Genomic DNA, 227,161 nt, shown 5'->3' on the forward strand with positions numbered 1-227,161 from the left:
TCGGGCATCGGTTTCACCGTGTCGCTGCTGGTCATCAGCCTCGCTTTCGACTCCTCCTCGGATCTGGGGCGCCAGGCGACGCTGGGTGTGCTCGTGGCGATGGTGCTCGCCACTGTTCTGGGCTGGTCGATCTTCAAGGTCGCGGCCCGTCGGTGGGGAGAGGAGACGGCGGATCTCCCGATGACGCTCGACTCTCCGGTGGACCCCGAGGTGGACCACATCCGCGGACCGGAGGACGCCCGGCTCACCCTCGTGGAGTTCGTGGACTTCGAGTGCGAGTACTGCGCGCACGCCACTGGCTCATGGGAAGACCTGCACGGGCGCTTCGGTGACGATCTGCGCTACGTCGTGCGGCATCTGCCTCACCATCCTCACGGCCCCCTCGCCGCACGGGCCGCCGAGGCGGCCGCGAAGCAGGGGATGTTCTGGCCGTGGCTCGACTTCGTCTTCACTCGGCAGCACGCGCTGGAGAGGGAGGATCTCATCGGCTACGCGGCTGAGCTGGGCCTCGATGTCGAGGCGTTCATCGAGGATCTCGACAGCGACGAGGTTGCTGCGAGGGTGCAGCGGGACATCGCGAGCGCGGAGGCGAGCGGCGCCAAGATGACCCCGACGTTCTTCGTCGATGGTTGTCGGATGGTGGGCAGCTATGACGCGCGCCCACTGACCGAGATGCTGGAATCCAGCCGTCGCGGGGGCCGCACCCAGGCGGCGAAGGCCTGAGGCCGATCCGCGAACCCGGAACACGGTGGGACGCGGGCCGTGCCGGCGCGTATCAGTCACAGCTGTGCGTTCACCGGTTTCGCGTCGGGCTGGTCCTGGACGGCGTGGGGCGTCGCCTTCACCGACGGCCACCAGCTCTTCGAGGTCACGGCCATGAGGCTCGCAGCGCAGTGGGTGCGACACCGCTGCCGACGTCCGGACCGAGGCCCGCTATCGAGTCTGGGCGCTCGGAGAGTGCGCATCATGGGAGTGAGCGATGCTTGCGAGCTCGGCGCGCGTGCGGGCGCCGTATTTCCGCAGCAAGTTGGCCACGTGGTACTTCACGGTGTTGCCCGTGATCCCGAGCTGGTCGCCGATGCGCTGGTTCGAGATCCCGGTCGCGACCAGGCGCAGCACCTGCTTCTCGCGGTCGGTGAGTTCCTCGGCGCCCTCCACGGTGAGCGCTGCGCTGGGTGGGTCCAGCGGGATCTCGATCCGCAGCGTCGTCCCCCAGCCCGGGGTCGTCTCCACGTCCATGGTTCCGTCGAGCGCCGCCACTCGCTCCACGATCGGACGCAGTGTGTCGTCGTGCGCTGTCACCGCGATTCCCCCGTCGTCACGGACCTCCATCAGCAGGTTGCGGCCATCGCAGTCCCAGCCGATCCGGGCGCGTGCAGCGTCCGCGCGGTCCATGAGCGAGAGCACTGCTGTGCGGGAGATGGCGCGGGCTTCCCGAGCGACCGGGCCCGGCAGCGCCCGTCCTCGCGCAGGAGGCTCTGCGAACTGGACCTGCAGCGGCCCGGAGCGGGTCAGAGGACGCAGTTCGGTGCGCAGGCGCGAGAATGCCTCGGCTACCGGCTCGAGCACGCTCTCCTGCTGCTCATGGATCGAACGAGCACGGATGAGTGCGGAGGAGGCGATCTCCGTGGCCTCCCTGCGCGCGGCCGCATCCGCGAGTCGGCCGGAGCGGAGCACGGCAAGGATCGATTCGAGGGTGATCGCATGTTGATCAGCCTGCTCGGTCAGGGCACGGTCCCTCGACACGGAGCGGGCACGTTCCAGCGGGGTCGGGAGGTCGCTCACTCCGCTACTCTAGCCCGACCTGGGAGGCCCACCCGATCGAACGGGGCACCCCGCTCATCGGGCAGCAGTGGACCGCCGCGGACCGGCCCAAGATGGTCGGCATGGAAGAACCAGGCATCCAGGATTCGCTGACGCGGATCGTCAACGAGATCGAGGGGGCAGCTGCCCTTCCCGACGCGCCCGCGCTCGCGGCCGCCGTCGAACTGACAGCGGACGCCCGGCGGGTCTTCGTCCACGGCGCCGGACGCTCCGGGCTCGCGCTGCGGATGACGGCCATGCGCCTCATGCACCTCGGGCTGCAGGTCCACGTCGTCGGTGAGACGACGACCCCGGCGATCGGAGAGGGCGACCTGCTCCTGACCGCCAGCGGTTCCGGCACGACCTCGGGAGTGGTGAGCGCGGCTGAGACGGCGCGATCCGTCGGCGCCCGCGTCATCGGGATCACGACCGACCCCGAGTCACCGCTTGCTCAGCTGTCCCACGCCGTCCTGGTCATCCGTGCGGCGACGAAGACAGACCGATCCGAGCAGCAGTCGGCCCAGTACGCCGGCAGCCTCTTCGAGCAGCTCCTCGTCCTCGTCGGCGACGCTCTCTTCGACGTCCTGTGGCAGAAGAGCGGTCAGAGTGCGGATGCGCTCTGGCCCCGTCATGCCAACCTCGAATGACCTTTCTTCCCCGTTCCATCATCGACACCACCACGAGAAAGAGACACCCTGATATGCGACTGCAATTCGCCATGGACACCCTGACCACCGAGTCCGCCCTCGACCTCGCCGCGAAGGCCGCCCCCTACGTCGACATCCTCGAGCTCGGCACCCCTCTGATCAAGAGCGAGGGCCTCGCGGCGATCACGGCGGTCAAGGCCGCCCACCCCGACAAGACCGTCTTCGCCGATCTCAAGACCATGGATGCCGGCGAGCTGGAAGCTGACATCGCCTTCTCTGCCGGAGCGGATCTGGTCACCGTGCTCGGCGTCGCCGGTGACAGCACGATCGCCGGCGCGGTCGCCGCGGCGACCAAGCACGGCAAGGGCGTCGTCGTCGATCTGATCGGTGTGGCCGACAAGGCCGCACGGGCCCGAGAGGTCGTCGCCCTCGGCGCCGTGTTCGTGGAGATGCACGCCGGCCTCGACGAGCAGGCGGAGGACGGCTACAGCCTTGACGCCCTGCTCGCCGCCGGCGAGGCCGCCGAGGTCCCGTTCTCCGTCGCCGGCGGCGTCAGTGCGGACTCTGTCGAGGCCGCCCAGCGGGCGGGAGCAGACGTGGCCGTCGCGGGCAGCGCCATCTACAGCGCATCGGACGTCGCCGGCGCGGCCGCCGCCATCCGCTCCGCCATCAGGTGACCACCGCCCACCGCATCCCGTGGAGAGGGGGCAGGTGACGGCACGCCCGGACCCTGTCCCCTCCCACCGGGTGCGGTGGACTGATGCCGCAGTCGATCCCCGCGTGGCGCAGAGCGCCCCGTGATCCTCCTCCCCGCAGGGCGTGCCGGGGCGTGCCCGGCGTCGGCGTCGGTCGGAGCACTCATCCCTGCCGCTGGGCGCCGGCATGCCGGCCCCACCTGCCCCAGGCCCGCCCCGGGCATCGTCCAGGACGGGATCGGCGACGGATCCGTGCACAGAGCCGGCCCGCGACCGCCGCTGGAGCGACGATCGCGGGCCGGGTGCATGACGGCCCGGGATCAGGCGGGGATCATGCCGTGGGGATCGATGATGAACTTCTCCGAGACACCGGCATCGAACTTCGCGTAGGCGTCGGGGGCCTCGTCGAGGCTGATGACCTGGGTGTTGAGCATGTCGCTGAGGTAGGGCATGCGGTCCCACAGGATCGACATCATCAGCTCACGGTTGTAGTGCATGATCGGGGCCTGGCCGCCGGAGATCCGAGGCGACTTGATCCACGCCTTGCCGAAGTCGAGCGGGTAGGTGCCCTCCTGCTCGGCCTTGGAGGAGGCCAGCGGGTCGGGACCGTAGACGCCGACGATGCCGGTGGCGCCGCCTGCGCGGGTGGCGTCCATGACCTGGTTGATGGCGTGGGCCGGGCTCATGTCCTCGGCCTCGCGGCCGATCCCGTGGGCTTCATTGCCGACGTAGTCGACGGCGCAGTCCACCATGGGTTCGCCGAGGATGGCCTCGATCTGATCGGTCAGCGGCACGTCCTGGTTGAGGTCGATGGTCTCGCAGCCGTTGTTCTTCACCAGGTCCAGCCGGTCCTGATGGTAGTCACCGACGATGATGCAGGAAGCGCCCAGGAGCCGGGCTGCTGCGGCGCCGCAGCGACCGACGGGACCGGCGCCGGCGATGTAGACGGTCGAGCCGGGCTTGGCCCCGGCCTCCATGAGGCCGTGGAACGCGGTGGGCAGGATGTCCGAGAGCAGGGCGAGGTCACGGATCTTCTCCATGGCCTGGTCCTTGTCCGGGAAGCGGAGCAGCTGGAAGTCGGCGTAGGGGACGAACAGGTACTCCGCCTGCCCACCCTGGAAGTCGCCCAGGTTGAACCCGTAGGCGCCGCAGGCCGCGTCGGGGTTCACGGTCTCGCACGCCTCGGTGTGGCGGGCGCGGCAGTTGCGGCAGCGTCCGCAGGCGACGTTGAAGGGGACCGAGACCAGGTCGCCTTCGGAGAGGAACTCGACGTCGGGGCCGACCTCGAGGACTTCTCCGGTCATCTCGTGGCCCACGACCATGCCCTGGGGGACAGGGAAGGACCCGCGGTAGATGTGCAGGTCGGAACCGCAGATGTTGGTGGCGACGATCTTGAGGATGACTCCGTGCGGGGCGCTCTTACCGTTCGGCATCTCGAGCTTCGGGAAGTCGAGGGTCTCGACGCGCATGTCCTTGACGTTCTGGAACACGACGGCGCGGTTGCTGCTTGCCATGACGTTCTCCTCCAGTTGGGGATGGCCCGGTCGCGGAAGTGCCACGGTCATATGGATGCCCGTCGCCCGTGACCTCGGCTCTCTTCGAGCATAGGGCAGAAGGAACCTCGCCCTCCATCGAGGTGCCCGCCGCGGCTGCGGCGACAGGCGCCACGGGCGGGTGGACCGTGGAGGACTGGGGCATGCACCGACCGATCGGTGGAACGCGTTGCTAGTCTCGCCGGCATGGTCGAAGCACGCAGATCCGCATCGTCGGACTCTTCACCCGTTCAGCCCGACGTGCAGGTTCTCGGCGCGCGCGAGCACAACCTCCAGGACATCGACCTGACGGTGCCCCGCGACGCGCTGGTGGTGTTCACCGGGGTCTCGGGATCGGGGAAGTCCTCCCTGGCCTTCGGAACCCTGTTCGCGGAGTCCCAGCGCCGTTACCTCGAGTCCGTTGCTCCCTACGCTCGTCGCCTGATCGACCAGGCCGGTGTCCCGGACGTCGACTCCATCACGGGCATGCCGCCGGCCGTCGCTCTCCAGCAGCAGCGTGGCGGCCGCAGCGCGCGCTCGTCGGTGGGCAGCATCACCACGCTCTCCTCGCTGGTGCGCATGCTCTACTCCCGGGCCGGCCACTACCCCGATGATCAGCCGATGCTCTACGCCGAGGACTTCTCTGCCAACACCGTGCAGGGCGCATGTCCGGAGTGCCACGGCATCGGCCGGGTGTACGAGGTCACCGAGGACATGATGGTGCCGGACCCTTCATTGACGATCCGCGAGCGGGCCATCGCCTCGTGGCCGACGGCCTGGCACGGCCATCAGCTGCGCGATGTGCTCGTCGCCCTCGGCTACGACGTCGATGTGCCCTGGAAGGATCTGCCGAAGGAGGAGCGTGAATGGATCCTCTACACCGAGGAGACGCCGTACGTCCCGGTCCATTCGCGGCTGACTCTCGCCGAGGCTCGGGCCGCGACCGAGGCGGGCGTCGAACCGAGCTACTCGGGCACCTTCGTCGGCGCGCGTCGGTACGTGCTCGACACCTTCGCGAACACCAAGAGCGAGTCGATGAAGCGACGCGTGGCGGAGTTCCTCTCGGTCGCTCCCTGCCCTGCCTGCCAGGGGAAGCGGTTGACGCCGGAGGCCCTGTCCGTGACGTTCGAGGGTCTCGACGTCGCAGATCTCTCCGCGCTGCCGCTCGCGGAGCTCTCCACGCTGATCGAGCAGGCGGTCGAACGGGCCACCGGCGCTCTCGACGGGGCCGAGTCGGCGGGCCGCACAGGTGGCCAGGCTGTCCGACGCGACGCCGGGCAGCGGATCGACGCCGGAGGATCCGCACCCGCGGCCGTCGAGGACGCGCGCATGTCGCCTGATCGCTCGGTCGAGAAGCTGGCCGCGACAGCGCGATTGGGCGCGGAGCTCGTCAACAGACTGCGGCCGATCATCGATCTGGGTCTGGGGTACCTCTCCCTGGGCCGCACCACCCCCACCCTCTCCGGCGGGGAGCTGCAGCGGCTGCGGCTCGCCACCCAGCTGACCTCCGAACTGTTCGGCGTGGTCTATGTGCTCGATGAGCCTTCCGCGGGGCTCCATCCGCAGGACGTCAGCGCCCTGCTCGGCATCCTCGACGGGCTCAAGCACCGGGGCAACAGCCTGTTCGTGGTGGAGCATTCGGTGGACGTGATGCGGCACGCCGACTGGCTGGTCGACATCGGGCCCGGCGCGGGTGAGCGCGGCGGACGCGTCGTCTACAGCGGGCCCTTCGAAGGGCTCGCCGAGGTGGAGGAGTCCGTGACCCGCGGCTATGTCTTCGGGGGCAGCGGCCTGCCCCGGCGGACGCCCCGGGAGCCGCAGGGATGGCTGCAGCTCGAGAACGTCACGCGCAACAACCTGCGCGACGTGTCGATCTCCTTCCCGCTCGGGGTGTTCACCGCCGTCACCGGAGTCTCGGGATCAGGCAAGTCCAGCCTGGTCAGCCAGGCACTGCCCGCGCTGCTCGGCGAACGGCAGGGACGAGCCGACCAGGCGGAAGATGCCGCCGCCCCCGAAGGGGACGAGCTCCTGCTGTCGGACGAGCCCGACGAGCTCGAGGGTGAGATCCGCGGCGACGTCGACGGGGTGCGCCGCGTCGTGAGCATCGACCAGAAGCCCATCGGTCGCACCCCACGCTCGAACGTCGCCACCTATACGGGCCTGTTCGACCACGTGAGGAGAAGGTTCGCGGAGACGCCCGAGGCTCGCGCTCGCGGGTACAAGGCGGGCAGATTCTCCTTCAACGTCACCGGCGGTCGCTGCCCTACCTGCAAGGGCGAAGGATCCGTCATGGTGGAGCTGCTCTTCCTCCCCTCGGTCTATACCGAGTGCCCTGACTGCCACGGCACCCGCTACCAGTCCAGCACGTTGGAGATCGCCTGGCGCGGCCGCAACATCGCGGAGATCCTCGCCATGAGCGTCGAGGAGGCCCACGACTTCTTCCACGGCGAGTTCGACATCATGCGGTCGCTCGCGGCACTGATCGATGTGGGCCTCGGATATCTCCGTCTCGGACAGCCGGCCACCGAGTTGTCCGGAGGTGAGGCGCAGCGGGTGAAGCTCGCCTCCGAGCTCCAACGATCCCAGCGCGGGGACACCCTCTACGTCCTGGACGAGCCGACGTCCGGGCTGCACAGCGCCGATTCCGACCGGCTCGTGACGCATCTCCAGACCCTCGTGGACGCAGGCAACACCGTCGTCGCGGTCGAGCTCGACATGCGCATCGTCGCCGTGGCCGACCACGTCATCGACCTCGGGCCCGGCGCGGGAGACGATGGCGGCACGGTGGTCGCCTCGGGCACGCCCGCGCAGGTCGCCTCGTCCGGAGCCGGTGCGTCGGCACCGTACCTCGAGGCCGCGCTCCAGGAGGCCACCTCCCGGATGTGAGAGTCGGAAGGCTGCGAGCTCCCTCCGGCGGCCAGGACTGCCTGCGGGCCCGCGAGGCCTGGGTCGAGATGGAGAACGATGACGTCGAGCTCGTCGACAAGGGGTCGCCATAGCCGTCGACGACTCCACGGCCGATCCCGTGCGTCGTGCCCGACCGGAGATCCGGGGACGGGCCCGAATCGCCGGATGCGATCGGCGCGGTCCCCCGGCGGCATCGGAGTCGTCGACGTCTTCGTGCTCCGGCGTCCAGGCGTCCAGAACGAGATGGCCACGTGCGGCCCGTCCCTGACCAACGAGATCTAGACTGGAAACCGGGCCCGGCGCTCACATCCGACCAGGCCCCGGTGAAGAACGACAACCGTCGATGGCGGCAGGTCATCGTCGACCACAGGGCCGAAGCTTCTTCACCGTCTCCCAGGATCCGGCCCGAGAATCGGCAGCCAACACCTGCCGGCACTCCGATGAGCGCAACGGCGACTGCACGAGAGTCGTCCTGCACCCGAACCACGTTGCCCGGTACGGACAGCGTGCGGCTCGCCCGCACGGGCAGGCCGTCACCTCCCACAGAACGGAGCAGAACATGGCAGACGAATTACGAGGGAAACGGATCGCGATCCTGGCCGCGGACGGCGTCGAGCGCGTGGAGCTCGAGCAGCCGCGACAGGCTCTGCAGGACGCCGGGGCCACGACCGTGCTGCTCTCGCTGCACGAGGGCGAGATCAAGGCCCGCGAGAACGACCTGGACGAGGCCGGGACATTCCCGGTCGATGCCCTGGTGAAGTCCGCCTCGGCCGACGAGTACGACGCCCTGCTGCTTCCCGGCGGCACGGTCAACCCCGATCAGCTGCGCGTGGACACCGACGCAGTCGGATTCGTGCGCGACGTCATGGCCGCCGACAAGCCGGTCGCCGCGATCTGCCACGGACCGTGGACGCTGATCGAGGCCGGTGTCGCGAAGGGTCGGACGCTGACCTCGTACCCGAGCATCCGCACCGACCTGCGCAATGCCGGAGCGAACGTCGTCGACGAAGAGGTGGCGCGCGACGGGAACCTGATCACCAGCCGCTCGCCCGAGGATCTCCCGGCCTTCAACGCCGCGATGATCGAGCTGTTCAGCCAGGACAAGTGAGGAAAACATGATCAACGTTGCATTGTCGGTCGTCGTGCACGCCAAGCCCGGGAAGGAGCAGGACGTCGCGGACTTCCTCCGCAGCGCCCGACCCATCGTCGAGCAGGAGGAGGGTACGCAGGCCTGGTTCGCCCTGCAGTTCGACGAATCGACCTTCGGGATCTTCGACGTGTTCCCCGACGACGAGGCCCGCCAGACCCACCTCTCCGGTGGCGTCGGTCAGGCACTCGCTGCACAGGGAGCTGATCTGTTCAGCACCGAGCCGAGCATCCAGAACGTCGACGTGATCGCGTACAAGCTGCCCGGCGAGACCTCCTAGAGAAAAAGCGTCGATTGACCTCGGGGTGCGCCCCCGATCGGCTCCACAGCCGTGGCCACGGCTGTGGAGCCGATACCCGGGGCGTCCCGATCCAGGACCGTACGAGTTGCGCTGCCCGCTGGCGGCCGATGGTCCCCTCAGCGGGGCACCCAGACCGCCATGCCGCCCCGTTGACGCATCAGCCCCTCCTCGATGGTCGGCAGGACAGTGCTGCCTCCGTGGCCCTGCGCGCCCTCGGTGGGCCGTCGCCGAGGCCAACGACGGTCCCGGCGCGGACCTGCGGGCGCTCGAGGCGTCCCCGGGTGAGCTCGGGGTCGACGCACTCCCGTTCCCGTCGGATCCCTTAGCCTCGCTGCATGTCTCCGACCACCGACCCGTCGGCCCCCGCGCCCCGCCCTGAGGACCACTCCGACGAGCCGCCCTCCTCGAGCCGCTTCCAGCGCCTGGACGGGCAGGCGGTGCGCCGCTCGGCCGCGGCGCTCGAACACCGGATCATGACCCGCTTCCCCGATCGCACTCTGTGGGAGGTGTGCCGGGAGGTGGTGGGGCTCGTGGACGAGATCAACGCCGGCACCGGCATCAGCCGCCGACGGGTGCGGCTCGCCCGACTGCTCTCACGGCTCGCGATGCTCGCGGTCACGCTGTTCCTCGGCGGGGCTGTCGCGCTCGCGGCGGTGGACCTGTTCGCGGAGCGTGACGTGCTGGGCCCGCTGGACGTGCTCCCGCTGCTCGAGACGATCATCAACGACCTCGTCTTCGGCGGGATCGCGGTGTTCTTCCTGCTGCGGATCCCCGAGCGGATGGAGCGGGCGCGCGTGCTGCGGATCCTGCACCGTCTGCGCTCCCTGGCCCACGTGATCGACATGCACCAGCTGACCAAGGTGCCCGAGCGGCTCGATCGCGGCTCCCGTGCGGACGGCGGGCTGGACCTGGACCGCGCGGAGCTGACCCGCTATCTCGACTTCTGCACGGAGATGCTCTCGCTGGTGGGCAAGAGCGCGGCGCTCTTCGCGGAGCACACCACGGACGGGGACGTGCTGGATGCGGTCGAGGGCATCGAGGCGCTCACCTCGGACATGGCCCGCAAGGTGTGGCAGAAGATCGGCATCATCCAGCAGCAGGGATGAGAGGAGTGGCGATGGACGGGACCGCGCTGCAGCAGGTGGCTCGAGCACAGGCCGAGGAGCTTCCGGCCGCGAAGATGACGCTTCCGTTCGGCCCGGACTATGACGTCGCGAAGGTGCTCGGGAAGATGTTCTTGCTGCTCACCGAGGTGAAGGGGACGCCCGTCGCGGTGGTGAAGGCCGAGCCGCGCGACGCCGAGGCGCTGCGCGGGGCGCACCCGGAGATCACGCCCGGCTATCACATGAACAAGCGGCACTGGATCACGCTGAGCCCCGGCGGGCTCGAGGCCGAATTCGTGCGCGAGCTCGTCACGGACTCCTACCTGCTGGTCGTCGAGACGCTGCCGCGGGCGCGGCGGCCCGTGGATCCACAGACCTTCCTTGCCGCCGAGGGCGGCACCGGCACCTCCTCGACCGACGGGCCGGCGACATGATCGGCCGCGCGCTCCGCGGCACGGGCTGGGTGCTGCTGGTCCTGGGCGTGCTCGGCACCGCGGCGCTGCTCGTGCTGCGGCAGGTCACCGTGATCCACACCTGGCACGAGTACCTCACCGCCGCCGCGTCGTTCATCCCATTGCTCTGGCTGCCGCTGCTGGTCGCGGCGCTAGGACTCGTGCTGCTCCTGCGCGCCCGGTGGCGACTGCTCGCCGCGGCGCTCACCCTCGTGCTCGCAGCGGTGACGGCCTGGCCGATGCTCCCCGCCCCGGAGCGGTCGGACACCCCGCAGGTCGCCCCCGAGGGCACGCTCACCGTGCTCTCGTCGAACATCGAGTACGGCGGCGCCGACATCGACGAGATCACCCGTCTCGCCGAGCAGGGGGTGGACGCGATCGCGCTGCAGGAGGTGACGCCGGAGTTCGAGGAGGCTCTCGAGACGTCGGGCCTGCTGGAGGCCTTCCCGCATCATGTCGGCACCGCCCGCGACGATGCGGGCGGGACGATGCTGCTCTCCCGCACCCCTGTCGAGCTGGTCGACTCCACGGAGGGCACCGTCTTCGACAACCTCCTCGCCACCACGACGGTCGACGGCACGCTCTGGCACCTCGGCGTGATCCACACGGCGCCGCCGCAGATGGGCGCGGAGTCATGGACCGCCGATGCCGCTGCGGTCGGCGAGATGGTCGCGCCGTACGCCGAGGAGAACCTGCTGCTGGTCGGGGACTTCAACGCGATCGCGCAGCATCGCACGATGCGCGAGCTTACGGCCGACGGCTCCCTGCGCTCCCTCGCCGCCCCCGGGCGGGGCCGCGGAGAGGGGCTGTGGGAGCCGACCTGGCCCGTCGGCCGCAGCGTGCCGCCCTTCGCCCGGATCGACCATGCGCTCGTCGGCGCCGGTGTCGAGGGCCCCGTGCCGAGCTATCTGACGATCCCGGGCACCGACCACAAGGCGCTGCGGGTGCAGGTCTCCCCCGCCGTCACGGACGGGGACTGAGCCCTCGCCCGGTCGCCGCGGCGGAGGTCAGCCGCCTGCCAGCAGCCGCTCGGGGACCAGCTCGGCACCCTCGACGTCGGCGAGGAGCGCGGGCGCGATCCGCTCCCCACGGCGGACGATCGTCAGGCCGCCGCGCTCCTCGAGGATGACGAGCTCCACCTCGGCGGGGTCGAGCACTCCCCCGATGCGCAGCCGGTCGTGCAGCCCGGCCTCCGTCAGCCGGCGTCGGCGCAGCGACTCGGCGCGACTGCGGCCCTCGAGCATCACGACGCTCGGGCGGCGGCGCATGGCCGCCGGCAGGACCGGTGCGAGGCGGCGGAACGTCCCCATCAGCGCCTCCATCACCATGAGCGTGTTCAGCACGAGCAGGGCGCCGATCATCGTCGGCGACTCCCCGAGCATCGAGCGGGCGCTGACCCCGCCGACCACGGCGAGCACCACGAAGCTCGCGGTGCTCATCGTCGCCATCAGCCGGGTGCCGGAGAGGTGCACCAGCAGCGAGAAGAACAGGTACAGCACGATCGTGGAGAGCACCACGCCCGCTGCGCCGGTCCAGCTGATACCGAGATAGTCGTGCCAGAGCAGGTCCAGTTCGATCATGCCCACCATCATGGCAAGCGCCTGCCTCCGCCCCTGCGACTCCCCGGCCCTCAGTTCCTCGCGAGGTCGCGCACCGCGCGCTCGAGCACGGGCCGGACCTCGAGGGACGGGTCGACGGTGAGCCGGTGCAGCAGCAGTCCGTCGCACAGTGCCATCAGCGCCCGCGCGGCGGGGACGGGGTCCGGGATGCCGACGTCGGCCGTGATCCGCTCGGTCCAGGTCTCGAAGGCCGCGCGCTGTCTGCGCAGGGGCGCGGCCAGCTCCTCGTCGGCGCCGATCTCGAGGAAGAGCGCGTAGCGGGCGCGGGTGCAGGCGGCGAGGGGGCCGCTCTGCGCCTCGAGCATGCGCGCGAGCAGGTCCGCGAGCTGCGCCGGGGCGGTGAGGTCGGGGAGCGCCGAGGGGTCGGCGTCGGCCCGCTCGCGCTCGGCGATGTGGTCCACGACCCCGGCGAGGAGGGCGCGGCGGGTGCGGAACCAGTTCGAGGTCGAGCCGGCGGGCAGCTCAGCGCGGGCGTCGATCCGGGCGTGGGTGAGCGCGCGGATCCCCTCCTCGCCCAGCAGCGCGACGGCCGCCTCGAGGCTCCGCTCCTTCGTCGTGGCCGCCATGGGCTCCCCTCTTCCTCTGCGCCCGCACTCGATCTACTATGCCCATAGTAGTCCTCGTCCCGAGGACTCCCCCTCGAGGAGCGTCGTCATGAGCGCATCCGAGTCCCTCCCCCTGGCCTCCCCCAAGGACCGCGCCTGGTCCCCGCCGCTCCCTCCGGCCGACGGCATCACCCATCGCAGGATCGCCGCGCCCGGCCTGCGCACCCATCTGGCGGAGTGCGGGCAGGGCGAGCCGGTGCTGCTCCTGCACGGGTTCCCCGAGCACTGGTGGCAGTGGCGGGACGTGGCGACGGGTCTGGCCGCCGCCGGGTACCGCGCCCTGATCCCGGATCTGCGCGGAGCGGGGTGGACGGAGGCGGACTCCCCCGCGCTCGACCGCACCTCCCGACTGCGAGACGTGCTCGCGCTGCTGGACGCCCTGGGGCTGGAGAGCGTGCGGCTGCTCAGCCACGACATGGGGGCGCTCACCGCGATGCAGCTGAGCTACGGGCATCCCGAGCGGGTGCTCTCCGCGGTGCAGCTCTCGGTGCCGCCGGCGTTCTTCGCCTTCTCCCCGCGGATCGTGCCGGGCTTCCGGCACCTGCCGCAGTTCCTGCTCCACCGGCGCGGGACCTCGCTGCGCAGGATCTTCTCCCCCGCCTATGTCGCACGCGGCATGACGGAGGAGGTGAAGGACCGCCACCGCGCGCCGCAGCGGCGCGCGGAGGTCGAGGCCGCCGTCCGCACGCTGCCCTGGCGGCAGATCCTGCCCGAGGCGCTCCGGATGAGCGCCGGGGTCTATCGTCGGCGCCGCCTCGCGGTGCCGACGATGGTGGTCTTCGACCACCAGGACCGCCCCTGGACGGAGCCGGTGGTGCGCCGCATCAGCCGGCATGCACCGCGCTGCGCGGACCGCGTCGAACTCGCCTTCGTCGAGGACGCCGCGCACTTCCTCACCGACGACGCGCCGGAGGAGGTCACCGCGCTCGCGCTGGAGTGGTTCGCACGGACCCGCTGATACCGCGCGCGGCGCGGCGCCGCCGGTCTCAGCGCTGCTCGGCGCGGCGCACCATCTCGTCGATCCAGAGCGGGGCGAAGGGCGAGGTGCATTTCGGCGGGGTCGGGTAGTCCTTCAGCACCTCGAGCCGCTCGCCGATCGCGATGGCGCGCTCGCGCCTGGCCTGGTCGTGGATGCCGATCTCGGCGAGGCACTGGTTCATCGCCCACTGCAGGCGCTCGGGGGCGTCCTTCATCTCCGCCTCGATCTGGTCGAGGAGCGCATCGAGATCGATCCCCTCGGGCGCCTCACCCGCCGGGGTCTTCGCGATCCGGTCGCTGGTGAGCGCCCATCCGGCGCTCGCGACGACGGGGTCGGCGTCGGCGAACCAGGCCTCGCGCAGCGCCTCGCGGTGCGGGCTCTTCTTGACCATGTAGCTGACCAGCCACTCGTGGACCTTCGGCGTCGGCGCCTCGCGCAGCATCGCATCGAGCTCCTCCTCGCCGTACTGCTTCGGTCGGGAGATCAGCAGCGCCAGCAGCTTCGGGGTGGAGTCCTCGGCAGGCGTCTCCCACAGGGCGCGGGCGAGGTCGGACCGGGTCCTCAGCCGCTTCGCGACCGCGCGGAGCTTGGTGAGGTTCACGGCGTGGTCGTCGCCGTGCTTCTCGTTCACCGCGCGCATCCGGTCGTCGGCGAGCGCGGCGAGCTCCTCGTGCAGGGCGGCGACCTCGGCCTCGAGCTCGCCGTCGGTGCGCTGGGTGGCGGCGGCAGTCATGGGCGGTGCTCCTTGCTCGCGGGAGCATCCAGGATACGGCCGAGCGCACACGCCAGCTCCTCGCGAGGCAGGCGGGCATCGAGCCGGTGGACGTGCGGCCGCCCCTCCAGCAGGGCATCGAGCGCGGCGAGGTGCGCCGCGGCGTCGGCAGGGCCGACGTGGCGACCGTTCGCCGCCTGCTCGGGCCGGTCGGGCGCGGCACGGCGGGAGGCGAGGCGCGCGGCGAGGGTCGCCTCGTCGGCCACGAGCGCGGCCTCGACGAAGCGTGCCCCGGCCTCGGCGGCGAGCTGCGCGAGCTGGTCGGGGAAGGCCGGGTGGGCGAGGTACTGGCCGATCAGCACGTCGTGCCCGTCGGCCAGATGCCTGCCCGCGAGCGCGAGGGCGAGGCGCCGTGCCTGGAGCCCGGAGCGGTGCAGGTCCTCCTCCCAGCCGCCGAGGGAGTGCTTCAGCTGGTCGACGTCGAGGGCGAGCGCGAGCGGGCGCCGGGCCGCGAGCAGCGCGGCGAGGGTGGACTTGCCGCTGCCGGGCGCGCCGTTGAGCAGCAGGAGGGCGGGGGCGGTCATCCCGGCAGTCTCTCGCGGATGCCGCGCCGGCGGGCCCGGGACGCGCCTCGGACCCGCCGCCGTCGACCGTCGGCCGGCGCTCTGCCCGCCGCTGCCGGCCGGGTCCTCGGGATCAGCCGACGCTCGCGCGCGGCGCGCCGATGCCCGGATCGATCCTCGGCACCTCGCCCGACCCGGGGCGGATGTCGATGTCGAAGATGTCCAGCGGCAGGTAGACCGTCGCGCAGGCGTTGGGGATGTCGACCACGCCGGAGAACCGGCCCTCGATCGGCGCGGCACCGAGCAGCAGGTAGGCCTGCTCGGCGGACCAGCCGAAGGTGGTCAGGTACTCGATCGCGTGCAGGCACGCCCGCTGGTAGGCGAGGTGCGAGTCGAGATAGCGCTGCTCGCCGTCGAGGGTGACGGAGGTGCCGGAGAAGCTCAGCCACTGCGAGTGCTGCGGGGCGGTGTTCCCGGGCATGAAGATCGCGTTCTCGGCGACGTTGTACTTCTCCATCCCGCCGGGGATCACGTCGACGTGCAGGTCGATGAACCCGCCCATCTCGATGCCGCCGCAGAAGGTGATCTCGCCGTCACCCTGGCTGAAGTGCAGGTCGCCGACGGAGAAGTTCGCCCCGTCCACGAACACCGGGTAGAAGATCCTGGTGCCGCGGGTGAGGTTCTTGATGTCCTGGTTGCCGCCGTTCTCGCGCGGCGGCGCGGTGCGGGCGCCCTCCCCCGCGACCCGGTCGAACTCGCCGTCGGGGACCCCGCCGAGGATCGCGCCGTCCGGCTCGGGCGGCAGGGCGAGTGCCGGCACGCGGTCCGGGTCGGTCGCGATCAGCGCCGCCTCGCGGGAGTTCCACCTCCCCAGCAGCTCCGGCGAGGGGGCGGTGCCCATGAGGCCGGGGTGGATCATGCCGGTGAACTCGACGCCGGGGACGTGGCGGGAGGTCGCCCTCTCGCCGCGGAAGTCCCACACGGCCTTGTAGGCGTCGGGGAACTGGTCGGTGAGGAAGCTGCCGCCGTTGCGCTTGGCGAAGATGCCGGTGTAGCCCCAGCCCTGCCCCGCGAGCGGGCCGTCGTCCTCCTGCGGGATCGGGCCGACGTCGAGGATGTCCACGATCAGCAGGTCGCCGGGCTTCGCCCCCTCGATGCGGAAGGGGCCGGAGAGGGTGTGGACGGTGTGCAGGGGCGCGGTGGCGATGTCCTCGGCGGAGTCGTCGTTCTTGATGTAGCCGTCGAACCACTCGCGGCAGTCCACGCGGAAGGTGTCGCCGGGCTTGACGCTGACGGCCGGCGGGATGTCCGGGTGCCAGCGGTTGTGACCGAGGATCTTCTGCTCGGTGAAGGGCTTCGCGGAGTCGAGGGGGAACACGTTCTGGGGCATGCTTCTCCTTCCACAGCGACGGGTCCGCGGATCGGCCCCGCCGGGTCCTGGGCCGGTCTCAGGGACGCGGCAGCCGCGCGTGGCGCGGGTCCGTCGAGGTGCGGGTCGCGGCGGGGCGGGCCCCGGGGACGCGGTCGACGACGGCGGGTTCGTGGGCGCTGCTCGCGGCGCGGTCCAGCAGCTGTCCGGCGGTCGAGCCGAGCCGGCCGAGGCGCGGGGCGCTCATCCGCCGACGGGCCGGCGCACCGCAGTCGGGGCAGAGGAGGTCCTCGTCGCGGGCGCTGATGGGCACCGAGCGCTCGTACTCGTGCGCGCTCTGGCAGCGGAACTCGTAGATCGGCATCGGACCCTCCTGTCGCCTGCGTCACATCTCCGGGATGGGCCCACCATAGGCAACTCGCGGCGGTTCCGCGACGACTTCGACGACCGGGCGGTCGCCGGGCGGGAGCGCGGCGGGAGCGCGGCGGGAGTCGGGTGGGAGCGGGGCCGGTGCCGGGCTCGGAGCAGGGACCGGGCGGGAGCCGGCTCAGAGCGGGAGCTTGAACCCGAGGTGGCTCGGGGCGTACCCGAGCCGGGTGTAGAAGCGGTGGGCGTCCGTGCGAGCCGCATCGGTGGTGAGCTGGGCGAGCGCGGCGCCGCGCTCGCGCCCCCAGCCATGGACCCACTGCATCAGCGCGGACCCGAGGCCGCTCCCCCGCGCGTCGGCGGCCACGCGCACCGACTCGATCTGCAGGCGCAGCGACCCTCCGCGGGAGAGGGACGGCAGCAGGGTGAGCTGCAGCGTGGCGAGCAGCGCGCCCGCCTCGTCGCGCGCCGCGAGCAGGAGATGCGCGGGATCCTGGTCGATCGCCGCGAAGGCCCGGCGATAGGGGCCGAGCTCCGGGGCCTCCCGCTCCCGGCCCAGCACGTCGTCGGCGAGCAGGGCGACGAGCTCGGGCAGGTCCGCCTCGCGCGCGCGGTGCAGGGCGACGGGGCCGGTGGGGAGGTCCAGGATGTCCAGAGCGGTCATGACGCCATTGTGCGTGTGCCCATCAGGAGGTGGGCACACGCTCCGGGTACCCGTCCTCGGCACAATGGCCCCATGAACGCGTCTCCGTCCTCCGCCACGCCCTTCTCCCCCGGCGCGCCCCGCAGCGCGCAGCTGTCCTTCTCGGACCAGCCGGCCTGGATCGTCGCCGACGAGGTGGTGGGCGGCTGGACCCTCCTGATCGGCGGCGTGGAGCAGTCCCACGTGGACCTCGAGGATCCGACGCGGCTCGTCCACGAATACCTGCACCGGATGGGCAACGTACTGGACCTGGTGCGGCCGGCCGGGGCGCCGCTGCGCATCGCGCACCTCGGCGGCGGGGCGCTGACCCTGGTCCGCTACGTGCAGGCGACCAGGCCCGGCTCCGCGCAGCTGGTGATCGAGATCGAGCGGGAGCTGCCCACCCTCGTCACCACCGCGCTGCCGCTGCCGGAGGGCACGGAGCTCGAGGTGGTCATCGGGGACGCGCGCGAGGAGCTCGCCGCGCTCGGGGAGCGGGAGTTCGACGTGATCGTGCTCGACGTCTTCTCCGGCCGGGACTCCCCCGCGCATCTCGCCGAGGCCGCGTTCCACCGCGAGGCCCTCTCCCGCCTGGGGGCCGACGGGCTGCTGATGGTGAACGTCGGCGACGACGCGGGGCAGCTCTTCCTCGCCGCGCAGGTGCGGGAGCTCGAGGCCGCCGCGGCGGTGGTGGGCGTGCCGGGGGTGTGGACGCTCACCGATGCGCAGCTGCTGACCCGCCCGGCCGACGGGAACATGGTGCTTCTGGCCGGCGGCGCGCTCGCCTCCCCGGCGGTCGAGGACTGGCGCGCAGCCTGGCTCGCGGCCGGGCCGCACCCGGCCGCGGTGCTCGACCCGACCGAGACCGACCGGGCCTTCGGCGCCTCGCGCCCCCGCTCCTGACGGGACGGGACCACCCGGCCCGGGACGACGACGGCCGCCGCCCCGGTGACGGGGCGACGGCCGTCGTGGCGAGGGCGGCTCAGACCAGCTCGATGCGGGCGCCGGGGTCGTTCATCACGATCACCGGGGTCACGGTCGGGTGCCCGGCCGCACGGATCGCGGCGAGGTCGGCGCGCAGCAGCGGCGTGCCGGCGACGACGCGATCACCGGTCGCGACGAGGGTCTCGAAGCCGTGCCCCTTCATCTCCACAGTGTCCAGGCCCACGTGGATCAGCACCTCGACGCCGTCCTCGAGGGTCAGCGCGACGGCGTGACCGGTGGGGAACACGTGGGCGACGGTGCCCTCGGCCGGGGCGAGCACGAGCCCGTCGCTCGGCTCGATCGCGATGCCGGGACCCATGACCCCCTGGGCGAAGGTCGGGTCCGGCACCTGGTCGAGCGGCACCGAGGTGCCCTCGACGGGCCGGCGCAGGCGCACGAGGGAGGAGGCCCGCAGCGCCGTGGCGCTCCCGCCTCCCGCCTCGTCGGCGTCCTGCTCCTCGAGGGCGCGGACGTCCTCCTCGGCGACGGGCCGGTCCGTGCCGCTCATGATCCGCTCCATCGCGTCCTTCACGAACTGGACGGAGGTCCCGTAGATCACCTGGACGGAGTGCCCGCCGGGCTTCATGGTCCCGGCGGCGCCCGCGCGCTTCAGCGCCGCCTCGTCGACCTTGGAGACGTCCGCGAGCTCCATCCGCAGGCGCGTCGCGCAGTTCTCGAGGTCGGTGATGTTCGAGGCGCCGCCGAGGGCGGCGAGGAAGGCGGTCGCGGTCGCGGCGTACCTGCCGTCGCTCGCGGCGTCCTCCCCCTCGACCCGGCCGTCGAAGGAGTCGTCGCGGCCGGGGGTCTTCAGGTCGAACCTGAGGATGATCCAGCGGAAGGCGAGGAAGTAGACGGCGAACCAGAAGATTCCCATCAGCGGGATCGCCCACGGGTTCTGCGCCATGGGGTTCACCCAGCCGAGGACCAGGTCGATGAACCCGCCGGAGAAGCCGAAGCCCATCCGCACCGGCAGCAGCGCGCTGATCGCCATGGAGATGCCGGTGAACAGCGCGTGGAGCACGTACAGGCCGGGGGCGAGGAACATGAACGCGAACTCGAGCGGCTCGGTCACGCCCACGAAGAACGCGGCGACGGCGCTGGAGAAGAGCACGCCCGCGGCGACCTTGCGCCGCGAGGTCCTCGCGGTGACGTACATGGCCAGGGCCGCACCGGGCAGTCCGAACATCATGATCGGGAAGAAGCCGGTCATGTACTGGCCGGTGACGCCGTAGGTGCCGGAGCCGTCCAGGAAGTTGCCCAGGTCGTTGATGCCGGCCACGTCGAACCAGAACACGGAGTTCAGCGCGTGGTGCAGTCCCAGCGGGATCAGCAGGCGGTTCAGGAAGCCGTAGAGGCCCACGCCCACCGGCCCGAGCGTCAGGATGAACTCGCCGAAGGCGACCAGCCCGCCGAAGGCCAGCGGCCAGACGAAGAACAGCACGAGCGCGAGCACGAGCGAGAGGCCCGCGGAGACGATCGCGACGGAGCGGCGACCGGAGAAGAAGGCGAGGGCGTCCGGCAGCTCGGTCTCCTTGAAGCGGTCGTAGGACCAGGCGCCGATGAGGCCGCACAGGATGCCCACGAAGACGTTCTCGAGGTTCGAGAAGGCGAGGTCCACCTCCGCCTCGTCGATGCCCTGGAACAGGGCGACGTTCTCAGCGGACAGGAGCGTGGTCACCACCAGCCAGGAGACGAGGCCGGCGAGGGCGGAGGTGCCGTCGGGCTTGGTGGCCATGCCGAGCGAGACGCCGATCGCGAACAGCAGCGGCAGGTTGTCCAGGAGCGCGCCGCCGGCGGTCTGGAAGAACACGCCGACGAGGTTCGCGTCGTTCCCGGTGGCGGTGAGGATCCAGTAGCCGATGCCGCTGAGGATCGCGGCGACGGGGAGGACGGCCACGGGCAGCATCAGCGATCTGCCCAGGCGCTGGAAGAACTTCATCGTTGCCTCTCGGAGGTGGGGCACGACGGAGCCCGCGGCGGGGCCGCGGGGCGGGGCGCGCCCGGTGTTGTCAGGGTCGGTGCGGGGCGCGGTGGGTCCCGCTCCCGGGTCCGGGATCGCGCCGACGTGCGATGGCGGCGCGGCAGGACCTGCCAGGTGCCCGTCGGACCGGCGGCGTCGCCGAGCAGGGTCCCGGTGCGGGGGCCGACGGCATTCTCGGGCCGCGTGGACGCTATCACGCCGGCGTCCCCGGCCCCGACGGCCGGCTCCGGGGCCGGCACGCACTCGCCGGCTCCCTCTCTTGATGTGCATACAACTGCAGTCCGTCAGCACGGAGATCCTCGCGACCCTCGCCGGAACGCCCCCTCTCTGCATACACTCATGCCATGCGGGCCAGTGACCGCGCCTACACGGCGCTGCGCGAGGAGATCATCGACGGCTCCCTCGCGCCCGGCGCCGTGCTGGGCGAGGTCGAGCAGTCCCGGCGCCTGGGCCTGTCCCGCACCCCGCTGCGCGAGGCCCTGGCCCGGCTGGTCTCCGACGGGCTCGCCGAGCCCGCCGCGGGCCGGGGGATCGTCGTCACCGCCGTCTCCCTCGAGGAGGCCGCTCCGCTGTTCGACCTCCGCATCGCGCTGGAGACCCTCGCCGCCCGTCGAACGGCGGAGCGCATAGCACGGTCCGACGGGACGTCCGGTGCGCGGGGCGGGGCCGACGCCTTCGCCGCTCTCGCCGACCGCTTCGCGCAGGCGCGCGGCCTCCTCGCCGCCGGCACCGACCCCACGGCCTACTACGCCCTGACCCGCGAGCTCGACGCCGCGCTGGACACCGCCTGCGGGAACGCCTATCTCGCCGAGTCCCTGCGCGGTCTCCGCCTGCACCTGGGCCGGCTGCGACGGCTGGCGCGCAACTCCCCGGACCGCCTCGCCGACTCCGCCCGCGAGCACGCCGACATCGCCCGCGCGATCGCCTCGGGGGATCCCGAGCTCGCCGCGGCGAGCACCCTCGTCCACCTCCGCCGCGCCCTCGCCCACCTGCAGGGCGCCGGCATCCCCACCGACTCCACCGCACTCGCCGCATCCGCCGAACCCGCCCACCAGGAGGCCACCGCATGATCGACCACGACGTCCGCGTCCACCGCTCCGAGGAGAACCTCGCCCACGAGGACCAGCTGGCCTGGAAGATGGCGCAGGTCGCCGTCGACCCGGCCGAGGTCGAGCCCGAGGTCGCCGAGATGGTGATCAACCGCGTCATCGACAACGCCGCCGTCGCCGTCGCCTCCCTCGCCCGCGCCCCGATCGTCTCCGCCCGCGCCCAGGCGCTCAGCCATCCCGTCCCCGCCGGCGGCACCGGCTCGAGCGTCTTCGGCCTCGAGACGCGCACCTCCCCCGAATGGGCCGCCTGGGCCAACGGCGTCGCCGTGCGCGAGCTCGACTACCACGACACCTTCCTGGCCGCGGACTACTCCCACCCCGGCGACAACATCCCGCCGCTGCTGGCCGTCGCCGAGCACGCCGGCCGCACCGGCGCCGAGCTGCTGCGCGGCATCGCCACCGGCTACGAGCTGCAGGTGGACCTGGTGCGCGCGATCTGCCTGCACGAGCACAAGATCGATCACGTCGCCCACCTCGGCCCGTCGGCCGCCGCCGGGATCGGCACGCTGCTGGGCCTTCCCGCGGAGACGATCTTCCAGGCGATCGGGCAGGCGCTGCACACCACCACTGCCACCCGCCAGTCCCGCAAGGGCGAGATCTCCACCTGGAAGGCGCACGCCCCCGCCTTCGCCGGGAAGATGGCCGTGGAGGCGGTGGACCGCGCGATGCGCGGCCAGACCTCCCCGGTCCCGATCTACGAGGGCGAGGACGGGGTGATCGCCTGGCTGCTGGGCGGCCCGGACGCCCGCTACATGGTGCCGCTGCCCGGGCCCGGCGAGGCCAAGCGCTCGATCCTGGACACCTACACCAAGGAGCACTCGGCCGAGTACCAGGCGCAGGCCTGGATCGACCTGGCACGGCGCCTGCATGCCGAGCACCCCGAGCTCGCCGACCCCGCGAACGTCGACTCGATCCTGCTGCGCACCTCTCACCACACCCACTTCGTGATCGGCTCGGGCGCGAACGACCCACAGAAGTACGACCCGACCGCATCCCGCGAGACGCTCGACCACTCGATCCCGTACATCTTCACGGTCGCCCTGCAGGACGGGACCTGGCACCACGTCGATTCCTACGCCCCCGAGCGCGCCGCCCGCGAGGACACCGTCGCGCTGTGGCAGAAGGTCACCACCGAGGAGGACGCGGAGTGGACCCGCCGCTACCACTCCCTGGACCTCACCGAGAAGGCCTTCGGCGGCGAGGTCGTGATCACACTGGCCGACGGCACGACGCTGCGCGACGAGATCGCGGTGGCCGATGCGCACCCCCAGGGCGCCCGCCCCTTCGCCCGCGCGCAGTACGTCGACAAGTTCCGCAGCCTCGCCGACGGCGTGCTCGAGGAGCGCGAGATCGCCCGCTTCCTCGACGCCGCGGAGAACCTCGCCGAGCTGCCCGCCGGGGAGCTGCACCGCCTGAACGTCCTGGCCGCGCCCGGCGTGCTCGACCCGTCGGCCGCCCCGAAGGGACTGTTCTGATGCTGTCCTCGACCCGCACCCCCGCCCAGAAGCGCCAGGACTTGCGCTCCCTGCTCACCCCCGGTGCGGCCGCCCCGTTCCCCGGCGCGTTCACGCCGTTGTCCGCGAAGCTCATCGAGGAGAAGGGCTTCCCAGGCGCATACATCTCAGGAGCCGTGATCGCGAACGAGCTGGGCCTGCCGGACACCGGCCTGACCACCCTCAGCGAGGTCGCCGCGCGCGGCGCCCAGATCGCCCGCGCCACCGACCTTCCCTGCCTGATCGACGCCGACACCGGCTTCGGCGAGCCGATGAACGTGGCCCGCACGAGCCAGGAGCTCGAGGACGCGGGGCTCGCGGGCTGCCACATCGAGGACCAGGTCAACCCCAAGCGCTGCGGGCACCTGGACGGCAAGACCATGGTCGACCTCGACACGGCGACCAAGCGGATCCGCGCCGCCGCCGACGGCAGGCGCGACCCCGGCTTCCTGGTCATGGCCCGCACCGATCTGCGTGCGACCGACGGCCTGCCCGCCGCGATCGACCGGATGAAGGCGCTGGTGGACGCGGGAGCCGAGGCGATCTTCCCCGAGGCGCTGGCGGACCTCGGCGAGTTCGAGCAGGTCTGCGCGGCGCTGGACGTCCCGGTGCTGGCGAACATGACCGAGTTCGGGAAGTCCCAGCTGCTCACCCGCGAGCAGCTCGCCGAGGCGGGCGTCGCGATGGTGATCTATCCGGTCACCCTGCTGCGCGCCGCGATGGGCGCGGCCGAGCGGGTGCTGGAGACGATCCTGGAGACCGGCACGCAGGAATCCCGTGTCCCGGAGATGCTCACGCGTGCGCGGCTGTACGAACTGGTGGACTATGAGTCCTACAGCCGCTTCGACGCCTCGGTCTTCAACTTCGAGGTCCCCGCCGCGCACGGCACCGACCCGCACGCCCCCGACCGGACACCGCCGTCGACGAAGGAGTGAGCCCCATGAACCACGCCACCGACACCTCCGAGATCAGGAAGGGCCTGAACGGCGTCGTCGCCGACGTCTCCGCGATCTCGAAGGTGAACCCCGAGACCAACTCGCTGCTCTACCGCGGCTATCCCGTCCCGCAGCTCGCCGCGACGCAGTCCTTCGAGGCGGTCGCCCATCTGCTGTGGACCGGGGAGCTGCCCGACGCGGACGAGCTCACCGCGCTGCAGGGACGTTTCCGCGCCCACCGCGACCTCGACCCGACGGTCAAGCAGGCCCTCGATGCGCTGCCGACGACCTGCCACCCGATGGACTCGGTGCGCACGGCCGTCTCGGTCCTCGGGGCACGAGATCCCGAGGCCGACGACTCCTCTCCCGGGAGCGAGCTCGCCAAGGCCGAACGGCTCACTGCGCAGCTGCCGGCCGTGATCGCCTACGAGCAGCGTCGGCGCCGCGCCGGCGGACCGACCGAGCCGGTCCCGGCCCGCGAGGACCTCGACCACTCCCGGAACTTCCTGTGGATGACCTTCGGCGAGGAGGCGGCGCCGGAGGTGGTCGACGCCTTCCGCGTCTCGCTGATCCTCTACGCCGAGCACTCCTTCAATGCCTCGACCTTCACCGCGCGCGTGATCACCTCGACCCTCGCCGACCTCCACTCGGCCGTGACCGGGGCGATCGGCGCGCTCAAGGGCCCGCTGCACGGCGGGGCGAACGAGGCGGTCATGCACACCTTCGACGAGATCGGGATCCGGCCCGAGGAGTCCGGCGCCGAAGCGAAGGAGCGGGCGAAGGCCTGGATGGAGGACGCGCTCGCGCAGAAGAAGAAGGTGATGGGCTTCGGCCACCGCGTCTACAAGCACGGCGACTCGCGCGTGCCCACCATGAAGCAGGCGCTGGACGCGATGATCGCCCACACCGGCCGCGACGAGATCCTGGGCCTGTACGACGGGCTCGAGCAGGCGATGGACGAGGCCAAGGGCATCAAGCCGAACCTCGACTATCCCGCCGGTCCCGTCTACCACCTGATGGGCTTCGACACCGAGCTGTTCACGCCGCTGTTCATCGCGGCGCGGGTGACCGGGTGGACGGCCCATGTGATGGAGCAGCGGGCGTCGAACGCGCTGATCCGTCCGCTGTCGCAGTACGACGGGGTGGATGAGCGGCCGGTCCCCGGCGCCTGATCCGGCCTGCGCCGCGAGGCGTGGCGCTCAGGCGCCGGGGAGGTCGGGCAGGGCCGCGGCGGCTGCGCGGATGTGCTCCGCCGTCAGTCTCGCGGCCTCCTCCGACTCCCCCGCCCGGAGCGCGTCGAGGATCTGCCGGTGCTGGGCGCGGAGCATGCCGGCCATCGCGTCCCAGTCCTCGACCTTGGTGAAGGCCTCGAGGATCGGCGCGCGCAGCGAGGCGCGGATCGCCCCGGTCATCTCCGCGAACAGCGCATTGCCCCCGGCGCGGGCGATCGCGACGTGGAACTCGGTGTCCGCGTCGTTGAAGTCCTCTCGGCTCGCACCGGGGCGGTCCATCCTCGCCAGGAGCTGCTCGAGCTCCGCGAGCGCCTCCGCGTCCGCGCGCTCCGCGGCGAGCGCGGCGCTGGCCCGTTCGAGCAGGACCCTCGTCTCGACCACGTCGTGAACGGGGAAGTTCGCGAGGGCGACGTGCAGTCGCAGGAAGCGCTCGAGGGCGGCGCGGGGCAGCGCGGCGACGAAGGTGCCGGCCCCGCGTCCGGAGCCGACCTCGGAGCGGAGCACCCCGTGGGCCTCGAGCACCCGGATCGCCTCGCGCACCCCGGTGCGGCTCACCTGCAGCCGGGAGGCGAGCTCCCGCTCGGGCGGGAGCAGGTCCCCGACGGCCAGCGCACCGCTCATGATCTGGTCCTCGATCGCGTCGATCACCAGCTCGTGGGTGCTGCGACGGGACACGGGTCCCCAGGCCGCGCCGCCGGCTCCGGCCGTGCTCCGATGCGGTCCGACCTCCGAGTGGTGCGCGTTCTCGACCATGGGCCCGTTCTAGCACAGCCGGCTCTGCGCGCGCACGGCCCCTCTCTCCGACGGCCCGCGCTCGACGAGTCCCGCCCCGAGCCCGTCCCGTCCGGGACTCCCCGGGGCTTGCCTCGCCGCCGCCCTGGCCCTACCATCGCAGTGTGGTCGGACCACACCGTGGTCCCCCGCTCCCACTCCCCTCACGACTCACCAGGCACGACATCGACGACGATGCAGTGCAGCACCGCCGCTGACGTGCCTCGGAGGTTCCCATGTACACCCCAGACCTCGCACCGCTGGCCGGCAGCCTGATGCTGTCCTCGCTCGTCGCGATCCTCCCCCTGCTGACGATCTTCGTGACCCTCGGCGTGCTGCGCTGGAAGGCCCACTGGGCGGGCCTGTCCGCGCTCGCCGTCGCCGGCCTCGTCGCCGCGCTCGTCTACGGCATGCCCCTGGACCTCGTCGCCCTCTCCGCCTCTCAGGGCTTCGCCTTCGGCCTCTTCCCGATCATGTGGATCGTGCTCAACGCGATCTGGCTGTACGAGCTCACCGTCCGCAGCGGACGCTTCGAGGACCTCCGCCTGGTCATCGACAAGATCTCCGACGACCCCCGGGTCCAGGCCATCATCATCGCCTTCTGCTTCGGCGGCCTGCTCGAGGCCCTCGCCGGCTTCGGCGCCCCCGTCGCGATCACCGGCGTGATGCTGATGGCCGTCGGCTTCACGGCGATGCGCGCCGCGACCGTGGTGCTCATCGCCAACACCGCCCCGGTCGCCTTCGGCGCGATCGCGATCCCGATCATCACCGCCGGCAACCTCACCGGCATCCCCTACCAGCACATCGGCGCGATCATCGGACACCAGGCGCCGTTCCTCGCCGCCGTGGTGCCGCTGTTCCTGGTGCTGCTGGTCGACGGCCGACGCGGGGTGCGCCAGCTGTGGCCGCTCGCGCTCGTGGTCGGCCTCGTCTTCGCGATCAGCCAGTACCTCTCCTCGAACTTCATCTCCGTCGAGCTCACCGACATCATCGCCTCCCTCGCCGGGCTCGGCGCCGCGGTGCTCATGCTGCGCGTGTGGACGCCCGTCGGCGGCGCGGATGCGCTGGCGAACATGCACCGCGAGCGCGAGACCGAGCAGGCCGACGCCCCGCAGGACGCGACCGGCGGCGGCGCGGTCGCCACCCGCACCCGACCCGACACCGCCCTGACCCCGGGCCGCGTGCTGATGGCCCTGTTCCCCTACCTGCTGGTGATCCTGGTCTTCTCCGCCTCGAAGCTGGTGCCCGCGCTGAACGCCTTCCTCGCCTCGACGGATCTGAAGATCCACTGGCCCGGCTTGGACGGCCGGGTGCTCACCGCCGCCGGGGAGGTCTCCACCAGCACCGTGTACACCCTCCAGTGGCTCTCCTCGCCGGGCACCCTGCTGCTGCTCACCGGGATCGTGGTGGCGCTCGTCTACCGACTCAGCGCGCGGGACGCCGTCGACGTGTACGCCACCAACCTCGTGAAGATGCGCTGGTCGATCCTCACCGTCGCCGCGGTGCTCGCGCTCGCCTACGTCATGAACCAGTCGGGCCAGACGATCACCATCGGCACATGGATCGCCGGCACCGGCGCCGCCTTCGCCTTCCTCTCCCCGATCCTGGGCTGGCTCGGCACCGCGGTCACCGGCTCGGACACGAGCGCCAACGCCCTGTTCGCGACGCTCCAGCAGACCGCCGCCGAGAAGGCCGGCCTCGATCCGGCGCTGCTGGTGGCCGCGAACACCTCCGGCGGCGTGGTCGGCAAGATGATCAGCCCCCAGAACCTCACCATCGCGGCCACGGCCGTGGGCCTGGTCGGTCAGGAGTCCGCGATCTTCCGCCGTGTGATCTGGTGGAGCCTCGGCATGCTCGTCGCGCTGTGCCTGCTGGTCGGGCTGCAGTCGAACGTGCTGTCCTGGATGATCCCCGCCCCCTGACCCGCTCCCGCACGCCCGATACGACCGTCCGACACGAAGGAGGACCCATGGTCCAGCGTCAGATCCCCCGCCCCTCCGAGCTCCTCGAGCTCATGAAGTTCAAGAAGATCGACCTCGACCCCAAGCGGCGACGGCTCTCCTCGGCGCTCACGATCGAGGACCTGCGCACGATCGCGAAGCGTCGCACTCCCGCCGCGGCCTTCGACTACACCGACGGCGCCGCCGAGCGGGAGATCTCGATGCGCCGTTCCGTCGAGGCCTTCGAGGACATCGAGTTCCACCCCTCGATCCTGAACGACGTCTCCTCGGTGGACACCACCACCCAGATCCTCGGCGGAAGCTCCGCGCAGCCCTTCGGCATCGCCCCCACCGGCTTCACCCGCCTGATGCAGACCGAGGGCGAGATCGCAGGTGCCTCGGCGGCCGGCGAGGCCGGTATCCCCTTCACCCTCTCGACGCTGGGCACGACTTCGATCGAGCACGTCAAGGAGGCGAACCCGCTGGGTCGCAACTGGTTCCAGCTCTACGTGATGCGCCAGCGGGAGATCTCCTACGGCCTGGTCGAGCGCGCGGCCGAGGCGGGCTTCGACACCCTCTTCTTCACGGTGGACACCCCCGTGGCCGGTGCGCGGCTGCGCGACTCCCGCAACGGGTTCTCGATCCCGCCGCAGCTCAGCCTCGGCACCGTCGTCAACGCGATCCCGCGCCCCTGGTGGTGGTGGGACTTCCTGACCACGGCGAAGCTCGAGTTCGCCTCCCTCTCGGAGACCGGCGGCACCGTCGGGGAGCTGCTGAACTCCGCGATGGATCCCTCGATCGACTTCGAGGACCTCGCCGAGATCCGGAAGATGTGGCCCGGGAAGTTCGCGGTCAAGGGGGTCCAGACCCTCGAGGACGCGAAGAAGCTCGCCGACCTCGGCGTCGACGCGGTCGTGCTCTCCAACCACGGCGGCCGCCAGCTGGACCGCGCCCCCGTGCCCTTCCATCTTCTGCCCGAGGTGTCCCGCGAGATCGGCAAGGACGTCGAGATCATCCTGGACACCGGCATCCGCAGCGGTGCCGACATCGTCGCCGCGATCGCGCTCGGCGCCGACTTCACGATGATCGGCCGCGCCTACCTCTACGGGCTCATGGCCGGCGGCAAGGAGGGCGTGGACCGCACCATCGAGATCCTCGCGAGCCAGGTCGAGCAGACCATGAAGCTGCTGCAGGTCCCCACCCTCGCCGATCTCGGCCCCCAGCACGTCACGCAGCTCAGCCGTCTCACCCGCCTGGGCGAGGAGGAGAGCCGCCCCCGGGTGCTCTGACCGCCCCGCCGCCCGTGTACATCTGCGGCGCGGAGTCCTAGGGTCGGGCCATGACCGACGACGCCGCCCCTGCCGCTCCCTCCCCCGCCGACCAGCACGCCCCGGACATCAAGCCGCGCAGCCGCACGGTCACCGACGGCCTCTCCGCCACCACCTCCCGCGGCATGCTGCGCGCGGTGGGGATGGGCGATGCGGACTGGGACAAGCCCCAGATCGGCATCGCGAGCTCCTGGAACGAGATCACCCCCTGCAACCTGTCGCTGGACCGGCTGGCCCGGGCCGCGAAGGAGGGCGTGCACTCCGGCGGCGGGTACCCGCTCCAGTTCGGCACCATCTCGGTCTCCGACGGGATCTCGATGGGGCACGAGGGCATGCACTATTCCCTCGTCTCCCGCGACATCATCGCCGACAGCGTCGAGACCGTGATGCTCGCCGAGCGGCTCGACGGCTCGGTGCTGCTGGCCGGCTGCGACAAGTCCCTGCCGGGGATGCTGATGGCCGCGGCGCGGCTCGACCTCGCGAGCGTCTTCGTCTACGCGGGCACGATCATGCCCGGGCGTGCCTCGCTCTCCGACGGCACCGAGAAGGACGTGACGATCATCGACGGCTTCGAGGCCGTCGGCGCCTGCGCCCGCGGGCTGATGAGCAGGGAGGACGTCGGCCGGATCGAGCGCTCCATCTGCCCGGGCGAGGGCGCCTGCGGCGGCTTCTACACCGCGAACACCATGGCGACTGTCGCGGAGTCGATCGGCATGTCGATCCCCGGCTCGGCCACTCCCCCGTCGGCCGATCGTCGCCGCGACGCCGACGCGCGCCGGGCGGGCGAGGCCGTGGTGGGGATGCTGAGGCAGGGCATCACGACCTCCGACATCATGACCAAGGCCGCCTTCGAGAACGCGATCAGCGTGGTGCAGGCCTTCGGCGGCTCGACCAACGCGGTGCTGCACCTTCTCGCGATCGCGCACGAGGCGGGCGTGGACCTCACCCTCGAGGACTTCGCCCGGATCGGCGCGAAGGTGCCGCACCTCGCGGACCTCAAGCCCTACGGCCGCTACGTCATGAACGACGTCGACCACGTGGGCGGCATCCAGGTCGTGATGAAGACGCTGCTGGACGAGGGCCTGCTTGACGGGGACTGCCTGACCGTCACCGGCCGCACGATCGGCGAGAACCTCGAGGTCCTCTCGCCCCGCCCGGCCGACGGGACCGTGCTGCGCCCGGCGTCCGCGCCGATCGCCCCGACCGGCGGGATCACGATCCTGCACGGCTCGCTCGCCCCGGAGGGCGCGGTGGTGAAGTCCGCCGGCTTCGAGGAGGACGTCTTCGAGGGGACCGCGCGCGTGTTCGAGCGGGAGCAGCAGGCGCTGGACGCGCTGAACGACGGCACGATCGACCACGGCGACGTGGTGGTGATCCGCTACGAGGGCCCCAAGGGCGGGCCGGGCATGCGCGAGATGCTCGCGATCACCGGCGCGATCAAGGGCGCCGGGCTCGGCAAGGACGTGCTGCTGATGACCGACGGCCGCTTCTCCGGCGGGACGACGGGCCTGTGCGTCGGCCACATCGCCCCGGAGGCGGTGGACGGCGGCCCGATCGCCTTCGTGCGCGACGGGGACCGGATCCGTCTGGACGTCGGCGCGGGCACCCTCGACCTGCTGGTCGACGAGGCGGAGCTCGCCGCGCGCCGGGAGGGCTGGGAGCCGCTGCCGCCTAAGTTCACCAAGGGCGTGCTGGGCAAGTACGTGAAGCTCGTGAAGTCCGCCTCCCGCGGCGCGATCCTCGGGGACTGAGCGGGGCGAGGACGGCTCAGGGCTCGGCGACGAGCAGCACGAGGGACCCCTCGTAGCGCGGCAGGGTGCGCAGCGCGCCATGACGGGCGTCCCAGGTCCCGTCGAGCAGGTCCCCGGCGAGCTCCCGGGTGAAGCGGTCGATCACCGCGGGCTCGACGAGGCTCCAGGCCGAGCAGGCGCGCTGCGCCTCGGCATCGAGCAGGTGCTCGGGCCGTCCGAAGTAGGCCTCGGTGAACCCGTCGGTGCAGCCCTGCGGGATGAGCACGGTGCTGACCGAGATGCTGCCGCCGAGCCCGTCGGCGAGCGCGTCCGGCGACGGGTAGCGGCGCGCCTCGACCTCGAGCACCTCCGGCGCGTACTCCCGCACCCAGAACTCCTCGACGCGGGTCGGGTCACAGGTGAGGATCACGACCGGGCCGCGCGTCACGCGGCGCAGCTCGGCGAGGCCCGCAGGAAGGTCCCGCCACTGGTGGACGCTGAAGGTGGTCATGGCGGCGTCGAAGGAGTCGTCGGCGAAGGGCAGCTGCTCGGCGGTCGCGTCCACGGCCGGGGACAGGTGGGCGGGGCGCTGGGCGCGCATCATCGCGGAGGGCTCGACGGCGGTGACCTCTCGGTCCGTCGGCTCGTAGGAGCCCGCCCCGGCGCCGACGTTCAGCACGGTGCGCGCCTCGCCGAGCGCCTGGGTGATCACGGACGCGAGCCGCGGGTCGGGGCGTCGGTAGCGGGAGTAGGTGGACCCGAGGGCGCCGTAGTCCGCGTCTCCCGCGCTGCCGTCCTGCATGCGCTGCGTCATGGGTGTCAGCCTAGTGAGGGGAGCGGGCGTGCACGGCGGCATGGGGTCGCGCGCCCGGGTCCGTGCGCGTCTCGACGTCGAGGACCTCGAGCCCTGCCTCCTCCACGAGCTCGGTCATCCGGCCGGCGGGCCAGTGCTGCGCCGGCGCGACGGCGTGGTCGAAGGGCTCCTGCCGCGCCCCGTCGAAGAACCCCAGCAGCAGGGTCCCGCCGGGACGCAGGGCCCGGTGCAGCGCACCGAGGGCGCCGGGCATCTCCGCGGGCTCGAGATGGATCAGCGAGTACCAGGCGAGGATCCCGCCCCAGGCGCCCGGATGCCCATCGAGGTCGGCGAGCGCGGCGCGGCGGAAGACGGTGCCTGGATGGCGGTCCCGGGCGCTCCGCACGAACTCCGCCACCGGGTCCCAGCCCTCGACCTCGAGGCCGAGCGCCGCGAGGTGCGCGGTCCAGTGTCCGGGGCCGCAGCCGAGATCGAGCAGCGGCCCACAGGCCGTGCGGGCCCAGGTCTCGATCCGTCGGACGTCCGCAGGGGCCATCGCCTCGACGCTGCCGAGCAGCGCGGTGTACTCCTCGGCGCGGCGGGCGTAGGCCTCGAGCACTGTCATCCCGACGAGCGTAGGTGAGGCGCGGCCCCTCACCTCGGCGCCACGACGGTGATGGTCCCGCGCTCCCCGTCGACGCGCACCTCGGCACCCTCCTCGAGCCGCTCCATCGCCTCCGGCACGGCGAGCACGGCGGGGATGCCGACCTCCCGGGCCACGATCGCCGCGTGGGAGAGCATCCCTCCGGTCTCGGTGATCACGGCGGCGATCAGCGGGAAGAGCGGGGTCCAGGCCGGATCGGTGCTGCGGGCGAGCAGCACGTCGCCGGGACGGACCCGGGAGAGCTCCGCGACGGAGCGCAGCAGTCGCACCGTGCCGGTCGCCGACCCGCCGCTCGCCCCGACCCCGCGGAGCACGGTGCCCGTCCCGTCGCCGCGCGGCCGCTCGTCCGTCGGCTCGGGGAGGGCGGCGGTGAGCGGACGGGCCTGGAGCAGGTGCACGCCCGCTGCGTCGACGGCCCATTCGAGGTCGACGGGGCCGCCCAGGTGCTCCTCGACGCGTCGGCCGAGCGCGTCGATCTCGAGCACGCGGTCCTCGCCGAGCGGTGCCCGGTCCCGGAGCGCGGCGGGCAGCGGCTCGCGGAGCACCCGGGCCTCTCGCCGCACCGCGAGGAGGTCGCGTGATCCCGGGCGGTGGGTGCGGGACCCGTCGTCGCGGAGCTCCCACCTGTCCGGGGTGACGGCGCCGCCGACGAGGCTATCCCCGAGTCCGTGGACGGCCTCGAGCACGCGGCGCTCCCCGGTGAACAGCACGCCGGCGGCGTCGGCGTCGACGAGCACCTGGACGAGCACGGCCATGCCGTCGGCGTCGTCCTCTCCGGTGTCGGGACGTGGGTCGAGACGTCGTGGCGACCACCAGGACGCCCAGCAGCGCACCACCGCCTCCGCCACCGCCTCGGGACCGCGGACGCCCAGGACGGTCTCGTGCAGGCCGGCGCCGGCGGTCTCGGGCGAGTCCTCGGTCGTGGCGGAGGAGCGCACGGCGACCGGGGTGTCGCGTCCGCCCGGGAGCGCGTCCAGCGCATCGGCGAGCTCGGCGCGCAGCACGGCGTCCGCGCCCTGGGCGACGAGTCGATCGCGGATCTCCGTCCCGCTCGCACCGGGTGCTCCGCAGACCGCGAGGTGGCGCTCGACCTCGGACAGCGTCACCACGAATCCCGCGGGCACCGGGAATCCGGCCCGACGGAGCCCTGCGAGCGGCGCGGCCTTGCCGCCGAGCTCCGCCCGTGTCTCCTCCCCGAGCATCGGCAGCCTCATGCGGTGTCGTCCTCGAGATGGGAGCGGTCGTTGACGCAGAGGAGCATGGGCAGCTCGTCCTGCTCGAGCACGATCGTGGTCAGCGCGGTGTTCTCGATCCTCCCCAGCGACATCCAGCTCACCGGGGGCGCCCCGAGGGCCTCGCGCACCAGCCACGAGACCTGGAACGCGTGCGTGACCAGGAGCTCCTCGGTGGAGCGTGCCCCGGGCGGGTGAGGGCGCAGGAAGCGGTCCGCGAGCTGTCCGGCGAGCTCGTGCCCGGCCGCTGCCTCCTCCTCGTCGATGCCGTCGAAGAAGGCCGCGCGGCGCGGGCTCAGCGAGTCGAGGTCGGGCACGAAGGGCACCGCGTCGACGAGCTCGGGGGCCTCGTCGACCAGCAGACCTCGGCGCCCCTCGGCGAGCACGGCGGCGCTGTCGACGGCGCGCGGCAGCGGCGAGTGCCAGATGACGTCGAGCGGGACGTCGGCGAGCCGCCGACCGAGGGCGCGGCACTGGGAGCGTCCCTCCTCGGTCAGCGCTCCGAGGGCGTCGGCCCGGCCGTGGCGGACGATGTGCAGGGTGCGGGTGGGCATCTCAGCGCTCCTCGGGACGGGATTCGGGCAGTCGCTCGCGGCCGAGGGTGGACAGCAGGTCCTGATGCAGCTCCGCCCAGACCGTGTGGCACGAGAGGATCCCGATGCCGGCGATCCAGCGGAGGTCCCCGTCGCGGGCACGGCGCAGAGCGAGGCCGTACTGCGCGGGGAAGCGTCCGAATCGCGGCAGCCTCGCGGCGAGCGGCGCGATGACCTCCTGCAGCGCGGAGCCGAGGCGCTCCAGCGTGTCCAGCAGCTCCTGCGGCGGGGCCGTCGACGGTGCGGCGCGCTGCCAGTCGGAGACGACGCGGACCATCTCGTCGTTGATGCCCTGCTCGAAGTCCTCCAGCACGGTGCGGAGCGTCTCCTGAGCGTCCGCGGCTTCGAGGTCGTCGGCGAGGAGCTCGCGGAGGCGGGCGTGCCCCGCGGCGGTCAGCACCAGGGATCGGCTCGACCCGAACTCGACGGTCTCCACCTGCCCGGAGGCCTGCGCGGTGCGCACCAGGTCCTCGATGAGGTCGGTCGGGAGGAGGATCCTCTCGGCGTCGGCGGTGCCTGCCAGGCGCAGGGACTGCAGCGTGAGCAGCTCGGGCACGGAGCGGTGCCGGGTCATGCTCGCCTCTCCTCGAGCCGCCGGCTGCGCTGCTGCGCCGCCTGGGCGGAGCGCAGCCCGAGATCCTCCGCGATCTCCGTCCAGGTCATGCCCTCGGCACGGGCGCTGAGCAGGAGGGCGGTCTCGAGCGTGTCGAGGTCGGAGCGTGCGGCGTCCAGCAGCCGGAGCGCGGCGCGCAGCTCGTCGGTGCGGTCGCTGCCGGCCCGGCCGCCCGCTCGATGCAGCGCGTGCCGCAGGAGCAGCGCATCCTCGGCAGGGGCCGACGAGTGCTGCCAGGGCATACGAGGCAGGTCGGCGCCGCCGGCGTCGAGCAGGGCGCGGCGGGCCTCGCCCTCGGGATCAGGTGACTGTCGCATGGTGCCATGCTCGGAGTTCAACACTTCGTTGTCAACCATCTGTTGATGCGCGGCATCCCCGAGCGGCGGCGAGGACGAGCAGCGCGGCAGGGACCAGGACGAACAGGAACCCGCTGGGTCCGAGGATCCACACGCAGCCCAGGGCCCAGAGCCCGAGCACGGGCCCGAACGCGGCGGGCGCTCGCCCTCCCTGCCTCCCCAGACGGATCAGCAGCAGGGCGAGCAGGACGCCGGGGAGGACGAACCCGCCGGGCAGCCCCCAGAACTGGGCCGCTTCGTCGAGACTCGCCTCGGTGGTGCGCAGCGGTCCGGCGAGCCAGTCGGCCCAGTACGGATGGAGCGAGAAGGCGAGCGTGTGCAGGGCGCAGATCGCGAGGAGGCTCCAGCCGGCGGCCGTCGTGAGGCGGTCGGGACGGGGGCGGGTGCGGAGTGCGGGGGTGTCGGTGGTGGTGCTCATGGGACGAGCCTCGCCCTCGCCCGTCCCGCCCGCCTCCCTCCCGCGAGCGACTGCGCTCCCCCGTGAGGGGGAGATGCCGCTACGGTGTCACGATGGTGCACGAGGAGCCGCTGGAGGGCGGGAACGCGACCGCCGGCGTGGTGCGCGTCGGCGACACGGTGCGCAAGCCCTGGGAGCGAGCCACTCCCGCGGTGCACGAGCTCATGCGCACCGTCTCCGCGGCCGGGATCGACGTCCCCAGCCCGCTCGGACGGGACGAGCAGGGCAGGCAGATCCTGGAGTTCGTCCCCGGGACGCTCGCCCTGGAGGCGCCGAGGCTCTCCGTCGACGAGCTCGCACGCGTCGGGGCGATGATCCGCGCCGTCCATGACGCCTGCGAGTCGTTCCGCCCCACGGAGGAGCCGGGCTGGGTCCCGCTGATCCCGTCACCGGGAGCCGAGGCGGACCTGATCTGCCACGGGGACCTCACCCCGTGGAACCTGCTGATCGGCGAACGATGGGTGTTCATCGACTGGGACGGTGCGGCGCCGAGCACCCGGCTGTGGGACCTCGCGTACTCCGCCCAGGCCTTCACCCTGAACGACGTCCGGGAGGATCCGGCCTCCGCGGCGCCGCGCCTGGCCGCCCTGGTCGACGGCTACGGGGCGGGCCCCGAGCTGCGCGGCGACCTCCCGGAGGCGATGGCGGAGCGCACCGAGGCGATGCACGCGCTGCTGCGCCGGTCCCATGCCGAGGGCCGCGAGCCGTGGGGGACGATGTTCGTCTCGGGGCACGGCGCGCACTGGCGTGCCGCGGCCGATCATGTCGCCCGGCATCGCGAGGTCTGGGCCCGGGCGCTGCGACGCTGAGCGAACGGCCCGCGTCGCTCCGCTCCTCTGTCGCACCCCGCTCCTAGGCTCGTGAGCATGTCGCCGTCGGGCCGCCCCGCTGCGCACTCCGTCCCCGCCGATGCGGTGCGGGCCGAGCGCGAGCGGATCCGTGCGCTCCTGCTCGCGCAGCGTCCCGAGCTGGGCGCTCGCCTCGCCGTCGGCCCGAGCGGTGCGCTCGTGATCCCGCTGCGCAGGGGCGGGAGCGTCGAGATCGGCAGGATGCGCCGACGAGGCACGCCCCGCTGGGTCGTGGTCGCACCGTCGGCGGCGGGCGCGCGGGTGCGAGAGCCCGCGACGCCGAGCGCGATCGTCCGGGTCGTCCTGGCCGCGCTCGACGAGGACGCGACGGGCAGGTCGCTCAGCGCGGTGCGATGAGGTCCGCGAGGATCTCGATCTGGGGGCGGAGGATGTCCTCGCCGAGGGCGACCGCATCGGGGCCGAGCTGGCCGAACAGGTGGGCGCTGATCACGCCGACGAGTCCCGACCAGGCCGTGACGGCGCGGGCGGCGGTCGCGGCGTCCGCCTCGATCGCGAACTCCGTCAGATGCCGGTCCAGCAGCTCCGAGACCGCAGGGGCGAGCGCCGACGACTCGCCGAGCGGTCGATCCCCCCGGGCCGCGTCGGCCGCGATCGCGAGCACCTCGCGGGTCACCTGCGTGCCGGGCGCGTTCGTGGTCTCCGACGGCGCCGCGTAGCCCGGGACCGGGGTGCCGTACAGCAGCGACCAGCGCTCCGGGGCGGCGAGCGCCCAGCTCGACATCGCCCCTCCGAGGGCGAGGAAGCGCTCGCGCGGCTCGTCGCCGGCGCCCGCGAGACGCTCCTCGACCGCGGCGGCGAGGTCCTCGTAGGCGTCGACGATCAGCAGCGTCAGCAGCTCGTCGCGGCTGGCCACGTAGCGGTAGACCGCCGAGGAGACCATGCCGAGGCCGCGGGCGATCTCGCGGACGCTGAGGCCGGCGACGCCGCTCTCGGCGAGCTGGGCGTTCCCGAGCTCGACGATGCGGGCCATGGTGCGCTCCCGGGCGAGGGCGCGGGATGTCGGTGCGGCGTTCATGCTCCGCATCCTCCCACACTCCGAGAGCACTGCTCTTGACGTCGGACCGAGAGCGGTGTTCACTGCTCTCGACAGATCAGAGAGCAGTGCTCACATTCGGGAGGCAGTCATGCATCACCTCGTCATCGGAGAAGGACAGATCGGCCGCGCGATCATCGAGCGGGCGCTCGCGGACGGCGACACCGTCACCGTGCTGCGCCGCACCGCGAAGGACCCCTCCCCCGGGATCCGGCGCATCGCCGGGGACGTGCTCGACCCGGCGGCGCTCGGGGCCGCGATCGACGGCGCCGACGCCGTCATGGCCACCTTCCACGCCCCCTACGACGCCCGGCTCTGGCGCGAGCAGCTCCCGCCCCGCGAGCTCGCCGTGCTCGACGCGGCCGCCGAGCGCGGGATCCCGGTGACCTTCCCGGAGTCCTTCTACGGCTTCCAGGGCGGTGCCGCCTCCCTCACGGAGGACGCCCCGCCCAGTCCGCAGGACGAGAAGGGACGGGTGCGGCTGGAGCTGCTGGCCGCACGCCGCGCGCACCGGGCCCGCACCCTCAGCGTCATCGCCTCGGACCTGATCGGGCCGAGCACCGTCGGCACCGGGGCGGCGGTCGCGACCGCGATGGTGATCGAGCCTGCGCTCGCCGGGCGTCGCGCGATCCTGTTCGGCCGGGCCGACGCACCGCACACCCTCACCCACGTGCCGGATCTCGCGGCGGCGATGCTCCACGCCGCCCGTCGCGCCGAGCACCTGACCGGGGCCGCGGGCGATGCGGTGCTGAACGCCCCTGCCGCCCCCGCCCGCACCCAGCGGGAGCTGATCGCGGAGGTGTCCCGGCTCGTGGGCGCGCCCGCCCGTCGGCCGATCCCGATCCCTCGGGCGGCACTGACCCTGCTCGCGCCGTTCAACACCTTCGCCCGTGAGCTCCACGGGATCTCCGGGCTCTGGTACGGGCCGTGCGTGCAGGTGCCGGGGCGTCTCGAGCGGGAGGAGGGGCTCGTCGCGACGAGCTGGGAGGACGCGGTCGGCGCGACGGTCAGGGCGGCGCAGGGCGCTCGCGACACGGGGGCTGTTAGCGTCGCCCCATGAGCGACTCCGCTGCCCCCGTCGGCCCCTCCCTCCATCTCTCCGTCGTGATCGACCGCCCCTGGCGTCGCGTGTACGAGTACGTGAGCGATCCGCGGAACCTGCCTCGCTGGGCGGCGGGGCTCGCCGGCAGCGAGGTGCAGCGCGAGGTCTCCCAGTGGTCGATGAGCTCGCCGATGGGGCGGGTGCTGGTCAGCTTCGTCCCCGAGAACGATCTGGGCGTGGTGGACCACACCGTCACCCTGCCCACCGGCGAGTCCGTGCTGAACCCGCTGCGGGTGCTGCCGCTGACGGAGGAGAGCTGCGAGGTGGTGTTCACCCTGCGCCGCGGCGCGATGAGCGAGGCGGAGTTCGCGGAGGACGCCGAGGCCGTCGGCGCGGACCTGGCAACGCTGAAGGAGATCTGCGAGCAGGGCTGAGGCTCGGGCAGGAACGCATGGATGCCCAGCGGTGTCGGGCCAGCCCGACACCGACCGTCCCGGTGACAGGATGGGCCTTCCGGCGATCCGGCCCGAGAGTGGAGGCATGACCACGATGACCCTGCCCCGCACGGCCGACGAGACCCCCGCCCAGGCCCGGGGCGTCGGCGCCTGGGCGTCCCGGATCGGCCGCTTCCTCGGCTACTCGTTCCTCGCCCTGGTGCTCGGCGCGATCGGCTTCTCCCTCGTCATCGCCCTGCTCTCGGCGGGCGCGGCGACGGTGGTGGTGTGGGTCGGGCTGCCGATCCTGGTGGGCGGGGTGCTCGTCGCCCACGGCTTCGCCGCCGCGGAGCGGGCCCTGCAGTCCGCGATCCTCGGCACGCACCTGCCCACGCCGCTGCCGAAGCAGCCGCGCGCCGGCGCGGGGTGGGTGCGGCGGATGCTCACCCCGCTCACCGATCCGCAGCGCTGGCTGGACTCGCTGTGGGTGCTGGTGAACTTCCTGCTCGCCCTGATCACCTTCCCGCTCGCGATCACCTGGACGCTCGGAGCGATCGGGACCGTCGGCGGACCGCTCGCCACGCTCATCCTGGAGAACGTGCTGCCGGACGCGGACCGCAGCGCATTCGCGGACCTGCTGGGCTTCACCGGGCCGACGGCCCTGGCCATCGACATCGCGCTCCAGGTCGCCGTGGGGCTGCTGTTCCTGCTCACCGTCGGCCCCGTGGTGCGGGGGCTGACCGCCCTGCACCGCGGGGTCGGGCGGGGTCTGCTCAGCTCTCGGTACGAGGAGCAGCAGCGCCTGGCGCGCACCGAGGAGTCCCGTGCTGCGGGCCGCTCCGCGGAGTCCGCGGCGCTGCGCCGCCTCGAGCGGGACCTGCACGACGGTCCGCAGCAGCGGCTCGTGCGCGCCTCGATGGACCTCGCCCGGATCGAGTCGCTCACCGAGAAGGATCCCGAGCGGGCACAGGCCGTGCTGCGCGAGGCGCGGGAGCAGCTGGGTCTCACCCTCGACGAGCTGCGTCGGCTCTCGCGCGGGATCGCCCCGCCGATCCTGGTGGACCGCGGCCTGCCGGCGGCGCTCGCCGAGCTCGCGGCGATCTCCCCGCTGCCCACGACGGTGGAGGCCCCGGAGCTGGACCTGCCCGAGCATGTCGAGATCGGCGTCTACTACGTCGTCTCGGAGGCGCTGACCAATGCCGCGAAGCACTCCGGGGCGGGGTCCGTCGTGGTGGAGGTGGCACGGATCGGCGAGGATGTGCGGGTGAGGATCGAGGACGACGGACGCGGCGGCGCCGAGATGCGGACCGGCGGCGGGCTCGCCGGGCTCGCGGGACGGGTCGCCTCTCTCGAGGGCCGGCTGAGCGTGCACTCCCCCGAGGGCGACGGCACCCGGGTGGAGGCGGTGATCCCGTGCGCGTCCTGATCGCCGACGACTCGGCGCTGCTGCGCGAGGGGCTGCGCCTACTGCTGGAGGATGCGGAGCACGAGGTGGTGGGCACCGCCGCGACGGGCACGGAGCTCGTGGCCCGGGCGCTCGAGCTGCGGCCCGACCTGGTGATCTCGGACATCCGCATGCCTCCCTCCCACAGCGACGAGGGACTGCGGGCCGCGAAGGAGATCCGGGTGGCGTGGCCCCAGGCGCCGATCGTCCTGCTGAGCCAGTACGTGGTGGTGGGCTACGCGACCGAGCTCATCGAGTCCGGGGCGGAGGCGACGGGCTATCTGCTCAAGGACCGGGTGTTCGACATCCGCTCCTTCCTCGAGTCGATCGAGCGGGTCGCCGCGGGCGGGGTCGCGATCGATCCTGATGTGGTCGCTCAGGTGATCGCCTCCCGGCGTCGCTCGCCGCTGGACGACCTCACCCCGCGCGAGCGGGAGGTGCTCGAGCTGATGGGCGAGGGACTGACGAACGCCGCAATCTCCGAGCGGCTGTTCCTCAGCACCGGAGCGATCGAGAAGCACACCCAGCGGCTCTTCGCGAAGCTCGGGCTGAGCGACGACGCGAGCGTGCACCGGCGGGTGACGGCGGTGCTGACGCTGCTGGGGAAATAGTCGATCCGTCGCGTCCCAAGTCGAATCATTCCTCCACAGTCGGCGGTCGTGCACAATTCCGTTCACGACATTGACGCAGGAGCCATCTCGCTATTCCGGGGGATCGACTTCTCGGAGACGCATCACGGGCGACACCTCCGCACCGGCATCGCAGAAACCGCGCCGACCATTCCTCCACACACCCACCTTTTCCACACTTTTATCCACATATCTCAGCGCGTCGACCGCGTCATCCACAGAATCCTTCCTGGCCTGTCGCCAGGAATCGACGCTCATTACGCTGGAGGAATGGAGAACACGACACCGCAGGATGACGGGGACCGCCCCGGTGGGGACGCTCCCCACCCCGGCGCGGCACCCTCGTCGGCCGACGTGTCAGGGCCGCCAGGCGCGTCCGGGGCTGCCGGCGCGTCCGGGGCGTCCGGCGCGTCCGGCCCTGCCGACCGTGCTGCGGCGGCCGGCAGCTCCGGAACGGCCGACAGCAGTGGAACGGTCGATGCGCTGGACCAGGCCGCCGCGCAGCTCGCAGACCTCGTCGCCGCCCCGTCGGCCCGCGCGGTCCTCGCCGAGATCGTCACCTCCACCCTCCACGCTTTCACCCGCACGCGCTCCACGCGCGACCCCTTGCCGGACACCGCTCCGGGCAGTGGGGAGGAGGCCCTGGCCGTGCTCGCCGGACTCGACCACCTGCGCTCCGCGCTCGCCGCCATCGACTCGACCTGGCAGGTGCGGGCCGAGCAGCGGATCGCACGCGATGACGAGGCCCGCGACGTCCCCGCCTCCCGACGCGGCAAGGGCGCGTCCCACGAAATCTCGCTCGCCCGTCGCGTCTCGCCCTCCTCCGGCTCCTACTCCCTCGCCGCGGCGCGGAGACTCGTCCAGCAACTGCCCGGCACTGCCTCGGTGCTGCGCCGCGGACGACTCACCGCGGAGCAGGCCTCGACCGTCGCGACCACGCTCGACGGCGCGTCCCCGGAGACCTGTGCACAGATCGACCGGCTGATCGCCGAGGACCCTGACGCGCTGCAGGGACGCGGGCGCAGGCGCCTGGCCTCCGACCTGCGCGGCATGATCCAGCAGCTCGAACCCGAGGGCTCACGGGACCGGGCCGAGCGCGCCGCGAGGGCCCGGCACCTGACGATGACACCGCTGGCCGACGGGATGGCGCGGATCAGCGCGGTGCTGCCGGGGCTCGACGCGACCTCCGTGATGCAGACCCTCCACGCCCGCTCCGAGTCGCTCCGCGCCGGCGGCGCCCGTACATCTGCACGCGCCCTCGAGGCGGACCTGCTGGTGGACGCCGTGCTGCGCGCCGCCCCCATGAGCGGCGCCCTCGCACCCACCGCCTCCCGACCGCGACTGGACCTCGGCGTCGTGATCACGGACCGGGCTCTGCTCGGGCGGGGCGACGAGGACGAGTGCGCGCTGCTCGAGGGCTACGGCACGATCCCCGCTCACGTCATCACCGACACCCTGCAGGGGTGTCCGCCGGGGCGCATCCGCGAGGCGGGGCCTGATGGCCCGCAGGACGACGTCGGCCCTCCTCCGGCCGCCGATCGGATCGGGGACGCGGAGCCGGCCTGCCCGATCGAGGGCGCGGAGCCGGTCGACGCGGTCCACGACGGGCAGGTCGAGCCGCCCGCACCGGAGCCACCGCCGCCCGGGCCGCCCGCCCCGCTCGAGCATCCCGACCACGAGGCCGCCGCCGTCTTCCGTCGGCTGTACGCGAGCCCGCGCCCCGGGGAGCTGGTGGCGATGGAGTCACGGGCGCGCGCCTTCCCCGTCGGCCTCTCCCGGCTGATCCGTCTGCGGGACGTCACCTGCCGCACGCCCTGGTGCAATGCGGTGATCCGCCACATCGACCACGTCCTGCCGCACCACCGCGGCGGGCCGACCAGCTACGAGAACGGTCAGGGGCTGTGCGTGCGCTGCAACCTGGCCAAGGAGCACGGGACGTGGGAGGTCACGGCGGTCGGCGGCGACGGGCGCGATGCCGGGAGTGCTCCTGCGACCGACACAGGGAGCGATCCCACGACCGACACCGCGACCAGCGGCTCGACCCGTCACCGCTGGACCAGCCCGCACGGCGCGGTCGGCTACTCGTCACCGCCGAGAGTGATCCCTCCGCCCCTCCGCCCCGCAGATGCCTCCCGCCCCTCCGAGAGCGAATCATCCGGGGCAGAGGACGGGATCGCACCGCCCGGGGACGGCGCGGATTCCCCGTGACTCCCACCGCTCGCGCCGCCTACGCTCGCACTGACCGGTCGGCGCTCCGCGTCGGCCCCGCCCCGGCGTGACGGGCGCGCCGCGGACCCCGCCGGACAGCCCGCGAGGACGATGCGATGCACGGATCTCCCCCGCCCACGACCACCCGCCCGCTGCGCCTCACGATCCTCGGCGCCGGCGTCGCCGGGCTCGCCGCCGCGACCCTGCTCTCCCGCGACGGCCACCACGTCGAGCTGCTCGACGAGGGCTTCTCGATCCCCGCCGTCGGGACCTCGCTCGGACTGTTCGGCCCGGCGCAGCGGGTGCTGGACAGGATCGGGGTGCTCGAGGCGGTGCGCGAGCTCTCCGCCGCCCCGGAGCGGGGCACCCTGCGCGCCGCCGACGGGCGGGTGCTCGCCGAGGTCCCCGCGGGCGGCGCCCTGCTGCTCCCGCGCTCCGCGCTCGTCCGTCTGCTGCAGGAGGCGCTGCCCGCCGAGGTCCGCACCGTCAGGCGGCGGGTCGAGGACGTCCGCCCGCTGCGCACCCGCGCCGACCTGCTGATCGGCGCCGACGGCGTCCACTCGCTCGTGCGGCGCTCGGGCTGGCCGGGCCGGCCCGCCGCCCGCTCCCACGGCATGACGGTGCTGCGCGGCACCGCCGAGGGGACGCCGCCGGAGATCTCCGAGACCTGGGGCGGGAGCTGGCTGTTCGGGATCACCCCGCTGGCCGGAGAGGGCACGAACTGGTTCGCATGCCTGCCCGAGCACCGTGCTCCGAGCACTCGCGCGAGCCTCGAGCACCTGCGCTCCGTGGTGGGCGGCCGGCGTGCCGCGATCGACGAGGTGCTCGCCGCGGCCGCTCCCGAGCGGACCCTCGTCCACGGCATCCGCACCGTCCCCGCCCTGGTGCCGGTGCGGGACCGGGCCGTGCTCCTCGGGGACGCCGCCCACGCGATGGCGCCCAACCTGGGCCACGGGGCGAACACCGCCCTCGCCGACGCCGCCGCGCTCGCGGACGTGCTGGCACAGGACCGGACGGAGGGAACCGGGCGGGGGCGCGACGGGCTCGGCGAGCCGGGGCGGGATCTCACCGCCGCTCTGAGGGCCTACGCCCTGCGCCGCACGCTGCCGGGCCAGGCCTGGCGGATCGGGTCGGGGATGATGCTGCGCCTGGCGATGATGGACGGCGCCGCTCCCCTGCGGGACCGCCTGCTCGGCGGGGCGCCGCTCACGACGCCTCCGGCGCCGCTCGCAGGATGACCGGCAGGATCCCGGCTCAGCGCACCTTCCGGGCCAGCGTCGTGATGACGTGCCAGTGCTTCTTCTCCGCGAGGAAGCGGCCGTCCTCGTCGCGCACCGAGCGGTCGATCACGTGGAAGTCGCGGAACATCGCGTCGATCTCGTGGAGCGGGAGCGTGGCGACATCGCGCAGCTCCGCCCAGGAGTCGTTGGGGCCGAAGAAGTCCACCGCCATCACGCCGCCGCGCGGGAGGGCGCCGACGAGCTTCGCCCACACCTCCGGCAGCGCCTCCGGGCCGAGCAGGCCCAGGGTGTAGGTCGAGTAGACGATCTGCGCGGACGGGAACTCCGCCACGTCCTGGATATCGGTGTGGTGGAAGGTCACCGAGCCGCTCATGCGCTCGTTCTCCACCAGGCGGGCAGCGAGGGTGTCGTCGCTGTCGTAGGCATGGACCTGCCAGCCGCGCCGGGCGAACTGGAGGGAGTCGGCACCGGCGCCGGCCCCCAGATCGAGCACGACCCCGGGACGGCGGTCACCTCCGGCCGCAGAGATCGCCTTCCCCACGAGCCGACGGGCGGGACGGCCCGCGGCGTGGGCGTTCAGCGCCGCCCAATCAACCTTCTCCGCCGTGTCCATGCCTGTCAGGCTCCACCATGCTCATTCCCAGTTCAACTTCCCGTGACCCAGGCCGCGTCCTATTTCGTCACGGGCGAACAGCGGCCCCTCGGAGCGCCGCCGCGCGGCCCCTCTAGGATGGCGGGATGACGGCCACCTCCCTGCGGATCGCCGCGGTCTGCCTGCACACCTCACCGCTCACCGAGCCCGGAGGCGCGGACGCGGGCGGCATGAACGTCGTGGTGCTCGAGCAGTCCCTCGCCCTCGCCCGGCTGGGCCACCGCGTCGACCTCTTCACCCGACGCTCCGACCCCGACGCCCCGGCCGTGGTCGAGGTCGCCGACGGGGTGCGCCTGCTGCACCTCGACGCCGGGCCCGCCGTCCACGTCGCCAAGGGCGACATGGACGCGATGATCCGGCCCTTCCGCGAGCAGCTGCGGCCGCACCTCGCCGACGGCGACTACGACCTCGTCCACTCCCACCACTGGTTCAGCGGCGTCTCCGCCCTGCCCCTCGCCCGGGAGCTGGGCCTCCCCCACCTGCAGTCCTTCCACTCGGTCGCGGCGCCCGAGGGCTCCTCGACGCTCGAGGCCGGGGAGCCGGCCGAGTCCGAGGGCCGCATCCCCGGCGAGCAGTTCGCCGCGACCGGCTCCGACCTGGTCATCGCCGTCTCCGACGCGGAGGCGCGCACCGTCGTGGAGCGCTACGGCGTTCCCGGCGAGCGCCTCGCCGTGGTCCGCCCCGGCGTGGACGTGGACCGCTTCCACCCCTGCGAGGACGTGCAGGCCCGGCGCCACCGCCCCACCCTCCTGTTCACCGCGCGGATCGAGCCGCTGAAGGGTCCCGACCTGGCGCTCGAGGTCCTCGCTCAGCTCGACCCCGCACGGGGCGCACGGCTCGTGCTGGCCGGCTCCGCCGCCCCCGCCTTCGCCGAGTACCTCGAGTCGCTGCGGGCCCTCGCGAAGGAGCTCGGCGTCGAGGACCGGGTCGAGATGGTCGGCACCCTGGACCGCGATCAGCTCGCCGAGGCGATGCGCTGCGCCGGCGCGCTGCTGCTGACCAGCTGGTCGGAGACCTTCGGCCTCGTCGCCCTCGAGGCGCAGGCCAGCGGCACCCCCGTCCTCGCCTGGCGCGCGGCCGGCGGGGTGCGGGAGGCCGTCGCGCCCGACGGCCTGGTGCAGAGCAGCCGCGACCCCGACGTCTGGGCCGAGACCCTCGAGGCGCTCCTCGACGACGAGGACCGCTACGCGGCGGCGGTCCGCGCCGCCCGCGAGTTCGCCGCCTCCCGCACCTGGGAGGCGACCGCCGAGGCGCTCGCCTCCCAGTACACCCGTCTCGTGGAGGAGCGCGCATGAGCACCGACCCCTGGCAGCTGCTCGGGACCGCACGCACCGTGCTCGCCGTCCACGCCCATCCCGACGACGAGTCGCTCTCCACCGGCGCGCTGCTCGCCGCGCTCACCGCCGACGGCACCCGCGTCGTGCTCGTGACCGCGACCCGCGGCGAGGAGGGCGAGATCGTCCCCGGCGCGATCGCCGACGGGGACGAGCGCCCCCTCGAGGAGATCCGGGAGCAGGAGATCGATGCCGCGACCGCCGCGCTCGGGATCGCCGAACGGCACTGGCTGGGCACCGCTCCTGCTCTCGCGGCCGGCGCCGCCCCGCGCCGCTACCGCGACTCCGGCATGGCCTGGGTGCGCGAGGGGCTCGCCGGCCCCTCCCCCGACGCCGGCCCCGACAGCTTCTCCCTCGCCCCGCTCGAGCAGGCCACGGACGACCTCGTCGCCCTGGTGGAGCAGTCCCGCCCGGACGTGCTGATCGGCTACGACGACGAGGGCACCTACGGGCATCCCGACCATGTGCGCGCCCACCACCTCGCCGTCGCGGCGGCCGAGCGGACCGGGGTGCCGCTGGTGCAGATCGCGAGCGACGCCGCGGCACCGGGCACCGTGGTGCGCGAGCTCCCGCAGGTTGCGGACGCGGTGGAGCGGGCGGTGGACTCCTACCGGACCCAGCTCACGCTGCGCGGACCGGTCGAGGGCGGGTTCGCGATCCGTCACGTCGGCGGGCAGGACGACACGGTCGCCCTGCGCGCCGGGCTCCGGGGCTGAGCACCCCGCTCCGGGGCGTCAGAGGCTGACGTCCAGCAGCGTCGGCAGGTGATCGCTGGCGCCCGAGAGCCGCTCCTCGCCGACCCGCGCGGTGGAGCGGACGGCCCGTGCGTCGCGCACCTGCACGCCCTCGCCGGCGAGGATCGCGTCGATCCGGCGCACCGGTCCGGCCGCCGGGAAGGTGTGCTCGGACTGTGCGGCCGGGTCCCGCATCAGCGGATCGAGCAGACGCCGCGCCGCGCCGTCGGCGGTCTCGTTGAGGTCGCCGCCGACGATCACCGGCACCCCCGCCCCGCGCACCAGCGCCGCGACGTGCTCGGCATGGCGCCGACGGTTGTCCTCCTGCAGCGCGAAGTGGAGCGAGGAGACGACGACCTCGCCGCCGCCGGGCACCGACAGCCGTACCGCGGCGACCCCGCGCGGGTAGGTCGAGTTCAGGTCCGTGACGCTCTGCGCGACCGGGTGCATGCCGCGGCGGATCACCTGCGCGGCGACGTCCTCGGTCGCGAGGATCGCGAGGCCCCGCCCGCCGAGCCCGCCGACCAGGACCCGTCGGCCGATGCGCCGGGCGAACCAGGCCAGCCGCGTCGTGGGCAGCACGAAGCGGGGCGCCTCCTGGACCAGCAGCAGGTCGGGGTCGAGATCCTCGACCGCCTCGATCAGCGCGTGCAGGTCGCCGCGCAGCTCCCACAGGTTCCAGGACAGGATCCGCAGGTCCCGGCCGCCGCGCCCCGCACCGACCCGGGCGGCGCTCACGGGCACGGCTCCTCGGCCACCTGCGGGGCGATCACCCGCTCGACGAGGTTCGTGAGCTCCTCGACCTCGTAGCCGGGCCAGCCGAACAGGACCCGTCGCCACTCGGGCGGGACGGCTTTGTGGCCGAGCGCCGCCCCCATCAGGGAGCCGGTGATGCAGGCGACGGTGTCGGTGTCGTAGCCGGCCCGGGCCGCGGCCTCGAGCGCCGCGACCAGTGCGTCGCGCTGGGCGAACTTCCCCTCGGGGATCGGGCCGACGCCGGCGATCGCCGCCCATGCCGCCTGGAAGGCGCCGACGACCCAGCCGTTGCGGCGGAACATGACCGGGGTCGACTCCTCCGCCTCCTCGATCCGGTCCTGCCAGACCGTGCGGCGCTCGGGCTCGAGCTGGTCGAGGCCGACGCGCACGTCGAGCTCGCCGGTGAGGATCGCGTGGCGCACGGCGAAGCCCCACAGGATGCAGGCCTCGATCGTGTCCGGATGCACGTGTGTCAAGCGGCACACCGAGGCGATCGCCTCGGCCGCGTCCGCGTCCGGGGAGAGCAGATAGGGCAGCACCGAGGCGTGGGCGCGCATCAGGGAGCCGTTGCCCGCGGAGGTCGGGTGGTCCTCGTGCGCCTTCGCGGCCGCGGCCCGGAAGTCGACCGCGCGGGGCGCGTAGTGGCCGGCCTCGCGGCCGATGTCCGCCGCGGAGCGCAGCACGTGGGAGGTGAGGTTCCCGATGTCCGGGGTGCCCAGCGACCACGAGTACCACTCGCGGGCGATGTGGTCCTGGGCCGACTCGAGCCGCAGGTCATGGTGGTCGGAGGCGGCTAGAGCGGCTTCGAGCACGACGATCGCCATCGAGGTGTCGTCGGTCCACTCCCCCGGCTGCCAGCCGAGCACGCCGCCGCCGATCATGGCGATCTCCTCGGAGTCGACGACGGGGGCCTGGAACTCGTAGGGCGCTCCGAGCGCGTCCCCGGTCGCCGCGGCCACGACGGCGCCGACCGCCCGCTGCCGCTGTGCCGCGGTCAGCCCGGGGGCCTGGGAAAGCTTCTCGTGGGTCCTCACGAGCCCATGGTTCCACAGGTCAGGCCCGGGCCGGGCCCCGTTACCCTGGTGGGGACCGAGAAGGAGCCCCATGACCGACACCCCCGCGGAGCCCCGCCCGCACTGCGACGACCCCGACGATCCCCATGACCACACCGGTCATGACCATCCCCCCACCGGGGCGGATCTCGTCCGGGACCTCGTCAAGGGCCTGTCGATCCAGGCCCTGCTGATCCCCGCCCTCGCGATCGTCATGCTGGTGGCGATCCTGCCCTTCGCCCCCACCACGCCGGTGCCGCTGCTGCTGGGCATCGGACTGGGCGCCCTGCAGCTCGTCTCCCTCGTCGCGACGAGCCTCTTCGTCGCCCGCACCCGCCGCCAGCTCGCCGTGAACCCAGGGCTGGTCGCGGTGCGCAGCGTGCTCGAGGAGGTGCTGCGCATCGCCGCGGTGCTGCTCGCTCTCGTGCTGTGGCCGGCCGACATCCGCTCCGAGCTCGGAGTGTGGGTGGGCGCCGGCTGCGCGCTGGTGTGGATCGTGCTGGCGACCGCGCAGACCGTCGCGACCCGGCGCCGCATCGCCGAGCCCGGCGACTGGTCCGAGGAGGCGATCTCGACCCTGCTCTCCCAGCGCGTCGGCGCCCGTGAGGCCGTCGTGATGCGCCTGCTGGACGTGCTCGGCACCGTGATGTTCCAGCTCGGCGCGACCGTGCTCGTGATCCTCTCGCCCGTGCTCGCCGTCGGCACCGCCGTGCTCTCGATCGGCACCGGGCTGTCGACCCTCGTCCTCCAGCGCAGGCCGCCGGCGGAGCGCTCCCGCACCCCCTGGGCGTACATGCCCGTCGCCCTCGGTGCGCTGACCCTCGCCCTGGCCGTGCTCGGACTGCTGAGCCTCTGACCGACCGACCCCACCACCCCCGCAGGAGCCGATGATGACCGCTGCCCTCCCCTCCGGACTCGACCTCGATCAGGTCGACGCCGCCGCCCGCCCCCAGGACGACCTCTTCGGCCACGTCAACGGCCGCTGGCTCGCCGAGCACGTGATGCCCGCCGACCGGTCCAGCGACGGCGCCTTCCACGCGTTGCGCGACCTGTCCGAGGAGCGGGTGCGGGAGATCGTCGAGGAGGCGGCCGACGACGTCGCGCGCACCGCGGACGAGGCGGGGAGCCTGCCGGTCCCGACCACCGACCATGCCCGGATCGGCACGCTGTACCGCATGTTCATGGACACCGAGGCGATCGAGGCCGCGGGCCTGTCCGGCCTCGCCGACCTGCTCGATGAGATCGGGGCGACCCGGGACCTCGAGGGCCTCGTGCGCCGGATGGCGGCGCCCGACTCGGGGGCCTCGGCGGTGCTCGCCTATGTGTGGACCGACGACCACGACTCCTCCCAGTACCAGGTCAAGATCCATCAGGGGGGCCTCGGCCTGCCCGACGAGTCCTACTACCGCGAGGAGCACCACGCCGAGACCCGCGAGGCCTATGCCGCGCACCTGGCGAACCTCGCCCGCCTCGCCGAGCTGCCCGGCCGTGCGGGGCTCGCCGCCGGCGGCCCGGAGGAGCTCGCCCGCGCCGTGCTCGACTTCGAGACCCGCCTCGCCGCCTGCCACGTCGACGTGGTCCGCCTGCGCGACCGGGAGAAGTCCGACAACCCCATGGACGCCGCGCAGCGCCGCGAGCTCGCCCCCGCCTTCCCCTGGGACGCGTACATCGAGGGCACCGGCGCGCCGGCCGCGGCCTTCGACGTGGTCTCCGTCGGCCAGCCCGAGTTCGTCTCCGCCGCCGCCGAGCTGCTGGCCGGGGAGGACCTCGCCGTGCTGCGCACGTGGCTCGCGATGCACACCGTCTCCTCCTACGCGCCCTATCTCCCCGCCGCGCTGGTCGAGGAGGACTTCGACTTCTCCGGCCGCGTCCTCTCCGGTGCGGAGGAGCTGAAGGAGCGGTGGAAGCGGGGCGTGGCCCTGGTCGAGGGCGCGGTCGGCTTCGCCGTCGGCCGTGAGTACGTCGCCCGCCACTTCCCCGCCGCCCACAAGGAGCGCATGACCGCGCTGGTCGACGCCCTGATGGACGCCTACCGCGACTCGATCAGCTCGTTGGACTGGATGACCCCGGCCACCCGCGAGAAGGCGCTCGCGAAGCTCGAGAGGTTCACCCCGAAGATCGGGTACCCCGAGAAGTGGCGCGACTACGACGGCCTCGAGCTCGTCCCCGGCGACCTCGTCGCGTCCGTCCGCGCCTCCCGTCGCTTCGAGGCGGACTTCGAGTTCTCGAAGGTCGGCGGGCCGATGGACGAGACCGAGTGGCACATGACCCCGCAGACGGTCAACGCCTACTACAACCCCGGCCGGAACGAGATCGTCTTCCCCGCCGCGATCCTCCAGCCCCCGTTCTTCGACGCGGAGGCCGACGACGCCGTGAATTTCGGCGGGATCGGCGCGGTGATCGGCCACGAGGTCGGCCACGGCTTCGACGACCAGGGCTCGAAGTACGACGGGGACGGCAACCTCGTCTCCTGGTGGACGGCGGAGGATCGCGAGGCCTTCGACGCCCGCGCCGCCCGTCTCATCGCGCAGTACTCGGAGCTCTCCCCGCGCGAGCTCGACGACTCCCACCGCGTCAACGGCGCCCTGACCATCGGCGAGAACATCGGCGACCTCGGCGGGCTCTCCATCGCGGTGAAGGCCTATCTCGCCAGCCGCTCCGAGGAGCAGGCCGCGGCCGAGCTCGACGGGCTCACCGGCCTGCAGCGCGTGTTCTGGTCCTGGGCGACCGTGTGGCGGGGCCGGAACCGGCCCCAGGAGGCGATCCGCCGCCTGGCCGTGGACCCCCACGCGCCGATGGAGTTCCGCTGCAACACGGTCGCCGGGCACCTCGACGAGTTCCACGAGGCCTTCGACGTGCGCGAGGGCGACGGCATGTACCGCGCTCCCGAGGAGCGGGTGAGCATCTGGTGAGGCCCGATGCGCCCTTCCACGTCGGGCGGACGGTGCCCTCCTCCGTGGGCTGGACCCGCGTCGTCGTCACCGTGGTGGCGGGCCTGATCGTGTCGGGCCTGCTGCTGCAGCGCGGCTCGGCTCCGGGTGCGATCGCGGTGCTCGCCGCCTTCGCGCTGCTGGCGCTGTGGACGTGGATGGGCCAGGCCACCCGCTTCGTGGTCGACGAGCACGGGGTCACCGTCAGCCTCGGCGGCTTCCTCCCCCGCCGGGTCTGGCCGATCGAGGACTTCCGCACCGTGCAGCTGCGGGAGATTCCCACCGGCACCGTGGGCGTCGCCCTCGGCGGCTACGGCTGGCGGCGCGGGAGGGCGATGACCCCGAAGCCCGAGGAGCTCACCCCCGTCGGCCGGCGGAAGATCTTCACCCTCGCCGAGCAGCAGCGGCCCTACCGGATGCTGGTCACCCGGCCGGGCACGAGCGTGGAGATCATCGGGACGAAGGACACCTGCTACATCCTCTCCCCCGTCGACCCCCAGGCGGCCGCCGATGCGATCGACCAGGCCATCCGTGCCCGCCGCTGAGGGTGCTCCTGGGCTAGACTGTCTGCTCGTCATCCACTGACAGGGGAGCACCGTCCGGTGCTGAGAGTGCGCCGACGGCGCAGACCCTCGAACCTGATCCGGCTCGCACCGGCGTAGGGAGTCGGGATTTCCGTGGAGCACCGCCGGTGCTCCGCGCCCCTTCCAGGACCTGGGAGGAGACGTGATGACCCGTTATCGCACCGTCGATCTGCTGGTGACCGTGCTGATCGGGGCGGCCTTCGGGGTCGCCTTCCTCGGCTACGGCCAGCTCTACACCCTGATCGGCCCGCTGACCGCGGCGTTCAAGCCTGCCGAGGGGCTGCTGGCGGGGATCTGGTTCCTGCCGGCCGTGCTCGCCGCGCTGCTGGTGCGCAAGCCCGGCGCCGCCCTGCTCGCGGAGATGGTCGCCGCCGTGCTCTCGATGCTGCTGGGCAGCCAGTGGGGCTGGGGCACCGCCGTGTCCGGTCTCATGCAGGGCGGTGGGGTCGAGCTCGCCTTCCTGCTCACCCGCTACCGGCGCTTCACCCTGCCCGTGGCGGTGCTCGGCGGCGTGCTCTCTGCCTTGCTCGAATGGGGATGGGAGAAGGTCGCCTACTACCAGGAGATGAGCTGGGCCTTCTCCGGCACGATGCTCGCCTTCTTCCTGCTCTCGGGGGCGCTGCTGTGCGGGGTGCTGGGCTGGGCGGCGAGCCGGGCGCTGATCGCGACCGGCGCGGTGGACTCCCTGGCCTCCGGCCGGGAGGCGGCCCGCGCGGTGGAGGCCTGAGCACCGGGACCGTCCCGGCGGCGCCCGTGCACGTCGACGGGCTGCGCTGGCGGCCGCTCAGCCGGCGCGAGCCGACCATCGAGGGGCTCGACCTCGCGATCCCGCCCGGGCAGCGAGTGCTGCTGGCCGGGGCGAGCGGCAGCGGGAAGTCCACGGTGCTGCGGGCGCTGGCCGGGCTGCTGGACCCCGAGGACGGGGACGGCGAGGGGCTCGTCCCCGCGCCCAGCCGGCCCGGGGAGCGGGGCCTGCTGCTGCAGAACCCGGTGCACGCCCTCGTCGGCGCGACCGTCGCCCGCGACGCCGCCTTCGGACCGGAGAACGCGGGACTGCCCCGGCCGGAGCTCACCGAGCGCGCCGCCCGGGCGCTCGAGGCAGCGCGAGTCGACCTCGACCCCGAGCGGGCGCCGCTGGACGCCTCGGGCGGCCAGCAGCAGCGGATCGCGCTGGCCGGCGCACTGGCCCTGCGCCCCGACCTGCTGCTCCTGGACGAGCCGACCTCCATGCTCGATGCCCCGACAGCCGAGGGGGTGCGCCGGGCGATCCTCGCGGTCACGGGCCGCCGCACCCTCGTCGTCGCCGAGCACCGGATCGGGCCCTGGCTGCCGCACGTGGACCGGCTGATCGTGCTCGGCCCTCGCGCCCGGGTGCTCGCCGACGGGCATCCGGACCAGCTCTTCTCCCACCGTCGCGAAGTGCTGATCGAGGCGGGAGTGCTCGAGGAGGAGGCCGCCGCCGAGGAGGCACCGGGCCCCGTCGGGCCCAGCGAGACCGTCGCCGCGCTGCGCGGCGTCACCGTGCCCGCCCGGGGACTCACCGCGCCGCAGGACCTCGAGCTGCGCGCTGGGCGGCTGACCGCGCTGACCGGCCCGTCCGGTGCGGGCAAGACCTCCCTGCTGCGCGTCCTCGTCGGCGCGACGGAGCCGGGCGCGGGCGCCGTGTCCCGCCCCGAACCCTCCCAAATCGCCCTCGTCCCCCAGGACCCCGAGCACTCCTTCGTCGCGACGACCGTGCGGGAGGAGGTCCTCGCCTCCCCCTGGGCCACGGACGAGGACCTCGCCGACGAGCTCCTTCAGCGGGCGGGCCTCGCCCCGCTCGCCGGCGCCCATCCCCACCGCCTCTCCGGCGGCGAGCAGCGCCGTCTCGCGATCGTCGCGGCCCTCGCCCAGCGCCCCGACCTGCTCGTCCTGGACGAGCCGACCGTGGGCCTGGACGCCCGGCGGCGCCGCGAGGTGCTGGAGCTGCTGCGCGAGGCGACGGCCCGCGGCACGGCGGTGCTCGCCGCGAGCCACGACGAGCTCCTCGTCGCCGCGGCCGACGCGCGCCACGACCTGCCTGCCCCGGCGCCGGGCGCGGTCCCCACGCCCGCGCCCCGCCGGGTCCCGGCCGACGCGCTGAACCCGCTGACGCTGAGCCTGATCGGGATTCTCGCCGCGATCGGCTCCTTCGCCGTGCAGAGCTGGCAGGGCGGGCTGCTCGCCCTCGCCCCGACCGTGCTGCTCGCCCCGCTGGCGGTGCGGAGCCTGCGCGGCGCGGCCCTGCGCCTGCTCCCGATCCTGCTCTCCGCGGCGGGGCTCGCCTGGACCACGGCGCTGCTGGGCGAGGCGCCTGCGCTGTCCGGGGAGGCATGGCTCGTCGGCCTGAAGGAGGCCGCGCGGATCACCGCCTTCGTCGCCCCCGGGGTGCTGGCCCTCGCCTCCGTGCGCCCCACCCCGCTCGGGGACGCGCTCGGCCAGCGCCTGCACCTGCCCGGACGGCCCGTCGCCGCCTCCGTGATCGCGCTGGTGCGGGTAGGGCATCTGGGCCGGCAGTGGGCGGCGATCCTCGAGGCCCGCACTCGCCGCGGCCTCGGCGGTCCCCGCTCCCCCCGGGTGCTCGCGGGCGCAACCCTCGCCCTGCTCGTGGACACGCTGCGCGGCGCCGAGCAGCAGGCCCTGGCGATGGACTCCCGCGGCTTCGCGACCGCGACCCGTCGCACCTGGGCGGCGCCGAGCCCCGTCGGCCCCGCGGACCTGCTGGGGGTCGGGATCGCGGCGGGGCTGCTGGTGTGGCCGCTGCTCGCGGAGATGCTCGTCGGTGCTGCGTAATACGCTGGGGCGATGACCGACGACTCCCTGGATCCCGAGCTCATCGAGCTCGCCAATGCCCTGCTGGACGCCGCCCGGACGGGCGACGCCGAGACCGTGCGCGCCTTCCTCGACAACGGCGCGCCGGCGAACCTGCGCGACGCCTCCGGGAACTCCCCGCTCATGCTCGCCGCCTATCACGGGCACGCCGCGCTGGTGACCGAGCTCGCCGCCCGCGGCGCCGACGTGGACCTGCTCAACGACCGCGGCCAGTCCCCGCTCGCGGGCGCCGCCTTCAAGGGCTTCACCGAGGTGGCGACGGCGCTGCTCGAGGCCGGGGCGGACCCGGACCTCGGCGAGCCGAGCGGCCTGGCGACGGCGCGCTACTTCGAGCGGGCCGAGATCGTGGAGCTGATCGAGGCGCGCCGGGCCTGAGCCGACGGGGACGGGCTCAGGCGCTCGCGGGACGCAGCACCATCGCGACGTGCTCGATCCCGGCCTCGAGGAACACGTCGCTCACCGTCTCGAAGCCCATCGAGGCGTACCACGTCTCGAGATACGCCTGGGCGTCGAGGTGCACCTCGGCGCTCGGGGCGAGCTCCCCGGCCCGCTCGAGCGCGGCGACCATGAGGCGCCTGCCGTGGCCGCCGCGGCGGCGGTCCGCGCGCACCGCGACGCGGCCGATGCGGAGCGTGCCGTCGGCCTCCCGCAGCAGGCGCAGGTGCGCGATCGGCGCGCCCTCCTCCTCGAGCCACAGCAGCTCCGTGGTGGGCTCGAGCTCGCGCCCGTCGAGGTCCGCGTCGGTCGCGCCCTGCTCCATCGTGAACACGTCCTGGCGGAGCGTCGCCAGGAGGTAGAGGGTGCGGGCGGAGAGGTCGTCGAGGACGGCGCGGTGCAGGTCGGGCGCGGCGGCGGGCTGGTCGGGCATGGGCGTCAGGTTACTGCCGGACGGGCGCGGCGCGCGCCGCCGACCAGCCTCTCCATGGCCTCGCGCCAGTGCTCCACCATGATCGGCCCGCCGTGCCCCTCCTCCTCGACGACGATCAGCTCGCTGCCGGGCCAGGCGCGGTGCAGCTCCCAGGCGGTCAGCGCAGGTCCCGAGACGTCGCGGCGGCCGTGAATCAGCACGCCCGGAATGCCCTGCAGGCGGTGCATCCCTCCGAGCAGCCCCGAGCCCGGTGCCGCACCGAAGGGCACCGCCCAGTCGGCGACGAAGCCGTCGTGCGCCCAGACGTGGGTGACCTGCCGGGCGAAGCCGCGCTCGTACTCCGTGATCGGGGCGTCGCTCGGGGGCGCGGAGGGCTCGGACGGGCCGCCTCCGCCGATCGCGATGTGCGTGTCCTCCCAGGTCGTCCAGGCACGCACGGCGGCGTCGACGAGGTGGGGGTCCTCGGCGACGAGCATCCGCCGGTAGGCCTCGACCAGTCGCAGCCGCTGCGGGGAGCGGTCGCAGCGGTCGAAGCCTGCCCTCTCCTCGGCGAACGTGGCGAAGGCGTCCCATGCCTCAGGGTAGAGCGCGCCGACGCCCTCGGTGATCCAGTCGACCTCACGCCGGGAGGTGCTCGTGACCGCGAACAGGACGACGCCGAGGACCCGCTCGGGATGCGCCTGGGCGTAGGCGAGCGCGAGGGTGCTGCCCCAGGAGACGCCCTGCACGATCCAGGCGTCCACTCCGAGATGCTCGCGCAGCGCCTCGAGGTCGGCGACCAGGTGCGCGGTGGTCAGCGCGGAGAGGTCGACCGGGCCCGGAGCCCCGGCCGACGGGGTCGAGCGCCCCGACCCGCGCTGCGACAGGGCGATGATCCGGGCGCGATCCTCGGGCACGTTCCGGCGGTGTCCCGGCGTGAGCCGTCCCCCCGGTCCGCCGTGCAGGTAGAGGGTGGGCACACCGTCCGCGGTCCCTGCCTCGTCCCAGAAGATCCTGCTCCCGTCCTCCCGCTCGAGCATCCCTTCGGCAATCGTCAGAGGGAGCGGAGGAAGCGCGCAGCGGCTCATGGGGCCGATCCTAGTTCAGCTCGTCCCGCAGTCCCTGCAGAGCGATCTCGTCGTCCTCGGTGCCCATGTGCGGGGCGCTGAACCAGCGCATGTACTCCTCGACCTCGCTGAGCGTCCACTCGAGATCGAACAGCTCGCTCATCGCGGGGTCCGCTCCCCGCGCGTCGCGGAGCTTCGAGGACAGGGCGGCGAGGTCGCGCTCCAGGGGTGCCAGGGCGAGGGTCTCCCAGTCGACGAGGAGCAGCTCGTCGTCCGCCGTGAGCAGCTGATTGGCGTGATGGGGCTCCCCGTGGGTGGGAACCCTGCGGTGGGCGCGGGTGCTCTCGAGGGCGACGAGCTCGCGGTAGCGCACCTCGATCTCACGGATCCGCGGCGCCGCGCCGCGGAGCAGCGCGCGGGCCGTCTCCCCCATCGGTCCCGTGGTCCAGGCCGAGCCGGTCCGCTCCTCGAGCCGGGCGGCGAGACCGGGGCTTACGCGCGCGGCCCACGGACGGAGCACCTCCGGTGCCCGGGCCTCGTGGAGGCCGTCGAGCAGCGCGGAGACGCGCTGCGCATGCCCGGCGCCGCCGGCCTCGGCCTCCGTCGGCGTGCGGCCCTCGCGCCAGGGCGTGACGCTGAGCAGGGCTCCGTCGAGGCGGATCGTCACGCGTCCCTCCGCTCCGGCGCACGGAGCGAGCACCCCGGGCAGTCCTCCCGCCCGGAGCTCACGTGCGCCGAGATACGCGGCGGTGAAGCTGCCTGCCGAGCGTGTGGGGGATGGACGGTCGAGCGTCGCGAACAGCGTCGGTCCCTCGGGGCCGTCGATCCTCCAGTGGTGCGCCCCGAACCCGAGGGGCAGGTGGATCGCCTGCTCGGCCTCCGGCAGCCAGGTCCGACGCACGGCCTCCAGCACCTGGGCGGCGGTCGGACTCGCGGGGGCGGTGCGCATCGCGGTCCGCCTCAGACCGCGAGCGCCCAGGGCGCGGCGGGGTGCTCGCGGGTCCAGCCCGCGCGGCGGCTGCGGACCCGCTGGCAGCGCGGGCACCAGAACACCGTGCGCGCGGCGATCTCGCCCGAGCGCACCGTCGTCCCGCACAGCCGACAGGGCAGGGTCTGGCGGTGGTAGACGTAGAAGGACTCCTCGCGCGGCACGACGTCCGGGTCCTCGTCCCCGTTCTGGCGGGTGCCGCGGGAGCGCTCGACGATCCGCGCCTCGATCTGCCGGTGCTCGGGCTGGGTGGTGACGATCCGCCCCGTCCGCGCGCCGTAGGCCATCAGCGCGACCAGGTCCTCCCACATCTCCTCGCACATCCCGGCGGTGAGATCGCGGCCGGGCACGAAGGGATCCAGCCTCGCCCGGAACAGCAGCTCGGCGCGGTAGATGTTCCCGATCCCGGCGACGACCTTCTGGTCCATCAGCAGAGCGCCGATCGTGGTGCGGGAGCGCCGGATCCCCTCGACGAAGCGGCGTCGCGCGGAGCCGTCGGGGTCCGGGCGCAGCGGGTCCGGGCCGAGCCGGTCCAGCACCCGCTGCCGGCCCTCGGCGTCCAGCACCTCGCAGGCGGTGGGGCCGGTGAGGTCGGCGAGGCCGCGGGGGCCGGCGATCCGCAGCCGCACCGTCTCCCGCGGCACGATCCGCCGCCAGTCGACGGTGCCCTCGCTCTCCTCCTCCCGCTCGCCGACGCGCAGGCGCGGGGCGCCGATCGCGTGGGCGCCTGCGAAGCCGGGGTCGCCCGCGAAAGTCCAGGACCCGTACAGGCCCAGGTGCACGTGGACGTGCCGCACCGAGGGGTCCGCCGGGTCGACCTCGGCCGACGGCGCGAAGGGCAGGAAGAGGTGCTTGCCCACCGCCTCGGCGCCGAGCAGCACCTGGCCGTCGAGCCGTGCGGCGTCGGAGAAGCGTCCCTGGGGGCTGGAGGTGCGCACCCGCTGCCCGCCGAAGCCGCGCGCGAAGACGGCGGCGAGCCGATGGACGGTATGGCCCTCCGGCATCAGCGCGCGTCGGCGCCGGCGCCCTGATCCTCGCTGTAGCCGCCGGTGGTCTCGTAGCGGGCCACCAGGTCGATCCGGCGCTGGTGGCGCTCCTCGCCGGAGAACGGCTCGGCCAGGAACAGGTCGATCAGCGCCTCGAGCTCCTCCTCGGAGTGCTGGCGCGCGCCGACGGAGATCACGTTCGCATCGTTGTGCTCGCGGGCCAGGCGCGCGGTCTCCTCGTTCCACACCAGCGCGGCGCGGACGCCCTCGACCTTGTTCGCGGCGATCTGCTCGCCGTTGCCGGAGCCGCCGATGACGATGCCGAGGGAGCCGGGCTGCGCGACGACGGCCTCGCCCACGTCGGTGCAGAAGGGCGGGTAGTCGTCCAGGGCGTCGTACTCGTGGGCGCCATGGTCGGTGACCTCGTGCCCCTTCTTCTCCAGCTGGGCCACCAGACGGTTCTTCAGCTCGAAGCCGGCGTGGTCGGTACCGATGTGCACGCGCATGTCGTGGATGTCTTCCTGTCGTGGGGAGGGGCGAGGAGGCCCGTCGGGGACGGGCTGTGCAGTCAGCTGAGGTCGACGCCGCCGGAGCGGGAGCGCTTGAGCTCGTAGAAGCCGTCGATCGAGGCGAGCGTCGCGAGCGCGTCCAGCAGCTTCCCGGCGTCCTCGCCCCTCGGGGCCGGGGAGACGACAGGGCCGAAGTAGGCGGTGCCCTCGCCGAAGGAGATCACCGGGGTGCCCACGTCGTCGCCGACGCGGGAGGTGGCGCCCTCGTGCGAGGCGCGCAGCGCCGTGTCGATCTCGTCTCCGGCGACCGGCTCGTAGGTCTCGATCAGCTCGGCGGGCAGATCCGCGTCGGCGAGCGCGGCGACCGCGGTGGCGCGACGGTCCTCGTTCTGACCGCCCACGTGGTAGCGCTCGCCCCAGGCGGTGTACCAGCGGGAGAAGGCCTCGTTCCCCTCGGCCTCGCGGATCGCGATCGCCAGCCGGGCCGGGCCCCAGGAGTCATCGAGCATGGCGCGGTAGCCGGGATCGAGCTCGCGACCCTCGTTGAGGACGGACAGCGACATCACCGAATAGACCGGCTCGATCTCGCGCACCTCGGCGGCGTGCAGCAGCCAGCGGCTGGTCATCCAGGCGAAGGGGCAGACGGGGTCGACGAACAGCTCCACACGACGGGCGCTCACGGATTCTCCTCGGGTCGGGGACTGGCGAGCCCCCATTGTCGCACCGGCGCGCCCGCCGTGCGTCGACCGGCTCACGGGCGGGGGAAAACGCCTTGCCCCGCAGGGCCCGGACGGGTTGGATCGGACGAGTGCTCGACTCCTCCCCCGCCGCGGCCGCGGCGACCTCCTCCCCGGCGCGCCCCGTCCCCGGCGTGCTGCGCTCCATCGTGCGCACCCACCGTCGCACCCTCGCGCTCATCCTGCCGCTGGCGACCGTGTCCGAGGGCGTCGAGATGCTCATGCCGATCGTGCTGGGCCTCCTCATCGACCACGGCATCCTCGCCGGCGATCTGCGGCTGACGGTGCTGGGCGCGGCGGGGCTGATCCTGCTGCGCGTGCTGGGCGTGCTGCTGTGGGTGTGGACCTTCCTGCTCTCGCAGAAGGCGGTCATGTACGAGCGGCACCGGCTGCGGGTGGGCCTGACCGGTGCGGTGCTCGACCCGCGCTCGCGCACGGTGCGCCGCCCCGCCGGCGAGGTGCTCTCGATCGCGACGTCGGATGCAGACAAGGCCTCCGACGTGATGGACATGATCCCGTGGGTGGTCCCCTCGACCCTCGCGGTGCTGGGCGCGACCGTCTATCTCGCCGCGATGGACCTGTGGCTGGGACTCGCGATGGGGCTGGGCATCGTGGTGATGGTCGTGGTGATCCGCGTGATCACCCCGACCCTGTCCGCCCGCTACGACGACCAGCAGTCCCAGGCCGCGGAGGCCGCCGCGACCGCGACGGACCTCGTGCACGGGCTGCGGGTGCTGCAGGGCCTGGGCGTGCAGAGCCGGGCGCGGGCGACCTACCGCCGTCGCTCCCGCATCGCGCTGGACGCGGCGCTGGTCAACGCCCGCTACTCGGGTCTCTCCTCGGGTCTGACGACCCTGGTGACCGGGACGATGCTCGCGGCGGTCGTGATCCTCGCCTCGCTGCGCACCCTCGACGGCGCGCTGACCCTCGGCGTGCTGATCGCCGTGGTGGGCCTGGCCCGCTACGTGATGGGGATGCTGCAGGGCCTCTCCGGCGCCCCGGTGTGGTGGGCCGGCATGTCCACCTCCGCGCGCCGCGTGCGGGACCTGTACACGGACCTCGGCCGCACGGTCGACGACCCGGAGCTGACGCTGGACGTGCTCACCACGCAGCGCGACGAGCGCGGCAGCCGCGGAACGGGCCGGCGCGGCGCCGCGGGCGGCCTCCACCTGCCGCTGCTGTCCGTCGCCGACGGCGAGGTGGTGGCGCTGGCCTGCGCGGATCCGGCCGACGCCGCGGACGTGATCGACGCGGTCAGCGGCCGCGTCGACGGCGGCGCCCGCGTGGGCGAGGTGGCGATCACGCCCGAGGACCGGCTGGGCCTGCGGGCGGACCTGCTCGTCGAGCCGCACGTCGTGGACCTCTTCGACGGCACCCTGCGCGAGCAGCTCGCGACCCGTGCCCCCGAGCAGGGCCCCTCGCCCGAGACCGGCGACGACGGCTGGGCCGACGCGGCGCTGCACGCCGCCGGCGCCGAGGACCTGCTGCGGATCCTGCCCGAGGGCTACGACACCCGCATCCTGGACCGCGGCGCGAACCTCTCCGGCGGGCAGCGGCAGCGGATCGCGCTCGCCCGCGCCGTCGCCGCGGACGCGCCGGTGCTCGTGCTGCACGACCCGACCACCGCGGTCGACGCCGTCACCGAGCAGAACATCGCCGAGGCGCTGGTCGCCGCACGGCACCGCACCGACCGGGCGACCCTGCTGGTCACCCGCGCCCCGGCGCTGCTGCAGGCGGCGGACCGCGTCGTCTTCGTCCGCGACGGGCGGATCACCGCCGAGGGCGAGCACACGGATCTGATGGGACACGAGACGTACCGGGAGGTGGTGCGGCGATGAGCGCACCTCAGAAGGCCGGCCTGGACTGGGACCGGCCGCTCGAGGAGGTCCTCGGCGAGGACGCGACCGCGCGCCGTCAGCTGGCCGAGCATGCGCAGCTGCTGCCCATCGCGGGCCCCGGCGCCTCGATGCGCTTCATGCTCGCGCGGCTGCGGGAGCACTGGCTCTCGGCCACGGCCACGCTGCTGATCACCGTCGGCGGCGCGGTCGCCGCCGCGATCCTCCCCCGTCTGATCGGCTCCGCCGTGGACGTGGTCGCCGACGGCGGCTCGTCCGCCGAGGTGTGGTCGCTGGGGCTGCGGATCCTCGGGGTCGGGGTGCTCCAGGCGGTGCTGATGGCGGCGGGCTGGTCGATGATCTCCGCGCTCGGCCAGCGGATCCTCGCCGGGATGCGCGAGGACGTGATCGACCGCGCCCTGGACCTGCCCGCGCAGACCATGGAGCGCACCGGCATCGGCGACGCCCTCTCCCGCGTCGCCGACGACGTGGACGTCGCCGCCCGTGCGGTAAACAACCTCGTCCCGAACCTCATCCAGCTCGGATTCCTGGTGCTGATCACCCTGGGCGGCATGGCGATGCTCTCGCCGTGGCTGCTGCTCATGGTCATGATCATCGTGCCGATGTACGTGCTGGCCGCGACCTGGTACCTGCGCCGCACCGGCCCGATCTACCGCCGCGAGCGGATCGCGATGGGCGCCCGCGCCCAGGGCCTGCTCTCCGCCATCCACGGCATCCCCACCGTGCACGCCTACGGCATCGAGCGGCGCGAGACCCGCCACGTGGCCGTGCTCTCGGAGACCGCCGCGCTGCTGAACATGCGCGTGATGCACCTGGTGAGCCGGCTGGTGCTGGGCCTGAACGTGCCCGAGAACCTGGCGCTGGCGATGGTGATCGGGGTCGGCTTCGTGCTGGTGCAGACCGGTGCGGCGCCCGTCGGCCTGGTCACCGCGGCGGCCGTGTACCTGGTGACCCTGTTCTGGCCGATGATGGCGGTGATCTTCAACCTCGACGAGGTCCAGTCGGCGCTGGCGAGCCTGGCGAGGATGGTCGGGGTGATCACCTCGATCGACCCGGCGGTCTCGCCCGGCACCGAGGTGCCCCGCGACGCCTCGATCCGCCTCGAGCAGGTCTCCCACGCCTACGGCGAGGACGAGGACGGCAACGAGCGGATCGTGCTGCGGCCGCTGGACCTCGAGATCGCCCCCGGCGAGACCGTCTCGCTGGTGGGCGCCTCCGGCGCGGGCAAGTCGACCCTCGCCGCGATCATGGCCGGCACTCTCGTCCCCCGCCACGGCCGGGTGCTGCACGGCGGTGCGGATCTCGCGAGCGCGGATCTCGAGGCCGTCCGACGCCATGCCTCGATCGTCTCCCAGGACGTGCACGTCTTCCGCGGCACGCTGCGGGAGGACCTGCAGCTGGCCGCCCCCGACGCCTCCGACGAGCTGCTGCGCGTGGCGCTGGCCAGGGTGGAGGCGCTCACCTGGGTGGACCGGCTGCCGCAGGGCCTGGACACCGAGGTGGGCGAGAAGGGCGAGCGGCTCACCGCCGAGCAGTCCCAGCAGCTGGCCCTCGCCCGCGTCTCGCTGCAGGATCCCGCGGTGCTGATCCTCGACGAGGCCACGGCCGACGAGGGCTCCTCCGGGGCGCGGGTGCTCGAGCGCGCGGCGCTCGAGGTCGCCCGCGGCCGGACCACGATCATCGTCGCCCACCGCCTCTCGCAGGCGAAGGTCGCCGACCGGATCCTGGTGATGGCCGACGGCGCGGTCGTCGAGCAGGGCACCCACGACGAGCTCGTCGCCCGCGGCGGGGACTACGCCCGGCTGTGGGAGGCCTGGGCGGGCTGAGCCCTCCCGCGCCGGTCCTGCCGGGCATCCCCTGTCGGGACCGGCCCGGTCAGCGGCGACGCAGGACCAGCGCGCCCGCGGCGGCGAGGCCGAGACCGCCGACGCCCAGCACCCCGGGGCCGGCGAGGCGGCGCGCTGCTCGTCCTCGCGCTGCTGTGCCTCCTCGGCGCGGCGGGCCTGGCCTGGACCGCGCTGACCTGAGCCGACGCTCCGACTCGGCGCCCTCCGCGACGGCGTGCCGCCACCGGCTGAGATGACTACGAGGTAGGGTCGCCCCATACGCCTACCCCTCCACGGGCAGCGCAGCCCCGGCCCGGTGGCCGGTCGGTACGGGGCGTCCGCGGAGGCCGATCCGGCCGGGACCTCCACCATGTCTTCCACCCCGCGCTGGTCGCCCGGCGACCAGGTGACCTGGACCTACTACACCCCGCAGCACCCCACCCGCACCGTCCGCCCCGGCACCGTCGTGCTCGACGACGACCGCGGCGTGGTGGTGTGGATCGCCCCCGGCACCGAGGTGCTGCTGCCCGTGCTCGAGTCCGGGGCGGCGCTGCGCCGCGCCGGCGACGAGGGCATGTTCACCGCACCCCGCGTGCAGTCCAAGCAGCTCTGGACCGGCAACGGGATCCTCATGATCGGCCTGCCCGACAAGCCCTACTCGATCTGGCTGTTCTACAAGGACGACGGCTCGCTGGGCTGCTACTACGTCAACCTCGAGACCCCCTACGAGCGGACCGAGGAGGGCGTGCGCACCCGTGACCTGGTGCTCGACCTCGTGGTCCTGCCGCGCCGCGACTGGCACTACAAGGACGAGGACGAGCTCGAGGGCGCCGAGCGCACCGGCTACTTCAGCCCCGAGGAGGTCGAGGGGATCCGCGCCGCCGGCCGCGACGCCGAGCAGCACATCGCCGAGTGGACCTACCCCTTCTCCGCCGGCTACGAGTACTTCTTCCCGGACCCCACCTGGGAGCTGCCGCGGCTGCCCGAGCACTACAGCTGGGACCTGGACCTGACCCGACGCTGAGCGCAGGGGCCGGGCCCGGTGGCAGGATGGCCCCATGTCCTCAGAGAACCTCACCCGGGACGAGGCGCGCCGCCGCGCCTCCTTCCTCAGCACCGACGCCTACGAGATCCGGCTGGACCTCACCACCGACGAGCGGACCTTCCGCACGGAGACCGCGCTGCGCTTCGACGCCGCGGAGGCGCAGGAGACCTTCCTCGACCTGATCGCCGAGGAGGTCCACGAGATCGAGCTCAACGGGGAGCTCCTGCCCGATCCCGCCTCCCGCTTCGACGGCGCCCGCGTCCACCTGCCCGCCCTCGCCGAGGGCGCGAACACCGTGCGCGTCCTGGCCACCGGCCGGTACATGAACACCGGCGAGGGCCTGCACCGCTTCGTCGACCCCGTCGACGACGAGGTATACCTCTACACCCAGTTCGAGGTCTCCGACGCCCGGCGCATGTTCGCCTGCTTCGAGCAGCCCGACCTCAAGGCGACGTACCAGCTCACCGTCACTGCGCCCGACCACTGGCGCGTCATCTCCAACTCCCCCACGCCGGAGCCGTCGGCCGCAGGCGAGGGCACGGCGACCTGGGCCTTCTCCCCCACCGAGCGGATCTCCACCTATCTCGTCGCGCTGATCGCCGGCAACTACCAGGGCGGGACCGGCGAGGTCACCGCGCGCGACGGCCGCACGATCCCGATGGGCGTCTTCGCCCGTGCCTCGCTCGCAGACCACGTCGACGCCCAGGACGTCATCGACGTGACCCGCGCCGGGATCGAGTTCTACGAGGAGGCCTTCGACCAGGACTTCCCGTTCCGCAAGTACGACCAGGTCTTCGTGCCCGAGTACAACATGGGCGCGATGGAGAACCCCGGCGCGATCACCTACGTCGAGTCCTACGTCTTCCGCTCCGACGTCGCCGACGCGGTGCGCGAGCGGCGCGACCTCACCATCCTCCACGAGCTCGCCCACATGTGGTTCGGGGACCTGGTGACCATGCGCTGGTGGGACGACCTGTGGCTGAACGAGTCCTTCGCCGAGTACGCCTCCACCCTCGCCAGCGCCGAGGTGACCCACTGGGACGACGCCTGGACCACCTTCGCGCTGTCGGAGAAGAGCTGGGCCTACCAGCAGGACCAGCTGCCCTCCACCCACCCGATCGTCGCCGACATGGTCGACCTCGAGGCCGTCGAGACGAACTTCGACGGCATCACCTACGCCAAGGGCGCCTCCGTGCTGCGCCAGCTGGTCGCCTACGTCGGCCGGGAGGAGTTCTTCGCCGGCGTGCGCGCCTACTTCGCGAAGCATGCCTGGGGGAACACCGAGCTGAGCGATCTGCTCACCGAGCTCGAGGCCACCAGCGGCCGCAACCTGGCCCGCTGGGCGCAGCTGTGGCTGCAGCGCTCCGGGGTCAACACCCTCGCCCCCGTGATCGAGCACGACGCCGACGGCGCCGTCTCCCGCTTCGCGATCCGGCAGACCGCCCCGGCGGAGCACCCTGTGCTGCGCCCGCACCGTCTGCAGGTGGGCGGCTTCTCCCTGCAGGACGGGAAGCTGGTGCGCACCGAGACGCTCGAGCTCGACGTCGACGGGGAGCTCACCGAGGTGCCCGAGCTCGCCGGGCGCCGCGCCGACCTCTGGCTGCTCAACGACGGCGACCTGACCTACACGAAGGTGCGCCTGGACGCCGACTCCCTCGCCGTCGCGATGGAGCACCTGCGCGATCTCGAGGACCCGCTGGCTCGCACCCTGCTGTGGTCCGCCGCCTGGGACATGGTGCGCGACGCCGAGCTGCCCAGCCGCCGCTTCCAGCAGCTGGTGCTCGCGAACCTCACCGGGGAGAGCTCCTCCTCCGTGGTCCGCACCCTGCTCCAGCAGCTCGAGTCCGTCGCGGGCCCCTACGCCGCCGCGGAGGAGCGCGCCGGCCGCACCGAGCAGGCGGCCGACGCCGTCTGGGCCCTCGCCCAGGAGGCCGAGGCCGGCTCCGACACGCAGCTGCAGCTGCTGGAGAGCTTCGCGCGCCTGGCCCGCACCACCGAGCACCGCAGCACCCTCGAGGGGCTGCTCGGCGGCGGCATCGCCCTGCCCGGCCGCGAGATCGACACCGATCTGCGCTGGAAGCTCGTGATCTCCCTGGCCGTGCTCGGCGGGATCGACGCCGCCGGCATCGACGAGCAGCTCGCGGCCGACGACACCCAGTCCGGCCGCAAGCACGCCCTCACCGCCCGTGCCGCGCTGCCCACCGAGGTCGCCAAGGCCAAGGCATGGCGCCGCACGGTCGAGAAGGACACGCTGGCCAACGAGTCGGTCACCGCGGTGGTGCAGGGCTTCCGCCGCGTCACCGACGAGACGCTGATCGCCCCGTACCGTCCGCGCTACTTCGAGGAGATCTCCCGGATCTGGGCGGAGCGCTCCAACGAGATCGCGACCCGCCTGGTCTCCGGCTACTTCCCGCACTCCTACGGCGGGCAGGGCGTGCTCGACGCCGCGGACCAGTGGCTCGCCGACTCCGAGGACGCACCCTTCGGCCTGCGCCGCATCATCATCGAGGGCCGCGACACCGTCGCCCGCCAGGAGCGGGTGCGCGCCGCGGACGTCGAGTGAGCCGACGGTGACGAGCCTCGCCCCGTCCGGGCCATGACGGCCCCGGCGGGGCGAGGATATCGTCGAGGACATGCCTGACGACTTCCCTCCCGATCTCGGTCCCCTGCTCGCGACACCCTCCACCGACGAGGCGCTGGGCCTCGCCGATCAGCTGCTCCAGTGGCTCGCCACCAGCGGCGTGAAGATCGTCGTGATCCTCGTGGCGGCCACCGTCCTCAGTCTGGTGGCCGGCTGGCTGCTGCGCCGCTTCTTCACCACGATGGTGCAGTCCGGCTCCAAGATCTCCACCGTGGCGGGCACCGTGATCAAGCGCGATCCCCGCTCGCAGAAGGCTGCCCAGGCACGTCGCGAGCAGCGCGCCGAGACCCTCTCGAACGTGGCCCGGAACGTGGCCCGCGCCGTGATCTGGGCGATCGCGTTCATGATGATCCTCTCCGAGATCGGCGTGAACATCGCCCCGGTCATCGCGAGCCTCGGCGTGGTCGGCCTCGCCGCCGGCATCGGCGCGCAGACGATCATCAAGGACGTCGTCGCGGGCATCGTGATGCTCTTCGAGGACATCGTCGCCGTCGGCGACTGGGTGGACCTCGAGTACGCCGAGGGCACCGTCGAGTCGATCAACCTGCGCGCCACCCAGGTGCGCGGCGTGGACGGCGTGCTGTGGACGGTGCGCAACGGCGAGATCATCCGCGTGGGCAACTACGCGCGCGGCTTCTCCAACGCCGTGGTCACCCTCGACATCGACGCCGGCGCCGACGACGAGACGGTCACGAGGATCCTCGAGCAGGTCACCGCCGATCTCAAGTCCGACCCGAAGTGGAAGGAGCTGATCCTCGCCCCGGCGGACATCAGCGGCATCCTCGACGTCGACGGCAACCGCTACCAGCGCCGCGTCGTGGTGCAGACCGTCCCCGGTCAGCAGTGGGGCGTCGAACGGGAGCTGCGGGCACGGATCCGTGCCGGCTTCGCCTCCGCCCACGTCGCCTTCGCCCTGCCTCGCTTCGTCGAAGCGGGTAAGTGACCCCCACCCGCCCCCGAAGAGACGGAGCATGACCATGACCACTCCCGCAGGCCACTCGCCCGAGCAGCAGAGCTTCTACGACGCCGTCGGCGGCGCGCCGACCTTCGCCCGGCTCGTCGAGCGGTTCTACGAGGGCGTCGCCGAGGACCCGCTGCTGCGCCCGATGTACCCCGAGGAGGACCTCACCGGAGCGAAGCACCGCCTGGAGACCTTCCTCGCCCAGTACTGGGGCGGGCCGAAGACCTACGGCGCCGAGCGCGGGCATCCGCGGCTGCGGATCCGCCACGCCCCCTTCCCCGTCTCGCCCTCGGCGCGGGACGCCTGGCTCCGCCACATGCGCGTGGCCGTCGACGAGCTCGAGCTCGCGCCGCTGCACGAGCAGACCCTGTGGGACTACCTCGAACGGGCCGCCCACTCGATGCTCAACACCGTCGACGGCGGCGAGGCGCCCGCGGCCGGGCAGCAGGTCCCCGACCGGCTCGCCTGAGAACGGTCGATGGTTTGCTTTCCCCCCCCCGGCCTATGAGAGCGTCTGGGAACAGCATTCTTCATGAGAATCAGAGGGCCACTTGAACACCCGCAATGCTGCAAAAGCGACCACACTGGTTGCGACCGCAATTCTTGCAATGACCGTCGGTCTCACGTCAGCCCATGCCGACACCAGCAAAGCTGCAACAGCGAATCCCATCGAGTCGACGTCGGCAACTGATTCATATCAGCAGTCTCTTACCGCAGAAGATGGCACCGTGGTCACCTTCACGCTCGACCCAGCCGCACAGACATTGACCGTCACCAATACTCGGGGAGATCGAGAAGTGGTGACAGTCCCCTAAGACGTCCTGAGGGACCTCGCCTCGGACGCGGCCGCTGCCACGCCGGGCGCGATCTCACCCCAGCGAGTGAGCGTCGAGACATGCAAGAACATTCTCTCCGACGCAGGGTATGCCAATGGCATCGTGTGGACACTTGCGACGATCGCTGCCGCACCGACTCTTGCAGGATCGCTCGTCGGGGCGGGAGCGCGCGTCATCACCTCAGCGATGATCACGGAAGCGGGACGTCTCTGCAAATGAATGAATCCACCCCTGCCCGACAGGGTCAGCATACCGATAGGCGCCACCGTCTCGAACGGTGGTGGGCCGGACTCTCTCGGGCCAAAAGATTCCCGGTGATCGCGGCGTTGATCTTCATCCCTCTGGGACTGATCTCCACCGTGAGCTTCTGCCAGCTGATCCGCGATCCGAGCCTGGCGCCCGGATTTCAGTGGTCCGCGGCACTCCAGCTGGCGACGGGCGTGGCGTGCATCTTCTGGTACCGCTCGCCTGCCAAGAGCAGGCGAGCGGTGCTCGCACATACCGCACTCGGCGTGGCACTTCTTCTGAGCACCGGCTTCGCGCTGTACATAGGGATGCAGGCGCTGCGCGCGCAGGTTCTCGGTGTGGGCCTGCTGCAGGCTGCGGGGCTCTGATAGGTGGCCTCCACCGAAGTCAGTCCCGGAAGGTCAGCGGCTCGTCCGTGAAGGCGCGCAGCGACTCGCGGGCCTCCTGCTCGAGGCGGACCGGGGAGCCGGTCTCCGCGTCCACCAGCACCATGACGGTGCGGGCGCGGGCGTAGGGCGCCCTCCCCTCGGGGTCGTCGCGGGTGAGGACGAGATAGTCCGCGGTCAGGCTCGCCCCGCCGATCCGGGAGAGCCACAGCCGCACCACCACGCCGTCGCGGCGGTGGCCGAGCTGACGGACGTACTCGATGCGCTGAGAAGCGATGACCGTGGCGATGTCCGTGTCCTCGGTACCGGCGCCGCTGACCGGCAGGGCGGCTGGCGGCTGCTGCGCCCCGAGCGCGAGCTGATCGGGCGCGGGCTGCCAGAAGGCCGCGATGCGGGCCTCCTCGAGCAGGCGCACCATGGCGGCGTTGTTCACGTGCCCGTAGGCGTCGAGGTCGGTCCAGCGCACGGGGACGGGCACGTCCAGCGGTGCGGGGTGCTCGGGTGTGGCGTCGGTGGTGATCGAGAACTGCATGATGCTCATGCTAGTTCGCCGGACCGGCACGGCCTGACCAGTACGATCGGGGCATGACCGCCTCGAACCCCGACCACGCGCGCATCGCCGCGGGCCTCGTCGACCTGCTGGACCTCCGTCCCGTCGATGCCGCGGGGGCGGCATCCTCCCCCACCGCCATCGCCGTCTACGAGGGGGACTCCTCCCCGCAGCCCGGCGGTCACGTCTTCGGCGGCCAGGTGATGGGCCAGGCCGTCACTGCGGTGGGCCGCACCGTCCCGGAGGGCCGTCGGATCCATTCGATGTACTCCTACTTCCTCGCCCCGGGCGATCCCGCGCACCCGATCCGCTTCGAGGTCGACGCGCTGCGCGACGGCGGCTCCTTCTCCGTCCGGCGCGTGCTCGCGACCCAGCCCGGCCGCACCGAGGAGGAGGGCGAGCGCACGATCCTCGCCATGACCGCCTCGTTCCAGGAGGAGCAGGAGGGGCTCGAGCACGCCGAGCACGCCCCCGAGGCCCCGGACCCCGAGGGGCTGCCGACGACCGCCGAGGTGCTCGCGGGCATCGAGCACCCGGTCGCCGAGTACTGGTCCACGCAGCGGCCGATCGACATCCGCCACGTCACCGACCCGATCTACCTGCGGCCCGACGCGAACGCCGGCACGATCGACGCGCAGATGGTGTGGATGCGCACCCTCGCCCCGGTGGACGCGGACCCGCTGCTGCACGACGCGATCCTCGCCTTCGCCAGCGACTACACACCCTTCGAGCCGATCCTGCGCAAGCAGGGCCTGAGCTGGATGACGCCCGGCCTGAAGATGGCGACCATCGATCACGCGATCTGGTGGCACCGCCACGTGCGGGCCGACGAGTGGCTGCTGTACGTCCAGCGCTCCCCCTCCGCCTCGGGCGGGCGCGGTCTCACCCACGGGCAGATCTTCGACCGGTCCGGGGAGCTCGTCGCGACGGTCACGCAGGAGGGCATGATCCGCGCGCCGCGCCGCGGCTGATCCGCCGGGGCTGATCGGGCGGGGTCGTGATCCGGCGGGACTGTGATCCGGCGCGGCCGCCGCCGGTCAGGACATGACCGTGCGGGCGGCCTCCTGGGCGCGGGGCAGCGCCTCCTCCGCCGTGGTGTCGCCACGGAACACCTCGGCGATGATCGCGAGGGCCTCGCCGGTCGCCTCCGCGGAGCGGGCCCCGTGCTCGGGGAGGGCCGGGTCCTGCGGCACCTCCACCGCGGAGACGTCCACGCCGACGCCCGCCCAGCTCTCCTCCCACGCGCCGCGCAGGTCGCGGTGCGCGGGGATCCCGAGGCGGTTCTCGGCCAGCGGGCGCTGGCCCTCGACCGAGCCGAGCCAGCCCAGCAGCCTCCCGATCGCCGCGGCGCGGTCCTCGTCGTCGGGATCGACGCCGGCGGCCGCGACGGAGTGCACCAGCGGACGGGCGCCCTCGGGCCCCGCGACCACCGGGTGCAGGGTCCACTCGAAGGCGCCGTCGATCTCCTCGGCCAGGGTGTGGAGGTCGTAGGTGCCGGTCTGCAGCAGCCCCAGCCGCCCGCCGACGAAGAGGTCCAGGCAGCGGCCGGGCTCCTCGACGGTCTCGGCCGCGGCGGGCGCGAGATGGGAGGAGGCGAGGTCGGCGAGGTACTGGATCGCGGCGACGCCCTGCTCGGTGGCGAGGGTGACGGCGCCCTCCTCGTCCTGCCAGGCCCCGCCCTGCCCGGCGAGGAACGGGCCGAGCACCGAGGAGCGGTCGGGATGGGCGCTGAAGCCGTGGGTGGTGCGGGCGGCGGGGTCGAAGCCCTCGTCGCCGGGATGGCGGCCCTCCCCGTCGGCGGTGAGGGCGGTGGCGAGCTCCCGCAGCGGATCGGAGCCCGCGCCGGGGTCGAAGACCAGCGCGGAGGCGTCCCCGCCCGCGGCGGCGACGAGGCCCTGGTTCGCGATCAGCAGGCTCTGGTCGTAGTACTGGGGCACGCCCCACAGCGTCTCGTCGATCCGGTGGAGGTCGGTGGCGACCTGCTCCCAGGCGGAGCTGTCGCCCCCGACGATCTCGCCGACGTCCAGCAGCACCTCTGCGGCCTGGGTCTCGGCGAGATGGGCGGTGTTCATCCACAGCACGTCGGGCAGGGTGCCGCCGGCGACGTCGAGCGGCAGCTGGGTCCAGTAGTCGTCCCAGCTCAGCACCTCGAGCTCGACCTCGATGCCGCTGTCCGCGGTAAACGCGGCCAGCGACTCCTCGTAGGCGGCGCCGGCCGCCTCGCTCCACACGCGCATCCGCAGCCGGTCGCCGTCCTCGAGCTCGGCAGGGGCGCCGCGGGAGCAGCCGGAGAGGGCCCCGACCCCGACCAGTCCCGTCGCGGCGGCGGTGAGCAGGAGCTGTCGACGGGTCGGCACGGGTTCGAGGCCTCTCTGACGGGTGCGTCGGGCGGTGAGCCTCAGGCGGTGGTCACCAGCCCGAGCTCGGCGCGGGAGGACAGCACCGGATGCTGCGGGGTGACCCGCACGGTGCAGCCCACCCGGCCGGGGACGGCGAGGGCGAAGCGAGCGGCGAAGCGCCCGTCGTCCCCGCGTCGCAGCGGGATCAGCTGCGGATCGATGATCTCATCCCCGTCGGCGACCTCTCCCAGGACCGCCTCGACCAGCACGTCCTCGTCCGCGAGGCCGGCGAGGTCGACCTCGGCCGAGAGGGTGACCTCGGCGCCGGTCGCCACCCGGTCCTCGGTCGTGCCCTCGAGGCGCACATCGCGCACGGCGATCTGCGACCACACCTGGCCCACACGGGCCTTCCACTCGGTGAACGCCCCGGCCAGCACGGGATCCGCAGCGAAGGCGCCCGCGGCGCGGGAGGCCGGGAGGTAGAGCTCGGTGACGTAGTCGCGCACCATGCGGGCGGCGGTGATCTGCGGGGCGATCCGCACCAGGGAGGAGCGGACCTTCGTCATCCAGCCGCGCTGCATCCCGCGCGCGTCGCGCTCGTAGAACAGCGGCGCGATCTCCTGCTCGAGGATCTCGTACAGCGCCCCGGCCTCGATCCGGTCGCGCTCGACCTGGTCGGCGACGTCCGCGGTCGGGATCGTCCACCCGGCCGCGTCGTCCTTCATCTCGTCCCACCAGCCGTCGGAGATCGAGAAGGTCAGACCGCCGTTGAGCACGGCCTTCATGCCCGAGGTGCCGGAGGCCTCCTCGGGACGGACGGGGTTGTTCAGCCACACGTCGGCGCCGGCGATCAGCACCGAGGCCATGCGGATGTCGTAGTCGGGCAGGAAGACGATCCGGTGGCGCACGCCGTGGTCGTCGGCGAACTGCACCAGCTGCTGGAGGAACTCCTTGCCGGGGCGGTCGGCCGGGTGGGACTTGCCGGCCACGACGATCTGGACCGGGCGCTCCTCGTCCAGCAGGATCCGCTTGAGACGCTCGGGATCGGAGAGCATCAGCGTCAGCCGCTTGTAGGTCGAGACGCGGCGGGCGAAGCCGATGGTCAGGACGCCCGGGTCGAGGATGTGGTCGGTCCAGGCGAGCTCGGCCTCGTCGGCCCCGCGGCGCAGCCAGGAGTCCTTCACGTGCTTGCGCGCCATCGCCACGAGGTCTGCGCGCAGCGCGTCCCGGGTGGAGGTGAGCTCGTGGTCGGTGAGGGCCGACAGCGCGCTCCAGTCCGACATGGAGGAGATGTCGACGTCGCCGAGCGCCTTCTTGTACAGGTCGTCCATGTGGGCGGAGGTCCAGGTGCGGCGGTGCACGCCGTTGGTGACCGAGCCGATCGGGACCTCGGGCACGTCGAAGCCCGGATACAGGTTCTGGAACATCCCGCGGGAGACGGCGCCGTGGAGCTTCGCGACGCCGTTGGAGCGCTGGGCGATGCGGAAGCCGAGCTGGGCCATGTTGAAGATGTCGCCGCCCTCCTCGATGCCGAGCGCGAGCGCGGCCTCGACCGGGAGGGAGGGGATCAGGCGGGAGAGCCCGTTCTCGTCGGCGTCGAGGTAGCCGCGCAGCTGCGAGGCGTCGAAGCGGTCGATGCCGGCGGGGACCGGGGTGTGGGTGGTGAAGACGGTGCCGGCGCGCACCTCGGCGACGGCCTCGGAGAACCCGGCGCCGCCCTCGATCAGGCGACCCACGCGCTCCAGCCCGGAGAACCCGGCGTGGCCCTCGTTGAGGTGGAAGACGGTGGGGGCCGGTCCGCCGGTGACGCGGGCGTACTCCTGCACGGCGCGGACGCCGCCGATGCCCAGGACGATCTCCTGGACGATGCGGTGCTCGTGGTCGCCGCCGTAGAGGCGGTCGGTGATCTGGCGGGCGGACTCGTCGTTGCCCTCGACGTTCGTGTCCAGCAGCAGCAGCGCGACCCGGCCCACCTGGGCCTTCCACACGGCGATCTCGACGTCACGGCCGCCCGGGAGGGTGACGCGGACGGTGAGCTGGGTGCCGTCCTGCTCGAGGACGGGCTCGACGGGGAGGTCGGCGGGGTCGTTGAGGCGGTACTCCTCCTGCTGCCAGCCGCTGCGGTCCAGGGACTGGGAGAAGTAGCCCCACTGGTAGAGCAGGCCGATGGCGGTCAGGGGGACGCCGAGGTCCGAGGCGGACTTCAGGTGGTCGCCGGCGAGGATGCCGAGGCCGCCGGAGTAGATCGGCAGGGTGGGGGTGATCCCGAACTCCATGGAGAAGTACGCGATCGAGGAGCCCTGGCCGGTGCCCTGCTCGCCCGGGACGGTGCGCTGGAACCAACGACCGGAGTCGAGATAGGTGCGCAGGTCCCCGACCTCGGAGCGCATCCGTGCGAGGAAGGACTCGTCCCGCGCCGCCTCGGCCAGGCGCCCGGCGGGCACCATGGGCAGCATCGCGAAGGGGTTCTCGCCGCTGTCGACGAAGACCTGCGGATCCAGGCTGCGGAACAGGTCGACGGTCTGTCGACGCCAGGACCAGCGCAGGTTCAGCGCGAGATCGCGCAGGGGGGCGAGGGCGTCCGGGAGCTCGGAGGCGACGGTGATCGTGGAGATCGGCTTCATGGCCCCCAAGATACCTGAGCCGGGCCTTCTTCTTGCAGTGGACTTGCGTGTCGGATCACCGAAGTCCGAGGGAATTTCTGGACCTTCACCAGCGCTGTTGGAACATCTCCCGTTCATCCGCGCGAGTGGCCGTCACGATCCGTCAACCCTCTTGCAAGAACTTTCAGCGAGCGCCGCTCCCCCCTTCCTCCCCCACTCGTCCCCGTTCCGTGCGCTCTGCGCCCGAGGCGGCGCTCCTGCCTGCCACAATGGGGAGCGGCACCGTGGGGGCGGTGCCGTCGACGAGAGCACAGCGCATGGAGGGGCCCGGATGGTCAGCGAGGCAGCGACCGGGGACGTCATGGATCTTCCCGGGATCCCGGAGGACACGATCGACCTCGGGGAGCGGCTCGATCCGGTGCGGACCCTCCTGCGGCGCACCGCGGGTGGGGACCGTCGCGCAGCCGGTGCGCTGCTGGACGTGCTCGGTCCGCGGATCCACGGTCTCGCGGTCCACGTGACCGGCTCCGCCGCCCGCGCCTCGGCGCTCACCGTCAGCGTGCTGCGCTCGTGCCTGCGCGATGCCGCCGAGCTCGCCGCGAGCGGGCTGCCCGGCGAGGCGGCGGTGCTGGACAGGGCCCGACGCGCGGCGCTCGCGACCCGTCCCAGCGGCGACGTCCGCTCGCTGGTCTCCCCCGCCGCCGCGAACGACCGCACCCGCGACCGACGGGAGGTGGACGTTCTGCGGGTCCTGCTCGGCCTCCCGCTGCCGCAGCGCGCCCTCGTCGAGTCCGCAGCGCAGGGCCGCTTCGCGGCGACGGGGGCCGAGCGGCCGGGTGCCGCGACCGCCCTCTCCCAGGTCCTCGACGCGCTCGTGCCCCTCGGCGGCCCGGAGGACCCGGAGCTGCGGGCCCTGGCCGCCCTGGACGCCCTGGCCCTCGCGGACCCCTCGGAGCGGGCACGGCTGAAGGAGATCGCGCGAGGTCCCGAGACCGCGGGCGTGCACCGCCACGCGATCGAGGCGGCGGCGCGGCTGACGCTCCTGACCGCCGTCCCGCCCTCGCGGGACCTGCACGTGGCCGTCCTCGAGGGCTTCGCCCCGGAGCCGGTCCCCGCCCCGGAGCCCGAGGTGGCCTACAGCGGCGACTACGCGACCCCGGTGCTGGGCACGGACTCGCAGCGCCGCGTGGTGGGGCCGCCCGCCCGTCCCGGCGCCGCACCGGCCGCGGCGCCCGGGGCCGGGGTGTCGGCCCCGTCGGCCCCGACCCCCGTCCCCTCCGGCGGTGAGCAGGCCGCCCCGGACGCCGCCCCCTCCTTCGCCTTCCGTCCCGGCGACGAGGCGGAGCGCGGACGTCGTGCACGCCGCCGGCGCCGACAGCAGGCCCGCGCCGGGACGCGCCGCATCCCCTGGATCTCCCGCACGCTCGCCGCGCTCCTGGCGGTGACCGCCCTGGTGCTGGGCGGGCTGCTGGTGACCACCCGCGGCGATCTCGCCGAGGCCGAGGAGTTCACCGACACCTGGGCGACGCTCTCCCTCTCCCCCGAGGCGCAGCTCGTGCCCGGGCTGAGCGACAACGGCACCTGGCAGGCGGTGATCGCGGAGGACGGCGTGGCGCTGCGCGCCGAGGGCGTCGCCGGCTGGGAGGGCGAGGTGCTCGAGCTGTGGGGCGAGACCGACGGGGTCGCGCGGAGCCTGGGCGTGCTGGACCTCTCCCGCGACGGCGAGGTCGCGTTCACCACCGACGGGACCGCCGATCGTTTGCTGGTCACGCGGGAGATGGCGCCGGGCAGCGGCTCCGGTTCCCCCTCCCCGCGAGTGGTGGCGACGCTCGACCCCGGGATCAGCGGCATCTGAGCGAGGCGCTCGTCGGGCGCGGACCGCGGCCCGGCGTCGGCGCCCGCTCTTCCGGCCGGCAGGGACGATGCCGGGACGACGCAAGGGGCCGATCACCTCGCGGTGATCGGCCCCTTGCGTCGTCTGGACCGGTGCTCCCGGCCCGGACCTCAGTCGCGGGTCAGGCGGCGGTAGGTCACGCGGTGCGGGCGCGCGGCCTCCTCGCCCAGACGGGCGACCTTGTTCTCCTGGTAGGACTCGAAGTTGCCCTCGAACCAGTACCAGTTCGCCGGGTTCTCCTCGGTGCCCTCGTAGGCGAGGATGTGGGTCGCCACGCGGTCCAGGAACCAGCGGTCGTGCGAGACGACCACGGCGCAGCCGGGGAACTCCAGCAGCGCGTTCTCGAGCGAGCCGAGGGTCTGCACGTCCAGGTCGTTCGTCGGCTCGTCCAGGAGCAGCACGTTGCCGCCCTGCTTGAGGGTGAGCGCGAGGTTCAGGCGGTTGCGCTCGCCGCCGGAGAGCACTCCGGCCTTCTTCTGCTGGTCAGGGCCCTTGAAGCCGAACTGGCTGACGTAGGCGCGCGAGGGGATCTCGACCTTGCCGACCTGGATGAAGTCGAGGCCGTCGGAGACCACCTCCCACAGGTTCTTGTTCGGGTCGATGTTCTCGCGGTTCTGGTCGACGTAGCTGATCTTGACGCTCTGGCCGATCTTCAGATCGCCGCCGTCCAGCGGCTCCAGGCCCACGATGGTCTTGAACAGCGTGGTCTTGCCGACGCCGTTGGGGCCGATGACGCCCACGATGCCGTTCGGCGGCAGGGAGAAGGAGAGCCCGTCGATGAGCAGACGGTCCCCGAAGCCCTTCTTGAGGTCCTTCGCCTCGATCACTTGGTTGCCCAGCCGCGGGCCCGGCGGGATCGTGATCTCCTCGAAGTCGAGCTTGCGGGTCTTCTCGGCCTCCGCGGCCATCTCCTCGTAGCGGGCAAGACGCGCCTTGGACTTCGCCTGGCGGCCCTTGGCGTTGGAGCGGACCCAGTCCAGCTCCTCCTTGAGGCGCCTGGCGAGCTTCTGGTCCTTCTTGCCCTGGACCTGGAGGCGCTCCTCCTTCTTCTGCAGATAGGTGGAGTAGTTGCCCTCGTAGGGGTAGAGGTGGCCGCGGTCGACCTCGGCGATCCACTCGGCGACGTGGTCGAGGAAGTAGCGGTCGTGGGTGACGGCGATGACGGCGCCCTCGTACTGCTGGAGGTGCTGCTCGAGCCAGAGCACGCTCTCGGCGTCGAGGTGGTTGGTGGGCTCGTCCAGCAGCAGCAGGTCGGGCTTCTCCAGCAGCAGCTTGCACAGCGCCACGCGACGGCGCTCGCCGCCGGAGAGGTGGGTGACGGGCTCGTCGCCGGGCGGGCAGCGCAGCGCGTCCATCGCCTGCTCGAGCTGCGAGTCGAGGTCCCAGCCGTTCTGGGCGTCGATCTCGGTCTGGAGCTTGCCCATCTCCTCCATCAGCGCGTCGAAGTCCGCGTCGGGCTCGGCCATCTCCTCGCCGATGGCGTTGAAGCGCTGGACCTTCTTGAACAGCTCGCCCATGCCCTCCTGGACGTTCTCCAGGACGGTCTTGGACTCGTCCAGCGGCGGCTCCTGCAGCAGGATGCCGACGCTGTAGCCGGGGCTGAGGCGCGCCTCGCCGTTGGAGGGCTGGTCCAGGCCGGCCATGATCTTCAGGATCGTCGACTTGCCGGCGCCGTTGGGGCCGACCATGCCGATCTTCGCGCCCGGGTAGAAGCTCATGGAGACGTCATCGAGGATGACCTTGTCGCCCACGGCCTTGCGGGCCTTGTACATCGTGTAGATGAACTCTGCCAATGTGGTGTCCTTGTCGGAGAGCGGTCGGAGTGCTGGTCTCTCACCGGCGCGCCGCAGGGCGGTGCCGCACGGGAGTCGTCGCGATGACCGACTCTACCCCGCCGGCACTCGGCGCGACCCGCCCGGGCACGGCTCGAGCCGACCCGGTGCAGATCGATCCGGGTCAGTCCGTCGGGACGCCGCGCTCGGCGAGCACCCGCCGGGCGATGCTCACGCCGGGCTCGGCGCCCTCGGGGTGCGGATCGCCGTTACGGGGCCAGAGATGCGCGTCGATGCCGAGCGACCGTGCGGCCTCGACGTTCTCCGCGCGGTCGTCGAAGAAGATCACCGCCGAGGGGAGCCGCACTCCCCCGGTCTCGTGCGCCAGCACGTCGAGCAGGACCTCGTAGATCTCGCGCTCGGGCTTCACGGTGCGCTCCTCGGCGGAGATCACCGCGAGGGTGAAGGCCTCGAACCAGTCGGCCTTCCGCACCGCCTCGCCGAAGGCGGCCGAGGCGTTGGACAGCAGCGCCATGCGCACGTCGTTGCGGGCGAGGTCGTGCAGCAGCGCGCGGGAATCGGGCTCCAGGCGCAGGAAGTAGCGGTTGTCGGCGTCCTGCAGCTCGTCGATCTCCGCAGCGGAGAGCTCCTCCACGCCGGCGGCGCGGGCGACCGCGCCCCAGTACTCGGCAGGGCTCGTGCGGCCGGCGTCGTAGTCGCCGCGCTCGGTCCACAGCGCCTCGCCGACGGCCCCGGCGTCCCCGCCGAGCAGCGCGTGGATGTCGGGGACCGGGTCGTGGCCGGCGCTCAGCACGCCGCCGAAGTCGAAGACGACGGTGGGGCGCTGCGGGGCGCGTCGGCGGTTCTTCTTGCTCATGGGGTCACGTCCTCACAGGTGGGGAGTCCTTCGACGGTGCCGGTCTCGGCGATGGTGGTCGTCGCCTCGAGGGCCTCCTCGAAGGTGCCGACGGCGACGACCTCGAGGCCGTCGGGCTCGTAGCCGACGACCTCCTCGCAGTTCGCGGAGGGGGCCAGGAAGAACTCGGCGTCGGACTCCTCCGCGCCGACCATCTTCTGGCGGATCCCGCCGATGGAGCCGACGGTGCCGTCCTCGGCGATGGTGCCGGTCCCGGCGATGGCGTGCCCGCCGGTGAGGGCCCCCTCGGTCAGCTCGTCGTAGACGGACAGGGAGAAGATCAGCCCCGCGCTCGGGCCGCCGACGTCGCCGACGGCGATGTCGATGTCGAGCGGGAACTCGTGGCCCTCGGCGAGGATCACCCCCATCCGCGACGTGCCGTCGACGAGCTCGGTGGGGACCTGGAGGTCCTTCTCCTCGCCGTCGCGGCGCACGGTCATCTCCACGTCCTCGCCCTCGGGGACGGAGGCGATGAGGTCGCGATAGCCCTGCACGTCGCCGGCGGTCCGCCCGCCGACGGAGACGATCACGTCGCCGCCCTCGAGGGTGCCGGCCGCGGCGCCGTCCTCCTGGACGCCCGCGATCATCACGACGTCGCGGTACTCGATGTCGAGCTCGTCCAGGGCGACCGCGACGGCGTCCTGCTGGGAGGTGCTCATCGCGGCGGTGTTGGTCAGGGTGGTCTGCTCACGGGTCTGCCCGTCGGGGAATACCGCCTCGCGCGGCAGCACCATCTTGGAGCGGTCGAACCAGGCGGCGACGACCTCGACGGGGGTCACCCGGTAGCCGGGCCCGCCGTCGACGGAGACCGTGGTCATCATGAGCGAGCCGTCGGTGGGGTGGGTCTCGGCGCCGTCGATGACGAGGATCTCCTCGTCCTCCCACTCGCCGAGCACGTCGATGGCGGGGCCGGGCCGCTCGATGACGTAGGGCACGGGGAGCAGGGAGCCGCCGAGGATCATCGCGCACAGCAGCACGAGCATCGTCAGGGCGAGCCGGGGCCGGGCGAGCTGCGCGTCGTCGATCGCGCGCGCGGCCGCCGCGCGCACCCCACGGCGGCGGGCAGGGGGCGTGGGGTCGTCGGTCACCCGGCCCATTGTGCCGCACCGGGCGGGACGGTCAGCGCGCTGCCGGGGTGCGGTCGGTACCCTGGGGACCCCACGGACCGCAGGAGGTGGCCATGAGCGATGCCCCGATCCCGGGTGGACCCGGTGACATGGACGAGGAGGCGCTGAAGCGCTTTCTGAAGGAGACCTTCGGGGACGCGCTCCCCGAGGGAGCGCTGGACGGGCTGGACCTCTCCGCCCTCGCGCAGCAGGCGAACCTCCCCCAGGACCCCGCGCAGCTGCGCGCGGCCGCCGCCCAGATGCAGCACCTCTTCGCCGCCCAGGGCGACAGCCCCGTGAACTGGCAGATGGCGGAGGACCTCGCGCGTCGCACCGCCGCCGGCCAGGTGACCCTGCCGGGAGTCGAGACGCCGTCCGGCACACCGGGCGATCCGAGCCCGTCGGCCGAGCAGGTCGCCGAGCTGCGCCAGGCGGCGCAGGTCGCGCGGCTCTGGCTGGACCCGGTGCTCGCGATCGACGTGCCCACCGCGGAGCTGCAGGTGTACAGCCGCGGCACCTGGCTCGCGCGCACCCTGCCGCGCTGGAAGCCGATCGTGGAGCCGGTCGCGAAGTACATGGCCGGCGCCATCGGCGAGGCGATCAGCGCGCAGATGGGGCAGATGGGCGATCTCGGCGCGATGGGCGCGGCCGGGATGCAGATGCCCGGCGGCGGCGATCCGGCCGGGATGATGGAGCGCATCGGCGGGACGATGTTCGGCGTCCAGTTCGGCCACGCGATCGGGGCGCTGGCCCGGGAGATCTCCGGCACCACGGACCTGGGGCTGCCGCTCGGCCGCGACGGCGAGCCGGCGCTGGTCGCCGCGAACGTCGAGGACCTCATCTCCGCGCACTCCCTCGACCCGGCGGCGACGCGGATCTTCCTCGCCTCCCGCGAGATCGCGCACACCGCCCTGTTCACCGCCGCGCCGTGGCTGGGCCGCGCCCTGTTCTCCGCGATCGAGGACTACTCCCGCGGGATCACCCTGGATCTCGACGCGCTCGACGAGATGGTGCGGGACCTGGACCTCTCGGACCCGCAGTCGATGCAGGCGCGCCGGCCCGAGGAGATGTTCGTCTTCACGCGCCGCGCCTCGCAGGAGCGTGCCCTCGAGGAGCTCGCGACCACCCTCGCACTGATCGAGGCGTGGGTCGACCACGTCACCACCAAGGCGCTGACCGGCAAGCTGCCGGACCTCGAGGCGCTGCGCGAGGTGCTGCGCCGCCGCCGCGCGGCCGGCAGCCCGGCAGAGCAGATGCTCTCGAAGACCATCGGCATCGAGATGCGGCCGCGCCGCGTGCGCGAGGCGCTGTCCTGGTGGGAGTCCGTGCTGGCCACCGAGGGCGAGACCGGCCGCGAGGCGAAGTGGGACCACCCCGACCTGCTGCCCACGGCGGAGGTGCTCTCGGGCACGCCGCAGGCGCCGAGGACCGATGCCGCCGCCCCGGCGGAGGGCGCGGAGGAGCTCGCCGACGTCACCATCCCCGTCGACTTCGACGCGGAGCTCGAGAAGCTGCTGTCCGGCGAGGGCGTGGACGACGCGCCCCGCGAGGACGAGCAGGGCCGGCTGCGCGAGGACGACGAGGACCCGGGCGACGGAGGCACCGACGACGGAGGTTCGGACAGCGGCGACTCCGACGGGTCCGGCACCGACCAGGACGGGAACGGCCCGGCGGGCGATGCCCGCTGAGGTGGACGACGGCACCGCGGACGCCTCGCCGGTGGCGGACGGGGCTCCTGCCGCCGAGCCGCCCGTGAGCGCCCCGACGTCGTCGGCCGCGCCCGAGCCGGCGGCGGCAGAGCTCGCCCTCGCGCTCGAGGGCGCGGCCTCGACGCCCGACCTCGCCCGGGAGTTCCTCGACCTGCTGACGGGCGTGCCGCGCGCCCTGTATCGCGACGGCGGGCCGCGCCATCTCACCGCGAGCGCGATCGTGACCGATGCGCCGGGCGAGCACGTGGCGCTCGTCTGGCATCTCAAGGGCCGCTTCTGGGTCCAGCCCGGCGGTCATCTCGAGGACGGCGAGACGAGCCTCGAGCAGGCGGCGCGGCGCGAGGTCGCCGAGGAGATCGGCCTGTCAGGACTCGAGCGCGTCGGCGAGGGCCCGGCGATGCTCCACCGTCACGGGCTGGACGCCGCCTTCGGCCGCTGCCAGGAGCACTGGGACGTGCAGTACCTGCTGCGCGCCCCGCGCCCGGCCGCCGAGATGCCGCTCACGGCGAGCGAGGAGTCGGGGGACGTGAAGTGGTTCCCCTGGCCAGCGCGCTCGCCCCTGGCGGGCTCAGCAGCGAAGCTTCTGCCGGAGGGCGTGGTCCCGGACCTGCCCGCCGCGCTGGATGCCCTCGCGGAGCGCTTCGCGACGCTGCTGCGCTGAGCTCCTGCGCTGAGCTCCAGCGCCGAGCGGTCCGGCGCCGTCCTGTGCTCGACGGCCTCCGCGCGCGCAGCCCCGCCCGCCCCGGCCGCGCTCAGGACTCCCCGGCGGCCTCCTCGACGTCGTCGCCGTCCAGCGGCGGCATGTTCTTCGCCCAGGAGACCCCGTCGAGGAATCCCTGCGCCTTCTCCGCCTGCGGGTAGGCGGCCATGAGGGCCTTGAACTCGGGCCCGTGGCCGGGCACGAGCAGGTGCACCAGCTCGTGCATCATCACCGAGCGCACCACGTAGTCCGGCATGCCCTGCAGGTGGTGCGAGAGCCGGATCGTGCCGTCGGCCGGGGTGCACGAGCCCCAGCGGGTGTTCTGGCGTGTGGACCACGTCACCGAGGCGGGGTGGGCCCGGCCACCGAGATGAGCTTCACTGACCTCGCGCGCCATCCCCATCAGCTCTGCATCGCTGCGCCTCGCGGGGGTGCTGCGCGCCTCCCGCGCGACCATCTGGTCGACCATCTTCCGTGCCCAGTCCCGCTCCTGGCGGGCGCTGAAGGAGGCGGGGATCGCGACCACGATGTCGCCGTCGCGCCTCGTGATGGACACGGTGCGGCGCCGGCGTGCGCTGCGCCGCACGAGCACCCGCTCGCCGCGGGGCCCGCTCAGCTGCTCATGGTGGACCAGATCATTCATGGGGCAAGCCTGGCACGCTCGGCAGGCGAAGTTTTTTCGTCCACAGCTGTGCACTGCGAACCGGCCGGTCAGAACGTCGTGACCGGGGACGATGACGGTTCCTCCACAGTGTTCACACCGGGTGGGGCCGGCTGTCCACAGGATGGGGCCGGTTGTCCACAGTCGGTCCCCGGTCCGTCTTTGACCCGCCCGGTCCGCAGGGGCTAGGTTTCCCTGCACGTAGGACCCCGGGATAACTAGCAGGACGCACACGGGGAAGGTGCGCGTGGTGCTGAGCGCCCCCGGGGTCCTACGGCCCAGGTCGGCCTCACGCTGCCGTCGGGCCGCCGATATCGGCTCGTCGTGCGCACTTCCTCGGCTCCCCCGGAGCCCCCAGTCTCCCGAAGCGCACGACGGGCCGGTCAGATCGGATCACTCCTCTTCTGCGCCGCGCCGCGGCCGTTCCTGATTCGTGCGCATGTGCGCCCCCCGCTACAGTGGTCCGGTCCCGGTCCGCGGCGAGAGTCGTGCGCCGGTGAATGTTCATCACTCACGAACCCACGAGGAGCGGATATGGCCGACGAGACCTATGCCGGAGAGTTCTACTGCGTCAAGTGCCGCGAGAAGCGGGAGGCCGAGGGCAACGTCGTCGTCTCCAACGGTCGTCGCATGGCCAAGGCCGTGTGCCCGGAGTGCGGCACCAAGCTGAACCGGATCCTCGGCAAGGCCTGATCGACGTACTGCGAGGCACGAGCGGTAGGAGATCAGGCAGCGAACACTGCTGATCGACGTACTGCGAGGCTGTGCCTCCACAGACCGCGAAGGGCGGGGCACCATCGGTGCCCCGCCCTTCGTCGTCCCCTCGCCCGTCGCGGGCGCGCTCATGCCGCGTCGGCGTCGGGGAGCGGATTCTTCCGCGGGCGGCCGCGGCCGCGCTTGACGGCGATGATGCGGCCGTCCTGGAAGATCGCGCCTCCCCAGACGCCCCAGGGCTCGCCCCGGTCCAGAGCGCCCTGGCGGCACTCCTGGATCAGGGGGCAGTCGGCGCACAGGAGCTTGGCCTGCTCGAGGTCGGCGGGGCGCTCGGAGAAGAAGAGGTCGGCCGCGTCCGCGTCGTGGCACGGCAGCATGTCTGCGGAGGCGTCCGCAGGGTTCAGGAAAGTGGTCAGTAGAGAAGTCATCGTCTCGCTGCTTCGACGTCGTCGGGAAGGACGGCCCCGGGAGGGGCGGGAGGGGGCGGCGCCGGTGCCGCCCCGTGCAGCGAGGGTGGACCTCGTCAGCTCAGGCGGAGCACCGCGGGGGCATAGCCCCGTTCGCGCGGCAGAAGAGCGGGCGCGCCGAGGGGGCGCAGGCCAGCTCCTGCCAGATTCCTGAGAACGATCACGAGACCCACCCCCTTTCTGTGCGCGTGCCCCGGCTTCCCGGCTCACGACCCGAACGATTGACGTGGACGACTCTACACCCGTCCCGGCGAATGCAGAAGTATTTTTTGACCTGCGGTTTCAGTCCTTCTCGGAGGGTCCGGCGAGGATCTGCAGCAGCGCGGCGCCGTACGAGGAGACCTTCGCGGGGCCGATCCCGGGCACGGCCAGCAGCTCCTCCTCGGTGCGGGGCGCACGCTCGGCGACGGCCTCGAGGGCGGCATCGGTGAGCACGGCGTAGGCGGGGACGCCGCGCCGACCGGACTCCTCGCGCCGCCAGCTGCGCAGCTCGGCGAGCAGCTCGGGCCCGGCGGTGGAGGGGCAGCCGTCATGGCGGCCGCGCCGCTGCTCGGCGGCGGAGACGAGGCCCTGCCCGCACACCCGGCACTCGGAGTAGACGGTCGCGGAGCGTCGGCCGGTGCGGCGAGGTCCGGGGCCGGGCGCGGTGCGCGGGGAGTCGGGGTGGGCGAGCACCCCGTCGAGGAAGCGGGAGGGCTTGCGGGAGCCGCGGGCGCCGGGGGTGCGGGCCGCGGCCCAGCTGACGGTGAGCAGGTCGCGGGCGCGGGTGAGGGCGACGTAGAACAGTCGCCGCTCCTCCTCGACCTCGGCCGGGGTCTTGGCCATGGAGATCGGCAGCAGCCCGTCGCTCGCGCCGACCACGAACACGACCGGCCACTCCAGGCCCTTGGCGGCGTGGACGGAGGCGAGGGTGACGCCGTCGACGACGGGCGCGGCCTGCGACTCGGCCCGCTCCTCGAGCTCTCGGACCACGTCGGCCATGGTCGCGCCGGGCCGGGCGGTGATGGTGTCGGTGAGGCCGACGAGGGCGTTCAGCGAGTCCCAGCGGTCGCGGATCGCGCCGGTGGTGTCCGGGGCCTGCTCGGACCAGCCCTGCTGGGAGAGGACGTCGCGGACGGCGCGGGCCGGGTCGAGCTGCTCGACGCGGGTCGCGGCGCGCAGGGACACCATCGCGCGCCGCACCTCCTGCCGTTCGAAGAAGCGGTCCCCGCCGCGCACCAGGTAGCCGATCCCGCGGGCGGTGAGCGCCTGCTCGAACGCCTCGGACTGGCTGTTGGTGCGGAACAGGATCGCGATCTCGGAGGCGGTGCGGCCCTCGGCGATCAGCGCGCCGATGCGGTCGGCGATCCCGTCGGCCTCGGCGGCGTCGTCGGGGAAGGACTCCACCAGCGGCGGCGGCCCGGCATCGCGCTGGGAGACGAGGGTGAGGCGGCCCGCGCGGGTGCGGCCCTGCGCGCCGTCGAGGACGGTGTTGGCCATGCGCACGATCTCGGGGGTGGAGCGGTAGTTGCGCTCGAGGCGGATGGTGCGGGCGCGCTTGAACTCGCTGCGGAAGTCCAGGAGGTAGGAGGCGCGGGCGCCGGCGAAGGTGTAGATGGTCTGGGCGGCGTCGCCCACCACGCACAGGTCGTCGGAGGTGCCCAGCCACAGCCGCAGCAGCGCGTGCTGCAGGGCGGAGACGTCCTGGTACTCGTCGACGACGAAGTGCTTGTACTGGGAGCGGACCTCGCGGGCGACGTCGCCGCGCTCGGTGAGGAAGCCGACCATGTGCAGCAGCACGTCCTCGAAGTCGATGACGTTGTGCTCCTTCTTCACCTCCTCGTACTGGGTGAGGATGCGGGAGATGGAGCGGGAGTCGAAGCCGGCCACGCCCGGGCGGCGCGTCTGCGCGGCCGCGTCCGGATAGGTCTCGGGGGTCAGCATCGACACCCGCGACCACTCGACCTCGGCGACGATGTCGCGCAGCGCCGCCCTGTCCACGCTGAGGTGCAGGCGGGAGCAGGCCTCGCCCACCCCGGCGTACTTGCTGGCGATGATGTCGGGCATCGGCCCGCCGACGACGCGGGGCCAGAAGTGGCGCAGCTGGCGCAGCGCGGCGGAGTGGAAGGTGCGGGCCTGCACGGCGGGCACTCCGAGGTCCCGCAGGCGCGAGCGCATCTCGGCGGCGGCCTTCGCGGTGAAGGTGACGGCGAGGACGTGGCGGGGGTTCAGCTGACCGGTGGCGACCCCGTAGGCGATGCGGTGGGTGATCGCGCGGGTCTTGCCGGTGCCGGCGCCGGCGAGCACGCACAGCGGCGTGCCGAAGCTGCCCGCCACCTCGCGCTGCTCGGGGTCGAGCGCGGCGAGGAGCGACTCCGCATCTGGCGGGGCGGAGCGGGCGGTGGCGTCGGGGGCGGCGGTCTGGTCGGTCATCGCTCTCCATCCTGCCAGGGCGGTGCGACGCTCCACGGGGTGCTGTGGACGGCGGGTGCCTCACACCCCGCCGGGGCGTCAGGGCACGGGCGGCCGGGGCAGTCTCGGCCGGGCACCTCACGGGTGATGGCGCGTGGCGTGCCTCTATGCCCATATAGGCGTAGTGGCACGCCACGCGCCATCACCTGACCTTTGCCCTCGCTGATGCCGAGCCGAGGGCAGCAGGTCGATCAGGAACCCTCAGGTCGACCCGGGCCGGCGAGCGCCGCTCAGGCCTCGGCGGAGCGGCCGTACCAGTCGTCGATCAGGGCGCGGCCCATCGAGGCGGGGCCGGGCAGCTCGATCTCGTCGGCCGCGAGCGCGGCGGCGAGCTCCTCGCGGCTGAACCAGCGCGCCTCGGCGATCTCCTCGTCCTGGAGGGTGAGCTCGCCGGCCTCCGGCGCCCAGGCGCGGTAGCCGAGCATGAGCGAGCGCGGGAAGGGCCAGGGCTGGCTGCCCATGTACTCGACCTCGGTGACGGCCACGCCCACCTCCTCGGCGACCTCCCGGGCGACGGCGTTCTCGAGGCTCTCGCCGGGCTCGACGAAGCCGGCGAGCACCGAATGGAAGCGGCCGCGGAAGTGTGCGTTGCGGGCCAGCAGCAGGCGGTCCTGGCCGTCGCGCACGGCCATGATCACGGCCGGGTCGGTGCGGGGGAACTGCTCGACGCCGTCCTCGCGGCAGCGCAGCACCCAGCCGGCCATCTCGGGCTCGAGCAGCCCGCCGCACAGTGGGCAGTGCCGCATCGAGCGGTGCCAGGCGCCCATCGCGACCGCGGCCGCGGCGAGGTCGGCGTCCGCGTCGGCCAGACGGTCCGCGACGCGCCGGAGGTCGCGCAGATCACGGCCGGGGTCGTCGAGCTCGGGGCTCGGCTCGGGGATCTCCACGGCGAGCACCCGCACGCCGTCGCGTCGGCCCAGCAGCACCAGCGGCTGGGTGGTGCCGCCGCGGGGGTCCTCGGTCTCCAGCACGGCGTGCAGCGTGCCGTCCTCGTCCTCGGTCAGGGCGACCGCCCCGGCGCGGGTGACGAGATAGCGGGCGTCCTCGCCGGGGGCGAGCACCCCGTCCTCGCCGCGCAGCAGCGCGTCGCGGTCGGAGCCCAGGAGGGTCAGGGGCGTGCTGAGATGCGGTCCACGGAGCGTCGGCATGGCCTCGAGCCTAACCGGCGCGCGGGGTCGGGGCGGGTACGGTGGACGCGTGCATCGCAACTCCTACTCCATGGCTGCCCTCGCCGCGGCGGCGGTCCCCGGGCTGGCCCCGGTGCGGACCTCCTCCATCGCCACCCCGGTCGAGGATCTCGACGTCGCCGGAGTGGTCGCGGAGGACGGCCGCCGAGTGCTGGTCCACTCCCCCGCCACCATGGCCGCCGGGATCCGTCTCGAGCGCGATCTGCGCGTCGCCGATGCCCTCACCGGGACCCCGCTGAAGGCCGTGGTCCCGCCCGTGCTCGGCTACGTCAAGCTCCCCGAGGGCGGGCGCAGCGCGGTGACCGAGGCCCCCGTCGGCAGGCCGCTCATGCTCGACGACCTGCAGGACAGCGAGGAGCTCGCCCGCTCCCTCGGCGAGGTCCTCGCCCGGATCCACACCGTGCCCCGCTACGCGGCGGAGTCCGCCGGGGTGGAGTCCTTCACCCCGGAGGTGCTGCACGCCCGCCACCGTGCCCGGATCGACAAGGTCCACGCCGCCGGGCACCTGCCCGCCGCGGTCGCGCAGCGCTGGGACGCGCTGCTGGCCGATCAGGAGCTGTGGGACTTCACCCCCCAGTTCATCCACGGGGACCTGTCCGAGGAGAGCCTGTTCGTCTCGGGCCGGCGCCTCAGCGCAGTGCGGGACTGGTCCTCCTCGCTCGTCGGCGATCCCGCGACGGATCTGGCCTGGTTGATCTCGTCGCTGGCCCCGGAGCGTTTCGACACGCTGTACGCCGCGTACCGCGAGGAGCTGCCCACCTCGAGCCATCCCCGGCTGATGGAGCGGGCGCAGGCGCTGGGCGAGTTCGCGGTCGCGGAGTGGCTCGAGCACGGCCTGGAGATCGAGGACGAGGACATCGTCGCCGACGCCCGCGGCATGATCGCCGATCTCGACGCGGACCTCGCGCAGATCGCGCGCGAGGAGGCCGAGCGCGCCTACGACGAGATGAGCGCGAACGAGGACGGCGGGCGGTCCGCCGACGCCGCGCGCTCGGAGGCCTGAGCAGGGCTCAGCGCCTTCACCGACCCGATTCTCCCGGCGGCCGCCGACCCGGGCGGCATGAGCCCGTGGCGGCACCAGCTCACCCGCGGCTTCACTCCCCCGACAGCATCTCCGCGATCCGTTCGCGGGAGGGATGCTCGGTGACCTCGTGGGTGATCCCGTCGGCCACGAAGTGGAAGGCCGTGCGGATGTTTCGGAGCGGCAGACCGGTCCGCTCGTGCCAGGCCAGGCGGTAGAGCGAGAGCTGCAGGGAGCGCTCGCGCAGCTGGGCGGGGCGGGGCATGCGGCCCGTCTTCCAGTCCACGATGATCACTCCGCCGGTGCCGTCGGGACCTGCCGTGCCGTCGCCGCCCTCGGGCTCGGCGAAGACCGCGTCGATCACGCCGCGCACGCCGATCTCGCCGATCCGGGTGGTGACCGGCTGCTCGACAGCGATCGGGCTGCGGTGCGCCCAGTCGGAGGCCTCGAAGGCCTCGCGCAGGGCGCGGGCGTCGGCGAGGGCGCGCTCCTCCTCCGGGTCCTCGAGATCGGCGAGATCCTCGAGGTCCAGCAGCGTCGCGCTCTCGAACCGGGTCTCGAGCCAGGCGTGGAAGGCGGTGCCGCGCACCGCGGCCGGTGAGGGGCGGCGCGGCAGCGGGCGCAGCAGCTCGATCGCGGCGGCCTGCGGGTCGCGGGCCTGCGCCACCACCTGGGAGGCGGAGAGCCGCGGCGGGGAGTGCACGGCGGGCGCGGCGGCGTGCTGGGCGAGGTCGGCGAGAGCGCGTCGCACGAGCTCCTCGAGCTCCGGGTCGGCAAGCGCGGGCGCCTCGATCCCTGCGGCCGACGCGGGACCGGGCGGGTCCGTCCGGTCGGGCTGCGGGCCACCGGGCGCCGGGTCGTCGGTGGCCAGGTCCGTCGACGCGGCGGCGGTCTCGCCGGCGACCTCGGCGAGGCGGGCGGCGGCGCGGGCGCGGGCCTGCTCGGCCTCACCCGGAGCGGGCGGCCAGGTGGCGGTGGGCCGCTCGGACTCCAGCGGGTTCTCCTCCGGCACCTCCTGCGCGGAGCGGAACGCCTCGGGCACCAGCGGCGCCGCCTCGGTGAGATAGCGGGAGCGGGGCCGCGGGGTGCGCACCCCTTCGCGCCAGGCGGCGGAGGTCAGCAGCAGGCGGCGCCTGGCGCGGGTGACGGCGACGTACATCAGGCGCCGGTCCTCGGCCAGCGCCTCCTCGCCCTGCGCGAAGCGGTACTCCTGGATGATCCCCTCGGCGTCGACCTGGGTGTCCGCCTCGGCCCAGGCGAGCTCGGGCAGCGTGTCCGCATCTCCGCGCAGGGCGGTGGGGACGGAGGCGCCGGCGAGCTTGCCGAGCCAGCCGTCGCCGGGCACGCGCACCCGCCCGGTCTCGTCGGCCTTCGCGCGGCGCAGGTCGTAGGAGGGGACGGAGCCCTCGGTGAGCCCGGCGACGGCGACCAGGTCCCACTCCAGGCCCTTGGCGGAGTGCATGGTCACGATGGTCACGGCGGCGGGGTCGTGGGCCTGCTCGGGCGCGGCGGTGACGGAGAGTCCGGCCTCCTCGTCCTCGCTGATCTCGAGCAGGTCGAGATAGGCGCCGAGGCCGCCGCGGCGGGCGGTGCGCTCGAAGGAGGCGGCATGGTCGCGGAACGCCTCGAGGTCGGCGAGCGCACCGGTGCCCGGGGCGGTCTCCAGCAGCGCGAGGTCCACCTCGAGCACCCGGATCGCGGCGGTGACCAGGTCCGGCAGTGGCAGCGGGAGCAGTCGCCGCATCTCGCGCAGCATCTGCTGGAGGTGCAGCAGCCGCTCCCGGCCGACGGGGGTGAGGGCGCGGCCTGAGGGGTCGGTCCAGTCCGCCGGCGGCAGGTCGTCGACCGCGTCGACGAGGGAGACCTCCTCGGCCTCGTCCCGGGCGCCGACGGCCCCGGCCTCGCCCGCGCCGGCCCGTCGGCGGGAGCCCATCCGGTCCCGCCAGCGGCCGAGGACGGCGAGGTCGCGGGCGCCGAGCCGGATCCGCGGCCCGGTGAGCAGGCGCATCAGGGCGTCGCCGCGGCCGGGGTCGTGGGCGCATTCGAGCAGGGCCCGCACGTCGGCGACCTCGGGGCGGTGCAGCAGACCGCCGAGGCCGACGACCTGGGCGGGCAGCCCCCTGTCCTCGAGCCCGGCGACGAGGGCGGGGATCTGGCGGCGGGCGCGCACGAGCACCGCGGCGGAGGCGGGCGGGGCATCGGCGGGGCCGGCGCCGTCCCCGGCGTCGCGTCCGTCCTCGGCGCGACGGGCGAGGATCCAGTCCGCGATCGCCCTCGCCTCGGCCCGCTCGTCGGCCGCCTCGAGGATCTCGCAGGCTCCCTCCCCCGCGCCGGGGCGGGGGTGCAGCTCGGGGATCTCGATCCCGGCGCCGGCGGCGCGCAGCGGGGCGGCGACGCGGTTGGCGACGGCGAGCACGGCCTCGTCGTTGCGCCAGGAGGTGGACAGGGTGCGCTGGAGGACCGGCTGCTCCTCGGTGGCGAAGGCGTCGGCGAAGCCGGCGAGGGAGGCGGCCGAGGCGCCGCGCCAGCCGTAGATCGCCTGCTGCGGGTCGCCGACGGCGCAGGCGGCGTGGCCGGGGCCGAAGAGGTCGGTGAGCATGCGCAGCTGGGCGACCGAGGTGTCCTGGAACTCGTCCAGCAGCACCACGCGGTGCATGCGGCGGGCGAGGGTCGCGGCGGCGGGGACCTCGCGGGCGATGCGGGCGGCGAGGGAGACCTGGTCGGAGAAGTCCAGTGCGGAGTCGGCGGTGCGGATCTCGGCGAAGCGGCGCAGCAGCGGGATCAGGGCCAGGCGCTGCTCGAGCTGGTCGATGACCTTCGCGACGTCCTTCGGGGTGGTGCGTCGCCTGCCCTCGACCTGCAGCGGGATCTGGGAGAGGTGGTCGCGGATCTCGCGCAGATGCGTCTCGAGCTGCTCGGGGGTGACGAGGTGGTCGGCGAGCGAGGAGCTCAGCGAGAGCAGGGCGGCGGTGAGCGTGGCCGGGGAGGCCTCGAGGTCCAGGGAGTCGTCCCAGCCCTCGACGATCTCGTGGGCGAGCTGCCAGGAGGCGGAGGCGGACATCATGGTCAGGTCCGGGTCGATGCCGACGGCGAGGGCGTGCTCGCGCACCAGGTCCAGGGCGAAGCCGTTGTAGGTGTGGACCAGGGGGCGCTGGCCGACGAGCTCGTCGCCGCCGCGCTCGAGGCCGGGCGGCAGCTCCTCCCCGGCCCCGCGGAGGGCCGCGGCGAGGGTGGCGAGGCGGGCGCCGATCCGCTCGCCGAGCTCATGGGCGGCCTTGCGGGTGAAGGTCAGGCCCAGCACCTGGCGCGGCTCGACGATCCCGTTGGCGATCAGCCACACCACCCGGGAGGCCATGGTCTCCGTCTTCCCGGAGCCGGCGCCGGCGACCACCAGCATCGGCGCGAGCGGCGCCTCGATGACGGAGGTCTGCTCGGCGGTGGGCGGGGGCTGCTCGAGCAGGGCCGCGAGCTGCGCGGCGGAGTACCGGGCGGCGGGAGCTCCGGGGGCGGGGACGTGGACGGAGCCGGTGGTCACAGCTGCTCTCCTTCGGGCTGGAGCGGGCAGCTCGCGCGCACTGCGCAGTGGTCGCAGTGGGCGTTGCGACGCGCGGTGACGTGCTCGCCGGAGACGTCGCGGGCCACGTCGCGGACGAGCTCGTCGAACCATTCGGGGTGCTCGGCGCGGGGCAGCGCGGTCTGGGTGCGCACCGCGGCCTTCTTCCCGCCGGTGCCGACGTAGACGAGCTGGGCGCCGTTCAGCCGCTCGGGGGCGTCCTCGCCGAGCTGCTCGGCGAGCGCCCCCTCGCGCACGGCGGCCTGGTAGGCGGCCAGCTGCAGGTCCTCCTCGGCCTTCGCGGCGGACTTCGCGGTGCGGCCGGTCTTGAGGTCCACGACCCGCAGCCCGGTCGCATCGCCCTCGATCCGGTCGATGCTGCCGCGCAGGCGGACGCGGTCCAGCGCCACCTCGAAGGGCGCCTCGACGGCGAGGGGCTCGCCGGCGACGCGGAGGTGCTCGGTGAGCAGGCGGGCGGCGTCCTCGGCGTGGCGCACGCGGCGGCGGCCGGACCAGGTGTCGGTGCCGGGCATGCCGCGCAGCAGGGTGTGCAGCTCGTCCAGGAGATCGACCTCGCCGCGGGGGTGGATCTGGGCGAGGTGGTGGATCGCGGTGCCGAGCAGCTGGGCGGGGCCGCCCGCGCGGGTGCCGCCGGCGCGCTCCATCAGCCAGGACAGGGGGCAGTCCACGGCGCGCTCGAGAGCGGAGGGCGAGAGGGTGATCGGGTCGTCCGGGCCGTGCAGCGGTGCGGTGGAGCTGGGCTGCTGGTGGTACCAGCGGCCGGGGTCGGTGCCGGGGGCGCCGGCGCGGCCCAGGGCCTCCAGGGCGAGGGCCGCGTCGCGGGAGCGGACGGGGTCCTCCTCGTGCAGGCGGCGGCGCAGCGCGGCGACGAGGCGGCGCGCGTCGGGCGCGGGGCCGGGGTCGCGGCGCAGCACCTCGGGGTCGATCCACGGCTCCCCCGCCGCGTCCTCGAGCACGTCGAAGAGGGCGGAGGGCTCCTCCTGCTCGCCCTCGATCGCGGTGAGCAGCACGCGGGTCCGGGCGCGGGCGAGGGCGCTGACGGCCAGGCGCAGCTCGTCGGCGAGGACCTGCTCGCGCTGCAGGGCGCGCAGCGCCTCGGGGCCCGGGGCGGGGTCGGCGGCGCGGGGGCCGGCGAGCAGGGAGAGGTCCGCGGCGCCGAAGAGGGTCGAACGCAGGCGCAGGTCCGGCCAGGCGCCCTCCTGGAGGCGGGCGAGCACGACGGTGTCGCGGTGCTCGCCGGCGAGCTGGGCGGGGGTGAGCACGTCGATCCGGCCACGGGCGGCGGCGGCCGGGGCGAGGGTGTCCTCGACGACGGCCTGGGCGCGGATCTGCTCGACGAGGTCGAGGGCTCCGGCGCCGGGGCGGCGCTCGGTGAGGCGCTCGGCGGCAGCGAACAGCTCCAGCAGCGCGTCCAGCCTCGCCGCGGCCATCCGGGCGCGGGCGCCGTCCACGTCCCCGGCGTCGCCGAGGGCGGCGCGGCGCCAGCCGCCGGCGAGGCCGGAGGCGTCCCAGGCGTGCCAGAGCACCTGCTCGGCGCCGTCCTCGCGGTGCTCCCGGACGGCGCGGATCATGTCGCGCAGGCGGTGCACGGGGGCGGCGGCGCGGTCGCGGGCGTCCGCGGCGGGAAGGCCGGGCACCTCGTCCTCGACCAGGGCGCGGGCGAGCAGCTCCTCGCTCCTGACCGGCGGGGCGGGGGCATCTTCCGTGCTGTCCTTCGGGCGGTGCTCGGCCGACGCGGGCGCCTCGGGGTCGCTCTCCTCCGACGCTCCCGATCCCGTCGAACTCTCCCCTGCCGCGCTCGCCTCCTCCGCGCGATGGGCGGCCAGCAGCAGGCGGCGGATGCGGCGCAGGCGCAGGTCGTCGGCGTCGCCGAAGGGGCCGCGCAGCAGCGCGGTCGCGGTGCGGGCCTCGAGCGGGGTGCCGGCGGGGGCGAGGCCGAGCTCGAGGACCGTGAGCAGGTCGTCGACCACGGCGACGTCGCGCAGCGGCTGGGGGCGGCGCGGGACCCGGACGGGCAGTCCGGTGCGGGAGAGAAGGTCGGCCACGTCGGCGACGGCCGCGCCGGAGCGGCACACCACAGCCATGTCGTCGTAGTCGACGGCTTCGCGGTGGTGGAGGTCGCGCAGGGCGGAGCCGATCAGCCGCGCCTCGTCCAGCGGGTCCGCGGCGCGCAGCGCCACGAGCCCTCCCGGTCGCTCGGCGCGGGGCCGACGGGACGCGGCCGGGGCGCCCGCGAGCGGGAGCCTGCCCCGCAGCGCGTCGACCACGGCGACGAGCCCCTCCTCGCCGCCGTGCGTGCCGTCCAGCGTGATCTCGAGCGGCACGCCGGGCAGGGCCTCGCGCAGCCGGGCGGCGGCATCGGGCAGGGCGCCGCGGAAGGTGTCCACCGCCGCATCGGGGCAGCTGGTCACCAGCACCTTCGCCCCGGCCGTGGCGAGTGCGGCGAGGAGGTCGATGCCGGCGGCGGTGAGGTCCTGGGCGTCGTCGACCACCACGGTGCGGAAGGGGGCGGGGAGGGTCGGGTCCGCCAGGAGCACGGCGGCGCGTCGCACCAGCGCGCCGGAGTCGAGGCGGGGGCCGGCGTCGAGCGCGGCGGAGGCCTCGAGGTCGAGCACCCCGAGGTAGTCGCGCAGCAGCGCCGCGGCGTCGCGCCAGGCGGGGCGGTCGTGCTCGCGGCCGAGCTCCTCGAGCGCCCCGGGCCCCAGCCCCAGCTCCCCGGCGCGGGTGATCAGGTCGCGCAGCTCGGTGCGGAAGCCGGGCAGGGTGCGTGCGCCGGGGTCGACGTCCAGGTGCCAGGAGGAGCGCTCGGCGATCAGCTCGGCGAGCAGGGTGTCCTGCTCTGCGCCGGTGACCAGGGTCGGCTCGCCCAGCCCTCGCCGCAGCGCGTCGGCGCGGGCGATCGCATGGGCGAGGGCGGGCGGGGTCATGGCGCGGGCGGTGCCCTGTCCGTGGACGGCGAGCGCGTCGCGCAGGCGCCCGGCGGCGAGGCGGCGCGGGGCCAGCAGCAGAGCGTCCTCCCCGGCGGCGTCGGCCGCGGCGAGCGCGAGGGCGGTGCGCCCGCTGCCGGGCCCGCCATGGACGATCACGTGGTGACCGGCGGTGACGGCGTCCAGGGCGCGTCGCTGACCCGAGTCCAGCTGCGCGGCGGGCAGCAGCGCGGGAAGCGCCTCGAGATCGGGTCCAAGCAGGCGGATGCCCTCCCCCGTGATGGTGCCGGTGCGTCGCATGGGACCATTGGACCCCATGGCCCTGACGTCCGGGATCCTCCGCGCAGGCCTCCGACGGCGGTACAGTGTGCGGGATCACCCGATGTCCCTAATGTCCGATTCCGGAGGCTGATCCCATGTCCTCGCCCACCACCTCCCGGATGCCCCGCGAGCAACGCCGCTCGCAGCTGCTGCGACTGGCCACCGAGGTGTTCACCGAGAAGGGCTACCAGGCCACCTCGATGGACGACATCGCCACCGCCGCCGGCGTCACCAAGCCCGTCCTCTACCAGCACTTCCGCTCGAAGGAGACCCTCTACGTCGAGGTGCTGGACGTGATCGGCGAGGCGATGCTCGTCGAGGTCCGCGACATGGCCGGGCGCGGCGGCGACGCCGAGGACCGGGTCGGGCTCGGACTGCGCCGCTTCTACGAGCTCATGGCGCTGAAGAACTCGCTGCGCCTGTTCACCGGTCACGAGATCGTCTCGGACGAGGTCAAGGAGCGGGTCACCCGGATCCTCGACGAGATGTCGATCGAGCTGGCGGGGGTGCTGACCTCCTATCGCGCGCTGAGCACCGGCCAGGCGAGGATCCTCGGCCGGGGCCTGATCGGCATCGCCCAGACCACCGCCCAGCAGCTCCACGACGCCGCCGCCGACGACGAGGAGCGCGACGAGATCCTCAGCACCGTGACCGCCGTGGTGGTCAACGGCCTGACGGGCTTCACGCCGGTGGAGCAGACCGGCGCCGGGCGGGCGGACGCCGACGACCCGGCGCCCGAGCAGGGCGCCTCCCGCTCCTGAGCACGGGCTCGCCCCTGGCGGACGGGACGCGGTTCCGCCCGCGGCGTACGCGCGCCGGAGCGCCCCGGGGTCCACGTAGACTCGCCGTGAACAGCACTCCCGTCTCCGCCCGTGAGCGGAGGGAAGGTCAGGTCATGGAGATCCGCATCGGCATCCAGCACTCCCCCCGCGAGCTCGTGATCGAGTCCGACGAGAACGCCGAGGCGGTGCTCGAGCGCCTGGGCGCCGCGGTCGCCGACGGCAGCCCGGTCACCCTGGTGGACGACAAGGGCAAGAAGGTCCTGATCCCCGGCGCGAAGCTCGCCTACGCCGAGGTCTCCACCGAGGAGCCCCGCCGCGTCGGCTTCCTCGGCTGAGGAATTGACCACCCCCGAGGAGCCGGACCCCGCGGACGACGCCGCGGGAGCGGCAGCAGCGGGAGGGACCGGGTCCCCGGACGACGCCGGCCCCACCGGGACCGACGGGTCCGCGCAGGACCGCGAGGACGAGCACCCCGCGCAGTCGGCGCCGACGGACGAGGCGAGAGCCCGCCGTCGGCGCCGTCGCCGTGCCCGGGCGCTGCAGGTGACCGCCACCGCCGTGGTCGCGGTGCTCGGTGCGATCCTCGGACTGCAGCTGGTGCCGGACTCGAAGGTCGAGGTCGGCCCGCTGACCGCCTCGGTGCACGTGCGCCCCTCCCTCTCCTCGGACACGGTGCTGCTGCTGCCGCCGATCGGCGAGGTCTCCTTCGACACCCACACCGCGCCGGTGTCGATCGAGGCCCGGGTCAAGGGCGTCGACGTCGAGAAGGCCGAGGCGCTCTTCTACTCCGACACCGGCTTCGCCGAGCTGCAGAGCACCGCCCCGGAGCAGATCACCGCGGCGGCCGCCCGGAACGCCGCGATGAACGCCCTGTTCGCCGCCGTCGGCGCTGGCCTCGCCGTCGGCCTCACCTTCCGCCGGGTGCGCCGCTCGCTGGTCGCGGGCGGCAGCGCCGTCGCGCTGGTCGGCGTCTCCGTCGGCGCGACCGCGGTGACCTTCTCCCCCGCGGCCCTGACCCAGCCCCGCTTCGAGGGGCTGCTCTCCCAGGCCGCGTACATCGCGGACCTCGGCGAGGCGACCGCACAGGACTACGCGAGCTATCGCGACACCCTCGCGGAGTTCGTGGGGCAGGTCTCGGCGCTGTACATCGCGGCGGACAGCCTGCCCGTGGGCCTGGACCAGGAGAACCTGGTCACGGTGCTGCACGTCTCCGACATCCACGACAACCCGCAGGCCTACGACGTGATCGAGCAGCTGCACACGCAGTTCGCGATCGACGCCGTGATCGACACCGGCGACATCGTCTCCTGGGGCACCCCGGTCGAGAACGAGCTGCTGCACCGGATCGGCACGCTGGACGTCCCCTACGTGTACATCAGCGGCAACCACGACGGCGCCGCGGCCGCAGCCACCATCGAGGAGCAACCGAACGCCACCGTGGTCGACAACGAGGTCGTCGAGGTGGCGGGCCTGACGATAGCCGGGATCGGCGACCCCCGCTTCGCGGCCGACGACGACTCCGACATCGGCAGCGGCTGGCAGGAGGGCAAGGACGCGGTCGCCGCCAGCGCCTTCCAGCTCGGCGACACGATCGAGGCGCACGACGAGGCCCATCCCGAGGACCCCGTCGACCTGGCGCTGCTGCACGACCCGACCCAGCCCGAGGGACTGCTGGGCCGTGCCCCGCTGGTGCTCTCCGGGCACATGCACACCTCGAAGGTCGAGCGCGACCGCGAGGGCTCCGGGACCGACTGGCTCACGGCCGGCTCCACCGGCGGCGCCCTCGCCTCCGGAGGCGTCGCCCCGGTGCTTCAGGGCGATGACCCGCTGGACCTCACCGCGCGGATGCTCTACTTCGACCGCGAGACCGGCCGCCTCGTCGCCTACGACGACATCACCATGGGCGGGCTGGGCCTGGTCTCCGTCTCGATCCACCGCTCCCAGATGCCGCAGGAGGAGACCGAGCTCGAGGTGCCCGAGGGCGCCGAGACCCCCGACGGCACCGTCCCGCCGGAGCAGGAAGTCTCCCCCGGCGAAGGCCTGCCGGACGAGGACCGCGTCACCCCCACCGATCCCGTGAGCCCCGCGCCGGGCGCGAGCGACGGCGGCGAGGGGTAGACCGCAGTCCCGCGCGGTGAGGATGCCCCGAGGGCTACCATGGCCGTGCACATCCATGACCAGAGAGTTGAACGGTGCCTGAAACGATCCCGCACACCGATGAGGCCGTGTCGGCCTCCCCCGCCGTCGAGCAGAGCTCCGGCACCACCGACCCGCAGCAGACCTTCGCCGACTTCGACGTCCGCGCCGACATCGTCGAGGCCCTCGCCGCCAAGGGCATCACCACGCCCTTCCCGATCCAGGCGCTGACCCTCCCGGTCGCGCTCCGCGGCCGCGACATCATCGGCCAGGCCAAGACCGGCACGGGCAAGACCCTCGGCTTCGGCATCCCGCTGCTGCAGAGCTCCGTCGCCCCCGGCGAGCCGAACCCCGACGACCGCCCGATCGGAAAGCCGCAGGCCCTCGTGGTGCTGCCCACCCGCGAGCTCGCGGTCCAGGTCGCCCACGATCTCGAGACCGCCTCGGCGAAGCGTCCGATCCGCATCCTCACCGTCTACGGCGGCCGCGCCTACGAGCCGCAGATCGAGGCGCTCGAGAAGGGCGTCGAGGTGGTCGTCGGCACGCCGGGCCGCCTCATCGACCTGATGCGCCAGAAGCATCTCGACCTCTCGCAGGTGCGCACCGCGGTGCTCGACGAGGCCGACGAGATGCTCGACCTCGGCTTCCTCGAGGACATCGAGAAGCTGCTCCAGGCGGTCCCCAGCAACCGTCAGACGATGCTGTTCTCCGCCACGATGCCGGGACCGATCATGGCGCTGGCACGGCGGTTCATGAAGCAGCCCACCCACATCCGCGCCCACGACCCCGGCGACGAGTCCCGCACCAAGGCGGACATCAAGCAGGTCGTCTACCGCGCGCACCAGCTCGACAAGATCGAGGTGATGGCCCGCGTGCTGCAGGCCCGCCGCCGTGGCCTGTCGATCATCTTCATGCGCACCAAGCGCCAGGCCGACCGGGTGGCCGGCGACCTCGCCGACCGCGGCTTCGCCGCCGCTCCCCTGCACGGCGACCTCGGCCAGGGAGCCCGCGAGCAGGCCCTGCGCGCCTTCCGCAACGGCAAGATCGACGTGCTGGTCGCGACCGACGTCGCCGCCCGAGGCATCGACGTCACCGACGTCACCCACGTCGTGAACTGGAACTGCCCCGACGACGACAAGACCTACCTCCACCGCACCGGCCGCACCGGCCGCGCGGGCAAGAAGGGCACCGCGATCACCTTCGTGGACTGGGAGGACCTGGCGCGCTGGGCCCTCATCGCCCGGCAGCTGGGGCTGGAGTCGACCGAGGCGGTGGAGACCTACTCGACCTCCGACCACCTCTTCACCGACCTCGACATCCCCACCGACGCCAAGGGCACGCTGCCCAAGGACAGGCGCACCCGCCAGGGCCTGGACGCGGAGGAGATCGAGGACCTCGGCGGTCCCGACTCCTCCGGTCGCGCCCCGCGCGAGGGCGGCCGCGGCGGCCGTGACTCCGATCGCGGGGGCCGTGGTGGCCGTGACGGCGGCCGTGGTGGTCGCGACGGCGGTCGGGGTGAGGGCCGTGGGCGCGGCGAGGGCCGCTCCCGGGGCGAGCGCCGCGGCCGGGACGAGGAGTCCCGCGAGCAGACGGCCGACACCGAGAGCGGCGGCCGCACCCGTGGCGAGCAGGACGGCGAGAAGCCCCGCCGCACCCGCTCGCGCTCCCGCACCCGCCGCGTGAACGGCGAGGTCGTCGCCGAGCAGAGCACCGGTGCCGAGTCCTCGTCGACCGGCCCCGAGGACAAGGGCGGCTCCTCCGAGTCCGCCGGCGGCTCCTCGAACCGTCGCCGTCGCTCGCGCGGCGGCCGCGGCCGCAGCCGCGGCGGGTCGTCGAACGGCGGCTCCGAAAGCTGAGCCCTCCGACCTGACCGACGGGCCCCGACACGATCGATCGTGTCGGGGCCCGTCGGCATTTCGGCGCCCGCCCTGTCCGGGCCGCCCCGTCCACGCCGCGCGGGGCGGCGCCGAGCGGCTCCGGCGCCGAGAGACCCGGACCGTGGCCGCAGCGTGGGCGGAGACTCAGGGCCTGATGACGCGGGTCCCGCTCGTCGCGCGGCGCTCGATCTCCGCGAGCACCGCAGGATCGGTGAGGTTCTCGGCGAGCAGGTTCGGCTTGCCCGTGCCGTGGAAGTCGCTGCCGCCGGTGACCAGCAGGTCGTGCCGCTCGGCGAAGCTCTGCAACCGCTCCCGCTCCGCGTCGTCGTGCTCGCGGTGGTGCACCTCCACGCCGTCGAGCCCTGCCTCCACGAGCTCCTCGAGCAGCTCGACCGGCAGGTCGTCGTCGCGGGTGACCGAGCCGGGATGTGCGATCACGGAGACGCCGCCGGCCTCCCGGATCGCGGCGACCGCCTCGAACGGCGAGGGCGCGTAGTAGGGCACGTAGTAGGGGCCGGACCCGCGCAGGATCTCCGCGAACGCCGCCGACCGGTCGGGCACCACCCCGGCCGCGACCAGGGCGTCGGCGATATGGGGCCGGCCGATCACGGTCTCCTCCCCCGCCACCTGGGCGAGCACGCCGTCCCAGGTGAGGGGGTGGTCGCGGCCGATCAGCTCGACCATGCGCCGGGCCCGCTCGATGCGGGAGGAACGCGCCTCCGCCATCTCGGCGGCCAGCGCCGTGCCCTCGGAAGGGTCCACCAGCAGAGCCAGCAGGTGCACGCTGCGGTGCCCGTGCTCGGAGGAGACCTCGATCCCGGGCACCGCCGCGACGCCGGTGGCGGCGACCGCGGCGGGCAGCTGCGGCCAGCCCTCGACGGTGTCGTGGTCGGTCAGGGCCAGCACATCCAGCCCGACCGCCTGGGCTTGCGCGAAGAGGTCCGGCACCGAGGTCGTCCCGTCCGAGCACGTGCTGTGCCCGTGGAGATCGATGCGCTGCCTCGCGCCGGAGTAGGACCGCTCACTCATGCGCCCAGGGTAGACCGAGGCGTGAGAACATCGTGGGGTGAGCACCGAGAACACCGACACCAGCACCGACGCCACCACCAGCGGGGACCGGATGAAGGACCTCGCCTCCCGGGGAGACTCCCGCTCGCAGCGCCCCGACAACGCGGCGTTCCGCGAGTTCATCGCCTCCGGCTGGGACGAGACGGTGCCGGACGCCGAGCGGCGCGAGTCCGCGGACTTCACGCCGGAGCGTCGAGACGCGCTGGTGCGCCGCCTGCCGGGGACGCGGCTGGTGCTGCCTGCCGGCGTGCTGAAGGTGCGCTCGAACGACACCGACTACCCCTTCCGCCCCGACACCGCTTTCGCGTACTACTCGGGGCTCGGCACCGACGAGGAGCCCGACAGCGTGCTCGTCGTCGAGCCGTCGGCGGAGGACCCGACGGTCTCCGTCGCGACCTACTTCTTCCGGCCCCGCGCCGGCTTCGACTCCAGCGAGTTCTACGCCGACTCCCGCTACGGCGAGATGTGGGTGGGCCGCCGCCCCACCGTCGCGGAGGCCTCCCAGCGGCTCGGGATCGAGGTGCGCCACATCGACGAGCTGCGCGACCACCTCGCCAAGGACGTGGGCGCCCAGCTGTCGCTGTCGATCGTGCCCGAGGTCGACGCGTCGATCGAGGCGATGGTCCAGGAGATCCGCTCCCAGAACGGCCTGCCCGGCGGGGACGAGGCCGCCGCCGAGAACGCCGCCCTGCGCGAGGCGGCCAGCGAGGCCCGGCTGGTCAAGGACGAGTACGAGGTGCGCCAGATGCGCCTGGCCGTCGAGGCGACGCTGCGCGGCTTCGAGGACGTCATCCGCAACCTCCCCCAGGCCGTCGGCCATCCCCGCGGCGAGCGGGTCATCGAGGGCGTCTTCGCGGCCACCGCCCGCGCCGACGGCAACGGCGTCGGCTACGACACGATCGCCGCCGCCGGCGACCACGCCTGCACCCTGCACTGGACCCGCAACGACGGCGCCGTCCACCCCGATGAGCTGGTGCTCGTCGACGCGGGCGTCGAGATCGACTCGCTCTACACCGCCGACGTCACCCGCACCCTCCCCGTCTCGGGCACCTTCTCGCCCATGCAGCGCAAGGTCTACGACGCGGTGCTCGAGGCCGCCGACGCCGCCTTCGCAGTCGCGCGCCCCGGCCTGCGCTTCCGCGAGCTGCACACCGCCGCGATGAAGGTCCTCGCCGCCCGCCTCGAGGAGTGGGGCCTGCTGCCCGGCACCGCCGAGGAGTCCCTCGCCCCCGAGGGCCAGTGGCACCGGCGCTGGATGCCGCACGGCACCAGTCACCACCTCGGCATGGATGTGCACGACTGCGCCCAGGCCCGCCGCGAGATGTACCTCGACGCGGAGCTGGTGCCCGGGATGGTCTTCACGATCGAGCCCGGCCTGTACTTCAAGGAGAACGACCTGCTGGTCCCCGAGGAGCTGCGCGGGATCGGCGTGCGCATCGAGGACGACGTCCTCGTCACCCAGGACGGGGTCGAGAACCTCTCCGCCGGAGCGCCCCGACGTGCCGAGGACGTCGAGGCCTGGATCGCCGAGCTGCGCTCGTGAGCACCTCCGCGGCGCCCCGCTTCTACGCGGCGAGGCTCGTCGGCACCTCCGTCTTCGACCCGATCGGGGACGCGGTGGCGACGGTCCGCGACGTGGTGGTGGTGCCGCAGACCCGCAGCAGCGCCCGCGCCGTCGGGTTCGTGGTCGAGGTCGCGGCGAAGCGGCGCGTGTTCCTGCCGATCACCCGGGTCACCTCCATCTCCCCCGGCCAGGTGATCTCGACCGGGGTGCTGAACGTGCGCCGCTTCGAGAAGCGCACCGGCGAGCTGCTGGTGCTCGGCGACCTGCTGGACCGGGTGGTGACCCTCTCCGACGGTTCCGGCGAGGCGACCGTGCTGGACATCGCCCTGGACCAGGACCGCCACCGCGACTGGACGATCTCGCGCCTGCATGTGCGCCGGCGCCGCGCGGGCGGGTCGCTGGGCCGGCTGGTCTCGCGCGGCGAGACGCTCACCGTCGACCTGCGCGAGGTGACGGGCCTGTTCGGCACGCAGGCGGAGCAGTCCGCCCACCTGCTCGCCGCCTCCTACCAGGACCTCAACCCCGCCGACCTCGCCGAGATCATCCAGGAGCTGGAGGCCAAGCGCCGGATCGAGCTGGCCGGGGAGCTGGCCGACGAGCGGCTCGCCGACGTGCTCGAGGAGCTGCCCGAGGACATCCGCGTCGAGGTCGTCACGGGCCTGGACGCCAAGCGCGCCGCCGACGTGCTGGACGTGATGGACCCCGACGACGCGGCGGACCTCGTCCAGGAGCTGCCCGATGCGGTCGCCTCCCAGCTGCTGAACCTGATGGAGCCCGAGGAGGCGGAGGACGTGCGCCGCCTGATGGCGTACGACGAGTACACCGCCGGCGGCATGATGACGACCGAGCCGCTGATCGTCTCGCCCGAGACCCCGGTGGCGCACTGCCTGGCGATGATCAGCCGCGAGGCGATCCACGCCGCGCTCGCCTCGACCGTGCACGTGTGCCGCTCCCCGCTCGAGACCCCGACCGGCCGCCTGCTCGGGATCGTGCACTTCCAGCAGCTGCTGCGGGAGCGGCCCGACCGTCCCGTCGGCGAGATCATCGACCAGGACCGGGTCGCCGTCTCCCCGACGGTGCCGCTGTCGACCGTGACCCGTGAGATGGCGACCTACAACCTCGTCTCCATCCCGGTGGTCGACGACGACGGACGCCTGCTCGGCGCGGTCACCGTCGACGACGTGCTCGACCACGTGCTGCCCGACGACTGGAGCGAGCAGGACGACGAGCCCCCCGCGACGACCGGGCAGATCGACCTGTCCGAGATCGCGCGGGCCACCGCGCGCGACAGCGGCGAGGAGGGCTGAGGATGGCGGAGAAGAACGTCGACCCTCTCGACGACCCGGCGCCCCGTCGTCGCGGCCGCCTGCGCAACCCCCTGCGCGGCGACGCCTTCGGGCGCGGTGCGGAGGGCTTCGCGCGCATGATGGGCACGCCCGCCTTCCTGGTGGGCATGACCCTTTTCTGCGCGGTGTGGCTGACCTGGAACTCGCTCGCCCCGGAGTCCGCGCAGTTCGACCCGCGCGCCCTGAACTTCACCCTGCTCACCCTGATCCTCTCGCTGCAGGCCTCCTACGCCGCTCCCCTGCTGCTGCTCGCGCAGAACCGGCAGGACGACCGCGACCGCGTCCAGGCCGAGCAGGACCGCCAGTCCAACGAGCGCAACCACGCCACCACCGACTTCATCACGCGCGAGATCGCCTCGCTGCGCCTCGCCCTCAACGACGTCGCCACGCGCGACTTCGTGCGCGGCGAGCTGCGCGACCTCCTCCAGGAGCTCGAGGAGGCCGGGCCGGAGACGGACCGCCCCGAGGCGCCCGCGCTGGACGACCAGAGCCTCCGCGCGATCCTGCGCGAGGAGGTCGAGGCGGCGCTCGAGCGCCGCACCGGGAAGGAGCAGGACCCCCAGTGACGACACCGGAGACGCCCGCCCAGGGCGCGACCGAGGCCCCCTCCGATGAGCGCGTGGAGCGCATCCATGAGGCGCTGAGCGGGGTCATCGACCCCGAGATCCATCGCCCCATCACCGAGCTCGGCATGGTCGGGTCCGTGGACGTGGACGCCGAGGGCATCGCCCGCGTGCACGTGCTCGTCACGATCGAGGGCTGCCCCATGCGGGACCGGATCGAGCGCGAGACCGCCGAGGCGACCGCGACCGTGCCGGGCCTGTCCCGCGTCGAGGTCACCACCTCCGCGATGACCGAGGAGCAGCGCCGCGAGCTCACGAACCGGCTCCGCCAGGGGCGCCGCCAGATCCCCTTCAACCAGCCAGGCTCCCTCACCCGCATCTTCGCGATCTCCTCCGGCAAGGGCGGGGTGGGCAAGTCCACCGTCACCGCGAACCTCGCCGCCGCGATGGCGGCCGACGGGCTGCGCGTCGGCGTGATCGACGCGGACATCCACGGCTTCTCGATGCCGGGCATGTTCGGGATCACCGATCAGCCCACGAAGGTCTCCGACCTGCTCATGCCGCCGGTCGGGCACGGCGTGGCCGTGATGAGCATCGGCATGTTCGTGCCCGAGGGGCAGGCCGTGGTGTGGCGCGGCCCGAAGATGCACCGCGCGATCGAGCAGTTCGCCTCCGACGTGTTCTGGGGCGACCTCGACGTGCTGCTGCTGGACCTCCCGCCCGGCACCGGCGACGTCGCGATCTCGGTCGCGCAGCTGCTGCCCGGCGCGAAGATGGTCGTGGTGACCACGCCCCAGCAGTCCGCCGCCTCCGTCGCCGAGCGGGTCGGCTCCCTCGCCGCCTCCACCGAACAGAAGATCGCCGGGGTCGTGGAGAACATGGCGGGCCTGACCCTGCCCGACGGCTCCGTGATGGACGTCTTCGGCAGCGGCGGCGGCGACCGGGTCGCCGCGACGCTCGCCGAGGCCGTCGGCGAGCAGGTGCCGGTGCTGGGCCGTGTGGGCCTGGACCCGGCGCTGCGCGAGGGCGCGGACCGGGGCATGCCGCTGGTGGTCTCCGCTCCCGACTCCCCCACAGCGCAGGCGCTCACGGGCGTGGCGCGCTCGCTGACGCGGTCCCCGCGGGGACTGGGCGGGATGAAGCTGCCGCTGTCGGTCGCGCGGCACTGAGCCGTCCAACGCATCACGCCGGGTTCCGTCGCGCCACCATGCCGTCGGGCATCGACGTGGAGGCCGGACGCTCAGCGGCGCCGGCCGGCGAGCGCGTGGCTCACGTGGCCTCGTCGTCGAAGGGTGCGCGCTTGGGGCCCTCGTCCTTGGCGGCCGAGCCCGAGCGCTTCTTCGCGCCCTTCGCGGCGCCCGCCGCGGCCGCGCCGCCTGCCACGGACATGGCCTCCTTGCTGGGCAGCAGCTCCTCGATGTCGGTGTCGCCCCAGGCCTCGCGGATGATGCGGCGCGGATCGTACTGGCGCGGGTCGTACTTCTTGAGGTCCTCGATGGCGATGCCCATCTCGTCCTCGACCGTCGAGCGCGAGTCGTCCACCCAGCGGCGCGCCTTGCGCACCCACTGGACCAGCGAACGGGTGACCTCGGGCAGCCGCTGCGGGCCCACGATCACGAGGAACACGATGAGCAGGACGACGATCTCCCACCCGCCGAGGCCCATGAAGCCGGTGCCGCCCATTGTCCACCTAAACGTCTCGAGGTCCGCTGCTGCGGGCCCATTATTGCATCGCGCCCCCTGGGAACGGCGCACGGACTGCGCGTCGCCCGCGCGGCTGTCGTAGGATCGGCCCGTTCACAGGCATGCGGCGAGAGGAAGCGGAGATGTCGTCGGGAAAGGTGGCCTCCTGGGCCCACGGCGAGGAGTTCGTCGACGAGGCGGACCTCTTCGCCGACGACGGCGTCCTGGCCCGCGCCCGCGAGCGCGGCAACGAGCTCGGCGCGCCGCCCGTGCTGCCGGGAGCGGGCGCGCTGATGCGGCTGCTCGCCGCGGCGGTGCAGGCCCGCTCCGCGGTCGAGATCGGCACCGGCAGCGGCGTCGGCTCCCTGTACCTGCTCGCCGGTATGCACCCCGACGGGGTGCTCACCACGATCGATCCCGAGGTCGAGAACCAGCGCGCGGCGCGCGAGGCGTTCGCCGAGGCGCGGATCCGCACGCCGCGCGTGCGGACCATCGCCGGTCAGCCGCGCGACGTCGTCGGCCGGCTCACCGATCACGCCTACGACCTGGTCGCCTTCCCCGCCCACGCCCCGCACGCGGAGGAGCTGCTCGAGCACGCCCGGCGCCTGCTGCGCCCGGGCGGCGTGCTGGTCATCCCCCACGCCCTCTTCCACGACCGGGTCGCGGACCCGGCCGCGCGCGATGCCACCACCCGGGCGGTGCGGGGCCTGCTCCGCGCGGTCTCCGAGGCGGAGGACCTCGTCCCCGCGCTCACCGGCAGCGGCGACGGCGTGCTCGCCGCGGTGCACCGCCCCCGCAGGGGCTGAGAGCCGGCGCTCCGACAGCATCGGCCCCGCACTCGTCGAGCGGGTGCGGGGCCGATGCCGGCGGCGAGCTGCTTACTTGATCACGCCCTCCAGGGCGTCCCGCAGCTCCACGGCTTCCGATGCGGCGATCTCGACGACCAGACGGCCGCCCCCCTCGAGCGGGACCCGCATGATGATGCTGCGCCCCTCCTCCACGACCTCGAGCGGACCGTCACCGGTGCGCGGCTTCATAGCAGCCATGGCGTGCCTCCTAGATGTGTCGCTGCCCCTGAGTCGCTCCCCCGGACGGGGCCTCTGGCAGCGCGCGTACGGTGGCCATTATCTCAGGTCTTCGGGAGTGCTCGCACGTCGCGTCCGACGAGTCGTCCGACGAGGCCTCTGCGGAAGCCCGATCCCGCCGCCCAGGCGGCCCGTCGCCACACCCACCATGAGCACCGCGACCACGAGCGCCACCAGCAGCAGGAGCAGCACCATCGGGCCGACGGCGGTCACGAGGCGTCCACGACCTCGTCCTCCGCGGAGGTGCGGTGCTCCCCCGCCGCCGGCCCCTCGTCGTCGCCGCGGATCGCCTCGCCGAGCGCGGCCAGGGCCTCCTCGGCGGTGTCCACCACGCGCACGAGGTCCAGGTCGGCCAGGCTGATCATCCCGCGGTCCACGACCGCCGAGCTCACCCAGTCCAGCAGGCCCTGCCAGTAGTCGCGGCCCACCAGGATCACGGGGAACATGTCGATCTTGTGGGTCTGCATCAGGCACAGCGCCTCGAACAGCTCGTCGAAGGTGCCGAAGCCGCCGGGCATCACCACGAAGCCGCTGGAGTACTTCACGAACATCGTCTTGCGCGCGAAGAAGTAGCGGAAGTCGACGCCGAGGTCGACGTAGGGGTTCAGCCCCTGCTCGTGCGGCAGCTCGATGCCGAGGCCGACGGAGACGCCGCCCGCCTCCTGAGCGCCGCGGTTGCCGGCCTCCATGATGCCGGGGCCGCCGCCGGTGATCACGGCGTAGCCGCGCTCGGCGATGCCCGCCCCGATCCGCCGCGCGCACTCGTAATCGGGGTGTCCCTCGCCGAGGCGTGCGGAGCCGAAGATCGAGATCGCCGGGCCCAGCTCGGACAGCGCCCCGAAGCCCTCGACGAACTCCGACTGGATCCGCAGCACCCGCCACGGATCGGAGTGCACCCAGGCTCCCGAGGCGGACTCCTCGAGCAGACGCTGGTCGGTGGTGCGGTCGGGCCGCTGGGCGCCGCGCAGCGTGACGGGGCCCTTGCGGTGGTGCTCTCGTTCCTCCGGTGTCATGGCGCGATCGTAACGGCCCGGGCCCCTGCGCGCGGGACCGCCCGGGCTCAGGCCCCCAGCAGGTACCGCCGCAGTCCCTCGAGCGCGCGGTTGAGGTCGTCGACCGGGACGTGCTCGTCGTCGGTGTGGGCCAGCAGCGGGTCGCCGGGCCCGAAGTTCACCGCCGGGGTGCCGAGGGCCGAGAAGCGGGAGACGTCGGTCCAGCCCTGCTTCGCGGCCAGGGGGACCTCTCCCCCGAGCGCGGCGAGGAAGTCGCGGGCGGCGGCGGTGTCCAGGCCCGGCAGCGCGCCGGGCGCCGAGTCGGTCACCTCGATCTCGAGGTCCAGGCCCGCGAGAACCTCGCGCACATGCGCCTCGGCCTGCTCGACGCTGGTGTCCGGGGCGAAGCGGTAGTTCAGGGTGGCGCTCGCCCGGTCGGGGATGACGTTCCCGGCGATCCCGCCGGTGATCGCGACGGCGTTGAGGCACTCGCGGTACTCGAGCCCGTCGATCACCGCGCGGCGCGCCTCATAGGCGGCGAGCCGCTCGAGCACGGGGGCGAGGTGGTGGATCGCATTCTCGCCCACCCAGTCGCGGGCGGAGTGCGCGGCGACGCCGCGGGCGGTGACCTCGAGCTTCATGGTGCCCTTGCAGCCGCCCTCGACCCCGGCGGAGGTGGGCTCCCCGAGGATCGCGAAGTCGGCCTCGAGGAGTTCGGGGTGCTCGGCGGCGAGGCGGGTGAGGGAGTTGTCGGCCGCGGCGACCTCCTCGTGGTCGTAGAACAGCCAGGTGAGGTCCATCGGCGCGTCGGCCGCCTCGACGGCGAGCTTCAGCATCACTGCGACGCCGCCCTTCATGTCGCAGCTGCCGCGGCCGACGAGCTCCTCGCGGCCCTCGCGGAGACGCCTCGAGGAGGGGAGGTTCGCGGCGACCGGGACGGTGTCGAGATGGCCGGCCAGCAGCACGCGCCGGTCCCGGCCGTGATGGGTGCGGGCGATGACGGTGTCCCCGTCGCGCAGCACCTCGAGGTGCGGGGCGTGCGTGCGCAGCGCCTGCTCGACGGCGTCGGCGAGCGCCTGCTCGTTCCCGGAGACCGACTCGATGTCGACGATCGCGGCGGTGAGGTCGACGATGTCGGCCGACGGGTCCAGGGCGGGGGCGGTGCGCGTGCTCATGTGCGACATCGTGCCACGCCCGGATGGCGGCTCATTCCGCGGCGAGCGCTCCCCCGGCGCGGGCGAGGCGCACCGCGACCGCCTCGGCATGGCGCAGCAGCTGCGGGGAGGTGCCCGGCTCGGCGGTGATCGCGGAGCCCGGCTGGGCGGTGGAGACGGGGACCCCCACGAGCAGGCGCCGCTCGTAGACGGTGTCGTCGGTGCCGATCGGGGCGTAGAGCCCGTCGACCGCGATCGAGCCGGTGAGCATGCGGCGGCGGGAGCCGCGGGAGGCCCAGTGGTCCTTCTGCGCCTCGCCGCGCTCGCGCCAGGCGCCGAGCAGGGCGGAGCGGTAGGCGGGCAGGTCCACGGGCGGCAGATGCGCCTCGAGCACTCCGTCGCACAGGGTCACGGACCCGTCCCCGCCGCGCACCGCGAAGCGACCCGCCTCCTCGTCGATGTCCAGGTGCATGCGCGGGCCGATGAAGCGCACCAGCCCCGCCGCCTCGAGCGCGAGCACCTGCCGAGCGCGCAGCACGGGCGGGCCCGAGGCCCAGGAGGCGAAGGCGTTGCGGAGGTGGCCGTCGATGTCGCGGCGCACCGACTCGGTGGTGTACGCGCCGAGGTCGATGAGGCGGTTGACCTGCATCCGCAGCGCGATGAGCACTCGGTGGACGAGCACCCATGCGGGATCGGGCGCGGTCGCGGCGGCGAGCGCGGAGGCGAGCACCTCGCGGGTGCGGCGGTGGGCGTCGGCGCTGTCCCCGCCTCGGCGGCCGAAGGGGAACAGCAGGTGGATCAGCGCCTCGTCGCTCGCGAGTTCGGCGTGCCCGGCCCCGCGCAGGGCGCGGCGCAGCTCGGCGAGCATCAGCGGCATCACCTCCCCCTCGTGGTCCACGCCGGCCGAGCGCACCGCGAGCTCGAGGACGCGCTCGCTGGTGAGGACCTGCAGCGGGTAGGGGCTCAGCTGCTCCTGCGGCAGGTCGGGCTTGGGGCGGTAGACCATGCCGGAGCGGGAGCCGATCACGAGCACGGGCTCGGCGCCGCCGGGCACGTAGCGCAGTCCCGCCTCGGTCTCCGGGGCCTCCTCGAAGCGTCCGCCGGCGGCGGCGGTGAGCATCCCGATCGCGTCGTAGAAGTTCAGGCCCATCCCCTGCACGGCGACCGCCTCGCGGCCGAGCAGGGCGGCGTAGTCGACCTCGAGCGGGTTCGCGGGGCCGAGGTGGACCAGGCCGTGCCGCTCGGCGGCGTCGGCGAGCTGCTGGGAGCGGGGGCCGAGCGCGGTGGGCAGGTGGCCGAGCGCGAGCGCGACCGCGTCGGCGCGCAGCACGCGCCCGTCCGAGAGGCGGATCCGCTGGGGCCCGTCGGCCGGGCCGGTGACGTCCACGGCCTCGGCGGGGTGCAGCACGATCCGCAGCCGCTCGGGGTCCGCATCGGCGAGCGCGGTCTCGAGCACGTGCGCGAGATAGCGGCCGTGCGCGGCGCGGGAGGCGAAGTCGGAGGGACCGAGCCCCTCCGCTGCCAGGTGGTCTGCCAGGCTCTCGTGGTGCGGGACGGGCAGCAGCGGATGGCAGGACTCGTCCGGGTACAGGGTGGTCTGGCAGGTGGTGGTGTTCATGAGCAGCACCTCGGGCTGGTCATGGCGCCACACGGCCCCGCCGCGCCCGACCTGCGGGTCGACCAGGTGCACGGTCAGCGGCCCCTGCCACGCCTCCGTGGTCGACGCCGCGACCAGCCGCTCCACGATCGCGGTGCCCCGGGGGCCCGCCCCGATGACGACGACGGTGCGGACGGGGTCGGCGGCGTGGGTCATCCCCCCAGTATGCGGCGCGGCGCGGAGCCTTCGGTCCGTGCGCGCCGTCTGGGACGATGTCCCCATGTCGTCGACGTCGCCGAGACACCTTCCGCCGCGCGCGAGCTCCGGACCCCTCACCGGGGTCCTCTTCGGGCAGGCCGCGCGGCTGCGCGCGGTGGTCAACGCAGATCTGCTGCCGCGTGAACGCGCCGCGGCGGATGCGCTCGTGCTCACCGCCTGGCTCAGCGCCGCCCAGCGCGAGCGCTATGCGCCCTCCCTGCGCGCCCCGGGCTCCGTCGAGGAGTTCGCCGAACGCCTGGCCGACGAGCGCCGCGTGGTGCTCGAGGAGGGCGCGGACCCGGTCGCGGACGAGGTCGGCGCCGCGGCCGAGGCGGAGCGAGGAGCACGGCAGATCCCGCTGCGGCTCCTCGAGGGGGCGCTGCTGCTCGGCGCGCTCGTCTGCGTGGTGCTCACCGTGCTGCGGAGCCTGGACGCCGCGGATCTCTCCAGGCACCTGGCCGCGGAGGCGGGTCCGCTGCTCGGCGGGATGCTGGCGTGCCTCGTGCTCGCCGCGGTCGTCGGCGCGGTCGCGACGCGCCGCCGGGACCGGACGCTGCTGGACTGGGCCGTCTCCCGTCCCGGTCAGCTGGGGCGCGGGCTGCCGCTGCGCAGGCCGCTGCAGGGCGAGTCCGCGGGGCCGGTGGTCCTCGGATCCCTGGGCCCGGCGCTCCTGCTCGGCGCGGGAGTCCTCGCGATCGTCGCCGGCGCCGCGGTGCTGCTGCTCTCGCTCATGCTGCGCGCCGAGATCGTCGCGACCGAGCAGGCCCCGGCGCTGCTGATCGGCGGGGTCATCGCCCTGGTCGCCGCGACCGCGGCGGTGTACCTGGGCGGGCGGCGCCGCGAGCGGAGGGCGCGACGGGTCCGTGCCAGCGAATGGATCGGACCGGCGCCGCAGGACGAGGTGCCGCCGGCGGTGTGAGGCGTGGTGCGGTCGGGGAGGCAACCTCGTCCCCTCATTCCGGGACGGAGTAGCCCCTCTCCCGGGCGTGACGCTCCCAGCGGGAGGAGACGGGCAGGCGGCGCAGGTCGCGAGCGAGCAGACCGATCACCACGCCGAGCGCGAGCACCGCGGCGAAGAGCAGCAGCGTGGTCGTGCTGCCGGCGACCTCGAGGCCCCAGCCGGCGAGCGCGGGCGCGAAGGTCATCACGCCGAGGGACACCAGGCGCATCAGCGAGCTGATCCGGCCCTGCATCGCCACCGGTGTGATGTGGGTGAAGAACCCCTGCCCGGAGGCGTTGAAGGCGGGCAGGCCGATCCCGATCGCGGTGTAGCACAGCGCGATCCACACCATCGAGGGCGCCACGGGCAGCAGCACGCCGACCAGGGTCATCAGGGCGACGGGCGCGATCGCGAGCACCCCCGTCGCCACCGTGTCGACCAGGCGCGGGGCGAGGAAGGCGCCGAGCAGGATCGAGGCGGCCAGCGCCGTGTTCAGCAGGCCGATGCGGGAGGCGGACACCCCCTGGTCCGCGAGGTCCAGCATCACCGTGAACAGCAGCCCGTTCGCGCCGAGGTTCACGGCGGAGGAGACGGCGAGCATCTGCAGCCGGATCGGCTGGGTGCGGATCCAGGCGAGGGCCTCGCGGAGGTCGTCGACCACCTTCGTGGGCGGGGAGCCCTCGGCCCTCGGCCGGTAGCGTCCGCGCATGCTCAGCGTCGCGAGGACCGAGCCGACGTTCCCCAGCAGGTGCACGAGCGGCGGGAACACGATCGACAGTCCCAGCAGCGCACCGCCGACGGGCCCGGAGGCCATCTCGACCGCGGCCTCGCGGCCCTGGTTCACCGACACGGCCCGCGGCAGCTGCGTCACGGGCACGATCTGCTTGAGCATGGCGTTGGAGGCGCTGCCCAGCGCCGTCTCCCGCAGACGGTCCAGGAAGGCGAGCGAGGCCAGCAGCACAGGACCGGCCCATCCGCCCAGCAGCACCACGACCAGTGCGAGCTGAACGACCGCGCCCGTGATCCCGGCGAGCAGGCGCAGCCGGCGGCGCTCGATCCGGTCGGCGAGCAGGCCGCCGGGGATGAGACCGACGACCGCGCCGAGTCCCTGCACCAGGGCGACCAGCCCCGTCGTGCCGAGGGACTGGGTGACCATGAAGGTGATCAGCGGGAAGGCGAAGGCGCCGATGCCGGTGCCGATGTCGAGCAGCAGGTCGCCGAGCAGCCACCGCAGGTACTCGCCGTTGCGGTGGAGCGGGGCATGGCGGGGCGCGTGCGCGTCGTCGCCGTCGGTCATCCGCTCACCGCTCCCCCGGACATCGCGGTCCCTCCCGTTCGGGGCGTCTCGTGCCCCGCGGTGTGCTCTTCACCGCGCCCGGGCGGGCGCGTGCTCCCCAGCTGGGTCAGGATTCGTAGACTCGGCCCATGACATCCTCGATATCCGAGTCTCCCGTCACCGCCGCCTGGGGCATCGCGCTCACGACACTCGGGGCCGACGGTTCCGTCCTCGATGCATGGTACCCCTCGCCGCAGCTCGGCGAGGCTCCCTCCGACCCCGCCGGCCATCCCCTCCACGCGCAGCTGGCCGCCGCCGCACGGGCCGACGAGGTGCGCGGCACCACCCAGGAGGTCGTGGTCCGCGCGATCGACCTGACGGCCGCCCCGGCCGATGCGGCCGACGCCTACCTGCGCCTCCATCTCCTCTCCCACCGCCTGGTCCGCCCGAACTCCCTGAACCTCGAGGGACTCTTCGGGTCGCTCACCAACGTCGTGTGGACCACCGAGGGACCCTGCGCGGTCGCAGGCTTCGAGGAGACGCGCCTGCGCCTGCTCGCGGCGGGCCGCACCCCGACGGTCCTCTCGGTGGACAAGTTCCCGCGCATGGTCGACTACGTGCTGCCCGCCGGCGTGCGGATCGGCGACGCGGATCGCGTGCGGCTCGGCGCGCACCTCGCCGAGGGCACCACCGTCATGCACGAGGGCTTCGTGAACTTCAACGCCGGCACCCTCGGCGCCTCGATGATCGAGGGCCGCATCTCCCAGGGCGTCGTGGTCGGGGACGGCTCCGACGTGGGCGGCGGCGCCTCCACCATGGGCACCCTCTCCGGCGGCGGCACCGAGCGCGTCAGCATCGGCCGGCGCTCCCTCGTCGGCGCCGAGGCCGGGATCGGCATCGCCCTCGGCGACGACTGCGTGGTCGAGGCGGGGCTGTACGTCACCGCCGGCACGAAGGTCGAGCTGCTCGGCGAGCCCGGCGCCGAGGCCCAGGGCCCGCACGTGGTCAAGGCGCGGGAGCTCTCCGGGGTGCCGAACCTGCTCTTCCGCCGCAACTCGCTGACCGGTGCGGTGCAGGCGGTGGCCCGCGCGGGCCAGACCGTCGAGCTCAACGCCGCCCTGCACAGCAACTGAGACGCAGCACCTGAGAGACGGAGGACCGCGAGGATGGCAGCAGGCTCCCGTGCGCGCGGCCGCGCACGCGGCCGCGTCGGCCGTCACCTCGCGGTCCCTCTGGTCATGGTGCTGGTCTTCGGCGGGATCGCGGGCGGCAGCTATCTCGCCCTGGAGCGGTACGGCTCCCCCGCCCACGAGGGCACGTGCGTCGCCTCGGGGCTCGGCACCAGCCACCGCTACACCACCGATCGGGTCGCGAACGCGGCGCTGATCAGCGCGACGGCGGTGGATCGGGGCATGCCGCCGCGGGCGGCGTCGATCGCGCTGGCGACCGCGTACCAGGAGTCGCAGCTGCAGAACATCGACTACGGCGATAGGGACTCGCTGGGCCTGTTCCAGCAGCGGCCCTCGCAGGGCTGGGGCACCGAGGAGCAGATCATGGACCCGGTCTACGCCTCCAACGCCTTCTTCGACGTGCTCGAGACCTACCCCGACTACATCAGCGCCGACATCAACGACATCGCCCAGCAGGTGCAGCGCTCCGGGCATCCCGAGGCGTATCGCGACCACGAGACCGAGGGTCGGCTGTACGCCTCGGCCCTGACCGGCCAGTCCGGCGCGAACCTGCTGTGCACCCTCGACGAGGTCGGCGCGACCGCCTCCCCCGAGCAGCTGCGCGGCGAGCTCGCGCGGCAGTTCCCCCGCGCGACGGAGTCCGGGCGCATCACCGCCTCGCTCGACTCCGCCGCCGGGGCCGCCCCGCAAGTGCCCGAGGGCGCCGGCGCGACGGCGCTCGTGCTCGACCCGGGCGGCGACGAGACGCTGGGCTGGTCGCTCGCGAACTGGGCCGTGGCCCGTGCGGCCGACGACGGGGTGGTGCAGGTCAGCTACCGCGGCCGGGTCTGGGACCGCACCGCCCACGGCGAGGAGGCCGGGGCATGGGGCAGCGCCGAGGGCGGCGATCCCGAGCGGGTGGTCGTGCTGGTCAGCGGCCGCTGAACCCGCTCAGTGCACGGTGAGGCCGCGGGCGCGGAACTGCTCTCGCACCCGTTCGACGACCTCCGTGGACGGCGGCTGCGCGTCCCGCAGCCGGTACTCCATCCCGAGCACGTCCCACTTGTCCTGGCCCATGTTGTGGAAGGGCAGCACCTCGACGCGCTCGACCACGTCCTGCCAGCGCTCGACGATGTCCGCGACCTTCTCGACGTTCTCCGCCGCGTCGGTCCACTCCGGCACGACCACGAAGCGGATCCAGATCGCGATGCCGGCGCGGGCGAGGCGGTCGCCGAAGTCGATCGTGGGCTGCAGCTCCCGGCCGGTGAGGCGCTTGTAGCTCGCCTCGTCGCCGCTCTTGACGTCCAGCAGCACGAGGTCGACGTCGGCGAGGAGCTCGTCCTTCGCGACCGCGCCGAGATACCCGGAGGTGTCGATCGCGGTGTGGATGCCGAGCTCCTTCGCGGCGCGCAGCACGTTGCGGGCGAAGGCGGGCTGCATGAGCACCTCGCCGCCGGAGAGGGTGATCCCGCCGCCGGTCGCGCGGAACACGCGGCGGTAGCGGCGCAGGAGCCGTTCGATCTCCTCGAGCTCGACGTCCTGGCCGCGCCGCATCTCCATGGTGTCGGGGTTGTGGCAGTAGACGCAGCGCAGCGGGCAGCCCGCGAAGAAGATCGTCAGCCGGGTGCCGGGGCCGTCGACCGCGGTGACCAGCTCCCAGGAGTGGACAGAGGCGAGGCGGCCCTCCCGGATCGCGGCGAGGCGGCCGCTGCGGTCCAGCTCCGCCTCGGCCATCCCGTCGATCCCCGCGCCGGCCCGCCGGTTCTCGACGGGCCGGCCCAGCAGGTCGATGCTCTGCGTCATCTGCGCTCTCGTCCCCGTGCTCGCTGTGCTCTGTCTGTTCTGTGTGCTCTGTGCGCCGGCTGCGCCCGCGCGCCGCTCAGGCGCCCTGGTGGAAGGTGCGGTCCAGGACGTCGAGCTGCTGCTCGCGGGTGAGCTTGACGAAGTTCACCGCGTAGCCGGAGACGCGCACGGTGAGGTTCGGGTAGTCCTCCGGGTTCTCCATCGCGTCGACGAGGGTGTCCTTGTTCAGCACGTTGATGTTGGCGTGGAACAGGCCGGTCTCGGCGTTGTTCGCGGCCCGGCTGGCCTTCATGGAGGCGAGGCGCTGGTCGAAGGTGGGGGTGGTCATGGGGTTCTCCTCGGGGTGTGCGGTGCAGGTTCGGGGGTGGATGGGCTGGTCCGGCGGGGCCGCCGGGTGCCGGCCGGCCGATGGGGCGCGTCGGTCGGCCGGTGCGGGGCTCACTCGTCGTCGATCATGAAGCCGGCGTCGAGGATGCCGACCAGGTTCGTCACCTGCTCGTCTTTGGTGCGGCCGAGCCCCTGCGGGGTGATCGTGTTGGTCAGCGAGATGCCGTCCAGGGCGTCCTCGTAGTCGAGCTTCCCGACCGAGAGCATCGAGGCGACCATGCCGTGGCTGTCGGCGCCGTTCTCCGGGTTCGCGCCCGGCGAGAACGGGGTGCCTGCCCGGTGTCCCGAGGGGAAGGAGCCGGTCGCCTTTCCGTAGACGACGTTCGAGGTGATCGTCAGGACCGACTGGGTCGGGATCGCGTCGCGGTACATCGGGATCGCCTTGATCTTCTGCATCACGGTGTGCACGATCGTCGCCGCGATGTCGTCGGCGCGGTCGTCGTCGTTCCCGTAGCGGGGGAACTCCCCCTCGGTCACGTAGTCGACGACCAGGCCCGTCTCGTCCCGCACCGGGGCCACCGTCGCGTAGCGGATCGCGGAGAGGGAGTCCGCGACGATCGACAGGCCCGCGATGCCGCAGCCCATGGTGCGCACGATCTCGCTGTCGTGCAGCGCCATCTCGATCGATTCGTAGGCGTAGCGGTCGTGGCTGTAGTGGATGATGTTCAGCGCCTCGACGTAGGTGCCCACCACCCAGTCGAGCATCTCCTCGTAGCGCTGCCAGACCTCGTCGAAGTCCAGCGGGCCCTCGCCCGTGATCGGGGTGTGCAGCCCGGGCTCGGTGACCTGCTTCCCGGTGACCTCGTCGCGGCCGCCGTTGATCGCGTAGAGCAGCGCCTTGCCGGCGTTGACGCGGGCACCGAAGAACTGCATCTGCTTGCCCACCCGCATCGGGGAGACGCAGCAGGCGATCGCGGCGTCGTCGCCCCAGCGCTCACGGATCTGCGCGTCGGACTCGTACTGGATCGAGGAGGTCTCGATCGAGATCGCGGAGCAGAACTCCTTGTAGCCCTCGGGAAGGGACGGGTCCCAGAAGATCGTGATGTTCGGCTCCGGGGCGGGGCCGAGGTTCCGCAGGGTCTGCAGCAGGCGGAAGGAGGTCCTGGTGACCAGCGGGCGGCCGTCCTCGGCGAAGCCGGCGTCGGACCAGGTCGCCCAGTAGGGGTCGCCGGAGAAGATCTGGTCGTAGTCGACGGTGCGCAGGAAGCGGACGATCCGCAGCTTGATCACGAGCGCGTCGATGATCTCCTGCGCCTCGGACTCGGTGAGGGTGCCGGCGGCGAGGTCCCGTTGGATGTACACGTCCAGGAAGCCCGAGAGGCGGCCGATGGACATCGCGGCGCCGTCCTGGCTCTTCACCGAGGCGAGATAGGCCATGTAGGTCCACTGCACGGCCTCCTGGGCGGTCGCCGCGGGGCGGCGCAGGTCCAGCTCGTAGATCTCGCCGAGCCGCACGAGCTTCTGCAGCGCCTTGATCTGCTCGGCGTGCTCCTCGCGGTAACGGGCCCAGTGCTCGGAGAAGCCGTGACCCGCGACGGCGTCCTTCGCGGCCTTCTTCTCCGCGATCAGGAAGTCCGCGCCGTAGAGGGCGAGGCGGCGGTAGTCGCCGATGATGCGGCCGCGGCCGTAGGCGTCGGGCAGGCCGGTGATGATGTGGCTGGAGCGGGCGGCGCGGATCCGCGGGGTGTAGATGTCGAAGACGCCGTCGTTGTGGGTCTTGCGGTGCTTGGTGAAGATCTCCTTGATCCGCGGATCGGGCTCCTTGCCCGCCTCCCGGATCGCGGTCTCGACCATGCGCCAGCCGCCGCTGGGCATCATGGCGCGCTTGAGCGGCACGTCGGTCTGGAGGCCGACGATCACGTCGTCGTCCTCGCTGATGTACCCGGCGGGGAAGGCGTCGATGTCGGCGGGGGTCTCGGTGTCGACGTCGTAGACGCGCCGCCTGCGCTCCTCCGAGAGGTAGGTGCGCTCGAGGTGGTCCCAGAGCCGGAGGGTCTTCTCGGTGGGGCCGGCGAGGAAGGAGGCGTCGCCCGAGTAGGGGGTGTAGTTGCGCAGGATGAAGTCGCGCACGTCGATCGTCTCCTGCCACGGGCCGGGGGCGAACCCGGCCCAGGCGTCGCCCGGGGCGGTCGCGGCGGCGGGACGGTCGGTGGTGGCGGTGCTCATGGCGGCTCCTGTTCGCGGCGCGGGCCCGCGGAGCGGGCCCTTCGTGATGACTCCACGCTAGGCACCGCCGAGGCCCCTGACCGGGGTCCAAGGTCCCCGCACGATCGGAGCCGGCCAGCCGCAGGACGTCGGTCCATCGCCGGCGGGACGAAGGGCCTGCCGGGTGCGACAGCGGTCCCGAGGGACGCGGCGGGCCTCCGCCTGGCACGACCCCGCCGGGCATGACGGAGGGCCCGCACGATCGGTGATCGCACAGGCCCTCGCGGGTCCTCAGGACGGTGCCGACGGGCCGCCGGAGCGCTCAGCTGCGCTGCTTGTCCATCTCCGCCTTCAGCTCCGCGAGGCGCAGCTCGCTGGTGCCGGTGCGGTCCTGCATCGCGGTGTACGGGCGCTCGGCCTCGCCGGTGTAGATCTGGCGCGGGCGGCCGATCTTCGTCTCCGGGTCGTGGATCATCTCCTGCCACTGGGCGATCCAGCCCGGCAGGCGGCCGATGGCGAAGAGCACCGTGAACATCTCGGTGGGGAAGCCGATGGCCTTGTAGATGATGCCGGTGTAGAAGTCGACGTTCGGGTAGAGCTTGCGCTCGACGAAGTAGTCGTCCTTCAGCGCGATCTCCTCGAGCTTCATCGCGAGCTCGAGCCGCTCGTCCTGCACGCCGAGGCGCTCGAGGACGTCGTCGGCGATCTTCTTGACGATGCGGGCGCGGGGATCGTAGTTCTTGTACACCCGGTGGCCGAAGCCCATCAGGCGGATCCCGTCCTCCTTGTTCTTCACCTTCTCCATGAAGTCGCGGGGATCCATGTCGCGGGCCTGGATCTCGTCGAGCATCTCCATCACGGCGGCGTTCGCGCCGCCGTGGGCGGGGCCGGAGAGGGCGCCGATGCCGGCGGAGATCGAGGTGAACAGGTTCGCCTGCGCGGAGCCGACCAGGCGCACCGCGGAGGTGGAGCAGTTCTGCTCGTGGTCGGCGTGGAGGATCAGCAGCTGCTCCATCGCGCGCACGATCACCGGGTCCGCGATGAACTCCTCGACCGGGAAGCCGAAGGTCAGGCGCAGGAAGTTCTCGATGAGGGAGAGGCGGTTGTCGGGGTAGAGCAGCGCGTGGCCCTGCGCGATGCGGTGCGCGTAGGCGGCCATCGTCGGCGTCTTCGCCAGCAGGCGCACGGAGGAGATCCGCACCTGCTCCTCGTCGAAGGGGTCCAGGGAGTCCTGGTAGAAGGTCGACAGGCCCGACACCCCGGCCTGCAGCACCGCCATCGGGTGGGCGTCGCGCGGGTAGCCGTCGAAGAGGTGCTTGAAGCGCTCGTCGAGCAGGGTGCGGCGCTCGACCTGGGCCTCGAAGTTGTCGAGCTGGCCCTTGGTGGGCAGCTCGCCGTTGATCAGGAGGTAGGCGACCTCGAGGTAGCTGGACTTCTCCGCGAGCTGCTCGATGGGGTAGCCGCGGTAGCGCAGGATGCCCTCGTCGCCGTCGATGTAGGTGATCGAGGACTTCGCGTTCGCGGTGTTCATGAAACCGGGGTCGTAGGTGACCTGGCCGGTCTCCTTGCGGAGCGGACCGATCGTGATGCCGGAGTTGCCCTCCACGGCAGGGACGACCGGAAGGTCGAGGGACTTCTCCCCGAGGGTGAGGTGGGCAGACGTCGTGGCGTGATCCATGGGCTCTCCGTTGTGCGTGGTCGGATCGGTCCCGGCGCGGGGCCGGAGGTGTCAGGAGCGCTCGAGGCGCTGGGCGGCGGCGGCGATCCGCTCGTCGGTCGCGGTGAGGGCGACGCGCACGAACCGCGCTCCCCCCTCACCATAGAACATCCCTGGTGCGACCAGCACACCGAGGTCTGCGAGGCGGTCCACCGTGCTCATCGAGTCCTCGTCGAAGGTGGTCCACAGGTACAGGCCGGCCTGCGAGCCGTGGATCGTCGCGCCCGCGGACTCCAGCGCCGGGGCGAGCTGCGCGCGACGGGCCCGGTAGACCTCCCGCTGCGCGGCGGGGGCCGCGTCATCGGCGAGCGCTGCGGCGAAGGCCGCCTGGACGGGCCCGGGCAGCATCATCCCGGCCTGCTTGCGCACCGCGACGAGCTCGGCCACGAGCGACGGGTCCCCGGCGACGAAGGCGGCGCGGTAGCCGGCGAGGTTGGACTGCTTGGACAGGGAGTACACGCACAGCAGGCCCTCGAGGGAGCCGCCGTTCACCTGCGGGTCCAGGATCGAGGGGACCTCGTCCACGGTCCAGGGCAGCAGCGCGTAGCACTCGTCGGAGGCGACGACGATCCCGCGCTCGCGCGCCCAGGCCAGCAGCGCGGCGAGCTGGGAGGCCGCCAGCACCTCGCCGGTCGGGTTCGAGGGGGAGTTCAGCCACAGCAGCCGGATCCTGCTCGCGGCGGACGGGTCCGGCAGCGCGGCGTCGCCCTCGGCGGCCAGGCGTGCCATGTCCACCGGCAGCGGCCTCGCGCCGACGAAGCGGGCGCCCATGTCGTAGGTCGGATAGGCGATGTGCGGGAAGGCGATCGCGTCGCCCGCGCCGAGGCCCAGCTGGAAGGGCAGGTGCGCGACGAGCTCCTTCGAGCCGACGGTGGGCAGCACCGCGTCGACGCCCAGCACGGCGGGGGCCGCTCGGTGGCGGCGGGCGAAGTCCACCAGCGCCTCGCGCAGGGCGGGGGTGCCGACCGTGGTCGGGTAGCCGGGGCTGTCGGCCGCGTCGGCCAGCGCCTGCTGCACGGTGGCGGGCGTCGGGTCCACGGGGGTGCCGACGGAGAGGTCGACGAGCCCGTCGGAGTGGTGCGCGGCCCGCTCGCGGGCGGGCACGATCGTGTCCCAGGGGAAGGCGGGCAAGCGCGCGGCGAGGCCCTCGCGTGCGACGGGGCGGGTGGCGGAGTGCGTCGGCGCCACGGCTCAGGCCAGGGGGTTCTCTTGCGGGGGCAGGGCCTCGACGAGGGGGTGGTCCTTGTCGATCACGCCCATCTTCGCGGCGCCGCCCGGTGCGCCGAGCTCGTCGAAGAACTCGACGTTGGCCTTGTAGTAGTCGGCCCACTCGTCGGGGGTGTCGTCCTCGTAGAAGATCGCCTCGACGGGGCAGACGGGCTCGCACGCGCCGCAGTCCACGCACTCGTCGGGCTGGATGTACAGCATCCGATTGCCCTCGTAGATGCAGTCCACGGGGCACTCGTCGACGCAGGCACGATCCTTCACGTCGACGCAGGGCAGGGCGATGACGTACGTCATGTGCGGCTTCCTTCCGTCCGGGGCGCGCTCCATCATCTCATCCCGGCCCCGCCCGGGAGCGTCGCCGGGACGTGCCGGAGCAGGAGGTGACAGGATGCACAGCCTGCTTGCGGCGGCCCCGCGCCGGGCCGACGGGCACGGGGATAGTCTGCCCGGATGACGATGCACGAGGGTCACCGGGTCCGCGCCGGTTGGGCGCCCTTCCTCGCGGAGGGGCGACGGGTGGTGCTGCGCTATGCGATCGACCGCGAGCGCTCCCCGCACGGCGAGTCGATGACCGATGCGCTGGGCACGATCACGCTGGTCGACGAGGCGGTGGTGCGGGTGATGACGCGGCGCGGCGAAGTGCGCGTGCCGCGGGCCCTGGTCATCGCCGCGAAGGAGGTCCCGCCTCCGCCGGTGCGGCGGCAGGGGCCCGCCGCGCCCTGACGATGTAGTCCACGCCGGAGCCGACGTGCAGCACGGCCCCGACCCACACCAGCGCCTGCGCGGCCGGCACCAGCGAGGGCGCCCACGCGGCGACGGCGACCAGCAGGAACACCGAGGCCATCAGCACGAAGGTGCGGATCTTGCCGAGCCAGGAGACCGAGATCCGCCCGCCGAGCGCGGCGCGCGTGGCGAGGACGGCCATCGCCGCGTCGACGACGACGATCACGGCGAGCGCCGCCCAGGGCAGCAGGTCCGCGAGGGCCAGGGTCAGCACGATCGCGACGAGGCCCAGACGGTCCGCGATCGGGTCCATGATCTGGCCGGTGCGGCTGGTCTGGTCCAGGGCGCGGGCGAGCATCCCGTCGATCCAGTCGGTCGAGGCCCAGACGAGCAGCAGCACCACGCCGAGGGTGTCCGGCCCGTCCGCCAGGCGCAGGCACACCGGCAGCAGCAGCGCGAGACGGACGAGGGTGACGAGGTTCGGGATCGTCGCCCAGTCGGGGCGATCGGCGGCGCTCATGGTCTCAGCGTGCCCGGGACCGGCCGCGTCCCGCGACCGTGATCACCAGGGCGAGGGCGAAGGGGATCAGGATCCCGATGCCCTGGACGATCCAGCCGGAGAACTGCCCCTGCCCGGCGATCTCGGCGGGCAGGAGCACGCCGCCTCCCGCCCCCTCGCCGAGGAAGGGACCGGCCAGCAGGCCCCACAGCGAGCCGAGCACCAGGAGCGGGAAGCGGGTCCCCGTCGCAGACCACAGGAACAGGCACACCACGGCCTGGAAGACGGCGCCGAGCAGGAGCCCGGCCGGGAGGTCGACGCCGAGCACGGTCAGCTCGAACCGGTGGGTGGTCACCAGCAGCAGCACCGAGACGATCGCGAGCACGATCGCCATCGCGGCCTGGCCGAGCCGGGCGGCGAGGGAGGTCGTGTCGACCGCCGTCGGCCTCTGCTGCGTGCTGGTCACCGCGTCACTTCCCGGACTTCGCCTTGGACTGGGCGCGACGGCGCTCGGTCGCGTCCAGGATCACCTTGCGGATGCGCACGATCTCCGGGGTCACCTCGACGCACTCGTCCTCGCCGGTGAACTCGAGGGACTCCTCGAGGGTCAGCTTCCGCGGCGGCACCAGGTTCGCGAAGGAGTCCGACGACGCGGCGCGCATGTTCGTCAGCTTCTTCTCCTTGGTGATGTTCACGTCCATGTCCTCGTTGCGGGAGTTCTCCCCCACGATCTGGCCGGCGTACACCTCCGAGGTCGGCTCGACGAAGAAGGAGCCGCGCTCCTGCAGGTTGATCATCGCGAAGGGCGTGACGTTCCCGGCGCGGTCGGCGACCAGCGAGCCGGTCGCGCGGAACTCGATCTCACCCATCCACGGCTCGTGGCCGTCGGCGTAGGAGGAGGCGATGCCGTTGCCGCGGGTCTCGGTCATGAACCGGGTGCGGAAGCCGATCAGGCCGCGGGAGGGGACGACGAACTCCATGCGCACCCAGCCCGAGCCGTGGTTGCTCATGGTCTCCATGCGGCCCTTGCGCGAGGCCATCAGCTGGGTGACGGTGCCGAGGTACTCGTCGGGCACGTCGATGGTCATCCGCTCGACGGGCTCGTGGACCTTGCCGTCGATCTCGCGGGTGAGGACCTTCGGCTTGCCGACGGTGAGCTCGAAGCCCTCGCGGCGCATCTGCTCGACCAGGATCGACAGGGCCAGCTCGCCGCGGCCCTGCACCTCCCAGGCGTCGGGGCGCTCGGTGGGCAGCACCTTCAGGGACACGTTGCCGACCAGCTCGGAGTCCAGGCGGTCCTTCACCTGGCGGGCGGTGAGCTTGTGGCCCTTGCCGTTCTTGCCCGCGAGCGGGGAGGTGTTGATGCCGATGGTCATCGAGATCGCGGGGTCGTCGATGGTGATCAGCGGCAACGGGCGCGGGTCGTTCACGTCGGCGAGGGTCTCGCCGATCATGATCTCCGGAATGCCGGCGACGGCGACGATGTCGCCCGGGCGGGCGGCGCGGGTCATCGGCTCGCGGGAGAGGCCCTTGGTCTCCAGCAGCTCGGTGATCTTCACCGTCTTCGTGGTGCCGTCCTGGGTGCACCAGGCGACCTGCTGGCCCCTGGTGAGCTCGCCGTTCTTGATGCGCAGCAGCGCGAGACGGCCCAGGAACGGGGAGGCGTCGAGGTTGGTGACGTGGGCCTGCAGCGGCACCTCGTCGTCGTAGCTCGGGGCCGGGATCGACTCGAGGATGGTCTTGAACAGCGCCTCGACGGTCTCCTCCTCGGGGAGGGTGCCGTCGGCGGGCTGGGTGGTGGAGGCGCGACCGGCCTTGCCGGAGGCGTAGACGACGGGGACGTCGAGGACGGCGTCGAGGTCGATGTCGTCGATCTCCTCGGCGAGGTCGGAGGCCAGGCCCAGCAGCAGGTCGGTGGCCTCGCCGACGACCTCCTCGATGCGGGCGTCGGGACGATCAACCTTGTTGACCACGAGGATCACGGGCAGCTTCGCGGCGAGCGCCTTGCGCAGCACGAAGCGGGTCTGCGGCAGCGGGCCCTCCGAGGAGTCAACCAGGAGCACGACGCCGTCGACCATGGACAGGCCGCGCTCGACCTCGCCGCCGAAGTCGGCGTGGCCGGGGGTGTCGATGACGTTGATGGTGATGCCGTCGGGCTCGCCGACCGCCGCGGCCGAGGGGCCGACGTAGCGGATCGCCGTGTTCTTGGCGAGGATCGTGATGCCCTTCTCGCGCTCGAGCTCGCCGGAGTCCATCGCCCGCTCGTCGTGCTTATCACGCTCGCCGAAGGCTCCGCCCTGGGTGAGCATGGCGTCGACCAGGGTGGTCTTGCCGTGGTCCACGTGGGCGACGATGGCGACGTTTCGCAGGTCGGTGCGGTGCTGGATGGTCATACGCAGGTGCTCGATTCAGATAGCGCGGCGGGGCGTGGACCGAGCAGCGCCCGGTCGCACGGCGGGTGCGACCCGCTCCAGGGCCGCGCCGAGTCTATCGGGCCGTGGCGTTCTGCGACGGGTGCGGGGATGAGAGCTTCGACGCGCTCTTCCCGGCGAGGAGCGCGGCGGGGAGGGCCGAGGCGAGGCGTCACCTCTCGGATCGACGAGGGCGAGGCCCGCACGGATCCTCTCCGCGCGGGCCTCGCCCCTGTCATCGGTCCGACGTCATCGGCCCCCGGTCACCGGCTCAGACGTGCCCGGCCTGGGCGAAGGGATCGATGATGTCGTCCGGGCCACCGTCGCCCTCGCCGCCGGTCTCGTCGGCAAGGCCCTCCGGGGCCTCGACGTCGATCGTCTCCGAGCCCGCCAGCGGGATGGAGCCGCCGGGGATCGCGGCGAGCAGGCGCTTGGTGTAGTCCTGCTGCGGGGCGTGGAAGACGTCGTCGGTGGTGCCCTGCTCGACGACCTTCCCCTTCTCCATCACGAGGGTGTGATCCGCGATCTGCCGCACCACGGCGAGGTCGTGGGTGATGAACAGGTAGCTCAGCCCCAGCTCGGCCTGCAGATCGTTGAGCAGCTCGAGCACCTGGGCCTGGACCAGCACGTCCAGCGCCGAGACGGCCTCGTCGCAGATCACGACCTCGGGGTCCAGCGCGAGCGCGCGGGCGATCGCGACGCGCTGGCGCTGGCCGCCCGAGAGCTCGTTGGGATAGCGACGCATCATCGCCGCGGGCAGCGCGACCTTGTCCAGCAGGTCGCGGACCTTCGCCTCGCGGCTCTTCGGATCCCCGATGCCGTGCAGGCGCATCGGCTCCTCGATCGTGCGGAAGATCGAGTACATCGGGTCGAGGGTGCCGTAGGGGTTCTGGAAGATCGGCTGCACGCGACGGCGCAGCGCCTTCAGCCGGCCGCCCCGCAGGTCCGCCACGTCCTCCCCCTCGAAGAGCACCCGGCCCGAGGTGGGCTCGAGCAGCTTCAGCACCATCTGGGCGACGGTGGACTTGCCCGAGCCGGACTCCCCCACGATCGCCGTGGTGGTGCCGCGGCGCAGCGCGAAGGAGACGTCGTCGACCGCGAGGAACGGGGTCGACCTCCACGGCACCTTCCCGCGGATCGGGAAGGACTTCGTCAGGCTCTGCACCTCGATCACCGCGTCGGTGTCCGGCTCGGCGTAGCCGAATTCGGGCGCCATCGTGTCGGACACCGGCACCGGGGAGGTGAGGCGGTCCTCGGCGTGCACCGGCGCGTTCTCCTGCGCCTGCTCCCGGATCTCCGCCCGCTGGGAGGAGGAGACCAGGCGCCGCGAGGCGAGCGACGGCGCGGCGCTGATGAGCCGCTTGGTGTACGGGTGCTGCGGGTCCTGCAGCAGCTGCAGCGCAGGACCGGACTCGACGACCTGACCCTTGTACATCACCACCAGGTGCCGGGCGCGCTCGGCGGCCAGACCCAGGTCGTGGGTGATCAGCAGCACCGCCACGCCGAGCTCACCGGTGAGGTGGTCGAGGTGGTCGAGGATCTGCTGCTGGACGGTGACGTCCAGGGCGCTGGTCGGCTCGTCCGCGACCAGCAGCTTCGGCCGGGCGGCCAGGCCCATCGCGATCAGGGCGCGCTGCTTCATGCCGCCGGAGAACTCGTGCGGGAACTGCTCGGCGCGGCGCTCCGCGTCGGAGAGACCCGCCTCCTCGAGCAGCTGGACGGTGCGCTTCCTCGCCTCGGCGCCCTTGGCGATGCCGTTGGCCGCAAGGGTCTCGCGGATCTGCGCGCCGACCTTCCACATCGGGTTGAGGTTGCTCATCGGGTCCTGCGGGACCAGGCCCACCTGGTCGCCGCGCAGCACCCGGATCTCCTTCTCGGAGACGTGGGTGATGTCGCGGCCCTCGAAGAGGATCTGTCCGCCGGTGATGGAACCGTTCTCGGCCAGCAGGTGCGCGATCGCCATGGCGGTCGTGGACTTGCCCGAGCCGGACTCGCCCACGATCGCGACGGTCTCCCGGGGGTACACCTCGAGATTCGCGCTGCGCACGCCCTTGACCGGTCCGTTCGAGGTGGTGAACGTGATCTCGAGGTCCTTGATCTCCAGCAGCGGCTGCGCGGAGCCGGCCGGGGAGGCGGACGGGGTGGGGTTCACGGAGGTCGTGGTCATCGCTTCCTCGCCTTCGGGTCCAGCGCGTCGCGCACCGCGTCGCCGAGCATGATGAAGCTCAGCACGGTGATCGCGAGCGCCACGGACGGGTAGAACAGCATGGACGGCTGCGTGCGCAGCGCGTCGCGGGCGTCGGAGATGTCCCCGCCCCAGGAGACGGCGGAGGTGGGCAGGCCCACACCGAGGAAGGACAGCGTCGCCTCGGCGACGATGAACACGCCGAGGTTGACGGTCGCGGTGACGATCACCGGGGCGATCGCGTTGGGGATCACGTGCTTCAGCAGCACCGTCCCGCTCCCGGCACCGAGCGCGACCGAGGAGGTGACGTAGTCCTGGCTCTTGGTGGAGATCACGGCACCGCGCATGATGCGGGCGACGTTGGTCCAGCCGAAGATGCTCAGCACCACGATCACGGTCCACATGCTCATCTCGCCCACGCGGGTCGCGACCACGATCGCGCCGAGGATCATCGGCACCGCGAAGAAGATGTCGGTGACGCGGGAGATGACCTCGTCGAACCAGCCGCCGATGTAGCCGGCGAGGGCGCCGATCGTGCCACCGATGAGGGTCGAGCCGATCATGGCGAAGAAGCCGATGATCACCGAGGTGCGGGCGCCCCAGAAGGTGCGGGCCATGATGTCGTAGCCCTGGCGGGAGGTGCCGAAGGGGTGCTCGGGACCGGGCGGCTGGTTGGCGCGGCCGAGATCGCCGAAGCCCGGGTCCTGCGAGGTGAACACCTGCGGGAACGCGGCGACGAAGAGCACGAACAGGATCAGCAGCGCGGAGATCACGAACACGGGGTTGCGGACCAGGCTGCGCCCGGCTTCGGCCCACAGCGAGCGCGGCGTGCCGGTCGTGTCGACCGCGTCGACCTCCTGCAGCGGGGTCTCCGCGAGCGGCGCGACCCAGTGCTCCGTACGGGGCCGGCGGGAGTTCTGAGCATCACTTCGCATAGCGGATCCTCGGGTCGAGCACGCCGTAGAGCAGGTCCACGACGAGGTTGGAGAGCAGGAAGATGATCACCAGCAGCGTCACCAGCGACACGATCATCGGGGCCTCGCCGGCGTTGATCGAGTTGAACAGCAGCGTGCCGATGCCCGGGACGTTGAAGACGCGCTCGGTGACGATCGCGCCGCCCATCAGGGCGCCCAGGTCCGCACCGATGAAGGTGACCACGGGGATCAGGGAGTTGCGCAGGACGTGCTTGGAGACCACGCCGCCCCGGGAGAGGCCCTTCGCGGTCGCGGTGCGCACGTGGTCGGCGCCCGCCGTCTCCGCGATCGAGGTGCGGGTCAGGCGCAGCACATAGGCGAAGGAGACGCCGCCGAGCACGAAGCCGGGCAGCATCAGGTTCTGCCAGGAGGGGTCGCGGCCCACGTTGATCGGGGCGATCCCCAGCTGCAGGCCGAAGACGAACTGCGCGAGGAAGCCCAGCACAAAGGTGGGCGTGGCGATCAGCAGCAGCGAGAGCATCAGCAGCGTGGTGTCGATCAGCTTGCCCTTGCGCAGGCCCGAGATCATGCCGGCGGCGACGCCGAAGACCGTCTCGACGACCACGGCGATGATCGCGAGGCGGAACGTGGTCGGGAAGGCCGCGGCGATCTGGTCCCACAGGGGACGGCCGTTGAAGCCGACGCCCAGGTCGAAGGTCAGCACGCTCTTGAGATAGAGCAGCCACTGGATCAGCACGGGCTGGTCGAGGTTGTACTGCTCGCGCAGCCGCTGCTCGACCGCCGGGGAGATCGGCTTGTCACCGGCCAGGGTGAGGATCGGGTCGCCGGAGGTGTAGAACGCCAGCAGGTAGACGATCAGGGTGGCGCCGAGGAAGACGGGGATCATCTGCAGCAGTCGCCGCCCGATGTACCAGAGCACGTCGTTCCCTTTCGATGGAGGAGGGGCCTTGCGGCCCGGTGGAACGGCCCGGCCGGGGGCCGGGCGTGGAACAGCGGGAACCGGACGCAGCCGGTTCCCGCTGTCACGAGGAGATCAGCAGATCACTTGGTGATGTTGTGGTACAGCGGCACCGTGTCCCAGCCGTACTCCACGTCGGAGACGAGCGTCGAGTAGCCGCCGATGGTGTTCTGGTACCAGAGCGGGAGGACGGGGAGGTCGCGCATGAGCAGGGCCTCCGCCTCCTTCCAGATCTTGATGGCGTCCTCCTCGGTCTCGGCGGCGAGGCCGTCGGCCAGGAGCTGGTCGAACTCGGGGTTCTTGTAGTCGCCGTCGTTGGAGCCGTTGCCGTCGGCCGCGGAGGAGCCGTAGAGCGGGCCGAGGAAGTTGTAGGCCGACGGGTAGTCCGCCTGCCAGCCGGAGCGCCAGGTGCCCAGGAGGTCACGAGCGCGGATCTGCTCGCGCATCTCGCCGAAGGCGGGGAACGGCGTGGGCTTCGCCTCGATGCCGAGCACGTTCGCGAGCGAGTTGCAGACCGCCTCGACCCAGTCCGCGTGCGGACCGTCGGCGTTGTAGGCGAGGGTGAGCGGGCCCTTGAACGGGGTGATCGCCTCGGCCTCCTCCCACAGCTTCTTCGCCTCGGCCTCGTCGAACTCGAGCACCTCGGCGCCGGGGATGTCGGTCGCGCCGCCGCCGGGGATCACCGGGGAGACGAAGTCCGTGGCCGGGGTGCGGGTGCCGAAGAAGAGGTTGTCGCAGATCGACTTGCGGTCGATCGCGCGCGAGAGCGCCTTGCGACGGATCGCTCCGGCCTCGCCCTCGAAGTTCGGGTCGTAGCCGGGCAGGGTGATCGACTGGAACACGGCGCCGGGGGCGTTGACGGCCCGCTCGCCGAGGTCGCTCTCGAAGGTCGCGAGCGCCGAGCCGGGCAGCTGGTCGACGACGTCGACGTTGTCCGACTGCAGGTCGAGGTACATCGTCTCCGGGTCCTGGTAGACCGTGAAGGTGATGCCGGAGTTCTTCGGGGTGCGGGGACCGTCGTAGGACTCGTTGGGGACCAGCACCAGCTCCTGGTCGTGGGTCCAGGTCTCGAGCTTGTAGGGGCCGTTCGCCAGCGGCGCCTCGCCGTAGGCCTCCATGTCGTCGAAGGCCGAGGGCGGCATCGGCATGTAGGCCGAGTAGCCCAGGCGGGTCGGGAAGTCCGACTGAGGGGTGACCAGGCGTGCGGTGAACGTGGTCTCGTCGACGACCTCGAGGCCGGAGAGAGTCGCGTCGGGGGCGACGTCCTCGGCCGAGAGCTCCTCGTAGCCCTCGAAGGGCTCGAAGAAGTACTGGCCGATCTGAGCGTTGGCGGCGTTCGCGCCGTAGTTCCAGGAGTCGACGAAGTCCTGCGCGGTGATCGGGGTGGAGCCGTCGGAGTAGGTGAGGCCCGAACGGATCTTGATGGTCCAGTTCTGGTTGTCCTCGGACTCGATCGACTCGGCGATGTCGTTCTCGATGCTGCCGTCGGCCTTGTAGTAGACCAGGCCCGCGAAGATCATCGTGATGATGCGGCCGCCGCCGACCTCGCCGGTGTTGGCGGGCAGCAGGGGGTTCTCGGGCTCGGTGGTGTTCGCGTAGATCGGCTCTCCGGTGCCGCCGCCGGCATCGCTGCCGCCGGCACCGGCGCCGCCTTCGTCTCCGCCGCAGGCGGCGAGGGTGAGGGCGGCCGCGCCTCCGGCGGCGGTGCCCAGCATCATGGATCGGCGCGAGATGGCCATGGGTTCTCCTGGATGGCTCGTGGTCGTGCACCGCACCATCGTTGTGCGGTACGGCACCTAGTGTGCACCCTCCGATGTCAACTGCATTCCATCTGTCGGTAACGCTTCGGTCTCGGCGATTTTTCAACCATGAGCGGAACCGGGACGGACCAGGGGCGGAACCCGTGGCAGGAAGTCCCCTCCGAGCGTGCCTGGGTGTTGAATGGCCGTATGACTTCTTCCGATCCCACCACTGCTCCTGTCGACCCCACCACGACCGAGGCCTGGGCCGAGCTCGAGGCGCACGACCTCGCGCTCGAGGGCTCCCTGCGCGAATGGTTCGCCGAGGATCCCGAGCGCGCCGCCCGCTTCACGCACGACGCCGCCGACCTCCACGTCGACCTGTCGAAGAACCTCCTGACCCCCGAGACCATGCGCCTGCTGCTGAAGCTGGCCCGCGAGGTCGGGGTCGAGGAGCGCCGCGACGCGATGTACGCCGGCGCCCACATCAACACCACCGAGGACCGCGCCGTGCTGCACACCGCGCTGCGCCGCCCCGCCGGCTCCTCCCCCGCCCTGGCCGTGGACGGGCAGAACATCGACGAGGACGTGCGCGGCACGCTCCACCGCGTCTACGAGTTCGCCGAGAAGGTCCGCTCCGGCGAGTGGACCGGCGTGACCGGCAAGCGCATCGAGACCGTCGTGAACATCGGCATCGGCGGCAGCGACCTCGGCCCCGTCATGGTGTACGAGGCGCTGAAGCCCCTCGCCCAGGACGGCCTCGAGGCCCGCTTCCTGTCCAACATCGATCCCACCGACGCGTACGAGACCACGCGCGGCCTGGATCCCGAGACGACGCTCGTCATCGTCGCCTCGAAGACCTTCACCACCCTGGAGACCCTCACCAACGCGCGCCTGGTGCGCAGCTGGCTGCTGGAGGGGCTGCGCGAGAGCGCGGGCCTGACCGCCGAGCAGGAGAAGGAGGCCGTCGCGAAGCACTTCGTGGCCGTCTCCACCGCGCTGGACAAGGTCGAGGAGTTCGGGATCGACCCCCAGAACGCCTTCGGCTTCTGGAACTGGGTGGGCGGCCGCTACAGCGTCGACTCCGCGATCGGCACCGTGCTCGCCACCGTGCTGGGCCCGGACGTGTTCGAGGAGTTCCTGGCCGGCTTCCACGCGATGGACGAGCACTTCGCCACCGCGCCCGCGGAGCAGAACGTGCCGCTGCTGATGGGCCTGCTGAACATCTGGAACGTGAACTTCCTGGAGGCGGAGACCCACGCGGTCCTCCCCTACTCCCAGTACCTCCACCGCTTCCCCGCCTATCTCCAGCAGCTCACCATGGAGTCCAACGGCAAGGGCGTGCGCTGGGACGGCTCGCTCGCGACCACCGAGACCGGGGAGGTGTTCTGGGGCGAGCCCGGCACCAACGGCCAGCACGCCTTCTACCAGCTGATCCACCAGGGCACCCGCGTGATCCCGGCGGACTTCATCGCCTTCGCCACCCCGGACCACGCGCTGGTCGACGGGGAGCAGGACGTCCACGAGCTGTTCCTGGCGAACTTCTTCGCCCAGACCAAGGCGCTCGCCTTCGGCAAGACCGCCGAGGAGGTCCGCGCCGAGGGGACCGAGGGCGCGCTCGTCGCCGCCCGCGAGTTCTCCGGGGACCGGCCCACCACCTCGATCATGGCCCCGAAGCTGACGCCGTCGGTGCTGGGCCAGCTGATCGCGCTGTACGAGCACATCACCTTCGTGCAGGGCGTCGTGTGGGGCATCAACTCCTTCGACCAGTGGGGCGTGGAGCTCGGCAAGCAGCTGGCGAAGGACCTCGCCGGCGCCGTCGCCGGCGACGAGGAGAAGATCTCCGCGGAGGACGCCTCGACCTCGGGCCTGATCCGCTACTACCGCGAGCACCGCGAGGGCTGATCAGGCCCATCCACTCCCGCGTCTGCAGAAAGGGGACGTGAGCGGCACGCTGCGGAGCTCAGCGCTCCGCCGTGCCGCTCACGTCCCCTTTCTGCTGGTGCCCTCCGCCTGATCAGCCAGCGCCCTCCCGCCCGATCTCCTGCCGCTCGTCCCTCGCAGCACGTCGATCAGGCAGCACCCTCCGCCCGATCTCCTGCCGCTCGTCCCTCGCAGCACGTCGATCAGGCCAGGTAGTCCACGTCCTTCGTCTCGCCGCCGATGACGAGCGCGCCGAGCGTGACCACCGCGGCGACCGCGAGATAGGAGCCGACCAGCAGCAGGGAGCCGCCCTGCTGCTGCCACAGCCAGATCATCGCGTATGGCGCAGGCGCCGCCCCGATCACCGAGGCCATGTTGTAGCTGACGGCGCTGCCGGTGTAGCGCACGTCGGCCTTGAACATCTCCGGCAGGAACGCGGCCATCGGCCCGAACGTCATGCCCATGAGGGTGAAGCCGAGGATCAGCGCGGCCATCACCCCGGCCGTGCCGGCGTGCATGAGCGGGTCCAGGACGAGCCCGAACACGCCGATCCCGGCGGTCACGGCGAGCAGGAGCCGCTTGCGTCCCAGCCGGTCCGCGAGCGGACCGGAGACGACGGTGAAGATCCCGAAGAAGACCACGCCGATGATGAGCATGGTGAGGAAGTCGGTGCGCTCGTAGCCGAGGCCGGGCACGAAGGTCGCGGCGTTGAAGTCCTTGCCGGCCGTCTCCGCAGCGGCGCGGGCGGAGGCCTCGTCGGCCGCGGTGGTGCCGACCACCATGAGGAAGGCGGTCATGAGGTAGAAGAGCACGTAGGTGGCGACCATCGCGAGGGTCGCGAGCACGAGCGGCTTCCACGCGGTGCGGAACACGCGCGCGATCGGCACGGAGGCGACCCGCTGCTCGTCCAGCACCTTCTGGAAGGCCGGGGACTCCATCAGCTTCAGCCGCACCCACAGCCCCACGACCACCAGGACCGAGGAGAGCAGGAAGGGCACGCGCCAGCCCCAGGCCATGAACTGCTCCGGGGTGAGCTGCACGCTCAGCAGCACGAACAGCAGGTTCGAGAGGATGAAGCCGACGGGCGCGCCGAGCTGCGGGAAGGTGCCGTACAGGGCGCGCTTGCCGGGCGGGGCGTTCTCGGTCGCCAGCAGCGCGGCGCCGGACCACTCGCCGCCCAGTCCGATGCCCTGGCAGAAGCGCAGCAGCACCAGGATCGCGGGGGCGATGAACGAGAAGCCCGGGGTCGAGGCGGTGGGCAGCACGCCGATGAGGAAGGTGGCGATGCCCATCACCAGCAGGCTCGCCACGAGCGTGGCCTTGCGGCCCACGCGGTCGCCGTAGTGGCCGAAGATCAGCGAGCCCAGCGGCCTCGCGACGAAGGCGACGCCGAACACCGCGAAGGAGCTCAGCAGCTGGTTCGCCGGGGTCTGCGTGGGGAAGAACAGCGCCGGGAACACGAGCGAGGCGGCGGTCGCGTAGGCGTAGAAGTCGAAGAACTCGATGGTGGTGCCCACCATCGAGGCCGTGATGACCCGGCCGCGGGTGTTGGCCGGGGCGGTCGGCGGCGGACTGGTGGGAGCGGGGGCGTGCGGGGTGTTCACGACGGGCGACCCTAGACCCGTTGGTCCACCATGCGGACCTGCGGGTCGGATGGTGAGATGACGGTGAGGCGAGCCAGATCGTCCAGGGCATCGCGGTGACCGACATGACGTGAGGCGGCCGCGGTGCGGGGTCGCCCGTCCGACGCGGGCGGGCGGGCGCTCCCTGCGCCGGGGCGCCCTCACGCCCGGTCACTGGCGGGTCTCCGGTTCCGGATCGACCTCCCGTCCGGGCGTCCGCGATGGGAGAATCGACCGCGGCATGCCTGCACCGACAGAGGAGGCATGCCTGAACTGACCGAGGGGAACCCATGGAAGCCTTGATACCGATCATCGGCGGCGTCGTCGTCGTGGTGGTCGTCCTGCTCATCCTGCTGCTGGTGCTGCTGCGCAGCTACCGCATCGCCGCACCGAACGAGGCCCTGATCATCACGGGCCGCAACGCGAAGGCGAGCCCCACCGGGGACATCGACCTGGAGTCCGGCAGCGCCCGGGTCGTGATCGGCGGGCGCGCGATCGTGCGTCCGATCGTGGACCGCGCCTTCGTGCTCAGCCTGTCCTCGCGCCAGATCCCGGTCGAGGTCGAGGGCTACTCGATGAACGGCATCTTCCTCCGTCTGCGCGGGGTGGCGCAGGTGAAGGTGGGCGGCAACGTCGAGGACGTCCGCAAGGCCTCGCAGCGCTTCCTCGATCAGCAGCAGCAGATCGACCACTACACCCAGGAGATCCTCTCGGGCACCCTGCGCGCCGTCGTCGGCACGCTGACGGTGGAGCAGATCATCCGCGACCGCGCCTCCTTCGCCTCGCAGGTGCAGGCCGAAGCCGAGCACTCGATGAACAACCAGGGCCTGGTGATCGACACCTTTCAGATCTCGGCCATCGAGGACGACGGCTCCTACCTGCGCGACTGGGGCCGTCCCGAGGCGGCGCTGGTCGCCAAGCGCGCCGCGATCGCCGAGTCGGACGCGAACCGCGAGTCGACCCAGGCGAAGAACCTCAACCTCCAGCAGGAGGCGGAGTCGAAGCAGGCCTTCGACATCCGCAACGCGGAGATCAAGGAGGAGACCGATGCGCGTCAGGCCGTCGCCGACGCCGCCGGTCCCCTCGCCCGCGCCGCGCAGCAGCAGAAGATCATCGAGCAGGAAGAGCTCATCGCGGTCCGCAACAACGACCTGCGCGAGAAGCAGCTCATCGCCGAGGTCCACAAGCCGGCCGAGGCAAAGCGCTACGCCGAGCAGCAGGACGCGGACTCCAAGAAGTACGCCCGCGTCGCGGACTCCGAGGCGCAGCTGACCGACGAGCGCAACCGCGCCGAGTCCCGCAAGGTCACCGCGGACGCCGAGGCGCACGCGATCGAGGCCCGCGGTCGGGCCGAGGCCGAGGTCGAGCTGCAGCGCCGCTCGAAGGACGCCGAGGCGGTCCGGCTCGAGGGCCAGGCCGAGGCCGACTCGCTGCGCGCCAAGGGCGAGGCCGAGGCCGCGGCGATCCGCGCCAAGGGCGACGCCGAGGCGGAGACCACCCGCGCCCGTGCCGAGGCGTACAAGCAGTTCAACGACGCCGCGGTCCTGGCCCAGGTGCTCGAGGTGCTGCCGGAGGTCGCCGGCGAGCTCGCCTCCCCGTACTCGAACATCTCCAACCTCTCGGTGTTCTCCACCGACGGCGAGGCGAAGATCGGGCAGAACATCTCCGTGGGCCTCGCCCAGGTGCTCGACATGGTCAAGTCCACCACCGGCGTGGACTTCCAGGACACGCTCCAGCGGGCCGCCGAGGGCGGTCGCGCGGTGCGCGAGCAGTCCGAGCAGACCCGTGGCGCGGGCCTCTCCGCCGCCGCGGAGTCCTCGACCGAGGACGTGGAGGGCGAGGAGGCCTGACCCCTCGCTCCCCCGCTCCTGCGGCGCCCCGTCCCCTCTCTGGAGAGGGCGGGGCGCCGCTGCATCGCGGGGCCGACGCGCGGACGCAGCACCCGCGGTGGGGTGCCGCGCCGAAGTGCGGACCGCCTCTGGCCACCGGCCGTCCGAGCGGCGTCCATCGCCAGTTCACCTGCGATGGTCCGAGGACCGAGGCCCCTGACGAATGCTCCCGGACCCGCCTAGGGTGGAGTCGGCGGATGCCGCCGCGGAGCGGATGCGCCCCTCCCCTTCGACGCCCGAGAGAAGAGAGCCAGCCCGTCATGAAGATCGGAATCCTGACCTCCGGCGGTGACTGCCCCGGCCTGAACGCGGTGATCCGCGGAGCGGTGATCAAGGGCGATCGCCTCTTCGAGGACGAGTTCATCGGCTATCGCGACGGCTGGCGCGGCGTGATCGAGGGGGACTGGATGACCCTCCCCCGCCGTCGCGTGCGCGGCATCGGCCGGATCGGCGGCACGATCCTGGGCACCTCCCGCGCGAATCCCTTCCACGACGGGGCCGACGGCGCCGAGATCGTCCGGCGCCACATGGACGAGCAGGAGGTCGACGCGATCATCGCGATCGGCGGCGACGGCACGCTGTTCACCGCGAACCGGCTGTCCGAGGCGGGGATCCCGGTGGTCGGCGTGCCCAAGACGGTCGACAACGACCTCGACGCGACCGACTACACCTTCGGCTTCCACACAGCGGTCGAGATCGCGACCGAGTCGCTGGACCGCCTGCGGATGACCGGCGACTCCCACCACCGCTGCATGGTGGCGGAGGTGATGGGCCGCTCGGTGGGGTGGATCGCGCTGCACTCGGGGATGGCCGCCGGCGCGCACGTGATCTGCCTGCCCGAGTTCCCGCTGAGCATCGAGGAGATCTGCGGCTACGTGAAGGCGGCCCACGACCGCGGTCGCGCCCCGCTGGTGGTGGTCGCCGAGGGGTTCGTGCCCTCCGACGCGCCCGAGGGGTTCATGGACTACGACCTCGACGAGTTCGGACGGCCGCGCTTCGGCGGGGTCGCCGCGGCGCTCGCGCCGCTGATCGAGGAGCGCCTGGGCATCGAGTCGCGGGCGACGGTGCTGGGGCACATCCAGCGCGGCGGCGAGCCGACCGGCTACGACCGGGTGCTCGCCACCCGCCTGGGCACCGCGGCGGTCGACCTGGTGCACGGCGGCGGCTTCGGACGGATGGTCGCGCTGCGCGGCACCGACATCGTGGACGTGCCGCTGACCGAGGCGATCGACAGCCTGAAGACGGTGCCGGCGTCGCGCTGGCACGAGGCCGAGGTGCTCTTTGGCTGAGCCGCCGCCCGTCACGGACGGTCGGGCGCGGGGCAGAGTCGAGCGGCCGCCGACCGGGGACGGCAGGCCACCAGTCGGCGACCGATGGCTGTACGCGGCCGGCACCGTCCTCGAGTCGCCGTTCCAGCGGGCCTTGACAGTCAGCGCGGGGAGCCGATCTCCCCCAGCAGCGCCTTGGCGTAGGAGGCGTGGACGGATTCCTCGTCGGAGGGATGGTAGAGCCCGGCGCGCACGTCGCGGGAGAGGCGCTCGAGCTCGCTGCGGCGGAAGTACTGGGCGCCGCCGCTGGCGCGCAGCACCTGGTCGACCGCGGCGATCGCAGCCTCGGTGGCGCGGGATTTCACCCCGGAGAAGTGCAGGAACCAGCGCGGCCCGTGGTCGCTCGTGCCCGTGCCGCTCTCCCCGGTCCCGAGCGCGTCGAGGTCGGCGAGGACCTTCTCGGCCTGCAGCACCGCGCCGTCGAGTCGGATCGCGGCGTCGGCGAGGCGCCAGCGGATGTCGGGGTCGTCGGCGTGGACGATGCCCTTGGTGGCGTTGCGGCGGGTGGTCGCGATCGCGCCGCCTACCTCCACGGCGCGCTGCGCGACCCCGGTGTACACCGAGGCGATCAGCAGCTCGAAGGCGCCGAAGATCCCCATCACGAAGGGGTCGTTGTTCGGGCCGACGGGGGTGGCGGTCAGCACCCGCTCCGCCGTGACGGCCGCGCCGTCCAGACGCGTCGTGCGGGACTGGGAGGGGCGCATGCCGTGGGTGTCCCAGTCGTCGAGGGTCTCGACGTGCTCGTCGCGCTCGATCACCCCGAACACGAGCCGGGGATCGCCCTCGCGTGCGGCGGCGACCCGGCCGTGCACGACCAGGCGGTCCCAGACGGGGGCGAGGGAGGTGAAGATCTTGGTGCCGGTGAGGTGGAAGCCGTCGCCGTCGGGGACGGCGCGGGTGGCGGAGTCGAAGAGCATCGCGTCGTTGCCCGCCTCGGAGATCCCGAAGGCGAACAGCTTCTCCGCGGCGGCGTCCTCGAGGATGCTGCGCACGGACTCCGCGCCGAGGCGGTGGGCGTGCAGCGCGGCGCTGGTGACGACGAGGTGCATGTTCATCGACAGGGCGGTGGCGGGGGCGGCGCCGGCCAGGCGGCGCTGGACGCGCGCGGCCTCCAGCAGGCTGCCCCCGAGTCCGCCGAGCTCGCGGGGGACCAGCAGGCGCAGGTATCCGCGCTCGCGCAGGTCGGCGAGGTCCTGCTCGGGGAAGGTGTTCTCCCGGTCGTGGACCACCGCGCGCTCGCGGAAGGTCTCGAGCAGGGACTCGGGCAGCAGCTCTTCGGCGATGACGCTCATGGGTCCACGCTAGTCCAGGTCCCACACGGTGCGGGGCTCCGGGCCGGGTCCGTGCTCGTGCAGGGTGGTCCGGGCGCGCAGCGTCGCCACGACGGGGCGGTGGTCGGAGTCGGTGAGCGGACCGGTGGCGAGGTCCAGCACGTCCACCGCGCCGCGCACCCACAGCGAGTCGATGCGGCGCACGGGGACGCGCGCCGGGTGGGTCGGGCGCGCCGGGGAGCCGGTCAGCGCGGAGAGCACGGGAAGTTCCCGCAGGCCGCGCCCGGGTCCGCGCAGCTCGTCGGCCGCCTCCCGCCAGCCGGCGGCGGCGAGCGGTGCGAGCTCGGGGCGGTGCGGGGCGGCGTTGAGGTCCCCGAGCAGCACGGCCGGTCCCGTGATCCCCTCGGCCCAGCGGAGGATGCCGAGCACCTCCGCGGTGCGGTGCCGGGGCAGGTCGTTGTCCAGATGGGTGACCAGCAGGTCAAGCGCGTCGCCGCCGCCGCGGGTCACCTGCGCGTGCAGCACCCCGCGGGGCTCGTGCCGCGCAGGGGCGCCCGGGTGCCCGCAGAGGGCGTGCATCTCGGGGTCCGTGAGCGCATGCGGGGTGAGCAGCGCGACCCCGTAGCGGCGGCGCGGGCCGTCGGGCTGGAGGGGCGGCAGGTCGAGCGCCGCCCCGAAGGCGACCTCCCAGCCCAGCAGCTCCGCGAGCCGGGAGGCCTGGTCCTCGTGCCCGGAGCGGGGTCCGTAGGCGACGTCCACCTCCTGCAGGCCGACAGCGTCGGCCCGCAGCGCGGCGATCGCCCGGGCGGTGCGGGCGAGGTCCACCCGTCCGTCGCGGCCCAGGCCGTGACGGATGTTGAAGGTCGCGATGCGCCAGGGCGCGGGCCGCCGCGGACCGTCCCCGCCGCCGCGCCGCACGGACGGCGTGCTCACGCCGTCACCCTCGCGCTGCCGTGCTCAGGAGAGGCAGCCCGGGCCCAGCAGGGCCTTCAGCGAGGCGTACAGCGCGGCCGACGGCGTGACCGCGAGGCGCTTGTCCAGCTGCATCAGCGTCGTGCGTCCGGGCTCCTGGAGCTTGACCCTCACCTCGGAGGAGCCGGGGTTGTCCTCGAGCACGCCGCGGAGGTCGCCGACCACCTTCTCGGTGGCGCGCATGGCGGGCAGGGCGATGGTGACGGGGCCGTCGATCCCTCCCCCGGTCTCCGGGATCGTCATCTCCATGACCCGCAGCTCGGGCATGCCCTTGGAGGTGTCGACCCGGCCCTTCATCGAGACGACGAGGTCCTCGGCGAGCTCGGAGGCGACGGTCATGTAGGTCGAGGGGAACATCAGGCAGTCGATCGAGCCCTCGAGGTCCTCGACCGTGGCGATCGCCCACATGTCGCCCTTCTTGGTGGTCTTGCGCTGCAGGGTGGTGATCAGCCCCGCGATCGTGACCATCTCGCCGTCCTTGACGGCGCCGTCGTCGGCCAGCGAGCTGATGGAGGTGGAGGAGTTCTGGGCGATGACGTGCTCGAGCCCGTACAGGGGGTGGTCCGAGACGTACAGGCCCAGCATGTTGCGCTCGAAGGCGAGCAGCTCCTTGCGGTCCCACTCGGGCAGGTCCGGGATGGTCAGCGTCGCCGCGGAGCCGGAGGCCATCGCGTCCTCGCCCTCGCCGCCGCCCGCGCCGCCGAAGACGTCGGCGAAGAGGTCGTACTGACCCTGGGCCTCCTTGCGCTTGACGTCGACGACCGAGTCGACGGCGTCCTCGTGGATCAGCACGAGGGAGCGGCGGTTGTGGCCGAGGGAGTCGAAGGCGCCGCCCTTGATCAGCGACTCGATGGTGCGCTTGTTGCACACCGACAGCGGGACCTTGTCCAGGAAGTCGGTGAAGGAGGTGAAGGCGCCCTTCTCCTCGCGGGTGCGGATGATCTCCTCGACCACGTTCGCGCCGACGTTGCGGATCGCGGAGAGGCCGAAGCGGATGTCGTCGCCGACGGCGGAGAAGTACAGGTCGGACTCGTTGACGTCCGGGGGCAGCACGGTGATGCCGCGGTGGCGGCAGTCGCCGAGGTAGAGGCCGAGCCGGTCGCGGTTCTCCTGGGTGGAGGTCAGCAGCGCGGCCATGTACTCGGTGGGGTGGTTCGCCTTGAGATACGCGGTCCAGTAGGAGACCACGCCGTAGGCGGCGGAGTGGGACTTGTTGAAGGCGTAGTCCGCGAAGGGCAGCAGCGTCTCCCACAGCGCCTGCACGGCGGCGTCGGAGTAGCCGTTGTCCTTCATGCCCGCCTCGAAGGAGACGTACTGCTTGTCCAGCTCCGCCTTCTTCTTCTTGCCCATGGCGCGGCGGAGGATGTCCGCCTCGCCGAGCGAGTAGCCGGCGACCTTCTGCGCCGTCTGCATGACCTGCTCCTGGTAGACGAGCACGCCGTAGGTCTCGTCGAGGATCTCCGAGAGCGGCTCCTCGAGCTCCGGGTGGATCGGCGTGATCTCCTGCAGGCCGTTCTTGCGCAGCGCGTAGTTGGTGTGCGAGCCCATGCCCATCGGACCCGGACGGTAGAGCGCCGAGACGGCGGTGATGTCCCCGAACTGGTCGGGCTTCATCTGCCGCAGCAGGGTGCGCATGCCCGAGCCATCGAGCTGGAACACACCCAGGGTGTCGCCGCGCTGGAGCAGCTCGTAGGTCGCCGGGTCGTCGAAGGGCAGGGTCTCCAGGTCCGGCGGGGTCTTCCCGTTGCGGGACATGTTCTCCACCGCGTCGGAGAGGACGGTGAGGTTCCGCAGCCCCAGGAAGTCCATCTTCAGCAGGCCGAGCGTCTCGCAGGTCGGGTACTCGAACTGGGTGATGATCTGACCGTCGGAGGGGCGGCGCATCATCGGGATGATGTCGGTGAGGGTGTGCTTGGACATGATGACCGCGCAGGCGTGCACGCCCCAGCCGCGGGTCAGGCCCTCCACGCCCTTGGCGATCTCGACGACCTTCTGGACGTCGGGGTCCTCGTCGTGCATGCGGCGGAACTCGGTCGCCTCCGCGTAGCGCTTGTTCTCGGGGTCGAAGATCCCGTTGATCGGGATGTCCTTGCCCATCACCGCCGGCGGCAGCGCCTTGGTGATCTTGTCCCCCATCGCGAAGGGGTAGTCCAGGACGCGGGCGGCGTCCTTGATGGAGTTCTTCGTCTTCATGACGCCGTAGGTGACGACCTGGGAGACCTTGTCGTCGCCGTACTTGCGCTCGACGTACTCGATGACCTCGCCGCGGCGGCGATCATCGAAGTCGACGTCGAAGTCGGGCATGGAGACGCGGTCCGGGTTCAGGAACCGCTCGAAGAGCAGGCCGTGCTCGATCGGGTCCAGGTCGGTGATGCGCATGGCGTAGGCGACCATCGAGCCTGCGCCGGAGCCACGGCCGGGGCCGACGCGGATCCCCTGCTCCTTGGCCCACTTGATGTAGTCGGAGACGACCAGGAAGTAGCCGGGGAAGCCCATCTGGAGGATGATCCCGACCTCGTAGTCGGCGCGCTTCTGGACCTCGTCGGGGATGCCAGCGGGGTAGCGGTACTCGAGCCCGTCCTGGACCTGCTTGACGAACCACGACTCCTCGTCCTCCCCGCCGGGGGTGGGGAAGTGCGGCATGTAGTTCGCGCCCTCGGAGGTGGTGGTGAAGGAGACGTCGCACATCTCGGCGATGCGCAGCGTGTTGTCGCAGGCCTCGGGGAACTCACGGAACAGCTCCCGCATCTGCTGGGCGGACTTCAGGAAGTAGCCGGAGCCGCCGAACTTGAAGCGGTCGGGGTCGTTCAGGCGCGAGCCGGAGTTGATGCACAGCAGCACGTCCTGGATGGTGGCGTCCTGCTCGGTGACGTAGTGGAGGTCGTTGGTCGCCACCAGCGGGGCGTTCACCGCCTTGGCGACCTCGAGCAGGTCCTTGGTCACGCGCTTCTCGATGTCGAGGCCGTGGTCCATCAGCTCGATGAAGTAGCTGTCCCTGCCGAACATGTCCTGGAACTCGCCGGCGGCCTTCACGGCCTCGTCGAACTGTCCCAGCCGCAGCCGGGTCTGCACCTCGCCGGAGGGGCAGCCGGAGGTGGCGATCAGGCCCGGCGCGTACTTCGAGAGGATCTCTCGGTCCATCCGCGGCCACTTGCCCATCTGCCCGTCGAGGGACGCGGCCGAGCCGAGGCGGAAGAGGTTGTGCATGCCCTCGGTCGACTTGGACAGCAGGGTCATGTGGGTGTAGGCGCCGCGGGCGGAGACGTCGTCGCCCGCCGCCTGCTGCTCCTTGGTGCCCCACTGCACGCGGGTGCGGTCGTGGCGGCTGGTGCCCGGGGTCACGTACGCCTCGATGCCGATGATCGGCTTCACGCCGGCGTCGGTCGCGGTCTTGTAGAACTCGTAGGCGCCGAAGAGATAGCCGTGGTCGGTGATCGCCACCGCCTGCTGGCCCTGGTTCACCGTCTCGGCGACCAGCTTGTCGATCTTCGCGGCGCCGTCCAGCAGCGAGTAGTCGGTGTGGACGTGGAGATGGACGAAGTCATCGGAACCCGCAGAAGCCATGCCCATCAGGGTAGCCGCGGGGGCCGACGGGCGAGCGCTCAGGCGGGGGTCGGAGAGGTCACCCCGGCGCGTCCGGCGTGTCGGGAATCCGCCGTCGCGCCGGGGCGTTGACGGGCGCTGCTCAGCCGGATCCTCGGCGCGGGTCCGCGACCTCGGCGTGGGTGCGCAGGATGGACGTCGCAGTTCACGCTGCCCGTGAGGAGGGCGCCCCGTTCATTCGTCAAGGGGTCAGGGCACGGGCGGGGACGCTTCCGCGCGCCCGGCGTGCTCAGCCGCGGCCGTCGTCCTCCGCCGCCTGCTCGCGCTGCATGTCCGCCATGAGCGTGTTCATGTAGTCGTGGACGTCCTCGAAGCTGAGGCATCGCTCGTCGCGGCGCGGCGGGATCCCGCCCACGAAGGCGCCGCCGTGCCAGGCCAGGGAGTCGTCCGGCAGGGTCGGGTCGTCGTCGCGCCACAGGTCGATCGGGATCGCATGGGCGGCGAGGTCGCGGGCGATCTCGTCGGCGCGGGCCGGGTCCCCGCTGCGCTGCAGCACCGAGACGAGCAGGGACTGCGCGGCCCAGGCGAGGGCGTCGTCGTCGCTGCGCTCCCCCGGCTCGACGGACTCCTGGACGAGGGCGACGTAGCTCGCGGCGAGCTCGTCGGCCCCGTCCTCGTAGTGGTCCTTCGCCACGCGCAGGGCGACCTTCGGCACCAGGTCCCGCGCCTCCCACAGCACCGCGGCGCCGACGAGCGCCATGCCCACGCCGGTCGGGAAGTCGGGGTCCAGGGCGAGCTCGGAGCTCGGGGGCCGTCCGGCGCGGCGGTCGTCGTCGGCGGCGAGGAACTCCTCGACGGAGCATGCGAGCGCGGCACGCACCCGCTCGTCGTCGCGCAGCGCGAGCTCGGCACCCTCGGGGTCGAGGGCCAGACGACGTGCTACGCGGGCGGCGGGGAAGTCGGGGCGGGACAGGGCGGCGTCCCGGGTGGGGGTCAGCGCGCCGGAGGTCTGCTCGTCGGTCATGGCTCGACGGTATCGCCTGGACGGTCGATGCCGGTGACGACGACACCCGGACCGCACGGGCGGACGCGGGAGCTGTGCGCCACGTCCCGCCCTGCTCAGCGCTCCCTGAGCCTCTCGAGCGCCTGCTGGAGGTCGGCCGGGTAGGTGGAGGCGTAGGTGACCTCGCGTCCGCTGACCGGATGGGTGAAGGTGAGCTCCATCGCGTGCAGCCACTGGCGCACCAGGCCGACCTTCGCGGCGAGGGTCGGGTCCGAGCCGTAGAGCGGGTCGCCGACCAGGGGATGTCGCAGCGCGGCCATGTGCACGCGGATCTGGTGGGTGCGGCCGGTCTCCAGGCCCACACGCAGCAGGGTCGCGCCGCGCAGCTCCTCGAGCGTCTCGTAGTGGGTGACCGAGTGCTTGCCGTCCTCGCGCACCGCGAACTTGTAGTCGTGGCTCGGCGAGCGGCCGATGGGCGCGTCGATCGTGCCGGAGGGCTGGTCGGGCGCCCCCTGGCACACAGCGTGGTACACCTTCCCCACCTCGCGGGCGCGGAAGGCGTCCTTCAGAGTGGTGTAGGCGCGCTCGGTGCGGGCGACGACCATGAGCCCGCTGGTCCCGACGTCCAGACGGGAGACGATCCCCTGCCGCTCGGGGTCGCCGCTGGTGCGGATCGAGACGCCGGCGGCGGCGAGATGGCCCAGCACCGTCGGCCCGGACCAGCCGGCGCTCGGATGCGCCGCGACGCCCACGGGCTTGTCGATCACGACGATGTCGTCGTCCTGGTGGATCAGGCTCATGCCCTCGGCGATCTGGGGCCGGACCTCGACGGCCGGCTTCTCGTCCGGCAGCTCGACGTCCACCATCGCTCCGGGCTCGAGACGGGTGGAGCGGGCGGGGACCTGGCCGTCGACCAGGACGTGCCCGGCCATGACGAGGTCGGCGGCGCGGGTGCGGGACAGGCCCAGCATGCGGGAGATGCCCACGTCCACACGCTCCCCGGCGAGGCCGTCGGGGACCATCAGGGTGCGGGAGGCGCTCACTTCTCCGCCTCCGGGGATTCCTCCGCAGGGTCTCCCGTCGACGGCTCGGCGGCACGGGCCTGCTCCTGCTCGGTGCGGGTCTGCGCCTGCTCGGCCTCGGCCTGCTCCTGCACGGCGCGGGCGGGATCGGCGTCGAGGCCGAACAGCCCGAGCGCGATCACCAGGATCGCCCCGCCCACCACAGCCATGTCAGCGACGTTGAAGACGGGCCAGTTCGGCAGCTCGAGGAAGTCGACGACCGCGCCGTGGAAGGGGCCGGGGGCCCGCAGCAGGCGGTCGTGGATGTTGCCGAGCGCGCCGCCCATGATCAGACCGAGGGCCAGCGCGTACCAGGGCGAGCGGACCGAGCGGACCGCGAAGACGATCACGCCGATCACGATCGCGATCTGCAGGCAGGTGACCACCGGGGTGATCTCCGCGCCCATCCCCCAGGCCGCGCCGGTGTTGTACAGCAGGGTCAGCTGCAGCACCTCACCCAGGAAGGGCTGGGGGTCGAGCTCGGGGAGGGTCGCCACCGCCCAGTTCTTCGTCACCTGGTCCGCGACCAGGAGCACGGCCGCGAGGACGCCGACGACGGCGAGGACGGCGGGGCGGCTCAGACGGCGACGAGCGCCGGACCCCTGCGGGCCGGCGCTCGTCGACATGGGATCAGACGTGCTCACAGACCGAAGTTCGCCTGCTTGTCCTGCGTCTCGCTCGTGTCGAGCTCGCGCAGCTGGTTCTCCAGGTAGTTGCGCAGACGGTTGCGGTAGTCGCGCTCGAAGTTGCGCAGGCCCTCGATGGTCTTGTCGAGCTCGGCCTTCTTCGTCTCGAGCTCGGCCAGCGTGGTGCGGGACTTCTCCTCGGCCTCGCCGACGATGCGCTTGTGCTCCTCGTTCGCCTCGGTGATGAGGCGGTCGCGCTCGTCCTCGCCGTTCTTGACGTGCTCGTCGTGCAGGCGGTTGGCCAGGGCGATGATGCCGGCGGCGGACTGGTCCGGGGTCTGCGCCGAGGCGGGGACGGGCTCCTCGGCCGCGGCCGAGGGCTCCTCGTCGGCGACGACGGCCTGCGGGGCGGTCTCATCGGCGGCGGAGTCGGGCACCTCGGAGACGAGGGTCTCCTCGTCCTGCTCCTCGGCCTCGACGGCCGGGCCGGCGGCCGCGGCAGGAGCACCGGACTCGAGCTCAGCGATGCGGTTGTGCGCCTCCTCGAGCTCCTTCTTCAGGCGCTCGTTCTCGGAGATCAGTTCCTTCAGGCGGGGTTCGACCTCGTTATCGAGGAAGTTGTCGACCTCGTCCATGTCGTAACCCTCGGAGAACCGGACCGGGGTGAACCGCTGATTCATCAGGTCTTCGGGCATCAGAGCCATGGGTCACCTTTTCGTCATTCGTGAGTCGGTTTGCGCGGTGAGGCGCGGTGCGGACAGCCTAGCGGATCGGCGGCTGACCCCTGCATCGGGGCCGGGAGAATCGCGCACCTCACATCGCCGGGTCGTGATCAGGCCGCGAGGCCTGCGAGGACGCGCAGCACGATCCAACCCACGATCAGGAGGATCATCAGGGACAGGTCCAGGCTCACCGCGCCCAGCCGCACCGGGGGGATCAGACGGCGCAGCAGCTTGACCGGGGGGTCCGTCAGCGTGAAGACCACCTCGAAGAGCACCAGCACCAGTCCCGAGGGGCGGAACTCGCGGGCGTAGCCCTGGATCCACTCGAGCACCAGGCGCGCCAGGAGCAGGAGCAGATAGATCAGGACTGCGAGATAGAGGATCCCGGCGACGAGCTGCACGGGATGCTCAGCTCTGGTTGTAGAAGCTGCCCTCGTCGGCCGAGGAGTCCCCGTCGACCTGGACGAACTCCGGCGACAGCAGGAACACCTTGGAGGTGACGCGCTCGATCGTGCCGCGCAGGCCGAAGACGAGGCCGGCGGAGAAGTCGACCATGCGCTTTGCGTCGCCGTCCTGCATGTCCGAGAGGTTCATGATCACCGGCACGCCGTCACGGAAGGACTCGCCGATCGCCTTGGCGTCGTTGTACGACCTCGGATGGATCGTGGTGATGCGCTGCATCGACTCCTCCACTGCCGGGGCCATCGCGACCACGTTCGAGTGCTGACGGATCGGGGTCACCTGGGCCTCCCGTTCGATGGTGGGCTCGGGCGCCCGCTCGGTGCGGCGGGACGGAGCAGGCTGCTCCTCGCGGTACCGCTCGTCCTCGTAGTACTCGTCGTCGACCTCGTTGGCGAGGCCGAGTGCGACCATGGCGTTGCGCCAGGTTCCCATCGCAGATCTCCCAGTCGTTGTTCGCGCTGACCTGGGCCCCGGGGAAGCACGGGGAGTGCGCGGGAGCCCGTTGACTCGAAAGTACAGCAGGCGATTCGACACGACAGGGACGTCGTCGGCGTGTCGTGCGCGTGTCGCGGCGTGACGTGCGCGTCGTGTCGTGCGCGCCGTCCGGATCCCGGGCGGGGCGGCGGAGCCCGGCCGGGATCTCCCGGGCCCGGTTCAGCCCCTGCGCAGCACCCCGGCGAAGCGACCCGTGACGGCGCTGCGGCGGTAGGAGAAGAAGCGCTCGTCCTCGAGGGTGCAGGGATGGTCGGCGTCGATCGCCTCTGCAGGGACGCCGGCGTCCTGCAGCACGGAGACCGCTCCCGCCCGCAGGTCCAGCGCCGGGGTCCCCCAGCTCGTCCTCGAGGCGGTCACGGGCAGGTGGGCCGCGGCGTCCTCGCGCATCTGCTCCGGCACCTCGTAGCAGGCGCCGCAGATCGATGGGCCGATGCTCGCGGTCACGTCCGCGGGGCGGGCGCCGAGGGCGGCCATCTCCGAGAGGGTCGCCTCGAGCACGCCGTCCAGCAGGCCGCGGCGGCCGGCATGGGCGACGGCGACGACCCCGGCGACCGGGTCGGAGAGCAGCACGGGCAGGCAGTCGGCGACCATGATCGCGAGCGCCACGTCGGTGCGGTCGGTGACGATCGCATCGGCGCGCACGACGGGCCCCGGCTCCCCCGCGGGTCCTGTGCCGCGTCCGGGCCCGGCGTCCTGCGCGGGCAGCACGTGCACATCGGCGGAGTGGACCTGCTCGACGAAGACCAGCGGCGCGCCGATCTCCGCGGCCACCCGCGCCCGGTTCTCCTCGACAGCCTGTGCGTCGTCGCCGACGTGGCGGGCGAGGTTGAGGCCGGCGTGCTCGCCCGTGCTGACCCCTCCGGCACGGCCCGTGCCCTGAGGGGGCTCGTCACTTCAGGAAGGACGGCAGGTCGAGGTCGTCGTCGTCCGCCGGGGGCTCCTCGATGTGCGGCGGGCGGGTGGGCTCGGGGGCCTGGGGCGCCGGCTGCGGGGCGACGTTCTGCTGCTGGCCCGCGTCCTCGACGTCCGCGGCGTCCAGCGCCTCGGTCTCGGGCTCGGGGGCGCTGGGCCGCGACGGGGAGAAGGCCTGCTGCGGCAGGCCCCAGGCGCCCGGGGAGGCGGCGGTCGCGCCGGTGCCCTGGCCGGGGCGCTGCTCGGAGGAGGCGGGCCGCTGCTGCACCGCAGGGCGCTGGGCGGGCTGCTCGGTACGGGCGGCGGGGCGCTGCTGCGGGGTGAGGTCCTGGCGCGGCTGGGGACCGCCGCCCTCGAAGCCCGCGGCGATCACGGTCACGCGGACCTCGTCGCCGAGGGCGTCGTCGATGACGGAGCCGAAGATGATGTTCGCATCCGGGTGCGCGGCCTCCTGGACGAGGCGCGCGGCCTCGGAGACCTCGTACAGGCCCAGGTCGCTGCCGCCCTGGATGGAGAGCAGCACGCCGTAGGCGCCGTCGATCGAGGCCTCGAGCAGCGGGCTGGAGACCGCGAGCTCCGCGGCCTGCAGCGCGCGGTCGTCGCCGCGGGCGGAGCCGATGCCCATCAGGGCGCTGCCCGCGCCCTGCATCACGGACTTCACGTCCGCGAAGTCGAGGTTGATCAGGCCCGGGGTGGTGATCAGGTCCGTGATGCCCTGGACGCCGGAGAGCAGGACCTGGTCCGCGCTCTTGAAGGCGTCGAGCATCGAGACCTGCTTGTCCGCGATGGAGAGCAGGCGGTCGTTGGGGATCACGATGAGGGTGTCGACCTCGGCCTGGAGCGCGGCGATGCCGGACTCGGCCTGGGTCGAGCGGCGGCGGCCCTCGAAGGTGAAGGGGCGGGTGACCACGCCGATGGTCAGGGCGCCGAGGCTGCGGGCGATCTTCGCGACGACGGGCGCGCCGCCCGTGCCGGTGCCGCCGCCCTCGCCGGCGGTCACGAAGACCATGTCGGCCCCGCGCAGGACCTCCTCGATCTCCTCGGCGTGGTCCTCGGCGGCCTTCTTGCCCACCTCGGGGTCGGCGCCGGCGCCGAGACCACGGGTGATCTCCTTGCCGACGTCGAGCTTGACGTCGGCGTCGGACATGAGGAGCGCCTGGGCGTCGGTGTTGATCGCGATGAACTCGACGCCCTTGAGCCCGGACTCGATCATGCGGTTGACGGCGTTGACACCTCCGCCGCCGACGCCGACGACCTTGATGACTGCGAGGGAGATCTGGGTTCCGGCCACGTTTGGTCCTTGCTCTTGGCTCTTGTTGGTCTTCCTGGAGAAGCGCCTGGATCGCGCCTGGTCGCGACCGCTCCTCAACCCTGGACCTCTACTTGAGGTTCGGACTTCGGGGCGCCTCTCCTTTCTCTCGACGCTAAGGAGGAGTGCACGCGCACGCAAACACCGAGGGCGCGTGTCGGGCGCGAGCCGGGCCAATGTCACCGTCCGGTCCGCCCGATCCGTCGGACTGCGGGGTGTCCGCCCGCCCGTCCCCGTCCCGCTCCCGGCGCACGGGGGCCGGCGTCGCAGCGGAGGAGGTCAGCGCGTGACGGGGGCGACCGGGGAGGAGACGTCGATGGTCGTGCCGGGCCGGCCCAGCAGTGCCTGCACCACCTCGGCCTTGAGCTCCGCATCATGCGCATCGCCCCAGACGACCGTCTTGGTGCCGCCCTCCTCGAGGGTGAGGACGAGGGTGACGTCGCTGGTGCTGGAGGCGGAGACCTCCCGGACCGCGCCGCGCAGCGGATCGGGCAGGGAGGCGAGCACCTCGCTCATGGTCGCGGCCGCGCCCTCGGGGTCGGCGGCGCCGCCCTGGACGGTCATCGGCACCAGGGTCGCGGCCTCGGCGGCCGCGGCGGGCAGCTCCTCCCCCGCGGCGTCGACCACGGCGGTGCTGCCGTCGGCGCGGGTGAGCTGCGCGACCGGGGCGGCCTCGGTGACGGTGACGGTCATGCCGTCGGGCCAGGCCCGGTCGACCTCGGCGGAGGCGACGCCCGGAACCTCGGCGGCCCGGTCGGCGATCTCGTCGGTGGGGAGCAGCAGCACGCTGTCGCCGCTGTAGGAGGCGACGGCCTCGCGCACGTCCTCCTCGGCGACGTACCCGGTCCCCTCGACGGTGATGTCGCGGACCTGCAGGGCCGGGAGCATCACGGCGGTGGCGAGGGCGGCGACGAGCACGAGCAGGGTCACGAGGGTGCCGGCGATGATCGCGCGCCGACGCCGGCGCCACGGGCGTCCCGCGACGAGCTCGCGGAAGCGGTCCGCGGCCTGGACCACGCGGCCGCCTCCCGACTCCTCCTCCTGCGTGCGGGGCGGGGCGAGCGGAGCCTCGGGCGCGACGGCGGGTCGTCCGAGGCTGTGGCCCCGGCCCCGGGGTGCGCCCGGCGCCGGGGACGGCGAGGCCGCCGAGTGAGCGGAGGGGGCCGAGTGTGCGCTGCGGGCCGACGCCGCCGGAGCGGCGCTCCGGCCGGTCGGCGCGGCGCGGCCCGGCTGCGCGGCGCCGCCCGACTGCGGGGTGCGACCCGACTGCGGGGGGCGGCCCGACCGTGCGGTCCGCGACGGGCCCCCGCCGGAGCCGGCCCCTCCCGTGGGGCGGGGACGGACCTCGCGGGCGGGGCGCCGTTCGGCGGACTGCTCGGGGCGCTCCGCGGGCGGCGTCGGGCGGACCGTGCCGGGGCGCGGTCGGGGCGTGGTGGGGCGGCGTGCCATCAGGCGCGGTCCCGGGAGTCCGCCTCGAGCGCGGCGAGCAGCGCCGGGGTCGTCTCGACGATGTCGCCGGCGCCCAGCATCAGCAGCATGTCGCCGGGGCGGGCCGCGGCCGGGACCAGGTCGAGGACCTGCGCGTCGGCGTCGAGGGGGATCACGGCCTCGCCCGCGTGGGCGGTGATGGTCCGGGCGGTGGTGGCGGGGTCGGGGTCCTCGCGGGCGCCGTAGACGGGCATCACCCAGGCGAGGTCCGCGGCCTCGAGCACGGCGGCGAAGTCCGCGGCGAAGTCGCGGGTGCGGGAGAAGAGGTGGGGCTGGAAGACGGCGAGGACGCGGCCCGGCGTCTCCTGCGCCTCGACGATCCCGCGGGCGGCGTCCAGGGTCGCGGCGACCTCGCGGGGGTGGTGGGCGTAGTCGTCCACGACGGTCACTCCCCCGGCGGTGCCCGCCACGTCGAAGCGGCGGGAGGCGCCGGTGAAAGTGCCCAGGCCTGCGGCGAGGCGGGCCGGGTCCAGGGACGGGTCCGCGGCGGCGGCCGCGGCGAGGGCGCCGACGGCGTTCAGGACGTTGTGGTGCCCGGTGACGGCGAGGGACAGGGTCAGCGGGCCGTCCGGCCCCTCGAGCTCGACCTCGGCGCCGCGGGCCCCGCTGCGCTCGGCGCGCAGCGTCCACGCAGTGCCCTCTGCGGTGCCGTAGCCCTGGACGGCGACGCCCCGGACCCGGGCCCGTTCGCCGAGCGCGGCGGCACCGGGATCGTCCTCGCAGACGACGAGGGTGCCGCCGGGTCGCAGCCGGTCCACGAGCGCGTCGAAGGCGGCGGTCAGGGTCTCGGCGTCGCCGTGGAAGTCGAGGTGGTCGGGCTCGAGGTTGGTGACGACGATCGAGCGCGGGGCGAAGGCGAGGAAGGAGCCGTCGGACTCGTCGGCCTCCACGACGGCGGGGCTGTCCGGGCCGCTGCCGCCGGGCTGCTCCCCGAAGCCGGCGTTGCGGCCCAGATCGGGCACGGCCGCGCCGAGCGCCCAGGCCGGGTCCTGCCCGGCGCCGCGCAGTGCGGCGACGGCCATGCCGGTGGTGGTGGTCTTGCCGTGGGTGCCGGCGACGGCGATCAGGTCCCGCTCCCCGAGCAGGCCCGCCAGCGCCGCGGCGCGGTGGATGACAGGGATGCCGCGCTCCCGGGCGGCGGCGACCTCGGGGTTGTCGTCGCGCACGGCGGTCGAGACGATGACGAGGTCGCAGTCCTCGGCGAGCAGCGCGGCGTCGAAACCGATCCCGATCCGGGCGCCGGCCTCGCGCAGCGGAGCGATGAACTGGCCGTCCTGGGAGTCCGACCCGCTCACGGCGAGCCCGGCCTCGAGGGCGAGGCGCGCCACGGCGCTCATGCCGGCTCCGCCGATCCGCACCACGTGCACCGAGCGGATGCTCTCCCCCGTCGGCCAGTCCGGCCGGGTGATCACGTCGCCGGGGCGCAGGATCGTGCGGGGTGCGGGGCCGTGAGGGGAGGCGGGAGTCATGGGGTCACGGTATCCGGGCGCTCGGCGCTGCCGGGTCAGGCTCGGCGTGCGACGCCGATCACGACGTCGGCCATCACCTCGGCCGCGTCCGTGATGCCGAAGGCGCGGGCGGCCTCGGCCATCGCGCCGCGCCGCTGGTCGTCCAGCAGCAGCGGCAGCACCTCGCTGCGCAGGTGCTGCGCGTCGAGCTCGGCGTCGGGGACCATCAGCGCGCCGCCGGCGGCGACGACCTCCTCCCCGTTCAGCGCCTGCTCGCCGTTGCCGATCGGGAGCGGGACCAGCACGGCGGGCAGCCCGACGGCGGTGAGCTCGCTGACGGTGCCGGCGCCGGAGCGGGTGAGCGCGAGGTCGGAGGCCGCATAGGCGTCCTCCATGGCGGAGACGTACTCCAGCACCCGGTAGCCGTCCCTCTCGACGAGCCCGTCGGCCTTGCCGCGGCCGGTGATGTGGAGGATCTGCGCGCCGGCGGCGGTGAAAGCCTCGGCGGCCTCGCCGACGGCGGCGTTCAGACGCTGGGCGCCGAGGGACCCGCCGGTGGCCAGCAGCACGGGGCGGGACGGGTCCAGCCCGTAGCCGGCGACGGCCTCCGCGCGGCGGGCGGCGCGGTCGAGATGGGCGATCCCCTCGCGCATGGGCATGCCGATGCGGCGGGCACCGGGGAGGGTGGAGCCGCCGAAGGCGGTGAGCACGGCGGCGGCGCGGCGGGCGCCGAGGCGGTTGGCGAGCCCCGGGCGACGGTTCGCCTCGTGGATCACGACGGGCAGGCGCTGGGCGGCCGCGGCGAGATAGGCGGGCGGGCAGACGTAGCCGCCGTAGCCGGCGACCACGTCGATCCGTCGCTCGCGCAAGAGGGTGCGCACGGCCTTCAGCGTGCCGGCGAAGCGCCCGGGGAAGCGCAGCGCCGCCCCGTTCGGACGGCGCGGGAAGGGGACCTTCTCGATGGTGACGAGCTCGAGCCCGGCGGCCGGGACGAGGTCCGTTTCGAGCCCCTGGGCGGTGCCGAGCACGATGATCTCGGACTCGGGGCTGCGGCGGCGGATCTGCGCGGCGGTGGCCAGCAGCGGGGAGACGTGTCCGGCGCTGCCGCCGCCGGCCAGGAGGATGCGGGGCGGGGTAGGGGTCATCGGGTCCTCCGGGAGGGGCTGGAGGCGCCGCGGCGGCGGCGCGAGGCGGAGCGTCCAGAGCGCGAGGAGCGCCCGGCCTTCGCGGCGCGACCGGCCTTCCCACGGCGTCCGGCCTTCGCGGGGCGGGCGGCGGGGGCGCTGTCGCGCGGGGCGGGCTGGACGCTGACGGAGCGGCGCACCGAACCGAAGCGGGCGCTGATCGCCTCCTGCGCGCCGGGCTCGCGCCGGGCGAAGGAGAGCAGCAGGCCGAGCGCGGTCATCGAGGCGAGCAGGGCCGACCCGCCCGAGGAGATGAACGGCAGGGGCACGCCGATCACGGGCAGCAGACCGGTGACCACCATCATGTTCACGACGGCCTGGCCGAGCAGCCAGGCGCTGATGCCGGCGACGGTGATCTGCATGAAGTGATCCTCGAGCCGAGTGATCATGCGGAACATGATCAGGGCGAGCACGGTGAACAGCGCGAGCACGCCGAGGGTGCCGATCAGGCCGAGCTCCTCGCCGATGATCGCGAAGATGTAGTCGTCCTGGGCGGCGGGCAGACGTCCCCACTTCTGCCGCGACTCCCCGAGCCCGACGCCCCACCAGCCGCCCTCGGCCAGGCCCATCAGGCCCTGGTCCGACTGATAGCAGGAGTCGCCCTCGCAGATCCCGTGGATCCAGTTCGTGATGCGAGCCATGCGGTTGGCGCTGGTGACCGTGAGGAAGATGATGCCGATGACCCCTGCGGCGCCGGCGAGGGCGAACCACCGGCGCGGGATGCCGGCCACCCACATCGCTCCGGCGACCAGCATGGCCATGATCATCATGGTCCCGAGGTCATGCCCGAGCATCACGAGACCGAGTGCCAGGAGGGCGCCGGGCGCCAGCGGGAACAGCAGATGCGCGGGTCGGTGGAGCAGCGGTCGTTTGATCGACAGCAGGGCCCCGAGCCACACGGCGAGCGCGAGCTTGAGGAACTCCGAGGGCTGCAGCGTCTGACCGCCGATCATGATCCAGTTCTGGTTGCCGTCCACCGCCACGCCCAGGCCGGGGACGAAGACGAGGCACTGCAGCATCAGTCCGAGGCCCAGCAGCGGCCAGGCGGCGCGCCGGTAGAAGCCCGGAGGCAGCATCGCGGCGATGATCAGCAGCACGAGCCCCATCCCGGCGAAGGTCCCTTGGCGGACCAGGCCGGCGTAGCCGGAGTTGCCGCGGGAGATGTTCAGGACCGCGGAGGACGACAGCACCATCACCAGGCCGATGCCGACCAGCATCGCGCCGACGACGATCAGGGCGTAGAAGTCCAGCGCCGGCGAGCGCAGCCAGCTGCCGACGCCCTCGCGGACGCGGCCGGAGATGTTCCCCAGGGGCTGGTCCTCGTCGGGGCGGACGACGGAGGTGGAGCGGTCCGCGGGACGGGTGCCGGAGGCGGACGCGCGGGAGTCGGTGCTGCGACGTGCGTCGCGCCGGGTGTCCTCCATCGTCATGCGTGCTCTCCTGGCAGTCGGGTCACGGCCGCGGCGAACAGATCCCCCCGTTCCGCGTAGTCACGGAACTGGTCGATGGAGGCGGCGGCCGGGGCCAGCAGCACCACGTCCCCTGCGGCGGCGAGGGAGCGGGCGGCCTGCACCGCGTCCTCCATCAGCCGGGTGCGCGCGGCGACGTCGTCAGTCTCGCCCGGATCGATGCGCCGGACGGGGACCTCGGGGGCGTGTCGGCTGAGCGCCTCGGTGAAGGGCACGGGGTCCAGGCCCAGCAGCACGACGCCGACCAGGCGGTCTGCGGCGGCGGCGACGAGTGGGCCGAGATCGGCGCCCTTGACGTCGCCGCCGGCGATCCAGACCACGCGCTCGGCCGCCTGGAGGGAGGCCGCGGCGGCGGCGGGGTTGGTGGCCTTGGTGTCGTCGACGAACCCGATGCCGTCGACGGTGGCGAGGTGCTGGGCGCGATGGGCACCCATGCGGTAGGCGCGCAGCCCGTCGCGGACGGCATGGGCCGGGACGCCGTGCGCGCGGGCGAGCGCGGCCGCGGCGAGGGCGTCCAGGAGCACGTGCGGGCCGGCGCCCTGGGGACCCAGGTGCGCGAGGTCGGCGAGGGTGGCGAGCTCGGCGGCGGAGCTGCGGCGCTCGGGGTGGAAGGCGCGGTCGACGAGGATGCCGTCGATGATCCCGAGCTCGGACAGGCCCGGGGCGCCCAGCGAGATGCCGACGGCGCGGGCGCCCTCGACGACGTCCGCTTCCTCGACCAGGTGCAGGGTGGTCTCATCAGCGGTGTTGTAGACGCAGGCGGTGCGGACGCCCTCGAAGATGCGTCCCTTGGCGCGGGCGTACTCCTCGGCGCCGCCGTGCCAGTCGAGGTGGTCGGCGCTCACGTTCAGCACCACCGCGGCCTCGCAGTCCAGGTGCTCGGTCCAGTGCAGCTGGAAGCTGGACAGCTCCAGTGCGAGCACGTCGAAGCCCTCGGGGTCCAGGGCCGCCTCGATCACGGGCAGTCCCACGTTCCCGCAGGCGACGGCGCGCAGGCCCGCGGCGCGCAGGATCGACTCGAGCATGGTGACGGTCGTGGTCTTGCCGTTGGTGCCGGTGATGCCGAGCCAGGCGGGGCCGTCGGCGGCCTGCATGCGGCGGGCGAGCTCGACCTCGCTCCACACGGGGATGCCGCGGGCGGCCGCGGCGGCGAGCAGGGGCTGGTCGGGGCGCCAGCCGGGCGAGGTGACGACGAGGTCGATCTCGCGGTCCTCGGGCAGGGCGCGGGTGTGCTCGGCGCCGAGGCGGAACTCCGCCCCGAGCACCTCGAGGATCCGGGCGCGCTCGCGGATCTCGGGGGTGTCCGCCCCGTCGACGACGAGCACGCGGGCGCCGCGCTGCATGGTCTGGTCGGCGATCGCGTAGCCGGAGACGCCGAAGCCGGTGACGAGGATCCGCAGCCCGGCCACGTCCATCCCCGGCCAGGGGCGCTCCTCGGCGGGGAGGGAGGGGGCGCCGCCCGCCGGGGCGGTCATGAGGCGAGCCTCGGCAGGGCGTCGAGGTAGAACAGGCCCAGGCCCACGCCGGCGAGGATCCCGGCGACGATCCAGAAGCGGACCACGATGGTGACCTCGTTCCAGCCCTTGAGCTCGAAGTGGTGCTGCAGGGGCGCCATCCGGAACACGCGCTTGCCGGTCAGCTTGAAGCTCGTCACCTGGATGATCACGGACAGGGAGATGACCACGAAGAGGCCGCCGATGATCGCGCCGAGGATCTCGGTGCGGGTGACGATGGTCAGGCCGGCGATCGCGCCGCCGAGGGCGAGGGAGCCGGTGTCGCCCATGAAGATCTTCGCGGGCGAGGTGTTCCACCACAGGAAGCCGACGCAGGCGCCGATGATCGCCGCGCACAGCACCGCGATGTCCAGCGGGTCGCGGGTGTCGTAGCAGTGCACCAGTCCCCCGGCGTCGAGGTCGACGCTGCACACCTGCCGCCACTGCCAGAAGCTGATGATCAGGTAGGCGGCGGTGAACAGGATGGTCGCGCCGCTGGCGAGGCCGTCGAGGCCGTCGGTGAGGTTCACGCCGTTGGACCAGGCGGCGACCAGGAAGTTCGCCCAGATCGCGAACAGCAGGAAGCCGACGACCGAGCCGAGGAAGGCGAGGTCGAGCCAGGGGATGTCGCGGACGAAGGAGATGTGCGTGGAGGCGGGAGCGTTGCCGTTCTCGTCGGGGAACAGCAGCGCCATCACGGCGAAGCCGGTCGCGACCAGGAACTGGCCCACCAGCTTGTAGCGGGGGCGCAGGCCCGTGGAGTCCTGCTGGGAGATCTTGAGGTAGTCGTCGAGGAAGCCGACGACGCCGAGGCCCACCATCAGGAAGAGCACCAGCACCACGGAGACGCTCGGCGAGGTCCACAGCACGAGGTGGGTGAGGAAGTAGGCCAGGACCACCGCCAGGATGATCGCGACGCCGCCCATGGTGGGCGTGCCGCGCTTGGTCGCGTGGGAGGTGGGGCCGTCGTCGCGGACGAACTGTCCGTAGCCGCGACGCTCGAGCACCTTGATGAACAGCGGCGTCCCGAAGATGGACATGGCCAGGGCGAGCGCCCCCGCGATGATGATCGCGATCATGCATCGTCTCCCGTCTGGTCGGTCCCGGCGTGCCGGTCGAGCGCCTCCACGAGCGGCTGGGCGAGCCAGCGCAGGCCCGCGTCGCGGGAGGACTTCAGCAGCACCGCGTCACCGGGACGCACGGTCCGTTCTAGCACAGCGAGCGCCTCGTCCACGGTGTCGACGTACTCGGACTCACCGCCGAAGCTGCCCTCGAGGCTCGCCCCGTGATGGATCGGTGCCGCGCCGTCGCCGACGACGTAGAGCTGGGAGATGTTCAGCCGCACCGCCAGGCGGCCGATCTCGTCGTGCAGCAGTGCCGCGTCCGGGCCGAGCTCGAGCATCTCGCCGAGCACCGCGATGGTGCGGCGGGTGCGGCCGAGGTGCGCGAGGGTCTTCAGCGCGTGCCTCATCGAGTCGGGGTTGGCGTTGTAGGCGTCGTTGATGACGAGCGCGCCGCCCGCCTCGAGGACCTCCATGCGATGGCCGGAGGCGAGCGTCGCCCCCTCGAGCGAGGCGGCCGCCGCCGCGGGGTCGACGCCCGCGGCCAGCGCCCCGGTGAGGGCCGCCAGCACGTTCGCGGCCTGGTGCTCGCCGAGCAGGTCGGGGCGGACGGGGAAGGTGCCGGAGGGGATCGGGGTGCCGTCGAGGGCGGTCAGCCCGTCGGGGACGACGAGGTCGAAGCCGATGCGGGCGCGGTCGTCCAGGGTGAGGTCGGTGCCGCGCACCGTCCCCTCGTGGAAGCCCCAGGTGAGGACCGGGGCGGCGGAGCGCTCGGCCATCCCGGCGACGAGCCGGTCCTCGACGTTCAGGATCGCGCGGCCTCCGGGGGCGAGCGCCTCGACCAGCTCGCCCTTGGCCGTCGCGATCGCCTCGACGCTGCCGAACTCGCCGAGATGGGCGGAGCCGACGTTCAGGACGAGCGAGATGTCGGGGCGTGCGATGGCGGTGAGCTGGGCGATGTGGCCGATGCCGCGCGCACCCATCTCCAGCACGAGGAAGCGGGTGGACGCGGTCAGGCGCAGCACGGTCAGCGGCAGGCCGAGCTCGTTGTTGAACGTGCCGGCGGGGGCGATGGTCTCCCCGGCGGGGGTGAGGATCGTGCCGAGCAGGTCCTTGGTGCCGGTCTTGCCGGCGCTGCCGGTGACGGCGAGGACGACGAGCTCGGGGTTCTCGGTGCGGGCGCGCTCGAGCTGGGCGCGGGCGAGATCGGACAGGGCGGTGCGCACGTCGGCGACCTGGACGGCGGGCACGCCGCGGTCCTCGGTGACGAGCGCGGCGGCGGCGCCGGCGGTGCGGGCGGCCTCGAGGTAGTCGTGGCCGTCGACGTGCTCGCCGGGGAAGGCGGCGAACAGGTCGCCGGGTGCCGCCTCGCGGGAGTCGATGCGTGCGGTGCCGGTGACGGTCTCGTCACCGGTCGCGCCGCCCACGAGGGTCCCGCCGGTGATCTCGGCGATCTCCCGTGTCGTGATCTGGAGCATGCTCAGCGTCCTTCGTCCATGTCGTCGGCATCGACCCGTCGGGGCGTCGACCGTGCCGTGTGCAGCGCGTCGCGCAGCCGGAGGCGGTCGTCGAACGGATGGACGATACCCCCGATCTGCTGGCCCGTCTCGGCTCCCTTGCCCGCCACCAGGATGGTGTCGGACACGTCGGCCAGGGAGACGGCCAGCTCGATCGCGGCGCCGCGCCCATCCACCTCGTGGACCTGCGCGTTCGTGTCCTCGGGGATGCCCGCGAGGACCTCGTCGCGGATGCTCGCGGGGTCCTCGGTGCGGGGGTTGTCGTCCGTGACAATGACCACGTCGGCAAGGCGGGCGGCGACCTCGCCCATCCGGGGCCGCTTGGTGCGGTCGCGGTCGCCGCCGGCGCCCATGACGACCACGAGGCGGCGCGTGCCGGGCACGGCGCGCAGGGTGGTCAGGGCCTGTTCGAGGGCGTCGGCGGTGTGGGAGTAGTCCACGATCCCGCGCACGCCGTCGTCGGCGACGAGCTCCATCCGGCCGGGGACGGTGCCCTCGGTCGCGAGGGCCTCCACGACCTCCGGGCCGGAGCGCCCGATCGCGGCGAGCAGCAGCTCGGCGGCGAGGGTGTTGGCGACGTAGTGACGGCCGGGCAGCGCGGCGTGCAGGGTGCGCTCCCCGTCGGGGCCGTGCACGGTGACGGTGCTGCCGTAGCCCTCGGAGTGCGCGGCGACGGCGCGATGGTCCGCCTCGACGCCGGGCAGGGTCGCGTAGGTGGTGACGGGGATCGTCGCCTCGCGGGCGAGGCGGCGGCCCCACTCGTCGTCCACGCAGACGATCCCGCGCCGGGCGTGCTCGGGGGTGAACAGCAGGCGCTTGGCCCTGTAGTACTCCTCCATCGTGCCGTGGAAGTCGAGGTGGTCCTGGGTGAGGTTGGTGAAGCAGGCGACGTCGAAGACCACCTCGTCGGCGCGGTGGAGGACGAGCGCGTGGCTGGAGACCTCCATCGAGGCGACGGCGACCTCGTCCTCGGCCATGCGGGCGAGGATGCCGTGCAGCTCGGGCGCCTCGGGGGTGGTGCGCACGGTCGCCACCGTGTGGTCCGCGCCGCGGGCGTCGCGGTAGCTGGTGCCGCTGGTGCCGATCACCCCGGCGGGGACGCCGAGGGCGAGCAGGGTGCGGGTGATCGCGGTGGTGATCGAGGTCTTGCCGTTGGTGCCGGTCACGCCGACGGTCGCGAGGCGCTCCGCGGGCCGGCCCTGGACCAGGGCGGCGGCGGTCGCGGTGGCCGCACGGGGGTCGGGGACGACGAGGGCGGGCAGGCCCGCCTCGGCGCAGAGCGCGCTGCCGTCCTCGTCGGTCAGGGCGAGGGCGGCGCCCCGCTCGACGGCCTGGGCGGCGAACCGGGCGCCGTGGGTGACCTGGCCGGGCAGCGCGCTCCAGAGATCGCCGGGCTTCACGGCGCGGGAGTCGAGGGTGACGCCGGTCAGGTGCAGGGCGTCATCACCGGGGTCGTGCGGCGCGGCGCCCAGGGCGGAGGCGAGCTCGGCGACGCTCGCGCCGCGGGGGCGGCGCGGGCGGGCAGGCTCGTGCTGGGGCACAGGGGTCTCGCTCATGGGTGTCCTCACCACTCGTTCTCGAGCTGACGGGCGGGCACGCCCGTCGGGGCGATGCCCTGGTTCTGGAGCGTGAAGGTGGTCAGCTCGGAGAAGGCGGGGGCGGCGGCCTTGGAGCCTGAGATGAAGGTGTCCAGGCCGAAGAGGAAGACGCCGATGACGATCTCGGGGTCGTCCGCGGGGGCGAAGCCGATGAAGGAGGCGGTGTAGGTGCCGTCGGGGACCTGGGCGGTGCCGGTCTTGCCGGCGACCGCGTAGCCGCTCACCGCGGCGCTCGAGGTCTCGTCGTCCACGGCGTTGTCCATCAGCGCCTGCATGGTGGCCGCGGTCTCGCTCGAGACGACACGGGTGCTCTCGGGCTCGCCGAGGGGGCGCACCGAGCCGTCGGCCTCCTTGACGCCGGAGATCAGCGAGGGCTGGACGCGCACGCCGTCGTTGGCGAAGGTGCCGACGGCGGAGACCATCTGGAGGGCGTTGACGCTGTAGCCCTGGCCGAAGGAGGTGGTGTAGCGGGTGCGGCCGGTCCAGTCCGAGGCGGGGTGGACGATGCCGGCGGACTCGCCGGGCAGCTCCACGCCGGTCTTCTCCCCCAGCCCGAAGGCGAGGAGGTAGTCGTGGCGCACCTCGGGGGTGAGCGTCTCGGAGATCTGCACGGTGCCGACGTTGGAGCTGTTCTTCAGCACGCCGGCGAGGGTGAGCCGCTGGTCGGGGTGGCTGTGGGAGTCCTTGATGCGCTCGCCCTCGAAGTACTTCTCGTAGGGGATGTCGTACTGGGACTCGGGCGTGACGGTGCCCTCCTCGATCGCGGCGGCGATGGTGAAGAGCTTGCCGGTGGAGCCCGGTTCGAAGACGCTCGAGATCGCGCGGTTGCCGAGGTCCTCGGCATCGGCGTCGCCCGGCGAGTTCGGGTCGTAGGTCGGGGACTCCGCCAGGGCCAGCACCTCGCCGGTGCGGGCGTTGTAGGCCACGGCACTGCCGCCGGTGGCGCCCCACTGCTCGACGGAGCTGGCGATCACCTGCTGCGCCTTCCACTGCAGGTCGCGGTCCAGGGTGAGCACCACGTCGCTGCCGTCGACCGCAGGGGTCGTCTCCTGCTTGCCGGTGGGGATGATCTGCCCCTGGGCGCCGCGCTCGTAGGTGGTCTTGCCGTCGGCGCCGGCGAGCTCGTCGTCGAAGGAGAGCTCGGTGCCGGCCAGGGCCGTGCCGTCGGCGCCGACGAACCCGAGCACGTTGCCCGCCACGGAGCCGGCGGGGTAGATCCGGTCGGCGACCGGGTCGGCTCCGATGCCGGGGATGCCCAGGGCGATCGCGGCGTCCCGCACGGCGGGCTCCACGTTCTTGCGGAGGTAGGCGAAGCCGGCCTCGCCGGTCAGCGCCTCCTCGGTCTCGCTCACGCTCCAGCCGAGCACCGGCGCGAGCTCCTGCGCCGCGGCCTCCACGCCGGTGACCTCGGCGGTCTTCGAGTTCGCGAGGTAGTCGTCGACCTGTGTCTGGTTGACCCAGAGGTCGTAGCGCTGCACGGAGCTGGCCAGCACGGTGCCGTTGCGGTCGGTGATGTCGCCGCGCAGCGCGGGGATCGACCGGGTGACGGTGCGCTGGGCGATCGCCTCCTCGGCCCGGGCGCTCGCGTCCAGGCCCTGCACCCAGACCAGGCGGCCGGAGAGGGCGAGCACGGCGACCAGGACCAGGCTGATCAGGAGGCGATGACGGGTGGAGGGGTCCCCCACGCGGGCCCGCGGGAGCCGGATCGCGCCGCCTCCGGGGCGTGGACGACCAGCACCTCCCGCGGAGCGGGAGGTGCTGGACCGACCGTTCCTGCGCGATGGCGACATGTGTCAGGCCCCTTCGTTGCCCATGCCGTGGTACTCGGTGGGCTCGTCGTAGATCTGCGCCGGCGGGACCGCCACCTCGGCGGGCACGTCCGCCAGCTCCGGCGTCCCCTCAGTCTGCTCCGCCGGGGCCGTCTCGCCGATGATCTGGCCCGTGTCGAGGTCGATATATGCCGGATCCGACACCGGGACCATCCCGATCTCGCGCGCCTGGCGCTCGAGCTCCTGCGGGGTGCCGAGGCGCTCGTTGGTCTCCTGGAGGCCCTGGCTCTCCTCGGTCAGCCGCTGCGACTGGCCCTGGAGCCGGGTGATCTCGTAGCTCGCGTCGGACATCTGGATGTTCATGAACAGCAGCGCGGCGAGCGTCGCGGTGACGATGAGCGTGCACAGCAGCGCGAACGGCATCGAGCTGCCGCCCGTCTTCGGCGTGGAGACGACGGTGAGGCGGGGCCGGGAGGTCTGGGCGGTGCGCGCTCCGCGAGCAGGGCGGATCGCGGGCGCATGAACGGCGGACGTGCTGGCCATCTCAGTGTGCTCTCTCGGCGGAACGGGTACGGGTCAATGCTCGCAGTCGGACGGACGCGGCACGGGTATTGCCACTCCGTTCGTCCTCGTCGGCCTGGAGCGCGCCCCGGACGAGCGGGGTGAAGGTGGGCTTGTGCTCCTCGAGCTCGACCGGGAGTCCGGGCGGGGCCGAGGAACGGGTGCGGCGGGCGAAGGCCGTCTTGACGAGACGGTCCTCGCCGGAGTGGTAGGACTCCACGACGATGCGGCCGCCGACGTGGAGGCAGTCCAGCGCCGCCTCGATCGCGGAGGCGAGGATCTCGAGCTCCTCGTTGACGGCGATGCGCAGGGCCTGGAAGGTGCGCTTGGCGGGGTGGCCCCCGCTGGCCTTCGAGGCAGCGGGGATCGCCTTCTCCAGCAGCTCGACGAGCTCGCCGGAGCGGACCAGCGGCGCGGTCTCGCGCTGCTCGACGATGCGGCGGGCGATCCGGCGGGCGAAGCGCTCGTCGCCGAGGTCGTGGAGGATGCGGGCGATCTCGGCCTCGGGCAGCTCGCGCAGCAGGTCCGCGGCGGTGGGGCCGTCGGAGGTGGCGTCCATGCGCATGTCCAGCGGCGCATCGACGGAGTAGGAGAAGCCTCGCTCCGCGGTGTCGATCTGGAAGCTGGAGAGCCCCAGGTCCATCATCACGCCGTGGGCGCCGGGCAGCTCGAGCTCGGCGAGGACCTCGGGGATCTCGTCGTAGGTGGCGTGGACGAGGGTGGCGCGGTCGCCGACGCCCTCGCGGTCCAGGCGCTCCCGGGCCAGCGCGAGCGCCTGCGGGTCGCGGTCGATGCCGACCAGCCGGGCCTTCGGGGCGGCGTGCAGCACGGCGGCGGCGTGGCCGCCCATGCCGAGGGTCGCGTCGATGTGGACCGACCCGGGTTCCTGCAGCGCCGGGGCGAGCAGCTGGACCGAGGTCTCGAGCAGGACCGGAAGGTGCCTCTGCTCGGCCGGCAGGTCGCCGTGCGTGGTGTCGTCCATCTCGCCCCTCCCCTCGGGTCGTGCTCTCGTGCGATGTGCTGCGGTCTCGGTCCGGATGCCGGCCGGCGCCCCCTGGGCGCTGCCGTCCTGTCAGATTCCCCGTCGTTCCCGACCCGCCACCGGGGAAGTTGCGTCGGGGCGGGAACGACGAGAGGTCTCACAGGACGGATGTCCTCGTGGCCGGGCTCAGAACAGGCCGGGGATCACCTCCTCGGAGGTCTCGGCGAAGCCCTCCTCCTTCTGCTCGAGGTAGGTCTCCCAGGCCGGGAGCGACCAGATCTCGAGGCGGTCGAGCGCGCCGATGACGGCGCACTCCCGATCCAGCCCCGCGTAGGTGCGCAGATGGCTCGGGATGGTGATGCGGCCCTGCTTGTCCGGGATGACGTCCTCCGCACCGGACATCAGCACTCGCAGGTAGTCGCGGGTGCGTCGGTCGGTCGTGGGCGCCCGACGGGCCTCCTCGAGCTTCTGGCGGAACTCCATGAGCGGGTACACGGCGATGCAGTGCTCCTGTCCACGAGTCATGACCAGTCCCGAGGCGAGCTCGTCGCGGAACTTGGCGGGGAAGATCAGTCGGCTCTTCTCGTCGAGCTTGGGCGTGAAGGTGCCGAGGAACATCCGCAGCCTCCTTCAGTCGCCGTGACTCGCGATCAGATCTCCATCTCCTCCCAACGCGCTCCACTTTACCCCACTACCCCCCACCCATGACCACAGGAACGGGGAAATCGGGGCACGAGTGTTGGGTCACTGCAGGTCAGGAGGGTGGAGCGAGGTGGGGGAATCTCGCGTCCGGGCGTGGTGCGAGGGCGCTGCGGGGCGCCGGATCCCGGCCGACAGCACGCCCCTCCCCCGCCGCTCCACGACATCTGCCCAGGTCAGCGAGCCGAAGCCTTCGGGGCGGGCGCCCCGGGACCCCGGGTGGAGGGAGGTGGAGGACGCCGGTGGAGCGATGTGGGGAGTCGCCGGGAGCGGGGTGGGGACGGGGCCGCGGGAGCGCCGGGGAGCAGGGTGGGGATCGACCGGGCGGCCGGGCCGGGTCTCACCGCGACAGCGCGGTGGAGCGAGGTGGGGGCCGACCGGGCGGACAGCCGGGGCACCTCGCGACAGGGCTGTGGAGCGAGGTGGGGACCGTCCGCGCGGTCGACGGAGCGGCGGCGGCGCCGATCCCGGGCACGACGAAGCCCCGGCTCGAGGAGCCGGGGCTTCGGGGGATCCGGGGCGGACCGTGGGGTGCCGCAGGACGGTGCGGAGGGGCGGGGCGACCGCGGCCCGGAGCCGGACCGTCAGAGGCGCGGGTCGTCCCCCGCGCGCTTCTCCCAGCGCTCCTCCATCTTGCGCATGAAGCTGCCGCCGTCGCCGGTGCCGGGAGCCGTCGGCCCCTGACCGCCGCCGGGACCGCCTCCCGAGCTGCCGGTGCCGGAGGAGGTGCCGCTGGGGCCGGTGATGGCGTAGACCGCACCGGCCACCATGCCGATGAAGGCGATCACGCCGAGCCAGATCGCGGGAAGGGCCACGGCCAGGACGAGCAGGGCGAGGCCCAGCACGACGGCTCCGAGGCCGATCAGGATGCGGCGACCGTTGCGTCGCGGCGGCGCCTTGGGCGCGAAGGCACGTGCGAGGCGCGGATCGTCGGCGAAGAGCTGACGCTCCATCTCGTCGAGCATCTTCTGCTCGTGTTCAGACAGCGGCATGGTCCCGCTCCTTGTCCCCGTCCTCTCGCGCCCTGCGGCGCCCGGTGCACCCGCCGGAGGCCAACAGCCCCGTCGGCGGTTCATCCAGTTTAGAGCGTCTTCCTGAGTTATGGGAACCATCTGTGCGAGGCGCCTCCGCTCACCGTCCCGCCGAAGACTCCCCCGGCGCGGGCGACTCCGTCGGCGGTGCCTCGGCACGCCCCGGCTCGAGGGTGGACCCCCTGCTCAGGCTCGCGCTGCCGAAGCGGTCGCGGGCACGGTCCATCGCGGCCTCCAGATCGGTCCAGCCCGCCGGCCTCGCGCTGAGCTCCGACTGCAGGGACACCCCGGCGGCGGGCTCGAGCTGGGTCGCGCGGACCCCGGCGAGCCGCACCCTGCGCATCGTCGGGCGCTCCCTCTCCCAGAGCGCGACCACGTGCTCCCTCAGTCGTTCGCCGCTCGCGGTGGGCTGGTCGAAGGTGGAGGAGCGGGAGAGCGTCGTGCCGTCGGGGGCGCGGAGCTTGAGCACGACGGTGCGGGAGACGAAGCCCGAGCGGCGCAGCTGCCGGGAGACCTCGTCGGCCATCATCGTGATGCGCCGCCGCACCTCAGCGGGGTCGGTGAGGTCCTCGTCCCAGGTCCGCTCCGTGCCGAGCGACCGGTCCTTCGTGCGGTGGCCGAGCCCGGTGCGGTCGCTGCCGTCGGCGAGCGCGAGGATCTCGGGGGTGCGCGGGCCGAGCGCACGGGCGAGGGTGCTGGTGGGGACCTCCCGCAGCTGTCCGATGGTGCGCACGCCGAGCCGTTCGAGGGCCGCCTGGGCCTTGGGGCCGACGCCGGAGATCGCGCCGACGGGCAGGGGGGCGAGGAACTCGGCCGTCCGGTCGGCGGGGACGATCAGCATCCCGTCGGGCTTCGCCCGGGCGGAGGCGATCTTCGCGACGGCCCGGGAGACCGAGCCGCCCACCGAGCTGGGCAGCGCGAGCTCCTCACGGATGCGTCGCCGCAGCAGGTCGGCGATCTCGACGGGCTCGCCGAAGAGCCGTCGCGCACCGCGCACGTCGAGGAAGGCCTCGTCGACGCTGATCTGCTCGATGTCCGCCACCACGTCCCCGAGGATCCCCATGACCTGGGAGGAGACCTCGCGGTAGTGCGCGATCCGGGGAGGGACGATCACGAGGTCGGGGGCGAGGCGGCGGGCGCTCGCCATGGGCATCGCCGAGCGGATGCCGCGGGCGCGGGCGGGATAGCTCGCCGCGGCGACGACTCCCCGAGCGCCGGCGCCTCCGACGACGACGGGCAGGCCGCGCAGCGACGGGTCGTCGCGCACCTCGATGGAGGCGAAGAAGGCGTCCATGTCCAGGTGGAGGATCCCGGGGATCTCCTCCGGTCCGTCCGCCGTGCGGTCGGCGCTCGCGCCCATTCCCATCGCCACCTCCCTCGCCGAGGACTGTACCGGGTGGGTGCGGGGACGCTCAGCCCTGGGACAGCTCCGCGAGCGGGACGGGCAGGCCCTCGAGGAGCTTCTCGGCGACGCGGTCGAGATGGGCCGCGGTCCCCTCCAGGTGCTGGGCGAGCAGCTCGGGCTCCGGCAGCGCCGAGGCGTCCCGGTCCAGCCGGGTGCGCTCGGCGACCAGGGGGCCGAGCGTCTCCGCACGCCGGGCCTCCTCCCCTCCCAGCCGCTCCAGCGCGGTCCACACGTTCAGCGGCAGCGCCCGCCGGCGCTCGCGGTTCGCGCGGGCGACGAGCACCCCGGCGCCGCGGAGCGCGGCGCGGTGCACGAGCTCGAAGGCTTCGCGAGGGGCGACGGGGGCGAGCTCCCGTCCCTGCTGGAGCAGCTGCCGCGCGCGCTCGAGATCGGCCTGGTCCTGGTCGAGACGGGCGAGGAGCAGCCTCAGGGAGCGGGCGTCCGAGCGCAGGACCGTCTCGGGGTGCCGCCCTCCGCTGCGTGCCGTGGTGGTGCCCATCGCGCTCCTCCTCCTGCTCGGTGCTGTCGTCGGTGCCGCCCGTCGCGCGGGGTCCGGCGCCGGCCGGTATCGTCCCGACCTCGTGCCCAGCACGCTAGGCGGAGGGTGTGACGGACGACGCCCGCGACGGCCTGGATGGGGACGGGCAGGGGGTGTGGAGGAGAGGTGGGCCGCACGATCCTCCGCGGCGGCGTCTCCTAGAGTGGTGCGATGCCCCGCCGTGATCGCGCCCCGCGCGCCCCCTTCGACAGCCTCGGCCCGCTGGACACGGCGATCCCCATCTCCACCGGCACCGCGCGGCTCACGGTCGAGACCGACGGCTCGGTGCTGCTGGACGTCAACGGCGTCCCCTCCTCGCACCTGCATCCCGATCCGGAGCACCTGGTGTTCGAGTACATGCGCTGGATGCTGCAGGTGATCGACCTCCATCTCGAGGAGTCCGACGAGGAGCGCGCCGCACAGCTCGCCCATCTCGGAGGCGGCGGCTGCTCCCTCCCCCGCGCCGTCGCGTCCCGCCACCCCCGTGCACGGCAGATCGTGGTGGAGCTCGACGCGCTGCTGGCCGAGCGGGTGCGGGAGTGGTTCGACCTGCCGCGCTCGCCCCGGCTGCGGCTGCGGGTCGACGATGCGCGCACTGCACTCGCGGACTGGCGGGAGGACCGCTTCGACGTGCTGGTCAGGGACGTCTTCGCCGGCTCCGTCACTCCGCCCGAGCTGACCGGGCTCGCGGCGGTCCGCGATGCGGCGCGGGTGCTGCGCCCCGAGGGCCTCTATCTCGTCAACTGCGCCGCACCTCCCGGGACGCGGCTGCTGGCCGACGAGGTCGCGACGCTCTCGGCCGTCTTCTCGCACGTCGGCGTCATCGCCGAGCCGGCGCATCTGACCGGCAAGCGCCGCGGGAACTGCGTGCTCCTGGCCTCCCAGCGACCGCTGCCCGACGGCATCGACCGGGCGCTGCGCTCGGATGCGGTCTCGGTGCGGCTCGCCCGGCAGGACCGGGTGCTCGCCCTGGCCCGGGCCGGGACGGTGCTGGGCGGCGACTGACCCGTCGGCGCAGGCCCCGGCGCGAGGCCGCACCGCGAGGGCTGCACGCCGCGGGGGCCTGCGCGGCGCTGCGCCGTCGACCGCGCCGTCGGACGTGCGGATCATCCCCCGACGACGACGGACCGGGCAGGAGCGCGATGCTCCTGCCCGGTCCGTGGGTTCACGGGAGTTCCGTGGTCAGAGCGGGCGGACCTGCTCGGCCTGCGGGCCCTTGTCCCCCTGGCTGACCTCGAACTCCACACGCTGACCCTCGTCGAGGGCGCGGTAGCCGTCCATGTCGATCTTGCTGTGATGCACGAAGACGTCTGCGCCGCCTCCGTCGATCTCGATGAATCCGTAGCCCTTTTCGGCGTTGAACCACTTGACCGAGCCCTGTGCCATACCTGTCACCTTCTGTGTCGTCCATCATCGATCGCACGACGCGATCGCGGTGCCGCGTGAAGCCGTCCCCCGCCGGAGCGGGTGGCGCAATGGTGCGTGCCGTACTGCTGTGCCGGAGGCACCGTCGACGGACTGTCCTGCTGGAACTGCATCACCGCAACGCGACCATTCTGACACGACCGTGGCCCGCTTCACACGTCGATGGCGAACACCTGGTCACGAAGACATAACGAACTGTGATCGACGGCTCCCTCGCGTCGGCCCAGGGGGCTCAGCCGTCCCGCGTCCCGTCGCCCGGGTCCTCCTCGTGGTCCGCGAGGAAGCGCTCGAAGTGCTCCCCGATCTCCTCGGCCGTGGGCAGGTCCAGCGTGGTCGCCAGCGGGGAGCGGTCCTCCCCCTCGCTCATCGCGTCGTACTGCTCCTCGAGGGCGCTGACGATCTGGTGGACCTCGCCGTTCTGGGCGAGGGTGCCCTGCAGCGCGACGGTCGCGGCATCGGTGAGGTCGCCGAGGTGCACGAGCGGGAGGTCGAGCTCGGCGGCCTCGCTCACCCGACGCAGCAGCGCGAGAGCGCCGGCGGGGAAGTCGGTGCGGGTGAGGTAGTGCGGGATCTGGGCGGCGTAGCCCATCGCCGGATGCCCGGCCCTCCCCAGCCGGTTCTCGAGCAGGGAGCTGAAGGCGGCGGGGATCACGAGCTCGGAGGAGCCCTCCTCCCCCTCGGAGGGGCCGGTGCCCGGCGCCGGCGTGGGGCGCGTGCCGGGCCGGCCCAGCAGCGAGGGATCGTTGGAGTGCGCGAACAGGCCGATCGGCCGGGTGTGCGGGACCGCCATCGGCACGGCCTGCATGCCCACCACCCGCTCGACCTCGAAGTACTCCACGAGGTCGATGAGCGCCTCGGCGAGCCGCTTCCACTGCAGGTCCGGCTCCGGACCGTCGAGGAAGAGGAAGGGTCGGTCGCTCTCGTCGTACATCAGCCAGAGGGTGATCTCCGGGATCGCGACCTCGGAGAAGGAGGTGCCGTCGAAGGTGGCCTGGGGGCGGGAGCCGCGGTAGTCCAGCAGCTCGTCGGTCTCGAAGGAGACCAGGCGCAGGTGGCGCAGCTCGTCGCGGAGGTAGTCGGCGGCGATGCGGCAGGCGTTGCCGGCGTCGACCATGCCGGGCAGGGCGTGGACGAGGGTGAGTCCGGAACGGGGCACGGCCTCGAGGACCTCGGTCGACTCGAAGCGGTACAGATCTCGGGGATCGCGCATCGGGCTCTCCTCCCTCGCTGCCGTGGAGATGTCGGTGACCTGATGGCACACGCATCCAGGCGGGTCCACCATAATGGACCACCGTGCCTCGCCGACCCCGGGTCCGCCCGGGAGGGCGCGGCAGGTGGAGCAGCGACCGGAGGGGGCAGACCAGTGGACGGGACCGAGGAGCAGGTCGCTCGGGAGGCCGAGGAGCAGGTCGCTCGGGAGATCGCCCGGGAGCAGGAGTACGCCGATCTCCTCTACGCCCGGGTCGACGAGCTGATCACCCACGTCGAGCGGAACCTCGACCGGATCCAGGGGTCGCAGCAGGCCTCGACCCACCAGAACCGCTCCGAGCGCGACTCCTTCATGGCCCTCTACGAGGACCGCCTCGCCCTGCTGCGCTCCGTGTCCCGCAGCGTCGTCTTCGGACGCCTGGACATGGACGACGCCGCACGCCACTACATCGGCCGGATCGGCCTGTTCACCCCCGAGCGCGAACAGCTGCTGGTGGACTGGCGCGCCCCGGCCGCCGCCGCCTTCTACCGCGCGACCAGCACCGAGCGCCTCGACGTGCGCCTGCGCCGGCACCTGATCAGCCGCGGCCGCACCGTCGTCGGTCTCGAGGACGACGTGCTGGACCAGAGCGTGCTCGAGGACGGGGACCACGACGTGGTACTCCAGGGCGAGGGGGCGCTGCTCGCCGCCGTCTCCGGCACGCGCACCGGCCGGATGGGCGACATCGTCGCGACCATCCAGGCCGAGCAGGACCGGATCATCCGCTCCGAGAACCGCGGCGTGCTCGTGGTCCAGGGCGGACCGGGCACCGGCAAGACCGCCGTGGCCCTGCACCGCGCCGCCTACCTCCTGTACACCCACCGCCGACGGCTCGAGCACACGGGCGTGCTGATCATGGCGCCCACTCCCGGGTTCCTGCGCTACATCGAACGCGTCCTGCCCAGCCTCGGCGAGTCCGGCGTGGTGATGATGACGCCGGGGGAGATGTTCCCCGGGGTCGAGACGTTCTTCCACGACGCCGACGACGTGGCGCGCCTCAAGGGCGATGCCGCGATGGCGGAGCTGCTCTCCCGCGCGGTCAAGCAGCGACAGGCGGTCCCCGAGAAGGACGTGAGGCTGCGGATCGACGGCACGCCGCTCGTGCTCACCCGGGACATGCTCCGCGCCGCCCGGCGCGAGGCCCGCGCCACGCACAAGCCCCACAACGCGGCCCGCGCCGTGTTCGTCCGCGCGGCGATGGACCGCCTGGTCGAGGCGTACGAGCGCGCGCTCGTCGCGCAGGGCTCCACGATCGTGCCGGAGGACCGACCGGACCTGCTCTCCGACCTCCGCCACGACCCCGAGGTGAAGCGGCAGCTGAACCTGGCCTGGCTCCCCTACACCCCGCAGGGCTTCCTGCGGATCCTGTTCGCACGTCCCGACCGCCTGCGGGCAGCGGCGCCCCGCTCCCTCGCCGGTCGGGTCGACCTGCTGGTGCGCCCCAAGGACTCCCCCTGGACGGTCGAGGACGTGCCGCTGCTGGACGAGGTGGCAGAGCTCCTCGGCGAGGACGCCGCCCCGGCCGAGGCGAAGGCCAGGGACGACGCCGAGCGACGCCGAGCGGACGTGGAGTACGCCCGCAAGGTCATCGAGAACATCGACACCTCCGGCATCGTCCGGGCGGAGGACCTCGCCGATCAGGTCGGGCAGATCCGCGACGGCCGCACCCTCGCCGAGCGCGCCTCCTCCGAGCGCTCCTGGACCTACGGCCATGTCGTGGTCGACGAGGCGCAGGAGCACTCCCCGATGAGCTGGCGGGCGCTCATGCGCCGCGCCCCCACCAAGTCCTTCACCGTGGTGGGCGACGTCGCGCAGACCTCCTCCGCCGGCGGCACCGATTCCTGGACCGCGGCGCTGTCCCCCTACATCCAGGACCGGCTCCAGGTGGAGCACCTGACCGTCAACTACCGCACCCCGCGCCGGATCATGGACCGCGCGGTCGCGATGGCCCAGGCCCACTCGCTGCCGGTCACCGAGGTCAGCTCGGTCCGGGACGGCGAGGAGGACCCGCTGCTCGAGCAGGTCTCCCCCGCCGAGCTCACCGCGCGCAGCGCCGAGGCGGTGCGCCGCGTGCACGATCGCCTCCCGGGACGGATCGCCGTCATCGCCGCGGCCGAGCGCCTCCGCGATCTCGCCGCCGCGATCGACTCCCTCGAGTCCGTGCCCTCGGTCGGCATCGGCTCGGCCGGTGTCGACGACGAGGTCGCTGTGATGACGGCGCAGGACGCGAAGGGCCTTGAGTTCGACATCGTGGTGATCGTGGAGCCGGCGGAGCTGATCGACGCGCACGGCGCGGGCGACCTCTACGTCGCGATGTCGCGCTCCACGCAGCATCTCGGCGTGGTCCACTCCCGGGAGCTCCCGGCCGGCATGGCGGGCTGAACCCTCCGCCGACGCCCCGGGACCTCAGGGCCCCGGGACGGCGATCGGCGGCCGTGGCTTCCCCTCCACGACCGCCGATCTGGTGTGCACCTCGTCGGTGCACGAGGAATATCTTAAGCACAGTCCGACCCCCTCCTGCACCATGTCCAGGAATCTCTCCGGATCCGTGCAGACGGCGGGCGGCGCTCAGCCCGTCGCGCCGCCCCCGGAGGTCGCCCCCTGCACCTGGGAGCCCTCGGCGCGCAGCCGCGCGATCGCGGCCTCGAAGTCGTCGAGGGAGTCGAAGTCCTGGTAGACGCTCGCGAAGCGCAGGTAGGCCACGAGGTCCAGCTCCTGGAGCGGCTGCAAGATCGACAGGCCCACCTGATGGGCGTCGATCTCCGCCTGCCCGCTGAGCCGGATGGTCTCCTCCACCCGCTGGGCGAGCAGGGCGAGCTGGTCGTCGCTGACCGGACGGCCCTGGCAGGCCTTGCGGACGCCGGAGATGACCTTCGCCCGGCTGAAGGGCTCGCTCACCCCGGACCGCTTGAGGACCGACAGGGAGGCGGTCTCCGAGGTGGAGAAGCGTCGCGAGCAGCTGGGGCACTGGCGGCGGCGCCGGATCGTCGCGCCGTCGTCGGACGTGCGCGAGTCGACGACGCGCGAATCGGGGTGGCGGCAGAACGGACAGTGCATCCGCTCAGGGTACCGGCACGACCCCCGCTCAGCGCGAGGCATCCTCCGCCGCGGGGAGCTCGAGCTGCTGACCGGCGGTGATCCGGCCCGTGGGCAGATGGTTGAGGCCGCGGACCTCGTCGACGAACTCGGCCTCGTCCATCCCCTCGGGGGCGTGCTCGCCGGCGTAGTCCCAGAGGGTGTCGCCCGCCTCGACCGTGATCACGGCGGGCTGGGCGGACTCGGTGCCGGCGAGGGCGGCGGGGAGGTCGAGCGCGAGGAGGGCGATCGCGGCGACCGCGAGGCCGAGCAGGAAGGCGACGCCCGTGAGGAGGCGCCGCCCGCGGCGGGTCGGCTCGAGTCGAACACGCGGTCGAGCGACGGCCTCGCAGGCCTGCTCGTCCTGCCGCGGGAAGGGAAGGACCGTGGCGGTATGGGTACGCATCTCCGAACTCCTGTTCGATCGAATCTCTGTGCGACTGTAGCCCGCGGCGCTCGCGACACGCAAGAGGAACATCGAACACATGTTTGGCATCCGCCGCGCGCCGCCCTACGCTGGGCCACGAGGACAACGGAACCCGATGGGTCCGACAGACGACGCCAGGAGACCGCACGATGACGCCGAGCACCCCCAAGCCGACCAGGGCCCGCGGCGAGGCGCCGGCCGACGAGCGCACGGCCGGCCTGACGCGCCGCCAGCGCCTCGTGCTGGAGACGATCAACGAGGCCGTCGCCGCGCGCGGCTACCCGCCGTCGATGCGCGAGATCGGCGATGCCGTGGGCCTGACCTCCTCGTCCTCCGTCGCCCACCAGCTGCAGACCCTCGAGCGCAAGGGCTTCCTGCGCCGCGACCCCAAGCGTCCGCGCGCGATGGAGGTCGTGATGCCGGAGGCCGACGACGCCCCCGCCCCGCCCGTCGAGATCGAGCCCGGCGGCAGCTCGGTGAACGTCCCGCTGGTGGGACGGATCGCCGCCGGCATCCCGATCACCGCCGAGGAGCAGGTGGAGGATGTCTTCACCCTTCCCGAGCGCCTGGTCGGCGGCGGGGACCTCTTCCTGCTGCAGGTGGTCGGCGACTCGATGATCGACGCCGCGATCTGCGACGGGGACTGGGTGGTGGTCCGCTCGCAGAGCACCGCGGAGAAGGGCGAGATCGTCGCGGCGATGATCGACGGCGAGGCGACGGTGAAGACCTTCGTGCAGCGCGACGACCACGTGTGGCTGATGCCTCACAACCCGGCCTTCGCCCCGATCCTCGGCGACCACGCCGAGATCCTCGGCAAGGTCGTCGCGGTGCTGCGCTCCGTCTGAGCCCCCGGGCTCGCGAGCCTCAGGGGCCCGCGGCGTGCCTCAGGAATCCGCGGCGAGCCTCCGGAGCGCGCCGAGGGCGACCTCGGGGTCGGCCGTCGGCCACAGCGGCGGCATCGACTCGCGCAGGAACGAGCCGTACCGCGCGGTCGACAGCCGCGGATCGAGCACGGCGACCATCCCGCGATCCGTCTCGCGCCGGATCAGCCGCCCCGCCCCCTGGGCCAGCAGCAGCGCGGCGTGCTGGCCGGCGACGGCCATGAAGCCGTTGCCGCCGTGCTGGGCGATCCGCTCCTGCCGGGCCGACATCAGCGGGTCGTCCGGGCGGGGGAACGGGATCCGGTCGATGGTGACCAGGCGCAGCGAGCGGCCGGAGACGTCCACGCCCTGCCACAGCGTGAGAGTGCCGAACAGGCTCGCGTCCTCGTCCTCCCGGAAGGTGCGCACGAGGTTCGCCATGGAGTCCTCGCCCTGCACCGCGACGGTCAGGTCCAGCCGTGCGCGGACGTGCTCGGCGGCGATCTCCGCGCCGCGGCGCGAGGAGAACAGGCACAGCGCTCCCCCGCGCGAGGCCTCCACCAGCTCGGTGAGGTGGTCCAGCATCGCCGGGGAGGGGCCGTCGCGGCCCGGCTGCGGGAGGTGGCGGGCGGTGTAGAGGATGCCCTGGCGGCGGTAGTCGAAGGGGCTGCCCACGTCGATGCCCGCCCAGGCCCCGGAGTCCTCGGCGGCGGGGATCTCGTCCTCGGCGACCCGTCCGCGGCGGGCGAGGCCCACCTCCCCGGCGGCCGGCTCGAAGCGGCCGCCGAGGGCGAGCGTCGCGGAGGTCAGCACCGCGGTGCGGTCCTCGAGGATCGCACCGCGCATCGCCGCGGCCACGCTCAGCGGCGCGACCTGCAGCGAGGCCCGACCGGTCGCCTGCCCGCGGGAGACGGAGACGACGTCGTCCTCGCCCGGGTCGCTCAGGCGCTCGCACACGTCGATGATCTCCTGCAGGTTCGCCCGCACCGTCTTGCGCGCCCCGGCGGAGGAGTCGTCGCCGGCGTCCTTCGCGTCCGAGTGGGCGGTGCGCGCCTCGACGCGGACGTGGCCGACGGCATCGGCGAGCTGATCGGGCAGGTCTCCGAGCACGCGCCCGTCGGGGGCGAGCTCGAGCGCGGCGCGCAGCTCCTCCCCCGCATCGTCCAGCGCGGTCGCCGCGACGCCGAGGCCGCGCAGGTCCCGCACCGCGCCGCGCAGCATGCCGGGGTTGAGGACCTCGGTGACTGCGCTGGTGACCCGGGCGGTGAGGTCATGGGCCTCGTCGAAGACGACGACGTCGTGCTCGGGGATGATGCCGTGGCGGTCGAAGGAGTCGATCGCGAGCAGCGCATGGTTCGTCACGACCACGTCCACCTCGCGCGCGACCTCGCGGCTGCGCTCGGCGAAGCAGTCCTGGATCATCGGGCAGGAGGTGCCGATGCACTGGTTCCCGGTGACGGACACCTGACGCCAGGCACGGTCCGAGACGGCGTCCTCGAGCGAGTCGCGGTCCCCGGTGTCGGTCTCCTCCGCCCATTCCCGCAGGCGCTTGACCTGGGTGCCGAGCTTCTCGCCGCCGGTGCGGGAGGGGTCCGAGGACGCCTCGGAGAACAGGGCGCCGGGCTCGATGTCGACCGGGTAGCCGCCGGCGATCTTGTGCTTGCACAGATAGTTCGCGCGCCCCTTGAGCAGCGCGAAGGTGGGGGTGCGCGGCAGGTGCGGGGCGAGCGCCTCGGCGAGCCGCGGCAGGTCCTTGCGCACGATCTGGGTCTGCAGCGCGATCGTCGCCGTGGAGATGACCACAGGGCGCCCGGTGACGAGCGCGTGCCGCATCGCGGGCACCAGATAGCCCAGCGATTTGCCGGTGCCGGTGCCCGCCTGGACCAGGAGGTGCCGGCCGCCGGACATCGCCAGGTCGACCGCCTCCGCCATCGTCTGCTGGCCGGGGCGGGGCGAGCCCCCGACGGCGGAGACCGCGGCATCCATCAGGTCCGACAGCGGGACGTCGGCCGCCGCCGGGGCGACGGGATGCTCGGGTGCGGAGGTCATCGGATCAGCGTATCCGCGCGGGCACCGGGACCCGCCGAGGCGCACCCCGGTGTGCCCGATCTCCCGCCGCTCCGGGACCCCCGCGGCACCGCGGCCTCAGGACGAGGTGCGCATCTCCGCGGCGAGGGTCTCGTCCACGAGCGCGTGCACGCGGGTGCCCTCCATGAGGTGCTCCTCGGCGAGGACCTCCCCGGTGGTGTGGGCTCGCGAGACGAGGTCGCCGCGGGAGTACGGCACGACCACGTCGACCTCGACCGCGGGGCGGGGCAGGCGCTCGGCGATCAGCTCGCGCAGCTCCTCGATCCCCTCCCCCGTGCGGGCGGAGACCACGGCGCTGACCTCGACCTGGCTGCGCAGGCGCGCGATGGTCTCGGGCGCGGCGAGATCGGCCTTGTTCAGCACGACGATCTCGGGGACGTCGAAGCCCTCGATCTCGCCGAGCACGGTGCGGACCGCGGTGACCTGCCCCTCGGGGTCGGGATGGGAGGCGTCCACGACGTGCAGGAGCAGGTCCGAGTCGCCCACCTCCTCGAGCGTCGAGCGGAACGCCTCGACCAGCTGCGTGGGCAGGTGGCGCACGAAGCCGACGGTGTCGGCGAAGGTGAACTCGCGCCCGTCCGGGGTGGTGGCGCGGCGGACGGTCGGGTCCAGGGTCGCGAACAGCGCGTTCTCGACCAGCACCCCGGCGCCGGTGAGCCGGTTCAGCAGGGAGGACTTCCCGGCGTTGGTGTAGCCGGCGATCGCGACGGCCGGCACCTGGTGGCGGCGACGGTCGGCGCGCTGCGCCTCGCGTCCGGGGGCCATGAGCCGGATCTCGCGGCGCAGCTTCGCCATCCGGTCACGGATGCGACGGCGGTCCAGCTCGATCTTCGTCTCGCCCGGGCCGCGAGAGCCCATGCCGGCCCCGGCGCCGCCCACCTGGCCGCCGGCCTGACGGGACATGGACTCGCCCCAGCCGCGCAGACGCGGCAGGAGGTACTCGAGCTGGGCGAGCTCGACCTGGGCCTTGCCCTCCCTGGACTTCGCGTGCTGGGCGAAGATGTCCAGGATCAGGGCGGTGCGGTCGATGACCTTGACCTTGACGATGTCCTCGAGGGCGCGGCGCTGGCCTGGAGCGAGCTCGCCGTCGGCGATCACGGTGTCCGCCCCGGACTCGGCGACGATGTCAGCGAGCTCGGCGGCCTTGCCCTTGCCCAGGAAGGTCGCGGGGTCGGGGTGGGCACGGCGCTGGAGGATCCCGTCGAGCACCTCGGAGCCGGCGGTCTCGGCGAGCGCGGCGAGCTCGCGCAGGCTCGTCTCGGCCTCGTCGGCGTTGCCGCTGGTGTACAGGCCCGCGAGGACCACGCGCTCCAGGCGCAGCTGGCGGTACTCGACCTCGGAGACGTCCTCGAGCTCGGTGGAGAGCCCGGCGACGCGGCGCAGCGCCTGGCGGTCGGCGAGGTCGTACTGCTCGCCGTCGGCCTCCGAGGAGAAGGTGGTGGCCTGGACGGAGGCGTCGCCGCGGGAGAGGATCCGCTCGGTGAGCGGGTCGCGACGGGGGCCGACGGGTGCGGGGTCCTCCGCTGCGGGAGAGTGCTCGACGGCCCCGGTCCTTCCCGTGCTGGTCCCGTCGACGTCGAGGTCGGAATCGGGTTCGGGATGGAAGGCGATGGGCACGATCGGGGCACTCCTCTGGGTCGGGTGAAGGGGTCGTCTCAGAATCCCACGTCCCGTCGGCCGGGTCGAGGGATTTTGCGCTGGGCGGAGCCGGATCACGGTCGGATCACGCCCCCGTGCTCAGGGACGCCCAGTATCAGGGCACGAGCCGCGCCGTGCGTCGCCGTGAAGGGCCGGGGCTCCGTATCCTGCGGGGGTGGACGAGCACTACTTCACCGTGAACCCCTCCGCCCCGGACCGTCGATTCCCGCTGCCCGTGCGTCTGGCGGGGAGGGACCTGGAGCTCGTCTCCTCCTCCGCCGTGTTCAGCGGGCACGGGCTCGACAAGGCGACGGCGGTGCTGCTGGACCGGCTCGACGAGGTCGCGGAGCCCCCGGAGGGCGGGACGCTCGTGGACCTCGGCTGCGGCTGGGGGCCGATCGCCCTGACGGCGGCGCTGCTGCATCCCGGGGTCGAGGTGTGGGCGGTGGACGTCAGCGAGCGCGCCCGCGAGCTCACCGCCGAGAACGCGCGCCGCGCGGGCGTGGAGAACCTGCGGGTTCTCGCGCCGGAGGAGATCCCCGGGGATCTCGCCGTGGACACCCTGTGGTCGAACCCGCCGATCCGCATCGGGAAGCCGGCGCTGCACGAGCTCCTGCGCGAGTGGACGGCGCGTCTGCGGCCGACGGGCACCGCCGCGCTGGTGGTGGGGAAGAACCTCGGCGCCGACCCGCTCGCGCGCTGGCTCGGCGAGCTCCTGCCCGCGCGGGAGGTCGGCAAGGCGGCGAGCGCGAAGGGCTTCCGGGTGCTGGAGATCGGGCCCGAGAGCTGACGGGGCGGCGGCAGCGCACCCGCTCCGCCGTCGCGCTCCGGCGACCAGAGCTCAGCCGCTCAGACGGCCGGTCCGCCGGCGCTCAGCCGCTCAGGCGCTCAGCAGGGTCGTCCCGTCGGCGACCAGCTGGGCGGGGCCGCTGAGCGTGACCTCCCCCTCCTCGGTCCAGCCCACCTCGAGCCGCCCTCCGGGCACGTCCACCGTCCACGGCGTGCGGGATTCGTCCCCGGCGCGCAGCGCCGCGGCGACCGCGACGGCGGCGACGCCGGTGCCGCAGGAGCGGGTCTCCCCCACCCCGCGCTCGTGGACGCGCATCGCGATGTGGTGCGGACCGCGCTCGCTGACCAGCTCGATGTTCGCCCCCTCCGCGGGCTCCGGGTCCAGGGCGGGTCGGCGTGAGAGGTCGAGGCCGTCGAGGTCCACGTCCGCGGGCAGGAAGGCGACCGCGTGGGGGTTGCCCATGTCGACGTCGGTCGCGTCCAGGCGCAGCCCGGCGATCTCGACCGCGCGCGCCTCCGGGAGCGTGCGGGAAGCGCCCATGCCGACGCGCACCTGCCAGGGCGCCCCGGGGCCCGTCGGCCGCTCGAGGATCTTGACGGCGCGCACGCCGGCGCGGGTGAGGATCGCGAAGCGGTCCTCGCGCACGTGCCCGGCGCGCTGGAGGTGCGCGGCCAGGACACGGACCCCGTTGCCGCACATCTCCGCGATCGAGCCGTCGGCGTTGCGGTAGTCCATGAACCATTCGGGGGCGTCGGCAGGGGCGTCGATCCCGGCGGCGCGGGAGCGGACGGCGCGGATCACGCCGTCGCCGCCGATCCCGGCACGACGGTCGGCGAGCGCGGCGACGCGGGCGGCGTCCAGCTCGAGCCGGCCGTCGGGGTCGTCGAGGATCACGAAGTCGTTCTCGGTGCCGTGGCCCTTGGTGAAGTCGAGGGGTGCGCTCATGGCGGAAGCCTACGGCCGGGCGTCGCCGGCCGCTGTGTCCTGCGCCTCGAGGACGGCGAGCGCCCGCGTAAGGAGGGGGGCGCCGTCCGCGTGCTCGTCCGCGTCGAGCCAGTGCACCCGCGCATCGCGGCGGAACCAGGTGTCCTGCTTGCGGACCAGTCTGCGGGTGCCGGTGACGGTGTCCTGGATCGCCTGGGCGCAGTCGAGGGTGCCGTCGAGCACGGCCAGGCCCTGCTCGTAGCCGATCGCCCGGCGTGCGGTGAGGCCGCGGTCCAGTCCCTTCTCCCGCAGCGCGCGGATCTCCTCGAGCAGGCCGGCCTCGACCATGCGGTCCACGCGCACGGCGATCCGTTCGTGGAGCAGGGCGCGGTCGCGGCGCAGCCCGATCTGCACGGTGGAGGCGTCGGCGTACAGGGGGCGGGGCAGGAAGGCGGTGAAGGGTCGCCCGGTGAGGGCGCCGACCTCGAGGGCGCGCACGATCCGGCGCGCGTCGCGGGGGCCGATGATCCCGGCGGCCTCGGGGTCGCTCGCGGCGAGCTCGCGGTGCAGCACCTCCGTCCCCTCCTGCGCGATGCGCTGCTCGAGGCGCTCGCGCAGGGCGGCGTCGGTGGGCGGGAACTCGATGTCGTCGAGCACGGCGCGCACGTACAGCCCGGAGCCGCCGACCAGGATCGGGGTCCTGCCCCGGGACCGGATCGCGGCGATGGCCTCGCGCGCGTCGCGCTGATAGGCGGAGACGCTGGCCTCCTCGGTGACCTCGAGGACGTCCAGCAGGTGATGGGGCACCCCGGCGCGCTCCTCGAGGGTGACCTTCGCGGTGCCGATGTCCATGCCGCGGTACAGCTGGAGGGCGTCGGCGTTGATCACCTCGCCGTCGAGCTGCCGGGCCAGGGCGATCGCGAGGTCCGACTTCCCCGTCGCGGTCGCGCCCACCACGGCGATCAGCGGAGTGTCCGCCGAGGCGGGGGCGGGGTCCTGCGCGCTGTGCTCCACAGCCCGCACTGTAGTCGTGTGGGAGGTGTCACCGGGCTCCCCGGGGCACGGGCCCTGCCCTGTTCCCCGGTGGAGGGAGTAGGGTGATCGGCGATCCTGGCACGGACACGCCTGCCAGGCCCTACGTCCAACGCCCGAGGTGGGAAGTGACTGCACCGAACGAGTCCCCTGTCAGGACGGACTCGGCCACTGGTCTGGCCCCTGTGACCATGGCGAGGCTCGAGGAGAGCCTCACCCGCCATGGCTATGCCTTCGTCGAGGACGATGAGCACGCGGAGATCGTCCGCGCACGCTTCGACGACTACCGCTTCCAGTTCATGCTCACCGGAGAGGATCTCGGCGTGCTGCAGACCCGCGGCCGCTGGAGCCATTCGGTGGACGTCTCGCGCAAGGTCGAGATGGTCAAGCTCTGCAACGAGTGGAACATGAACCGCATCTGGCCGAAGGTCTACGTGCGCCGCGAGTCCGAGGGTCTCCTCGGCGTGTACGGCGAACTGGCCGCGGACTTCCGCGCCGGCGCCCTCGACTCCCAGATCGACAGCGCGGTCAAGTGCGGGCTCAGCACCGTGATCGCCTTCTTCCACAGTCTGGAGGAGCGCCTCGGCGCCGAGCTCGACGACCTCGACACCTGAGGTCCGCCTCCTGCGCAGCACGAGCCGGGGCCCTCGCGATCGCTCGCGAGGGCCCCGGCTCGTCCGCGTGCGCAGGCCGCGACCGACGGGCAGGTCGGGCGTCGGCCGCGGCCGACGGCGGGGCCTCCCGCCGACGGCTCAGCCGCGGCGCAGGCTCGGCATCCCGAGGGTGACCGGGCCGGCCGGCGTCGCTCCCCCGTGGCCGGTGCCGCAGGAGCCGCCCGCGTCCAGGCCCTGCACGCCCGCCTCCCAGGCGTCGCCGGAGCGGGTGCGGCGCACCGAGAAGCGCGGGTCCCCCGCGCGCAGGGGCGCGCCCGCCTCGAGGGCGCTGTCGGCGATGAGGTAGTGCGGCGCGGCATGGGTGACCGTGGCGGTGACCAGGTCGCCGGGGCGGGGCCGCTGCACCTCGGGCAGGTCCGCCGGCAGGGAGAAGTGCACCAGGCGGTGGTCACGGGCGCGGCCGGAGAGGCGGCGGGTCTCGGCGTCGCGATCCCCCTCGCCCTCGGCGACGAGGATCTCGACGCTGCGGCCCTCCTGTGCGAGGTTCTCCTCGTGGGCGATGCGGTCCTGGAGGGCGACGAGCCGCTCGAACCGCTCCTGCACGACCTCCTTGGGGACCTGGTCCTCCATGGTCGCCGCGGGGGTGCCGGGACGGATGGAGTACTGGAAGGTGAAGGCGCTGGAGAAGCGGGAGGCCTCGACCACCTCGAGGGTGCGCTGGAAGTCGTCCTCGGTCTCGCCGGGGAAGCCGACGATGATGTCGGTGGTGATCGCGGCCTCGGGGATCCGCTCCCGGACCCGGTCCAGGATGCCGAGGAACTTCTTGGAGCGGTAGGAGCGCTTCATGCGGCGCAGCACGTCGTCGGAGCCGGACTGCAGCGGCATGTGCAGCTGGGGCATGACGTTGTCCGTCTCGGCCATCGCGTCGATGACGTCGTCGGTGAACATCGCAGGGTGCGGGGAGGTGAAGCGCACGCGCTCCAGCCCTTCGACGTCGCCGCAGGCCCGCAGCAGCTTCGCGAAGGCGCCCCGGTCCCCGAACTCCACGCCGTAGGAGTTCACGTTCTGGCCCAGCAGCGTCACCTCGATCGCGCCGGAGTCGACCACGTCGCGCACCTCGGCGAGGACGTCGCCGGGGCGGCGGTCCTTCTCCTTGCCGCGCAGAGAGGGGACGATGCAGAAGGTGCACGTGTTGTTGCAGCCCACGGAGATCGACACCCACGCCGCGTAGGCGGACTCGCGCCGGGTGGGCAGCGTCGAGGGGAAGACGTCCAGGGACTCGAGGATCTCGACCTGCGCCTCGGCGTTGTGGCGGGCGCGGTCCAGTAGCACCGGCAGCGAGCCGATGTTGTGGGTGCCGAAGACGACGTCGACCCACGGGGCGCGCTCGACGATCGCGGCGCGGTCCTTCTGCGCGAGGCAGCCGCCGACGGCGATCTGCATCCCCGGGTTCGCGTCCTTGCCGGGGCGGAGCCCGCCGAGGGTGCCGTAGAGCTTGTTGTCCGCGTTCTCCCGGACCGCGCAGGTGTTGAACACGATCACGTCGACCTCGCCGCGGCGCGGATCGGCGTCCTTCGGCGCGGCGCTGTAGCCGGAGTCCTCGAGCATGCCGGTGAGGCGCTCGGAGTCGTGCACGTTCATCTGGCAGCCGAAGGTGCGCACCTGGTAGGTGCCGCGCTGCGGGGCGGGGGCGGTGAGAGACATAGTGGTCCCAGGGTACGGCGCTCGGGGCGGGCGGGCCCTCAGGTCACAGGGCGGAAACGATCACCGCGAAGTGACCGTCCCCCCTCCGGATCCACCTAAGGTGATCATGACCTGCGGGGAGGCCGACGAGACACAGCTGTCCGCCCGGTGCTCGTTCCCCGGTGACGACCTTGACGAGGAGTAGACATGCGAATGCGACGACGCAGCTTTGCCGCCCTGGGCGCTTCGATCCTGGGAGCCGGTGTGCTCGCCGCCTGCGGCGACGACGGCGGGAGCGGCGGGGGCGAGGGCGGTGCGCCCGCAGAGGGCGGCGAGGGCGACTTCGTCACCGACCTGACCTTCGGCACCGGCGGCACCGCCGGCGTGTACTACCCGCTCGGGGGCGAGTACGCGAGCATCTACCAGGACAACATCGAGGGGATCACCGTCAACTACACCGACTCCGGCGCCTCGGTGGAGAACATCGGGATGATCTTCCAGCAGGAGTGGCAGCTCGGGATCGCGCAGTCCGACACCGCGAACGCCGCGGTCACCGGCTCCGCCGACTTCGAAGGGGCGCAGGTCGACAACCTGGGCTGGATCGCCGCGCTCTACCCGGAGGCCGCGCACATGGTGACGCTGACCGAGGCCGGTTTCACGTCCGTGGCGGACCTCAAGGGCAAGCGCATCGCCGTGGGCGACGTCGGCTCCGGCACCCGTGCGGTCTCCGACGCGATCCTCGCCGCCTATGGGATCGCCGACGGCGACTACGAGCCCTTCGAGCAGGACTTCTCCAGCTCGCTGGACCTCCTGCGCGACGGCAACATCGACGCCTCGATCTTCGTGGTGGGCACCCCGACCGGCTCGCTCGGCGACCTCTCCGCCACCAACGACGTCACGCTGCTCTCGCTCGACGAGGACACGGCGCAGGAGATCGCCGACGGCTCCCTGTACGAGGTCTACACGATCGAGCCCGGCGCCTACGAGTTCGTCACCGAGCCGCTGACCACGCTGTCCGTCGCCGCGGCCCTGGTCGCGTCGACCACGCAGGTCAGCCCCGAGGTGGCCTACGAGATCACGGCGGCGACCTTCGAGTTCGCCGATCAGATCACTCTCCCGCAGAGCGAGCTGATCACACACGACTACGCCCTGTTCGGCCAGGGGGACGTCCCCTTCCACCCCGGCGCCGAGAAGTACTACCAGGAGCAGGGGCTCCTCTGAGATGAGCACTGCCGACACGCCGTCCGCTCCTCAGCCCGCGGACTCCGCGCTCGACGCACCGCTCGATGCGGAGTCCGTGAAGGAGGCCGAGGAGCAGACGGAGGATCTGCTGAGGGAGCACGACAGCGCGAGCCGCTTTCGCACCGGGCTCGGGTCCTGGGTGTGGATCGTGGGCGGTCTCTCGATCGCGCTGACGCTGTTCCACCTCTACACCGGGGTCTTCGGATCGCGCCCCTCCCTCATCCAGGGCGCGATCCATCTCGGCGGCGCGACCTCCATCATCTTCCTGCTCTACCCGATCAACAGGCGTGTGAGCCTGACCGACGGGGTGCCCTGGTACGACGCCGTCCTGGCGATCCTCTCCCTCGGCGCGAACCTGTACATCGTCGTCGAGTACCGGCACCTGACCAGCAACCTGGTGCAGATCATGGGGTTCCGGGAGGTCGACTACATCGTCGCCGCCCTGGGGATCCTGCTGGTCCTGGAGGCCACGAGGCGCTGCGTGGGGCTGCCGATCGTGATCATCGCGTCCCTCGCGATCGCGTACTCGATCTTCGTGTACGGGATGAGCTGGCAGAACTACGCGGTCGGCACGTTCTTCACAGCGCGCTCGGGCGTGTTCGGCACCCCGATCCAGGTCTCCTCGACCTTCATCTTCCTGTTCCTGCTGTTCGCGGTGGTGCTGATCCGCACGAACATCGGCGCCTTCTTCAACGACCTCGCGTTCCGCGTCGCGGGGCGCTTCACCGGCGGTCCGGCCAAGGCCGCGGTCGCCGCCAGCGGTCTGCAGGGCATGATCTCCGGATCCTCGGTCGCCAACACGGTGGCCTCGGGGTCCTTCACGATCCCGATCATGAAGAAAGCCGGGTTCAAGCCGCACGTCGCCGGGGCCACCGAGGCCACCGCGTCCACCGGAGGCCAGTTCATGCCGCCGATCATGGGCGCGGCCGCGTTCATCATGGCGGAGTACACCGGCGTGCCCTATGCGGAGATCATCGTCATCGCGATCATCCCCGCGCTGCTGTACTTCCTCGGCGTCATGCTCTCTGTCCACTTCGATGCCAAGCGCAACGGGCTCGGCGGTCTGCCCGCGTCGATGCTCCCGTCCTGGACGTCGCTTGCGAAACGAGCGGACCTGATCATTCCGCTGGTGATCATCGTGTGGATGATGCTGGACGGCTTCTCCCCGGCCCGTGCGGCGCTGTGGGGCATCGGCGCGGCCTTCGTGCTGAGTTTCCTGAGGAAGTCGACCAGGCTGGGCTTCGTCGGGATCGTGAAGATGCTGGAGGCGGGCGCTCGCACTGCACTGCCGGTGATCGCCGCCTGCGCCACGGCGGGAATCGTCGCCGGCACCGTGACCAGCACGGGGCTGGGCAGCCGCCTCGGCGGTTCGATCATCGACATCGCCCAGGGCAGCTTCCTGCTGGTGCTGCTGATGACGATGATCGTCTGCGTGATCCTGGGCATGGGTCTGCCGACGACGGCGAACTACGTGGTCACCGCGACCATCGCGGCGCCGATCCTGATCAACAACTTCGAGGTGCCGGTGATCGCGGCGCACATGTTCGTGTTCTTCTTCGGCATCCTCGCCGACATCACTCCGCCGGTGTGCCTCGCGGCCTATGCCGGTGCAGGGATCGCAGGTGCGAATCCGATGAGGACGGGGGTCACGGCGGTCAAGCTGGCGATCGCGGCGTTCCTGATCCCCTTCGTGTTCGTCCTGGAGCCGTCCCTGCTGCTCCAGGGAACGATCACCGAGCTGATCCCGGCGCTGGCCACCCTGGTCCTGGGGATGATGGTGATCGCGGCCGGGCTCGCGGGGTACTTCTTCGGGCGGACCAGCGCCCTGGAGCGGGCTCTGCTCCTCATCGGCGGCGTGCTGATGGTCTATCCGCACGTGGTCGTCTCCTTGGCGGGCCTCGTGCTCGCGGTGATCGCCGTGGTCCTGCAGCTCATCAGGCGCCGCGGATCCCGCGGTGACAGCCCCGCAGTGGCTGAGCGGGAGGACGCCTCCGACGGGGCGGCCTCGACGGGCTGAGCCGGGCTGAGCCGGGCCCACGTCCTGAGCAGGCGGGCGCCGTACGGCGCCCGCCTGCTCAGGCGGCGGGGTCCTCGGCGGCGGCGCGCAGCTCCCCCGCGATCACGTGGACGGCCAGATCACCGGGATAGCCCTTGCGGGTCAGGAGCGCATCGAGCCGGCGGGAGAGCCGGCGGCGGTGGCTGCCGTCGCGCTCCTCGCGCAGCCGTTCCCGGTCGCGGTGGTCGATGCGGGAGCGGACCAGCTCGCGGCAGCGCTGCTCCTCGTCGGTCTGCCCGTCCGAGAGGGCGGCCTCGATCAGCTCGGCGTCGACGCGCCGGGCCTCGAGCTCGCGGCGCAGCGCCTCGTCGCCGAGCGCGCGCAGGGAGCGACGCTGCTGGACCCAGTCGTGGGCGAAGGCGGCGTCGTCGATCAGGCCGGCGCGGGCGATCCGGGCCATCGCCTCATGGGCGACGTCCGCGGGCACCTCCCGCTCGGCGAGGCGGCCGCGCATCTCGCCCTCGGAGCGGCGCCGCGTGGACAGCAGACGCATCAGGTAGCGGCACTCGTGCACGACCGCCTTCTCGCGGGCGCGCTGCTCCTCGCTCTCCTCGGGACGGGGCCGCTCGAGGATCTCGCGGGTGCGCGCGGCGAGCTGCTCGGTCACCTGCTGCGCAGGGTGCGGGCGCCGGGCGGGGGCCTCCCCCTCCGGGGAGCTCGAGCCCCGGGAGCGAGGCACGGACCGGGCAGCGTGCGGGGCCGCGCCCGCGGACCGTGCGGGGACGCCGGCGGCGCCGACGACCTGCTGGTCGCCGGCGCCGCCGGGGTGATGCCGAGGAGTCATCGCTCAGATGGTGGCGGGGACGTCCTCGTCGAGGAACTCGTCCTCGCCCAGCACGTCCTCGGCCCCGATCTCCGTCTCGGGCGCCGCCTGCTCCGCGGCGTACTTCCCGACCCCGAGGGTGCGCAGGATCTTCTCCTCGATCTCCGCCGCGAGATCGGGGTTGTCCTTGAGGAACTGGCGCGAGTTCTCCTTGCCCTGCCCCAGCTGGTCGCCCTCGTAGGTGAACCAGGCACCGGACTTGCGCACCACTCCGTGCTCCACGCCGAGGTCGATCAGGCCGCCTTCGCGGGAGATGCCCTCGCCGTAGAGGATGTCGAACTCGGCCTGCTTGAAGGGCGGGGCCATCTTGTTCTTGACGACCTTGACGCGGGTGCGGTTGCCGACGGCGTCGGAGCCGGACTTCAGGGTCTCGATGCGGCGGATGTCCATGCGGACCGAGGCGTAGAACTTCAGCGCCTTGCCGCCGGTGGTGGTCTCGGGGCTGCCGAAGAAGACGCCGATCTTCTCGCGCAGCTGGTTGATGAAGATCGCGGTGGTGCCCGAGGAGGACAGCGCGCCGGTGAGCTTGCGCAGCGCCTGCGACATGAGACGGGCCTGGAGGCCGACGTGGGAGTCGCCCATCTCGCCCTCGATCTCGGCCTTGGGCACGAGCGCGGCGACGGAGTCGACCACGACGATGTCCAGCGCGCCGGAGCGGATCAGCATGTCGGTGATCTCGAGAGCCTGCTCGCCGGTGTCCGGCTGGGAGACCAGCAGGGCGTCGGTGTCCACGCCGAGCTTCTTGGCGTACTCGGGGTCCAGCGCGTGCTCGGCGTCGATGAACGCGGCGATGCCGCCGTTGCGCTGCGCGTTGGCGACCGCGTGGAGGGCGACGGTGGTCTTGCCCGAGGACTCCGGACCGTAGATCTCGACGATGCGGCCGCGGGGCAGGCCGCCGACGCCGAGGGCGGCGTCCAGCGCGACCGAGCCGGTGGGGATGACCTCGACGGGCGGGCGGGTGTCGTCGCCGAGCCGCATGATCGATCCCTTGCCGAACTGGCGGTCGATCTGGGCGAGGGCGTTGTCGAGGGAGGAGCCGCGATCCTTCGCGGTGGACTTGGGGGCGGACTTCGATGCAGCCATGGGGTGTTCCTTCCTGAGGGCCGGGTGAGCCGACGTGGTGACCTTGCGGCCACAGTAGGCGCCGACCCCGACATTCGCCGCTGCCCCGCAGCCCCTGTGGATGACGGGGCAGTGGGGAGGAGAGGTGCTGAGGCGGGCACGATGCCCGGGGACCGACGAACACAGACTACCGAACAGACGTTCGAACTCAAGTCGGTCGCGGGCGTGTCGCGCCGTGTGCTCCGCAGCGATCCTCGGGGCCCGCGGCGGCGCCGGCCCCAGCTGGATGTCAGCGTCGTCGCTGCTCGACGGGGATCTCCCAGCGGGCGGACTCGGGGACCTCCATCGCCTCGCACAGCGCGGTCCACACCGCACGCACGGCGACCCCGTGCTCGAGGGCCTCGGCGGCGGTCAGGCCGCCGACCTCCTCGAGCACGAGGTCGTGGGTGTAGGTGCGGGCCAGCGCGGGGCCGAACACGTGATCGGCCAGCTCCGCGAACTCGCTGCGCCGCACCTCAGCTGGCGCCGACCAGCGGCGCGGTGCCGTCGGCGAGGCCCTCGGGGACGGTGTCCGGGATCGTCACGCGCTCGGCGACCGCGATGCGGTCGGAGACCTCGCGCAGCACGAAGGACAGCGGGAGACCGAGGGCGTCGGTCACGGAGACGAGCAGCTCGCTGGAGGCCTCCTTCTGCCCGCGCTCGATCTCGCTGAGATAGCCCAGCGAGACGCGCGCGTCGGAGGACACCTGCCGCAGCGTGCGGCCCTGGGCACGGCGCGCATCGCGCAGCACGTCCCCCAGCTCCTGACGGAACAGGATCATGGACCTTCCTCCCTTCCTCTGACTCTGGATGAACTTCTCATGCACCTCTGGGATGCGGTACGTCGTCGTCATCACGTGGAGCCCAACGCGTCCTCCCGCGAGAGTGTTCCCCAGAGTGTAGTGGGCCACGTCCGAGGGTTCGCTGGAGATGTGCACGGTGGACGTCGGGGAGGAGAGGACCGCGTCGTCCCCGGCTGATCAGGACTCGGACGGATCGGCGAGCTCGGCGGCGAGCTCGGCGAGGGCCTCCTGGACGGCGAGGGCCCGGATCTCGGCTCTCCCGCCGCTGAGACGGACCTCACGGGTGCGGGCAGGACCGCCGCGTCGGGCGATCCCGAGGTGCACCGTGCCCTCCGGCACACCTCGCGCGTCGGGGCCGGGGCCGGCCACTCCGGTCGTGGAGACGGCGAGGTCGGCGTCGTACAGCCGCTGCGCGCCCTCGGCCATCGCGGCGGCGACCTCCGCGGTCACCGCGCCGGTGCGCTCGAGCAGCCCGGCGTCCACGCCGAGCACTCGGGTCTTCGCCGCGTAGGAGTAGCAGGCCGCTCCCCCGGCGACGACGTCGCTCGCCCCGGGCACGTCGACCAGTCGGGCCACGACCGCGCCGGCCGTGAGCGACTCGGCGGTCGCGAGCGACCAGCCGCGCTCGCGTGCCGCGTCGATCACCGCGGCGGGGGTCCCGCTCACGCCTGCCCGGTTCCCGCCGAGAGCGCCTCGCGGCGCAGGCGCAGGCCGTCCTTGAGGTTCACCAGGCCGGACCACACGGTCAGCACCACGGCCAGCAGCACCAGGGCCAGGCCGATCCAGCGCGCCGGGGACCACCACAGCTCGAAGGGGATGAGGCAGAAGGTGATCGCGATGGACTGCACCATCGTCTTCGCCTTGCCGGCCATGTTCGCCGGCAGCGCCCCGTACTTCAGGATGGTGAAGCGCATGACGGTGATGCCGATCTCGCGCACCAGGATCAGCACGGTCATCCACCAGGGGACGTACTCCCACACTGAGAGCATGATCAGCGCCGCGCCGGTGATCGCCTTGTCCGCGATCGGGTCCATGATCTTGCCGAAGTCGGTGATCAGGTTGCGGCTGCGGGCGAGGTGCCCGTCGACGAAGTCGGTGATCATCGCCAGGACGAACACCGCGGCGACGAGCAGTCGGCCCGGCACGGTGTCCGGGTAGAGGATCGCGAGCACCACCAGCAGCGGCACCATGACGCAGCGCAGCATGGTGAGGATGTTGGCGATGTTCCACAGCGGGACCTCGGCCTCGGGCTTCGTGGTCATCGGTGCTCCTGGGGTTCGGCGGGACGGGATACGAGGGAAGGACGGGGGTGGGACGCTCAGCGGCCGGTGAGGCTCCAGGCGTCCTCGCTCTCCTCGTCGTCCTCGTCGTAGTAGTCGACGGCGGGCTCGGTGCCGTCGTCGGCGAGCGGGTCGCTGCCGTACCGGTCGGCGCTCCCCTCGCCGACGGGCTCGGTCGGCTCGGGCTCGAGGTCCACGGCCTGGTCGGCGCCGTAGGGCTCGTCGCCCTCCCCGCTCGGGGCCTCCTCCCCGCGGATGCGGGCGATCGCGGTGCCGAGCTCGTCGGGGTGGACGAGCACGTCGCGGGCCTTGGATCCCTCGGAAGGGCCGACGATCTCGCGGGACTCGAGCAGGTCCATCAGCCGGCCCGCCTTCGCGAAGCCGACGCGCAGCTTGCGCTGCAGCATGGAGGTCGAGCCGAACTGCGTGGTGACCACGAGCTCCGCGGCCTGCAGCAGCACCTCGAGATCGTCGCCGATGTCGTCGTCGATCTGCTTCTTCTCCGCGACGACGGTGACGTCCTCGCGGTAGTTCGGCGTCATCTGCGTCTTGACGTGGTCGACGACCTTGTGGATCTCCGACTCGTTGACCCAGGCGCCCTGGACGCGCATCGGCTTCGCCTTGCCCATCGGGTGGAACAGGGCGTCGCCCTGGCCGATGAGCTTCTCCGCGCCGGGCGTGTCGAGGATGACGCGGGAGTCCTGCAGGGAGGAGGTCGAGAAGGCGAGCCGGCTGGGCACGTTCGCCTTGATGATGCCGGTGACGACGTCGACCGACGGGCGCTGCGTGGCGAGGATCAGGTGGATCCCCGCGGCACGGGCGAGCTGGGTGATGCGCTGGATCGAGGCCTCGACGTCGCGGGGGGCGACCATCATGAGGTCCGCGAGCTCGTCGACGACCACCAGCAGGTACGGGTAGGGGGCCAGGCGCCGCTCGCTGCCGGCGGGGACCTGCACCTCCCCGGCGCGCACGGCCTTGTTGAAGTCGTCGATGTGCTTGAACCCGAAGGCGGCGAGGTCGTCGTAGCGGGCGTCCATCTCCTTGACGACCCACTCGAGCGCCTCGGCGGCCTTCTTCGGGTTGGTGATGATCGGGGTGATCAGGTGCGGGATGCCCTCGTAGATGGTGAGCTCCACGCGCTTGGGATCCACCAGCACCATCCGCACCTCCTCCGGGGTGGCGCGCATGAGGATCGAGGTGATCATCGAGTTGACGAAGCTCGACTTGCCGGCGCCGGTGGCGCCCGCGACCAGCAGGTGAGGCATCTTGGCGAGGTTCGCGACGACGTAGCCGCCCTCGACGTCCTTGCCCACGCCCATCACCAGCGGGTGCTCGTTGCGGCGGGCGACCTGGCTGCGCAGCACGTCGCCGAGCGCGACGGTCTCGCGGTCGGTGTTGGGGATCTCGATGCCGATCGCCTTCTTGCCGGGGATCGGCGAGAGGATGCGCACGTCCGAGCTCGCGACCGCGTAGGCGATGTTCTTGTCCAGCGCCGTGACCTTCTCGACCTTGGTGCCGGGCTCGAGCTCGACCTCGTAACGGGTGACCGTCGGGCCGCGGGAGAAGCCCACCACCTCGGCGGCGACCTTGAACTGCTCGAAGACTTCCTCGAGCGCCCTGACCACCTGATCGTTGGCCTCGGAGCGGGACTTGTGCGGGGGGCCCTCGAGCAGGAAGGAGGACTCCGGGAGGGTGTAGACCACGTCGCCGGCGAGCTCGAGCTGCTCGCCCGCGCGGGGCAGGTCGCCCATCGGCGGATGCACCAGCTCCGCGGCGTCCTCGGTCTTCTCCGGGGCCGCCGCCGCGGCGGCCGGCACCTTCTTCGCGGGCACGGGCGTGGTGCGGTCCCCGCCGCGGGCCCCCTTGGCGGGCAGCGCCGCGGTGGGCGCCTCGTCGCCGGTGGGGAAGGTCTTGGCGCGCTGGTTCTCGTCCTCGACCACGTCGAAGACCTCGGTCGCGACCTCCGGGGCGCCGCGGCGCGGGCCGGCGGGACCGGCCTTCGCGGACTTCGCGCCCTTGCCGGCGCGACCAGGCTTCTTCGCGCCGGGTCGGCCCTCCTCGGCCACGCCCTGCTCGAAGGCCTCGTCGCCGGCGTAGCCGAACGCCTCGTGGTCCCGCTCGGCCTCCGCGGCCTCCGCCTTCTCCTTGCGGGTGCGGCGACGGGGGCGGGCGGCGGGCTGGGCCGCGGTCTCCTGCTCGTGCACGGCCGGGTCGACGCGGCGCGGGCGCAGGCCGAAGGCGATGCGCTCCTCGTCCTCCTCCTCGCTGCGGCCGACCATCACGTCGTACACGCCGCGCAGACGGGAGGGGATCGACTCGACCGGAGTCGCGGTGAGCACGAGGATGCCGAAGGCGATCAGGGCGGAGTGGATGATCACGACGGCCAGCGGCGGCAGCAGCGCCTCGAGCGGCGCGGCCGCGAGATAGCCGAGCACGCCGCCGCCGCGGGCGAGGGCGTCGATGCCGTCGGCCGGGGCGGGCAGGCGCGCCGAGACCGAGGCGATGGCGGAGATCGCGGTGAGCAGCACGGCGATCCCGATCGAGATGCGGGTGTTGGCGCGCACCTGGTCGGGGCGGCGGAACATGCGCAGCGACCAGCCGGCGGCCAGCAGCGGGATCACCATGGAGGAGATCCCGAAGGTGCCGGCGACCACGGTGTGCACGGCGCCGAGCACGGGGCCGCTGGACTGCCACCACTCGACCACGGCGACGAGCACCGCGATGAGCATCAGGAACAGCGCGTAGCCGTCGCGCCGCTGCTCGGGCTCGACCTCCCAGCGCTGCACCCCGATGCCGCGGACCATGCCGCCGATCATGCGGGCGATCGCCAGATAGCCGGAGCGCACTGCGCGCACCGGCAGAGGGAGCGTCGAGGGGTCGTTCGCCGCGGCTCCGCGGGTCCGGGAGCTGCCGGAGGCCGAGGAGCGGGACGAGCCTTTCGACGCACGTGCGGGGGAAGACGTACGTGTCGCCATGGTCCCGATGGTACATTCCGGCCCCCGCTCGGCCCGGGAGGCGACCCGCGCGATCCGGTCTCGCGGGGCGCGGATCACGCCGCCGACAGGGGTTCCGCCCCCGGCGCGCGCCGCGGGCACGCGTCCGGCTCGCCGGGACGCGGGTGGCTCAGGCCTCGACGACCACCGGGATGATCATGGGGCGCCGGCGCAGCCGCTGGCCGACGTAGCGGCCGACGACCCGCCGCATGACCTGCTGCAGCTGGTAGGTGTCGCGGCGGTCGGCCTGGTCGGCGACCGCCTGCTCGAGGGCCTTGACGATGTCGGGCCGGAGCCGGTCGAAGACCGCGTCGTCCTCGGCGACGCCGCGGGCGTGGATCTCGGGTCCCGCGATCAGCGCCCCGGTCTCGGAGTTCACGACCGCGAACAGGGAGATGAACCCTTCATCGCCGAGGATGCGGCGGTCCTTGAGGTCCGCCTCGGAGATCTCGCCGACGCTCGAGCCGTCCACGTACACGTAGCCGTTGGGGATCTCCCCGACCACCTCGGCGATCCCGTCCTTGAGGTCCACGACCTGGCCGTCGCGGGCGAGGACCACGCGCTCGCGCGGCACGCCGGTGGCCTCGGCGATCCGGCCGTTGGCGATGAGATGGCGCACCTCGCCGTGGATCGGCATGACGTTCTGCGGCCGCACGATGTTGTAGCAGTACAGCAGCTCGCCCTCGCTGGCGTGCCCGGAGGTGTGGACCTTGGCGCTGCCCTTGTGGACCACCTCGGCGCCGAGCGCCATCAGCCCGTTGACCACGCGGAAGACCGCGTTCTCGTTGCCGGGGATGAGGGAGGAGGCGAGGATGACCACGTCGCCGGGGCCGACGGAGACGCGGTGGTCGCGGTTCGCGATCCGGCCCAGCGCCGCCATCGGCTCGCCCTGGCTGCCGGTGCACATCAGCACCACCTGCTCGTCGGGCAGGGAGTCGATGCGCTTGACGTCGACGAGCGTGTCCTCGGGGACGCGGAGATAGCCCATCTCCGCGGCGATGCCCATGTTCCGCACCATCGAGCGGCCCACGAAGGCGACCTTCCGCCCGTGCGCCGCGGCGGCGTCGAGCACCTGCTGGACGCGGTGGACGTGGCTGGAGAAGGACGCCACGACGATCTTCTGGCGTGCCCGGGCGAAGATCCCCTTCAGCACCGGACCGATCTCCTGCTCGCCGACGGTGAAGCCGGGGACCTCGGCGTTGGTGGAGTCGGTCATGAACAGGTCCACCCCGGCCTCGCCGAGGCGGGCGAAGGCGCGCAGGTCGGTGATCCGGCCGTCGAGCGGGAGCTGGTCCATCTTGAAGTCGCCGGTGTGCAGGACGGTCCCGGCGGGGGTGGAGACGTGCACCGCGAGCGCGTCGGGGATCGAGTGGTTCACGGCCACGAACTCGCACTCGAAGGGGCCGAAGCTCTCGGTCTGCCCCTCCGCGACGACGAGGGTGAAGGGACGGATGCGGTGCTCGCGCAGCTTCGCCTCGATGAAGGCGAGGGTCAGCTGGCTGCCCACCAGCGGGATGTCGGGCTTGCGCCGCAGCAGGTAGGGCACGGCGCCGATGTGGTCCTCGTGCCCGTGGGTGAGCACGATCGCGGCGACGTCGTCGAGCCGGTCCTCGAGCATGTCGAAGTCCGGCAGGATCAGGTCCACGCCGGGCTGGGACTCCTCGGGGAAGAGCACCCCGCAGTCGACGATCAGCAGGCGGCCCTCGTACTCGAGGACGGTCATGTTGCGGCCCACGTCGCCGAGGCCGCCCAGCGGCGTGATCCGCAGCGTGCCCGGGGCGAGCTCGGGCGGTGCGGGGAGACGGTCGGTGAAGGCGGCGGTCATCGGGGTCTCCTCGGCACTCGGGCGGATCGGATCAGAGCAGGCCGGCGGCGTCCAGCGCGGCGGAGAGCTCGCGCAGCTGGGTGGCGTCGGCGGGCAGGTGCGGCCCGCGCATCGCGGCGTGCGGCAGCACGCCCTGCAGGTGCAGCGCGGCCTTCGCGGCGACCGCGCCGGGCATCCGGTTCATGATCGCCTCGACCACGGGCACGAGCCGACGATGGGCCTCGAGGGCGGCGGGCAGGTCGGAGCGGTCCACCGCCTCGACCATCTCCCGCTCGATGTCGCCGGCGATCTGGCTGACCACGGAGACCATGCCGGCCGCGCCGAGCGTCAGCCAGGGCAGGTTCAGCGCGTCCTCGCCGGAGTAGTAGACGAGGTCGGTCTGCGCCATGACGAGGGAGGCCTGCTGGAGGTCGGCCTTGGCGTCCTTCACCGCGACGATGCGCGGGTTCTCCGCCAGGCGCAGCAGGGTCTCGAGCGCCAGCGGGATCCCGGCGCGGCCGGGGATGTCGTAGAGCATCACCGGCAGGTCGGTGGAGTCCGCGATCGCGGTGGTGTGCGAGACGACCCCGGCCTGCGAGGGCTTGGAGTAGTAGGGAGTGACCACGAGCAGCCCGTCGACGCCAACCTCGGCGTGCGCGCGGGCGAGGTCGATCGAGTGGGCGGTGTCGTAGGTGCCGACGCCGGCGACCACGGTCGCCTCGTCGCCGACGGCCTCGACCACGGCGCGGGCCAGGTCGATCTTCTCGACGTCGGTGAGGGTGGGCGCCTCCCCCGTCGTGCCGGAGACGACGACGAGGTCGTGGCCGTGCTCGACGACGTGGGCGGCGAGCGACTGGGCCGCGTCGAGGTCGACGCGGTGGCCGTCCGCGCTCAGCGGGGTGACCATCGCGGTCCCCACCGCGCCGAACGGTCGCGCAGGGCGCTGGTCGGTGCTGCTCATGGTCTCCTCCAGGGGAAGTGCTGCTGCCCGGATCCTAGTGCAGGGGCGGGCCGTGCCCCGTGCCGTCCCGGCACGCGGCGGGTCCGTCGGCGTCGTGCCCCGGCGGGCTCCGGCGGCGTGGCGGGCGGCGGCGGGGCGAGGGCCCGCCGCCGCGGCCTCCTCAGCGCCGGTCCGCGCCGCCGAGGTCGACGAGGATTGCCAGCGGCGTGCGCTGGCGGCCCTGGCCGAGGGGGTTGTCGGCGAAGGTCGCCTCGAGCACCTCGTTCGTGGTGGGCACGTCCGAGCCCAGCACGTTGCGGCCGATGTCGTTGGCGTCCATCACGACCGTGCCGACGAAGCCGTCGCGCAGCGCGGCGGAGATGTCCGCGCCGCGGATCGCGGCGGAGATCTGCGCGGCGACCGCGTCCGGGTCCTTCGGCGGGAGCTTCGCGGAGACGTTCGAGGGGAAGGCGGAGTACGGGGTGGGCCCGTCGATCGCGCGCACGTTCGCGCCGACGACCTCGTAGAACAGGCCGCGCCTGCCGACGACCTTGCCCGCGGCGCCGACGGCGGAGGCGGCGACGACGCGCGGGAGCCCCACCTCGCGGATCGCGAGCTCCATCGTGGTCGGGTCGCCCAGGCCGATGCCGGCCGGGGTGCGGGAGACGAAGCGGCTGAGCACCTTGGCGGAGCGGCGGGGCCTGATCTCCCAGGTGAACCAGGAGCGGCCCTGCGTGATCGCGATGATCTTCTCGCTGATCACGAAATACCAGGGCGCGCCGTCGGGGACGACGCCGCCCGGCAGGGACGCGGCGAAGGCCTCGACCCGCTCGCGGGCGATCCGCTCGACGTCGTCGCCGCGGGCGACCAGCGCGGTCTGCAGCGGCAGGCGGCGCCAGGTGCGGCCGTCGGCCTCGGAGACGAGGTCGAGCTGCTTGCCCTCGTTGGCGACGTAGTCGCTCTTGGGCACGACCTCCTCCTCGGCCGCGGGCTCCGCGGCGACGGCGGCGGGGGCCGGCGCGGCGGCGAGCGCGGCCTCGTCGGCCGAGCCGCCGAGCGCGCGGGTGGCGCCCTCGGCGTCGTCGAAGAAGGTGCGCATCCACAGCTCGACGTTCAGCAGGCGCCAGAACATCAGCGTGCCGTGGTTCTCCGGGTGGGCGATGTAGTCGTCGAACAGCGCGAGCACGCTCGGCGCGTCGAAGTAGGGCCGGGAGGCGAAGGACGCGGAGGCGAAGACGTCCCGCAGCTGCGGCGCGATCGAGCGGAACCACTCCCCCTCGGGGGTGGTGAAGCCGATCTTGTTGCGGCGCTTGGAGATCATGTCGGGGAGGATCCCGTCCATCGCCTCGCGCAGGATCCGCTTGTTCCAGCCGTCGTGGATGATCGCGGACTCGTCGAGGGAGAACAGGAACTTCAGCAGCTCCTTGTCGACGAAGGGGACGCGCCCCTCGATGCTGAAGCGCATCGTGTTCTTGTCCTCGTAGCGCAGCAGCGAGGGCAGGGAGGAGCGGAAGGTGTCCTCGAGCAGGCGCTCCTTGAGGTCGTCCTGGACGGAGGTGACCTTCTCGCCGCTGTGCTCGGCGACGAAGCCGGAGTTCAGCAGCGCCTCCATCGGCACGGAGGTGCGGCCGGAGAACTTGGTGCGGGCGAGCTTGCGGAGGATGTCGCGGGAGCCGACGACCTCGGAGGCGAGCTCCTTGAACCGCTTCTGGCGGCGCAGCTGGCGCAGGTAGACGTAGAAGTACGGGTTGTACCCGGCCATCATCTCGTCGGCGCCCTGCCCGTCCAGGAGCACGGTGATGTGCTGGCTGGCCTCGCGCATCACGGCGTACTGCGCGTAAGGGCCGGTCGAGATGATCGGCTCCTCCTGGGTGCGCACGAAGTCGTGGAGGTCCTCGAGGAACGCCTCGGGCTGCGGGTGGATCTTGTGGGCCGTGATCTGGCCGCGGTTCTCGTCCAGCAGCGCGTCGACGTAGCGCTCCTCGTCGTTGGAGGAGTTCGGGAAGACGGCGGAGAAGGTGTTCTGACGGGAACCGACCGCCTCGTAGCCCTCGTCCTCGGGCCGCTCGCGCAGCTGGCGCGCGATCACGGCGGCGACGGCGGAGGAGTCCAGCCCGCCGGAGAGGGAGGTGCCGACGGGGACCTCGGACTGCAGGCGCATCCGCACGGAGTCCTGGAAGCGCTCGCGGTACTCGTCCACGACCGACTGGTCGTAGGGACGGCTGGGGCGCGCGGCGATCTCGCGCAGCTCCTCCTTCAGCCGGGTGAAGGAGCGCACCTCGGTGCCGTCGGGGCGGATCTCGAGCACCTCGCCGGACATCAGGCGGTTCACGCCGGCGAAGAAGGTGCGGGAGTCGTCGTCCTGGACGCGGAACTTCAGGTAGCGGTAGACGGCGCGGTCGTCCGGCGCGGCCTCGAAGGTGCCGGAGGCGAGCAGCGAGCGGATCTCCGAGCCGAAGACGACCTTCGGCGCCCCACCGGCCTCGGAGGCGGGGTCCACGCGGTAGTAGAGCGGCTTGATGCCGAAGTGGTCGCGGGCGAGGGTGACGGTGCCGGTGGTCGCGTCGTGGATCGCGAAGGCGAACATGCCGTTGAAGCGGTCGTAGGCGGCGGTGCCCCACTCGGCGTGCGCCTCCAGCAGCACCTCGGTGTCCGAGTCGGTGCGGAAGGTGTGCCCGAGCTGCTCGAGCTCGGCGCGCAGCTCGAGGTAGTTGTAGGTCTCGCCGTTGTAGACGATGGTGTAGCGGCCGTCGGCGGTGGTCATCGGCTGGGCGCCGTGCTCACGGTCGATGATGGCCAGGCGCCGGTGGGCGAGCCCGGCCTCGCCGTCGACGAAGAGGCCCTCGCCGTCGGGACCGCGGTGGGCCAGGGCGCCGCTCATCCGGCGGGCGATCCGCTCGGTGTCAGCGCCGTATCCGTAGGTGCCGGCGATTCCGCACATGGGGCGAGTCCTTTCGAGGGGGACGGCTGCGCCCTCGGTCCGGGCGCTCGCCGCCGTGGGGCGACGACGGCGGGGACGCCGTCCGCAGGGCGCGGGACGGACCGGTCGGGCCGCCCAAGGGTATCAACGGGGCCGCGGCCGACAGAGCAGGCGCGGCGCGACGGTCAGCTTCCGCGGCGGGCGAGCACGAGGTCCTCGCCCTCGACGCGCACCTCGAGGTCGTCCAGCGAGGTGACCAGGGCGTCCGCGAGCGGGGACAGCTCCCCGGCGGGGGTGGTCGTCGTCACGGCGACGGTGCGGGCGCCGGCGGCGATCCCGGCGCGGAGCCCGCCGACGGAGTCCTCGAGGACGACGGTGCGGGAGGGCTCGACCCCGACGCGCTCGGCGCCCAGGAGGTACGGCTCCGGATCGGGCTTGCCGTGGGTGACCTGGTCCGCGGTGACCAGCCCCTCGGGCACGGGCAGCCCGGTGCGGGACCAGCGGGCCTCGAACAGGGGCCGGGTGCAGGAGGTGACGATGGTCCAGCTCGCGCGGCCCAGGGTCTCGGCGGCGGCGTCGAGCTCGGCGAGCAGCCGCTCGGTGCCGGGCAGGACGACGATCCCCTCCACGTCCTGCATCTCGAGCTCCTCGATGCGGCGGTGGGCCGCGTCGAGCTCGGCCTCGCTCGCCTCGGGCAGGATCTGGGCGAGGATGCGGCGGGCGGGCATGCCGTGATGGGCGTGGCCGAACCGGAGGTCGGTGCCCAGCTCGCGCAGGAGCGTGTTCCAGGACCGCTCGACGGCGGGGCCCGAGTCGATCAGGGTCCCGTCCATGTCCAGCAGCAGGGCGCCCGTGCGCAGCGGCGGGGCGGTGTCGGGAGCGGGATCCTGGGAGTCCGTCATGCCGTCAGAATCTCATATCCCCTGGCGGACGCGCGGAGGATGTCCGGGCAGGTGATCGTAGAGTGTCGAGCATCATGACCGCCGCCGTCCCCGCCCCGTCTCCGCGCCCCGACACCCCCGATGCGCGGCTGCGCACGATCCGTCGCACCGGCTTCTCGATCGGGCTGGCGACGGGGCTGTACGGGATCAGCTTCGGCGCGCTCGCGACCGCCTCCGGGCTCGACGTGTGGCAGGCGATGGTGCTCTCCGCGGTGATGTTCACCGGCGGCAGCCAGTTCGCCTTCGTGGGCGTGGTGGGCGGGGGCGGCTCCGCCCTCGGCGCGGCGCTCGCCTCGCTGCTGCTGGGGATCCGCAACACGCTGTACGGGCTGATCCTCGCCCCCTCCCTGCCGCGCGGCGGGGCGAGGGGCGCGGCCCGCGCGCAGCTGACGATCGACGAGTCCGCGGCGCTGGCGGCGACGGGCACGACCGAGGCGGAGCGTCGGGCGGGGTTCTGGTCCGCCGGGGTGTGGGTGTACGTCTTCTGGAACCTGTTCACCCTCGCGGGCGCGCTGGCCGGACAGCACATCGCCGATCCCGCGGCCTGGGGGCTCGACGCCGCCGCGGCCGGGGCGTTCATCGCGCTGCTGTGGCCGCGGCTGCGCAGCGGGGACGCGGTCGCGATCGCGGTGGCCGCGGCGTTCGTGGCGCTGCTGACCACGCCGGTGCTGCCCGCCGGGCTGCCGGTGCTCGCCGCGGCGTTGGTCGCGGTGGTGGCCGGTCTGCTGCCGTCCCGTCGCGGGGCGACGGGGCACGCAGCGCCCGAGGTCGATGCGTCGGACGACGAGCCTGCGACGGACGAGGAGGAGCGGCGATGAGCCTGCTGTGGATCGCGGTGATCGCCGCGTCGGTGCTGTCCTTCGTGCAGAAGTGGATCGGCTACCAGGCGCCGCAGGACGTGCTCGAGCGCCCCCGGATCGCGCGGATCACGCGCCTGCTGCCGATCGCGCTGCTGGGGGCGCTGGTGGCGACCCAGACCGCGGCCGACGGGACGGAGGTCGTGCTGGACGCGCGGCTGGCCGGGCTGGGCGTCGCGGTGGTGCTGCTGCTGGTGCGGGCGCCGTTCCTGGTGGTCGTGGTCGGCGCCGCCGCGGCCGCGGCCGCGCTGCGGGCGCTCGGCTGGGCCTGAGCCCGGGGTCCTGCTCGTCGCGCCGCTCGGCGCACCGCTCGCCATCACGCTCGCCCTGGCTGCCGACCCGTCGACGCCCGACGGGTCAGCGGCGCGCGGCCTCGATCGCGCGACGGGTCGCCATGCGGGCCCCCTTGCGGTCGCGCAGCGCGTCGTAGGCCAGGGCGAGGCGGAACCAGGCGCTCCACTCCCCCTCGCCGCCGTCCTGGACTGCGGTGCGCGCGGCCTCGAACTCGGCCCGGGGGTCCTCCGCCTCGGCGTCGGCCGGGGGCTCGTACCGGGCGGAGAGGTCGCCGGCGGCCATGCCGAAGAGCATCTCGCGCCAGGTCACCCACACGGTCAGCACCAGCAGCACCACGATGCCGATGGCCAGCCCGTACCCGAGCCCTCCCCCGGCGCGCACGAAGCCCCAGGCGATCCAGCCCAGGCCCCACGCGTAGGCCGCGGTGGCCAGAAGGAGCCCTGCGACCATCAGCTTCTCTCGCATCCCGGTCCCCGTCCCGGGCCTCAGCCGAGGTCCATAAAGCCGTCCAGGCCCACGGTGAGGCCCGGGTGCGAGGCGACCTCGCGCACGCCCAGCAGCACGCCGGGCATGAAGCTGATGCGATCGAAGGAGTCGTGGCGCAGCACGAACTGCTCTCCCACCCCGCCGAACTGCACGACCTCGTGGGCGACGAGGCCCCGCTGGCGCACCGCGTGGACGTGGATGCCGTCGACGACCGCGCCGCGGGCGCCGTCCGGGTCCTTCTCGGTGGCGTCCGGGACCGGGCCGAGACCCGCCGCGGCCCGGCCGCGGGCGATCGCGGCGGCGGTGTGGCGGGCGGTGCCGGAGGGGGCGTCGAGCTTGTTCTCGTGGTGCATCTCGATGATCTCGGCGCTGTCGTAGTAGCGCGCGGCGACCTCGGCGAAGCGCATGGCGAGCACGGCGCCGATCGCGAAGTTCGGGGCGATCAGCACGCCCACGCCCTCGGCGCCCGCGAGCCGCTCCCGCAGCGCCTCGAGCGACTCCTCGCTCCAGCCGGTGGTGCCGACCACGGCGTGGATGCCGTGGTCGATCAGCCAGGCGACGTTGTCGGCGGTGGCGGAGGGGACGGTGAGGTCGATCGCGACCTCGGCCCCGGCCTCGGCCACGGCGTTCAGGTCGTCGCCGCGGCCGATCCGGGCGACGAGCTCGAGGTCGTCGGCGTCCTCGACGGCGCGGCAGGCGGCGGCGCCCATGCGGCCGGCGGCGCCGAGCACGGCGACGCGGGTGGGGTGTGCGGACGACGGGGTCTGGGCGGAAGCGGGGGTCATGGCGGCTCCTGGGGTCGTAGCGGTGCGGGGGGGACGGGGACGGGGAGGGCCCGCGAGGCGGGGTCAGCGCTCGGGGCCGACCTCGACCCGGGTGCTGTACGAGCGGGACAGGCGCGCGGCGAGGTCCCGCACGTCGGCGACGTCGACCTCCCCGATGCGGGCGAGGGTCTCGTCGACGCTGGCGTAGCGGCCGTGGACCAGCTCGATGGTGCCGAGTCGGCCCATCCGGGAGCTGGTGTCCTCGAGGCCGAGCGCGAAGGAGCCGGTGATCTGGCCCTTCGCCCGGGTCAGCTCGAGCTCCTCGATACCCGCCTCGCCCATGCGGCCGAGCTCCTCGGCCAGCAGCTCGACGACCTGGCCCGTGCGGCCGGGACGGCAGGCGGCGTACATGCCGAACAGTCCCGCATCGCGGTAGCCGGCGCTGAAGGAGTAGACGGTGTAGGCCAGCCCCCGCTCCTCGCGGACGGACTGGAACAGGCGCGAGGACATGCCGCCGCCGAGCACGGACATCAGCACCGAGAGGGTGTGACGGTCCTCGCTGAGCGCGGTGAGGCCCTGCCCGCCGAGGTAGATGTGGTTCTGCTCGGTGGGGCGGGCGAGACGGTGCGGGGCGAGCGCGGCGACGTCGGTGGCGGTCCCCGTGCTCGGCACGGCGGTCGCGGCGCGCCGCCCGCGGGAGGGCAGCGCCCCCTCCTCCAGGCTCCAGCCGCCGCGGCGCAGGCCCGCGGCCAGGAGGCCGGCGAGCTCGTCGTGGTCGATGTCGCCGACAGCGGTGACCACGAGATTGTGCGGCTGGTAGTGCTCGCGGTAGTGGGCGCGGACGTCCTCGATGGTCAGCGCCTCGACGCTCGCGGCGGTGCCGCCGACGGGGCGTCCGAGCGCCGTGTCGGGGCCGAGCACCTGGGCGAGGAAGGTCTCGTAGCCGACGTCATTCGGGTCGTCCTCCGCCATGGCGAGCTCCTCGAGGATGACCTCGCGCTCGGTGGCCAGGGCGTCCTGCTCGAGGACGGAGGCGGTGATCATGTCGGTGAGGACGTCCACGGCCATCGGCACGTCGGCCGAGCGCACCCGTCCGTAGTAGAGGGTGTGCTCCTTGGCGGTGACGGCGTTGGAGTCGCCGCCCACCTCGTCGAAGGCGGTGGCGATGTCCATCGCGCTGCGGCGCCGGGTGCCCTTGAACAGCAGGTGCTCGAGCACATGGGTCGATCCCGCATGGGCGGGCGCCTCGTCGCGGGAGCCGACGGGCAGCCACAGCCCGATGCTCGCGCTGCGCACGCTGCGGTCGGTCTGGGTGAGCAGCCGCACCCCGCCGGGCAGGATGCTGCGCCGCACGCCGGTCGCGGCGTCGAGGATGACGTCGGAGGCAGGATCGTCGTACAGGAGGTCGGAAGGCATCGCTCGATTGTTCCACGGGGCGGGTGGGAGGTCGCCGAGCCGTTCGTCACGGCAACCGGAGTGCACGGAGGGGAGGCGCCCGAGCTCGGGCGCCTCCCCTCCTGCTGTCGCCGGCCCCTGCGGGCGGGCGGACGGATCACTGCACGAGGATCACTCGGCGGTGGTCTCCTCGGCGGCGACCGATGCCTGCGACTCGACAGCCTCGGCGGACTCGGCCTCGTCCTCGATCGTGGCGAGGGAGATCTTGCCGCGGGCGTCGATCTCGCGGATCTCCACCTCGATCTTCTGGCCGACCTTGGCGACGTCCTCGACGTTCTCGACCCGCTTGCCGCCGTTGAGCTTGCGCAGCTGGGTGACGTGGAGCAGGCCGTCCTTGCCCGGGGTGAGCGAGACGAAGGCGCCGAAGTCGACCACGCGCACGACGGTGCCGAGGTAGCGCTCGCCGACCTCGGGGACCATCGGGTTGGCGATGGCGTTGACCGCGGAGCGGGCCGCCTCGGCCGAGGGGCCGTCGGTCGCGCCGATGTAGACGGTGCCGTCGTCCTCGATGGTGATGTCGGCGCCGGTGTCGTCCTGGATCTGGTTGATCATCTGGCCCTTCGGGCCGATGACCGCACCGATCTTGTCGACCGGGATGGTCACCGCCAGCACGCGCGGGGCGTGCGGGCTCATCTCGTCGGGCGCGTCGATCGCCTCGCCCAGCACCGAGAGGATCGCCAGACGCGCCTCGTGGGCCTGCGAGAGGGCGCCGGTGAGCACCGAGGCGGGCAGGCCGTCGAGCTTGGTGTCCAGCTGGATGGCGGTGACGAACTCCGAGGTGCCGGCGACCTTGAAGTCCATGTCGCCGAAGGCGTCCTCGGCCCCGAGGATGTCGGTGAGCGCCGCGTAGCGGGTCTCGCCGTCCACCGTGTCCGAGATCAGGCCCATCGCGATGCCGGCGACCGGGGCGCGCAGCGGCACGCCGGCGTTCAGCAGCGAGAGGGTCGAGGCGCAGACGGAGCCCATCGAGGTCGAGCCGTTGGAGCCGAGGGCCTCGGACACCTGACGGATCGCGTAGGGGAACTCCTCGCGGCTGGGCAGCACCGGCACGATGGCGCGCTCGGCGAGCATGCCATGGCCCACCTCGCGGCGCTTCGGGGAGCCGACGCGGCCGGTCTCGCCGGTGGAGTACGGCGGGAAGTTGTAGTGGTGGATGTAGCGCTTGCGGTCGACGGGCCCGAGGGAGTCGATCTGCTGCTCCATCTTGAGCATGTTCAGCGTGGAGACGCCCAGGATCTGGGTCTCGCCGCGCTGGAACAGTGCCGAGCCGTGCACGCGCGGGAGCACCTCGACCTCGGCGGAGAGAGCGCGGATGTCGCGCAGGCCGCGGCCGTCGATGCGGACGCCCTCGGTGAGGACCTTCTTGCGCACGACCTGCTTGGTCAGCGCGCGGAAGGCGCCGGAGACCTCGGACTCGCGACCCTCGAGCTGCGCACCCTCGGCGGACAGCTCGGCGATGACCTCACCGAGCAGCTGCTCGGTGCGCTCCTCGCGCTCGGTCTTCGCGGCGATGGACATGACCTCGGCCAGGCGCTCGGTCGCGGCGGCCTCGACGATGCCGTAGGCGTCCTCCTGGTAGTCCAGGAAGAGCGGGAACTCGCGCACGGGCTTCGCGGCCTTCGCGGCGAGCTCCTGCTGCGCCACGCACAGGCTGCGGATGAAGACCTTGGCGGCCTCGAGGCCCTCGGCGACGACGGACTCCGTCGGGGCGATCGCGCCCTGCTCCTTGATGAGCGTCCAGGAGTTGTCGGTGGCCTCGGCCTCGACCATCATGATCGCCACATCGTCCTCGACGATGCGACCGGCGACGACCATCGAGAAGACGGCCTCGTCCAGCTGGGCGAAGGTCGGGAAGGCGACCCACTGGCCGCCGCCCTGCGCGTCGGGCATGAGCGCGATGCGCACGCCGCCGATCGGGCCCGAGAAGGGCAGACCGGAGATCTGGGTGGAGGCGGAGGCGCCGTTGATGCCGACGACGTCGTAGGCGTCCTCGGGGTTGCAGGCCATGACGGTGAGGACGACCTGGACCTCGTTGCGCAGGCCCTTGACGAAGGCGGGACGCAGCGGGCGGTCGGTGAGGCGGGCGGCGAGGATCGCATCGGTGCCCGGGCGGCCCTCGCGACGGAAGAACGAGCCGGGGATGCGGCCCGCGGCGTACATCCGCTCCTCGACGTCGATGGTGAGGGGGAAGAAGTCGAAGTGCTCCTTCGGCTTGTTCGACACGGCGGTCGCCGAGAACACCATGGTGTCGTCGTCGAGGTAGACGGACACGGCGCCGGCGGCCTGCTGGGCGAGGCGGCCGGTCTCGAAGCGGACCTCGCGACGACCGTAGGCGCCGTTGTCGATGACGGCGGTGGTGGCGGTGATTTCAGGGCCTTCCATGGCCATGGGGGATCTCCTTGGTTGAAGGGGTGCCCCTGCCGGTGCGGCCTTCGTCAGTCACCCGCGGCGCCCGGGCGGGACCGGGGTCTCCGGTCGCCCGATCCGCAGGCCACTGCCGAGGACCGAACCTGGTCGGGGGCGGACATACGACACCGCCGCCCGCCCTGTGGGCGAGCGGCGGAGGGGATCAACGGCGGATGCCGAGGCGCTTGATCAGCGCACGGTACCGCTCGATGTCGTTCTCCTGGAGGTACTTCAGGAGGCGCTTGCGCTGACCGACCAGCAGCATCAGACCCCGGCGCGTGTGGTGATCGTGCTTGTGGGTCTTGAGGTGCTCGGTCAGGTAGGTGATGCGGTGGGTGAGCAGCGCGGTCTGGACCTCGGGCGAACCGGTGTCGCCCTCGCCGGTCGCGTACTCCGAGATGATCGCCTGCTTGGTGGCGGAATCGAAGGCCATACTGGTTCTCCTCAGGTCGTTGCGCGGCGCGCCGGGGCCTTCTGCCCCGGGCTCTTCCGACGAGCGGCCCCCGAGCGCACCTCACCCTTGAGGGTGGGCAGTGGCTGGGGGCGGGATCGCTCTCCGCGGCCGATATGACGGCTCGGGAAGGATATCAGGAGCCCAGGTCGCTCCGGGAGCGCTCCGCCTCGAGAGTGCGGCGGGTCACCTCGACGTCCTCGGCCATCTGCTCCACGAGCGCGTCGATCGAGTCGAACTTCAGCGTGGGGCGCTGGAACTCGACGAACTCCAGGCGCACGGTGTCGCCGTAGAGGTGGAGGTCGTGGTCGCCCAGCACGTAGGCCTCGACGGTGCGGCGGGGCGCGCCGTCGGCCTCGAAGGTGGGGTTGGTGCCGATGGAGATCGTCGCCGGGGCGCCGGCCAGCGGCTCGTCGCCCGCGTGCGAGGGGTCCTGGGCGGTGACCGTCGCATAGCCGGCGTAGACGCCGTCGGCCGGGATCAGGCCCTGCGGCCGCGGGCCCAGGTTCGCCGTGGGGAAGCCGAGCTCGCGCCCGCGGCGGAAGCCGTGGTGGATCTCGTCGGTGACGGTGTGCAGCCTGCCCAGCGCCTCGTTCGCGGCGCGCACGTCGCCGGCGAGCACGTCACGCCGGATCCCGGAGGAGGAGATCCGGCCGGTGCCCGTCCCCTCGGGCCCGAGGTCCGGGGCGGTGACGACCTCGAAGCCGTACTTCTCCCCCAGCTCGCGCATGGTGTCGATGTTCCCCGCGTTCGCGCGGCCGAACAGGGCGTCCTCCCCCAGCACCACGCACTTCGCACGCAGCCCCTCGACCAGGAAGATCCGCACGAACTCCTCCGGCGAGTGCCGGGCGAAGTCGAGCGTGAACTCGAGGTCGAGCACACCGTGCAGGCCGGCGAGCAGGAGCAGGCGGTCGCGATCCTCGTGCCCGGTCAGCAGCGGCGTCGCCTCGGGAGAGCCCATGACATGGCGCGGATGCGGCCAGAAGGTGAGGGCGACGGGGCTCAGGGAGCGCGCCTCGGCATGGCGGCGCAGCTGGTCCAGCACGAAGCGGTGCCCCCGGTGGACGCCGTCGTAGTTCCCGATCGAGACCGCGGTCTCGCCGAGCTCGGCGGGCACCTCCAGGGCGGAGTGCCAGATGGGGAGGCGGGTCACGACGCGCTCAGGTCCTTCCGATGCCGGGTGCGGTCCGCGCACCCGTGCTCCGCCGCCCCCGGCGGGCGGGCTGCGACGGCGGGTTCGCCGGAGGACACTGTAGCGCTCGCAGTCCCGGGCCATCCGACGTCGCCACGGCGCCGACGCCCCGGGGCGTGCTCCGGGCCACCTGCCCGAGCGCGACCTGGACCTCGGCTGTTGCAGAGCTGTGACGAACCTCGGACCGGACATCGTGGTAGTGCGCGGGACGCTCCGCTACTCTCGGACGGAAGGCGGCGCCGGGGAGGGACCCCTGTGCCCTGCGGCGCGAGCCGAGGGCGGGCACGACGGCCGCCGAGAACGGATCTGGATCCATGACGAACGTGACCGATACGGCCCCGGGTGGCCGCAGCCGTCGCCGGGTCGCGCTGATCCTCGTGGCGATCGTCGCCGTCCTCGCCGTGATCCTCACCGGCGGGGCGCTGGCCTACGCCAAGCAGTTCGAGGGCCGCGCGCTGCCGGGGACCATGGTGCTCGGCCAGGACGTCTCCGGGAAGAGCCCCGAGGAGATCGCCGCCCTGGTGACCGAGCACGGCGAGTCCGTGAAGGTCTCGGTGACCGCCGGGGATCAGCAGCTCGAGGTGCCGCTGGCGGACCTCGGCGTGAGCGTCGACTCCGCCGCGACCGCCGCCGCGGCGCTCGAGCGCGACGACTCCCTGCCCGCGGTCATCTCCTCGACCTGGTCCGGCGAGCACAGCGTCGAGCCCGTCGTCGAGGTGGACGAGGCCGCCGTGGCCGAGTTCGCGAAGGGCCTGGTCCCCGAGGACATGACCACCCCGGTCGATGCGCAGGTCGTCTTCGACGAGGAGGCGCAGGCCTGGAACGTCGAGCCCGGCCGCAACGGCCAGGGCGTGGACCCGCAGACCCTCGTCGAGGCCGTGAAGACCAAGGCCCCCGCCCTCGAGAGCTTCTCCGTGGAGCAGCCGATCGAGGAGATCGCCCCCGCGATCAGCACCGAGGAGGCCGAGGAGGTCGTCGGCAAGATCTCCTCGCTGCTCGAGCAGCCCATGTCGATCTCCGGCGCCGACGGCGAGACCCACGAGGTCTCCGCCGAGCGCCGCAGCGACTGGATCTCCGTGACACCGGACGAGTCCGGCGAGAACCTCACCATCGCGGTGGACGAGGACGCGGTGCGCGAGTGGGTCGCCACCCGCGCCGACAAGGACGCCGTCGAGCCGGAGAACGGCATCGAGCAGGTCGACGAGGCCGGCGAGGTCGTCAAGGTCGTCTCCGAGAAGAAGGACGGCCTGGAGATCACCAACACCGACGCCGTCGCCGACGAGCTGATCACCGCGCTGAAGGGCACCACTCCCCTGGAGGCCGCCTTCGAGACCAAGAAGCTCGAGGCCGAGGTCGACAAGGTCGACGCGCCGAAGGACGAGGAGGAGAAGGACGAGGAGAAGTCCTCGGACGACGAGAAGAAGGACGAGGAGACGAAGGACGAGGAGCCCGCCGCCGAGCCGACCGGCGAGAAGTGGATCGACGTCGACCTCACCAACAAGACGGTCACCGCCTACGTGGGCGACACCCCCGTCTGGGGCCCGCGCTCGATGGTCGACGGCAAGGAGGGCAACGAGACCCCCACCGGCACCTACGAGATCTACCTGCGCTACGACCGCCAGGACATGACCAACGCGGCGTACTACGACGAGGGCCATCCGAAGTACTACTACACCCCGGACGTCCCCTGGGTGCAGTACTTCCACCACGGGTACGGGTTCCACGGCGCGCCGTGGCGCTCCTCCTTCGGGTACTCCGGCTCGCACGGCTGCATCAACCTGCCGGTCTCCGATGCGAAGTGGCTGTACGACTGGGCCAGCATGGGCACCAAGACGGTGGTGCACCGCTGAGCGGTCCCCGCTCCCCCGCACGGCAGTGAGAGAGGGCCCCTCCCGGGAACGGGAGGGGCCCTCTCTCCGTGCGAGCCCCGGTGCGGCGATCCTGCCCGCGGGGAGCACGGGCGGCTCAGCGGCGGGCGTCCTCGGGCACGACGAGCCGGGGGTGCCAGTCCCGTCCTTCGCGCTGCAGGACGGCCACCAGGCGGCCGGCCGTATCGAGGGCCGCGACCGGGGCGTCCTCCGGGCCGGCGTGCGCGGGATGGGGCCAGGAGGGCGCTCGCAGCTCCTGCGCGGAGCGGATCCGCTTCCCCGTCCCGAGCGCCGCGGCCTCGTCCTCCGAGACGTCCAGGACCGGCAGCACGCGCGCGGCGATCTCGCCGAGCCCGTGCAGGGGCAGGTCCACGTCGTCGCCCTCGCCGCGGGCGGGGACCTGCACCCCGTCCTCGACCGCGAAGGGGCCGACGGCGGTGCGGCGCAGCGCGGTGAGGTGCCCGCCGACGCCGAGGGCGGCGCCGAGGTCGCGGGCGAGGGCGCGGACGTAGGTGCCCGAGGAGCAGTCGACCACGGCCTCGAGGTCGAGGTGCCCGTCCTGCTCGGTGCGGGAGAGGATCTCGAAGCGCGGCACGCGCACGGGCCGGGCGGCGAGCTGGACGTCCTCCCCCGCGCGGGCGCGGGCGTAGGCGCGCTTCCCGTCGACCTTGATCGCGCTGACCGTCGAGGGGACCTGCTGGATGTCGCCGCGGAGCCCGTCGAGGGCCTCCTCGAGACGGACGTCCTCGATCCCGGTGGCATCGACCCGCTCGCCCAGCGGCTCGCCCTCGCGGTCGTCGGTCGTGGTGGCGCTGCCCAGCCGGATCGTGGCGAGGTAGGTCTTGTCCAGGCCGACGAGATGGGTGAGCAGCCGGGTGCCCTGCCCGACGCCCAGCACGAGCAGGCCCGTGGCCATCGGATCGAGGGTTCCGGCGTGGCCGACCTTCTTGGTCCCCAGCAGCCAGCGCACGCGGGCGACCACGTCGTGGCTGGTGCGGTCCTCGGCCTTGTCGACGAGCAGGATGCCGTGGGGTGCGGAGGTCACGCCCGCTCGTGCCCCGGGGCGGTGCCCTCGTCGTCGTCGAGGTCCTCGTCGTCGAGGTCCTCGTCCTCCTCGTCGCGGGGCTTGCGGTAGGGATCGGCCTCGCCGGCGTAGGCGGCGCCCTCCTTGGAGCGGGCGAGCTCCGCGTCGCGGCCGCGGGCCTCGCTGAGGAGGTCCTCGATGACGCGCGCGTTCTCGGGCACCGCATCGGCGATGAACTCGAGGGTGGGGGTCAGGCGCACGCCGGTCTGTCGGCCGACCTCGCGGCGGAGCATGCCGGTGGCACTGTGCAGCGCGGCGGCGGTGCCCTCGCGCTCCTCGTCGGTGCCGAAGACGGTGTAGAAGACGGTGGCGTGCTGGAGGTCGCCGCTGACGCGCACGTCGGTGATGGTCACGAAGCCGAGCCGCGGGTCCTTGACCCGGGTGTCGAGCATGGTGGCGACGATGACCTTGATGCGGTCGGCGAGCTTGAGAGCGCGGGGGTTGTCGTTCATGGGATGGGATCCTCCTGGTCGGCGCCGAGAGCGGCGAGCTCCTCGGCGCGGGGATGGTCGAAGGGGACCGCGAGCAGGATGTCACGGTCGATGGACTGGTCGACGCGGTGGCGGAAGGCGCCGTCGGCGCTGAGCACGCGCAGCCCGGCGTCCGCGAGCACCGCGCTGGCCTCGGCGTGGTCGAGGGTGCGGCGGTTGACCGCGAGCGCGACCCCGGCGCCGTCGCGCAGCAGCGAGCGCCAGCCGGGCGCCGCCTCGCGCAGCACCTCGAGCGGGGAGCGCTGCCAGGCGCCGCCGGCCCGGGAGCCGTGCTGGACCCCGTAGGGCAGGTCCCCGACGAGCGCGTCGACGGAGCCGCCGGGCAGCACCTCGCCCAGTCGGGTGGCGTCGCAGCCGAGCAGGGTCAGGCGCTGCCCTCCGCCGGCGCGCAGGGTCTGCTTGTCGGGCGCGAGCTCCGCCTCGGTCCGGCTGCCCAGCTGCTCGCCGTGCACGGTGAGCCGCGTGGTCTCCAGGGTGTGCTTGTAGCGGTGGGTGCGCAGCCAGGTGCCGAGGAACGCCCGGTAGGCCTCCACGTCCTTGCGGTCGATCTCCGCGCCGACGGGGCTGAGCCCGAGGCGCAGCGCCCGGTTCAGCGTGGTGCCGCGTCCGCACAGCGGATCGAGCAGGTCGAGGGTCCCGTCGAGGATCCCTGCGCGGCGGGCGGACAGGGCCGCGGCGAGGTTCACCAGCAGGGCGGTGAACTGCTCGTTGGTCTTGCCGGTGTAGCGCAGGGTGGTCTCGAGGTCGGAGGGGTGGCGCAGCACGGCGGGCAGGGGCCGGGGGCGCAGCAGCGGCCGGTCCGGGTCCTGGGGGTCCTCCTGCTGCACGTCGAGCACGCCGAGGGTGCCCGAGAGCATCGCCAGCAGCGCCTCGGAGCGCGGCCCGCCCGTCGCGCCGCGCACCTCGAGCCCCGCCATCCCCCCGACCTCCCGGTCCCGCAGAGAGGGCACCGCGCCGAGATGGGCGCCGAGCACCCAGTGCGCCTCGGAGCGCGAGAGCGCCCCCGCGGCCTGCGCGTAGACGCGATTGGCCGAGGGGGCGCGGAGCAGGAGGGACACCTCGCTCATCGTGGTCTCCTCCCCCGCCGGCGCGGCCGGGCACCCCGGCGAAGGGGTGCCCGGCCGTCGCAGGATCAGCTGCGGGGCTTCTCCTGCATCTCGTAGGTGGTGATGAGGTCCTCGAGCTGGAGGTCGTTGAAGGACCCCAGGTTGATGCCGCACTCGTAGCCCTCGCGGACCTCGGTGACATCGTCCTTGTAGCGTCGCAGACCGGCGATCTCGATGTTCTCCGCGATGACCTTGCCGCCGCGGGTGATGCGCGCCTTGGCGCCGCGCTTGATGAGGCCGCCGCGCACGATCGAGCCGGCGATGTTGCCGAACTTGGAGGAGCGGAAGATCTCGCGGATCTCCGCCGAGCCGAGCTCGACCTCCTCGTACTCCGGCTTGAGCATGCCCTTGAGGGCCTGCTCGACCTCGTCGATGGCGTTGTAGATGACCGAGTAGTACTTGATCTCCACGCCCTCGCGGTCGGCGTACTCCGCGTTCAGGCCCTCGGCCCGGACGTTGTAGCCGATGATGACCGCGTCCGAGGCGACGGCGAGGTTGATGTTGTTCATCGTGATCGCGCCGACGCCGCGGTCGATGATCCGCAGGTCCACGCCCTCGCCGACATCGATGCCCAGCAGCGACTCCTCCAGAGCCTCGACGGCACCGGCCGCGTCGCCCTTGAGGATGAGGTTGAGGGTCTCGATCTTGCCGTCGGCGACGTGCTTGTTGAGGTCCTCGAGCGAGATGCGCTTGCGGGCCTTGGAGAGCGAGGCGGCGCGCTTGGCGGCCTCCCGCTTCTCGGCGATCTGACGGGCGGTGCGCTCGTCCTGGGCGACCAGGAAGGAGTCACCGGCGCCGGGCACCGAGGTGAGGCCGAGGACCTGCACCGGGCGGGACGGACCCGCCTCGGTGACGTTCTCGCCGTTCTCGTCGAGCATGGCGCGCACTCGGCCGTGGCCGATGCCGCACACGATCGCGTCGCCGACCCGCAGGGTGCCCTGCTGGACGAGCACGGTGGCGACCGGGCCGCGTCCCTTGTCCAGGTTCGCCTCGATGGCCACGCCGCGCGCGTCCTTGTCGGGGTTCGCCGAGAGCTCGAGGGAGGCGTCCGCGGTGAGCAGCACCGCCTCCAGCAGGTCGTCGATGTTCAGGTTCTCGCGAGCGGAGACGTCGACGAACATCGTCTCGCCGCCGTACTCCTCGGCGATCAGGTTGTACTCGGTCAGCTGCTGCCGGATCTTCTCCGGGTTCGCCTCGGGCTTGTCGATCTTGTTGACCGCGACCACGATCGGCACGTTCGCCGCCTGGGCGTGGTTCAGCGCCTCGATCGTCTGGGGCATCACGCCGTCGTCCGCCGCGACCACGAGGATCGCGATGTCGGTGACGTCCGCACCACGGGCACGCATGGCGGTGAACGCCTCGTGGCCCGGGGTGTCGATGAAGGTGAGCTGTCGCTCGGCGCCCTCGTGCTCGACGTCCACCTGGTACGCACCGATGTGCTGGGTGATGCCGCCGGCCTCGCCCGCACCGACCTTCGCCTTGCGGATGGTGTCCAGCAGGCGGGTCTTGCCGTGGTCGACGTGACCCATGACGGTGACGACCGGGGGCCGCGGCATGCGGTCCGCCTCGTCCTCCTCGGCGAGCTCCGCGTCGAGGTCGATGTCGAACTGCTCGAGCAGCTCGCGCTCCTCGTCCTCCGGGGAGACGATCTCGATCTTGTAGCCGAGCTCGTTGCCGAGCAGCTCGAAGGTGTCCTCGTCCAGCGACTGGGTGGCCGTGGCCATCTCGCCCATCGCGAAGAGCACCGTGATCAGCGACGCGGGGTTGACGTCGATGCGATCGGCGAAATCGGACAGCGAGGCGCCGCGGCGCATGCGGATGGTCGCGCCGTTGCCGCGGGGCAGCGAGACGCCGCCCGGTGCGGGAGCCTGCTGCTGCTCCCATTCCTGGCGCTTCGCGCGCTTCGACTTGCGGGAGCGGGCCGGCTTGCCGCCGCGCCCGAAGGCGCCCTGCGTCGCGCCGCGACCGCCGCGACCGCGGGGGCCGGGGCCGCCGCCGGGACGACCGCCCGTGCCGCCGCCACCGCCGGGACGACCGCCGGGGCCGCCGCCGCGACCGCGGCCGCCGCCCTGGTTGGCGTCGGCGAGGCCGCCGTGGGAGTGCTGGCGCATGATGCCCGGGGTGGGCATGCCGGGACGGGGACCGCCCTGACGCGGCGCGCCGCCGGGACGGGGAGCGCCCTCACGGGGAGTGCGACCGCCCTGCTCGGCGCCGGCGCCGGCGCCGGCGCCCTGGCCGGGACGCGGCGGACGCTGGCCCGGACGGGGCATGCCCTGCGAGGTGGCGAAGGGGTTGTTGCCGGGACGGGGACCGCCCGGACGCGGCCCGCCCTGACCGCCGCCCTGGCCGGGCTTGCGGCCGGGGCGAGGCATGCCCTGCGAGCTGGCGAAGGGGTTGTTGCCGGGGCGCGCGGCACCAGGGCGCGGCGCGGGGCGCTCGTTCCCGGGCTTGGGCGCGGACGGCTTCTCGGCGCCGGGCTTGGGGGCTGGGGCGCCGGGCTTGGCGGACGGACGCGGGGCCTCCGACGCGGGCTTCTCCGCGGCGGGCTTCTCCGCCGCGGGCTCGGCCGGAGCCGCGGCCTTCGGCGTCGGGGCGGCGGGGCCGGGCTTCTGCGGCGCGTTCTGGGGGCCGGGCTTCTGCGCGGCGGGGGCCTCGGCGGCGGGCTTCTGCGCGGCGGGCTTCGCACCGGGCTTCGGCGCGGAGCCCGGCGTGGGGGCGCCGGAGGTCTTCTTGGGGGCGCCGTCGGCCGCCGGGAACTCCTGGCGCAGACGACGGGCGACGGGTGCCTCGATGGTCGAGGAGGCGGATCGGACGAACTCGCCCATGTCCTGCAGCTTCTGCAGGACGACCTTGCTGGGCTGTCCGAGCTCCTTGGCGAGCTCGTGGACGCGGACCTTAGCCACTTTTCTCCTGTCTCGGTCCGGCCGACAAGAGGGCTCGGACCATTAGTTCCTGAGGGTGCTCATGAGTGAGTACTCATCGGATGTCCATGGGTGCTTCTACCTGTTCCACGTACGGGTGGGTTCGAAGGCCTCGAGGTCCCGGGCGAGGAGCCCGGTGTCGACCCTGCCGCGGAAGGACCGGGCCGGGCCGCCTCGCCGCAGGGCGAGGTCGAGACATGATGCGTCGGGGTGGAGCCATGCCCCGCGGCCGGGCGCCGATCCCGTGGGATCGACGCGGACGCGTGGGACGACGCCATCGGGAGCGGGCTCCCGGACCAGTCGCACCAGCTGCTCGCGCGGAGCCGCCTGGCGGCAGCCGACGCATGTGCGCTCGGGGCGGTGTGCGGTGGAGCGTGCGATGACGCGACCTCCTCCGTTCCGAGCGCCTCCGCCCGGACGGGAGGGCGGTCGACGGGGGTCGATCGCGGTCTCCACTGGGCGAACAGCCTCCCCAGTGTAGCGGACGGGTGCGTCCCGGGCCGCAGCGGGGAGGCGTGCGACACACCTCGGCGTCCCGCGGGCCCCGCGGTGCGGGCCCCTGGGCCCGTGGCTCGTGCCCCGGGGATCGGCGGCGGACGCCGGGCCGCGCGGAGCTCAGCCCTCGGCCGGCACCTCGCCCCCGCCCTCGGGGCGGATGTCGATCTTCCAGCCCGTGAGCTTCGCAGCCAGGCGGGCGTTCTGCCCGTCCTTGCCGATCGCCAGGGAGAGCTGGTTCTCGGGGACCACGGCGCGCACGGCCCGGCCCACCTCGTCGATCACGGTGACGGAGGAGACCTTCGACGGGGAGAGGGCGCCGGCGACGTACGCCGCGGGGTCCTCGTCGAAGTCGACGATGTCGATCTTCTCGCCGCCGAGCTCGTTCATCACCGAGCGGACGCGCGCGCCCATCGGGCCGATGCAGGCGCCCTTCGCGTTCACGCCCGGGACCGTGGCGCGCACCGCCATCTTGGTGCGATGGCCGGCCTCGCGGGCGAGCCCGGCGATCTCGACGGTGCCGTCGGCGACCTCGGGCACCTCGAGCGCGAACAGCCGGCGCACGAAGTTCGGGTGGGAGCGCGAGAGCATGATCTGCGGGCCCTTCGGGCCGCGGCGGACCTCGGTGACGTAGGCGCGCAGCCGTCGGCCGTGGGAGTAGTCCTCCCCCGGCACCCGCTCGTGCGGGGGCAGGACGGCCTCGACCTCGCCGAGATCGACCAGCACCATGCGCGGGTCGCGACCCTGCTGGATGATGCCGGAGACGATGTCGTCCTCGCGGTCGGCGTAGGTGCCCAGCACCGCGTCGTCCTCGAGGTCGCGGATGCGCTGGAAGATGACCTGGCGCGCGGTGCTCGCGGCGACGCGGCCGAAGTTCTCCGGGGTGTCGTCCCACTCCTCGAGGACCACGCCGTCGGCGTCGCGCTCGCGGGCGATGACGGCGACCTCGCCGGTGCGCTCGTCGATCAGCACCTCGGAGTCGCGGACCGGATGGTCCGTGTGCAGGTAGGCGGCGTGCAGCGCCGAGCGGATCGCGTCCAGCAGCACGGGCAGGCTGATCTCGCGCTCGCGCTCGAGGGCCCGCAGGGCACCCATGTCGATGTCCATCTCAGCTCTCCTTCGTCGCGGTGGTCCCCGCGGTGTTCTCGGCGGTCGTGGTGTCCGGGGCGGCGAGGCCGGCCCCGGGGAGGTCGGCGGCGGCGTCGGCCAGCAGCTGCTCGAGGTCTTCCGGCGGGTCGAACTCGACCTCGACCCGTGCCGCGTCGAGCTCGTCGATCCGCAGCGCGAGGCGCTCGGCGGTGCCGGCGGGGAGCTTCCGGGGCCGGCCGCGGTCGTCCCGGCCGGGCTCCTGGCGCAGGTGCAGGGTCTCGCCGTCGACGGCGAGCAGCCGGGCACGGTGCTCGGTCCCGGCGGCGGTGCGCAGGGCGAGGAGGCGGCCGCGGCTGCGGCGGAAGTGGCGGGGCGCGGTGAGGGCGCGCTCGACGCCGGGGGTGGTGAGCTCCAGCAGCACCGGCTCGGGGCCCAGCAGGGAGTCGTCGGCGTCGATCCGGGCTGACAGCTCGCGGGAGGCCTCGGCGACGGTGTCGAGGTCGGCGCTGCCGAGCTCGTCCTCGGGCTGGTCCACGACCAGGCGCAGGCGCGGCATCCCGCCCTCGCGCCCCAGCTCGACCTCCTCGAGCACGAGCCCGTGGGCGTCCAGCACGGCGGCGGCGGCCTCCCGCAGGTCGGTGTGGTCCTCGAGTGCGCTCATGGACTGATCGCCTCCTGCTCATATGGGTGACTTCGCCGCCCGGGACGTGCCCCTGAGCGTCGGCACCAGGATAGTGTCCGCGCGGCGTCCGCGCTGTCCCGGGGCACGCGGATGCGAGAATCCTCCCGTGCCCGACTCCCTCCGCCCCTCCGATCTCCCTGCCCTGCTCGGCCGGCGGCGCCTGCTGCGCACCTCCGTCCTCGCCCTCGCGGCGGGAGCGCTCGGCGCGGGGACGCTCGGCGGCTGCGGACGGATCGCCCTGGGCGGCCCCGAGGAGTACACCCCTCCCCCGCCGGGCATCGACGACCTCTACCGCCCGGACCTGCTGGCCCTGCTCGAGCGGGCGATCGCCGGGGCCGAGGCGCTCACGAGCACCTCGAGCGGCGGGGACCCGGCACTGGCCGCGGACCTCACCGTGCTCGTCGCGGCGCTGCCCGTGCAGCGTCGCGCCCTGCTCACCGGGGCGGAGCAGGAGCGGGAGGTCGAGGCGTCCGAGGACCCCGATCCGGAGGCGACCACGGCGCCCGACCCGACGGACGTCCCCGACGACCTCCCTGCGCTGCTCGCCGTCCTGGTCGAGCTGCGGGACCTCGCGGCCGACGCCTCCCGCCAGGTCTCCGGCTCCCTCGCACGTGCGACCTCCGCGCTCGCCGCGCACTCGACCTGGATCGCGCTGCGCCTGCGCACCTCGTCGGGGACGGGAGAGGTGCCCGCCTCCCCGTCGGCCGAGGACCTCGTGCCGCGCCGCGACGTGCCCGCCACGGATCCGCCCTCGATCGGGGCGGAGGAGGACTACCGCAGCGCGATCGAGCGGGCCCAGCAGGAGGAGTGGTACGCGGGCTACGTCCACGAGGTGCTCGCCGCGCGCTCGGAGGGCGAGGAGCGGGAGGCGCACCTGGCGCGGACCGAGCTGCACCGCACCCGTGCCGACCAGCTCGCCGCCGTCGCCGAGGAGGACGGCGCACCCGTGGTGGTCCGTCAGGCGGTCTACGGGCTGCCCGGCGGTCAGCTCGACGAGGCCACCGCCGGCACGCTCCCGACGACGCTCTCCCAGGGGCTCCTGCTGGACCATCTCGCGCTCACGGGCGCCGCGCCCTTCGAGCGGCGGCCGCTGTCCATCGCGGCGGCCCTGGCCGAGGCGGAGCTGCTGGCCGGACGGGTCGACCGGATGGACCCGCTGCCGGGCCTGGTCGCCGAGGACCCGCCGCCCGCGGACGGCTGAGCGCCGCCGCGGACGGACGCGGTCAGGCCCCGCGTACCTCGGCGAGGACGGCGCCCACGACCTCCGCCGGGGAGACCTCGCGGATCGTGCCGCTGGCCCGGTCGCGCACCTCGACGGTGCCCTCGGCCAGGCCCCGCCCGATCACCAAGGAGGTGGGCACGCCCAGCAGCTCGGCGTCCTTGAACTTCACGCCCGGGGAGACCTTCGGCCGGTCGTCGTAGAGGACCTCGAGGCCGCGTGCCTCGAGCTCCGCGGCAACCCGCTCGGCCTCCTCGAAGACGGCCGCGTCCTTGCCGGTGGCGACGATGTGCACGTCGGCCGGGGCGAGCTGCCGCGGCCAGACCAGGCCCTTCTCGTCGTGGTTCAGCTCGGCGATCGCGGCGACCGCGCGGGTGACGCCGATGCCGTAGGAGCCCATGGTCACGACCACGGACTTGCCGTTCTCGTCGAGGACCTTCAGCCCCAGCGCCTCGGCGTACTTCCGGCCGAGCTGGAAGATGTGCCCCATCTCCATGCCGCGGGTCAGGCGCAGCGGGCCCGAGCCGTCGGGCGCCGGGTCGCCGTCGCGCACCTCGGCCGCCTCGATGGTGCCGTCGGAGGTGAAGTCGCGGCCGTAGACGAGGTCGTAGGCGTGCTTGTCCTTCTCGCCGGCGCCGGCGACCCAGGAGGTGCCGGGCACGACGCGGGGGTCCACGAGATAGCGGATCCCGGACGGCGCCTCCAGGCCCAGGCCCTCGGGGCCGATAAAGCCCTTCTTCAGCACGGGATGCGCGGCGAAGTCCTCGTCGGTGAAGGCGGTCGCGATCGCGGGGGCGACGGCGGCCTCGAGGCGCTTGGGGTCGACCTCGCGGTCACCGGGCAGCGCGATGACCAGCGGCTCGGTGGTGCCGTCGGGGTGGGTGAGGAGGTAGACGAGGTGCTTGAGCATCTCGTGGCGGGTCCACTGCCCGTCCTCGGCGACGCGGCCCTTCCCGGGGAAGGCCTCGTTGGAGAGGTCGGTGAGCTTCGCGATGGTGCTCGCGCCGGGGGTGTCCTCCAGGTGCATCGCGGGCAGGGCCGCGATGGCGGCCTCGTCCAGTGCCTCCGGGGGCAGGGTGGTGACGGCCTCGACGTTCGCGGCGTAGCCGCCGTCGGAGACGACGAAGGTGTCCTCGCCGACCTCCGTGGGGTGGAGGAACTCCTCGGAGCGGGAGCCGCCCATCGCGCCGGCGTCGGCCTGGCAGATCACGGTGGGCAGGCCGAGGCGCTCGAAGGTGCGCTGGTAGGCCAGGCGCTGCTTCTCGTAGGAGGCGTCGAGCCCGGCATCGTCCACGTCGAAGGAGTAGGCGTCCTTCATGATGAACTCGCGGGTGCGCAGCAGGCCCGCGCGGGGACGCGCCTCATCGCGGAACTTGGTCTGGATCTGGTACAGCATCGCCGGGAGGTCCTTGTACGAGGAGTACAGGTCCTTCACCGTCAGGGTGAACATCTCCTCGTGGGTGGGGGCGAGGAGGTAGTCGTCCTCGCGACGGTCCTGGAGCCGGAACAGCGTGGGCCCGTACTCCTCCCAGCGGCCGGTCGCCTCGTAGGGCTCGCGCGGCTGGAGCGCGGAGAAGAGCACCTCCTGGCCGCCGATCGCGTCCTGCTCCTCGCGCACGATCTGCTCGACCTTCCGCAGCACCTTCAGGCCCAGCGGCAGCCACGTGTACACCCCGGCGGCGGAGCGGCGGATGTAGCCCGCGCGCACCAGCAGCCTGTGGCTGGCGACCTCGGCGTCGGACGGGTCCTCCCGCAGGGTGCGGACGAACAGCGTGGACAGACGGAGCATGGGGCGGCCTTTCGGGATGCGAGGGGGCGCGAGCCGGCGATGGGCCGCGCGGGGCCATGCTACTGGTCGGCGCGGTCCCGACGCGGCGAGGAGTGACGCTGCGGACGTGCATGCGGCGCTGCTGCGGCCCGTCGGTACGCTGACGGCATGCAGCGACGACAGCGGCAGGCCACCGCCGCGGCGGGAGCGGCGCGCGAGGCACGAGGAGGACCGGCGGGCGCCGGTCCTCCGAGCCGACGGCGGCTCCTGCGCGGCGCGGGCGCCGTCGCCGGTCTCGGCGTGCTCGGGGCGCTCGGCGCCGGCGCGGTCGCGGCAGGGCGCTCGACCTGGAGCGCCGTCGACCCGCGCACCGAGATCCCGCTGCACGCCGGGACCGTCGCCGTCGGCGCCGACGGCGAGCGGGTGCTCGTCGGCGGCTGCGCCCCCGACCTCGCCCTGAGCCCCGGCACCCGCCTCGCCGCCGCGCTGCCGGAGCACTCGCCCGCCCGGGACCGCGCCGCGGAGTTCGTCGCACGGACCGCCGCCTGGCGCGAACGGCTGCGCGCACGGCTGACGGAGGGCGGCGGCTCCGCCACGGGGGTCGGCAGCTCCCCCGCCGGGGCCGAGGTCTCCGCCGCGGGGACGAGCAGCTCCGCCGGGGACGCCGACCTGCTCGTCGACCTCGCGGACACCGCGCTCGCGGACCTCTGGGTGCTCGACGACGACCTGCCCGCCCCCGTCGCCGGCTGGACCGCGAACTGGCGGTACGTGTGGCCGCGCGATGCGGCGTTCTGCGCCGTCGCCCTGGCCCGGATCGGCGCGGTCGATCGCGCCGCCGACGTGCTCGCCCATCTCCAGGACCTCCAGCAGGCCGACGGCTGGTTCGAGGCGCGCTACGTGCCCGGCACCGACCGCGCCCCCGATCGCCGTGCCCCGCAGTTCGACGGGACGGGGCTGCTCCTGTGGGCGAGCGCCGAGGCGGTCGCCGCCGCGGGCGCCGGAGGCGGGGCCGTCGCCGACCGGCTCGCACCGCTGGTGACGACCTCGCTCGCGGCGCTGCACCACGCCACCTCGGGCGGGACCGCGCTGCCGCCCGCCTCCCCCGACTACTGGGAGGTGCGCGAGGGCGCCGCGACCCTGTGGGGCGCGGGAGCGACCCTCGCCGGGCTGCGCGCCGGGGCGGAGCTCACCGGCTCCACCGGCGCGGAGGAGTCGGCGAAGGTCTTCGCGCACCTGCTCGAGGGGACCTTCGGGCGCGGCGGCTGGCAGCGCTATCGCGACGGCGGCGGCGCCGACTCCGCACTCGCCCTGTTCGACGCGACGGGCCTGCACGGCATGATCGATCCGGCACGCCTGGGGGCGCTGCGGAGCGAGCTGTCCCGGCCCGCCGGCGGCATCGCGCCGGGCGCGGCCTGGAAGCAGGACGGGATCAGCTGGACCCCGTCGACCAGCCTGCTGGGCCTGGGCCTCGCCCGGGCCGGGGAGCACCGGGCCGCTCGCGAGATCCTCTCCTGGCTCGCCGCGCACCGCACCGAGCAGGGCTCCCTGCCCGAGAAGGTGCTGCACGACGGCCGCCCGGCCCAGGTCGCGCCGCTGGCCTGGACCGCCGCGAACACGCTGCTGGCCCTCGACGCGCTCGCCGCCTGAGCAGCGCACCGACGCGCTCGCGCTCCGCGCCGCGCACCGGGGCGGCGCGATAACTCGCTGGCACCCCGGCCCGGGCGTGCCCTAGCGTGCCCGGCATGGACACCACCGGCACGCCCCACCGCACCGGCGCCGACGACGCACCGGCACGACAGCGCCTCTTCGAGGACAACCGCACCAACTGGGACGACCGCGCCGCGCTCCACGTCGCCTCCGGCTACGGCATCGAGGAGCTCGTGGCCGACCCCTCGCTGATCAGCCCCGAGGTCGCCCAGGACCGCGGACGGCTCGGGGACCTCACCGGACTCGACGTCGTCCACCTCCAGTGCCACCTCGGCACGGACACGGTGAGCCTCTCCCGGCTCGGGGCGCGCCGGACCGTCGGCGTGGACCTCTCCCCCGGCTCCCTCTCCCGTGCCCGGGAGATCGCGGACCGCGCCGGGGCCGGGATCGAGTTCGTCGAGGCGAACGTGTACGACGCCCGGGAGGCGGTGACGGGCGACTTCGACCTCGTGTACACCTCGATCGGGGTGCTGTGCTGGCTGCCCGACGTCGCGGCGTGGGCACGGGTCGTCGCCTCGCTGCTGCGGCCGGGCGGCCGCTTCCTGATCCGCGACGACCACCCGATGTTCATGGCGGTGGGCGACGACGTCTCCGACGGGCTGAGGATCGAGCAGCCCTACTTCCAGCGGGAGCAGCCGATGACCTGGGACCAGGAGGGCAGCTACGTCCCGGTCCCCGAGGGCACGCCCCGCATGACCCACACCGTGAGCCACGAGTGGAACCACTCGATCGGGGAGATCCTCACCGCGCTGCTGCAGGCCGGCCTGGTGCTGGACTCCTTCGAGGAGGTCCCGTTCGCGGCCTGGTGCCCGTGGCCTGATCTGATGGTGCGCGAGGGCGACCGCTACCGGCTCCGGGAGGACCCCGACCGGCTCGCGCTGCAGTACGTGCTGACCGCCCACCGTCCCGGGTCCCCGGGGCACGGCTGAGCGGTTCGGGGCAGGCGGCGCACTCATGACAGCTGTCATGGCGATCTCGTGACCCGGGGCGTCGCAGTGGGGCGCATGCAGCGAGGAGGATGGAGCCATGACCTCGACCCCGCGCTCCCCGCTCCGTCCCCTCGCCCTCTTCATGGGCGTGATGACGCTCGCCTGGGCCTCCAACGCCGTGGAGGCCGCCCCGGCGCCTGCGGCGCTGTTCGCCCTGCTGGGCCTCGCAGTGATCGTCGGCGCAGCGACGATGCGCCGTGC

General features: G+C 72.9%; 196 protein-coding genes, 3 pseudogenes and 1 riboswitch (2 of these 200 running past the window's edge). Of the genes and pseudogenes, 77 read left to right on the forward strand and 122 right to left on the reverse strand.

The annotated features are described in order from the left end of the window. Positions 1 to 723, forward strand: partial view of a Na+/H+ antiporter NhaA gene (locus tag DS079_RS00775; RefSeq protein ID WP_271190675.1) — the end only. The gene continues 930 nt to the left of window position 1, outside the view; the window shows 723 of its 1,653 coding nt (coding positions 931–1,653); the start codon falls outside the window, past its left edge; its stop codon occupies positions 721 to 723. A 62-nt stretch (positions 724 to 785) separates the two neighbouring features. Here the strand turns inward: DS079_RS00775 and DS079_RS17785 are convergent. Beyond that, positions 786 to 911: pseudogene (locus DS079_RS17785) on the reverse strand (IS256 family transposase); the annotation flags it as partial. Between the two features lie 22 nt (positions 912 to 933). Next, positions 934 to 1,785, reverse strand: coding sequence for a helix-turn-helix transcriptional regulator (locus DS079_RS00785; RefSeq protein ID WP_126984419.1), 852 nt, complete (start codon positions 1,783 to 1,785; stop codon positions 934 to 936). A 92-nt stretch (positions 1,786 to 1,877) separates the two neighbouring features. On the opposite strand from DS079_RS00785, the gene hxlB reads away from it, so the two are divergent. Together hxlB and hxlA are read left to right on the forward strand one after the other, a co-directional pair. Beyond that, positions 1,878 to 2,450: a 6-phospho-3-hexuloisomerase gene (gene hxlB / locus DS079_RS00790; RefSeq protein ID WP_126984420.1), complete on the forward strand. Its 573-nt coding sequence runs from the start codon at positions 1,878 to 1,880 to the stop codon at positions 2,448 to 2,450. A gap of 53 nt (positions 2,451 to 2,503) precedes the next feature. After that, positions 2,504 to 3,127: a 3-hexulose-6-phosphate synthase gene (gene hxlA, locus DS079_RS00795; RefSeq protein ID WP_126984421.1), complete on the forward strand. Its 624-nt coding sequence runs from the start codon at positions 2,504 to 2,506 to the stop codon at positions 3,125 to 3,127. Between the two features lie 338 nt (positions 3,128 to 3,465). Here hxlA and DS079_RS00800 read toward each other — a convergent pair whose 3' ends face one another. Next, positions 3,466 to 4,659 carry an alcohol dehydrogenase catalytic domain-containing protein gene (locus DS079_RS00800; RefSeq protein WP_126984422.1) on the reverse strand — a complete coding sequence of 398 codons (1,194 nt, stop codon included), beginning with the start codon at positions 4,657 to 4,659 and terminating at the stop codon, positions 3,466 to 3,468. Positions 4,660 to 4,884: 225 nt separating this feature from the next. Between DS079_RS00800 and DS079_RS00805 the strand changes: the two genes are divergently transcribed. From DS079_RS00805 to DS079_RS00830, 6 genes are all read left to right on the forward strand, one after another. Then, positions 4,885 to 7,563, forward strand: a complete 2,679-nt coding sequence (locus tag DS079_RS00805; protein WP_126984423.1) for an excinuclease ABC subunit UvrA — start codon at positions 4,885 to 4,887, stop codon at positions 7,561 to 7,563. Between the two features lie 580 nt (positions 7,564 to 8,143). Then, positions 8,144 to 8,692, forward strand: a complete 549-nt coding sequence (locus tag DS079_RS00810) for a type 1 glutamine amidotransferase domain-containing protein (RefSeq protein WP_010550963.1) — start codon at positions 8,144 to 8,146, stop codon at positions 8,690 to 8,692. A 7-nt stretch (positions 8,693 to 8,699) separates the two neighbouring features. Further along, complete coding sequence (locus DS079_RS00815) at positions 8,700 to 9,011, forward strand: putative quinol monooxygenase (protein ID WP_126984424.1); 312 nt, start codon at positions 8,700 to 8,702, stop codon at positions 9,009 to 9,011. A gap of 356 nt (positions 9,012 to 9,367) precedes the next feature. Further along, the gene (locus tag DS079_RS00820) at positions 9,368 to 10,138 is read left to right on the forward strand and encodes a hypothetical protein (protein WP_126984425.1); all 771 of its coding nucleotides are present in this window, start codon (positions 9,368 to 9,370) and stop codon (positions 10,136 to 10,138) included. Between the two features lie 11 nt (positions 10,139 to 10,149). Then, positions 10,150 to 10,569 (forward strand): MmcQ/YjbR family DNA-binding protein, encoded by a 420-nt coding sequence (locus DS079_RS00825; RefSeq protein ID WP_164736055.1) that lies wholly within the window; start codon positions 10,150 to 10,152, stop codon positions 10,567 to 10,569. Beyond that, on the forward strand, positions 10,566 to 11,567 hold the full coding sequence (locus DS079_RS00830; protein WP_126984427.1) for an endonuclease/exonuclease/phosphatase family protein: 1,002 nt from the start codon (positions 10,566 to 10,568) through the stop codon (positions 11,565 to 11,567). Before DS079_RS00825 ends, DS079_RS00830 begins: the two co-directional genes overlap by 4 nt. A 27-nt stretch (positions 11,568 to 11,594) precedes the next feature. Here DS079_RS00830 and DS079_RS00835 read toward each other — a convergent pair whose 3' ends face one another. After that, a complete protein-coding gene (locus DS079_RS00835; protein ID WP_157998661.1) occupies positions 11,595 to 12,167 on the reverse strand; it encodes a DUF421 domain-containing protein in 573 nt (190 codons plus the stop codon). A 50-nt stretch (positions 12,168 to 12,217) separates the two neighbouring features. Then, positions 12,218 to 12,772 (reverse strand): TetR/AcrR family transcriptional regulator, encoded by a 555-nt coding sequence (locus DS079_RS00840; RefSeq protein WP_126984428.1) that lies wholly within the window; start codon positions 12,770 to 12,772, stop codon positions 12,218 to 12,220. Between the two features lie 88 nt (positions 12,773 to 12,860). Between DS079_RS00840 and DS079_RS00845 the strand changes: the two genes are divergently transcribed. Beyond that, a complete protein-coding gene (locus tag DS079_RS00845; RefSeq protein ID WP_126984429.1) occupies positions 12,861 to 13,769 on the forward strand; it encodes an alpha/beta fold hydrolase in 909 nt (302 codons plus the stop codon). 28 nt (positions 13,770 to 13,797) lie between these two features. Here the strand turns inward: DS079_RS00845 and DS079_RS00850 are convergent, their stop codons facing one another. The 5 genes from DS079_RS00850 to DS079_RS00870 form a co-directional block, all read right to left on the reverse strand. Further along, the gene (locus DS079_RS00850; RefSeq protein WP_126984430.1) at positions 13,798 to 14,523 is read right to left on the reverse strand and encodes a DNA alkylation repair protein; all 726 of its coding nucleotides are present in this window, start codon (positions 14,521 to 14,523) and stop codon (positions 13,798 to 13,800) included. Continuing rightward, a complete protein-coding gene (locus tag DS079_RS00855; protein ID WP_126984431.1) occupies positions 14,520 to 15,086 on the reverse strand; it encodes a P-loop nucleotide/nucleoside kinase family protein in 567 nt (188 codons plus the stop codon). The genes DS079_RS00850 and DS079_RS00855 overlap by 4 nt, the downstream gene beginning before the upstream one ends. Before the next feature lie 112 nt (positions 15,087 to 15,198). Beyond that, positions 15,199 to 16,455: a formamidase gene (fmdA, locus tag DS079_RS00860; RefSeq protein WP_126984432.1), complete on the reverse strand. Its 1,257-nt coding sequence runs from the start codon at positions 16,453 to 16,455 to the stop codon at positions 15,199 to 15,201. A 58-nt stretch (positions 16,456 to 16,513) separates the two neighbouring features. Then, positions 16,514 to 16,798 carry an FmdB family zinc ribbon protein gene (locus DS079_RS00865; RefSeq protein ID WP_070499862.1) on the reverse strand — a complete coding sequence of 95 codons (285 nt, stop codon included), beginning with the start codon at positions 16,796 to 16,798 and terminating at the stop codon, positions 16,514 to 16,516. Between the two features lie 183 nt (positions 16,799 to 16,981). Then, on the reverse strand, positions 16,982 to 17,464 hold the full coding sequence (locus DS079_RS00870) for a GNAT family N-acetyltransferase (RefSeq protein WP_126984433.1): 483 nt from the start codon (positions 17,462 to 17,464) through the stop codon (positions 16,982 to 16,984). A gap of 72 nt (positions 17,465 to 17,536) precedes the next feature. Between DS079_RS00870 and DS079_RS00875 the strand changes: the two genes are divergently transcribed. Further along, entirely contained in the window at positions 17,537 to 18,385 is an 849-nt protein-coding gene (locus tag DS079_RS00875) for a spermidine synthase (RefSeq protein ID WP_126984434.1), read from the forward strand. Positions 18,386 to 18,464: 79 nt separating this feature from the next. On the opposite strand, the gene nagE is transcribed toward DS079_RS00875, so the two are convergent. Then, the gene (nagE, locus tag DS079_RS00880; protein WP_126984435.1) at positions 18,465 to 20,405 is read right to left on the reverse strand and encodes an N-acetylglucosamine-specific PTS transporter subunit IIBC; all 1,941 of its coding nucleotides are present in this window, start codon (positions 20,403 to 20,405) and stop codon (positions 18,465 to 18,467) included. A gap of 386 nt (positions 20,406 to 20,791) precedes the next feature. Here nagE and DS079_RS00885 point away from each other — a divergent pair, with 386 nt between their 5' ends. The 4 genes from DS079_RS00885 to DS079_RS00900 are packed head-to-tail and all read left to right on the forward strand — an operon-like array spanning position 20,792 to position 25,156. Next, complete coding sequence (locus DS079_RS00885; protein WP_126984436.1) at positions 20,792 to 21,517, forward strand: GntR family transcriptional regulator; 726 nt, start codon at positions 20,792 to 20,794, stop codon at positions 21,515 to 21,517. Beyond that, on the forward strand, positions 21,514 to 23,031 hold the full coding sequence (locus DS079_RS00890; RefSeq protein WP_126984437.1) for an MmgE/PrpD family protein: 1,518 nt from the start codon (positions 21,514 to 21,516) through the stop codon (positions 23,029 to 23,031). The genes DS079_RS00885 and DS079_RS00890 overlap by 4 nt, the downstream gene beginning before the upstream one ends. Then, positions 23,031 to 23,984, forward strand: a complete 954-nt coding sequence (gene prpB / locus DS079_RS00895; protein WP_126984438.1) for a methylisocitrate lyase — start codon at positions 23,031 to 23,033, stop codon at positions 23,982 to 23,984. The genes DS079_RS00890 and prpB overlap by 1 nt, the downstream gene beginning before the upstream one ends. A gap of 5 nt (positions 23,985 to 23,989) precedes the next feature. Next, positions 23,990 to 25,156 (forward strand): bifunctional 2-methylcitrate synthase/citrate synthase, encoded by a 1,167-nt coding sequence (locus DS079_RS00900; protein WP_126984439.1) that lies wholly within the window; start codon positions 23,990 to 23,992, stop codon positions 25,154 to 25,156. A gap of 27 nt (positions 25,157 to 25,183) precedes the next feature. Here the strand turns inward: DS079_RS00900 and DS079_RS00905 are convergent, their stop codons facing one another. Continuing rightward, positions 25,184 to 25,969 (reverse strand): FadR/GntR family transcriptional regulator, encoded by a 786-nt coding sequence (locus DS079_RS00905; RefSeq protein WP_126984440.1) that lies wholly within the window; start codon positions 25,967 to 25,969, stop codon positions 25,184 to 25,186. A 254-nt stretch (positions 25,970 to 26,223) separates the two neighbouring features. Between DS079_RS00905 and DS079_RS00910 the strand changes: the two genes are divergently transcribed. The 3 genes from DS079_RS00910 to ilvD are packed head-to-tail and all read left to right on the forward strand — an operon-like array spanning position 26,224 to position 31,006. Continuing rightward, positions 26,224 to 27,909: an L-lactate permease gene (locus DS079_RS00910; RefSeq protein ID WP_126984441.1), complete on the forward strand. Its 1,686-nt coding sequence runs from the start codon at positions 26,224 to 26,226 to the stop codon at positions 27,907 to 27,909. Positions 27,910 to 27,956: 47 nt separating this feature from the next. After that, positions 27,957 to 29,216 carry an alpha-hydroxy acid oxidase gene (locus tag DS079_RS00915; protein ID WP_010550942.1) on the forward strand — a complete coding sequence of 420 codons (1,260 nt, stop codon included), beginning with the start codon at positions 27,957 to 27,959 and terminating at the stop codon, positions 29,214 to 29,216. A 50-nt stretch (positions 29,217 to 29,266) separates the two neighbouring features. Next, a complete protein-coding gene (gene ilvD, locus DS079_RS00920) occupies positions 29,267 to 31,006 on the forward strand; it encodes a dihydroxy-acid dehydratase (protein WP_126984442.1) in 1,740 nt (579 codons plus the stop codon). A gap of 16 nt (positions 31,007 to 31,022) precedes the next feature. Here the strand turns inward: ilvD and DS079_RS00925 are convergent, their stop codons facing one another. Genes DS079_RS00925 through DS079_RS00955 form a run of 7 tightly spaced genes read right to left on the reverse strand, consistent with a single transcriptional unit; the run spans position 31,023 to position 35,654 of the window. Then, positions 31,023 to 31,799: a class I SAM-dependent methyltransferase gene (locus DS079_RS00925; protein ID WP_126984443.1), complete on the reverse strand. Its 777-nt coding sequence runs from the start codon at positions 31,797 to 31,799 to the stop codon at positions 31,023 to 31,025. Positions 31,800 to 31,809: 10 nt separating this feature from the next. Beyond that, a complete protein-coding gene (locus DS079_RS00930) occupies positions 31,810 to 32,403 on the reverse strand; it encodes a class I SAM-dependent methyltransferase (protein WP_126984444.1) in 594 nt (197 codons plus the stop codon). 29 nt (positions 32,404 to 32,432) lie between these two features. Next, positions 32,433 to 33,656, reverse strand: coding sequence for a PEP/pyruvate-binding domain-containing protein (locus DS079_RS00935; protein ID WP_126984445.1), 1,224 nt, complete (start codon positions 33,654 to 33,656; stop codon positions 32,433 to 32,435). Further along, positions 33,653 to 34,228 carry a histidine phosphatase family protein gene (locus DS079_RS00940; protein WP_126984446.1) on the reverse strand — a complete coding sequence of 192 codons (576 nt, stop codon included), beginning with the start codon at positions 34,226 to 34,228 and terminating at the stop codon, positions 33,653 to 33,655. Before DS079_RS00940 ends, DS079_RS00935 begins: the two co-directional genes overlap by 4 nt. 1 nt (position 34,229) lies before the next feature. Beyond that, complete coding sequence (locus DS079_RS00945; RefSeq protein WP_126984447.1) at positions 34,230 to 34,841, reverse strand: hypothetical protein; 612 nt, start codon at positions 34,839 to 34,841, stop codon at positions 34,230 to 34,232. Next, on the reverse strand, positions 34,838 to 35,197 hold the full coding sequence (locus tag DS079_RS00950) for a hypothetical protein (RefSeq protein WP_126984448.1): 360 nt from the start codon (positions 35,195 to 35,197) through the stop codon (positions 34,838 to 34,840). Before DS079_RS00950 ends, DS079_RS00945 begins: the two co-directional genes overlap by 4 nt. A 31-nt stretch (positions 35,198 to 35,228) precedes the next feature. Beyond that, a complete protein-coding gene (locus DS079_RS00955; RefSeq protein ID WP_206516120.1) occupies positions 35,229 to 35,654 on the reverse strand; it encodes a DUF6463 family protein in 426 nt (141 codons plus the stop codon). 92 nt (positions 35,655 to 35,746) lie between these two features. Here DS079_RS00955 and DS079_RS00960 point away from each other — a divergent pair, with 92 nt between their 5' ends. Further along, on the forward strand, positions 35,747 to 36,502 hold the full coding sequence (locus DS079_RS00960) for a phosphotransferase (RefSeq protein WP_126984449.1): 756 nt from the start codon (positions 35,747 to 35,749) through the stop codon (positions 36,500 to 36,502). 57 nt (positions 36,503 to 36,559) lie between these two features. Continuing rightward, positions 36,560 to 36,898, forward strand: coding sequence for a hypothetical protein (locus DS079_RS00965; RefSeq protein ID WP_126984450.1), 339 nt, complete (start codon positions 36,560 to 36,562; stop codon positions 36,896 to 36,898). Here the strand turns inward: DS079_RS00965 and DS079_RS00970 are convergent. After that, positions 36,882 to 37,577: a TetR/AcrR family transcriptional regulator gene (locus DS079_RS00970; RefSeq protein WP_126984451.1), complete on the reverse strand. Its 696-nt coding sequence runs from the start codon at positions 37,575 to 37,577 to the stop codon at positions 36,882 to 36,884. The genes DS079_RS00965 and DS079_RS00970 overlap by 17 nt on opposite strands. A 109-nt stretch (positions 37,578 to 37,686) precedes the next feature. Between DS079_RS00970 and DS079_RS00975 the strand changes: the two genes are divergently transcribed. From DS079_RS00975 to DS079_RS01000, 6 genes are all read left to right on the forward strand, one after another. Next, positions 37,687 to 38,655, forward strand: a complete 969-nt coding sequence (locus DS079_RS00975; RefSeq protein ID WP_126984452.1) for an NAD-dependent epimerase/dehydratase family protein — start codon at positions 37,687 to 37,689, stop codon at positions 38,653 to 38,655. Then, on the forward strand, positions 38,652 to 39,071 hold the full coding sequence (locus tag DS079_RS00980; RefSeq protein ID WP_062949461.1) for an SRPBCC family protein: 420 nt from the start codon (positions 38,652 to 38,654) through the stop codon (positions 39,069 to 39,071). Before DS079_RS00975 ends, DS079_RS00980 begins: the two co-directional genes overlap by 4 nt. Before the next feature lie 106 nt (positions 39,072 to 39,177). Continuing rightward, on the forward strand, positions 39,178 to 40,497 hold the full coding sequence (locus DS079_RS00985; protein ID WP_126984453.1) for a sensor histidine kinase: 1,320 nt from the start codon (positions 39,178 to 39,180) through the stop codon (positions 40,495 to 40,497). Continuing rightward, entirely contained in the window at positions 40,485 to 41,126 is a 642-nt protein-coding gene (locus tag DS079_RS00990; protein WP_126984454.1) for a response regulator, read from the forward strand. The genes DS079_RS00985 and DS079_RS00990 overlap by 13 nt, the downstream gene beginning before the upstream one ends. A gap of 288 nt (positions 41,127 to 41,414) precedes the next feature. After that, complete coding sequence (locus DS079_RS00995; protein ID WP_206516121.1) at positions 41,415 to 43,352, forward strand: HNH endonuclease; 1,938 nt, start codon at positions 41,415 to 41,417, stop codon at positions 43,350 to 43,352. Between the two features lie 116 nt (positions 43,353 to 43,468). Further along, positions 43,469 to 44,590 (forward strand): FAD-dependent monooxygenase, encoded by a 1,122-nt coding sequence (locus DS079_RS01000; protein WP_241237508.1) that lies wholly within the window; start codon positions 43,469 to 43,471, stop codon positions 44,588 to 44,590. A gap of 16 nt (positions 44,591 to 44,606) precedes the next feature. Here the strand turns inward: DS079_RS01000 and DS079_RS01005 are convergent, their stop codons facing one another. After that, the gene (locus DS079_RS01005; RefSeq protein ID WP_126984455.1) at positions 44,607 to 45,206 is read right to left on the reverse strand and encodes a class I SAM-dependent methyltransferase; all 600 of its coding nucleotides are present in this window, start codon (positions 45,204 to 45,206) and stop codon (positions 44,607 to 44,609) included. Positions 45,207 to 45,331: 125 nt separating this feature from the next. Between DS079_RS01005 and DS079_RS01010 the strand changes: the two genes are divergently transcribed. Next, a complete protein-coding gene (locus DS079_RS01010; protein ID WP_126984456.1) occupies positions 45,332 to 46,540 on the forward strand; it encodes a glycosyltransferase in 1,209 nt (402 codons plus the stop codon). Then, positions 46,537 to 47,295, forward strand: coding sequence for a PIG-L deacetylase family protein (locus DS079_RS01015; RefSeq protein WP_126984457.1), 759 nt, complete (start codon positions 46,537 to 46,539; stop codon positions 47,293 to 47,295). Before DS079_RS01010 ends, DS079_RS01015 begins: the two co-directional genes overlap by 4 nt. An 18-nt stretch (positions 47,296 to 47,313) precedes the next feature. Here DS079_RS01015 and DS079_RS01020 read toward each other — a convergent pair whose 3' ends face one another. After that, entirely contained in the window at positions 47,314 to 48,051 is a 738-nt protein-coding gene (locus DS079_RS01020) for an endonuclease/exonuclease/phosphatase family protein (protein ID WP_164736056.1), read from the reverse strand. Further along, a complete protein-coding gene (locus DS079_RS01025) occupies positions 48,048 to 49,103 on the reverse strand; it encodes an ADP-ribosylglycohydrolase family protein (RefSeq protein ID WP_126984458.1) in 1,056 nt (351 codons plus the stop codon). Before DS079_RS01025 ends, DS079_RS01020 begins: the two co-directional genes overlap by 4 nt. 70 nt (positions 49,104 to 49,173) lie before the next feature. Between DS079_RS01025 and DS079_RS01030 the strand changes: the two genes are divergently transcribed. The 6 genes from DS079_RS01030 to DS079_RS01055 all read left to right on the forward strand — a co-directional run bounded on the left by DS079_RS01030 (position 49,174) and on the right by DS079_RS01055 (position 55,860). Continuing rightward, the gene (locus DS079_RS01030) at positions 49,174 to 49,977 is read left to right on the forward strand and encodes a hypothetical protein (RefSeq protein ID WP_126984459.1); all 804 of its coding nucleotides are present in this window, start codon (positions 49,174 to 49,176) and stop codon (positions 49,975 to 49,977) included. Positions 49,978 to 50,008: 31 nt separating this feature from the next. Beyond that, positions 50,009 to 52,033 carry a M13 family metallopeptidase gene (locus DS079_RS01035; protein WP_126984460.1) on the forward strand — a complete coding sequence of 675 codons (2,025 nt, stop codon included), beginning with the start codon at positions 50,009 to 50,011 and terminating at the stop codon, positions 52,031 to 52,033. Then, a complete protein-coding gene (locus DS079_RS01040; RefSeq protein WP_053918874.1) occupies positions 52,030 to 52,596 on the forward strand; it encodes a hypothetical protein in 567 nt (188 codons plus the stop codon). Before DS079_RS01035 ends, DS079_RS01040 begins: the two co-directional genes overlap by 4 nt. Before the next feature lie 31 nt (positions 52,597 to 52,627). Further along, positions 52,628 to 52,733: riboswitch (TPP riboswitch) on the forward strand. A 47-nt stretch (positions 52,734 to 52,780) separates the two neighbouring features. Then, entirely contained in the window at positions 52,781 to 53,362 is a 582-nt protein-coding gene (locus DS079_RS01045; protein ID WP_053918875.1) for an ECF transporter S component, read from the forward strand. 26 nt (positions 53,363 to 53,388) lie between these two features. Then, entirely contained in the window at positions 53,389 to 55,446 is a 2,058-nt protein-coding gene (locus tag DS079_RS01050) for an ATP-binding cassette domain-containing protein (protein WP_126984461.1), read from the forward strand. A gap of 12 nt (positions 55,447 to 55,458) precedes the next feature. Next, the gene (locus DS079_RS01055) at positions 55,459 to 55,860 is read left to right on the forward strand and encodes an ankyrin repeat domain-containing protein (RefSeq protein ID WP_126984462.1); all 402 of its coding nucleotides are present in this window, start codon (positions 55,459 to 55,461) and stop codon (positions 55,858 to 55,860) included. 16 nt (positions 55,861 to 55,876) lie between these two features. On the opposite strand, the gene DS079_RS01060 is transcribed toward DS079_RS01055, so the two are convergent. The 6 genes from DS079_RS01060 to DS079_RS01085 form a co-directional block, all read right to left on the reverse strand. Continuing rightward, the gene (locus tag DS079_RS01060) at positions 55,877 to 56,353 is read right to left on the reverse strand and encodes a GNAT family N-acetyltransferase (RefSeq protein WP_126984463.1); all 477 of its coding nucleotides are present in this window, start codon (positions 56,351 to 56,353) and stop codon (positions 55,877 to 55,879) included. Between the two features lie 5 nt (positions 56,354 to 56,358). Continuing rightward, positions 56,359 to 57,420: an alpha/beta fold hydrolase gene (locus DS079_RS01065; RefSeq protein WP_126984464.1), complete on the reverse strand. Its 1,062-nt coding sequence runs from the start codon at positions 57,418 to 57,420 to the stop codon at positions 56,359 to 56,361. Positions 57,421 to 57,430: 10 nt separating this feature from the next. After that, the gene (locus tag DS079_RS01070) at positions 57,431 to 58,348 is read right to left on the reverse strand and encodes a phosphotransferase (protein WP_126984465.1); all 918 of its coding nucleotides are present in this window, start codon (positions 58,346 to 58,348) and stop codon (positions 57,431 to 57,433) included. An 11-nt stretch (positions 58,349 to 58,359) separates the two neighbouring features. Further along, the gene (locus DS079_RS01075; protein ID WP_126984466.1) at positions 58,360 to 59,391 is read right to left on the reverse strand and encodes an Fpg/Nei family DNA glycosylase; all 1,032 of its coding nucleotides are present in this window, start codon (positions 59,389 to 59,391) and stop codon (positions 58,360 to 58,362) included. Further along, positions 59,391 to 59,879, reverse strand: a complete 489-nt coding sequence (locus tag DS079_RS01080) for a ribose-5-phosphate isomerase (protein ID WP_126984467.1) — start codon at positions 59,877 to 59,879, stop codon at positions 59,391 to 59,393. Before DS079_RS01080 ends, DS079_RS01075 begins: the two co-directional genes overlap by 1 nt. A gap of 62 nt (positions 59,880 to 59,941) precedes the next feature. Next, a complete protein-coding gene (locus tag DS079_RS01085) occupies positions 59,942 to 60,562 on the reverse strand; it encodes a mycothiol-dependent nitroreductase Rv2466c family protein (RefSeq protein ID WP_126984468.1) in 621 nt (206 codons plus the stop codon). Between the two features lie 128 nt (positions 60,563 to 60,690). On the opposite strand from DS079_RS01085, the gene DS079_RS01090 reads away from it, so the two are divergent. The 7 genes from DS079_RS01090 (at position 60,691) to DS079_RS01125 (ending at position 70,398) form a co-directional block, all read left to right on the forward strand. Further along, positions 60,691 to 62,457, forward strand: coding sequence for an ABC transporter transmembrane domain-containing protein (locus DS079_RS01090; protein ID WP_126984469.1), 1,767 nt, complete (start codon positions 60,691 to 60,693; stop codon positions 62,455 to 62,457). Next, positions 62,454 to 64,301, forward strand: coding sequence for an ABC transporter ATP-binding protein (locus DS079_RS01095; RefSeq protein WP_126984470.1), 1,848 nt, complete (start codon positions 62,454 to 62,456; stop codon positions 64,299 to 64,301). The genes DS079_RS01090 and DS079_RS01095 overlap by 4 nt, the downstream gene beginning before the upstream one ends. Positions 64,302 to 64,671: 370 nt before the next feature. After that, the gene (locus DS079_RS01100; protein ID WP_164736058.1) at positions 64,672 to 65,325 is read left to right on the forward strand and encodes a ribonuclease FAU-1 family protein; all 654 of its coding nucleotides are present in this window, start codon (positions 64,672 to 64,674) and stop codon (positions 65,323 to 65,325) included. Positions 65,326 to 65,359: 34 nt separating this feature from the next. Beyond that, positions 65,360 to 67,909: an aminopeptidase N gene (gene pepN / locus DS079_RS01105; protein WP_126984472.1), complete on the forward strand. Its 2,550-nt coding sequence runs from the start codon at positions 65,360 to 65,362 to the stop codon at positions 67,907 to 67,909. A 70-nt stretch (positions 67,910 to 67,979) separates the two neighbouring features. After that, positions 67,980 to 68,930, forward strand: coding sequence for a mechanosensitive ion channel family protein (locus DS079_RS01110; RefSeq protein ID WP_126984473.1), 951 nt, complete (start codon positions 67,980 to 67,982; stop codon positions 68,928 to 68,930). Between the two features lie 34 nt (positions 68,931 to 68,964). Then, complete coding sequence (locus DS079_RS01115) at positions 68,965 to 69,417, forward strand: globin (RefSeq protein ID WP_126984474.1); 453 nt, start codon at positions 68,965 to 68,967, stop codon at positions 69,415 to 69,417. Positions 69,418 to 70,098: 681 nt separating this feature from the next. After that, on the forward strand, positions 70,099 to 70,398 hold the full coding sequence (locus DS079_RS01125) for a hypothetical protein (protein ID WP_126984476.1): 300 nt from the start codon (positions 70,099 to 70,101) through the stop codon (positions 70,396 to 70,398). A gap of 19 nt (positions 70,399 to 70,417) precedes the next feature. On the opposite strand, the gene DS079_RS01130 is transcribed toward DS079_RS01125, so the two are convergent. After that, complete coding sequence (locus DS079_RS01130; protein WP_126984477.1) at positions 70,418 to 70,948, reverse strand: acyl-CoA thioesterase; 531 nt, start codon at positions 70,946 to 70,948, stop codon at positions 70,418 to 70,420. 53 nt (positions 70,949 to 71,001) lie between these two features. Between DS079_RS01130 and DS079_RS01135 the strand changes: the two genes are divergently transcribed. Next, a complete protein-coding gene (locus tag DS079_RS01135; protein WP_126984478.1) occupies positions 71,002 to 71,937 on the forward strand; it encodes an acyl-CoA thioesterase in 936 nt (311 codons plus the stop codon). Between the two features lie 66 nt (positions 71,938 to 72,003). Here the strand turns inward: DS079_RS01135 and DS079_RS01140 are convergent, their stop codons facing one another. Together DS079_RS01140 and glgP are read right to left on the reverse strand one after the other, a co-directional pair. After that, a complete protein-coding gene (locus DS079_RS01140) occupies positions 72,004 to 73,323 on the reverse strand; it encodes an extracellular solute-binding protein (RefSeq protein ID WP_126984479.1) in 1,320 nt (439 codons plus the stop codon). A gap of 41 nt (positions 73,324 to 73,364) precedes the next feature. Next, entirely contained in the window at positions 73,365 to 75,929 is a 2,565-nt protein-coding gene (glgP, locus tag DS079_RS01145; protein WP_126984480.1) for an alpha-glucan family phosphorylase, read from the reverse strand. A 310-nt stretch (positions 75,930 to 76,239) separates the two neighbouring features. Between glgP and DS079_RS01150 the strand changes: the two genes are divergently transcribed. Further along, on the forward strand, positions 76,240 to 77,763 hold the full coding sequence (locus DS079_RS01150) for a hypothetical protein (protein ID WP_126984481.1): 1,524 nt from the start codon (positions 76,240 to 76,242) through the stop codon (positions 77,761 to 77,763). A 149-nt stretch (positions 77,764 to 77,912) separates the two neighbouring features. Here DS079_RS01150 and ettA read toward each other — a convergent pair whose 3' ends face one another. The 3 genes from ettA to DS079_RS01165 form a co-directional block, all read right to left on the reverse strand. After that, positions 77,913 to 79,595 (reverse strand): energy-dependent translational throttle protein EttA, encoded by a 1,683-nt coding sequence (gene ettA / locus DS079_RS01155; protein ID WP_126984482.1) that lies wholly within the window; start codon positions 79,593 to 79,595, stop codon positions 77,913 to 77,915. Between the two features lie 163 nt (positions 79,596 to 79,758). Continuing rightward, the gene (locus DS079_RS01160) at positions 79,759 to 80,451 is read right to left on the reverse strand and encodes an HAD family hydrolase (protein ID WP_126984483.1); all 693 of its coding nucleotides are present in this window, start codon (positions 80,449 to 80,451) and stop codon (positions 79,759 to 79,761) included. After that, complete coding sequence (locus DS079_RS01165; protein WP_126984484.1) at positions 80,448 to 81,587, reverse strand: YlbL family protein; 1,140 nt, start codon at positions 81,585 to 81,587, stop codon at positions 80,448 to 80,450. Before DS079_RS01165 ends, DS079_RS01160 begins: the two co-directional genes overlap by 4 nt. Before the next feature lie 83 nt (positions 81,588 to 81,670). On the opposite strand from DS079_RS01165, the gene DS079_RS01170 reads away from it, so the two are divergent. Next, on the forward strand, positions 81,671 to 83,284 hold the full coding sequence (locus tag DS079_RS01170; RefSeq protein ID WP_126984485.1) for a zinc-dependent metalloprotease: 1,614 nt from the start codon (positions 81,671 to 81,673) through the stop codon (positions 83,282 to 83,284). Further along, the gene (locus DS079_RS01175) at positions 83,274 to 83,966 is read left to right on the forward strand and encodes an NUDIX hydrolase (RefSeq protein ID WP_126984486.1); all 693 of its coding nucleotides are present in this window, start codon (positions 83,274 to 83,276) and stop codon (positions 83,964 to 83,966) included. Before DS079_RS01170 ends, DS079_RS01175 begins: the two co-directional genes overlap by 11 nt. Before the next feature lie 91 nt (positions 83,967 to 84,057). Here the strand turns inward: DS079_RS01175 and DS079_RS01180 are convergent, their stop codons facing one another. Next, complete coding sequence (locus DS079_RS01180) at positions 84,058 to 84,648, reverse strand: M48 family metallopeptidase (RefSeq protein WP_126984487.1); 591 nt, start codon at positions 84,646 to 84,648, stop codon at positions 84,058 to 84,060. Between the two features lie 552 nt (positions 84,649 to 85,200). On the opposite strand from DS079_RS01180, the gene DS079_RS01185 reads away from it, so the two are divergent. Beyond that, complete coding sequence (locus DS079_RS01185) at positions 85,201 to 85,359, forward strand: DUF5679 domain-containing protein (RefSeq protein ID WP_010551122.1); 159 nt, start codon at positions 85,201 to 85,203, stop codon at positions 85,357 to 85,359. A 149-nt stretch (positions 85,360 to 85,508) separates the two neighbouring features. On the opposite strand, the gene DS079_RS01190 is transcribed toward DS079_RS01185, so the two are convergent. The 3 genes from DS079_RS01190 to nudC all read right to left on the reverse strand — a co-directional run bounded on the left by DS079_RS01190 (position 85,509) and on the right by nudC (position 89,446). Next, positions 85,509 to 85,808, reverse strand: coding sequence for a WhiB family transcriptional regulator (locus tag DS079_RS01190; RefSeq protein ID WP_050815754.1), 300 nt, complete (start codon positions 85,806 to 85,808; stop codon positions 85,509 to 85,511). 321 nt (positions 85,809 to 86,129) lie between these two features. After that, positions 86,130 to 88,259 (reverse strand): ATP-dependent DNA helicase UvrD2, encoded by a 2,130-nt coding sequence (locus tag DS079_RS01195; protein WP_126984488.1) that lies wholly within the window; start codon positions 88,257 to 88,259, stop codon positions 86,130 to 86,132. 269 nt (positions 88,260 to 88,528) lie between these two features. Continuing rightward, positions 88,529 to 89,446, reverse strand: a complete 918-nt coding sequence (gene nudC, locus DS079_RS01200; protein WP_126984489.1) for an NAD(+) diphosphatase — start codon at positions 89,444 to 89,446, stop codon at positions 88,529 to 88,531. A 49-nt stretch (positions 89,447 to 89,495) separates the two neighbouring features. On the opposite strand from nudC, the gene DS079_RS01205 reads away from it, so the two are divergent. Then, positions 89,496 to 90,488: a phosphotransferase gene (locus DS079_RS01205; RefSeq protein WP_126984490.1), complete on the forward strand. Its 993-nt coding sequence runs from the start codon at positions 89,496 to 89,498 to the stop codon at positions 90,486 to 90,488. A gap of 91 nt (positions 90,489 to 90,579) precedes the next feature. Here the strand turns inward: DS079_RS01205 and DS079_RS01210 are convergent, their stop codons facing one another. Both DS079_RS01210 and DS079_RS01215 read right to left on the reverse strand, forming a co-directional pair. Beyond that, positions 90,580 to 94,041 carry an ATP-dependent helicase gene (locus tag DS079_RS01210; protein WP_126984491.1) on the reverse strand — a complete coding sequence of 1,154 codons (3,462 nt, stop codon included), beginning with the start codon at positions 94,039 to 94,041 and terminating at the stop codon, positions 90,580 to 90,582. After that, positions 94,038 to 97,307, reverse strand: coding sequence for a UrvD/REP family ATP-dependent DNA helicase (locus DS079_RS01215; RefSeq protein ID WP_126984492.1), 3,270 nt, complete (start codon positions 97,305 to 97,307; stop codon positions 94,038 to 94,040). Before DS079_RS01215 ends, DS079_RS01210 begins: the two co-directional genes overlap by 4 nt. Before the next feature lie 116 nt (positions 97,308 to 97,423). On the opposite strand from DS079_RS01215, the gene DS079_RS01220 reads away from it, so the two are divergent. The 4 genes from DS079_RS01220 (at position 97,424) to DS079_RS01235 (ending at position 102,102) form a co-directional block, all read left to right on the forward strand. After that, positions 97,424 to 98,089 carry a TetR/AcrR family transcriptional regulator gene (locus tag DS079_RS01220; RefSeq protein ID WP_126984493.1) on the forward strand — a complete coding sequence of 222 codons (666 nt, stop codon included), beginning with the start codon at positions 97,424 to 97,426 and terminating at the stop codon, positions 98,087 to 98,089. 86 nt (positions 98,090 to 98,175) lie between these two features. Then, positions 98,176 to 98,445, forward strand: a complete 270-nt coding sequence (locus DS079_RS01225) for a DUF3107 domain-containing protein (protein WP_434176803.1) — start codon at positions 98,176 to 98,178, stop codon at positions 98,443 to 98,445. A gap of 4 nt (positions 98,446 to 98,449) precedes the next feature. Beyond that, a complete protein-coding gene (locus tag DS079_RS01230) occupies positions 98,450 to 100,228 on the forward strand; it encodes a metallophosphoesterase family protein (RefSeq protein WP_164736059.1) in 1,779 nt (592 codons plus the stop codon). Positions 100,229 to 100,302: 74 nt separating this feature from the next. After that, on the forward strand, positions 100,303 to 102,102 hold the full coding sequence (locus tag DS079_RS01235; RefSeq protein ID WP_126984494.1) for a DEAD/DEAH box helicase: 1,800 nt from the start codon (positions 100,303 to 100,305) through the stop codon (positions 102,100 to 102,102). Positions 102,103 to 102,267: 165 nt separating this feature from the next. On the opposite strand, the gene DS079_RS01240 is transcribed toward DS079_RS01235, so the two are convergent. Next, positions 102,268 to 103,152 (reverse strand): PHP domain-containing protein, encoded by an 885-nt coding sequence (locus tag DS079_RS01240; RefSeq protein WP_126984495.1) that lies wholly within the window; start codon positions 103,150 to 103,152, stop codon positions 102,268 to 102,270. 37 nt (positions 103,153 to 103,189) lie between these two features. On the opposite strand from DS079_RS01240, the gene DS079_RS01245 reads away from it, so the two are divergent. Genes DS079_RS01245 through DS079_RS01260 form a run of 4 tightly spaced genes read left to right on the forward strand, consistent with a single transcriptional unit; the run spans position 103,190 to position 107,833 of the window. After that, a complete protein-coding gene (locus DS079_RS01245) occupies positions 103,190 to 104,734 on the forward strand; it encodes an aminopeptidase P family protein (RefSeq protein ID WP_126984496.1) in 1,545 nt (514 codons plus the stop codon). Beyond that, the gene (locus tag DS079_RS01250) at positions 104,731 to 106,062 is read left to right on the forward strand and encodes a magnesium transporter MgtE N-terminal domain-containing protein (protein WP_164736060.1); all 1,332 of its coding nucleotides are present in this window, start codon (positions 104,731 to 104,733) and stop codon (positions 106,060 to 106,062) included. Before DS079_RS01245 ends, DS079_RS01250 begins: the two co-directional genes overlap by 4 nt. 2 nt (positions 106,063 to 106,064) lie before the next feature. Beyond that, a complete protein-coding gene (locus tag DS079_RS01255) occupies positions 106,065 to 106,667 on the forward strand; it encodes a DUF1003 domain-containing protein (RefSeq protein ID WP_062949354.1) in 603 nt (200 codons plus the stop codon). Beyond that, positions 106,664 to 107,833, forward strand: a complete 1,170-nt coding sequence (locus DS079_RS01260) for a P-loop NTPase (protein ID WP_126984497.1) — start codon at positions 106,664 to 106,666, stop codon at positions 107,831 to 107,833. The genes DS079_RS01255 and DS079_RS01260 overlap by 4 nt, the downstream gene beginning before the upstream one ends. A gap of 100 nt (positions 107,834 to 107,933) precedes the next feature. Here the strand turns inward: DS079_RS01260 and DS079_RS01265 are convergent, their stop codons facing one another. Continuing rightward, positions 107,934 to 108,347 carry a twin-arginine translocase TatA/TatE family subunit gene (locus DS079_RS01265; RefSeq protein ID WP_010551469.1) on the reverse strand — a complete coding sequence of 138 codons (414 nt, stop codon included), beginning with the start codon at positions 108,345 to 108,347 and terminating at the stop codon, positions 107,934 to 107,936. A 143-nt stretch (positions 108,348 to 108,490) separates the two neighbouring features. On the opposite strand from DS079_RS01265, the gene DS079_RS01270 reads away from it, so the two are divergent. Continuing rightward, positions 108,491 to 109,153: an O-methyltransferase gene (locus DS079_RS01270; RefSeq protein WP_070499577.1), complete on the forward strand. Its 663-nt coding sequence runs from the start codon at positions 108,491 to 108,493 to the stop codon at positions 109,151 to 109,153. Between the two features lie 72 nt (positions 109,154 to 109,225). Here the strand turns inward: DS079_RS01270 and DS079_RS01275 are convergent, their stop codons facing one another. The 4 genes from DS079_RS01275 to DS079_RS01295 all read right to left on the reverse strand — a co-directional run bounded on the left by DS079_RS01275 (position 109,226) and on the right by DS079_RS01295 (position 113,391). Further along, positions 109,226 to 109,393 (reverse strand): DUF3117 domain-containing protein, encoded by a 168-nt coding sequence (locus DS079_RS01275; protein WP_010551467.1) that lies wholly within the window; start codon positions 109,391 to 109,393, stop codon positions 109,226 to 109,228. Positions 109,394 to 109,641: 248 nt separating this feature from the next. Beyond that, a complete protein-coding gene (locus DS079_RS01285) occupies positions 109,642 to 110,445 on the reverse strand; it encodes an LOG family protein (protein WP_010551466.1) in 804 nt (267 codons plus the stop codon). Positions 110,446 to 110,492: 47 nt separating this feature from the next. After that, positions 110,493 to 111,599, reverse strand: a complete 1,107-nt coding sequence (dapE, locus tag DS079_RS01290) for a succinyl-diaminopimelate desuccinylase (protein ID WP_164736061.1) — start codon at positions 111,597 to 111,599, stop codon at positions 110,493 to 110,495. A 31-nt stretch (positions 111,600 to 111,630) separates the two neighbouring features. Beyond that, positions 111,631 to 113,391, reverse strand: a complete 1,761-nt coding sequence (locus DS079_RS01295) for an FAD/NAD(P)-binding protein (RefSeq protein ID WP_126984499.1) — start codon at positions 113,389 to 113,391, stop codon at positions 111,631 to 111,633. A 64-nt stretch (positions 113,392 to 113,455) separates the two neighbouring features. Between DS079_RS01295 and DS079_RS01300 the strand changes: the two genes are divergently transcribed. Further along, positions 113,456 to 114,352, forward strand: coding sequence for a hypothetical protein (locus tag DS079_RS01300; RefSeq protein ID WP_241237509.1), 897 nt, complete (start codon positions 113,456 to 113,458; stop codon positions 114,350 to 114,352). Between the two features lie 34 nt (positions 114,353 to 114,386). Here DS079_RS01300 and DS079_RS01305 read toward each other — a convergent pair whose 3' ends face one another. Further along, positions 114,387 to 115,670, reverse strand: coding sequence for an MFS transporter (locus tag DS079_RS01305; RefSeq protein WP_126984501.1), 1,284 nt, complete (start codon positions 115,668 to 115,670; stop codon positions 114,387 to 114,389). A gap of 128 nt (positions 115,671 to 115,798) precedes the next feature. On the opposite strand from DS079_RS01305, the gene dapD reads away from it, so the two are divergent. Beyond that, positions 115,799 to 116,782, forward strand: a complete 984-nt coding sequence (gene dapD, locus DS079_RS01310) for a 2,3,4,5-tetrahydropyridine-2,6-dicarboxylate N-succinyltransferase (RefSeq protein WP_126984502.1) — start codon at positions 115,799 to 115,801, stop codon at positions 116,780 to 116,782. Between the two features lie 33 nt (positions 116,783 to 116,815). Then, positions 116,816 to 117,763, forward strand: coding sequence for a hypothetical protein (locus tag DS079_RS01315; protein WP_126984503.1), 948 nt, complete (start codon positions 116,816 to 116,818; stop codon positions 117,761 to 117,763). Positions 117,764 to 117,769: 6 nt separating this feature from the next. Here the strand turns inward: DS079_RS01315 and pflA are convergent, their stop codons facing one another. The 6 genes and pseudogenes from pflA to fdxA all read right to left on the reverse strand — a co-directional run bounded on the left by pflA (position 117,770) and on the right by fdxA (position 124,391). After that, entirely contained in the window at positions 117,770 to 118,621 is an 852-nt protein-coding gene (gene pflA, locus DS079_RS01320; protein ID WP_126984504.1) for a pyruvate formate-lyase-activating protein, read from the reverse strand. Positions 118,622 to 118,697: 76 nt separating this feature from the next. Continuing rightward, positions 118,698 to 118,877, reverse strand: a pseudogene (locus tag DS079_RS01325) (glycine radical domain-containing protein); the annotation flags it as partial. Between the two features lie 182 nt (positions 118,878 to 119,059). After that, positions 119,060 to 121,174: a pyruvate formate lyase family protein gene (locus DS079_RS01330; protein WP_126984505.1), complete on the reverse strand. Its 2,115-nt coding sequence runs from the start codon at positions 121,172 to 121,174 to the stop codon at positions 119,060 to 119,062. 301 nt (positions 121,175 to 121,475) lie between these two features. Continuing rightward, on the reverse strand, positions 121,476 to 122,831 hold the full coding sequence (locus DS079_RS01335) for a citrate synthase (protein ID WP_126984506.1): 1,356 nt from the start codon (positions 122,829 to 122,831) through the stop codon (positions 121,476 to 121,478). A 51-nt stretch (positions 122,832 to 122,882) separates the two neighbouring features. Then, complete coding sequence (gene dapC, locus DS079_RS01340; RefSeq protein ID WP_126984507.1) at positions 122,883 to 124,058, reverse strand: succinyldiaminopimelate transaminase; 1,176 nt, start codon at positions 124,056 to 124,058, stop codon at positions 122,883 to 122,885. 3 nt (positions 124,059 to 124,061) lie between these two features. Further along, the gene (gene fdxA / locus DS079_RS01345; protein ID WP_010551454.1) at positions 124,062 to 124,391 is read right to left on the reverse strand and encodes a ferredoxin; all 330 of its coding nucleotides are present in this window, start codon (positions 124,389 to 124,391) and stop codon (positions 124,062 to 124,064) included. Between the two features lie 156 nt (positions 124,392 to 124,547). Between fdxA and DS079_RS01350 the strand changes: the two genes are divergently transcribed. Further along, positions 124,548 to 124,820, forward strand: coding sequence for a putative acetyltransferase (locus DS079_RS01350; protein ID WP_126984508.1), 273 nt, complete (start codon positions 124,548 to 124,550; stop codon positions 124,818 to 124,820). Here the strand turns inward: DS079_RS01350 and DS079_RS01355 are convergent. The 7 genes from DS079_RS01355 to DS079_RS01385 all read right to left on the reverse strand — a co-directional run bounded on the left by DS079_RS01355 (position 124,759) and on the right by DS079_RS01385 (position 133,547). Then, positions 124,759 to 125,340 (reverse strand): CDP-alcohol phosphatidyltransferase family protein, encoded by a 582-nt coding sequence (locus DS079_RS01355; RefSeq protein ID WP_010551452.1) that lies wholly within the window; start codon positions 125,338 to 125,340, stop codon positions 124,759 to 124,761. The genes DS079_RS01350 and DS079_RS01355 overlap by 62 nt on opposite strands. Before the next feature lie 4 nt (positions 125,341 to 125,344). Further along, positions 125,345 to 125,785 (reverse strand): hypothetical protein, encoded by a 441-nt coding sequence (locus DS079_RS01360; protein ID WP_126984509.1) that lies wholly within the window; start codon positions 125,783 to 125,785, stop codon positions 125,345 to 125,347. Between the two features lie 4 nt (positions 125,786 to 125,789). After that, on the reverse strand, positions 125,790 to 127,712 hold the full coding sequence (typA, locus tag DS079_RS01365) for a translational GTPase TypA (RefSeq protein ID WP_126984510.1): 1,923 nt from the start codon (positions 127,710 to 127,712) through the stop codon (positions 125,790 to 125,792). A 289-nt stretch (positions 127,713 to 128,001) separates the two neighbouring features. Further along, positions 128,002 to 129,897 (reverse strand): dipeptide ABC transporter ATP-binding protein, encoded by a 1,896-nt coding sequence (locus tag DS079_RS01370; RefSeq protein ID WP_126984511.1) that lies wholly within the window; start codon positions 129,895 to 129,897, stop codon positions 128,002 to 128,004. Continuing rightward, the gene (locus DS079_RS01375) at positions 129,894 to 130,850 is read right to left on the reverse strand and encodes an ABC transporter permease (RefSeq protein WP_126984512.1); all 957 of its coding nucleotides are present in this window, start codon (positions 130,848 to 130,850) and stop codon (positions 129,894 to 129,896) included. Before DS079_RS01375 ends, DS079_RS01370 begins: the two co-directional genes overlap by 4 nt. Further along, entirely contained in the window at positions 130,840 to 131,769 is a 930-nt protein-coding gene (locus DS079_RS01380) for an ABC transporter permease (RefSeq protein ID WP_126984513.1), read from the reverse strand. Before DS079_RS01380 ends, DS079_RS01375 begins: the two co-directional genes overlap by 11 nt. Positions 131,770 to 131,891: 122 nt before the next feature. Beyond that, a complete protein-coding gene (locus DS079_RS01385) occupies positions 131,892 to 133,547 on the reverse strand; it encodes a peptide ABC transporter substrate-binding protein (protein WP_126984514.1) in 1,656 nt (551 codons plus the stop codon). Between the two features lie 210 nt (positions 133,548 to 133,757). Here DS079_RS01385 and pgi point away from each other — a divergent pair, with 210 nt between their 5' ends. After that, positions 133,758 to 135,452 (forward strand): glucose-6-phosphate isomerase, encoded by a 1,695-nt coding sequence (gene pgi, locus DS079_RS01390; protein ID WP_126984515.1) that lies wholly within the window; start codon positions 133,758 to 133,760, stop codon positions 135,450 to 135,452. A 221-nt stretch (positions 135,453 to 135,673) separates the two neighbouring features. Here the strand turns inward: pgi and DS079_RS01395 are convergent, their stop codons facing one another. Then, positions 135,674 to 137,074: an MFS transporter gene (locus tag DS079_RS01395; RefSeq protein WP_126984516.1), complete on the reverse strand. Its 1,401-nt coding sequence runs from the start codon at positions 137,072 to 137,074 to the stop codon at positions 135,674 to 135,676. Between the two features lie 308 nt (positions 137,075 to 137,382). Between DS079_RS01395 and DS079_RS01400 the strand changes: the two genes are divergently transcribed. Together DS079_RS01400 and DS079_RS01405 are read left to right on the forward strand one after the other, a co-directional pair. Next, positions 137,383 to 138,942, forward strand: coding sequence for a flotillin family protein (locus tag DS079_RS01400; RefSeq protein ID WP_126984517.1), 1,560 nt, complete (start codon positions 137,383 to 137,385; stop codon positions 138,940 to 138,942). 299 nt (positions 138,943 to 139,241) lie between these two features. Beyond that, positions 139,242 to 140,270, forward strand: coding sequence for an ATP-dependent 6-phosphofructokinase (locus tag DS079_RS01405; RefSeq protein WP_126984518.1), 1,029 nt, complete (start codon positions 139,242 to 139,244; stop codon positions 140,268 to 140,270). 140 nt (positions 140,271 to 140,410) lie between these two features. On the opposite strand, the gene DS079_RS01410 is transcribed toward DS079_RS01405, so the two are convergent. The 26 genes and pseudogenes from DS079_RS01410 to DS079_RS01535 all read right to left on the reverse strand — a co-directional run bounded on the left by DS079_RS01410 (position 140,411) and on the right by DS079_RS01535 (position 170,889). Beyond that, positions 140,411 to 141,601 carry an acyl-CoA dehydrogenase family protein gene (locus DS079_RS01410; protein ID WP_126984519.1) on the reverse strand — a complete coding sequence of 397 codons (1,191 nt, stop codon included), beginning with the start codon at positions 141,599 to 141,601 and terminating at the stop codon, positions 140,411 to 140,413. A 9-nt stretch (positions 141,602 to 141,610) separates the two neighbouring features. Further along, on the reverse strand, positions 141,611 to 142,513 hold the full coding sequence (locus tag DS079_RS01415) for an endonuclease/exonuclease/phosphatase family protein (RefSeq protein WP_126984520.1): 903 nt from the start codon (positions 142,511 to 142,513) through the stop codon (positions 141,611 to 141,613). A 24-nt stretch (positions 142,514 to 142,537) separates the two neighbouring features. Next, positions 142,538 to 146,116 carry a DNA polymerase III subunit alpha gene (gene dnaE, locus DS079_RS01420; protein WP_126984521.1) on the reverse strand — a complete coding sequence of 1,193 codons (3,579 nt, stop codon included), beginning with the start codon at positions 146,114 to 146,116 and terminating at the stop codon, positions 142,538 to 142,540. A 268-nt stretch (positions 146,117 to 146,384) separates the two neighbouring features. After that, positions 146,385 to 147,119, reverse strand: a complete 735-nt coding sequence (locus DS079_RS01425; protein ID WP_126984522.1) for a hypothetical protein — start codon at positions 147,117 to 147,119, stop codon at positions 146,385 to 146,387. 95 nt (positions 147,120 to 147,214) lie between these two features. Next, positions 147,215 to 148,141 carry an RluA family pseudouridine synthase gene (locus tag DS079_RS01430; RefSeq protein WP_126984523.1) on the reverse strand — a complete coding sequence of 309 codons (927 nt, stop codon included), beginning with the start codon at positions 148,139 to 148,141 and terminating at the stop codon, positions 147,215 to 147,217. Then, positions 148,138 to 148,785: a signal peptidase II gene (lspA, locus tag DS079_RS01435; protein WP_126984524.1), complete on the reverse strand. Its 648-nt coding sequence runs from the start codon at positions 148,783 to 148,785 to the stop codon at positions 148,138 to 148,140. Before lspA ends, DS079_RS01430 begins: the two co-directional genes overlap by 4 nt. Before the next feature lie 14 nt (positions 148,786 to 148,799). Beyond that, complete coding sequence (locus DS079_RS01440; protein WP_126984525.1) at positions 148,800 to 149,489, reverse strand: DivIVA domain-containing protein; 690 nt, start codon at positions 149,487 to 149,489, stop codon at positions 148,800 to 148,802. A gap of 128 nt (positions 149,490 to 149,617) precedes the next feature. Then, positions 149,618 to 149,908 carry a YggT family protein gene (locus DS079_RS01445; protein WP_126984526.1) on the reverse strand — a complete coding sequence of 97 codons (291 nt, stop codon included), beginning with the start codon at positions 149,906 to 149,908 and terminating at the stop codon, positions 149,618 to 149,620. 7 nt (positions 149,909 to 149,915) lie between these two features. After that, complete coding sequence (locus tag DS079_RS01450) at positions 149,916 to 150,401, reverse strand: cell division protein SepF (protein WP_010551432.1); 486 nt, start codon at positions 150,399 to 150,401, stop codon at positions 149,916 to 149,918. Positions 150,402 to 150,623: 222 nt separating this feature from the next. Next, positions 150,624 to 151,325: pseudogene (gene pgeF, locus DS079_RS01455) on the reverse strand (peptidoglycan editing factor PgeF); the annotation flags it as partial. A 28-nt stretch (positions 151,326 to 151,353) separates the two neighbouring features. Continuing rightward, entirely contained in the window at positions 151,354 to 152,667 is a 1,314-nt protein-coding gene (ftsZ, locus tag DS079_RS01460; protein ID WP_126984527.1) for a cell division protein FtsZ, read from the reverse strand. Positions 152,668 to 152,964: 297 nt separating this feature from the next. Beyond that, positions 152,965 to 153,702: a cell division protein FtsQ/DivIB gene (locus DS079_RS17285; RefSeq protein WP_241237510.1), complete on the reverse strand. Its 738-nt coding sequence runs from the start codon at positions 153,700 to 153,702 to the stop codon at positions 152,965 to 152,967. Between the two features lie 431 nt (positions 153,703 to 154,133). Further along, on the reverse strand, positions 154,134 to 155,642 hold the full coding sequence (murC, locus tag DS079_RS01470; protein ID WP_126984529.1) for a UDP-N-acetylmuramate--L-alanine ligase: 1,509 nt from the start codon (positions 155,640 to 155,642) through the stop codon (positions 154,134 to 154,136). A 35-nt stretch (positions 155,643 to 155,677) separates the two neighbouring features. Beyond that, positions 155,678 to 156,766, reverse strand: a complete 1,089-nt coding sequence (locus tag DS079_RS01475; protein WP_126984530.1) for a UDP-N-acetylglucosamine--N-acetylmuramyl-(pentapeptide) pyrophosphoryl-undecaprenol N-acetylglucosamine transferase — start codon at positions 156,764 to 156,766, stop codon at positions 155,678 to 155,680. Further along, positions 156,763 to 158,235: a putative lipid II flippase FtsW gene (gene ftsW, locus DS079_RS01480; protein WP_126984531.1), complete on the reverse strand. Its 1,473-nt coding sequence runs from the start codon at positions 158,233 to 158,235 to the stop codon at positions 156,763 to 156,765. Before ftsW ends, DS079_RS01475 begins: the two co-directional genes overlap by 4 nt. Then, entirely contained in the window at positions 158,232 to 159,749 is a 1,518-nt protein-coding gene (gene murD / locus DS079_RS01485) for a UDP-N-acetylmuramoyl-L-alanine--D-glutamate ligase (protein ID WP_126984532.1), read from the reverse strand. Before murD ends, ftsW begins: the two co-directional genes overlap by 4 nt. Continuing rightward, a complete protein-coding gene (gene mraY / locus DS079_RS01490; protein WP_062949268.1) occupies positions 159,746 to 160,846 on the reverse strand; it encodes a phospho-N-acetylmuramoyl-pentapeptide-transferase in 1,101 nt (366 codons plus the stop codon). The genes murD and mraY overlap by 4 nt, the downstream gene beginning before the upstream one ends. After that, positions 160,843 to 162,306: a UDP-N-acetylmuramoyl-tripeptide--D-alanyl-D-alanine ligase gene (locus DS079_RS01495; protein WP_126984533.1), complete on the reverse strand. Its 1,464-nt coding sequence runs from the start codon at positions 162,304 to 162,306 to the stop codon at positions 160,843 to 160,845. Before DS079_RS01495 ends, mraY begins: the two co-directional genes overlap by 4 nt. 2 nt (positions 162,307 to 162,308) lie before the next feature. Next, on the reverse strand, positions 162,309 to 163,901 hold the full coding sequence (locus tag DS079_RS01500) for a UDP-N-acetylmuramoyl-L-alanyl-D-glutamate--2,6-diaminopimelate ligase (RefSeq protein ID WP_126984534.1): 1,593 nt from the start codon (positions 163,899 to 163,901) through the stop codon (positions 162,309 to 162,311). A gap of 8 nt (positions 163,902 to 163,909) precedes the next feature. Continuing rightward, complete coding sequence (locus tag DS079_RS01505) at positions 163,910 to 165,628, reverse strand: peptidoglycan D,D-transpeptidase FtsI family protein (protein WP_164736062.1); 1,719 nt, start codon at positions 165,626 to 165,628, stop codon at positions 163,910 to 163,912. A gap of 108 nt (positions 165,629 to 165,736) precedes the next feature. After that, positions 165,737 to 166,255: a cell division protein FtsL gene (gene ftsL, locus DS079_RS01510; RefSeq protein ID WP_126984535.1), complete on the reverse strand. Its 519-nt coding sequence runs from the start codon at positions 166,253 to 166,255 to the stop codon at positions 165,737 to 165,739. A 1-nt stretch (position 166,256) separates the two neighbouring features. Beyond that, entirely contained in the window at positions 166,257 to 167,255 is a 999-nt protein-coding gene (rsmH, locus tag DS079_RS01515) for a 16S rRNA (cytosine(1402)-N(4))-methyltransferase RsmH (RefSeq protein ID WP_126984536.1), read from the reverse strand. Positions 167,256 to 167,441: 186 nt separating this feature from the next. Next, a complete protein-coding gene (mraZ, locus tag DS079_RS01520; protein ID WP_010551419.1) occupies positions 167,442 to 167,873 on the reverse strand; it encodes a division/cell wall cluster transcriptional repressor MraZ in 432 nt (143 codons plus the stop codon). A gap of 665 nt (positions 167,874 to 168,538) precedes the next feature. Beyond that, positions 168,539 to 168,946 (reverse strand): DUF3040 domain-containing protein, encoded by a 408-nt coding sequence (locus tag DS079_RS01525; protein ID WP_010551418.1) that lies wholly within the window; start codon positions 168,944 to 168,946, stop codon positions 168,539 to 168,541. Between the two features lie 139 nt (positions 168,947 to 169,085). Further along, positions 169,086 to 170,351 (reverse strand): DNA polymerase IV, encoded by a 1,266-nt coding sequence (gene dinB / locus DS079_RS01530; protein WP_126984537.1) that lies wholly within the window; start codon positions 170,349 to 170,351, stop codon positions 169,086 to 169,088. 46 nt (positions 170,352 to 170,397) lie between these two features. Then, positions 170,398 to 170,889, reverse strand: a complete 492-nt coding sequence (locus tag DS079_RS01535) for an SAV_6107 family HEPN domain-containing protein (protein WP_126984538.1) — start codon at positions 170,887 to 170,889, stop codon at positions 170,398 to 170,400. A 210-nt stretch (positions 170,890 to 171,099) separates the two neighbouring features. Here DS079_RS01535 and DS079_RS01540 point away from each other — a divergent pair, with 210 nt between their 5' ends. Continuing rightward, the gene (locus tag DS079_RS01540) at positions 171,100 to 171,933 is read left to right on the forward strand and encodes a spermidine synthase (protein ID WP_126984539.1); all 834 of its coding nucleotides are present in this window, start codon (positions 171,100 to 171,102) and stop codon (positions 171,931 to 171,933) included. A gap of 177 nt (positions 171,934 to 172,110) precedes the next feature. Here DS079_RS01540 and DS079_RS01545 read toward each other — a convergent pair whose 3' ends face one another. Further along, positions 172,111 to 172,314: a cold-shock protein gene (locus tag DS079_RS01545; protein WP_010551414.1), complete on the reverse strand. Its 204-nt coding sequence runs from the start codon at positions 172,312 to 172,314 to the stop codon at positions 172,111 to 172,113. A gap of 271 nt (positions 172,315 to 172,585) precedes the next feature. Beyond that, the gene (locus DS079_RS01550; protein WP_126984540.1) at positions 172,586 to 173,563 is read right to left on the reverse strand and encodes a proteasome assembly chaperone family protein; all 978 of its coding nucleotides are present in this window, start codon (positions 173,561 to 173,563) and stop codon (positions 172,586 to 172,588) included. A gap of 153 nt (positions 173,564 to 173,716) precedes the next feature. Between DS079_RS01550 and DS079_RS01555 the strand changes: the two genes are divergently transcribed. Continuing rightward, a complete protein-coding gene (locus DS079_RS01555) occupies positions 173,717 to 175,984 on the forward strand; it encodes a HelD family protein (RefSeq protein WP_126984541.1) in 2,268 nt (755 codons plus the stop codon). 186 nt (positions 175,985 to 176,170) lie between these two features. Here the strand turns inward: DS079_RS01555 and nrdR are convergent, their stop codons facing one another. Both nrdR and DS079_RS01565 read right to left on the reverse strand, forming a co-directional pair. After that, positions 176,171 to 176,659 (reverse strand): transcriptional regulator NrdR, encoded by a 489-nt coding sequence (gene nrdR, locus DS079_RS01560; RefSeq protein ID WP_070501245.1) that lies wholly within the window; start codon positions 176,657 to 176,659, stop codon positions 176,171 to 176,173. Between the two features lie 28 nt (positions 176,660 to 176,687). Then, entirely contained in the window at positions 176,688 to 177,083 is a 396-nt protein-coding gene (locus tag DS079_RS01565; RefSeq protein WP_126984542.1) for a LysM peptidoglycan-binding domain-containing protein, read from the reverse strand. A gap of 170 nt (positions 177,084 to 177,253) precedes the next feature. On the opposite strand from DS079_RS01565, the gene lexA reads away from it, so the two are divergent. Beyond that, positions 177,254 to 177,949, forward strand: a complete 696-nt coding sequence (lexA, locus tag DS079_RS01570) for a transcriptional repressor LexA (protein WP_126984543.1) — start codon at positions 177,254 to 177,256, stop codon at positions 177,947 to 177,949. Between the two features lie 39 nt (positions 177,950 to 177,988). On the opposite strand, the gene DS079_RS01575 is transcribed toward lexA, so the two are convergent. Together DS079_RS01575 and hflX are read right to left on the reverse strand one after the other, a co-directional pair. Then, the gene (locus DS079_RS01575) at positions 177,989 to 180,013 is read right to left on the reverse strand and encodes an ATP-dependent DNA helicase (RefSeq protein ID WP_126984544.1); all 2,025 of its coding nucleotides are present in this window, start codon (positions 180,011 to 180,013) and stop codon (positions 177,989 to 177,991) included. A gap of 96 nt (positions 180,014 to 180,109) precedes the next feature. Then, positions 180,110 to 181,669, reverse strand: coding sequence for a GTPase HflX (hflX, locus tag DS079_RS01580; RefSeq protein ID WP_010551407.1), 1,560 nt, complete (start codon positions 181,667 to 181,669; stop codon positions 180,110 to 180,112). 196 nt (positions 181,670 to 181,865) lie between these two features. Here hflX and DS079_RS01585 point away from each other — a divergent pair, with 196 nt between their 5' ends. Further along, positions 181,866 to 182,480, forward strand: a complete 615-nt coding sequence (locus tag DS079_RS01585) for a class I SAM-dependent methyltransferase (RefSeq protein ID WP_126984545.1) — start codon at positions 181,866 to 181,868, stop codon at positions 182,478 to 182,480. A gap of 90 nt (positions 182,481 to 182,570) precedes the next feature. Here DS079_RS01585 and dapF read toward each other — a convergent pair whose 3' ends face one another. Both dapF and miaA read right to left on the reverse strand, forming a co-directional pair. Then, on the reverse strand, positions 182,571 to 183,425 hold the full coding sequence (gene dapF, locus DS079_RS01590; RefSeq protein WP_126984546.1) for a diaminopimelate epimerase: 855 nt from the start codon (positions 183,423 to 183,425) through the stop codon (positions 182,571 to 182,573). A gap of 9 nt (positions 183,426 to 183,434) precedes the next feature. Next, on the reverse strand, positions 183,435 to 184,418 hold the full coding sequence (gene miaA, locus DS079_RS01595; protein ID WP_126984547.1) for a tRNA (adenosine(37)-N6)-dimethylallyltransferase MiaA: 984 nt from the start codon (positions 184,416 to 184,418) through the stop codon (positions 183,435 to 183,437). 209 nt (positions 184,419 to 184,627) lie between these two features. On the opposite strand from miaA, the gene DS079_RS01600 reads away from it, so the two are divergent. Beyond that, positions 184,628 to 185,050, forward strand: coding sequence for a YbjN domain-containing protein (locus DS079_RS01600; protein ID WP_126984548.1), 423 nt, complete (start codon positions 184,628 to 184,630; stop codon positions 185,048 to 185,050). 138 nt (positions 185,051 to 185,188) lie between these two features. Here DS079_RS01600 and miaB read toward each other — a convergent pair whose 3' ends face one another. Continuing rightward, positions 185,189 to 186,754, reverse strand: a complete 1,566-nt coding sequence (gene miaB, locus DS079_RS01605; RefSeq protein WP_126984549.1) for a tRNA (N6-isopentenyl adenosine(37)-C2)-methylthiotransferase MiaB — start codon at positions 186,752 to 186,754, stop codon at positions 185,189 to 185,191. 186 nt (positions 186,755 to 186,940) lie between these two features. On the opposite strand from miaB, the gene DS079_RS01610 reads away from it, so the two are divergent. Beyond that, entirely contained in the window at positions 186,941 to 187,954 is a 1,014-nt protein-coding gene (locus tag DS079_RS01610; protein WP_126984550.1) for a TAXI family TRAP transporter solute-binding subunit, read from the forward strand. Between the two features lies 1 nt (position 187,955). After that, positions 187,956 to 189,992: a TRAP transporter permease gene (locus DS079_RS01615; RefSeq protein WP_126984551.1), complete on the forward strand. Its 2,037-nt coding sequence runs from the start codon at positions 187,956 to 187,958 to the stop codon at positions 189,990 to 189,992. Between the two features lie 58 nt (positions 189,993 to 190,050). Here DS079_RS01615 and DS079_RS01620 read toward each other — a convergent pair whose 3' ends face one another. The 11 genes from DS079_RS01620 to DS079_RS01670 all read right to left on the reverse strand — a co-directional run bounded on the left by DS079_RS01620 (position 190,051) and on the right by DS079_RS01670 (position 203,597). Beyond that, on the reverse strand, positions 190,051 to 190,815 hold the full coding sequence (locus tag DS079_RS01620) for a regulatory protein RecX (RefSeq protein WP_164736064.1): 765 nt from the start codon (positions 190,813 to 190,815) through the stop codon (positions 190,051 to 190,053). A gap of 3 nt (positions 190,816 to 190,818) precedes the next feature. Continuing rightward, positions 190,819 to 191,937: a recombinase RecA gene (recA, locus tag DS079_RS01625; protein ID WP_126984552.1), complete on the reverse strand. Its 1,119-nt coding sequence runs from the start codon at positions 191,935 to 191,937 to the stop codon at positions 190,819 to 190,821. Between the two features lie 268 nt (positions 191,938 to 192,205). Then, entirely contained in the window at positions 192,206 to 192,430 is a 225-nt protein-coding gene (locus tag DS079_RS01630) for a DUF3046 domain-containing protein (protein ID WP_010551395.1), read from the reverse strand. A gap of 1 nt (position 192,431) precedes the next feature. Beyond that, the gene (locus DS079_RS01635) at positions 192,432 to 192,737 is read right to left on the reverse strand and encodes a helix-turn-helix domain-containing protein (protein WP_010551394.1); all 306 of its coding nucleotides are present in this window, start codon (positions 192,735 to 192,737) and stop codon (positions 192,432 to 192,434) included. Between the two features lie 198 nt (positions 192,738 to 192,935). Continuing rightward, the gene (locus tag DS079_RS01640; protein ID WP_126984553.1) at positions 192,936 to 193,424 is read right to left on the reverse strand and encodes a CinA family protein; all 489 of its coding nucleotides are present in this window, start codon (positions 193,422 to 193,424) and stop codon (positions 192,936 to 192,938) included. Then, positions 193,421 to 194,020, reverse strand: a complete 600-nt coding sequence (gene pgsA / locus DS079_RS01645; protein WP_010551392.1) for a CDP-diacylglycerol--glycerol-3-phosphate 3-phosphatidyltransferase — start codon at positions 194,018 to 194,020, stop codon at positions 193,421 to 193,423. Before pgsA ends, DS079_RS01640 begins: the two co-directional genes overlap by 4 nt. A 56-nt stretch (positions 194,021 to 194,076) precedes the next feature. Further along, a complete protein-coding gene (locus DS079_RS01650; protein ID WP_241237511.1) occupies positions 194,077 to 197,013 on the reverse strand; it encodes an FtsK/SpoIIIE family DNA translocase in 2,937 nt (978 codons plus the stop codon). A 148-nt stretch (positions 197,014 to 197,161) separates the two neighbouring features. Then, complete coding sequence (locus tag DS079_RS01655; RefSeq protein WP_126984554.1) at positions 197,162 to 198,856, reverse strand: ribonuclease J; 1,695 nt, start codon at positions 198,854 to 198,856, stop codon at positions 197,162 to 197,164. A 31-nt stretch (positions 198,857 to 198,887) separates the two neighbouring features. Beyond that, complete coding sequence (dapA, locus tag DS079_RS01660) at positions 198,888 to 199,796, reverse strand: 4-hydroxy-tetrahydrodipicolinate synthase (RefSeq protein WP_126984555.1); 909 nt, start codon at positions 199,794 to 199,796, stop codon at positions 198,888 to 198,890. 160 nt (positions 199,797 to 199,956) lie between these two features. Then, positions 199,957 to 202,716, reverse strand: coding sequence for an asparagine synthase (glutamine-hydrolyzing) (gene asnB / locus DS079_RS01665; RefSeq protein WP_126984556.1), 2,760 nt, complete (start codon positions 202,714 to 202,716; stop codon positions 199,957 to 199,959). Between the two features lie 164 nt (positions 202,717 to 202,880). Beyond that, positions 202,881 to 203,597, reverse strand: coding sequence for an HAD-IA family hydrolase (locus DS079_RS01670; RefSeq protein ID WP_126984557.1), 717 nt, complete (start codon positions 203,595 to 203,597; stop codon positions 202,881 to 202,883). A 74-nt stretch (positions 203,598 to 203,671) separates the two neighbouring features. Between DS079_RS01670 and DS079_RS01675 the strand changes: the two genes are divergently transcribed. After that, complete coding sequence (locus tag DS079_RS01675) at positions 203,672 to 204,454, forward strand: AzlC family ABC transporter permease (protein WP_164736065.1); 783 nt, start codon at positions 203,672 to 203,674, stop codon at positions 204,452 to 204,454. Further along, entirely contained in the window at positions 204,451 to 204,765 is a 315-nt protein-coding gene (locus DS079_RS17210) for an AzlD domain-containing protein (protein WP_010551385.1), read from the forward strand. The genes DS079_RS01675 and DS079_RS17210 overlap by 4 nt, the downstream gene beginning before the upstream one ends. A gap of 85 nt (positions 204,766 to 204,850) precedes the next feature. Here the strand turns inward: DS079_RS17210 and DS079_RS01685 are convergent, their stop codons facing one another. The 6 genes from DS079_RS01685 to DS079_RS01710 all read right to left on the reverse strand — a co-directional run bounded on the left by DS079_RS01685 (position 204,851) and on the right by DS079_RS01710 (position 211,502). Continuing rightward, positions 204,851 to 205,252, reverse strand: a complete 402-nt coding sequence (locus DS079_RS01685; protein WP_126984559.1) for a hypothetical protein — start codon at positions 205,250 to 205,252, stop codon at positions 204,851 to 204,853. 20 nt (positions 205,253 to 205,272) lie between these two features. Next, positions 205,273 to 206,058, reverse strand: a complete 786-nt coding sequence (dapB, locus tag DS079_RS01690; protein WP_126984560.1) for a 4-hydroxy-tetrahydrodipicolinate reductase — start codon at positions 206,056 to 206,058, stop codon at positions 205,273 to 205,275. A 63-nt stretch (positions 206,059 to 206,121) separates the two neighbouring features. Next, positions 206,122 to 207,453 carry a M16 family metallopeptidase gene (locus DS079_RS01695; protein ID WP_126984561.1) on the reverse strand — a complete coding sequence of 444 codons (1,332 nt, stop codon included), beginning with the start codon at positions 207,451 to 207,453 and terminating at the stop codon, positions 206,122 to 206,124. Between the two features lie 150 nt (positions 207,454 to 207,603). Beyond that, positions 207,604 to 209,874 carry a polyribonucleotide nucleotidyltransferase gene (locus tag DS079_RS01700; RefSeq protein ID WP_164736093.1) on the reverse strand — a complete coding sequence of 757 codons (2,271 nt, stop codon included), beginning with the start codon at positions 209,872 to 209,874 and terminating at the stop codon, positions 207,604 to 207,606. Between the two features lie 187 nt (positions 209,875 to 210,061). Continuing rightward, a complete protein-coding gene (gene rpsO, locus DS079_RS01705; RefSeq protein WP_010551380.1) occupies positions 210,062 to 210,331 on the reverse strand; it encodes a 30S ribosomal protein S15 in 270 nt (89 codons plus the stop codon). A gap of 154 nt (positions 210,332 to 210,485) precedes the next feature. After that, complete coding sequence (locus DS079_RS01710) at positions 210,486 to 211,502, reverse strand: bifunctional riboflavin kinase/FAD synthetase (protein ID WP_126984563.1); 1,017 nt, start codon at positions 211,500 to 211,502, stop codon at positions 210,486 to 210,488. Positions 211,503 to 211,855: 353 nt separating this feature from the next. Between DS079_RS01710 and DS079_RS01715 the strand changes: the two genes are divergently transcribed. After that, positions 211,856 to 213,391 carry a L,D-transpeptidase family protein gene (locus DS079_RS01715; RefSeq protein ID WP_126984564.1) on the forward strand — a complete coding sequence of 512 codons (1,536 nt, stop codon included), beginning with the start codon at positions 211,856 to 211,858 and terminating at the stop codon, positions 213,389 to 213,391. 115 nt (positions 213,392 to 213,506) lie between these two features. Here the strand turns inward: DS079_RS01715 and truB are convergent, their stop codons facing one another. The 7 genes from truB to DS079_RS01750 all read right to left on the reverse strand — a co-directional run bounded on the left by truB (position 213,507) and on the right by DS079_RS01750 (position 221,256). Continuing rightward, positions 213,507 to 214,454: a tRNA pseudouridine(55) synthase TruB gene (gene truB, locus DS079_RS01720; protein WP_126984565.1), complete on the reverse strand. Its 948-nt coding sequence runs from the start codon at positions 214,452 to 214,454 to the stop codon at positions 213,507 to 213,509. Continuing rightward, positions 214,451 to 214,945 carry a 30S ribosome-binding factor RbfA gene (gene rbfA / locus DS079_RS01725; RefSeq protein ID WP_126984566.1) on the reverse strand — a complete coding sequence of 165 codons (495 nt, stop codon included), beginning with the start codon at positions 214,943 to 214,945 and terminating at the stop codon, positions 214,451 to 214,453. The genes truB and rbfA overlap by 4 nt, the downstream gene beginning before the upstream one ends. Next, entirely contained in the window at positions 214,942 to 216,051 is a 1,110-nt protein-coding gene (locus DS079_RS01730; protein ID WP_126984567.1) for a TRM11 family SAM-dependent methyltransferase, read from the reverse strand. Before DS079_RS01730 ends, rbfA begins: the two co-directional genes overlap by 4 nt. Positions 216,052 to 216,116: 65 nt before the next feature. Beyond that, positions 216,117 to 218,993, reverse strand: coding sequence for a translation initiation factor IF-2 (gene infB, locus DS079_RS01735; RefSeq protein ID WP_126984568.1), 2,877 nt, complete (start codon positions 218,991 to 218,993; stop codon positions 216,117 to 216,119). Positions 218,994 to 219,089: 96 nt separating this feature from the next. After that, complete coding sequence (locus tag DS079_RS17560; RefSeq protein ID WP_255351700.1) at positions 219,090 to 219,467, reverse strand: YlxR family protein; 378 nt, start codon at positions 219,465 to 219,467, stop codon at positions 219,090 to 219,092. Between the two features lie 159 nt (positions 219,468 to 219,626). Beyond that, positions 219,627 to 220,613, reverse strand: a complete 987-nt coding sequence (nusA, locus tag DS079_RS01745) for a transcription termination factor NusA (RefSeq protein WP_126984569.1) — start codon at positions 220,611 to 220,613, stop codon at positions 219,627 to 219,629. Position 220,614: 1 nt separating this feature from the next. Continuing rightward, positions 220,615 to 221,256, reverse strand: coding sequence for a ribosome maturation factor RimP (locus DS079_RS01750; protein WP_126984570.1), 642 nt, complete (start codon positions 221,254 to 221,256; stop codon positions 220,615 to 220,617). A 127-nt stretch (positions 221,257 to 221,383) separates the two neighbouring features. Between DS079_RS01750 and DS079_RS01755 the strand changes: the two genes are divergently transcribed. Beyond that, positions 221,384 to 222,478, forward strand: coding sequence for a DUF4439 domain-containing protein (locus DS079_RS01755; RefSeq protein WP_126984571.1), 1,095 nt, complete (start codon positions 221,384 to 221,386; stop codon positions 222,476 to 222,478). A gap of 22 nt (positions 222,479 to 222,500) precedes the next feature. Here DS079_RS01755 and DS079_RS01760 read toward each other — a convergent pair whose 3' ends face one another. Then, positions 222,501 to 224,285, reverse strand: coding sequence for a proline--tRNA ligase (locus DS079_RS01760; RefSeq protein WP_126984572.1), 1,785 nt, complete (start codon positions 224,283 to 224,285; stop codon positions 222,501 to 222,503). Positions 224,286 to 224,432: 147 nt separating this feature from the next. Here DS079_RS01760 and DS079_RS01765 point away from each other — a divergent pair, with 147 nt between their 5' ends. The 3 genes from DS079_RS01765 to DS079_RS01775 all read left to right on the forward strand — a co-directional run. Beyond that, on the forward strand, positions 224,433 to 225,911 hold the full coding sequence (locus DS079_RS01765) for a glycoside hydrolase family 15 protein (protein ID WP_126984573.1): 1,479 nt from the start codon (positions 224,433 to 224,435) through the stop codon (positions 225,909 to 225,911). 95 nt (positions 225,912 to 226,006) lie between these two features. After that, a complete protein-coding gene (locus tag DS079_RS01770) occupies positions 226,007 to 226,900 on the forward strand; it encodes a class I SAM-dependent methyltransferase (protein ID WP_126984574.1) in 894 nt (297 codons plus the stop codon). A gap of 97 nt (positions 226,901 to 226,997) precedes the next feature. Next, a protein-coding gene (locus DS079_RS01775) for a hypothetical protein (RefSeq protein ID WP_126984575.1) crosses the window boundary here: on the forward strand, positions 226,998 to 227,161 show its 5' end (the start). The gene runs 418 nt beyond the window's last position; only the first 164 of its 582 coding nucleotides appear in the window; the start codon lies at positions 226,998 to 227,000; the stop codon falls past the right edge of the window.

It is taken from the genome of Brachybacterium paraconglomeratum, from assembly GCF_003994255.1.
GTDB classification, from domain to species: Bacteria; Actinomycetota; Actinomycetes; order Actinomycetales; family Dermabacteraceae; genus Brachybacterium; species Brachybacterium conglomeratum.

Bases quoted from the DNA above. Each gene is read 5' to 3' on its own strand.
- hxlB (WP_126984420.1), top strand. From the start codon at position 1,878: ATGGTCGGCATGGAAGAACCAGGCATCCAGGATTCGCTGACGCGGATC.
- hxlA (WP_126984421.1), top strand. From the start codon at position 2,504: ATGCGACTGCAATTCGCCATGGACACCCTGACCACCGAGTCCGCCCTC.
- DS079_RS00800 (WP_126984422.1), bottom strand. From the start codon at position 4,659: ATGGCAAGCAGCAACCGCGCCGTCGTGTTCCAGAACGTCAAGGACATG.
- DS079_RS00805 (WP_126984423.1), top strand. From the start codon at position 4,885: ATGGTCGAAGCACGCAGATCCGCATCGTCGGACTCTTCACCCGTTCAG.
- DS079_RS00810 (WP_010550963.1), top strand. From the start codon at position 8,144: ATGGCAGACGAATTACGAGGGAAACGGATCGCGATCCTGGCCGCGGAC.
- DS079_RS00815 (WP_126984424.1), top strand. From the start codon at position 8,700: ATGATCAACGTTGCATTGTCGGTCGTCGTGCACGCCAAGCCCGGGAAG.
- DS079_RS00820 (WP_126984425.1), top strand. From the start codon at position 9,368: ATGTCTCCGACCACCGACCCGTCGGCCCCCGCGCCCCGCCCTGAGGAC.
- DS079_RS00825 (WP_164736055.1), top strand. From the start codon at position 10,150: ATGGACGGGACCGCGCTGCAGCAGGTGGCTCGAGCACAGGCCGAGGAG.
- DS079_RS00830 (WP_126984427.1), top strand. From the start codon at position 10,566: ATGATCGGCCGCGCGCTCCGCGGCACGGGCTGGGTGCTGCTGGTCCTG.
- DS079_RS00835 (WP_157998661.1), bottom strand. From the start codon at position 12,167: ATGATCGAACTGGACCTGCTCTGGCACGACTATCTCGGTATCAGCTGG.
- DS079_RS00840 (WP_126984428.1), bottom strand. From the start codon at position 12,772: ATGGCGGCCACGACGAAGGAGCGGAGCCTCGAGGCGGCCGTCGCGCTG.
- DS079_RS00845 (WP_126984429.1), top strand. From the start codon at position 12,861: ATGAGCGCATCCGAGTCCCTCCCCCTGGCCTCCCCCAAGGACCGCGCC.
- DS079_RS00850 (WP_126984430.1), bottom strand. From the start codon at position 14,523: ATGACTGCCGCCGCCACCCAGCGCACCGACGGCGAGCTCGAGGCCGAG.
- DS079_RS00855 (WP_126984431.1), bottom strand. From the start codon at position 15,086: ATGACCGCCCCCGCCCTCCTGCTGCTCAACGGCGCGCCCGGCAGCGGC.
- fmdA (WP_126984432.1), bottom strand. From the start codon at position 16,455: ATGCCCCAGAACGTGTTCCCCCTCGACTCCGCGAAGCCCTTCACCGAG.
- DS079_RS00865 (WP_070499862.1), bottom strand. From the start codon at position 16,798: ATGCCGATCTACGAGTTCCGCTGCCAGAGCGCGCACGAGTACGAGCGC.
- DS079_RS00870 (WP_126984433.1), bottom strand. From the start codon at position 17,464: ATGACCGCTCTGGACATCCTGGACCTCCCCACCGGCCCCGTCGCCCTG.
- DS079_RS00875 (WP_126984434.1), top strand. From the start codon at position 17,537: ATGAACGCGTCTCCGTCCTCCGCCACGCCCTTCTCCCCCGGCGCGCCC.
- nagE (WP_126984435.1), bottom strand. From the start codon at position 20,405: ATGAAGTTCTTCCAGCGCCTGGGCAGATCGCTGATGCTGCCCGTGGCC.
- DS079_RS00885 (WP_126984436.1), top strand. From the start codon at position 20,792: ATGCGGGCCAGTGACCGCGCCTACACGGCGCTGCGCGAGGAGATCATC.
- DS079_RS00890 (WP_126984437.1), top strand. From the start codon at position 21,514: ATGATCGACCACGACGTCCGCGTCCACCGCTCCGAGGAGAACCTCGCC.
- prpB (WP_126984438.1), top strand. From the start codon at position 23,031: ATGCTGTCCTCGACCCGCACCCCCGCCCAGAAGCGCCAGGACTTGCGC.
- DS079_RS00900 (WP_126984439.1), top strand. From the start codon at position 23,990: ATGAACCACGCCACCGACACCTCCGAGATCAGGAAGGGCCTGAACGGC.
- DS079_RS00905 (WP_126984440.1), bottom strand. From the start codon at position 25,969: ATGGTCGAGAACGCGCACCACTCGGAGGTCGGACCGCATCGGAGCACG.
- DS079_RS00910 (WP_126984441.1), top strand. From the start codon at position 26,224: ATGTACACCCCAGACCTCGCACCGCTGGCCGGCAGCCTGATGCTGTCC.
- DS079_RS00915 (WP_010550942.1), top strand. From the start codon at position 27,957: ATGGTCCAGCGTCAGATCCCCCGCCCCTCCGAGCTCCTCGAGCTCATG.
- ilvD (WP_126984442.1), top strand. From the start codon at position 29,267: ATGACCGACGACGCCGCCCCTGCCGCTCCCTCCCCCGCCGACCAGCAC.
- DS079_RS00925 (WP_126984443.1), bottom strand. From the start codon at position 31,799: ATGACGCAGCGCATGCAGGACGGCAGCGCGGGAGACGCGGACTACGGC.
- DS079_RS00930 (WP_126984444.1), bottom strand. From the start codon at position 32,403: ATGACAGTGCTCGAGGCCTACGCCCGCCGCGCCGAGGAGTACACCGCG.
- DS079_RS00935 (WP_126984445.1), bottom strand. From the start codon at position 33,656: ATGAGGCTGCCGATGCTCGGGGAGGAGACACGGGCGGAGCTCGGCGGC.
- DS079_RS00940 (WP_126984446.1), bottom strand. From the start codon at position 34,228: ATGCCCACCCGCACCCTGCACATCGTCCGCCACGGCCGGGCCGACGCC.
- DS079_RS00945 (WP_126984447.1), bottom strand. From the start codon at position 34,841: ATGACCCGGCACCGCTCCGTGCCCGAGCTGCTCACGCTGCAGTCCCTG.
- DS079_RS00950 (WP_126984448.1), bottom strand. From the start codon at position 35,197: ATGCGACAGTCACCTGATCCCGAGGGCGAGGCCCGCCGCGCCCTGCTC.
- DS079_RS00955 (WP_206516120.1), bottom strand. From the start codon at position 35,654: ATGAGCACCACCACCGACACCCCCGCACTCCGCACCCGCCCCCGTCCC.
- DS079_RS00960 (WP_126984449.1), top strand. From the start codon at position 35,747: ATGGTGCACGAGGAGCCGCTGGAGGGCGGGAACGCGACCGCCGGCGTG.
- DS079_RS00965 (WP_126984450.1), top strand. From the start codon at position 36,560: ATGTCGCCGTCGGGCCGCCCCGCTGCGCACTCCGTCCCCGCCGATGCG.
- DS079_RS00970 (WP_126984451.1), bottom strand. From the start codon at position 37,577: ATGAACGCCGCACCGACATCCCGCGCCCTCGCCCGGGAGCGCACCATG.
- DS079_RS00975 (WP_126984452.1), top strand. From the start codon at position 37,687: ATGCATCACCTCGTCATCGGAGAAGGACAGATCGGCCGCGCGATCATC.
- DS079_RS00980 (WP_062949461.1), top strand. From the start codon at position 38,652: ATGAGCGACTCCGCTGCCCCCGTCGGCCCCTCCCTCCATCTCTCCGTC.
- DS079_RS00985 (WP_126984453.1), top strand. From the start codon at position 39,178: ATGACCACGATGACCCTGCCCCGCACGGCCGACGAGACCCCCGCCCAG.
- DS079_RS00995 (WP_206516121.1), top strand. From the start codon at position 41,415: ATGGAGAACACGACACCGCAGGATGACGGGGACCGCCCCGGTGGGGAC.
- DS079_RS01000 (WP_241237508.1), top strand. From the start codon at position 43,469: ATGCACGGATCTCCCCCGCCCACGACCACCCGCCCGCTGCGCCTCACG.
- DS079_RS01005 (WP_126984455.1), bottom strand. From the start codon at position 45,206: ATGGACACGGCGGAGAAGGTTGATTGGGCGGCGCTGAACGCCCACGCC.
- DS079_RS01010 (WP_126984456.1), top strand. From the start codon at position 45,332: ATGACGGCCACCTCCCTGCGGATCGCCGCGGTCTGCCTGCACACCTCA.
- DS079_RS01015 (WP_126984457.1), top strand. From the start codon at position 46,537: ATGAGCACCGACCCCTGGCAGCTGCTCGGGACCGCACGCACCGTGCTC.
- DS079_RS01030 (WP_126984459.1), top strand. From the start codon at position 49,174: ATGACCGACACCCCCGCGGAGCCCCGCCCGCACTGCGACGACCCCGAC.
- DS079_RS01035 (WP_126984460.1), top strand. From the start codon at position 50,009: ATGATGACCGCTGCCCTCCCCTCCGGACTCGACCTCGATCAGGTCGAC.
- DS079_RS01045 (WP_053918875.1), top strand. From the start codon at position 52,781: ATGACCCGTTATCGCACCGTCGATCTGCTGGTGACCGTGCTGATCGGG.
- DS079_RS01055 (WP_126984462.1), top strand. From the start codon at position 55,459: ATGACCGACGACTCCCTGGATCCCGAGCTCATCGAGCTCGCCAATGCC.
- DS079_RS01060 (WP_126984463.1), bottom strand. From the start codon at position 56,353: ATGCCCGACCAGCCCGCCGCCGCGCCCGACCTGCACCGCGCCGTCCTC.
- DS079_RS01065 (WP_126984464.1), bottom strand. From the start codon at position 57,420: ATGAGCCGCTGCGCGCTTCCTCCGCTCCCTCTGACGATTGCCGAAGGG.
- DS079_RS01070 (WP_126984465.1), bottom strand. From the start codon at position 58,348: ATGCGCACCGCCCCCGCGAGTCCGACCGCCGCCCAGGTGCTGGAGGCC.
- DS079_RS01075 (WP_126984466.1), bottom strand. From the start codon at position 59,391: ATGCCGGAGGGCCATACCGTCCATCGGCTCGCCGCCGTCTTCGCGCGC.
- DS079_RS01080 (WP_126984467.1), bottom strand. From the start codon at position 59,879: ATGCGCGTGCACATCGGTACCGACCACGCCGGCTTCGAGCTGAAGAAC.
- DS079_RS01095 (WP_126984470.1), top strand. From the start codon at position 62,454: ATGAGCGCACCTCAGAAGGCCGGCCTGGACTGGGACCGGCCGCTCGAG.
- DS079_RS01100 (WP_164736058.1), top strand. From the start codon at position 64,672: ATGTCTTCCACCCCGCGCTGGTCGCCCGGCGACCAGGTGACCTGGACC.
- pepN (WP_126984472.1), top strand. From the start codon at position 65,360: ATGTCCTCAGAGAACCTCACCCGGGACGAGGCGCGCCGCCGCGCCTCC.
- DS079_RS01110 (WP_126984473.1), top strand. From the start codon at position 67,980: ATGCCTGACGACTTCCCTCCCGATCTCGGTCCCCTGCTCGCGACACCC.
- DS079_RS01115 (WP_126984474.1), top strand. From the start codon at position 68,965: ATGACCACTCCCGCAGGCCACTCGCCCGAGCAGCAGAGCTTCTACGAC.
- DS079_RS01130 (WP_126984477.1), bottom strand. From the start codon at position 70,948: ATGCAGTTCTCGATCACCACCGACGCCACACCCGAGCACCCCGCACCG.
- DS079_RS01135 (WP_126984478.1), top strand. From the start codon at position 71,002: ATGACCGCCTCGAACCCCGACCACGCGCGCATCGCCGCGGGCCTCGTC.
- glgP (WP_126984480.1), bottom strand. From the start codon at position 75,929: ATGAAGCCGATCTCCACGATCACCGTCGCCTCCGAGCTCCCGGACGCC.
- DS079_RS01150 (WP_126984481.1), top strand. From the start codon at position 76,240: ATGGTCAGCGAGGCAGCGACCGGGGACGTCATGGATCTTCCCGGGATC.
- DS079_RS01160 (WP_126984483.1), bottom strand. From the start codon at position 80,451: ATGAGCAAGAAGAACCGCCGACGCGCCCCGCAGCGCCCCACCGTCGTC.
- DS079_RS01165 (WP_126984484.1), bottom strand. From the start codon at position 81,587: ATGGGCCGGGTGACCGACGACCCCACGCCCCCTGCCCGCCGCCGTGGG.
- DS079_RS01170 (WP_126984485.1), top strand. From the start codon at position 81,671: ATGAGCGATGCCCCGATCCCGGGTGGACCCGGTGACATGGACGAGGAG.
- DS079_RS01175 (WP_126984486.1), top strand. From the start codon at position 83,274: ATGCCCGCTGAGGTGGACGACGGCACCGCGGACGCCTCGCCGGTGGCG.
- DS079_RS01180 (WP_126984487.1), bottom strand. From the start codon at position 84,648: ATGAATGATCTGGTCCACCATGAGCAGCTGAGCGGGCCCCGCGGCGAG.
- DS079_RS01185 (WP_010551122.1), top strand. From the start codon at position 85,201: ATGGCCGACGAGACCTATGCCGGAGAGTTCTACTGCGTCAAGTGCCGC.
- DS079_RS01190 (WP_050815754.1), bottom strand. From the start codon at position 85,808: ATGACTTCTCTACTGACCACTTTCCTGAACCCTGCGGACGCCTCCGCA.
- DS079_RS01195 (WP_126984488.1), bottom strand. From the start codon at position 88,259: ATGACCGACCAGACCGCCGCCCCCGACGCCACCGCCCGCTCCGCCCCG.
- nudC (WP_126984489.1), bottom strand. From the start codon at position 89,446: ATGCCGACGCTCCGTGGACCGCATCTCAGCACGCCCCTGACCCTCCTG.
- DS079_RS01215 (WP_126984492.1), bottom strand. From the start codon at position 97,307: ATGCGACGCACCGGCACCATCACGGGGGAGGGCATCCGCCTGCTTGGA.
- DS079_RS01220 (WP_126984493.1), top strand. From the start codon at position 97,424: ATGTCCTCGCCCACCACCTCCCGGATGCCCCGCGAGCAACGCCGCTCG.
- DS079_RS01240 (WP_126984495.1), bottom strand. From the start codon at position 103,152: ATGAGTGAGCGGTCCTACTCCGGCGCGAGGCAGCGCATCGATCTCCAC.
- DS079_RS01255 (WP_062949354.1), top strand. From the start codon at position 106,065: ATGGCGGAGAAGAACGTCGACCCTCTCGACGACCCGGCGCCCCGTCGT.
- DS079_RS01265 (WP_010551469.1), bottom strand. From the start codon at position 108,347: ATGGGCGGCACCGGCTTCATGGGCCTCGGCGGGTGGGAGATCGTCGTC.
- DS079_RS01270 (WP_070499577.1), top strand. From the start codon at position 108,491: ATGTCGTCGGGAAAGGTGGCCTCCTGGGCCCACGGCGAGGAGTTCGTC.
- DS079_RS01275 (WP_010551467.1), bottom strand. From the start codon at position 109,393: ATGGCTGCTATGAAGCCGCGCACCGGTGACGGTCCGCTCGAGGTCGTG.
- DS079_RS01285 (WP_010551466.1), bottom strand. From the start codon at position 110,445: ATGACACCGGAGGAACGAGAGCACCACCGCAAGGGCCCCGTCACGCTG.
- dapE (WP_164736061.1), bottom strand. From the start codon at position 111,599: ATGAGCACGCGCACCGCCCCCGCCCTGGACCCGTCGGCCGACATCGTC.
- DS079_RS01295 (WP_126984499.1), bottom strand. From the start codon at position 113,391: ATGACCCACGCCGCCGACCCCGTCCGCACCGTCGTCGTCATCGGGGCG.
- DS079_RS01300 (WP_241237509.1), top strand. From the start codon at position 113,456: ATGTCGTCGACGTCGCCGAGACACCTTCCGCCGCGCGCGAGCTCCGGA.
- DS079_RS01305 (WP_126984501.1), bottom strand. From the start codon at position 115,670: ATGACCGACGGCGACGACGCGCACGCGCCCCGCCATGCCCCGCTCCAC.
- dapD (WP_126984502.1), top strand. From the start codon at position 115,799: ATGACATCCTCGATATCCGAGTCTCCCGTCACCGCCGCCTGGGGCATC.
- DS079_RS01315 (WP_126984503.1), top strand. From the start codon at position 116,816: ATGGCAGCAGGCTCCCGTGCGCGCGGCCGCGCACGCGGCCGCGTCGGC.
- pflA (WP_126984504.1), bottom strand. From the start codon at position 118,621: ATGACGCAGAGCATCGACCTGCTGGGCCGGCCCGTCGAGAACCGGCGG.
- DS079_RS01330 (WP_126984505.1), bottom strand. From the start codon at position 121,174: ATGAGCACCGCCACCACCGACCGTCCCGCCGCCGCGACCGCCCCGGGC.
- DS079_RS01335 (WP_126984506.1), bottom strand. From the start codon at position 122,831: ATGGATCACGCCACGACGTCTGCCCACCTCACCCTCGGGGAGAAGTCC.
- fdxA (WP_010551454.1), bottom strand. From the start codon at position 124,391: ATGACGTACGTCATCGCCCTGCCCTGCGTCGACGTGAAGGATCGTGCC.
- DS079_RS01350 (WP_126984508.1), top strand. From the start codon at position 124,548: ATGACGATGCACGAGGGTCACCGGGTCCGCGCCGGTTGGGCGCCCTTC.
- DS079_RS01355 (WP_010551452.1), bottom strand. From the start codon at position 125,340: ATGAGCGCCGCCGATCGCCCCGACTGGGCGACGATCCCGAACCTCGTC.
- typA (WP_126984510.1), bottom strand. From the start codon at position 127,712: ATGACCATCCAGCACCGCACCGACCTGCGAAACGTCGCCATCGTCGCC.
- DS079_RS01370 (WP_126984511.1), bottom strand. From the start codon at position 129,897: ATGACCACGACCTCCGTGAACCCCACCCCGTCCGCCTCCCCGGCCGGC.
- DS079_RS01375 (WP_126984512.1), bottom strand. From the start codon at position 130,850: ATGCGAAGTGATGCTCAGAACTCCCGCCGGCCCCGTACGGAGCACTGG.
- DS079_RS01385 (WP_126984514.1), bottom strand. From the start codon at position 133,547: ATGGCCATCTCGCGCCGATCCATGATGCTGGGCACCGCCGCCGGAGGC.
- pgi (WP_126984515.1), top strand. From the start codon at position 133,758: ATGACTTCTTCCGATCCCACCACTGCTCCTGTCGACCCCACCACGACC.
- DS079_RS01400 (WP_126984517.1), top strand. From the start codon at position 137,383: ATGGAAGCCTTGATACCGATCATCGGCGGCGTCGTCGTCGTGGTGGTC.
- DS079_RS01405 (WP_126984518.1), top strand. From the start codon at position 139,242: ATGAAGATCGGAATCCTGACCTCCGGCGGTGACTGCCCCGGCCTGAAC.
- DS079_RS01410 (WP_126984519.1), bottom strand. From the start codon at position 141,601: ATGAGCGTCATCGCCGAAGAGCTGCTGCCCGAGTCCCTGCTCGAGACC.
- dnaE (WP_126984521.1), bottom strand. From the start codon at position 146,116: ATGGCTTCTGCGGGTTCCGATGACTTCGTCCATCTCCACGTCCACACC.
- DS079_RS01425 (WP_126984522.1), bottom strand. From the start codon at position 147,119: ATGACCGACGAGCAGACCTCCGGCGCGCTGACCCCCACCCGGGACGCC.
- lspA (WP_126984524.1), bottom strand. From the start codon at position 148,785: ATGTCGACGAGCGCCGGCCCGCAGGGGTCCGGCGCTCGTCGCCGTCTG.
- DS079_RS01440 (WP_126984525.1), bottom strand. From the start codon at position 149,489: ATGGCTCTGATGCCCGAAGACCTGATGAATCAGCGGTTCACCCCGGTC.
- DS079_RS01450 (WP_010551432.1), bottom strand. From the start codon at position 150,401: ATGGGAACCTGGCGCAACGCCATGGTCGCACTCGGCCTCGCCAACGAG.
- murC (WP_126984529.1), bottom strand. From the start codon at position 155,642: ATGACTCCCGCCTCCCCTCACGGCCCCGCACCCCGCACGATCCTGCGC.
- DS079_RS01475 (WP_126984530.1), bottom strand. From the start codon at position 156,766: ATGACCCCTACCCCGCCCCGCATCCTCCTGGCCGGCGGCGGCAGCGCC.
- ftsW (WP_126984531.1), bottom strand. From the start codon at position 158,235: ATGACGATGGAGGACACCCGGCGCGACGCACGTCGCAGCACCGACTCC.
- murD (WP_126984532.1), bottom strand. From the start codon at position 159,749: ATGACCGCCCCGGCGGGCGGCGCCCCCTCCCTCCCCGCCGAGGAGCGC.
- mraY (WP_062949268.1), bottom strand. From the start codon at position 160,846: ATGATCGCGATCATCATCGCGGGGGCGCTCGCCCTGGCCATGTCCATC.
- DS079_RS01495 (WP_126984533.1), bottom strand. From the start codon at position 162,306: ATGCTCCAGATCACGACACGGGAGATCGCCGAGATCACCGGCGGGACC.
- DS079_RS01500 (WP_126984534.1), bottom strand. From the start codon at position 163,901: ATGAGCGAGACCCCTGTGCCCCAGCACGAGCCTGCCCGCCCGCGCCGC.
- ftsL (WP_126984535.1), bottom strand. From the start codon at position 166,255: ATGGCCAGCACGTCCGCCGTTCATGCGCCCGCGATCCGCCCTGCTCGC.
- rsmH (WP_126984536.1), bottom strand. From the start codon at position 167,255: ATGGACGACACCACGCACGGCGACCTGCCGGCCGAGCAGAGGCACCTT.
- mraZ (WP_010551419.1), bottom strand. From the start codon at position 167,873: ATGTTCCTCGGCACCTTCACGCCCAAGCTCGACGAGAAGAGCCGACTG.
- DS079_RS01525 (WP_010551418.1), bottom strand. From the start codon at position 168,946: ATGCCGCTGTCTGAACACGAGCAGAAGATGCTCGACGAGATGGAGCGT.
- dinB (WP_126984537.1), bottom strand. From the start codon at position 170,351: ATGGGAATGGGCGCGAGCGCCGACCGCACGGCGGACGGACCGGAGGAG.
- DS079_RS01535 (WP_126984538.1), bottom strand. From the start codon at position 170,889: ATGGGCACCACCACGGCACGCAGCGGAGGGCGGCACCCCGAGACGGTC.
- DS079_RS01540 (WP_126984539.1), top strand. From the start codon at position 171,100: ATGCCCCGCCGTGATCGCGCCCCGCGCGCCCCCTTCGACAGCCTCGGC.
- DS079_RS01545 (WP_010551414.1), bottom strand. From the start codon at position 172,314: ATGGCACAGGGCTCGGTCAAGTGGTTCAACGCCGAAAAGGGCTACGGA.
- DS079_RS01550 (WP_126984540.1), bottom strand. From the start codon at position 173,563: ATGCGCGATCCCCGAGATCTGTACCGCTTCGAGTCGACCGAGGTCCTC.
- nrdR (WP_070501245.1), bottom strand. From the start codon at position 176,659: ATGCACTGTCCGTTCTGCCGCCACCCCGATTCGCGCGTCGTCGACTCG.
- DS079_RS01565 (WP_126984542.1), bottom strand. From the start codon at position 177,083: ATGCGTACCCATACCGCCACGGTCCTTCCCTTCCCGCGGCAGGACGAG.
- lexA (WP_126984543.1), top strand. From the start codon at position 177,254: ATGACGCCGAGCACCCCCAAGCCGACCAGGGCCCGCGGCGAGGCGCCG.
- DS079_RS01575 (WP_126984544.1), bottom strand. From the start codon at position 180,013: ATGACCTCCGCACCCGAGCATCCCGTCGCCCCGGCGGCGGCCGACGTC.
- dapF (WP_126984546.1), bottom strand. From the start codon at position 183,425: ATGAGCGCACCCCTCGACTTCACCAAGGGCCACGGCACCGAGAACGAC.
- DS079_RS01600 (WP_126984548.1), top strand. From the start codon at position 184,628: ATGGCGAGGCTCGAGGAGAGCCTCACCCGCCATGGCTATGCCTTCGTC.
- miaB (WP_126984549.1), bottom strand. From the start codon at position 186,754: ATGTCTCTCACCGCCCCCGCCCCGCAGCGCGGCACCTACCAGGTGCGC.
- DS079_RS01610 (WP_126984550.1), top strand. From the start codon at position 186,941: ATGCGAATGCGACGACGCAGCTTTGCCGCCCTGGGCGCTTCGATCCTG.
- DS079_RS01615 (WP_126984551.1), top strand. From the start codon at position 187,956: ATGAGCACTGCCGACACGCCGTCCGCTCCTCAGCCCGCGGACTCCGCG.
- DS079_RS01620 (WP_164736064.1), bottom strand. From the start codon at position 190,815: ATGACTCCTCGGCATCACCCCGGCGGCGCCGGCGACCAGCAGGTCGTC.
- recA (WP_126984552.1), bottom strand. From the start codon at position 191,937: ATGGCTGCATCGAAGTCCGCCCCCAAGTCCACCGCGAAGGATCGCGGC.
- DS079_RS01635 (WP_010551394.1), bottom strand. From the start codon at position 192,737: ATGATCCTGTTCCGTCAGGAGCTGGGGGACGTGCTGCGCGATGCGCGC.
- pgsA (WP_010551392.1), bottom strand. From the start codon at position 194,020: ATGACCACGAAGCCCGAGGCCGAGGTCCCGCTGTGGAACATCGCCAAC.
- DS079_RS01650 (WP_241237511.1), bottom strand. From the start codon at position 197,013: ATGGCGACACGTACGTCTTCCCCCGCACGTGCGTCGAAAGGCTCGTCC.
- DS079_RS01655 (WP_126984554.1), bottom strand. From the start codon at position 198,856: ATGACCGCCGCCTTCACCGACCGTCTCCCCGCACCGCCCGAGCTCGCC.
- dapA (WP_126984555.1), bottom strand. From the start codon at position 199,796: ATGAGCAGCACCGACCAGCGCCCTGCGCGACCGTTCGGCGCGGTGGGG.
- asnB (WP_126984556.1), bottom strand. From the start codon at position 202,716: ATGTGCGGAATCGCCGGCACCTACGGATACGGCGCTGACACCGAGCGG.
- DS079_RS01670 (WP_126984557.1), bottom strand. From the start codon at position 203,597: ATGACGGACTCCCAGGATCCCGCTCCCGACACCGCCCCGCCGCTGCGC.
- DS079_RS01675 (WP_164736065.1), top strand. From the start codon at position 203,672: ATGACCGCCGCCGTCCCCGCCCCGTCTCCGCGCCCCGACACCCCCGAT.
- DS079_RS17210 (WP_010551385.1), top strand. From the start codon at position 204,451: ATGAGCCTGCTGTGGATCGCGGTGATCGCCGCGTCGGTGCTGTCCTTC.
- DS079_RS01685 (WP_126984559.1), bottom strand. From the start codon at position 205,252: ATGCGAGAGAAGCTGATGGTCGCAGGGCTCCTTCTGGCCACCGCGGCC.
- dapB (WP_126984560.1), bottom strand. From the start codon at position 206,058: ATGACCCCCGCTTCCGCCCAGACCCCGTCGTCCGCACACCCCACCCGC.
- DS079_RS01695 (WP_126984561.1), bottom strand. From the start codon at position 207,453: ATGCCTTCCGACCTCCTGTACGACGATCCTGCCTCCGACGTCATCCTC.
- DS079_RS01700 (WP_164736093.1), bottom strand. From the start codon at position 209,874: ATGGAAGGCCCTGAAATCACCGCCACCACCGCCGTCATCGACAACGGC.
- rpsO (WP_010551380.1), bottom strand. From the start codon at position 210,331: ATGGCCTTCGATTCCGCCACCAAGCAGGCGATCATCTCGGAGTACGCG.
- DS079_RS01715 (WP_126984564.1), top strand. From the start codon at position 211,856: ATGACGAACGTGACCGATACGGCCCCGGGTGGCCGCAGCCGTCGCCGG.
- rbfA (WP_126984566.1), bottom strand. From the start codon at position 214,945: ATGAACGACAACCCCCGCGCTCTCAAGCTCGCCGACCGCATCAAGGTC.
- DS079_RS01730 (WP_126984567.1), bottom strand. From the start codon at position 216,051: ATGAGCGAGGTGTCCCTCCTGCTCCGCGCCCCCTCGGCCAATCGCGTC.
- nusA (WP_126984569.1), bottom strand. From the start codon at position 220,613: ATGGACATCGACATGGGTGCCCTGCGGGCCCTCGAGCGCGAGCGCGAG.
- DS079_RS01750 (WP_126984570.1), bottom strand. From the start codon at position 221,256: ATGAGCGCACTCGAGGACCACACCGACCTGCGGGAGGCCGCCGCCGCC.
- DS079_RS01760 (WP_126984572.1), bottom strand. From the start codon at position 224,285: ATGCTCCGTCTGTCCACGCTGTTCGTCCGCACCCTGCGGGAGGACCCG.
- DS079_RS01765 (WP_126984573.1), top strand. From the start codon at position 224,433: ATGCAGCGACGACAGCGGCAGGCCACCGCCGCGGCGGGAGCGGCGCGC.
- DS079_RS01770 (WP_126984574.1), top strand. From the start codon at position 226,007: ATGGACACCACCGGCACGCCCCACCGCACCGGCGCCGACGACGCACCG.